A 210079-nucleotide genomic window follows, 5' to 3' on the forward strand; every position below is an offset into this window, starting at 1 on the left:
TTCGCTACCTGCATTTTTAGACAGGGACATACCCTGTTTTTTCACTGTCCATTCTTCGCTACCTGCATTTTTAGACAGGGGGTTCTAATTTCATTCCATCCATTCAATAGTTCAATTTCAGTTATATATGAGATTTGTAGCAAGAAATAAAAGAATCACCGGGCTGTTTACTTTATGCCAGCTCCGGTGATCATAGATTATTTAGATACTATCAGAAGCGTACCTGCTTCTCTACCATTCTTACAAATTCAGTATTGTTTCTTGTCTTTGAGAAGAGGTTGATGCACTGATCTACAGCGTCATCGGCCTTCATGCCGTTAAAGCCTTTTCTGAGGTTATTGATTGCTGCAAGTTCTTCTCTGTCAAGAAGCAGATCTTCTCTTCTGGTGCTTGACTTCGCAATATTGATTGCAGGGAAAATTCTCTTTTCCTGAAGTTTTCTATCAAGAACCATTTCCATGTTACCTGTACCCTTGAATTCCTCGTAGATAACATCGTCCATCTTGGAACCTGTCTCTATAAGTGCGGTTGCAAGGATTGTAAGGCTTCCGCCCTCTCTCATATTTCTAGCCGCACCGAAGAATCTCTTAGGCATATGAAGAGCTGCGGGATCGAGACCACCTGAAAGTGTTCTTCCCGAAGGAGGAACTACAATGTTATATGCTCTTGTAAGTCTTGTTATTGAATCAAGAAGGATAACTACATCCTTTCCATGCTCGACAAGTCTCTTTGCACGCTCCATTACCATCTCGGCAACTCTCTTATGGTGCTCAGGAAGCTCATCAAATGTGGAATAGATAACTTCTGCGTTAGGTCCCTCGATGGATTCCTTGATATCTGTAACTTCCTCAGGTCTTTCATCAATAAGAAGGATGATAAGATGAATCTCAGGATTGTTCTTAAGAACAGACTTTGCAACTTCTTTAAGAAGCGTTGTCTTACCTGCCTTCGGAGGAGATACGATCATTCCTCTCTGTCCCTTACCGATGGGGCTGATAAGATCCATGATTCTCATTGCAACGCTGGCTCCCGGCTGTTCAAGTCTTATTCTTGAATTAGGGAAAATAGGTGTCATATTTTCAAAATTCCATCTTCCCATTGCCACTTCGGGCTTATATCCGTTTACAGTATCAAGACGAAGAAGAGCCGCAAACTTATCAGTCTCTTTCTTGGCTCTGCATGTTCCCTTAAGGATATCTCCGGTCTTAAGATTAAACTTCCTGATAAGGCTCGGCGCTACATATACGTCATTCTCACCCGGAAGATAATTCTCACATCTGATAAATCCGTAGCCATCCTGCATGATCTCAAGGATACCGTCGGCAGTATCGCCGTCAAGCACCTCGTTCTCAGCCTCTTCTCTGGCTGCAGGCTCAGCTTTTTTATCTGCCTTCTTTTCAGCCTTCTCTTCGGCATTGTCATTCTTATGACCAAACTCTTCCTTCTGAGATCTGACCACTATATTTTTTCTGCGAGGCTTTGAAACAGTCTCAGCTGTCTCTTCCGGTTCACTCACAGTCGTATTCTTCTCTTTTTCGTCAAGTTCGCACATAAGATCGATGATCTCCGACTTTTTCATAGCCGTTGCGCCCTTGATTCCTCTTTTCTTAGCAATATCTCTAAGGTCATTAAGTTTCAATGTTTCATATTTTTCTCTCAAATTTAAACTCCTATCCTCTGCGCACTCAATCGCAAGACAAAAACTATAAAGGTTAAAATAATTAAGTGGGATAAACAAACGAATGCGTAACATTACGCGTTTGCTTACGGAATATTTCGTTTTCGATATATTAGTACCATACACCATATTTTTGAGTAATGCAAGAAAAAAATAGGGGAAATGCAATAAGCATTTTCCCTATTTTTTCAATTAATTAAAGTTTCCGTAAAGGATCTTGGCAAGCTCTGAGTTCTTATCAAGAATAAGTGTCTTATTGTCGCCCACAAGTGATTTCTTGATTGCATCAAGACCTCTTATGTAGCTGTAGAACTCTGACTTTTCTGTTGTATCATATGCATTGGAAAGTGTAGACATATATGCCGACTCACCTTCCGCCTCAAGTACAGCCGCATCTTTCTCGGCATTGGCTTTTACAATTGCAACTTCCTTGTCTGTTTCGTTATGAATCTTCTGAGCTTCGGCATCACCCTGAGCTGTGTAGGATGCTGCGATATTATTTCTCTCAGAGATCATTCTCTCATAAACAGCCTGCTTGTTGTCGTCGGGAAGATCCAAAGCTTTGATCTGAGCCTGTACGACTTCAATTCCGTATCCTGTCATATCGGAATTTGCTTCATCCGAGATGAGCTTTGTAAGCTGCTCTCCTCTTGCCTCGATAACTTCGTCCTGAGTCATTGAAGAAATGGCATTCTTTGTCGCATTGTACACAGATGCCTCAATTCTCTCTTCGGCTCTTGCATCTATCGCATTAAGAGTCTGGATGTACTTTACGGGATCTACAACCTTCCATATTACGTAAGTATCGGCTATCATGGATTTTTTATCCTTAGTGATAACGTCGGACTTAGGAATATCGTAAAGTACAATCTGTGCGCTTATCGACTGTATATCATCAATGAAAGGTGTCTTGAAATAAAGTCCCGGCTCTTTTGCAAGGCTGATGATCTTACCGAATCTCCTTACAGCAATGTACTCTTTCTGGTGAACCACATAAGTTGCGGACAATCCAAGAAAAGCAATTACACAAACAATGACAGCAATTATTATTCCGAAAATCTTACCCTTTTTATTAGTTGTCTCCATCTTTTGCCCCTCCTTCAACAGAATTAAAGCTTTCCAGAGGAAGCATTTCCTGAGTCTTTCCGTCTGTGATAATGACCTTAAGCTCGGGAAGAATATCTTCCATTGCCTCGTAGAACAGTCTCTTCTTGGTTATGTACGGCTGAAGCTTGTACTGCTCATACATCTCGTTAAATCTTGCAACCTGTCCTTCGGCTTCCGCAATTCTTGATTCTTTCTTGGCTACCGCATCCTGAACGATCTTATCAGCTGTAGCTTCTGCCTTGGGAAGCTCTTCGCTCTGATACTTCTTTGCATTGTTTATAGCTGTCTCTTTGCCCTGCTTGGCTGTTTCAACAGACTTAAATGCCTGAACGATTTCTTCCGTAGGCGGCTCTGCGTCCTGAACAGAAAGGTTTACGACCATAAGTCCTATATCTTTATTTGTCAGCTCACCCTGAAGTTTTTCTTTTACTTCTGCCTGAATCTGTCCCTTTGCGGTTGTGATAACATCATCAACGGGATAATTTACAACCGTATTTCTTATGCATGACAGAGCCATATTCTTCATTACAACTTCCGGATTCTCGCAGTTATAATATGCCGCTACGGGATCGCTTACCTTGTATTCAAGATAGAAGTCGATGTCAACGAAGTTAAAATCTGAAGTGATCATGATTCCTTCATCTTCAACTGTAATATTCTGTCCGTCCTGTATGGTGTAGCCGATTCCCACACCGTGAGTGGTCATATCAACGTGATGAACACTCTGAATAAAAGGGACCTTAAAATAAAGACCTGCGGTGTCAACTCTGACAACCTTACCGAACATTGTAAGGATTGCCTGCTCCTGCTCCTTTACGGAGTAGAAGCTTCCCGTTACCGTAAGCAGTATAAAAATCGCTACAATGCCTACGAGTATGAGCTTGGGATCAAATTTTCTTTTTTTCTTGACCATCATTTTCTCCATTCTCATCAAAGAATAATCTATGACATAAACAGGCACCGTCACAAAACATTGGCGGTGCCCGAAGTCATTAAATATTATGTCGTCACTGGAAGTTGGTAATAAGGGCTATTATCCTAAGTACAAATAAGCAAAATACAATCCACATAACAGGGCTTACATCCTTGGCCTTCTTAACGATGACCTTGAGGATTACCCATGCAAGAACCGCAAACATGATACCTGTTGCGATCGAATATGAAAGAGGCATCATAACAACGGCAAGATAAGCACCTACCGAATCAGCTATGTCTCCGTCAAACTTAACCTTGGTAACACTCATAAGCATAAGCATTCCGACATAGATAAGTGCGGGAGCTGTCGCAAATGAAGGAATAGCAAGGAACAAAGGACTGAGTACGATTGAAACAAGGAACATAACACCTGTTGTAAGTGCCGTAAGCCCTGTTCTTCCGCCTGCAGCAACACCTGCGCTTGACTCAACGAAACTTGTGATCGTTGATGTACCGAGAACGGCACCTGCTGTTGTTCCAACAGCATCTGCAAGGAATACCTGTCCGACTCTCGGAAGATTGCCGTCCTTATCAAGAAGGCCCGCCTTATCGGCAACGCCTACCACAGTTCCGACCGTATCAAAAAGATCTACATACAGGAAGCTGAACGTAATTGCAAGGAACTGAATGAAATGAGATGCGGCCCAGCCGAAATTGAGCTTGAACGCTGTCTCTGAAATCGCTCCTAGCTGAAGTCCCTGTGAGAAATCGGGGAAAAGATTTCCCGCGGTATAAATACCTGCTGCCTGAAGAATCATACCGATTATCCATGTTCCGATGATTCCGATAAGAACGCCGCCCGTTACTTTGTAATGAACAAGTGCAGCGATAAGGATGAGTCCGACAAGCGCAAGCACCATGTCAAGGTCGCTGAAGCTTCCGAGTCCAACAACCGTAGCCTCATTTGCCACAATAATATGAGCGTTCTGCATTCCTATAAATGCAATAAAAAGGCCGATTCCTGCAGAAATACCAAATTTAAGATTCTGAGGAATACTATTTATGATCTGTTCACGGAATTTGAAAAAAGAAAGCAAAATAAACAAAAGACCTTCTACAAATACCGCCGTAAGTGCGATCGTAAAAGGATTCTCTTCGGATGCCAGTTCCGAAAGACAAACCGTATATGCAAAATATGCATTAAGTCCGAGTCCCGCGGAAAGTCCGATAGGATAATTTGCCAAAAAAGCCATGATAAATGTTGCGATTGCCGATGCGATCGCCGTAGCGACAAATACACCGTTGGCATTCATTACCGTTCCCAGAATATTGGGATTTACGGCAAGGATGTATGCCATAGTAAGAAACGTCGTGATACCTGCAAGAATTTCTCTTTTTACCGTAGTATCATGTTCTTTAAGTTTGAATAACTTCTCCAACATACTTTTACTTCTCCTTTGCATCATAATGACTATAAAAACTGATAGAATCAGCTTTTTTCATAAAGCGCATTATCTGTAATAAAGTCGTGCAAGTGTATAGACGGTCTCATATCCGGTGTTATAAAACTCAAAGAGAAAATGTGCCATTACCGAAACGTATATATTCTTTGTAATAAGATAGACGATCGTAACAGGAAGCGCCATTATAACAAATGTCGATATTCCTACCGGACCATGTGCCATTGTTACGGCGCAAAGCATAAGGCTTACGATTGTCAAAAGTACAGTTTTTTTCTTACTGTCAAATAAAATAATCGCTTGTCTGTAAAAAAGCCCTTCTGCAAAAGGCTTAATGATCATACACATAAGGCAATTAAAAAGAAGCGGAGCAAGTTCATTTCTGATGGGTATATGAACTATACTGTCGTAATATTCGGTATACAAGCTGCCGATGATCAGTTCCTGGAGTCTGTATGCCAGAAGCATCGCAGCAACGGTTACCGTTACCGGGATCCAAAATGCTTTAACGTCGTTAAAATTACTGCGCAGTTCCCTGAATGAGAACTGTTTATTTATGAAGTAAAAGTAAGCAACCAGTCCAACGTAAAAAACAAAGAAAAAATAAAATGACTGTTTTTCCCAAATAATTGTTGAGATAATCAAGACAAGTTCCCAAATAAACGGTATGTATAAGCGTTTCACAGCTTTGCTCCTTTGAATGTACAATCAAGCTATATTATAAATATTCCGTATACTCAGGTCAATTTATTTTTTCCGCCACGATTATACAGTTGGAATAGGGATATTCCGTCTCATCTCCGTTCTCATCAAGAAGGTCGAGATATCTTTCAAGATTATCGGGATAGCCGGGTTCCAAAAGCTCTTTTGCCACGATGATCTTGGCTCCCACTTCTTCGAAGAAGCTCTTGTACTCATCCAGCGTGAAATATCCGAACTGCTCCTGAACTTCATGCGCATAGCTCTCCGTTCCCCATGTATAGGTGAAAAGAAATTCTCTTATGAAGTTTATGTCTCCCGAAACAGTCAACGTCTTATCATCAATCGAAAGAACTTTTTTATCCTCGGGAATATCTTTTAGCCCCTTGAAATCCTTGACATAATTCTTAAAGAAATCAAGTCCTGCCGCAGTCTTGAATCTTATCTTTCTTACTGCATTTCCCTTAGTCTTTACACCGTCGCGGATAACGATCCTTCCGCCTTTTCCAAGGCTGTCATAGGCATTTTGAAGCGCGCGTTTTACACTTTCGATATCGAATCTGCCGTTTTCACCTTCCGTATATGAATAGATTTCATGAAGAATCGAGGAAAAGATAATGCTTCCTACCTCTTTTTCCATGGTACCGTCGACAAAATTGTGGACCATAACGTTCCAATTATGTCCTTCGCGATGTTTCTTCTGATTAAGAGTTTCTATGACATTTGTTGAAATGTCGGTTCCTATCACCTGCTTATCGGGGAACGTGCTCTCAAGCTTATCAAGAAGGATTCCTCCGCCGGAACCAACGTCAACAACGCTCTCTCCCGAAACATAATCTATGATGCCGTCCTTGGTACTCAAAGTGACATCATTCATGGTGCTGAGATACTTATCCTCGTTGTTAAGCCTGTCAAACGCATCTCTTCTGAATCCGAACATATCGTAGAGAACGATTATGCTCTTTTCAAATGTAAGAAGTCCGCTTCTTTCGGCTTCCACGCAGAACTCAATAAGTTTTTCGCAGACCTTGGAGAAATTAAAATCAACGAAAGCGCTCTTATTCTCTACCTTTACCTCAATGTCGACATTCTGCACCGACGCATCGAGAAGATATTTCTCGATAATGCGCTTTTTATATACATTTACATGTTTCTTTTCCTCATAATCATAGTAAAGATTGTCGGAAAGAGGCTTAAAGTTAAGGCGCTTGACCTCTTTTCCCAATGCCTTTACAGACCTTAATATATTGGTGAGGATTGTCCTTATCTGGCCCATATCAAAGCTTGAGAGCGCGGCTTCAAAGTACCAGAGCTCAAACTTTGGAAAGATTTCTTTTTCAAAAAAAGAAACATCACTATCAAAAAACTCCATCTCAGAGGGGCAAAGTCTCTGTAATCTGTACTGCGCAGAAAACTCTTTAAGTTCACCTGCAACAATATCGCGGATCATAGATTCAACGCTCACTTTGTTTTCTTTCCAGATATTCTCGGAAACCGCTCTCATAACACACTCATTAAGTGCAAACAAGATTCTTTGCAGATCAATACCTTTGACATCACGATAAGCCAAAAGTTCTTTATTTTCAGAAACAGAGATCTCACCACGAATACACTGACCAATTACTCCGTGAGTCTTGATCAGTGTATAAATGAATCCTTCATCGCCCGTCTCATCTCTGTATATATAGGCTGATGCTATATTATGTATATCTAAAGGGTAGCCTTTTTCGCGCCACTTGCTTCGCTCTTTGGAAAGTCCGCCTTTTGCTACCTCCGACCATTTAAGTGTTGTTTCTATAATTTCTTTTTCTTCTTTGGAAAGTGCGTCACGCTTTGATATTTCTTCGAGAATATCAAGAGTCCTCATTACATACATCAAAGTCTCTTTTCCGGATAAACTTCCGATACTCTCAAGTCGCTCTGCGTTGACATAGACATTATCCGTCTCAGTCAGAAACTTAAGCCACTTGCCATCCCCGAGCACTCCTTCCCTGATATTTCCGTCACAGTCAAAATACTTATCAAAGCTGATTCCCATATAAACTCCTAACCGGTCACGAGCCTTCCGATTCGGTCCGAGACACCTATTGTAATTTCCATTCCCGCGTTGAAATCAATAGTGTCATCGATAACGCCGTCAGAGAAAACAACTCCGTTTTCACTCATGTTTGACGTGATCACCAACTTCTCATTATCCATTATCTTTCCAAATACTATATCCGCCTGCGTAAACCTGCTCGGATACGGTTCCCTTACCTGAAAGATCAGCTGTCTTGCTCCCCAGTCCGCGTGAAGTTCGGTAACGTAATTAAGCCCGAATGCTTTGGCTATTCCCACAAACTCCGCCATGATCGACTTGTGCCAACCTGTCATTCCAAAGCCTGTGGAAATGATTATTCCCGATGATGATTGATTTTCAACCCTGTTGCGATAGTTAATGTTATATCTTGCTGAGGTATGATTAGATACTCCGATAAAGAAATCATTTACCGCATATAATACCTGACCATCCTTAGTCTCCACTTTTCCCATTGTAACATTTTTTGTATCAAAAGTGCCATTAATCACCTTCGGAAGAACTTTTGCTATTTCTCCGGTCTCAAAGGGTAAAAGAACTCCATCCCACCTTGCGGGATCGGGATTTACGCCGATCAGTGGCTGACCGTCCATATACTTCATGGCATTTGCGACAAGCCCATCCTGACCGACCGCTATCACGATATCATCTTTTCCAAAGATCATGTTGGGGAGGTACTCTCTGTCAATCTCCTGAAGCCTTGCACAGGGGCGAATCAGGTTTCTGATATTTTCAAGAGCCGCATTGTAGGTCTTATCTTCTCTTTCGTAGTCGGAGAAATCGGCACCTAAGTGCTCGATGTAGAATCTGGCTTGTTCTACGGTATTGTATCTTCTCTTAAGTTCTTCATATCTTGTGCGGCGTTTTATCAAAACAACCTTATTCATTCCCCTGTCCATAGTGACCTCCGTTTTATGAGTATCTCGTTAGATTACCGATCAGTTCTTCTGTGCAAGTCCGTTTGTGATAGTCTGTAAAAGATCCGGTGTAAGATTGAGCGCTCCGATCTTGTCCGCATTCTCACCAATGTTCATGAATGCCTTAGCCATGAGTGTGCTCGGATCTGTCTGTGCCATTGCGCAAGCTTCGACGAGAGCCACATTCAGGTTGTTGTATGCATCTACAAGAGCCTTCAATGCATATGCCTGCTGGTCTGCCTTTACTCTCTCATTTTCTGCTTCAAGAGCGGTGTACTCACTGTTCTTCTTTTCAAGTTCAATCTTTCCGAGCATCTCGTTATTCTCAATTTCAAGCTTACCAAGCATTTCCTTGTTCTCAATCTCAAGTTTCTTGGTTGCAGCCATCTCTTTTAACGCAAATTCTTTTTCCTGCTTCTCAGTATTCATATCAAGTTCACTTCTGAGAGCTCTCATGCGCATTTCCTGTTCTCTTTCTTCGCGTTCCTTCATCATGTCAAGGTCGCAGCGCTGTACATACAGTTTCATTTCCTGCTCTTTTTCTTCCTTCTCTTTTTCCTTCTCAGCAACCTTGATCTCTGTGTTGATCTCATTTTCCTTGATCGTGCGTTCCTGCTCTATTGCTGCATTGCGGCGCTTATATATCGCATCATCCTGTTCTTTTAAGATCTGCTCACGGGCTGCTGCCTCAAGAGCCTTTCTTGTCTCTGTCTTTGGATTGATGCCGAGGATATTGATCGCTACGATGCTTACTCCAAGCTTTTCTATCGCTTCATCATTTGTAAGCGCATCCTGTATTGTCTGGGCCATCTCATCCGCAAGTCTTATGATCGTCCTTACATCCTTCCTGCTGACTTCACGGATTACGATTGCTTTAATTATGTTATTTATTCTTTTTTCCAAAAGAGCCATCTGCTCAGCAATTTTCTGCTCGGTAGAAACATTCGTCTGATATGCGAAATCAAGCATCTTGGAAGCCTTGCTGTAATCAGTGATCATATATGTCGTAACACCCTGAACGCATACGCTCTGGTAATCGCTTGTGACCACATCATCAAATGCAAACGCTCCGTCAAATGCGGTTGATGGGGCTACCATGATGCTGGTTGTAAGGTTGTTGTAAAACACCGACAATCCCAAGCCTTCTTTGATCACCTTTCCGTTCTTGATAACCATTACATAATCGTTTGGTTTGAATTTTCTGAGTTTCATAATACTTCTCCTCCTTGCTTTAGGGATTTGTGTTTGTTGCGCTTTTTAAATTAGTAGTTATTTGCTACTTTTATCTTTAAACATATATTAGTAGCATTTTACTACTTTGTCAACATAAAAAATAAAAAGTATGAAACCGCCGTTATATTCGACAATTTCATACTTCTTTCCACTTTCTTGCCAATAGCTTACCCTATGTACCTGTACTCAGCAGACATTTTGTTGCTGCAAACAGACTTCATCTTCGCGCCTGTAGCTTCGACCTTGGGAGCGATCATAGCGCGGAAGTTTGTCTTGTAAAGTTTCTTACCGAGCACAAGTTCATAGAGTGCCTGAAGATCCGGCAACGTAAACTTCTCTCCTATCATATTGAAAGAAAGATCTGTATGCTCAAATTCTGCTTTGAGTTTGAGAATCGATTCTATGATTATCTCAATATGGTCAAAAGCAAGTTCTTCCTTGCTTGCTGGCTTGGAAACCCAGTTTTCATAATATATCCTGCCGTTCTTAAAGCGCTTGTTTTCGATGGAATACCTGATCTCGACGTTCCTCTCGGCATTGATAAAGCTTATACTCTCCGCGTCGATTACAAGATCAAACCACGCTGCGTCCTGTACGCCGCCGTCGCTGTCATAATCGCCGGCGCAAGTTACTCCGTGCAGCACATCATCGCTTGTATCGGAAACCAGAGCAAGATATGCGATAGTCATAACCCATGTTCTCGGATCCCTTGCCGGATTGGTGAATGTATAGATCTGATCAAGGTACACGCCTTCAAGCCCCGTCTCCTGTGAAAGCTTTCTCTCTGCTGCCTGATACGCGGTTTCGTCTTTGCGAACAAAACCTCCCGGCAGAGCCCACTGCTCCAGATACGGATGCTCATCTCTTTTCACCAGGAGAATCTTAAGTGTCCTTAAATCTGCACTTGTTCCAAGCACCAAAATATCCGCAGTCACCGACGGTCTCTCATAATCTCCCGCCTTATAATCCTTAAGGAACTCCTTTTCAGTTAATCCATTCTTGTCTTTCTTCTGTGTCATGTGCGCTCCCTTGCACGTATATTCTTAAATATCTTGATACGAATTGCTGTTATTTCTCAGAAAACCTCATGGTTTTGCAAACAACTATATTTTATCACCTGTCATGCTCTCAATAAACAGCAAGATCAAGCATATCTTTTCATATCTGCGCCCGCATGCTAAAATGTGGTGTTGCAAAATGTAATTTTCGGAGAAAAAACATGATCTTATCTATACATAATATAAATAAAAGTTTTGACGGAAAAGACATCTTAAGAGATGCTTCTTTTCACATTGAAAATAATGAAAAAGCCGCCATTGTCGGAATTAACGGTGCAGGAAAGACAACGCTTCTTAAGATAATAATTGGGCAGCTTGCGGCAGACAGCGGTGATGTGACTTTTTCAAAAGACGTGACATGGGGATATCTTGCGCAGAACCAGAACGTTCAGACCGAGAATACCATATTTGAAGAACTCATGGAGGTCAAAAAACACGTCATCGAGCTCGAGGAAAACCTTCGAGCCGCCGAGGAAGAAATGAAGCACGTTACAGGCGACGAACTGACACGCCTCATGGACAGATACACTTTCATGAACGAGCAGTTCCAGAGAATGTCGGGCTATTCATGGCAAAGCGAAGTTACAGGCGTTGCAAGAGGACTCGGATTTTCAGAAGATGAACTTGATAAGAAGATTTCTACCCTCTCGGGCGGACAAAAGACAAGAGTCGCTCTGGGTAAGCTCCTTCTCAGCTCCCCCGATCTTATCATCCTCGACGAGCCCACGAACCACCTTGATATGAATTCGATCAGATGGCTTGAGAACTATCTTCTTAACTACAAGGGCGCTGTACTTATCGTCTCCCACGACAGATACTTCCTTGATAAGATCGTAGGCAAAGTCATAGAAGTCGAAAACACGCTTGTTTCAAGCTTTGTCGGAAACTACAGCGCTTACTCCGTTAAGAAAGAACAAAAAAGGCTTGCTCAGTGGAGCGCTTACATGAAGCAGCAACAAGAGATCAAGCATCAGGAAGAAGTAATCGCCAAATTAAAATCTTTTAACCGCGAGAAATCCATAAAGCGCGCCGAGAGCCGCGAAAAGATGCTGGAAAAGACGGTTCGCATCGATAAACCCGCAACTATCGACGACAGCATGAAAATCTCACTTAAGCCCTCATGCGAAAGCGGAAAAGATGTACTTGAAGCCGATAATCTTTCAAAGTCATTCGGAAGTCAGGAGCTCTTTTCAAATATCAGCTTTGAGATAAAAAAAGGCGAACACGTTGCAATCATCGGCGACAACGGAACGGGTAAGACCACTCTTCTTAAGATGATCAACGGCCTTGAAAGCATAGACAGCGGCAAGATTACGCTGGGAACCAAGGTTGAGATAGGCTACTACGATCAGGAGCACCACGTACTTAACGATAACAAGACTTTGTTTGACGAACTTCAAGATGCATATCCTTCTCTTAACAATACAGAGATCAGGAATACTCTCGCAGCATTTCTTTTTACCGGCGATGATGTATTTAAGCGTATCGGCGACCTTTCGGGTGGCGAAAAAGGCAGAGTCAGTCTTGCAAAGCTCATGCTTTCCGACGCAAACTTCCTCATCCTCGACGAGCCTACAAACCACCTTGATATTACAAGTAAGGAAATCCTTGAATCTGCCATTTCAGGCTATGAGGGAACTGTTCTCTATGTAAGCCATGACAGATATTTCATAAATAAGACAGCGACCAGAATCCTTGACCTCACACGTAAGAGCATGGTCAATTACATCGGAAACTACGACTATTACATCGAGCATGTCGAGGAAAAGATGCAGAATACTTTCGGAACATCTGATACAGGCACAAGCTCAATCGGCGCTCCCGCAGCCTCATCTTCCGCTCCTTCAGCAGCTACGGCGCAGTCATCGGGAAGTAACGATTACAAAGCTCAAAAAGAAGCCAAGGCAAGAAGGAAAAAGATTGAGGCCGCGCTCAAAAAGTGTGAAGAAGACATCGCAAAGCTTGAATCAAGAGACAATGAGATCACCGAGCTCATCTCCGATCCCGCTGTCGGATCCGACCTCGCAAAACTCAGAAAGCTCACAGACGAGCAGACCGATATACAAGAAAAGCTCTCCGCACTCTATGACGAATGGGAAGAGCTCTCATCTGAGGAAATCTAAAAAATAAACATAACAAAACTGCTCCAAGGCTATGCCAAGGAGCAGTTCTATTTTTAAACACGCTCATTCGCCGGAACCATATACCACTGAATATCTTCCAAAATTTTCTACCGTACAATCCGGAACTCCGTCAATAGCCTCAAGCTCTGAACCGCTAAGTATAAGTACAGCATCTTTACCGACATAATCTGCATAATCTTCGGGAAGTCCAAATCTGAAATTCCCGAAACTTTCAGCAACTCTAAATTCATCCGTTTCATCTTTGTATACTACGGTATCTGCAAATTTGACGGGATCGTAGTCGGTATAATAAAGAGCAAGAACAAACGGTGCGGAAAGGTTCTCATAGGTTGAATAGATCTCTTTTTCATCCCCCGCGATCTCATAGGCACGCTTAGCCGCTTCGCCGTAGCCGGGCATAAATATATTCTCAGCTCTTTCATTAAATCCTACAAAATAATCTTTTACAAATAATACCGCCGCAAATAATATCACTGCCATCACAGCATAGGCAAAGGTGTTCTTCCTGTCCCATATAAAAGAAACTCCCTTTACAAGAAAATATATGAGTGGAAGGAATATCATTACCATCCTGCTTACATCAGATCTGATTCCGATTGCCAGTAGCACACATGAGATCAAAAGCGTCACAAACACCGCATCCATAGCAAGTCTCTTATCTTCATCAGTCACGCTTCCAATCTTACTTGTATCTTCCGCACTTTCTTTATTTGCAGAAGCTATATTTTCAGAAGTCTTATTTACAATATCTTTTTTGCCCAAAAAAACTCCGAGAAAAATTCCAAGAAAAGTTATAGGGAACGTAAATTCAAACAACGTCGCATATCCCGGAATAAAATGACACAGCATTTCATCGTTGTCGCCTATTGTAAGTGTAATAAGGAGCTGTCTTATATTTTCATAAAGTGCAGCGGGAAGCGTTGAATCAAATCTAAGAAATACCTCGCCCGACCTCGACGCCGTGAACTTATTAAACGAAAAGCTGTCCGTCACTATCTCGGGAAGTCCGAGGTAATTTACCGCATAGAAAACAAGGAGCGGTGCAAAAACAATGACAAACGTTAGCACAGCCATAACAAGCTGCTTTATACTTATAATCTTTTTCCTCAGGCAATAAATGCTGATAAGAAGCAAATGAACGGGAACCACTATCGTCGCAGAGCCGTAGCTGTACATACATACCGCATATGATGCGGCGCTAAGGCAGTAAATATAGGTCTTTCCGGTCTTTATCCCGAGTATAAAAAGATATACGGAAAGCCCGAGCGTAAACGGCATTATATTACTGTCAAGGCTCCATCTCGAAAGTATGATATGCCATGGACATATCGCAAGAAAAGCCGCTCCGAAAAGAGATTTTTTATAAGATAATGTTATTTCTTTTAATATCAGATAAAAAATATAGACCGTCGCGATGCCAAGAATTGCCGGAAGGAGTCTGAGTTTAACCACACCTGTTCCGAACAATTTGATCGTAAGGACGTTTATATAGATCATAAGCGGGCTTCCGCCGCCGCATCCCCACGTTATGGGATAAATCGGGTATGGAAATCCGTTTCTGTCAACTCCGTATTTGGCTATCGCAAAGGCATCATAGCCAAGAGAAGCCTCATCCTGCTGAAGCCCCGCAGGCACGCTTCCAAGGCCTATAAGGCGCACTGCTGCCGCAATAAGCATTATCACAAGCAAGATCACGCGCGCTGCATTTGCTGAAATCTCCGCCGCCTTTTTATCCTTATCAAGATCCGCATTCTTACCCTTTTTGTAAATAAGAACGGCTGCTGCGCCTATAAAAGCGCAGGCAGCCGTAGCTATATAATTGTAATAATCAATTATTCTCATATTCGATTTCCCATACCGATCATTTTATGATTATCTTGCAAACATAGCAGCATTCCAGTCAGCGATTCCGGCATTTGCGGCAGCTCTTTGGATATAAGCTCCGGCATTGGGACTGCTCATCTGCTGATAGAACTCAAAAGCAAGTTTCCTTGATCCGTCCTGACCTGTAAGACCTACAGAAAGTCCGTCGGCAACCTCAACAGGGTAATCCGTCTGTCTGTTAAAGACGATCATATTTATATATCGGTTCGTCATAGCTCTCTGATATGCATAGACAATAGCCGATGCCTGTTCTTCCTGTCCCTGAGTGGATGAATATCCGACTTCGGTAAGAAGAATAGGTCTTACCGCACCCTTGGTGTTACGCATCGCAGGCTGGCACATATAATCCGTAAGCTGCTCGATGTTCTGCATGGAAAGATAAGGTGTATCGATATCATGTCTTACCATAGCAGCTGCAGCTTCGTTCTTAGGTGACCAGAACGCCGTCCAAACCATAGGATAATTGTAAGGGTGCTCAGCAAGCGCCCAATCGAAATTACCCTGCGCAACGATGCACGCATTCATCGCCTCCAAAAGACTTCTTGCCGAGAAATATGAAGGTGTATTCCTATAAGTCCAGTTATGATCAAAGCTTGCGCAAACATGTGCATTTGCATTTTTACTTTTTATTGCATTGTAGCACACTCTGAGCTCATCGGCATAGAGCTGTGCATACAACATTTCATCGGAAACATTCGCAATATTCCATTCGTTCTTGGCATTTACTTCATTTCCTATAACCCAGTTATCAACCTGACCAAATCCGTTCTGGCCGTTATATCTGTATGCAAGATATGTGACTACGGCTTCAAGATTCTCAAGTCCCACATCCTCTGATGTGTTCATCATGTAATAGCGTGAGTGCGCACCTCTTGAATAAGGTGAGATCATGAACTCTTCCCCCGGAACATAAGGGTTCAAAAGAACTATCGTAACACCCATTCCCTGCTGTGTACAGGTTCTTACGGCATGGTCGTACTGACTCAAATATGATGAATCATAGTTGTAAGTCTTTCCGTTATATTCAAAAACAACGCCCCCGTTACCGCCTATGATATCCTCAAGGTTGATATTATACGCAGCCTGCTGAACACCGAGCTGAGTAGCCTCTGTATTTCCGTTACCGATCTTCGCTCCGTCAAGGATAAGACCTTTTTTTCCGTTATTTTTTCTCTTCGGAGACGATTGTGCAAGAGCCTCCGGATTGGTTATATAGCGGGTTCCCGAAACAGGCACAAACACGCCTCCCGAAAGCACCGCAACCTGAAACTTGTCGTACAACTTACACTTAGTAGTTTTATAATCAAGCGGAAAAGAGAATGTAACCGCCGAGTTCATAGGAACCGACGCCACAGGTGCTCCCGCAGGTTCGTTCTGATATACTTTCTCTGCGAAAAGATATAACATACCGTTATCGCTCTGAGGCATAGCAGAAACAGATGCGGTAACAGTTACCTTCTCTCCGTCATTTGTTATACTTGCCGATGTGATTGCTACAGATCCGTTGCCCTCTGCCCTTGCCTGGAGCGCAACAAAAGAAAAGACGCTTAGTGCCGTAAATGCAGAAAGCGCAATACGTGTTAGTGCTAAATAGATTTTGTTTGTCATCAGTATCCCCTCATAATTAATATTTTGATAAACAATAATACTATATTAAGCTAAAACCCTTGCACTTATCAACGTATTTTTACTAAATTTAGTTATTTTTAATAGTCCACCTTCATAAGGCACAATCCAAGCGGAGGTGCTGTAGGCCCTGCCATCTGCCTGTTATGGGACTCAAGTATTTCTTTTACATCACCGGGTGCTATATTACCGTATCCGACTTCAAGTAACGTCCCCGTAAGAATCCTTACCATGTTCTGTAAAAATCCGTTTCCGTGAAAATAGAATCTGATATAGCTTCCGCTTTCTTCTATCTTGATGGAATCAACGCATCTGACCGTGGATTTCTTCATTTTATTATTTCCGCAAAAGCTCTTGAAATCATGTGTTCCCTCAAGAATCTTTGCTGCGCTTTGCATTTTCTCAATGTCAGGTTTCTTATCAAGTACGGTCACATATTTTCTGTCAAAAACAGGCTTGGATGCCCCATACCAACACGTATATCTGTATGTTTTTCCAAGTGCATTATATCTTGAATGAAATCTGTCCGAGCATATCTTTACATCATTGATACTGATATCCTCAGGGAGATATTTGTTCATATACTCCTTAATCTCATCTTCAGTCATATTTGTATCAAGCGCTATATTGGCAGTCATTGCCCTTGCATGAACTCCTGCATCCGTCCTGCCCGCACCTATAAGGTTGAGCGTTCCTTCGGGAAGATTCACCATCTTGTTAAGAACACTCTCAAGCTTACCCTGTATTGTCATATCTTTGCCGGGTTGCCTCTCCCATCCGTGAAATCTGGTACCGTCATAACTAATCAAGAACTTGTAATTTCTGCTCATGTAATTCCGCGTGCCTCCTGTCTTTTCCATAAGATTCCCAATTTCGTCCGAAACAGTAATTTCAACGTTTGCGGTACTTCTGTCCTTCGAAGAATTATATTACAAAGCATACTGCCTGACAAACTCTTCATACGGAGTGCATTTATGCGATTCTTTATTCTTCCGGTGCCACCTCATGACTTTTCTCCGCTTTTAGCCCAACACCCCCGCTTTGACAAAGCGTCGCCATAATGATAAACTGTCTGTCGCGGCTAAAGCCGCATATTATGTCAGTTCGAGACCTTCCTGACAATAAACAAAACTAAAGGAGAATCAAAATGAATAATCAAAAGACACTGTTTATCACTCATGCTGCAGTTATCGCAGCTCTTTACGTTGTGCTCACGCACGTTGCAAACGCACTGGGACTTGCAAATTACGCGATTCAGGTTCGTTTCTCGGAGGCGCTTACCATTCTGCCTTTTTTCACACCCGCCGCAATACCGGGGCTTTTTATCGGATGCATAATTTCCAATATAACAACAGGCTGTATGCTCCTTGATGTCATATTCGGCTCTTTCGCAACACTTCTTGGCGCACTTGGAACTTATTTTATTTCACATGGGGTAAAAAAATATTCTTCACCCGATTTTTTCTGCACAAGCAAGTTAAGAACGTGGCTCTGCCCGCTTCCTCCGATAGTCGCAAATACAATAATCGTTCCTCTCGTTCTTATTCATGTATATAAAATTGAAGGAACCCTTCCATACTTCATGCTGACGGTATTTATAGGCGAAGTAATATCTTGCTTCGTTCTTGGAATGCTCTTACTGTTTGCACTTGATAAAAGAAAAGATGCCATCTTTGGAAATAACTGAATTAAAGAAAACAACTCTCAATAATATAAAACAGCCCGCGGATTGTAATACGCAATCCGCGGGCCGTATTTTTTTTTAACATTCTTTTGTTAGTATCAAAGCAATAAAGATAACAGCAACCAGTATAAGCTGAAATGTCAAATATAACATATTCTTACCCTTCGCTTTTATCGATGACGTCAAACTCAAGGATCACCTTAAAGAAATCGCCGTCTATAGTTAAATTCATTGATCCGCCCATGGCTTTTGTAAGACTGCTTGCGATAGAAAGTCCAAGTCCGTTTCCGTCCGTATATCTCGATTTATCTCCTCTGACAAATCTCTCCATAAGTTCATCGGGCGTGATATTTAACTGTTCTCTTGACGTATTTCTAAAAATAAATCTAAGCTTATCGTCTTCTTTTTTAAGATCTACGTATGCTCTGGTATCTGCCTTGGCATATTTGACAATGTTACTCATGATATTGTCAAATACCCTCCAAAGATATCTATTGTCTGCAAGAAGCATCATTTTTTCTTCGGAGCTGCTCACAACAACCTCAATCTGCTTTTCTTTTAACCGCTCCGCAAATTCTCCGATTGATTGATCGAGCAGAACCTTCGCATCCACTTCTTCCATGTTAAGATTTATATTTCCGGTTGTGATCTTAGCTGCTTCAATAATATCTTCAACAAGCTTTTTAAGTCTCAGTGACTGTCTGTTTAAAACTTCAAGATACTCATTTACTTTCTCGCTTTCTATATTTTCTTTTCCGAGAAGATCTACATAATTGATTATTGATGTAATAGGCGTCTTAATATCATGAGATACATTTGTGATAAGTTCGGTCCTCATTCTCTCGCTCTTTGTCTGCTCCGCAAGCGCAATCTCAAATCCTGATTGAATCTCATTTATCGCATTACCTGTATCCTCAAAAAACTGCGGCATTCCCGCCACGTCGACACGTGCTGTTGTATCTCCCTTTGCAAGCTTTTCCGCAGCATCTTTTATCTTCGAATAACTCCTAATTCCCCAGAATATAAATACTGCAAGGACAACTTTGTCCATAAAGACACCCAAAAATGCCACAAGAATTCCAGCATAAACGGTAATCTCATACAAAAACAACGTGATCATAAATAAAATCATCGGAACCGCAACATAGACAATCCATATCCGTTTCTTCCAATCATATCTCATCAACAGTCCTAAAATCACGCTATTCTCGCGTAATTTATGGAGTTTAATATTAACAGCCACTATAGAACAGAAAATCAGCAACATTACTATATTCAAAACTAAGTCAATTACTATAGAACAAATCCATAAAGCTGCCGATTCTTTATAGGACAATCTATCTATTATAACAACAAATAAGAGCTCTAATATCGCTCCTCCAAACACTAACGCCTCAATCGGTATCTTATCAATAGGACCCGCCACAATTTCATCACTCTGCCTTGTATGTCCTGCTGCTTTTAGGAATATTACCAAGCATACACATGCCAATATAAAAGAAATAATGCACATTATCGGAAGAAAAGGGTTAACCGCGTTTGCCATGCCAACAACTTTTTGAGCCTCTGCATAATAATCATGTACATGGCCTTCGGCAGAAAGCTTGGCTTCATTAGGAAAACAAACAAAAGTATAATTCTTGACTTCAGAATTCGGATCTGCTGTATTAATTGTTGAGAAATCACTTAAATACGCAACCGGCATTTCATAAGAAGAATCATTATTCATCGTATCCTTTAAAGTATTATGAAGCTGCGACAGATCTACAACATAATCCCCACTAATAACACCAACACCTCTAGTTTCATCATCCGCCGTCAAATACAGATTAACTCCCGGTGCAGTCTTCGAAATCGGTTCATATTCGGTGTTATCACCCATAGAAAACTTGCCTGTGTCCCAAGCCTGTTTATAAGCTCCATCCAAATTTAGTATCTCATCTGCACTTATGTCCGAATAACTGTCACCTAATTCATACTCAATACCCAGAGGATATAATTTGTTATTTGCATACGCATACGCCCTTCCATCCAAGATATCATATCCTATGCCCTCTATGTCATAATTTACCGTTCCAATAAAATTAGCCGTTCCAATGCACCGATAGTACCTTGGAACAATCATATCTATAAAATTACATTTACCAACACTCTTAAAATGCGTATTCTTACCGATTCTATATGTTTGAATGTAACACTCTTCCTCTTTGGGCACAGAAACTCCGCTGAAATTCCGATAAAAATATATTCCATCGTCATTCAGATCGGTTTTTTCTGTCACTATCCCATCAACGATTCCAAAGTAACAATTCATCTCGTTTAGGAGGTCAGCATTGAATCCGGAATCATATTTGGAAAGAGCTATTGCAGCATAAGCCTGTGCCGCATTAGAGTATATATGTTCTCTAAAATCATCTCCGTAATTAAATTCCGTACCATTAAATAAAAACCAGGCAATCGTGCTCATTAAAAAAAACATAGAAAAAAATATGCATGCTATTGCCAATAAAATTTTAGCTTTCTTACTGTAAAAACGTCTCATGTTTTCCTTTCCCGAGGTGTTCCCTTCTCAATCTTGTATCCTCGTCCCCAGACAGCTATCAGATATCTGGGATTCGTGCTGTCGTATTCCAATTTTTCTCTCAAATGCCTGATATGAACAGCTACAGTGCTTTCGGCACCTATCATTGTTTCTTTCCAGACACTTGTATATATCTCTTTCGGAGAAAAAACTTCACCCGGGTGAGTCATCAAAAGTTTTAAAATATCATATTCCAGCGGAGTGAGCGAAACCGGGTTTCCGTCCAAAGTCACTTCTTTTGCCTTATCATTTAATTCGATGCCACCGATAGTGATCATATCTGCATTTGTTACCGTTTGAGAAGTTCCTTTTGCCCCAAGCATCGTATAACGGCGGATCTGAGACTTTACTCTTGCCATAAGCTCAACCTGATTAAACGGCTTTGTGACATAGTCGTCTGCACCGACCGTCAGCCCCACAACTTTGTCCGTATCCTCACTCTTTGCAGTCAGCATGATTATCGGAACATTTGATGTTTTCCTTATCTCTGCCATAGCTTCTATTCCGTCCATTTCAGGCATCATTACATCCATAAGAATAAGATGTATGTCATCTCCGATCGGACTTTTCATTATCTCAACGGCTTCTTTTCCGTTAGAAGCAGAAACAACCTTCATTCCCTCACTTTCAAGATATATACGAAGCGCGGAAACAATGTCCCGTTCATCATCACAAATAAGAATATTGTTCATTTTCTCTCCCATATATTTTCAATGATTAATCATAGCTACATTGTATTGAAAAAGTTTTTAAGTTCCAATAGGGTAAATCTTTAAGATTTGTTTAAGACACGAAAAACTTCCCACGCCCCTGTGGCGAGCAGAAAGTTTTTTGGGAAGACACTATAGACGCACAAAAGAGGCTGTAGCACAGGATGAACGGATCATCCGGCCACAGCCTCTTGTTTTTGTAAAAATATATTTCCTTCGCGAAATGCCGATGCACACAAGCGGCATTATTTATCGAATTGGATTCCTCCCAAGATCAAAGTAACCATATCCGATGTATTTGTATCCTCTATGTCATCTCCGACAAACTTCTCGTAAACTTCCATTGAGAAGCCGCCATCCTTATAATCTCTTGTAAAAGCGGAAACGAAAGGTCCCTTGGAAGAATCTTCCGGCTCCTTATTTATAAAATAGCTCTTTACATTCTCTACATACATGAAATCTTCTCTGTCTTCAATCTGTGCTCCGCCATATTCCTTGGCAAAATCATCCGCAAGTTCTTTTCCGGACTTACCTTCTTGATACTTGAAAGTAATTGTAGCAGGTTCGCCCTTTCCGCCTGTATAAGTAAATACTACTTTGTCACTCTGTCGGTCGACCTTAAAGTAAGTGGGATCATACGGCACGCTCCATCCGTTGGGATCCTTATACACTTCTTCTTTTGCCTCAGCACCGTCTGATAACTCACCGTCTGTAGTTTCTTCCGCTACATCGGAATCTGTATCATTCTCAGTATCTGTATTTTCATCTGAAGTTACTTCCGCGTCATTGGAATCACCGCTTAACACATCGGTTACTCCCGTTTCTTCAATAACTTCCTTTGGATTACATCCCGTCAACATAGCTGTAGCCATTATTGCCACCACCATATAAGATAATACTTTTCTCACTAATTTTGCTTTCATTCTGCTATTCCTCCAATTTCTATTAATTCATCCGCATAATACTATCAGGCCATTGACATACAATAAGTGTTGTGCTATAAACTGTATTAGCATCACTAATACACATTGTACGTGAATTATTTTAGCAGGAATTGAGGAGAATGTCTATTATGAAAAAAAGAAATATAACAGCAATCATTATTGCATCATCAATTATGATGCTTTCGCTCGTAGGATGCGGTGTTACCGCCGAGTCGGATGACGGAGTTTCAGTCGGAACCGAATCAGAATCCCCCGAATCAACTGCAACCGAAACACCTGACGAAGAAGAAGATTTCAGCTCTGAGCTCGTCACCTATAAGCCAAGCAATCCTACCGCAGCAGATGCATCTTTTGAATATAACGGAAATACAGTTACTTATGCCAAAGACGATATTGAGAAAATCAAGTCCGCTTTAGGCAAGCCTGCCTTGGAAGATCAGGCTCCCAGCAGCGACGATCCAAGTGACAAATTGTATACATACGGCGAATTTCCGAACTCGGTTGACCTGACAGAAATCGGCGGAAAAGCTTCAACTATAACCATCTATGATACAAGCATTAAAACATCAAGAGGTATATCTATAGGAAGCACATACAAAGATGTTATCGCAGCATATGGTGATGCCGAGATATCCAAACTTGACGGTTCAAATGAAGTCGATTATGCCTTCGACAATTACGTATTGATATTCTTTTTTGACAACAATGAAAAAGTAAACGCTATCTTATACGGAGACGAGTAATTTTTTAGATTAGAGGAAAAAAATTATGAAGAAAAAAACCGGTTTCTTATTGATAACTTTTACAGCATTTGCACTTATGGGATGCGGCGCCGTTTCAGACAATGCTTCAAAAGACGCCTCTTCCGTGCAGCAATCTCAGACTGAAGAAAAAAACTTAGTCGATGCAGCTTTTGAATATAAAGAAAATACGTTTTCTCTTTTCGATGATCCGAATACAGTCATAGATAAATTAACTGCATGCGATACAGGTGAGAGCTCAACCTACATCCATTTGGGCAAAGAGTATTACGACGGCTACCAATCCCCCACCATGGATTATGAGATAATGAATAATTCAACGTTTATGTATGCCATATCCGATGAAAGCGTACTTACTTCAAATGGAATCAGTATAGGAAGTACACAGGATGAAGTCATTGCCGCCTATGACAATGCCGGAGAGCGAATAGGAAATTGGATTCTTTGCAATTTTAAAGATTACTATATCATCTTCTATTTTGATGATGATGATAAGGTTTATAAAATTGAATATGTAATAAATGACACCAAATAAACTATAAAAATATAAAAAAGAAAAGCGGAGAAAGACCATGAAAAGACACACAACAACAGCAACACTTCTCGCATCTGCAATAATGCTTGCACTTGTAGGCTGCGACGGAACATCAATGAGCGCTACAGAAGGAAGCAGCGAAATAGAAATGACCGAGGAAAACTTAAGAGAAATCGCAAAGGCAGAAATGGTAGCAGGTGAAGACGCTTCATCAACCGCTTCTTCCGAAGAGGCCGCAACTGCCGCTTCATCTGAAGCATCAGCCGCAAATGCCGCATCCTCTGAAGCATCAGACGCAGCAACTACAGCTTCATCGGCTGAAAAGGCTGCAAGCAAAACAGATATAGCCGCTACTACCGCTTCATCAGCCGACAAGACTACAAGTAAAGCAGATGCAGCTTCAACTGCCACTTCCGCAACACCTGCCCCCGCTGAGAACAAGGCTACTGCATCTTCCAACACTGTAGCCAAGAGCGACGGCAAGGATTATCAGTTTACTTATAACGGAAATGTAATATCCATAAATGATGATTTTGAAACAGTAAATAAAGCATTGGGCGGATACGTTCCCAGCGCTTCAAACATACAAAATCTGCAATCATATTATTCATACGGCAAAAATGATGCTGTAGGAATGATATGCCGAAATGATTTTGGACCCGAAACTCCTATTACGATATCCACTCGTGTGGCAGGAATGACAACTTCACGTAATATTTCGGTCGGAAGTTCCAAAGACGAACTGATTGCAGCTTACGGATCTCCAAACGGCAAACATAGCCAAGTATATGACGGAGCCACAGGCAAAGAATTGACCGAAGAAGAATATGTTGCCTATTTCGGCGACTCATTCGTCTATGACATGGGCGATATTCAGATCAGTTTCTCTGTTTCAAACGGAAAAGTCGCTTCCATCGAAATCAAGAATAATGCAAACTACAAAAAGTTCCAATGGAGTTAAAATCCAACCGGAGCTAAAAAAATGGGCTAAAGAGTCATATCTCTTTAGTCCATTTCATTTTGTCTTTATCTTTATTCTTAATCAAACTTAAGCAGTGTTTTAAGCACTCTCTTTGCACTTATACGAATGTTCTCTTCGCTTACGGCGCCGAGGCTGAGCGCTTCCTTAACTCTCTCAGGAAATCCCGTCGCCATCTTAAGATCGTTTCCTGCGTTGATTTCTTTGTAGTGCTCTCCTCTTGTCCACCAGTCTGACATGACAAGTCCGGTATATCCCCACTCTTCGCGAAGGATTCCTGTTATGAGATCTCTGCACTCGGAAGCTCGTTCACCGTTGACAACATTGTATGATGACATAATGGTGTAAGGCTGCTCCTCCTTTACGATCATCTCAAAGGGCTTTAAATATATCTCTCTAAGCGCTCTCTCCGATACTCTCGAATCACAGTGCTTTCTGTTAATCTCCTTGTTATTGCAAGCAAAGTGCTTAACGCACGCACCGACATGGTTCTGCTGGATTCCACGTACCATGGCTGCTGCCATCTTACCTGTAAGATAAGGATCCTCCGAGTAATACTCAAAGTTTCGTCCGCACATGGGATTTCTGTGTATATTGATCGCAGGTGTAAGCCATACGCAGAGGTTATTCTCTTTAAGCTCCTCTCCGCCTGCTCTTCCTACTTCTTCCGCAATCTCTTTGTTCCAGGTACATGCGATAGACGTAGCACAAGGAAATGCCGTTGTCTTGATTCCGGTCTCAGGCATGATACGAACACCCGCTGGGCCGTCAGCGGTCATCGCATTGGGAATACCGTATTCCTCCATATTGCCAAATCCAAATACATTGGCAACACCTGTGTTTGGCTGACCACCAAGAAGCTCAATCATGTCATTTACAGAAAGCTGCTCCATAAATTCATCGAGACTTATCTTACCTTCGGCAACGTCAGAAAGCTTCTTCGCTCCTTCTATCAGAGGCATCGTGTAATAATGTCTCTTAAGTCCCTTTTCAGTGGGAGCAAGCGCTTCCTCCGTACCGGGTTCCATTTTCTCAATTACGCTCTCATTCTTGTCAGGCTTCTCAAAAACAGGAAGCTCTTCATATGTTCCGTCTCCGAGAAGTCTCTTTTTAAGAGCGGCGGGAACAACCTTGTGGCTGAGTGTGCATACAACCTTATCTACAAAGTTCTCCCAGAAGAAAGAGATCTTAGCAGCATCTCTTACGTTGCTTCCGAGATAGAATTCATATTTTCCCTTTTCAAGAACATAAGAAGCATCACTGAACTTTCCGAGATCATCATAAGATGAAAGTCCGTATTCGGTGATCTTAAGCGTCATAAGCTGCGATTCGCCAGGCTGGAGCTCTTTTGTCTTCTCAAAATCAACAAGACTCTTCTTGGGCTTAAGAAGCTTACCCGAAGGAGCCGAAACATAGAGCTGCACAACTTCTTTTCCGGCCATTCTTCCCGTATTTGTAACTTTTACATTGAAAATGATGGTGTCCTCTTTTTTGACGGCACCCAAAACTTCTATATCAAAACTTGTATATGAAAGTCCGTATCCAAAAGGATAGATAACTCTGTCGGAAGCTCCCTCAAAGGTCTCAAAAAATCTGTAGCCGACATAGATATCTTCCGTATAATCAACATAATCAAAAGAGTCGTGATATCCCTTGGTTGAAGGATAATCCTCTAAAGTTCCAGCAAATGTATCCGCAAGTCTTCCCGAAGGACAAATATTTCCAAGAATAACGTCTGCTGCCGCAAGGCCACCTTCCATTCCGCCCTGTCCCATATAAACAGCCGCGTCGATCCTGTCATTGCCCTCTATCCATCTGCAGTCCATAACACCGCCGATATTAAGAACAACAACTACATTATCGAAGATATCACATGCATTTTGAACAAGCTCTTTTTCCTCAAATGAAAGATAAAAATCTCCGTCGGGGAAAATGACTTTGGATAAGGTCGTCATCTTAACGCCCGCAGGCCATGGATTAAATGTCTCGATATCTCCGTCTATATCGCTTCTGTCCCAGCCTTCGCCTGAAAATCTGTTGATGACAACAATAGCTGTCTCAGAAAATCTTGTGGCATTTTTTAGAATAACGGAAGGAACGGTAGGTTCCTTGGTCATTCCGGGAACGCAGCCCTTCTTGTACTGCTTATCAAGTTCTTCCTTGTAATACTCAATAATAGGCTCGTACACCTTGACACCGCGCATTTTAAGTCCGTCGTACAACGATCTTGTATATTCGCAATATACGTCTCCGGAGCCTCCGCCGCCTTTTACGTACTCATATGACGCTTTTCCCAGCAGAGCCACCTTCTCAACGTTTCTAAGAGGCAACAGTCCATTGTTCTTTAAAAGAACAACACTTTCATCTGCAGCTTTTTTGGAAATACCGATATGTTCCTCGCTTCCCGTAACAGGCACCTTCCCGTTAAGCGGTAGTGCCGGCTGATATAAAAGTCTTGCCCATTTTTGCATTTTCTAAGAATCCCTCCGTGAATTATTTGCCGATAATCTCTATTAATTTGTCCGCCACAAGTTCAGCGACGGCAAGCTTATACTCATATCTTGAGTGTTTCGGCGGTATATTTGCATGATAGCTCCTGTTTCCGAACTTGGAAGCGATTGCAAAATAAACCTCTCCGGGAACACTGTCATCATTTGAAGGATCGGTATTTCCCATAGTTCCGGTAACACCGATTGCCACATCGGCTTCATAGATAGCACCCGCAGAAAATGCCATATCTTCGGCAGTTTCATAGGAATATACTCCGTACTTATCTATTGTTTCCTTCGGAACGCCATGAAGGACCTTCGCATCATTACTGTATGTAATATATGCACCCTTCATTACGGCCGATGAGCCTTCTGTATCTGTTATAAGCGAAGCGATAAGCCCCGATGTACAACTCTCCATTGATGTGAAGGTAAGCTCTCTTTTAATAAGAGTCTCTGTAATCCTTCTGTATTTTGCCCTTACGGTATCTTCAGCTCTTACAACCACTGTTTCTTCTTTCTTCTCAGGTGCTGTATCCTTTGATTTTACGTATTCTGCTTCTTTTTTCTTAGCAGCTGCTGTCTCTTTAGGTTTTGAAACTACGGCCTGTTTTACTCTGGAATTTGATGCTTCCTTGGGCTTTGAAACCACTGCTTCTTTTGCCCTTGAAGATGCTTTTTCCCTAGAAGGCCTCTCTTCCGTCGCCTCTTTTGCCCTCGGCCGTGATTCCACTGCCTCTTTCGCCCTTGAGGAACGTCTCTCTCTGGTACTTGATTCGGGCTCTTCCTTACGTCTGGACGATCTGGACCTTGTAGATCTTGAAGGTCTTGTTTCCTCTTCATCCTCATCAATATCGTCTACATCATCGTCGATATCGATGTCGTTGTCCATATCCATATCCATATCCATATCGCGGTTTCGGCTCCTGCTCTTACTTCTCTTTGGTTCCGAGAGTTTGATCTCATCGCCGCAATGAACGTATTTAATCTTATCTTTTAAGATTTTCTGCATCTCTTCAAACGGCTCTTCACCTGTGCAGTGACCCGTGTAAAAAACAGATTCATACTCCGTCAGGTCTTTGGCAATATTTCGGATCTCCTTGATATCTTCTTTGGAATATCCTCTGTCTCTTGCAGTGTGGAACCCGCTTATTACCATGTCCGGGTCGTTCTTGAAGATCGACACATACTTTTCCATTATATTCTGAATACCGTGATGTGCACAGCCCGAAAATAATATTTTTTTACCTTCCGATGAAACAACAAGGCATTGCTCATGAGAAAAATCATCTTCCACAAGCTCGCTTCCCTCTTTTACAAAGAGAGTGCTGTTCGTCTGGGGATTCTCATATCTGTCCCCTATATCGGAAAAAACAGTGAGCTCGTCGTCAATCTTATTTACGCCATCCTCAAGGATCTCAACCTGAGGAAGGTCTTTTACCTTTCTGCTAAGACCGATGTATCTTGGTCTTCTTCCGCGCGATGTCGAGTAGAACTTCTGAAAAGCATGCTCGTTTATATAAATCGTCGCGGTGTCATTCAGATCTGCAAATGAAAGGATACCTCCACCATGATCGTAATGACCGTGTGTAATAACAACAGTGTCCACATCCGCCAAATCTATTCCAAGCTGATCTGCGTTCTCTACGAGTAGTCCGGATGCTCCGGTATCTACGAGAATCTTATGTTTCTTGGTCTCTACGTAGAAGCACAGTCCGTGCTCGGGTATGCAGTCATTTTTACCTGCAGTGTTTTCTATAATATTAATAATACGCATACACATTTCTCCTTAACTGCATATTATTGTATCATAAAGATTGATTTAGTGCTTCATTCCGCACACATTTTATACTTCTGCACCATAATTTTATACGATTTTCCATAAAATTTTAGCACTTTTGTTTACGAAAACCTCCTATCCATGGGCATCTTTAAATTATTACGTGTTGTAAATTTTTTTTTAATTATCGCTTAATCAACAACTTCTCAGATATTCTTTCTGTTCTTTGGAAATCCGATAGCTTTCAATCGCCTTCCTGACAGTCTTTTTCTTAACTTCAGGGTCCAGTTTATTATCCCTTACATATGAAAGCGCATCGTCATAGCGAAAACTGAGCGCAGTCGCAAAATACCATGCTACCATCATCTGAATATAATATTCATCGGACCTGATCGCCGCTACTCTCTCAAGATATTCAGGCTTAAAGTCTTCCTCAAGGAAGTGCTTCATAAGCATGCCGATTCCGAAGCGCACAGTATAGGTCTTATCTGAATCAAGCCATTTATAGATTCTCTTTATGAGCAGCTCTTTGTTTTTCTTAAAAGACACCGGTAAAAGCTGGTCGCATGTAGCCCAGTTGTCAACGTACGGAAGGAACTTCTCGACTACCTCCGCGCATTTTTCATAATCTTTTATCCCGGATATTATGAAGGCATGAAGCTGGTTCTCGTCGTAGTATTTATGCGGAAGTTCCCGTAAAAAGAGCTCGCATCCCGCATCTTTTGCCACCTCTTTTGCAAACTTTCTGAGCACGGGCGTTCTCACACCAAGCACCTTGTCTGCGTCGACCGTAGGTATCAGCTTCCTGTGAAAAGATGCGTATTTATCATCTTTAAGTTCGAACAGCCTTGCTCTTATCTCATCTGTTGTCATACCACCCTCCATTAATCCGATTATATAAGATAAATTTCCAAATTCATATCTAATTAGTCTGAAAAAAGTGTGTATTTTATCTGTTTTTTTGATTTGAATTCTATATGTTTGACATTTATCTGTTATTAGTGTATATATAACATATAAACAGTTGTATGTGAGGAAGCATATGAAAATATCACAAAATTCAGGTGTGCCTATCTATCAGCAGATTGCAGATTACTTTCGCAGCGAGATACTAGAAGGCCGGATCGGTCAGGGTGAATATATGCCTTCGATAAGAGGGCTTGCAAAAGATCTTAAGATCAGCGTCATCACCACCATCAAGGCTTATGAACAGCTTGAAAGCGAAGGGCTTGTGACAGCCGTTCAGGGAAAGGGATACTACGTAAACGCCCAGGACACCGAAATGCTCAAGGAACAGCATATACGCAAAGTCGAGGAGGCTCTTCTCGACGCCATCAAATTTGCAAAGATTGCGAAAATGTCGGATGACGAACTGCTAAGCACATTAAAGGCTTTGCAGGATCTGGAACGCACTGATTAAGGCATTTTCATGTGATCTTATTTTTTCCATTTGATGTACTAACACAACGGAGGCATTTAAACTATGAAAGCAGAAACAGTCATCTCATGTAAAAACATTCAAAAAAAGTACGGTCATTTCGAGCTTAATATCGACAGCATCGATTTTCCGCAAGGGTTTGCGACGGCACTTATCGGAGAAAACGGCGCCGGCAAGACCACATTGCTTGAAATGATCGCCGGCATAAAAAAGCAACATAAAGGCGACATCACATACTTTGGAAGTTATACGGAAAAAGACAGGGAAAACAATCCTTACGTCAAAGAGAACATCGGCTATACGGGAACAGACAAATTCTACTTCCTGCCCCACTGGACGCTTAAGCAGACAAAAGAACTGCAGTCCGTTCTGTTTGACAGCTTTGATGGCAAAAAATACGACAAAATATTGGATGAACTTGCGGTAACAAGCGGTTCAAATTCGGATAACAATAAAAAAGTAAGTAGTCTCTCAGACGGAAACCGCGTAAAGCTCATGCTCGCAGGTGTTCTTGCAAGAGATACGAAACTTCTTCTTATGGACGAACCCGCTTCTCCCTTAGATCCGCTTATGAGAGAAAGACTTTGCTCCATGATCCGCGATTATCTTGCTTCTTCGGAAGGTAGCGAAAAGTCAGTAATCTTCTCTACTCACAACATCTCCGATATGGAAAATGTAACCGACTATGCGATCATAATCGAAAACGGAACCGTCGTTGAACAGGGCTTCGTCGAAGATCTCAAAGAAAAATACATTTATGTCCGCGGTGAAAAGAAAGACGAAGAAAGCGCAAAGCATATTCTTTTTGATATAACTTCAAACAAATACGGTTATGAAGGTCTTTGCCTCAGCGAGAACCTCGAAAAGCTTGCGGGTATGGACATCGAGACAAGTGCTCCCACACTCTCCCAGCTTTCTGTAGGTATAATGCGGGCTCATACACGCGTTAAGCCGCTGATCTGACCGGAGGATGCGCAGATGAAACATTTACATAAAAAAATAATCGCACATAACAGTTTTTGCAGTTTATTACATAACATTTTAATGCTCGTTATTATGCCGATTTTCCTCATTCCATTTGATTTGCTTATTTCGATTTTCGACACTTATCTGGGCATGGTCATCACGATGTCATTAATTGCAAGCTTCACCATATTTGCTGACTATTTGACATTTAACGGAATCAGCGCAAAAGGTTTCCCAATCGGAATGATAAAAAATTCCGCTTACGTCGAAAGTTTTATGAAAGACGCCATACTCGCAGACCAGATAAGACGCTTTATACAGATTTCTTTTCCCCCTGTTATAAGTCTTATAGCGATAGGCATATTTTCTTCAGAAAAAATAGATTTAAAATTTTGTATTTTTGTAATAAACATTATTCTTCTAAACTACTGCTTTACAACCGGCTTTCTGGCATTTATGAGAAATATATTGGTCAATACCGTTTATGCTTATATATCCTTACTTTCCGGAATCGTGATAAGTGCTTTTAACGTCGGCATAATGCTGTTATTTTTACTCGACTCGGTAAAGATACCTTTTATTATATGGCTACCGATATCTTTAATATTATCGGCAACGACCGCTGTTTTGGTATTTCGTTATACCACAGCTCATTGCCTCAAACATCAAGGAGATTTGACATGAAAAAAGAGATTCGAAAAATAATAACCATTATAAAAGCTGCGCCCAATCTAAAAGCTAATACAATAAGCTCAATCATTACTCTTTGTGTAGGTATGATTTTGTTAGCAAAGCAAGGCTTTCTCACAGGAACGGGCAAAATATTATTCATTACATGTACAACCTTCATACAGCAAGCCATAATGCTATCCAGCGGTTCCGGTCTGATACAATCGTCATCCTCCGCAAAAAGGATGCAAACTTTTTACCCTTGTATTATTCAATTCCCATTTTCTATCCTTATGTATACCATTATCGCTTTTCACAGTATATATATTGACACCACATTTGATATATCATGGTCATGCTGGTTTATTATCTTATACAGCATTTTAATTGCCGGACTGGAAATAATGCCGCACGTAAACTACAAATACTTTGGTTTTGGTTTTATATGTACAATGCTTATTATAATTCCTTATGCAGTAATAATATGCAATTTTGAAAAACACAACATGTTACACCTCCCTTCTTCGCTTGCTCTCACAAATGCTGTAATCATAGGGTATCTAATAGTAATAACAGGTTCACTGCTTTCAATCCTTATAGCAAATCTACTCTATAAGTCCCCAATATCAGCTCATGTTATGAAAGCAAACACCAAAGCTTAGCAAATACCTCGCCGGCTTTTGATCAATCATGAAGTGAAATAATTTATGTACAAGAAAAACCAATCTCACCTTGTCATTAAGGAGCCCACACATGAAAAAAGAAGTCAAAAAGATAATAACTATACTAAAGGCTACCCCAAAACTAAAATTAAACATAATAGCCTCAGTAGTCCTGTTTCTACTAGGAATGATTGGCGAGCTCTTATCACATAGTAATTTATCAAACATGATATTCTTTACTAATTCCGCAATTTTCTTTTTTACGAGCATTGTGAACACAAGCGGATCAGGACTTGCGCAGTCATCACCGTCAGCAAAAAAACTCCAGACCGTATACCCCTTTTTTATACAAATCCCCCTGTATATAATCACTTTTCTATTAATATCAATACACAGGTTATATATTGTAAGTAAACCGTTACCGAATCTTTCTTTACAAGAAAGCTATGCAAAACACGGCACGCTCATTTTGGCTTTCAGTGTACTCTGCATCAATTTTATGTTGTATGAAATTTTATTTAGCAAGCGCACACTATTAAGTATTATATTCATGGTAATCATATTTATTCCAACAATCATCTTCACATCCATGCTGGATGAATTTTTTAAGATCAACATGAAAAGCGCAATAGCCATCGGTTTTCTGATAATGATAGCAGGATCACTACTCTCGATCCTCGTAGCAAACCTGCTCTATAAATACCCGGTATCAGCTCATGTTATGAAAGAAAACAACAAAGCCTAAGCAGCAACTCTTTTCCCGTGCTATTCTGCTACCATTCATCATCTGTCCTATATAGGCAGAAAATTCTTGCATGATCGTCCTGCCACTTTTCATCGCTCCCCGATATAGGCAGTGCACTTTAATATAAAGCAATAAATCCCTGTCCATACTTGCATTTACCGCATAATAGACAGTGTAAAGGCAGTAAAATGCCCTGTCTATTTTTCCATTTTCCGCATAATGGACAGGAAAATGGCAGTAAATAGCTCTGTCTATATTTCCATTTACCGCATAATAGACAGGAAAAAGACAGCAAATAGCCCTGTCTATTTTTCCATTTACTGCATAATGGACAGGGTAAAGGCAGCAAATAGCCCTGTCCATACTTGCATTTACTGCAAAATTGACAGGGTAAGCTGACTGTGATTCGACTAACAAGCATAAACATCCGGAATATCCAATCCGCATCGGCTGCAGATTTCGTGAGAGCTTGATACAATAAACAAACAAGTCCTTCGGTGAAACTGACTCAAATGGCCTGTTTGCGAGCGCCTTGAATCTATGATTCAAGACATCCCACAAATGCAAGTCTTTCTATCACACCCCCAATACCGCTTCTATCTTCTTCACCAATGATTCTGCTGCCTTCTTATGGGCCGCATGGCCGGGATGCGATCTCGAGCCAAACTCTCCTGCAAGTGTCGGCGGAAGCTGATGATAATATACCTTGCTGTCGTTTTCCTGCTTGGAATACTCAGCAACTGCCGCTGACAGCAGGTTTGTCATCTGAGTGTTAATTATATCAGAATCCTGAAGCAGCATTCCGTAAGCCCATATTATTATGGCCCCCGTGCGCTTCTCTCTGACCTTTTTCAAAAAAGCTTTTGCGCCGTTCTTAAGCGCTGCCACATCCTCCGGCGGAATCTCACCTTTTTCATTCAGATAGTGAATATTATCACTTCCCATGCTCCTTGCAGCTTCATGGCTACTTACGGAATATGCACCCGCATCATTCGTACCCAAATTAATAATGACGATATCAGGTTTAAAAAGAGAAAAATCATATTTCTCATAAGTCCCAAGCTCACAAGCTTTTCCGTCCGGAACAAGCCCGCACACCTCATCATAGAATAACGGCATATTTTCTTTCGGATTGCCATTCCAGGACCACACAAAGCCATAACCGCTCTGGCTGAATACTTCGTAGTCGGCTCCAAGTTTTTGAGAAGTCATATATGTATAATTATCGAAAGCATCAAAACATGCGCTGTTCCACTCCTGTTCACTTACAGGCCCCATGCAGCCTTCGCCTGATGTTATACTGTCTCCTATGAACTCAATCCTATGCCCCGGTTCATCTACAATTTCAAATGTACCATCGGTAAAAACAGCTTCAATCCGTATCAGGGTATCACCATCCGCCGCCATAGCGGGTGTATCTCGCATGATCTTGATATTTCTGAGCGGAATATCACTTTCGCAAGGTCCCGCATTTCCTTGCCAGATTGTGATCTCATTTATTCCCTTTTCAAGCGGTCTCTTCTGATATCTTACACCTTCAACAAGGACATCAATCCACGGCTCAAAGACTGAATAGTCTGCATAACAGCGAAGTTTCACCACAGTGGCACGTACATTCATTTCTATTCCCGAACCATTCCAGAACAGCGTTAAAGGATCAAGACATGCAGTTCTCCTGCCATGGATCTTCAATTTTTCTATTTCTGAAATTTTATACTCTCTAAGCATATTCTCATCCTTAAATATACGTGAAAAGCGCCTCACACTCTCCGCAAATCTCATAATTTCCATCACCTGCCGGTATGAAGAAGCTGTCGCCTTTTTTAAATCTCACATCCTCGTTGTCATTCTTTATTTCCCCTTCTCCCGAAAGGAACAGAATATGTAAAAACGAGTTCTCGTCAACCGTACCGCTAAGCTTATTCATGATCCTACCGCTTAGATTGACTTTATCAACCGTAAAATATTTGCAATTTCCGATATGCGGTTCAGGTCTCGGGACCTTTTTGGCCGGAAAAAGATCGGTCACTTCAAGTGCTTTTTCTATATGAAGTTTACGCAGATTTCCGTTTTTATCGCGTCTTCCGTAATCATACACTCTGTAAGTGATATCCGAATTTTCCTGAATTTCTGCAAGAAGAATCCCCTCACCTATTGCATGCAGAGTATCCGCCTCAATAAAAACCACATCCCCCTTGCTTACGGGATAAGCATTAAGAACTTCTGTAAGAGTCTGATTCTCTATGCGCTTTCGGAACTCTTCTTTGGAAATCTCGCGTTTAAAGCCATAATACAAAAACGCGTCATCTTTGGCATCAATTATATACCACATCTCCGTCTTTCCGTACTGCCCTTCTTTTTTCAGAGCGTAATCATCTGACGGATGAACCTGCAATGACAGATCTTTTCTTGCATCAATAAGCTTGATAAGTATCGGAAAGTCCCTGAATTTCTCGCAGTTTTTTCCAAGAACATCCTTACCTTTTTCATTTATATAATCTGTGAGCGTCTTTCCTGCAAACTCACCGTTTTCAATCACAGACTCGCAACCGGGATAACATGACAGCTCCCAGCTTTCCGCGGTCACATCGCCTGCCGGTCTTTTACCGAATTCGTCGACAAGGCGGTTTCCTCCCCACAGATAGTCTTTGGTCGGAGCCTGTAGTTTTAATACTGCCATATTTGCTCCTTAAATCTCATTTTTTAAAACTTCAAGATTTTTCTTTATAAGCTCGCATCTTTGCTGCACGCAAAGCACGCTTCTGCCGGGATCTTCGGGAGTTCCGAAGATATAATCGCTAAGAAGTTCGATACTTGTTTTGGCAACATATACCCTTGTATCGCTGCCCGCATAATAAAGAAGAATATCGCCGTTTTCTTCTACGATGGCGCCGTTTGAGAATACAACGTTTGAAACGTCTCCTACTCTCTCCCATCCAAGCGGTCCAAGAAGAAGTCCTCCGGGCTCCGCTATAACTTTTCCGGGATCGTTAAGATCGGTTGCATAGGCATAAAGGACGTATCTTAGTCCTGCTGCCGTATTTCTTACGCCGTGTGCGATATGAAGCCATCCCTTGTCTGTCTTTATAGGCACAACGCATTCACCGTTCTTGGCTTCCGTAATCTGATGATATCTTCTTCTGCTAAGAATCTTTTCCTCATCTATCACTGCATGTTCAATATCATCACACAGCCCAAAGCCTATACCACCGCCGCTTCCGGTATCGATAAAGCTGTCCATTGGACGGGTGTAAAAAGCATATTTTCCGTCAACAAACTCAGGATGAAGAACAACATTTCTCTGCTGAGGCGAGCGTTTTGTAACAAGATTAGGAAGTCGCTCCCACTTTTTAAGATCTTTTGTCCTTACAATTCCTGCTGCCGCAACTGCCGCCGAGAGATCGTTTGTGGAATCATCGTGGCTCTCGGAACAGAACACTCCGTATATCCAGCCATCCTCATGCTGCGTAAGCCTCATGTCATAGACATTTGTCTCTTCCTTACAAGTGTCATCAAGCAATATCGGATAATCCCAAAATCTGAAATTGTCTATGCCGTTATCACTTTCAGCAACTCCGAAAAAAGACTTTCTGTCATTGCCTTCTATTCTGGCAACAAGATAATACTTCCCGTTAAGCTTAATGGCTCCTGAATTTAGAACTGCATTTATCCCAAGCCTCTCCTGAAAATTCGGATTACTCTTTATATCAAGATCGTATTTCCACGTAAGCGGAATATGCTGTCTTGTAAGAACCGGATATTTATATCTCGTATATACTCCGTTATAAAAATCTGCAGGTTCATTCTTCCGCGACATGAGCTTTTCCTGTCTGTCCTTTTCAATGTAATATCTCTCATGTAACATTTCTTGTTATTACCTCCAAACACATTCTTCCGTTATGATACGGACACTTCCACGGCTCAACTATAGGCTTGTCCTTCGCGGGTACGCCGTTTTTATCGACATACCAGAACCACTCAGATCCGGGTCTCTTATCGATGACAAATTCTTTTATGTAATCCCAAAGAGCCCGTGCCGCCTCAAGATATTCTTTTTTCTCGGGATGTCTTTCGTATGCATCAAGAAATCCATTGATTCCTTCAGCCTGCACCCACCAGACTCTGTCCTCTTTTACAACTGAATTCTGTCCCTCGACGGGAATTGATTTTCCGTCAAAAGCAACTTTATATACTTCACTCGCCATCTCCTCCGTCATTCTGCCGATCTTTGCCGAAAGGTCACCGTCGCCAAGAATATCGGTTGTCCTATTTATCAGCCATGCCGCTTCTATGTCATGTCCGTAGGAATAAAGATCGACCAGGCTGTTATAATCTTTGTCAAAAAAGACTTCCTGTCTGCGAAGCTTTGGATTATATATCTTGGTACTTACTATTTTCAGAATCTCATATAAAGATTTTCTGACTCTGCCATCGCCCGATACCCTGTAAAGCTCCGTATATCCCTCCATAACATGCAAAAGAGTATTCATGCTCCTTACCGCATCGGTACCGTTTTCCGACAGCTTTTCATTTGATACAGGCTTGAACTCTCTGTCGAACGCTTCAAGATACCCGCGCTCATCACGCATTTTCTTTTCTATAAGTTCGTAGAGAGAAACAGCCATCTTCAGTGCTTCCCAATCTCCCGATGCATCAAAATAAGCAGACAGTCCGTAGATGGTAAAAGCCTGATTATATGTATGTTTTGTAGTATCAAGAGGCTTTCCGTCATAAGATACCGACCAGAATACCCCGCCATATTCATCATCAATGCAATATTTTTTTAAAAACTCATACGCATGCGTAGCCTCGCTTAAAAGCGTTTTATCTACGAGAACTTTGTATGCGCTTGAAAAAAACCATAATATCCTGCTGTTTAGTATGCAGCCCTTTTCATATTTTTTATCAACGGCAAGATCATAGCCCATATAGCCGTAATATCCGCCGAATTCATCGTCTCTTAAACCTTTCCAAAAAGGTATGATCCCATTCAGAAGATGCTCCTTTATTTCACTGACCATTACTTATCACCCCTTTACCGCACCGGCTGCAACGCCGTTATAAATCTGTTTCTGACAAAGCAAGAATATTATCAAAGCAGGAAGAAGTGACATGATCACGCCGGCACAGATAAGATGATACTGATTACCCATAGGCCCCGTGAATGTGTACAATGATGTGGCTACCGTACAGAGTTTTCTTTTATCCTGAAGATACAGGTTCGCGCAATAATACTCGTTGTAAACGCCAACGCCCTTAAGAATCAGATTCGTAACAATCGCAGGTTTTAAGAGCGGAAGCAATATCTTTGCATAAATCTGGAAGTAATTCGCACCGTCCAAAAAGGCACTTTCATCAAGCGAAACGGGAAGGTTTTCAAAAAACTGAATGTAGATGTAAATTGACATTACATCCGTTCCCATCATCATGATGATGTATCCGTACAAAGTATTTACAAGTCCGAGGTTGACCATTATTTCATATACCGAAACCTGCATGGCAATACCCGGAAGAAGTGCCGCAAAAGTAAACAGATTCCTGATAAGCGCATTGCCGGGAAAGCTAAAACGATTTAGAACATATGCAAGCTGAGAGCCTATCATGGTCGATCCCGCAAGTACAAATAAAAGAATTATTCCCGAGTTAATGAATGCCAGTCCCATATTTGCCTGAGCAAAAGCCTGAACATAATTGTTAAAATTAAAAAAGTTTTCCGGAAGTGTCATAACATTGGTGCTCTGATACTCAACCTCTGTTTTCAGCGAAGTTATGACACATGACACTATTGGAAGTACCGCCAAAAAAGCACAAAGCGCAACAGAAGCATACTTTATGATTTCCCAAACAATATCACCAATACTCATCTTTTTCTTCGGAACAACACTTGCAATTACTGTATCTGATGACATTATCTACCTCCTCTATGCATCTGCATTCTTGCCTTTGCTTCCCTTTTACGCTGTTTCTTGAACGCTCTTTCATCCATATCTGTTCCCGCATTTCTAAACAGGAACCTAAATATTGCGTCCTGAATAAATTTGGCAATGAAGATGATCACAAGAAGGAATACCGCCATCGCACTGGCAAGTCCGACCTTCTGACTTGTATGAGCAATATCATTCATTACTACAAAGAATGTTCCCGTGCCGTTTGCACCGCTTGTTATAACAAAAGGCGGCTCAAATGCCGAAAGAGATCCTGTAATAGCCAAGATTACATTCAGTGTTACTATTGTCTTTATGCTCGGTAAAATGATGTGCCAGAATGTCTGCCACTTATTTGCGCCATCTATCGACGCTGCTTCATAAAGCGTACTGTCCACCGACATCATTGCCCCAAGGAAAAGAACCATTGTCGAGCCCAGGTATCTCCACACCGACGAATATACGAGCGACCAGTTGTTTATCGATTGGTCTTTTAACCAATACGGAAGATCATTCAGATTGAAACCTATCGCTTGAAGAACCGTGTCCAGCACAAATCCTCTTGTATAAAAAAACTTGAAAATGAAACCGATAGCTATACCATTTATCAGATAAGGGAAGAAAATAAATCCCTTCCAGAAGTTTTCAGCTTTTACCTTAAAGCAGAATATTGTAGCAAGATATAATGCAAGAAATACCTGAATTACCGCTCCGACCATGTAATACAGAGACAGTAGCAGCGTTCTCAGAATATCTTCACGCTTAAAAATCTGTATATAGTTTTTGAATCCCACGAATTTCCTAGGTCCAATGTATTTCATGTTATAAAAGCTGAATTGGACCATTTTGCCAAAAGGATAATATGTGAACAAAATCAGTAATCCTACCGGAATAATGAGAAATGTTAATATTACCTGTGCCTGTTTCCACTTTCTTTTGTTCATAGGGTTATCTCACTTTCTTTCTATAAGTTGAGGCGGAATCGTACAATTCCGCCCCTCCCCCGTTACTCATAAAAAAATTTATGTGTCAGTTGTCTGTCAATTATCTGTTAGTCGTCTATATCTACTCCGTTAAGTTCCTGTGCTTCTGTCCACGCTTTATTCCAACTGTCCATAATCTGGTCAAAAGTCATATCACCGTTGGATGCATGCTCTATGATCGCCTGAACTTTCTTGTCACCACCGCTGTTAATGCTAAGTTCCGAATCGGAATTGAGTGTATCTTTAAGATCTTCTTCTCCAGCAAGTGCCGGTTCATCTGAAACATATTCAACTCCGTCAAATGCCGCATAAAGATCGGGATATTTGTCATCTTCGGCATTGATAGGAATACCGCCTTCGTTGTATGAGTATCCCGACTCATTTGTCATCCACTTTACAAAAAGAAGTGACGCCATACGATTTTCATCGCTTGCATCCTTATTGATTCCGAATGCGTAATCAGGACCTGCTGTAGCATACTGCTTGCCGTTAACCGTGATAGGGAAGCTCATATATCCGATGTCCTCAGGCTTATCTCCTGCTGCCTGCATCTGAGAATATGCCCATGAGCCAAGTACCATAGTTCCGATCTCGCCTCTGTTAAGCATGCCCTTGCTGCCTTCCCAGTCTGTAGTTGAATAGTCATCCTCGATAAGACCTTTTGCAACCGCATCATAAAGGACTTTGTACACATTGTATGCATGTGATCCGTCACCGGGATCTGCGAAAGGATTTGCCGTATGAGCAAGCTTCTGATTCATGTATGTTGCATCACCTGTAGCAGTTCCCGCAATATATGCATCCCATGCTCCCATTGTCCAGCCTGCGGCATAGTTTGTATAAAGAGGGATCGCATCCGTCTTTTCTTTTATCAGAGTTAAGTCATTTATAAATTCCTCCGGTGTCTTGGGTAAAGTTGTGATTCCTGCCTTCTCAAATACTGCCTTGTTATAAAGAACACCCTGAGCATTTCCCGTAGACGGAACCCCGTAACATATTCCGTTATACTGCTTGTCCGTAGCAAAACGGATAGCACCTTTCATCTGATCTACTGTTCCATACGGCATGAAATAATTCGAGAGCTCAGATGCATCGATCGCCGGGATCATCATAATATCGCCCCAGTCACCACCCTGAAGACGAAGAAGCGAATCTTCCGCATAATCTGTAATAGCTTCAAATTCTACTGTAATTTCGGGATAAATCTTATTAAATTCCGCAACATAGTCTTTCCAACTTTTTCCCGAATAATCATCACCAACCATGTCCGTTCTATGTGTCAGAATCTTGATCTTAGTTTTGATATCCTTCCCAGTCTCACCCAGAACAACAGATGTATAGTTGTTATCCGCAGTATCTGCAGTGCCACCGTTACCGGCATTACCGGAATTTCCGGAAGCCTCGGAACCTGCCGTTCCCGGTTCCGTACCTGCACTCGGTGAAGATCCACATGCGACGAGAGATGCAGCCACAGCTGCAGCAGCCAATAGAGCAATAGTCCTTTTTAAATTCATTTCATTCACCCCTTTTAATTAATTTAAGTAAAACCATGGTTCCAATACATTGTTCTTAAGTTAATTAATATTATATTTGTTCATCACCATTTTTCAATAGCACTTTTACAAAATTCAGTAAAAAAGAGCCGTTTCGTTAATCCTCAACAAAACGACTCCTTAAATATTGTTAATTATTTATAGACAAACCTCCTTAAATTAACTTAAATTAATTAAAGCAAAAAAAGACCAATCACTCGCGAAATGCCCACGCGCGAACGATTGGCCTTTCCACTATCAGACAGCTCTCACAGAGTCCCCGACGATCAGCTTTCCGCGTATCATCGCGGAGCTGAAAGGCATATCGGGATTACGAAGTCTCTGCGTCAGCAGCTCCATTGCCTTACTTATCATTACACTAAGATCTATTTCATAACTTGAAAGTTCAATGCTCTTGTTCATATCGGGAACATAATTATCAAATCCGATGACAGAAATATCCTTGGGAACTTTGTATCCTTTTTCTTTCAAATGCTCGATAAGCAAAAGCGCAGATACATCACAATTGCAGAAAAATGCTGTCGGCATCTCTTTTGCCGAAGGAAGCGCAAATGTCCCCTCTGCGTCAAGATTACCATATTTATCCCTGTCATTGATCACCAATGGATTATCCCTAAACTCAACATCCAGACCTGCCGATGACAGGAACTTACACATTCCTATATACCGCTCGTCAATACTCGGTGTCACCTTCAAAGTACCGACAAATCCGATCTTCCTGTGTCCTTTATCAAACAGATATCTGGTAATCTCATACCCTCCGAGGATATTATCGGTTATCACCGCATCACCTTCTATCTCCTCATATAAAGAATCCAACGAAAGCATCGGTATCTTGGCTTTGTTTCTAAGCATACGAAGATATCCGACATTGAAAGCTCCAAGAATTATCAGTCCATCCACACTCTCCTGTGCAATGAGATTGGGAACACTTTCGGACTCTTCCGCCTCTCTGTTTATAACCTCCAAAAGAGTAAGAATTCTTTTATCATTTGACTGCACCGATAATTCTTTATAAATGTGCCAGTAGAATGACCTACTGTGATTCAAATATCTTTCCGCAACTATCACTCCAATTACGGTATTCTTTTTGGGATGATGGTTCTTTTCTTTTCGCACATATCCCATTTTGTCGGCAAGACTTAGTATCTCCTCGCGCAGTTCATCACTGACGCCCTTTTTCCCCGCAAGAGCCTTCGACACGGTAACACTGCTTACGCCAAGCTTTTCTGCAATATCAGACAATGTAACATCACTCTGCATTATTATCCCTCAACTCTTTTATCGATGTTCTTTTCACAACGTTGGAATCCACCTCAAATATCGTTCCTGCTAGTGACGGATCCTCTATCTCGTTAATGACCTGCTCCACTGTGAGTCTGGCCATTTTCACAAGATCAACGTTGTAAGTTGTAAGCTTTCCTTCAAGATCGCTGTTAAGCAGGTAATTGTCATAACCGACAATCGATATATCTTCCGGAACACGTTTTCCCTGCTTTTTAAGCGCCTCATATAACAATCCGGCAGAAAAATCACTGCTGCACGCAAATGCTGTGGGCAGTTTCTTGGGTAGCTCAATCATAGGAGTTTCGTCATTTCCGCTCCTATCCGGCAAAAGCCATTCACGATTCACCTTAAGGCCGTTCTCACGCATGCACTTTTTATATCCATAGTATCTGTCGATTATATTTCTGGAATAATCAAGTGCTCCGACAAATCCTATCTCTTTATGGCCTGCTTTAACCAGCTCCTTTGTGGCTCTGTACATTCCGTAATAATTTCCCGACAAGACGGAAGTGTAATTACCTGTCTCAATCTGCTGATCCATGAAAACTACCGGCACTTTAACTGCCGCCAGCAGCCTGTTAAGAAACTTTTCTTTTATAGGTCCTATTATTATCACTCCGTCGGCATCCGTTACAGGCGGAAGTATTTCGTCATCGTCGTAATCCTTGACCATACTCAGCGACGTAAAGCATTCATTTTCCGAAACAGCATAAGCGACCTTCTGATACATCTCCCAGTAAAAAGAAGCGCCTATATAAATATATCTGTCTGAAACAATGACGCTGATGGTCTTTCCGATAAGTTCCGGATTTTCAACCTTTTTAGGCGTAGTCTTCCCGTATTTACTGTAATCAAGACCCATCTTTGCCGCACATTCTTTTATCTTCGTGCGCATTTCGGCGCTCACTCCGGGTCTGCCCGCCAGTGAATTAGATACTGTAACAACAGATACTCCCAGGCTGTCAGCAATATCTTTTAGTTTTACCTTCTGTTTTGGTCTCATCTGTTATCCTCCGGCTCTTATTATGAATTAAATTAACTTAATAATCAATCCATAACAGTTTATACTGCTGTAATTTTAATGAACTGTGCTTCAAAGTCATTGCTTCCGGGAATCAAAAGTCCCGCATTCATCAGCACATCTCCGTCATAAACTTTTCCGTTTACATCATATTTCATATCAGAGTCAAGACCTTCAAGTCTAAGCAATCTGCTTCTTGAAAATGCCTTTGACAATACCTGCATATATATCATAAAAGCTTCTTTTTTATCTTCGGAAACTATCATATATGCATCATATTCTTTATTTTCTCTGTATGACGCTATCCTGTAATACTCTCCGTCAAGGATCAGTCTTCTTATGCTTTTGTATCTGGCAATCTGCTTTGGGATCTGCTTTAGTTCATCTTCTGAAAGTTTGGTTACATCAAGCTCGTATCCGAAAGTTCCAAACATGGCCGCCACAGCTCTCGACTCAAAAGAAACTTCTCTTCCAGAAATATCATTGGGGCTTTTTGCAACATGCGATCCTATCGCTGATATCGGATAAAGCATTGCAGTACCTCCTGAATCGAAAGACGCTCAACAGGATCCATATCATCCGAGCACCATATCTGAGGACTGTAATACAGCATTCCCGCATCAAACCTGGCTCCACCCGAAGAACAGTTCTCAATAAGAACATATGGAAATTCCTTGGTTATCTTTTCCTGAATCTCATATACACCAAGGACGTGTCTGTGCCAAATCTCCCCCTGCCTGTCGGAAGGAAGATACTCAGAACCGACATCGGAAAGAGACCTGTTCATATCCCACTTAATATATACAACAGGAACTTCACGCAGTATTTTGGCCATACTTTCATAGATATAGTTTCTCACTTCAGGATTGGAATAATCCAAAACCCACTGATCACGCGCTCGCGCAGGTATTCTTCCCACTTGATGTAATATCCAGCCCGGATGTTTTTTATAAAGGTCCGTATCTTCACAGACCATTTCAGGCTCGAACCAAAGTCCGAACTTCATATCTATCTTTTTTAGCTCATCGGTCAGCCCTTTTAAACCGCCTTCCAGCTTATCTTCATTGACATACCAGTCTCCGAGCCCGCCGCTTGGCTGATTTCTGTTATATCCAAACCAGCCATCGTCAAGAACCTGAAGTTCTATTCCGCACTGCCTTGCCGTCTTTGCAATATCAAGAAGCTTGTCCTTATCAAAATCAAAATATGTTGCTTCCCAGTTATTGATAAGTATAGGTCTTTCCTTGCTCACCCAGTCTTGTCTTATCAGATGTTTCCTAAAAAGCTTATGATAATCTCTTGTCATCTTTCCAAGGCCGCAGGATGAATAAACGAGAGCCGCCTCAGGCGTTTGAAAAGAGTCTCCCGGTTCAAGCTTCCATGAGAATGTCTCTGGATTTATTCCAATGACCATCCTTATCTGGTCGTGAGCATTTTTCTTTATCTTTGCCATAAAATTGCCGGAGTAAATGAGCTGAGAAGCGTAGACTTCTCCGCTTTTCCGGTCGGTATTTTTTGAAACGACAGCCATAAAAGGCATGGAATCATGACCTTCTTCGCCTCTTGTCGACTCCGCTATTACAGCCGCATGATTAAGAGCCGTCCTTTCAATTATGTGCTCTCTCGCCCACGCGCCGCACTGCGTTATAACTTCGCAGTCTCTCATCTCAAAGTCAAGGCATGAAGACAAGGCTCTTTCTATACATAGTATTTTCGAGCCTCTGTTCTCAATAATTGCAGAACGTATTACGGCATCACAATCATCAAATACGGTAAAAGACAAAGATACAACCAGACCGTAAATTTCATCCTCAAGCCTTATCACAAGCGTATCTGCATTGTCTCCAAAGCATGTAGGAAGTCCCGCAACCTTTGCTTTCCCTTTTACAATCTCATACCCCTTGTATGACAGGTCACATCCTATCTGTCCCGCATCGCTCTTTACAGAAATGCAGCACTCCCTGAAATCACCGATCCCACCGCAAGGATACTCAAGCTGTATTGCATCCATGAATCCAAGCTGCTCCGCAGGTCTAATTGACGGAGGGACTATTTCTTCAGGTCTTAATAGATACGAAAGCTCGCCGCTTCTTATCTTTTTGCCGTAATAGATATGTGAAAGATACTTCCCATCCACTACTCCAAGAACATATGATGTATTTTCCGTATCAAGTTTCCATATTTGCTCACTGTCGTTATATACTATCGCCATCTTTCCTCCAATCTCCTTAACCCGCTGTTGCTCACGCTTTGCTTTAAGATACTATTAATGATAACAGGTAAAAACTGTTTTTGTCTTCTTCCGAGGCACTTACTATTTCTATATCCAATGTGTGATCTTTTCTTTCGCTTTCATTTAGCACCTGCTGCAAATAAAGGCAATCGCCCCAGTCTTCATCAAAATTCGAATCAAGTACAACAGCTTTTTCCCTGCATCCGTCCAAAATCGCCAGCGCAACGGGAGCAGGTCTGTTTATTGTCTTTCTGTACTGAATGGCAACCGTCCTTACGCCGCTAAGTTCAAAGTGAATTGAATCACCTGTTTTGGTAGCTATCCAGCCATTTTTAAAGAAGTCAAGATGTCCTTCTTTTTCTCTCGCATCGGCTCTAAAGCCCGATAATACCGGACTTCCGGTTTCGATGGTATATCTTATAGAATCTTCAAAGCGATTTGCTGTAACAGGTTCTTTTTCCTGCTCTTCTTGGCAATCAGATACGTCCATACCGCATATTTCATTGATCCTATCCGTTATCTCTTTTGCCAGAAGTTCGTGCCCCAGATCATTTGGATGCAATCCGTCAGGTGTAATATCATTTCTATTATATCTTCCTTCAAGCATCCTCTTATATATCGTATCTTTAATGCTCACGTTGGGAATTCCGTAGTGCTTTCCGACTTCTAAATGTATATCCTCCGCAGTTCTGCCATCGTCATAGTACACATTGTTAAGAAGCAGCATTGCAGGCTCTGTATCCGAGTACCATATTCGTCTTATCAGTCCCTCGTATGTCTCTTTGAAAAGATCTGTCGGATCATCATTCACTGAAAAGTCTACTATCACAAAGTCAGGTCTGTACATAAGCAGATCCTTATAAACTCTGGACACTCCAAAATATGAGGAGGTTCCGCCTATTCCGGAATTCAAATAGTGAAACTTTGCATTCGGAAACTCTTTTTCAAACCAATCAAAAACTCTATGTGCATAGCACAGCTTAGGCTCAGAAGACAAAGATCCTTGAGTTATCGAACCTCCAAAGAAGCCAAGTACAAGTTCTTCACCCGCTTTGGCCTTATCAATCAGTTTTTTTATCCGCTTTATTCCTTCTACTTCATTCATATCTTTTTAACCTCATATAGTTTGGGGAGATTATCTTTTGTTACAACATTCGGGCTGTTATATACATCTTTCAAAAATTCAAATGTGTTATATTCTTCTGTTCTGCAAAAATCCAGAGACCATGTCATAAAGCTCGCCCATCCTATATGCTCACCGTGGACAGCCTCGGGATCCGGAAGCACACCGACTTCCGCCAGAATCATAGGCTTTTTCATCTCGGTTATTTCTTTAAGCGCATTATACTGCTCGGAATATGCCGTATGAACATGTTTATCGGTATAAAGGTCGACCGATATCACATCTACAACGTCGTCACCGGGATAGAACTCCTTAATATGCGAATTCCACACCCAGATAAGATTGTTAAGATGATGCACGCCCACAAAGCGCTCATACATTATTCTGTACAACTTTTTGACAGGCTCGGCTCCTTTCGCGCCCCACCAGAACCATGTTCCGTCACTTTCATGGAACGGTCTCCACAAAATAGGGATCTCTTTTTCGCAAAAAGGCCTCAGTATCCCGGCCATTACGTCAAGATCCGAGATCATCGCATTATATTCAGCAGTGCCCTCAGTTGCAGCTTTTTCAGGGTCAAAAGAAGTATTCTCCGTATAAAAAGCCTTTGACCTACCGTAAAGAGGTGAGAACCAGTGCCATGTGAATGTGATAAGCCCTTGTTCCTCAGCCCATTCCCAGGCTTTCTTAAGCGTTCCGTTGTTGTGAACGATCTCATCCATACACTCATCATCTGTATCGAGATAGTTGATATTCGGTGAATAAGACAAAAGTTCAAAGCCCAAAAGCGCCGGCCTCTTTCCCGTCTTTTCCTCTATCAGCTTAAGCTCTTCCTGCTCCATCGTCTGCGTATGCTGTCCTGTGATCATCTTTTCATATGTGATCTCGGCCAGATATTTAAGCACATTTCTTGCTCCCTGCTGCATATTCGCGTTACTCGGTTCATAAATCTTGTCACTCATACAATTCCTCCGGTAAAAATTCATTTAAGGTCATTTCGTGGTAAGTCTTTTTTCACTCAGTGAATATCAGCAACACTTCTGACCGTAAGATTATTGGCATCTCCCCTTATGATCCTGACAACCTTTACTCCGGGATTCATGTCAAAAAAGTTGTCTGAGAGTACCAGATCGTCATTCTCATTTCTAATTTCTATATTTTTGGCAAAAGCCTTTGCGCTTATTTCTATCTCATTTTCCGAGATCATTCTTACTGTGAGCCCCGGATCTTCAAAACGGAAATATTTCGCCGGCACAAAAAGAGCTGTGCCTTCCGACACCATCTCGCCCTTTTCTATGGCCTTAAAGGACACATAACAGGAATATATGTCGATTTCGGGGAAGCTTTGCTCAGTCACCCACTTTGAAGAAAACGGAGAAACAGTTACATCGACGGTACCCGAAGTTTCGATTTCAAGTCCTTTTCCATCAATCTCTTTTCCGAAAGCATCTCTGAGTTTCCACTCTGCCGTGAGCTTTCTCTCCGTCATGGTCTCATTGGAGATATTAAGCTTTATAGCAGGTACGAACAGACTCTTCTCGGAATTGATCTCAATCCCTTCAGATACAGTGCTCGTCTCCGCACAGCTAATAAGCACGGGAGCAAAAAATCTCCTGGCATAATAGTGCAGCGCCTTCCATCTTCCGTAATAGTCAACAGAAGCCCAGCTTATAACAGGCCAGCAGTCATTTAGCTGCCAATACAGAGTCCCCATGCACCTTCCCCTGTTTCTCCTAAAGTGCTCAACGCCGTATCGTATCGCTTCTCCCGACAGAAGCTGAGATGCATAAATCAAAGTGTCAAAATCCGTAGGATACTTGAAAGTTGCCTGCATGTACTGCATTATCTTGGAATTGGCAGATTTGTTTCTCTGGTGCTTTTCCATGTTATAGGAAAAAAGATTGTAGTCTTCTTCGCTTGTCATTACCGTTTCCAGTGTCTTTTTTGACGGAAGAGCCTGGAAGCCAAACTCCGACAGATATCTGAAGAAATACTTTCTGTACTCGGTAAAAGGTTTTCCGTCATGCCATACCTGCCAGAAATGAACATCTCCGCGGTCAAAGTCGTTGGGATTGTCAAAAGATCCTCCCGACGACGGACTGGATGGCCAGTATACCGCATCAGGTGCATATTCTTTTACCCACTTAGGAAAAAGATATTCATACATCTTGATATAATCAGCCTTTTGCTTATGAGTCTTAACCCACACTCCGTTTTTTACAAACATCTCCATCTCATTATTGCCGCAAATGAGAGCAAGACAGGCATGATCCGCTATTCGTCTTAAATTGTCTTTTATTTCAAGCCTGATATTCTCTTCAAATTCCTCGGTAAGGTCATAGACACCGCAGGCAAACATCATATCCTGCCATACCATGATCCCAAGCTCATCGCAGATATCATAGAAAGCATCATCCGGAAAAAAGCCGCCGCCCCAAACCCTGATGGAATTAAAGTTGGCCATTTTACAATCTTCAAGTAGTTTCCTTGTTCTTTCGGGCGTCATTCTTGTCAGATAGTTATCTTCCGGTATATAGTCTGCGCCAAATGCAAATACATCAAAGCCGTTTATGCAATGCGAGAAACTCTCTCCCCACTCATCTTTCTTTTTGGTTATGGTAAGGGTTCTCAGGCCGATTCTTTTTGTCAGAGAATCAAGCTCCGTATTTCCAAGTTTTAATTTTATATCCAGGTTATAAAGATTTTGTTCTCCGAATCCGGACGGCCACCAGAGCAAAGGATCTTCGACCACGATTTCATCGCCTGATCTGTAATCTTCATACTTAAGCTCTTTTCCCTGCGGATCTGTAAGAATCACATCACAGGAAATGCCTTTATCATCACCGTAAACTTCTCTGTCAATAAAAATACGTAGCCCGGCTTTACCGCCCGAGTGTCTCTGATGAACCCTGACATTCTCTATACGTGCAGTATTTATTCCAAGAATATATACAGGTCTGAAAAGTCCCGCATCAGGGATTCTCGGGCCCCAGTCCCAGCCGAACATGTAGTGGGCCTTTCTTATGTGAACAAAGCCCTCCATGGCATCTTCCGTTCCGTCGCACTCACTTTTTCCGTATGCATCCTTTATATATTTAAGAGGTGAGTGGATGCAGACCTTTAATTCATTATCCTTTTCCTTTAATAAATCTGTGATATCAATCCTGTATGTCCTGTGCATGTTGCAGGCACATAGGATTTTGCTTCCGTTTAGATACACCTCCCCAACGGTATCGATTCCTTCGAATACAAGCTCTTTTTTCAAAGATGACATGAGAGCATGACCGGCATCGAACTTAGCTTCGTATTCAAACTCCTCTTCCATCATTTTCAGGGCAAATTTCTCATTGTCTGCCACAAACGGATTCGGAATTACTCCGTTATTCTGAAGTGTATAGAGAACGCTCCCAGGAACCTCTGTCCTGTACTTACTGCCATCGGATACCCTTTTCAGTATCCAGTTATTTATTGCAAATTTTTCCATCTATTGTCTCCGTATTTACTGCATCTCTCATCTAATCTTATTTAAGTGATGCCAAGAACAATGCGCCTTTTATTCCCTGCTGCCCCATAAGTCCCGCAGGTGTTATATAACTTTCAATATTCTGCATCTCTTTTGTATCAACATATCCGTTCATATAGGAAAGAGTTTTCTCGCGGATCATAGGAAAGAGCTTTTCTATATGCATAACGCCGCCGCCGAGAATGATCCTCTCAGGGCAATAGCAACATATATATTGCATCAATGCCTTTCCGATGTAGTCTGCTTCCTGCTCCCAAACGCTCATATCATCGAGCAAAAGCTGCGGCTTCTTGCCATAGTGAGCCTCTATTGCAGGTCCCGATGCCAGTCCTTCAAAACAGTTCTTATGATACGGACAGATTCCTTCAAAACCGTCTCTTCCGCTCACAGGCAAAAGAATATGTCCCGCCTCAGGATGAAGCGCTCCATGGAGGAGATTGCCTTCAGCATAAACTCCAACTCCGATCCCGGTGCCTATTGTTATGTAGATTACGTTATTCAGCCCTTTTCCATTCCCATATTTGACTTCTCCCAAACATGCCGCGTTGACATCGGTATCTATTGTCACAGGGTAATCTGCCTTGCCAAAAGCTTCCATCCAGGAAAAGCCCACCCATTCCAGCTTCGGGCTTTTTCCTATCTTTCCGTAACTTTCCGAGTTCCTATCAAGGCACACAGGGCCGAACGCTCCTATTCCCATGCCTTCAATGTCATACTTTCCAAAAAAATCCATAATCTCAGGGATTGTTTCCCTCGGACTTCTCGTTTTTATCTCTGTGGTCTCTACTATATTTGACTTGTCGTCCCCAACAGCCAATACCATCTTTGTTCCGCCTGCTTCTATAGCGCCATACATCTGTATTCCCCTCCGTTATCACTAAAAAGTAAATATGCTACCAAAAACTCCAATCCGGAATTTAATTAAATTAACTTAACTCAATCACAATGCATTTATATTTTACTTAAATATTGCACATATCAATCTATTTTTCAATAGTATTTCCATCTTTTTCTTTATCTTTTAAATAAGCACATAAAAAACCGCTCTAACAAGTTATTAAGGGCCTGTCAGAACGGTATCTTTTAAATATTCTATTTTTCAAATCAGTTACTTGGTACTCTCCCTTTCTATGTAAGAAACAGGAAGTATCGTGCGTTTTGGTACAACCTTGCCTTCAGAAGATGAAATGACTAGATCCACTGCCATTTCCGCCATTTCTTTAATGGGCTGGTGTATTGTCGAGATCGGCGGAGTCGTAAGCCTCGAAAGCAGAACATCATCAAAGCCTATAAGTTTTATATCTTCGGGTACTCTTTTGCCCATTTTCCTGCAAACCTGAAGAACCTGCGCCGCGATAAGATCGGAGCTTGCAAAAATTCCGTCTATCTCATTGTCGAGTTTAAGTTCTCCCGTCAAAAGAGCGTGATACTCAAGGTTGTTATACTGATTCATGCTGGTAGAAACCGCCTTATAGACAACACCGCGCTCTTCGCAGACTTTGGCAAAGCCTTTCAAACGGTCATCCGCAGGCATGACGCTTTTTGAAACACCGCTTATGATAAGCAGGTGCTTGCAACCGCTTTTGATAAGCGCCTCGGCTGCTAGCATACCGCCCTGCTCATTGTCACACTCAACTGCTGCCGTTCCGTTCTCAACAAAACGCTCAACAGTGATAAGCGGGATATTACTATTTGCAAATTCGAGCCCCTTAACTGTGGAGGAAAAAACTATAACACCGGCAACACGATTACTTGTGCACATATCAAGGTACTCTTTTTCCTTGTGATCTGCGCCCTTGGAATTGGCGAGCAAGATCTTATACCCTTTCTTGCTTGCCGCATTCTCAATGTTACTTATCATCTCGGAAAAATAAGGATGCCTTATGTGCGGCATAATAACGCCGATCGTATTCGTCGATTTCTTGGATAGGGATCTGGCTACTTCGTTGGGCTGATAATTGAGTTCTTCCATTGCAGCATATACCTTGGACCTTGTTTTGTCCGAAATATACCCTCTGTTGTTCAGAACCCTTGATACAGTTGTAACCGTCAGCCCACATCTGGCTGCGACATCCTTTAATGTAGCCATATTCCCTCCGATGCCTCTTCCTACCACGCACTTCTTACGAATGCTCGATAGTAAACTTCTTAGTCTTTAAATTTGCTTTAAGCCGTGCAAAATCGTCGCCGTTTTTCCTAAGAATAACAAGTTCCTCATCGCCGCAATCTTCAAGAATAAACTCTCCGTCAAATGCAGGATGCTCATTTCTGAACTTCATAAGCTTAAGAAGCTCTTTTACGACAGGTCTTTCGACTTCTTTTTCTATCTCGTCAAGCTTGTAATAATGACGATTTATATTTCTTCCGACTTTGGTCTCTTCAAGAAGTTTAAGGTCGTTCTTTCCCGCAAGGAGTCCCACATAATATACCTGCGGAATTCCGGGAGCAAAAAACTGAACCGCTCTTGCCAGAAGGTAAGCATCGTCGTCATCGCCAAGTGCCGAGTAATAGCTGCAGTTGACCTGATAAATATCAAGATTGTTATATGCAGCCGTATTGTAAATCTTCTTTACATTGGCTCCGTATTTAAAGATGTCCTCTTTTGTCCTCTCAATCTCATCATCGGGAAGGAGGTCTTTTACATCGACAACACCGATTCCGTCGTGAGTATCAAGCGTTGTGAACTGCTTCCTCGGACAAATGTTAAGCCAATTCTTCAAATACGTAGACTGTCCATAGTATAACGCATTTATTAGTAGCATTGGAAGCGCAAAATCATAAACATAGTAGTCATGACTTTCAATTTTCTGCTGCATCGTGTAGTGCTCGTGTATCTCAGGAAGGAGCTTAACACCGTACGGCTCTACTATTTTCTGGCATCCGTCCATAAGTTCCCAAACTTCCGGCTCTATGAAAAAGCATGAACTTCCTGCTTTTTTTGTCGCATAAGCAAACGCATCAAGTCGAATGATCGAGAGCCCGTGCTTACAGAGATTTACAAGATTATCCTTGATAAACTCTTTTGCCGTATCCGATTTGCAGTTGATATCGATCTGCTGCTCATCAAAGGTGCACCATACTTTCTCAGTGCTTCCGTCAGCAAATACCGCATCCACATAGGGAGCTCTGGGCTTTCTCTTGTAGATAACATCCACTTCTTCTTGTGTAGGCTCTCCGTTCTCCCAAAAATCCTTATAGCGAATGAAAAGATTTCTGTATTTCGAATCATCTTTTTTCTGAAGAAAATCTTTGTAATACTCACTCTGCGCCGAAATGTGATTGATCATGTAATCGGCCATGAGATAATACTGTTCCGACAACTTTTCTATATCGTCCCAGTCTCCAAACGTCTTGTCTACAACGTGGTAATCCATAGGAGCAAATCCTCTGTCTCCCGAAGATGGGAAAAAAGGAAGTATATGTATACCGCCTACTGCATCCTTAAAGTACTTGTCCATTACAAACGCTAGATCTTTGAGATTATTACCCATGCTGTCTGCGTATGTGATCAACATACATTTGTTTTCTAGCTTTTTCATAACATAAAACCTTTCATATAATTATTTAACAGCTCCTGCTGTGATTCCCTCAACAATGTATCTTTGAAGGAAAAGATATAACAACAATATCGGAAGCATCGCAAGCAAAAGTGCAGCCATGATCAGACCCGTGTCTGTCGAATATGTGCCGTAGAAAACTTTTGTCGCGATAGGAATCGTATACAGCTCTTTTCTTCCAAGTACAAGACTGGGCAAAAGATAATCATTCCAAAATGCCATTGCATCAATAATAGCCACCGTTGCTATAGTTGGCTTAAGTATAGGAAATACGATTCTTGAAAAGATCTGCCATTTATTACATCCGTCTATTGTAGCCGCCTCTTCAAGCGAACACGGAACATTTGTATTAATACTTCCATGGAACATGAATGTAGCCATTGAAAGTGAGAATCCGATGTGCATGAATATCAATGTGATCCTGTGATTCAGGATGCCGAGTATTCCGCCGTAAAGTGAAACAAGCGGGATCATGAGTACCTGAAAAGGAATTACCATTGATGCGATCATAAGAACGAACAATATCTTATTTGCTTTCCAGTTATTTCTTACGATAAGGTAAGCGGTCATGGATGAAAGCGCGATTGTTCCTACAGTTGAGCACACCGTCACTATAAAGGAGTTAGCGAATGAATTAAAGAATTTCATTTTTTCAATCGCTTTGGGGAAGTTCTCAATCGTAAATCCGTGCTTTCCTACCAATGCAAGCGGATTGCCCGTAATATCTGATTTTACCTTAAAAACATTTATTATTACCATTATGAAAGGGAAAATAAATACTACAAACATAACCGCAAGGATAGCGATCATAATGGCATGCTTTATTATTTTATTGCGTCTTGCTTTTTCATTTTCCATTATGCCTGTACCTCCCCTTTCTTACCTACGTATACTTGAATTCCACCGATCACCGCGCAGATCACAAACAAGATAAGTGCCTCTGCCTGGCCGGTTCCATAGTTCTTGTTTACGAAAGCCTGATTGTAAACGTGCATTGCTGCAAGCGCTGAACTTCCATAAGGATCACCGTTAGTCAACGAAAGGTTGACGTCATATACCATGAAACATCTTGTGATCGTAAGGAAAAGACACTGTACAAATGATGCCGTCATAAGTGGAATTGATATATGAATGATAGACTGTCTGCCTGTACAGCCATCAATTTTAGCCGCTTCAATAACATCTTCCGATACGCTCATAAAACCTGCAACATAGATAAGCATCATGTAGCCGGCATACTGCCATACCGAAACAATAATAAGTGCTGCGATCGCTCCGCTCTCCGTAGCAAGGAGTGACTTAGCTCTTCCGTCTGATATATAGCCCATAAGCTCTACCAGCGCTTTATTAAATACAAATTTCCAAACATAACCAAGTACGATACCACCGATAAGATTCGGTACAAAGAATCCGGCTCTGAAAAAATTCTGGCCTTTGATTCCGCTCGTAACCATATATGCAATGATAAATGCAACAGCATTTACAAGTACAACAGCTATTGCCGAATAGATAAACGTACGTCCGAGAGATGTCCAATATCCCCCATCCGAAAATGCATTAACATAATTTTCCATGCCTACAAAAGGCTTATTTCTGGATACCCCGTTCCAGCTCGTAAATGTAAGATACAGTCCATAAATAAAAGGTATTATCACAACACTGCAAAAGATTACCGTTGTTAATCCCGCAAATATCAAATACTGTTTTAATTTATAGCCCAGTGTATTAGTTTTCATATGCCTCACCTTTCAAAATACCCGTGCACTAAACACTTAAATCTCTTTTCTTTTTTATCAGGGCTTCTTGATGATCGAAGCCCTGATATAATGTCTTTTTACAATCAGATTGATTATTGAGTAAATTATCAGTGCTCAATAGGTGTTGCAGACTTGAAATACTCAGTTACCGCATCAGCAAGTGCTGCTCTGTCCATTGACTCATCAAGGTATTTCTGCATGATCTCCTGTCCTACTACCGTCATATGATCGTCGGGAAGGTAATTGTATGTAGGAATCATATTTCCTGCATCTGCATATGTCTTTACAGAAAGAGAAAATGGATCGAGCTTATCGGCTTTGATATTTTCAAAAGCAGGAACAAGCGCACACTTTTCTGTAAGGAAAGCATTTCCGTCAGCATCGTTTACAAGCCAGTTAAGGAAGTCAAGCGCAGCCTGTCTCTGCTCATCTGAAGTATCTGATGAACTGTCAACAAAGAAATACTTGGTTGCACCGCCGACAATCTTAAAGTTGCTTGTGTCTGCAGTATTCTGCGGAACAGGCATCATTCCGAGGTGCTCTGTGTAATCATACTGGTTGATAACTGACCAATCCCAGTTTCCGCCGAACATGAAAGCGATCTGTCCTTCTGCAAGCATCATTGATGTCTCTTCACGATCTGCGTTTGAAGCAGAACCTTTTGCATAGTTATATTTGATAAGAGTATCAAATGAATCCATTAAGGAATTGAATTTCTCATTTTCCGCAAGGCTACCTGATCCATCAAGAAGGCTCTTTACAAATGCATCGGGATCCTGCTGCTCTTCATATACCATAGGGAACCAGTGGGCACCGAGTGACCAGTACTCTGAAAGGATTCCTACAGGCTTCTCCATTCCGCCCTGTACAAGCTTATCAAGTAACTTCTGGAAATCTTCAAGCTTTGCAACTGATGTAGGATCGAACGCTTCTCCGGTGATCTTCTCAATTGCATCTGCGTTGTAAAGAATTCCTCTTGCCTCTACACAGAAAGGAAATCCTACAACTTTTCCGTCAACCGTGATTCCAAGCTTTGTTTTCTTTGCCCAGTCCTCATTTGAAAGATCGTAAGCATACTCATTTGCTACTGCATATATATCTTTCGGATCCACCATTGAAAGTGTATAAGGATCGTGTGATGCATACTTTGTTGCAATCTGTGAAGCAACTGTTGTATCCGTATCGGCATTGTATACTTCAACATGCACACCTGTCTTCTCTTCATACTCTTTTGCCATATCCTCGAACTGTGTCTGAATCTCTGTTTTAGAATTTAAAATTGAGATAGCCGCTCCCCCGCCATTGCCACTATCCGCAACCTGCTCTCCGGAATTCTGAACAGCTGATTCCTCACTGCCTTGTGTACCACATGCAACCATTGATAATGCCATAGCTGCACCAACTACTAATGAAACTATTTTCCTTCTCATCTTAAATAACCCCTCCTTTTAAAAGGTCTTTGTTTATTGTAAACAGATATTATCACGTGACGTATATTTATGTCAATCGGTTGACATATGTTTTTATAGAAAAATTATCCGTTTCGTGAATTAATTACGATATGGCAATATGTTTTTTGGATATCTTGCACAAATAATTGTCTTTTACGCAAGACTGACTATGTTATACGTTTGACATATAATTGCGGCAATAAAGAGCTTTTGCCTTAGGTTAACCAAGCCAAAAGCTCTTTTCTTCAAGGATTCCAGATAATCTCATTTACTCTCTGCTGTACAGCATTGTAATCATATCCCGCTTCGGTAAGACGCATCTTCCTTTCTTCGCCGTTGCCCCATTTTCCATTCACTACTTCTCTCGCGATCTCATCAATGGATTTCCTTTCATAGCTTTCCGAGATCAAACGGTCAAGGACTGTGCAATATGCCTTCTCTTCAAGATAGATCCAACCTGTTCCGTTTCTAAGCTTTCCCCATCCGTTCTGTACCTCAACAACCGTAAATACACCTCTGCCTGTCTGTCCTTTGATCGCACCTCCAAAATTCGGATTTGCACGGATGTTCAGATTATCTATAAGAACTTTTACAGAAAAAGGTACGGTCGGATAAGTGCCCGCCGGTCCGGCATAAGGATATGCCTCTTCTGTGCTTCCGCCATTTGGAAAGTCCGCAACTCCTTTGTTCAAAAGTTCTTTTACCGCTTTTCTGAATCCGTCCATCGTATAGCCGGTTTCAAGCTGATTCCATAAGTGCTCGGGGTCACTGTGGTTGGAAGCTATTCCTCTGATATGTCCCTCATTGTGAGAAACGATTACTCCGTCTCCAAGAGGATCGAGGTTAAATAATTTGCAGAGCATCGCGAACAGTTCGACTGCCGCTTCATATGTTCTTTTTACCGATTTGCGTGCCTCAGGTATGTTTGAGCAGGTAAAGGTCGCTCCGCTTGTATAATTAAGGCTTGCAGGCTCACACATCTCAACTCCGATATGTGTATTGTTTGCCGCTCCGCCTGCGTGCCATCCTCTGTGGTTCCAAGGAAGCGTCTGATACACTGTTCCGTCGTTTCCGTCTATGAAGCCATGAACGCATGAGCTGTCATGTGAAGGTGTGTTCCAGCTATTGATAAATGCCATTGCTCGGGGCTGTGCGCATCCGACAGAATGGAGCATCAGGCCTTTCACGGTTATTTTTCTTCCCTCTGTGTAGCAGGGGTTCTGAGTCATTATACTTTCTACAAAATTCATAATTTTTCTCCTTTTCTTTTTGTACTTTGTTTTTTGGTTTCTGTGTTTTGTTTTTTGTGTTCTGTTTTCATTGTTGAAGGAAGCGCCGAGCCGGCGCCTTTCCTTATTTCTTCAGTTCCGGAATCCCGGAAATACTCATCAGCAGGGAAAGTATTCCTGCCAATGATGCCGCACTTGCAACCATCACCCAATTAACGTCTCCCAGAAACTCCGAAGTTCCTATCGTGGCAATGGCTGTCTGTGCCACCGTCTTCACAGCTCTTATTCCTGCTGCTTCAAGCCAGTTCTTCATAAGCATTCTCCTTTCCTGTGCGTAGATTTTATAGAACAAAAGTTAATTTGTTTTACCCACGCTTATACAATTGGTAAGTCAATGAGTAAAAAAATTTACGCACATGGTGCACGTGCCAGTCCTAATAACAGCATATTTGCATGTTCTGACATTTTCATCTCACCTCCGTTCGTTTTAGATTGATTTAATCATATATCACGTTTGGAAAGTTGTCAACACATTAATTTACCGTTTGTTTGTGTGAATATTTTGGGGAAATGACAGAAGCGGCTGTTTTTACTGGATTTAAACCATATTATTACTTACCAAAAATTATTTTATTTGACGTTTTTGGTAAATTGAATTATACTTTTGGCAAGTATTGAGATTATTCCTGCAACGGAATAAAAAAATAAAGAAATGAGGAAATCCTATGAACGGTACATTAGGAGGAAGAATAGCTGAATTACTTACTCAGCTTAATATGACTCAGCGCGAACTCGCTGAAAAAGTCGACGTCACCGAAGTCTCAATGTCTCGATATATAAAGGGCGATCGTGTTCCGAAAGGGCCCGTTATAGCCAATATCGCTACTGCCCTTCACACTACTACCGATTATCTGTTAAACGGAAACTCATCAGAAAGCGGAGATTTTGAATCCGAATATTATATGATACATAGACTTATCGCAAAGAATGTATCCAAGATGACATCCAAGCAAAAGCGTGAACTCATCAACGCCCTGCTTGAGTCCGAAGATGAATAAAGGCATTCGATTATATATTCCATTTTGATAGAAAATAGTGTTCAGACATACCCACATGTGATATGTATCTTCCTTTCCGCCATTCTACTTTGTAGATAAGGTACTTACCACATATTAAAATATGTCTTTGCACTTTTTTACCATCTATCCGATTATTTTCTCACGAAGCGCTATCCCCTCTACAACTCCGTGCAGATATGCTTCCGATGCAAGCTTACCGTCTGCAACGGTTATGGCATCTACTATTTCATTAAACTGCAGTTGCCGGTTCACATCCAGCATTGCTCGAAATGTTATGATCATATCATTTATCTCATCACGTTCCTTCTTGTATTCTTCTGTCTGAACAAATAACTGCATAGAGTCTTCAAACGCATCCTTGATACATTCCTCAATTTCCACTGTTTTCATACCTCCAAAGTCAAAGCCAATGTTGCATAGATTGATGTATGGTAGCGAATCTATGATTATTATATCGAACGCGTGTTCACATGTCAATTTATTAATTGTCCTTATCTGCAATCTTGTCCAATCCCCTCAGGATAACAGCAATAGTCATTTTTTACTCAGTATTGTTTCATTCCTCCTGAAGCGTTTATGTTCTCATTAGGTATCACAAATATTTTTTTATCATCGCATCTATCGTATTGTCGCTTAATACATAGTTTCCGGTTTCAAATGTAACAATCAGCCTATCTCCCGGCACTATTCCATTTCTTATATATGTATCTATCTTTCTGACCGCTGTTTCCGCGTATTGAGGATCGTCCATTCGTCCATCATGTTCCCAATACACTTCTTTTCCGGTTCTCCTACTAATAATTGTAAAGTCAGGAAATATGATTCCATATCCTTTTAGCTCAAGCGGACACTCATACTTATATTCTATCCCGCGTTCAAAGAATGTATCCGCTATTATTTTTTCACTCTTCGACCTGACTCTCTCACCTTTCCTTGTACATATCTCCGGTGAATCCTCAGAAAAACTTTTCCCGTTATATTCTATTTCCTTCCACTCAGATATCCTCTGTTCAAACGGAATCTCATACGCTCTGACTAATTTCTTTCTCGTAGGATTCATGCATGCATATATTTTTTCAATTTCATGATCATCATAATCCGCATTTATTTTTTGTATCTGCTTAAGTCTCAGATCAACAAGTCTTTTTACCTTTTTGTCATATCCTTTCTGCGCAAGAGCTTTGATAAATTCGGCATTTTCCTTTTTTATATAGTTTCCCTGATATATTGATTTCTTGTTTTCATCAGTACAATGCATGTATTGAACAAGCTTCCCCGACGATGAAATCCTAAGTCGCCCCTCCGGTGCCTCATCCAGCTGCTTATCAACTACAGCCTTTATTCTCAGAAGCCGTTCCTCCTCTTTATTTAGTAGCTCTTTTAATCCGTACATTTACTTCTCCTTCTTTTATCTTTGCTTAGCCAAATGACCTGATTATTGTCTATGCACTGCAACTTTTCTGAATAAGCCGATTAACCTCTGCTTTTTACACTCTTTTCACCACATAGGCAGTGAAGATTTTTTTACTCGCAATGCCTAGATTAAGAATGTCCTGAATCTAAGCAGATGAATTTGCGCTTTATTTTTTATCCCGCTCTGACTAGATTTATGAAAAAAGCACATAAGCAGTGCCTCTACCACTTTTTTCTATAGATAACAGCAAAATACCTCTGCTCATAATGAAAGCATTGTAAATATGAGCAGTAATCATCCTCAAAAAGCAAATGCCTATTTCAAAATAGTTGGGAATATAAGCAGTGAAAAGACTCTAAACGTCACTGACTATATTGTGAAAATAGAATTTATAGCAGTTTTTCAGACTAAAAACCGCTTCGAACATTATATACCTAATCCAAAAAAGTGACCACTATTTTTTAGTGATCACTTTTCATAAAAAATACACTCATTACTTAGCCACGACTTGGCTTCGTGGACATCTATCGCAGGGACCTTTGTAATCTTCTCACCACTTTTTCACAAGGAAGTTCTGCTCTCGCGCTAAGCGCGAGCCAGAACAACAGTCTTCTGTAAACTCAATCTGCGCCTTCAGCTTGATTTCGTTAACAGACAGACTGTTTCTATGCTCCTTGTAAACGGGAACATATCTACCGGAATTGCCTTCTTTACTTTGTAGCCGCCTTTTGTGATAAGTTCTAAGTCTCTTGCAAGAGAATCCGGGCTGCAAGAAATGTAAACAACCTTTTTGGGCGAAAGATTGATCATTGAATTGATGAATTCAACCGTTGAACCTGAACGCGGCGGATCCATAAATACAACATCCGCTTTATCTCCGGAGTCAGCCATCTGTTGCATGAATTTAGTGGCATCATTTTTATAGAAAGTAATATTCTTTACTTCATTTATCTTGGCATTTAATATGGCATCTTTTACCGCATCGCCGTTGAGCTCAACGCTTATAACTTCCTTTACATGGGGACTTGCGATAATTCCGATCGTGCCAACACCGCTGTAGCAGTCAAGCGCGATCTCATCTCCCGTAAGCCCTGCCATATCAATCGCGGTCTTGTACAAAAGCTCTGTCTGCACAGGATTCACCTGATAGAAAGACTTGGGACTTATCTTAAATTTCATTCCGCAGCATGTATCATAGATAAATCCGGGGCCGTAAAGAGGCTTCTCTTTATCGCCCAGTATCATGCTTGTCTGCTTGTCATTTACATTAAGGACGATAGTTGTGATCTCGGGATGCTCTTTTCTGAGTGCCTTAACAAAGTTATTCTTGGATGGGAAAATAGGCGATACCGTAACAAGCACAACCATTATCTCCCCGCTGTATCTGCCTATTCTGATAAGAACATGACGAAGAAGCCCAAAACCGTTGTCTTCATCATAGGTCTTAATCTTAAACGATCGGAGCATTCCTCTGATCGAAGCAATGATCGCATCCGCCTTCTCATCTTCAAGAAGACATTTTTCAACCGGTACCACTTCGTGACTTCCCTCTTTGTATATTCCGGAAATGGGATTTCCTTTTCTGTCATGTGAAAAGACTGCATGAACCTTGCATCTGTAGTGTTCAGGCTCCTCCATTCCGATAAACGACTCTACTTTCGTATAGGGTTCAAGAAGTTCTGCAAGACGTGCATGCTTAAGATTAAGCTGCTTCTTATAAGGGGTGTCTATCATCTGACAGGCGCCACACTTCTTAAAATACGGACACCTGCTCTTTTTTACGGCAGCACTCTTGTCATTACCGTTTTCTTTAACTCCCGTTCTCTTCTGAGGATTTCCGGGCACACTTTTTCTCAAAGCCTCACCCTTAAAAGGTTTACGTGCCGTCTTTCCCTTTTCAGTATTCTTTTTATAAACATTCTTTTTCTCAGCCATAAGAATCTCCAAAAAAATTTATTTCCTAATCCAACAAAAAAATAGAGGAAACAACGTCTCCCCTATTCTACATGTTTTTACTTATCATTCGTCATCAGATATTTCTTCAATCTTTAAAGCAGGCAATACCATAGGATCGGGCTGTGATTTAACAGCTTCGCTTCTTCTGCGTATGCGATCCGCAGCATCAAAATCTCCGTAGTCCTTATACTTGATTCCTTCAATTCCTTCAGAGATCTCTTTAGCTCTTGCAAGCTCATTCTTGTTGATCTTGAAAGTGCAAACAATCTTATTGCCCTTTCTGTCAAACAATCTCTGCAAAAATGACTTATCCTGCCATTCTATAAAATAAGATATCCTATGTGCAAGAAAACGCTCTTCGAGCATCTTTTTGCTATCAATGCTATATACCCTGCAAAAGGGTATCTCATTGTTGAAAACCTGATTAGCCTGGATAATAGATGACATAAAAACCTCACAAAAAAATACAATTTTTATAGGAAACGCCTAACCTCCCAGCATTCCTACGATATTGATTATACCTTAGAGATTTCATTCTTTCAATTATTCTTTTAACCAAAAACAATGCGATTATAATTTATTTGATATTCACATCGCCCATATCACAGGAAACTTTTACAGTTCCGCCTTTTCCGGCCTTGGTATATTTTCTCGATACAGATTTTCCGTCAACTTTACATTCACCCATTGAAACGCCGAGTTCCAGACCGTATTCGGAAATATCTTTTACAAGATCTGCCTTAAAACTTCCCATTGAAAGTGTGGCATCAATACTCCTGACATCGGCACTGTCAACGGATACATCACCCATATCGGCCTCAAGATAGATCTGATCGGCCGTCATATCTTTTATATCAATATCTCCAAGTGCACACTCAACATCAATCTTCTTTACATTGACACCTGTAATATCGGCATCTCCGAGAGCACAGACAAAATCAATTTCTTCAAGCTCAGTCCCTGACGGAACGGTTATTGTCAGCACATTGTCAACTCCGTGCAGATTTCTTCTACGCGATTTAAAAAGATTGAAACTTGTATCATTATCTATCGAATGCTGCTTGATCTCCAAAATTTTATTATCTTCCGAAACATCAGGCAAAAGATCTTTTAACCCGGAAAAGTCCACTGAAAACTTATCACCCGCAACCATGTTCATATCAACAAGACTTGCATCAATATTTATTTTCTCAATATTATCAAAATCATAGCTTACGCTTACCATTTCATTGCTCTTATCTTTGTTTCCCAAAAGGCCGTACAAATGATATGCACAGCCAAAAAGCACCGCAAAGAAGGTAATTACAGACAATACCCACAAATATATTTTTTTCATTAAACTCTCCTCACCACTTAGTATTAAAAAGTGTCTTCATGATACCGTGAAATACCGCAGCAAGTGGCCATATGATCCATGTAATGAGCCAGTCGAACGAAATGAAACTCCATATAATATATATGCATGTGACCGTTCTCCAATAAACAGACATCACTTCCGCCGCTTTTTTCTTATCTGTATAAGGCTCTTTTGTGGCGCGGACCGCTTCATAATTACCTGCAACAGTTTCTGTACCGTTAAGTGAAAGAAGCTTGGTATATGCGCTGTCCTTGGCTCCGGAGGCAATGATGAGAAGCACTCCGATTCCCACAATAATAAACAACATCGCAGGGCCTACAATAACGTAGTAATAATCTTTTGCAGAAAAAAGTCCCTCGAAAATTATAACGGGAATAACGCTTACAATGCAGAACATGATTCCGACGGTAAACATAATGGCTTTGCTGGTCATATTGTTCTTTTTGGCTGTATATAAATATTCTGCTGTAGAAAAATCGATACAACAAAGCGTGTTATCAAGAAACTTCCACTGCGACATACGAATGCAGGCCCACACGATAAGACCAACTCCGATGCTGACATCTATAAAAAGAAACGCAGCTCCTATTTCATTAAAAATTATAGGGAATATGGGTGCAAAGATTATAAGCATAACCCCAAGACCTATGAGCGTTCTGTTCTGAGCCGCATCATAAATGTAATTTCTTGCTTCTTCATTGGTCACAAGACGTCTCTCGCAGACATTCTTTTCACCGACAACTTTATCAATTCCAAGAGATTCGGCTAGTTCCTCAAGATTTCCAAATTCCGAGATTACTATTCCGACAGCTTCATTCTGTGGCTTTCCTTCGGAAATAAGCTCTGTAAACTTATCCTCCATCATGCTCAAAAGTTCATTTTTCGCACGCATAACTTCGGGAGTATTAGGCAAATTTGCAAACATAGATTCCAAATAATTTCTTATTGTTTCCATTACTTGTCTCCTCTAATAAAGTTCTCTACAACTTCTTTGGTAAGAGTCCATTCAAGGCACTTTTCATGATAATAATTTCTTCCGCTTTCAGTTATCTTGTAATATGTTCTCTTTTTACCGTTATCAGCATTCTGGCTGTATGATTCTACGTACCCGTTCTTCTCCATTCTGGTAAATGCTGAGTACAATGTAGTTTCCTTGATAATATACTTCTCTTTTGACAGAGCTCTTATTTTCTTAGATATTTCATAGCCATAGGATGGTTCTTCCATCAATATAAACAGAATCATCGTGTCATTGTAGCCTCTAATGACATCACTGCTAATCTCTATCATTTACAACCTCCTCTTGGAATATCAATCTATACTATGCCTGTCGTAGTAAATATACTCCGACTGCCGCAGTATGTCAAGAAAAAAACGAACTTTTCAGTCCGTTTTTTCTTTCAATGTTTATTTTTGAAAGAATTTTTTCTTAAAACCCTTAAAAACAAAAGTTAAGCTCCCTCCAACAATCATTGAAAACAGGCAATAGACAATCGAAGACCAAAACATCTTGTAATCACCTTTAAAATCAAATAACTTCTTACAAAGCGGACCGATAATGGGATCCAAAAGATATATTCCAAACGTCAGGGCTCCCAACGCTGAAATTATGCCATCCGCACAATGACTGCTCTTGGAAACAGATTTTTTTATAAACACAAAAAATGACATTACCATGACGAAAACAAATCCGTCAAACGACTCTCCGTTCCCGGATATCAGCATCGCAACAACTCCCAGAATATCCGCTGTCACAAACAAAAAGGCAAGGAATATCCTGTTATAATTCAGCGTTTCTTTTTCTTCAAGACATCTGTCAATCCCATAACCCACAAGCGGATAAAAAACGCAATCCACAATGATCATTGCAGGCTGGAACTCATGTGCGATATACATATTACTGTCAACAATACTGTTTGCGATCAAAAACAGCATCGGAATAACAGCACCGATAACCAATCTGGCACCGATAAGATAAGAAACATCTCGCGTATTCATTCTTGCAGCTATAGATCTTAAAAACGGAAGAACCAAAAGAATTCCCAGATATGAATACAGGTACCAGTAAGGCCCTGCGCCGTCAACCGTAGCTGACGCAAAATTTCTTATAAATCCGGGAAAATAGAATTCCCCTTTATATAAAGCATGCGAAACGATACTAAAAATCAAAAGTATCGAAAACATTTTAGAAATCCTGCCGAATATTTCCCTGTATCCCCTGTCTCTGTTAAGCAACAAGCTTCCTGTTATCATGTAAAAGACAGGAACATTTATCTTTACCGTCATCGCGATAAACAGGCGCACAAACGCAGGGAACGTCACTGCACCCGAACCATATTCATATAATTTTATACATCCTTGTGTATGATTAAAAACAACCAAAAAACATGCGATCAGCCTAAGCAGATCCAAATGTGCGAATCTGCCGCTTCCCAACTCTTTTCCTTTTTCCAGCAAACTTAAATCCCCTTTAATTCAAAATCATAATCCCATGTAAAGTCCGGGAATATCCTCCTCACTGATATGAAGCTTATCGTCGCCGCTTTCGTCTTCGGCTGTCTCCATCTTAACAACGTTAACATAACCATCGTTGATCATATCAACCATATACGGAACAATCTCGGGATCGAACTGACTTCCGGATCCCTTCTGCATTTCTTCTATGATTTCATCCTTACTAAGATGCCTTCTGTACACACGGTTACTTGACATGGCATCGTAAGAATCAGCTACACCGACTATTCTGGCGTAAAGAGGAATCTCACTTCCCTTAAGTCCCTCGGGATATCCCTTTCCGTCAAATCTCTCATGGTGATAAAGAGCTGTCTCTCTGACGCCCTTAAGTGACGAAAGCTGCTTAAGCATATTACCGCCGGCAACCGTATGATTCTGGACAAGTTGTCTTTCCTCATTTGTAAGCTTTCCGGGTTTATTAAGAATGGCATCCGGAACGCTTATCTTACCTGCGTCATGCAAAAGACCTGCATAATAAACATTCTGTATCTCAGACTCCGTAAGATGCATCCTCTTTGAAATCTCGGCAGCATACATCGCAACTCTTCTCGAATGGCCTCTGGTATACGGATCTTTTGCGTCTATAAAGCTTATGAAAGTATTCATAGACTGAAGAATAATTCTGATATCATTCTTCTGTTTCTTCAAGAAACTGATAGAATTGTACTTTACAACCATGTAACTTGCGCAGAAAACTATCCACAAAACAAATAGTGCGGAAATCAGCTTATTGCCTAATGTACTTCCGGTCGGATCAAGCTTAAATCCGGTCAGCACCATACTTGTAGGCGCATAATCCGCAGACGCATCTATAGACATTCCAAACTCACAGCTCTCTCCCGCTTTGATAGTCATATTGTTATAAAGAGGTGTAAAAATATAGCTGTCGCCTTCGGGCGCCCCTTCAACATTATACACATCTATGACCTTAACAGTCGGAAAATATGCCATCTTGAGATTCCAGTTTGTTATATCGGTATCGCCCGAATTGACAATCTCTATCTCATATTGGGTTAATGAACCGTTATCAGTTTTCTGAACCATAGTTTTAGAAACCTTGGCATACAGATCATCAGAAAGCTTTGCTCCGGTAAGACTAAGTTTACTGGTATACACAGATGAAACGTTATTATGTGTAATAAGTCTTTCTACAAAAAAAGCTGTTATCAATATCATTAATACTGATAATAGAGTCAAAAATGTATTGACCGTCTTATCAAATTTCATTATTTAATTCCTCACATATACTTTGTTTCAAACTTTCGCAAATATATTATACAAAAAACACCGCACATTTAACAATGCGCGGTGCTAATGTTATTAAAAAATTTTTATAAAAATTAAATAATTTATGATCCAGTCGACGATCATCAAAAAATTATCTCTGGATACGTCCCGATCCGTCGCCACCTGCAAGCTTATTTACCTCATCAACTGTAACAAGGTTGAAGTCACCTTCGATTGAATGCTTAAGAGCCGATGCAGCAACAGCAAACTCGATTGTAGCCTGAGGATCGAATCCGTTTACGCAGCTGTAGATAAGTCCGCCGCCGAATGAATCTCCGCCACCGACACGGTCAACAATACGAAGTGCATACTTCTTTGAGAAGTAAGCCTGTCCGTCTGTATAAAGCATTGCGCTCCAGTTGTTGTCATTTGCTGAGAGTGATTCACGAAGAGTGATAGCAACCTTCTTAAATCCAAATCTCTCTGTAAGCTTCTGAGCAACTTCGATGTAACCCTCTCTGTTAAGCTTACCTGTTGTAACGTCAGTTGAAGAAGCCTTGATTCCGAATACGTCATCAGCATCCTCTTCGTTAGCGATACATACATCTACATACTGGCAAAGCTCAGCCATAACCTTGCCTGCCTTCTCCTTGCTCCAGAGCTTTCCTCTGTAGTTAAGGTCACATGATACTGTAAGTCCGTGCTCCTTAGCCTTCTTAGCAGCTTCAAGTGTGATCTCTGCAAGAGAATCACTTACAGCGGGAGTAATTCCTGTGAAGTGGAACCACTCAGCACCCTCGAAGATCTCATCCCAGTTGAAGTCAGCGGGAACTGCCTCAGCGATAGCTGAATGTGCACGGTCATAAATGCACTTTGAACCTCTCTGTGAAGCGCCCTTCTCGTTGTAGTAGATACCTACTCTGTCGCCGCCTCTTGCAATCTTAGATGTGTCAACGCCGAACTTTCTGAGTGAATTAACGGCAGCCTGACCGATCTCATGCTTAGGAAGCTTTGTAACATATACAGAATCAAGTCCGTAGTTTGCAAGAGAAACAGATACGTTAGCTTCTCCGCCACCAAATGTAGCTTCAAGGTGGTCAACCTGAACAAATCTTAAATAATTATCGGGCTGCAGACGCAGCATAATCTCACCAAATGTAACAACTTTCTTTGACATAGTTTATTCCTCTCTCTATCTAACTAAAATTATTTATTTTCATCAAGAAGTTCCGCTCTCGGCAATAAATGCCTCGCCGGAACAAAACTTCGCACTAAACTCGAAAAAACCTCGTTAAGTGATCAGTTTTTTACAAGATGTACAGCAAATCCGCCGAATTCATCAGCAAGATATGCAACCTTAAGATGGTTGTCAGCATCATATGCAAATGATGATTCATCAAACTTAACGCCCTGCTTGCCAAGATGATAAACAGCTCTGTCAACATTGTTTGTTCCGATTGCAATGTGTCCGTTTGTTCCGCGTCCCTTTGCCTTCATAACTTCAACAACGCTTCCGGCAAATACAGAAGAATTACCAACCTTCTTAGTGAATCCAAAGAGTGAATCAAACTTATCTGCTACTGACTCAGCTGCTGCAGCATCTGTCTCGTTTATTCCGATGTGCTTCATCTTGAATCCGAGCATTGCATTTACAGCATCTCTTGTCATAGCTTCTATCTCATCGAACTTACCTGCTGAGATAAGATCCTTCTTAACCATCCAGCTTCCGCCACAGCAGAATACCTTGTTGAATCCGAGGTAATCATTGAGGTTGTTCTTGTTTACACCACCTGTAGGCATGAAGTGCATCTTAGTATAAGGAGCTGCCATAGCCTTAATCTTGGCAATACCACCATTCTGCTCGGCAGGGAAGAATTTTACACAATCAAGTCCAAGTTCAATTGCCTGCTCAACCTCACCGGGTGTAGCTGTTCCGGGAACAACCGGCACACCGATACTCTGAATGTATTCAACATTTGATCTGTTGAATCCGGGGCTGACAATAAACTTAGCTCCTGCAGCCTTTGCACGGTCTGCCTGCTCAGCATTAAGAACAGTTCCTGCACCAACGATCATCTCAGGGTATTTCTCTGAAATAATCTTAATTGCATCCTCAGCAGCTGCTGTACGGAATGTAACCTCTGCTGCGGGAAGTCCACCCTTAATGAGTGCCTCTGCAAGAGGAGCTGCGTCCTTTGCGTCATCGATCGCAATAACGGGCACAATACCAATTTTGTAAAGTTCTTCGCAAATCTTATCCATTTCTTTCGCCTTTCTCTTTATAAACTAATGGATTTAAACAAAAGATGTTTATCAATCCACATCTTGCATCTTACTTGGATCGAGATTACTCGGATCCTGTCCGATATAAGCCGTAATTCCACCGTCGATGTAGATTACCTGTCCATTAATGAAATCAGATGCAGGAGACGCAAGGAATACTGCAAGTCCCATAAGATCTTCTGTCTTACCCCATCTCTGAGCCGGCGTCTTGGAACGAATAAATCTGTCGAAAGGATGCATCGATCCGTCAGGCTGTTTCTCCCTGAGAGGAGCTGTCTGCGGAGTTGCAATATATCCGGGTCCAATGGCGTTACACTGGATATTGTACTGACCGTATTCGGAACAGATATTTCTTGTGAGCATCTTAAGTCCGCCCTTTGCTGCCGCATAAGCCGACACTGTCTCACGTCCGAATTCAGACATCATTGAACAGGCATTTATGATCTTGCCGCTTCCTTTTTCAATCATAGCGGGAAGCACTGCCTTAGAACAAATGAAAGGACCTGTAAGGTCAACATCAATAACCTGATTCCACTGTTCTACCGTCATATCGATCATTGGAATTCTCTTAATGATGCCTGCGTTGTTTACGAGAATATCGATCGTGCCGACATTCTTCTCAACCTGAGCAACGAAATCCTTAACCTGATCTTCCTTCGTAACATCACAAACCGCACCGAATGCTTCGATGCCGAGTTTCTTATATTCTTCCAATCCCTTATCAACAAGTTCACGGTTTATATCATTAAAAACAACCTTAGCTCCGCTCTGTGCAAAAGCTACGGCATAAGCAAGGCCAAGTCCGTATGAAGCACCTGTGATCCATGCCACCTTGCCTTCAAGTGAAAAATTCTTCAAAAAATCCTGCATATCTATACCTCCGATCATCTAAGTTCTGACATATCACAATCATCCATATCGTCGAAATCCTGATTCTCTCCGACCATACCCCAGATGAATGTGTACGACTGTGTTCCGCATCCCGAATGAATAGACCAACTGGGACTTATAACTGCCTGCTCATTTCTCATAATGATATGCCTCGTCTCCGTAGGCTCTCCCATAAAATGCATAACAAGAGCATCCTCAGGGACCTCAAAATAAAGATAAACTTCCATTCTCCTGTCGTGAGTGTGGCACGGCATTGTGTTCCATACACTGCCGGGCTTAAGTTCGGTCATACCCATTTCAAGCTGACAGGATTCCACCTGTCCGGGAAGAATGTATTTGTTTATGACTCTGTGATTGGACTGTTCAAGGCTTCCCAATTCCTTCTTGTTCTCATCCTTGATGATGACAACATCATCCGAAGGTGTTCCCTCTCTCTTAATGAGAACTGTGGGATAAGTCTTATGTGCAGGCGCGCTGTTGATATAGAATTTGGCAGGCTTGGAAGCCTCTTTACTTGCAAAAGATATATCTCTTGCTCCCATTCCGATATACATGCCCTGCTTGAAGCCAACATCGTACTTTTTGCCGTCGATGACGATCACACCGTCTCCGCCAATATTGATAACACCCATCTCACGTCGCTGTAAAAAATACTCAGCTCTCAGCTCATCTCCTGCAGTAAGGTGTAATTCCTTCTCAACAGGAACCGCCGATCCGGTGATGATCCTATCAATCTGACTGTATACAAGCTTAATCTCATCCGGCTTAAAAAGGTCATCAATTAAAAATTCTTCTCTAAGTCTTGAAGTATCGTAATTCCTCTCATCTCTGGGAGAACACGCAGTTCTAAGTTCCATAGCATCTCCAATCCACTGCATAACGCAGTACAAAAACAATCATTTCGATATAGCTATGATACTTGAAAATATTTTCCGTGTCTGCTCGTTTTTATATAAAAAACTTGCAAATCTTGACCTATGTAAGCACTTTCATGCTAAGCTAATTTTATCATAACGATTTAAGTTTGGTATTGCAAAAGTTGTTGTAAAAAATTGATTTTATGGTATTATATAGGACTGAGTAGGATAGATGATCGCTGCCATGCAGACGAAAGGGCATGGGAGAGGAAAGTCCGGGCTTCACAGGGCAGGATGCCAGATAACGTCTGGCGGAGGCAACTCCCGAGACAGTGCAACAGAGATATACCGCGTTAGCAATGAGGCGGGCCGGCTATGGAATGATTGTCGGATGCATGCTTGCATGCAAGACGACATATCATGACATAGACATACGGCGAATGCCGTGTAACGAGGAAAGCTTGCTTTCCGAGTGACCGCCCCACTGATCCGTAAGGGTGGAAAGGCAGTGTAAGAGACTACCGTGCCGGTGGTAACACCGGTAGCCATGTAAACCTCATCCGAAGCAAGACCGAAAAGAAAGCCATGAACCGGCCCGGTTCGCTTTCAGGTGGGTCGCTTGAGGCTGTCGGCGACGACAGTCCTAGATAGATGATCATCCACGACATAACCCGGCTTACAGTCCTACTCCTTTAAAAAGAAAAAATAGCAATCTTCCGGTTGGGCAATCGAAGCCCATTCTTGGAAGATTGCTATTTCTGTTTTTATAGAAAAATACTGTATATCACCTTTTATTCCGTGATCACGCCCGCATCAAAGAGATCGCTGAGCTGCTTTTCACTGCTGTAGCCCGCAGGAAGGGCCGATGCCGAAGCTTTGAGCTCGTCCATGGTATAGGTCTTTTCAAAAAGTACCTTTTTATCCGGGCTCTTCTGATCGGTCACAACAACTCTTACATCTTCCGTTTCGTTTTCAAGAAGGCATCCCCAGACAAGTCCAAACGTTTCACCGTCTCCCATGGACATTCTCATCATATTTTCACTTAAATAAATTGACTTAAGCTTTGCATCTCCCTGATAAAACTCTGCATAATACGGCGGCTCGATATCATCACCCGAAACATTTTTTACCTGAGCAAGATGGAACACGGCCGGCGCATTCCCGATTGAGTATTCCGTGGCTAAAGTCGCCTTTTCCTCGTACTCAAATCTTCCGGTGTTCTCCGCTACAGCTGCTCCTTCCGCTGTATCTTTAGCCACATCATCGGCTGCATCTTTGGCTGCTCCGATTGGCTCCGATTCATTGATAGGCTCTTCGCTTGCCGCTGCCTCTTCTGCTGCCGCAGGTGCAGGTGTAGGATCATAGCTATCTTCGCTCATCATCGGAATACTGCTGCTATGGCTCGGGTCACCTATAATACTTTTTATCACGATTCCACTTAATATAAACACAAGCGCGGCTGCCGCATAAATCGACCATTTTCCGCGAAGTGCATGTCCAAAACTTCTGATATTTTTCTTTTCACCGACCTCGTCCATAAAAGTTATCTTTTGGTTATTGCCGCTACCGCCGTTACTTTCATCTTCGTCTTCTCTACTGCGTTTTCTGTCATCTCCGCCAAGTACATCCCGTCCGTCAAACTCAAGTTCGATATTTCGAAGGATTCTGCTTTTCATGTCTTCAGTAACGACTATATTCTGCATTAATTCATTGTATTTACTCAAAGTCATATCCCTCCTTCAAAATTTCTTTTAACTTCTCTCGCGCCCGCTTCAGGTCCGACCTGACGGTAGATTCTTTTTTATTCAATATTCCCGCAATATCAGCGGTTTGATACCCCTCCTGATAGTACAGATGAATAACTTCGGCGTACTTCTCGGGAAGGGATCGTACAGCTTCCCAGACAAAAGACAATTCCTCTTTTTCTTCGGAAACCAGCTCTTCCATCAGCTCATCGGTCTCCCGGACTTTATTGTATTTTACTTTGTTCTTGCTAAGATTTATGGCAACCCGCAGCAGCCATGCCTTCTCATGCTCCTCGTCATTGTACTCGGAGTCGGATTTAAGATACTGTATAAGCGTATCCTGCAAAATATCTTCCGCATCCTCCATATTGTGAAGGTATGAATACGCCGTCCGAAGTATGGCATTACCGTATTTTTCCAAAAGAGTTGCCGCCCTATCCCTGCTTTTTCCCATGCTATCACCCGATATCGAATCAATGATAAAGAATTAGCGGTAACACGATAAGTATACCACTTAAAGTGCTCTCTTAGCCACCATCCTTACGAGCTGGATAAATTCATCCTTGTATTCATCTTTGTTATTTATTTCTGCATATGTATCGATCACATGATCAAAGCTGGAATCACCCTTATAATCGCTGTCAGAAAGAATAAGCGAAAACTCCGCAACAATCTGTGCAAACTTCATATTATCAGTCGCATCCTTAACGTCGACATCAGATACTACGTAGCTTGAAAGCTTTGACTCAGAGCCTTCGGGTTCCTTGTATCTTACGTTTACGGTAGCATACTCATTGCCATAGTCCTTTTTATCGCCTTCCTGATACTTTAAGTCAATCGCTTTCGCACTGTCCGCGGTAGTGATCTCGTATAGTGCGATAACACTGTGACCTGCGCCTACTTCTCCGCCATCCTTCTTATCATCGTTAAAATCTGCGGCGTCAAGCTGTCTGTTTTCATATCCGATAAGCCTGTAGCTGTTTACCTTTGCGGGGTTAAACTCAACCTGGATCTTTGCATCTTTTGCAACTGTTATCATTGTAGAACTCATCTCGTCGACAAGGACTTTCTTTGCTTCCATCATTGAATCAATATATGAATAATTTCCGTTTCCGCAATCTGCAAGTCTCTGCATGCTCGCATCTTTAATGTTTCCTGTGCCAAAGCCAAGTACCGACAAAAATACACCTGTTTCTTTTTTCTCTTTTATAAAATTCTCAAGTTCATCGGGATCAGATATTCCAACGTTAAGATCACCGTCAGTAGCCATGATGACTCTGTTTATGCCGCCTTCAACGAAATTGTCGGCAGCGATCTGATAAGCTCTCTCCATTCCGCTCTGTCCGTTGGTGCATCCGTTTGCGCTGAGACTGTTGATGGCCCTCTTTATTTTATCCTTGTTACTAAGCTCTTCTCCCTCAAGAACCACTTTTTCTTCTCCCGAATAGGTAACGATCGAAACCGTTCCTTCGCCCGTATAATTGTCGACAAACTCATTCATGCTCTTCTGAAGGAGCGGAAGTTTATCACTTGAACGCATAGAGCCCGATACATCTATCAGGAAAACAAGATTCCCCTTGGGAAGCTCTTCTGTATTTGCATCTTCCGTCTTTAAACCCACGAACATCATCTTGTGGTCTTTGTTCCAAGGGCAATCCGAGATCTCTGTTGTTATGCCGAATGCATCGCCGTTCTTCGGTGCATTAAGGTCATATGAAAAATAATTCAAAAACTCCTCAGGTCTTACCGCATCCGCCGGAATGTTGCCTTTTCCGTAGCCGTCCTCGATCATCCTTCTTACATTTGCATAAGATGCCGTGTCAACATCCATTGCAAAAGTCGACAGCGGATTGGTACTAACCAGTGTTGCGCCGTTCTCATCGGGCTTTTCGTATGTCTCATTATTCTCGATCGGATACTCCACAAATCCCGTGTCATCACAAGTTTCGCACATTCCCTCGACGGGCTCCGCCGCATTAAGATCGTATCCGCTTGACTTATCGGAATACGACGGGTTCTCCGCATCCGTCGCAGGTGCAGTATTTGCTCCTCCGCATCCTGCAAGTAAACATGTTGCAAGCGCCATGCTCACAATTCCATTGAAACCTTTTCTAATTGTCTTTTTCATAATTTTCCCTCCGTGCAGCTTTTTTGCTATAATAATTTGGCTGCTTTACTATATACACAACGAAGGAATGAAAAATGTTGCAGATAAAATTAAAAAATAAAAAAATTTTTTTTATACCGGTGGCAATTCTTGCAATCATTGTAATAATCTCGCTTTTCATCGGGTTTTTTCACGATGACGGCAAGCCGATAAAGCGCTATATGACAAAAGAGATTCCTGTAAAAAATGCAGACATAAATACCGCCTATGACACTGTACTCCCCTCATCGGTTCGCATTGAATCAGGCGACTACATGGGAAGCGGAAACATCTGGGAAATCACAGGAAATAAGATAAAAGTGATGACCGCATCGCATGTTGCCGCGCAGGACAGTTGTAATGTAACTTTTTTCGACGGCCTTTCAACTAACGGCACGGTCACTTTCAGAGATGACGTAAAAGATATTGCTATGATTGAAGTTGACAGCTCTTTTGTAAAAGAGTCAAAGAAAAAAGACTCACCTTCTTATCGAAGTGTGCGTCCTTCAAAAGTTCTTCCCGATTGCGAAGAAAAAATATTCATAATAGATACTCTGACCAATTCATCTTCAGTAGGAATCGTCGATACACCCTCAGTATTTAATCCCCTGATAGGTCACGACGTTATTTACTGCATGTGTGAAGTGGAAGAAGGCATGTCCGGAAGCGGATTGTTCGATGCAACCGGGCATTACCACGGAATCCTTCTTCAAAAATCTGACGGTTCCTGCATATGCCTGCCCGTCAGCGATATTGATATTCCCTGAACAGAAAATATCACAAGAACTTCAGCGTTCTCTCAATCCCTTCTTCAAGGCCAAAACATGCTTTCCATCCAAGACTTTCAAGCTTTGACGCATCAAGAACCGAGTTTTTCATCGGATTAAAGCTCTTTTTCTCCTCGTCGGAAGGTATCTCAAATACTACATTTACGCCGCTTTTACGAGCAAGGCACTCAGCCACGTCCCTTATGGTTACGATTGAGTCTTTGTTTGAAATATTATATGCTTCGCCGCGCTCTCCGTTTAATAACACACTCAAAAGAGCCGAAGCACAGTCAAGCACGTAGCAATACGATCTTAGCTGCTCGCCCTTGCTCTTCATGACGATGTCTCTTCCCGAAGCCGCATCAAGCGTAAATGCCGCAGACGCCCTACTGTCGGTCTTAGAAATCGTAGGCCCGTAAATATATCCCGGTCTTACAATAACCGCGTCAACATCGTATTCATCTATATAGCTTGCGCACAGACTTTCTGCCGCTCTCTTCCCCGAAGGATAACAAGACCTTGAACTTAGGATATCAACATATCCGTATTCATCCTCAGCTATCTTCCCTCCGGCGTCATAGGAAAAGCGCTCTCTGTTTCCGTAAACTTCGCTCGATGAAACAAACAAAAGCCTGCTCCCCTTATTCTCCGCCGCAAGATCAAGAAGAGCCTTAAGTCCTATTATATTGGACAAAAGAGTCTCCACAGGCTCTTTTAAGAACTTCCTGTTGTCTGCATTACTTGCGCCGTGAATAATGTAATCAGCCGTGACATCAAGCTTTTCCGCACTGTTTGCATCATATTTTACAAACTCATAATCGCCGTCATCAAGAACTCCCAAGAATCTGTCACTGCATCTTTGCTCATTTCTTCCGGCTAACACAAGCTCTATCTTTGCATCTTTTTCCCTGTTCAAAAGAGAAATGATGTCAACCACGGGTGAACAGAGCATACCTGTAGCACCCGTGATAAGAATTTTTTTGTTATAAATTTTATTTATTCCGGGAATATTCTCGGCAACAAGCCTCACATCATCCCAGTATTTCTTACAATACTTCATTATCGTCAAACCCTGAAACAGCTTCCGCCGACAAATTCTCTGCATATAGAATTTCTCGGAAGCATTGAGCTGTCTACACTTACAAAATAATCAAGGAACTTAAGGAGCCTTTTTGCCTCATAATACTCAGGTTCACCCTTTTCTATCGAGAAAAGAAGCGGCTCTGCAAACGGCTTGATTACCGCAAGCTCGTATATCTGAGCTGAGTTAAACATCTCATCCGCCTCTTCCTGGAACGGGAAGATATTCTCCTCTTCACCCGCACGAACAGATCCCCACATACTTATGGTTTTCTTTGCGGAAGCTCCTCTCGTTCTAGCATCTCTTACTATTCTTCGAAGCAGTCTTCCGTCCGTTGTCGGAATCCTGTTGTGTGAATCAATGCTGAGTGTTGTAAGCGCGCTTATGTAAATCTTAAACTTTGACTCCGCAGGAAGCGCATATGACATCTTCTCATTGAGTCCGTGAATACCCTCGATGACGAGAATATCGTTGTCTCCGAGTTTAAGGAAATTGCCGTTCATCTCTCTTTTACCCGTAATGAAATTAAACTCCGGAAGTTCAATCTCTTCTCCGCGCAAAAGAGCCGACATATCCTCATTGAATTTCTCTATATCCATAGCTCCGAGACATTCGAAGTTATAGCTTCCATCCTCATTAAGAGGCGTAAGTTCTCTGTTTACAAAATAGTCATCAAGACTTATGGGATGCGGTTCAAGTCCGTAAGTTCTGAGCTGAATTGACAATCTGTTCGCAAAGCTTGTCTTTCCGGATGAACTTGGGCCTGCGATCATTACAAACTTTACATCCTTGCGCTCCTGAATCTTCTGCGCGATCTCACCTATTCTTCTCTCCTGCAGAGCTTCCTGAATAAGAATCATCTCATTGATCCTGCCCTCGCAAATGCGGTTATTAAGATCGCCGACATTGTCGATTCCCATCATTCTTCCCCAATCGCATGCAAGCTTCATGGTGTTAAAAAGCTTCTCTCTGGGTTCGGACATAATGAGCTTATCCGGACACATTCTTGAAGGAAGTGTAAGCATAATTCCGTCGTCACGTCTTGAGATCTTGAAATGCTCGATGTACGAAGTATTCGGCAACATATAACCATAGAAATAATCATAAAAATCTTCAAGCTTATATATGTTGATCTCAGAACTTCTCCTGTATTTCAAAAGAGCAACTTTATCCATCATGCCCATCTTTTTGAAAAGCTCAATGGCATCATCAATCGGATACACGCTCTTTGTGATCGGAATTTTCTGATCAATAAGCTCCTGAAATCTGTCAGATATCTTTTTTACAAGCTCATCGGTAACTTCAGCATCGCCGTGAAGTGTGCAGTAATAGCTGTTTGAGATAAGAAATTCTATCTTTGCGGCAGAAGCCTCTTCTTTACCCGCAACGTCTCTTATCGCCTTCACAAACATCATAACCGCGGTCCTTCTCATGGTCTTATGGCCGATACTGTCTCCATAAGTAAGAAAAGATACCTCGCCGTCCTTCTTAACTTCTTTCATAAGTTCTCTTATTTTTCCGTTAAAAAGAACTGCCGCGATCTTATACTTGCACTCGGACTGATATTCTTTTGCAATATCCTCAAACTTCGTGCCTTTTTTATATTCTTTTGCAACATTATTGATTGTTATTATAGGCATACGCGTTCCTCCTGCATTACCTTTAAAACCGCATCTATATCATAAAGTTCGGAAGTTACCTCCCTAACTCTGTCTGAGTGCTCATTTTTATCAAGATTCTTTAAAATGGATTCACATACTTTTTTTCCATGCAAAAGAAATCTCTTCAAAGTTTCATCTCTGTTAAGAATATTGCACTCACCGTATCTGTTGCACATTCTAAGAAGACTGTCATCATCTGCATCCGGAGCCGCCTTCTTTATAAGAGCACAGGCTCTTTCAAGCTTATCGCAGTATTCTTTAGCGGAACCGGAAAAAGAATTTTCTCCGATTGAAACTTTCATGGGAAAATAGAACTTTCCGTCCTCTTCTATTACTTTCTCATCGGTTATAATAAAACCGCTGTCTCTTAAAAAGTTCCTGAAATCCGCGATATCGGACTGCGGCTGCAAAACAGCAGTTTTTATCCCAAGTTCTTTAACTTTGCCCTCTTCGAGGATCCTGCGCATGAGATTTCCTCCCATGCCGGCTATGACAAGAGAATCCGCTTCATTTGGCTTAAGCTCTTTTAACCCGTCTGAAAGCCTCGTCTTGATGCTTCCCTCAAGCCCGTATTCGGATATATTCTCCTGCGCGCCCGACAACGGTCCCTTCCTTACATCCATTGCAATACATTCATCTGCAATGCCGTGCGAAACAAGATATATAGATACATATCCGTGGTCGCAACCGACATCTGCCACTTTGAGCTTATCCGATGAACGAAGAAGCTCCGCAATCTCTTTCAAGCGAACAGACATCTTAAGCGCCACGTCATTGTTTGCGTCATTACTCGTATTAGTCATATTCATTAATCAAGGTAATCCTTGAGCTTGCGGCTGCGGCTCGGATGACGGAGCTTTCTGAGTGCCTTTGCCTCAATCTGTCTGATACGCTCACGGGTTACGTTAAATTCCTTACCAACTTCTTCAAGAGTTCTTGCTCTTCCGTCGTCAAGACCGAAACGAAGTCTAAGAACCTTCTGCTCACGCTCTGTAAGAGTCCCGAGAACTTCAACAAGCTGCTCCTTCAAAAGTGTGAATGCAGCTGCATCCGCAGGTACGGGAACGTTGTCGTCCTGGATGAAATCGCCAAGATGGCTGTCTTCCTCTTCACCGATAGGTGTCTCAAGTGAAACAGGCTCCTGTGAGATCTTGAGGATCTCTCTTACTCTTTCAACAGGCATATTCATTTCTTTTGCAACTTCCTCGGGAATAGGCTCACGTCCGAGTTCCTGAAGGAGCTGACGACTTACACGGATAAGCTTGTTGATAGTCTCAACCATGTGAACAGGGATACGGATTGTTCTTGCCTGGTCCGCAATAGCTCTTGTGATGGCCTGTCTGATCCACCATGTTGCATATGTCGAGAACTTGAATCCCTTACGGAAATCGAACTTCTCTACCGCCTTGATAAGTCCGAGGTTACCTTCCTGAATGAGATCAAGGAAAAGCATTCCTCTTCCGACATATCTCTTTGCGATACTTACAACGAGACGAAGGTTTGCTTCAGCAAGACGCTTCTTGGCTTCATTTCCCTTGTAAATAGCCATCTCGATCTCGTCAAGTTTGCTCTTTGAAAGCTTTGTTCCGCTTTCCTTGCTCTCCGCAAGTTCTTTCTCAGCCTCAAGTCCTGCTTCCATTTCTTTTGCAAGATTGATCTCCTGATCTGCGGTAAGAAGCGGAACTTTACCGATTTCCTTAAGATACATTCTTACGGGATCTTCGATACTGATTCCGTCGGGAACCGAAAGATCGATATTTTCCATATCAACCTCGTCCTCTTCGGAGAGCATCATATCATCATCGTCGGGAATGTCATCATCGTCGCTTTCAGATACTTTGAGGACATCTATGCCCGAATTTTCAAGAACTTCAAGGACATTGTCCATCTGATCCTCATTTAAACTGAGCTCAGCAAAAAAGTCGTTGATCTCGCTATACTCAAGAACATTTTTCTTCTTCTTTGCAAGAGCAAGAATTTCCTTTATCTTCTGTGTAAAGAGTTCTCTTGTTGCATCGTCGAGAACTTCAGGTTTTCCGCTTTTTTCTTCGGCTTTCTTTGCAGTCTTCTTTGTTGTCTTTGTTTCTTTTGTTGCAGTATCCTTAGCTGAAGCCTTCTTTGTTACCTTCTCTGTCTCTGCCTCTTCCTTCTGTACTGCTACCTTCTTAGCAGAAGTCTCCTCCTTCTTGGCGGGAGCCTTTGCTGAGAGCTTCTTGGTTGTTGTTGATGTCTTTGTCACTTTCTTCTCTTCCTTCTTTTCTGTTTCTTTTTTTGATATTTCTTTTTTGGCCGTTTCCTTTTTGGCCGTAGTTTTCTTTACAGTTTCTTTTTTTGATGCTTCTTTTTCCGATGCTGCCTTCTTTGATACTTCTTTCTTTGCAGTTTCTTTTTTTGCCGATTCCTTCTTATTCGAATCTTTCTTGTCCGATTTTTTCTTATCGGTAAGCTTCTCGGCAACTTTCTTTGCAGGTGTCTTCTTTGTCTCTTTTTCTGTAGTATCCGTGATCTTCTTTGCCATATGATTCTTCCTTTTCTGTTTTATAGTATTTCGAATCTATGTGTAGCATCTGTGATCAATCATCGGGCGAGATATCGGCATTTGCCAGCTTCTCAAGATTTTTTTTGCCCTGTATTGTCTTGGTTAAAAACTCAGGATCGTCAGGTTTCAGTTCTCTTTTCTGTCGTTCGTATCCTGCGGATTTTACTCCGTAAATGATATCTCTGAACGCTTTTTTCCTCTGATCCTTCGTTTCAATCTCTACCAGGTTTGTGTTGAACATCTCAGCAACTTTGCTGTGCTGCTCTTCATCCGTAAATCTATCCAAAATGGCCGCCGGCGAGAAATTACCGTTCTCCATCCCCTCAAAGAGCTCGTTTGCAACATTTCTGTAAAGCTCATCGGTAAAGTCATTCGGATCTATCCATTTCTTCACCTTGGGGAAAATAGCCGGTTCATCCGTAAGCCATGTAAGAAGAAGTCTCTGGTTCTTCCGCGCACCGTCTTCCGGAAGAATCTTTTTCTGGATACCGCTCTTAGGTTTCTCGGAAGGTCTGACAAGCCCTCCCTGAGAAGCATAATGAGCAACAAGTCTTCTGAGATCGTCAACGGCGATATTGTATTTTGCCGCAACGGCTTCTATATAATTTTCTCTCTCAAGTGCCTCTTCAAACTCGCATAATTTTTTCGCAAGAGCTCTGTGAAACTCAGTCTTGGATTCGGGATCCGACATATCATGCTTCGACTGCATAACTCTTACTTCGAAAAAGAATGTGTTTTCTGCATTTCTTATTCGCTCTTCGAACGCTTCTTTTCCCTCATTCTTAATGAATTCATCGGGATCTTTGTGCGGCCGAAGATCAAGCACCTTGCCCTTAAGCCCCGCTTCCCGCAGAATTCCTATTCCGCGAAGTGCGGCTTTGGTTCCCGCTTCATCGCTGTCATAGGACAATATCACTTCATCGGTGTAGCGCTTAAGTATCATGGCCTGCCCCGTCGTAAAAGCAGTTCCGAGCGATGCAACAGCCATATTAAATCCTGCCTGATGCATAGCTATAACATCCATGTAACCCTCGCAGATTATCATGTATCCCGCTCTTGCGTTTTTGGCATAATTAAGCCCGAACAGGTTTCTGCTCTTATCAAAAATAAGTGTTTCAGGGGAATTTAGATATTTGGGCTTTCCATCGCCCATAACACGCCCGCCGAATCCTATTACTTTCTGCGATGCGTCCTGAATCGGGAACATTACCCTATTCCAGAATTTATCATGAGTTCCCATCCTCTCATCGTGGGAAGCAAGTCCTGCATCAATTATCTGGCTGTCGTTATATCCAAGGCTCTTTAGATGTTTCACAAGGTCATTGCTCGATATATTGGCATAGCCAAGTCCAAAGTGCTGCATGGTCTCATCCGTAAGCTGTCTGCCTTTGAAATACTCCATGCCCTTTTGACCACTCTTTCCGCGAAGCTGGTAATAATAATACTTGGCCGCCTCCTTATTGATATCAAGAAGAATCTGGCGCTTGTCGCGCATTGCCTTTGCCGCGGGTGAATTGTCTTCATCGGGCAGCTTCACGCCGGCTCTCTCTGCAAGCTGTTTTATAGCCTCCTGGAAAGTTAAATTGTCATATTTCATCAAAAAAGTGATGACATTCCCGCCCGCTCCGCATCCGAAGCAATAATACATCTGCTTATGCGGCGACACTGAGAAAGAACCTGATTTCTCGTTGTGGAACGGACAAAGCCCAAAATAATTCGCGCCTTTTTTTTGCAAATGGACATACTGTCCTATCACATCCACAATGTCACTTCGGGAGCGCACCTCTTCTATTATTTCATCTGAGTAGCGCAATTTAGGTCTCCTAAATATATAGTTTTTCTATTAAAGTACCGTCCATGAGCGCGGAACATATACTTCTTCAAAAACAGAAACAGCATATCTGTCAGTCATGGAACTTACATAGTCGCAGACGACTCTCTCCTTGGATTCACCCGCAGCCATCATGGCTTTCAGATAATCCGGCAGTTTTTCCTCATGGTCGAGGTAGTGATGATAGAGAATCTTTATCATAACTTCTACCTTCCCCTCCTGCCCTTTGGCTTCAGGGTTGGTATATACTCTTTCAAACATGAACTTCCTAAGATCCAGGAAAGCCTCATAGACTTCATCCGACATCATAATGTCGTCCTTGCCCATGCTTGTTGCGATTATGTCGTGTATAAAGGTATCAAGCCACTCTCCGTTCGTGTAGCCTATCACCTTTGCAAGTTCCTTCGGAACATCACTCTCTTTCATAATTCCGCCGCGGATTGCATCATCCATGTCGTGATGCATATAAGCTATCTTGTCGGAAAGTCTAACAACCTTTCCCTCAAGAGTGGACGGTGTCAGATTAAGCTCATGATTAAGAATACCGTCCTTGACTTCCCACGTAAGATTGAGTCCCTGACCGTAATTTTCAAGTTTCTCAACTATCCTTAGACTCTGCTCATTGTGTCTGAATCCGCCGGGAACAACAGCATCAAGTGCCCTCTCTCCGGCATGCCCGAAAGGCGTGTGCCCAAGATCGTGCCCTAGCGCTATAGCCTCCGTCAGATCCTCATTGAGCAAAAGTGCTTTGGAAATAGTCCTCGCATTCTGCGACACTTCAAGAGTATGCGTCATGCGGGTTCTGTAATGATCTCCGTCAGGTGACAGGAAAACCTGTGTCTTATCCTTCAATCTTCTGAATGATTTGGAATAAAGGATCCTATCCCTGTCTCTTTGGAAACAGGGCCTTATATCACACGGCTTTTCTGCTTTTTCTCTTCCTTTGGAATTCATGCTGAGTGTAGCATGTTTACTTAAGATCTGTGTTTCTCTTTCTTCTAGCTTTTCACGAATTTTCAATTTTCGTCTTCTTTCTATTAGAATTTTATGAGTAGCAAATCTTTGTTTGTAGGACAAAATGAAACCCACATCTTTATTATTCGACGTGGGTTTCCGATTTCCTTTTTTATTTTTATTTTTTTTTGAAAAATCACTTATACAGTGCAAAGCGAGCTTCATACTGCTCATTTATCCACTCAACGGCTTTTGTAAAACCATCTTCGCTTACTTCAAAGTTTTCACTCAGCATAAGCTTTTTATCCGTCTTGGCGTATGAATAGGGCTCGGGCCAAACTGTAGCCATAAGAGTCGCAGGTCCCCTCTGATCTATGGGAACGAACTTTACGTTTTCAAGTGGTTCTCGTGCAAGTCTGTATCTCATTCCCTTATAGCTTCCAAAATATGCCTCACCATATTCATAATGCATTAAATTAAAAAATTCTTTTTTCTCTATAGCCATATCTGTTAAAACTCGACTTTACCCGTATCGGTATGATTTACAACATAATATGCCGCATTGTCGGAAGGTTTGATGTAAACCTGGATTTCCTTGATACTTGTAGCCTTATTTCCTTTGTTGATGTAGTCTTTTTTTGCACGCTCAATTATATCCGAAGTTTTTATCTCGTGATTACTGTACTGAACAAAAACTTCTTCTTTGCACGTGAATTTCGCAGTCTTTGCAGAAAGATCCTGTCCCGCTTCCTTTGCAGCTTTTGCAGCTTTCTGTGATGTCTCTTTCACAACTTTTGTGGCGGGAGCAGTTTTTTCTTTTGCCTTTGTAATATATGGTTCCGCTTTTTCCTTGATGTCTTTTATATAAGGTTCTGCCTTCGTCTTAACTTCGGAATAAACAGGCTCCGCCTTTTCTTTGATATCTTTGAGATAAGGCTCTGCCTTCTCCTTAATATCCTTGATATACGGCTCTGCCTTTTTGATATACGGTTCAGCCTTTTGGGTATACGGTCTCGTTGCTTCTTTGACATCCCTGATAATCGGCTCTGCCGCCTTCTTAGCTTCTTTTATAACAGGCTCAGTTGCCTTCGAAACTTCTCTTGCTATCTCTCTAATCTTATCTTCTGTAGAACTCATGCCCATATATCTCCCTTCTGGAATAAAGAGTCGCCCGCAGCACATCAAAAACGCCGGGGTAGTTTATCTAAATCTTTTCATAAGCGATGCCATCGGCCCCGCTGCATCCTGCAGATCCCGAATTGCTTGATTAAGTCCGTCAAAATCAATCTGAGACAAAGATGTGACCGCCTCAGTAAGCGATGCGGAGTTACCTGATACCAGTTCATTAAGGCTGTCGGTAGCACTTGTTATCCCTTTTGTCATGACATCAATCTCATCAAGTGAGTTCTCCGCCTTGACAGAAACGCTATTAATATGCGAAAGCGTCGTGATTGCCTTTGGCACAATAATAACACATACAAGAAATACCAGCACAAGTATTCCCGCCATACATCCCGTCGCAACCTTCTGGAAAAAGAGCCTTTTTCTCGACAGATCACGCATCTCGGTGAGTAATGCCTCTGTGAGATTGTTTGAAATTCCGGCATCACCAGGCGTTGCAGCTTGAATTTTTTCCTTGTTCAAAGCTGCTTCTAACACCAAATCTTTCTCACTTCCTGCCATTTCAGGTACATTTGCACCTGTCAAATTTGAATTTCCTGCACTGTTTTCAATTGCGTTATCTGACAGTTTGCCCCCAACATCATGCGGTTCCATATAATAGATCCCCCTTTCATATCATGTTCTTACGAAACGCACATTTTTAGATCAGTAACCATTCATACACAAAATACAAAATTGAAATCGTTTTATATATGATACCACATTTATTGAGTTATAAAATAGCACGCAACCTTCTCCCTATACAAATTATAAATGAGCCTGAGAAAAACAATCTCAGGCTCGCTAAACATTTCCACTCAACCTGACACGGGGACGGTTCATGTGACTGGTTGTCACGCGAATCAAAAGAAAAAATCAAGGAGACCGGCGTGACACCTGACCCGTCCCCTTGACTTGCCTAACTTTATTTTCTTAGTGATTCCCAATATTCATTTCCACGCATATAGGCAAATTTTTCATCATTACAAAATGCAGTAATTATATTTGCCTTATAATTCTTCATAAACTCCGACTTATCTATATGTTCTTTATCCTTGTTTCTAAGATGGATGTACAGATCAGACGTACCGATATCCAATATTGTATCAGCACTCTCTATAAGCTGTTTCATCAAAGAAGCCGTTTTATCAACATCTTTTTCATATGCAGCAAGGTCAATTTTCTGCATGTTTTCCTGAAAAGCACCAAGATCAAAACATCTCGCAACCTCTCCGCTTATATCAGCCAACCTATATGCCATTTTTAGATTCCCGGCATCCACATAGAGTCTCTGCAAAGCATTCAATACGCTTCGAATCTGATTGACTTCCTCAAGCATAAGATCTTCAAACTTTTTAAAAGCCTCTTCTGTTCCCCCCTTCTTTTCACATATTACCGCTTGGAAAAATCTGCGTTCATAACCTCTCTCATCAAAATTAATCAAAAGCTGCTCTGCCTTGGCAAAATCCTCTTCCCTGTAATACAGTAAAAAAAGTGATCTTGCAGCAGCTTTTTTTATTGTCTCATCTTCTGACTCTACCAAGCTAAGAAGCCATGCAGAAATGTACTTATCATATTTTTTCAGATTATGAAAACCGGGTTTTAACCGCGCAGCATCTAAAATTATAGCTGTTTTCCATTTTAACTTTTCACAGTTTGGATATTCTTCTATCTTTTTTTGCGCAACATCAAACAAATCCTCATAAGGCTCTTTTGCCAGCTTTTTGCTTAGTTCCCTTATGTATACGTCAACTTCTTCATCCGTAAGGTTATCTTTAAATGACAGCAGTTCGTCAGTTGATATTCCAAGAAGCCTTGCAATCGGAGCAAGCAAATTGATATCGGGAAGTGTATTCTCATTCTCCCACTTATTGACAGCCGGCGTAGTCACTCCCAGACTTGTAGCCATTTCTTCCTGCGTAAGTCCCAACTCTTTGCGGTATTTCCGTATCACTTTTCCTATAGTCATTTTCACGGTCTCCTCTAATATTCTTAATGCTATTATTCTTATTCAGCATCACTCATAATTTGTCTGTTACTTTTTATAACCGGCGCCGTTTTATGTAATGATATCGGATTTTACCGCACTTTTCTATTGAATCGGCATTAAGTATCAGGGAATTTTTTTAACCGACAGGAAAGTTTTTAGATAAAGAGAAAAAAGACAAGGAGACAAATGAACCGTCCCCTTGTCTTTTGGCTTTTTTATGCTTTGATAAAGCTTTCCACCTTTTCCATGATTCCTTTAAGATTACAGATATCTGCCGCCGCAGAATCTGTCTCAAGGGAATGATTTGCCTTATCAACTTTATAGAGTTCCAATTCAAGTTCATCGCACTTAGCCTGAGCTACATCTGTACTACACCAGGGATCGTCAAGTCCATGAAATACAATTCCTGATTTAGGTGCGAGCCTGTCAAAAGTCTGTGGAACAGGCGTAAAAACAAGGTTTCTCGCATTTACACCAAGCCGACTGTCAAAATACGCAGCCAAAGCAGTCCCTATACTTTTACCTATAAAAACAACATCACTGTATTCGCCAAAATCAATTTTGCCAAGCCTGTCATTAATCTGATCAACCGCTATTTCAAAAGCTTCCTTCATGCGCACCTTATCGTTCATAATCTCTCTGGCCTTATAAGGAAACTCGTAATTAACTTCAACTATTTCATAGCCATTTTCCACGGCAATTCTCTTCGAAAAATACAACAACGGCTTATCACTGTGATAACCCATCCCCGGAAAAATAACGGCAACTTTTTTTCTCATACACTCCTCCATAGCGGCATGTCAAAGGGACGGTTCTTCTGTCTTATCTTCTACCATATCTGCGTTCCCTCTCCTGCCGATTTTGCATTTTCGGTTTTCTTAAAAACCACTTTTTAAGATATATCACAAGGCTATCATAAGTTCAATCTGCTGTTACCTCAAAAATTTCCTCTTGCCTTCAAAACTATGTTTCTGCCTATTCCGGTAAGCCTTTCAATCTGTCTTATCGATAATCCTTCGGCCTTGAGTTTCCACAACGCCGCATCTCTTTCTTTTTTACCAAGCTTTTGAAGATCCGTCCCTGTTGTCACCCCTAAAGTCGACATTATCACATCTTGGGCCCACTCATCGTTATGTACGGTAAAAACAGGTTCCATGCATTGATCATCATTATCTTTTAAAACATAAGATGCATATTGCTGCTTACTTTGGAAAAAAGATTTTATAACTGATAAATCCATATATTCAGGCACATTATCATATATGTTATAGCTACTCCACGAATATTTTGAAGTTCTGCAGATTCCGGCTTTTTGCGGATTTTGAAGAATATATCTAAATACAGTCAAAAAATATATCTCATTTTCAACCGGTTCACTTATATACCTATCTTGAAAAAGATGCCCAACGTGACTGTATTTTTTATTATAATACCAGGAATAGCTCACTCCTATTTTTTTCATAGTCAAAGACAAAGAATTTAAATCTCCATGTAAAAGCAAATGCACATGGTTATTCATAAGGCAATAGCAACAGACCTTAACTTCGGTCTCCAAACAGTATTTCTTTAACCTGTCCAAATAAAATTTAAAATCATCAGCAGACTCAAACAGGACCTGTTTTCCGATTCCTCTTTCGATCACATGCATGTAACCGCTTCTGCTCATTATACGCGCGCTACGCGGCAAAACAACACCTCCTAAGTAAATATAGTCTTCATGGGAAAATACAAATAGAAAATATTCTCTACTTGTTCGTCTTGAAAAAGACAAGAATAAATATGCTGATTACTTTACCATCTAAATCAGAAGATGTAAATAAGAAATTTTCCATTCAATAAAAAACACTGTTCCGAAAAAGTAACTTTACCTTTTCAAAACAGTGTTTTCGATATGAAATATAAGACAGATGAACCGTCCCTGTGTCACCCTAAGACAGATGAACCGTCCCTGTGTCACCACGTTAAGCTGCCTCTGCGATCGTAGGATTATTTTCCACGCGAATGTCCTGATATCTGTAAATCGACAGAACAATACCCAGAAGAACATATTCCACTACAATGTGGCCGGTACCGATACTAAAAAAAGGAAGTGTAGTTCCCGCAAGCGGAAGCAAACCAAAAACAATCAAAAAATTTGATACAGCCTGTATTGCTATCACAATTCCACAGCTGAATCCAACAATGGATCCAAGGCTATTTTTTTGCTTAACAGAAACACTGAATACATATATCGCCAGAACAATCAAGCTGACTATAATTAGTGCAACCACCGCTTTTCCGCATGTAGCGGCAATTGGTGCCAATACGAAATCTGCCATTGATTCCGGTAGCCCATATACACTTTCCATTGCGCTTTCACTTTTCCCTATAAATCTGCTCTTCAAAAAAATATTATCGAGACACGAATTAGTATAATTCATGTACTTTAACTTTTCATCGGCGCTATTTACCGCTATCCCTATATGCGAAAGCCATGCTTTAAAACGCGCATTTTGATATCCGCTTGAACTTGCGATACGAAGAGCACTTAACGCAGTAGTTGTCACAAAGATAATTCCCGTAATTTTCAAAAACTTACTTTTATCAACCCTATACCAATTTTTATTTAATGCGATCGCAAAAAGAATAATCTCTGAAATCAGCATGAGCATAGCATCATTAAGGGATATTCTGCCATATAGAATTAGCGAAAATGCAGGTGCGATCATCCATAAAAAAATCTTGAATATTGCACCGATTCCTTTGTTTCTATAGTCATACAATATTCCGGCAAATATAGGCAAATACAATATAAACAGAACCTGCGTCGAAAAAACCATGTTACCAAGCTTAATCCATCTTCTGGCTCCATTAATTGATACGCCAAATACAATAGCAAGAAAAGTCAAAAAGATCAAAAAAGCTCCGGCTATTAATCGACTTCTTCCGGCAAGGATAGTGTAATCCAATCGATAAACGATTATCATTGCGATTACTCCCAGTAAAACACCACTTAGCTGTTGAAATACAAATCCACTGTATTCAACGTTTCCGTAGGGATGCGCGGAAAACGTAAGACACATCGTGCCCACACCAAGAATACTTATGTAAATGATATACAACAGGAATCTCCATTCCAAGCGAGGTCTGTGTATAAAGTCAAGATTTACTCCGACGCTCACAGGATCCCCCATCTCTTCCACAGCTTGCAATATCGCCCGGTCGTGATCCACGCCTTTCTTTTGCAAACCTTCGGCACGATCCTCGATATGATTTTGTAATTCCTTACCTACAAATTCTCTTGCCTTTTTATCCCGAATCTGATTCTTAACTTCAGTTAAATACTCTTCAATTCTCATCTTGTTAGTCTCCTCTTTCACATACCCATGCCGAACGAAAGTACATTTGCAACTGCCGCTGTATAAATATCCCACTCTTCAACTTTTTTCTTAAGAAATTTTTTCCCTTCATCTGTTATGGAATAATATTTTCTTATTTTTCCATAACCCGCTTTCTCATACGACACGAGATATTTCTTTGATTCCAACGAATGCAAAAGAGGATAAAGCGTGCCAACTTTCAATTCGAAGACATTTTGAGATCTCTCGCTCAGCTTCTCGATCATCTCGTAGCCATACATATCTTTTTCAGAAAGCAGCTTAAGCAACATTGTGCCCATACTCCCTGATAACAAGGTTTTATCTATAGTATTCATCGCATTGTCCCTCCTATATCGATAATCAATATATATCGACTATCATAAGTCTATATCGATATTCGATATGAGTCAATTCCAATTTGCTTAATTCGACTTTTATCTCTTTTTTTAATTAAAAAAGTATTTAGCTCGAGAAATGCTAGCGCGCACGCGGCATTGCGACGCAATTATCTACCACTCCGCGAGCCGCGCATAAATGCGGAGCTTTTTATATCAAAGGAATGTAATTTCCTATGTATAGAAAAAACACTGTTCCGAAAAAGTAACTTTACCTTTTCAAAACAGTGTTTTCGATATGAAATATAAGACACACGAACCGTCCCTTTGACATCACTTAGCTGATACCTACATTTCCCTTCTGTCAAAATTCACCGTCAAACAAACTCATCTGTGAATACTTTTCCGGAAATTCATACATAAACTTAAAGCATTCATCCACACTCGACAATATACCGTTCTCTGCGCATATATCCTTAAATATCGCCGTCAGCTCTTTTGCATTTGGACTTGGTAATTCATATGCGTTACCGTATTGATTGATATACTTTTTCTTCATTCCGGGAAAAAACCTATCAAGTGCCGCATAATAATACTCTCTGTCGCCGTCTCGAAGCGTCAGCCCCATACCAAAATCAATAACGCCTTTTACCCCGACTCGCGCGCACTCACTTAAGATTGCCGTTATGTTCTCCTTTGTATCATTTATGAAAGGAAGAATCGGTGTGATCCAAACAACAGTCGGAATCCCCCTTTTTTGCATCTCTTCAAGCACTTCTATTCTTCGTTTTGTATTGCAGACATTCGGCTCAAGTATGCCGCACAGCTCATCGTCATAGGTCGTAAGCGTCATCTGCACCACGCATTTTGCAGAGCGATTTATCTCATCCAAAAGATCTATATCTTGGAGTATACGGTCCGATTTTGTCTGAACAGCCACTCCAAAGCCATATTTTAATATAATCTCAAGGCATCTCCTTGTAAGACGCAGCTCCTCTTCGCAGTGCATATAAGGATCGGACATTGCTCCCGTTCCTATCATGCACTTTTTCCTCTTGGATCTGAGTGTCCTTTCAAGCAGCTCCGGTGCATTCTGCTTAACTTCTATATCTTCAAAAGGATGCTTAAATTGATAGCATTTACTCCTGCTATCACAATAGATACATCCATGAGAGCACCCTCTGTAAATATTCATTCCGCAGTGTCCACCGCTGCCCGTAAGAATACCTTTAGCATCGACAAAATGCATGCTCACCCATCCTCATTTTTATGCCATCATTGATAACTCAATTTCATCCTCATCTTCTGCGCCGGTCTCTTTAAAGCCCATATTTCGATATAACGCCAGAGCTGCGTCATTATCCCTATTGCAGGTAAGCGTAACTCTATTTGAATCCCCAAACGGCTTCGTTCTTATGTAAAAAAGAATCTGCTCAAGTGCTGCTTTTCCATACCCGTGAGCTTGATATTTTTCATCGATCATCATATGCCAGATATCATATTCCGGCACATCATAATCATAAATTACCATAACATATCCGACCATTTCGTCATCATTGTAAATCCCAAAAGGTTGACACTGATCACGATAAACATAAGCCTGCGCCAGACTGCGAATCGGATGAGAGACAAATCGTTCCTGACTTTTACCTAATTTCAAATTAAACGCATCAATAAAATTCTCTTCTGTAATTTTCCTAAGATTAACCATACATACCTTCAGCTTTTTATCTATTCCCATATGAGATCACATGGCATCTCGCCGCAACAAATCCATTCGAATCGCTAAATTCCGAGTCTACATCGTGATCACTGAGAAATCTGCTAATTTCATCTTTATCTTCCGAACGAACATAGTCTACATAATCGTTGATTCTGACACCGATATTTTTTAGCCCCAGTCGCTCCATAACAATCGGAAGCTTTATTCCAATCTGATAATCTCTTCCGCCGCTCTTTATTTCTTTTATCCACTTTTGTTCCAGATAATCATCATTTTTAAATGGATAAAAATCCGTCGAATCTATGTAAACACCTGCATTTTCCAATCTTCTGCTCGGTTCTGTACAAATCACCAGTCCGCCGTCTTTTGCAGTATCTATCATCTTTTTAAGAATCTGCACCGGATTGGGAAGGTGACGCAATACAGCTTGACATATAACTACATCATATTCCGCAGTTGGTTTGTAATCATTAAGATCAGCCACCTCAAAACTAACCATCTCTGAATTGTCATGAAAGATTTCTTTTGCATTTTCAATAAGTTGTTCCGAGATATCTATCCCTTTATAAGTGCTCCCTTTCGGGATTATTGGTAAAAAGAGCTGAGCCAAATAGCCATATCCGCAACCAAAATCAATAATTTTGACAGGCTTATCTATTTTCCATACACATTTCACTAGAAACTCAAAATAATCATTATTCCACAGATGACGCCTGGTGCTATGTAGATACTCGCTTTCTTTTCCCCAATCTCTCATCAGATTCAATTCTCCCGATTGTTTTTATAAAAAATCAGTTCTTCTATCATATTAGCATATCATGAGGGAACAATTAACGATTATTAACCGTAACAGACAGTACGGCGATTGACGGCATTTTAAATCAAAGTATTTTCCGCATTTTCGTGCTCGGATTCTATTTTCGCACTTTCAAAGTTTTCTTTCCGGCTTATCACATGACCTATCTGAGCAAATTCTTCCAAATAGGTCATGCAACGCTTTTGCTTTTCCGCGCATCTCATGACCTTTCTGTTCAAATTCTTCCGTATAGGTCATGTACCCTTTTTGCTTTCCTGGCACACTTTATGACCCTTTTACGCTATTTCTTCCGAATAGGTCATATGACACTTCTGCTTTTCCGACGCTCCTCATGACCTATATACACAAATTCTTCTGTATAGGTCATATACGCTCTTGGCTTTTCCAATCCTCCTCATGACCCTTCTACGCTAATTCCTCTGAATAGGTCATATGGCGCTTTATTTTCCCGGCATACCTCATGACCTATATACACAAATTCTTCCGTATAGGTCATACATGCACTTTATATATAATCTGTACAACATCAAATCTACTAAGCAAGCCTCCTCTTACGCAACACCGCACAAAATGCCAAAGCCTTCAAAAAGTCAAAACCCCCAAAAAACTCCAAGCCTCCAAGCCCTCCGCCCCGCTCACAATGGGACTTTGTGCAGAGCACTTAGCGGCTGTGACTACTTAACGAGGTTTTACCGAGTTTAGTAGTCGCGTGTTCTGGCGAGCAAAGCGAGAGCAGAACTTCCTTAAGCTAGCTTAGTGTGAATCCCAGAACCCATGCAGCGAAGCTGCGGGTGAGAGTCCCCTTCCACACGAAAAATAAAAAAAGGATTAACTCATCTGAGTTAATCCTTTTTATTTTCGTGCGGAAGATGGGACTTGAACCCACACGACATAAACAGTCACAAGATCCTTAGTCTTGCTCGTCTGCCAATTCCGACACTTCCGCATTCCGTCGTCATCTCTCTCGCGACGACTTGTTTATAATAGCAAAGTATGCGGCTTTCGTCAACACCCATTTTTTATTTTTTTCAAAAATTTTTTCTGTTATTCCAAAATGTCATTTACCGCAAGCTCACTACCCATCCGCTCAATCAACCTGATCCGTGTAAAAACCCGCAACTCCAAGCGCTTTGTACCTATCCATGTCCTTCTTATCATTGATGGTATGGACAAAAAGCGGCACTCCGGTTTCGTTGATCTCAGACACAAATCCCGCGTCGTCAACCCAGACATCCGGCATTGTAAGTGCGACAAGCTCCATATTTTTGCAGCTCTGTATTATCGCTTCGCTCTCACGCTCATCTTCATCCGCAGCGTAAAGCGTGTAAATAACATACAAAAATCCCGCATCCTGCACGACTTCATACTCTTCGTCATGATAAATCTGAATCAAAAAGCGGTTCATAAGATCCGGAATACATTTTGAGAAAGTTCCGTACACTCCTTTGCTTCCGGCACCGGAAGCCTCCTTGATATCGGTAACCACATACATATCATTATGCTCTCGCATAAAATCCGCAAGCGTATAGATATCAAGCGGTGTAAGTCTGTCATAAACTTTTGAATTCATGAACTCATTATGTTTCGGTGCCTTGCCAAAAGAAAATCCCAGTGCCCACGCACCATCTGCATTGTGCGCACAGACAGGATATCCGTCACTTGTGAACATGAAATCCATCTCTATCATTCTTTTGCCCGCATCATATGCATTCTGAAGTGCTTCCAGACTGTTTGTGTAAAAGAGCCCCTCTCCGCCGTCTTCAGAATAGCTTCCCGCAGCATGAATGACAAACTGCTCTTCCCTAAGCTGTTCTCTCATACCGGGAACGTCAAACGCCTCGTATACAGGCTTTCCTTTTTCATATCTTTCTTTTGACTCGGGCGAAATCTCAATATCAAACGGATTGAATCCGTCGATTGCCATTACAAACCACGCTCCGGGGGCTATATGAGGACTGCTGTCATATATCCAGGGAGTACCGTCAAAAAGATCCATTCCCGTGTTTATGCGTTCTCCCGAGCAAGCGGGAATACGACCGTCAACCTTTAAAATTCTGCAAATTGAATCAATCGCTCCGTAAACAGCTCTTCTTTTTCCACACTCCTGATAATAAAGAGCCGTAAACGCCGTTCCTTCTGTCCAGAATCCTCCTGCTGCCTCGTCAAGGCAAAAAGCATATCCGTTGTCGGACGTTTTCATCTTGCCAATATTTTTTCGAACACGTCTGTCCTTGATAACACCGTCAACCGCAAGCGCCGTCCAAACCTGCGCATCAAGAACGACCTGCCCAGTGTTCGGAGTTATACCGTCAGAAGCTGTTCCGATATAGTAATATCCTTTTTTTGCATCATACATACTGTCTATGAATTTCTTTGAATTCTGCGCAGCCTCATTATATTTCTCATCGCCCGTAAGCTCATAGAGCGCATCAAAAGCAACCATACAGTCAACATTGTGCTCAAGAGATTTATAACTAAGCACCTGCGCCTGTGACATGTCATTTTCAGGCCATCCGTTTATACCCGCAATAAATCCGGGATTTTCGTCCGCGCAATTCTCAAGAACCCAGTCCATAAGGGAAACCGCGGTTTTGGTATAAAGATATGTATCCTCTTCTTCTCCGTACAATTTGTCATACCAAAGAAGTGCAAGGGACACCCACGCCAAATTGCCGCTACTGCTGCCGACAAGCGAAGGATCTTCGACCCACATATTCCTCTCATTGTCATAATATCCGGGAAGTCTTACACTTCCGCAAACATCTCCGACAATGTTTCCCGCAGAATAAGCATTTCTTACTCTCTGCACATCTCCCCTGTCATTGACCGCGGCATATATGAAAGCATCAAGAATAGCAGATGCAGACTCTTTATCTCCATCCGCCATAAACGCAAGCGCACACAGCGCATTGTCGTATGAATAAGCTATATCTTTTTGATTCTCCTTATCCGTGTCATAAGAAGCAAGCAAAAAACGCCCATTCTCTTCACCGGATTCTTTTGACATATCACGAAGTGCGGACCTTATCGCAGAAACAGCGAGTTCTTTTTCATTTCCGTACTTCTCTGTCAACTTGACAGAATACTGGTAATAAACAGAATAAACTATGCAAAGGACTGCCAGCAATAAGCTGGCAGCCATTACAAATATGATCGCAACAGGCGTTTTTTTCAGTTTCTCCTTCACTCAGCCCCCACTTTTCTTCTAACCTGTCTTCTGATATCGACTATCTCACGAAAAAAATTTTTACCTTTTGAGTTCTCAATTACTGAAGTATCGGGTTCTTCCGGTTCCTCGTTTGCCTCTTCCAACCAGCCTTTTATTCCGCTATAGTCCACGTTCTCTCTTACCTTAATGATCTTTTCAAGTGAACTTACATCCATAGGCTTATAGTAATGGTATCCCTGTGCATAGCGGCATCCGAAGTTCTTTAGATATTGCTCATGCTCATCTGTCTCGACCATCTTTACAATAAGCGGAATGTCCATAACCTGTACGCAGTTTGCAACAGTATGAAGTATAACTGCAGCCTTGGTTATATGACCTTCCTCATCATTAAGCACCTTCATGTTGAATGTGATCACTTCGGGCTGCACAGCCTGAAGCATTATCATAGATGAATATCCGCTTCCGAAACCGTCAATAATAAGCGGGAATCCTGCATCTGAAATATCCTTTATCATAGCAAGGATTTCTTTATCAACATCATTATACGTCTTATCCGAGATCTCGATCATAATGAGCCTGCGCGGAACTTTGTATTTTTCGCACAGATCTTTAAGCGTCTTTTTTACATCTATGGAAAAAAGATCCGCACGGGTTAAATTAATCGATACAGGAATGCACTCATCTCCGTCTTTAATTCTTTTGCCCTGCCATGCTATAACCTTCTCCCAGATAAGTTGGTCGACGATAAGCGTAAGTCCTGATTTTTCAAGTACGGGAATGAACTCGCCCGGGCTTACAAATCCGCGTTCTCTGTGATTCCAACGAACAAGTGCCTCACCGCTTATGATCTTTCCTGTATTTATGTCACATCTTGGCTGTATAAAGAATGTAAACTCGTCGCTGTCAATACCTCTGCGGACATCCCTAAGCAGCTTTACTTCCGCATCAAGCTTCTTGTCCATTTCCGAGTTGTAGTGAACAGAACGCTCTTTTAAGTTTCCTCTGAGTCCGTCAAGTGCAAGAAGCGCTCTGTCATACATTTTTTCTACGGCAAGAGTGGTATCACGTATCTCATACACGCTGATAAGCGGGAAAAATCCCATGAACTTCGGATCAGTCTTTACATAATCCGACAATTCGCCCTGAATCTGGTTCAAAAGAGCATCTCCGTTCGGCACGATACAGATAAAGTTTCCTCCGGAAATATGTCCCGGAACTCCACCGAATTTGTCAATTATATAAGCAAGCTTATCGCCAATCCTGTCAGCGTATTCTTCTCCGACGTCATGTCCGTACCAAAGATTCAGGACATGGAAGTTGTCAATCTCAACCGCGTACAGGAAAAGATGCTTATCGGTATTCTCATCAATAAATTTTCTTGCTTCTTTGAAGAAAACAGAAGCGTGGTAACATTTAAGCATATTATCAGACTCCCTTCGAACCAAAATTCCACCTTTCTTTCGCTGGAACAACTGCGGTGTCATGAAAAACGGAGCAAATGCTATCAAAAACAGCTCTGATATGCAGGCTGCCTCTGCAGCTCCAACCCGTGAAGAATACAAAAGTATATGATGTATTCTTTCAACGCAGAAAACAAATACAACAAGGACGCCTTTGTTTTTCAGGAAATACTTGTAAATGAATCTCAGTCCTTCTTTAAACGAATATACCAGCGTACTTACTGAAGTAGCGGGAAAAGCGTGTTCCTTCTTGGTTATTACGTTAAGGAAATACTTTACTGCACCTGCTCCTGCAGGGAATGTACATCCGGAGAAAGTGAAAAACATCAGAAAGCTCTCGGAAATCCTAAAGAGGTACTCTTTCTTTATTTTTCTTGAAAGTAATATTGTTCTTAGCGACGGAAGTATGATAAATACTATGCAGCAAAGAGCGTATCCGAGGAACATCAGGTCAAGCATTCCCGTAAGCGTTATGATAACTATGTAAGGTAAGAGCAATGCATTGTTTATTCTTGCAATGAAGTAGATGATCATGTAAAAAGCATCATACCATCTAGTCTTGCCCCACTCCATCGTACCGCTCAGGAACATCTCGATCAGTCCGTATGTATATCTGTATTCCTTCATGGCATCTTCTGAATATGTTCTTGAAGCATACTCGGTAAATTCAAGACCTTGAACCTGTGAGTATTTGCCATGCCATCCTCTTGCATAAAGTCTTATTGCCAGATCGAAATCTTCGGAAACTCTGTGCTCATGCCAGTATCCAAGCTTGGCAATCGCTTCTCTTCTTATAAATACGTTATGTCCTACAAGCGGGACAAATATTCCCTTAAGAGCCATGCACGGGAAGACATTCTGATTATTGTTGTTAACCTGTCTTCCGGAAAGTCTTGCAAAGAAGTTTTCCTCCATGTTTGACGCCTTTGTAGCGCACTGAATATATGCAAGCTTATCATCTCTTGTAAATTCAGGTACTATCGCACTTATTATTTCAGGATGAAGACCGGAGTCCTTATCTATGAGAAGTATTATGGAGTTTGTATGGATATTGCCCTCTGCATGTCCACCTTCAAACTCTGCTCCCTCACAAACAAGATCTTTGATCTCATTACCTTCATCAACCCTGCGTCCTATTCTAAGCGTGTAATTAAGGTTTGAAGACTTCTTGAATATTCCCGGTCTGTTGTAAGGAGGTCTTACAACAAAGCTTACGTTGACCTTTCTGTAGTAATATACTCTTTCTATAACTCTGTATGCGTCGGAGCCAACTTCCACTCCCGCAACAGTTCCAAACTTGGAGTATTCTTCGATCTTATCCTCCAAAGATTCGATCGTACCTACATTTTTAAGCAGCACTCCTATTCCGTCATCGGAAACTATTACATTACACTCTTTTCCCGTCTGCTTCTTATAATCTTCTGCCGCAAGCTTACTTCTGTATACAGTCTCGAATATAACGCCGTTCTCCTCCATGTACACAGGAATTGAGATCGTAACATCGGGAAGGCTGTCCTTATCATAATCAAGCCACAGAGTATTCATGTAAGCATCGTTATTTATCTTTTTCTTTCCGTTAAGTATCGAAACAACCGGCGGAAGAACGGAAAAGATAAAATCTACGGCAAATACCGTCGCATGAGTAAATGCAATAAATGACCATATGTAAAACAGCCAGAACAGAACGCTGCTCATTGCTTCTACTCTTGCAAGCGCGTATTTAAGCACGATCACATGCAGCCATATATTCAAAATGAACGAAAGAACATACAGGCAAATGCCGATCACTTTAAAGAAACGCATTTCACCAATGTGTGTTACTTTCTCTTCTTCAGATACGTTCACTTTGGAAACATTATTAAATTCTTCAACTGTCATTTTTCTGATCATCGCGGCACCCTAAACAGATCAGGGACATTCCCCTGTCTATCGCCGATATTGTTATATTCCATATAGAAATATCCTGTAACGTCTATCGGCGCTTCATCATACAAGTGTACAGTTCCATCTGCGTCCATGTATTTCATACCCGATCCAAGCACGGGATACTTTGGCGCTATCTGAGTCATATACTGATAATAAGCAGGTCTGGGGAGCTCAAGCTCCTTTAAAAGTTCAGGAACTATATAATTGGTGCTTACAGTTCCTATACTGTCGATCCATGAATCCGCAGGAATTTCAATGTTGCTCCACATCAAAAACGGTGTTCTTCTTAAGTTATATTCTTCTATGTCGGAATCCATGTCCGAATCAAGCACATCATATGCAAAAGAAGGACAATGATCCCCAAGCATGCAGATAACTACAGGTCTATCAACGTTTTTGTAATATTGAATGAGATCGTAAAACGCCTTGTCCGATGTCTGCATACAAGACAGATACTCGTTCAAAACAGATGTGGCTGCACCATACTCCTTAACGGAATGGATAATGTCTTCACCGGCAGGATTCTGATCCCAGCCTCCGTGATTCTGTATTGTCAAAAGATACATGAATTGCGATACGTATTCGCCCTGAGCCTGCTGCGCAACGGAAGATTCATATTTTTTTATCATATTGTCATACAATGACTTGTCCGTGGCATAAACTCTGTCCGCATAGTAATCAAGATCCCTGAATTCTTCTCCAAAGTAAACATTGTCAAATCCAAGTTCTTTATATCCTCTGTATCTTGAATAATTTGAGCCTGATTCAGAATGCATTGCTGTTGTCTCATATCCAAGTTCGTTAAGAACGGAAACAATACTGAGACTGTCGTTCATATCAATAACATTAAAAGGAGCAAAATTATTGATGAGCCTGTTCGAATTTCCTGTCAAAAGCTCGTATTCTGTTGCATTTGTACCGCCTCCGAAGTTAGGAACAACGGCATAACCTTTTTTGAGATCTTCCATATTTGAAATGTAAGGAAGAAATTCCGTATCGGTCTCAAGCTGTGTCACAACATTAAAATCATAGAATGTCTCATTCAGGATCATTATTATGTCGGGACGCTCATCCGTATACCAGGTTGAAATATTAAGTGTAGGAATATCGGCGACTTCATAACCGTCGGGCCTTTCCACAACGTTATGCAGGTTCTGGAACGACTCAAGACTGCAAAGTGCAAATCCGTATGTCGGATAGACCTCACGCCACGACCATGCCAATATGCTTTCAGGCTTTTTTGAAGCCGGCGAAAGGATTACCATATCAAACACGCCAAAGGCAACAATCGCAAATATAAGTCTCTTCCAAAGGGTATCGCCCCATTTTGAAGAATTATCTACATTAAGAACATACAGCCCCATCGATAAGAACAATCCGAAAAAGAACAGTCCCATTATCTTAAAGAATGTGGCATCGGGTGTGATCGTCATTCCCCGGATAACATTGAGTGCGGTTCCAAAGTTTTGCAATTCCTGAAAAGAGAGAGGCATTCCATGAAGCAAAACAACATAATGATTTACTATTGCAATAAGAGAGGAAACAGTAGTGGAAACAATTCCGCAAAGGTAATCACTTCCCACAATCAGATAAATTATTGCTATAAAAAGAAAAATAATTGAGAAGTTAAGAAAAAATGCACCGCTAATAAAAGAAACAGGCAACACTCCTTTAAACAGAGTGACATTTCCGGTTTCGATAAGCAAAAAGCACAAGTAAACCTGCAGCAAGGAGATCAAAAATCTAACTACTCTTCTCCAGCTGATCTTTAAAAGTCGTTTTAAGTCAAAAGTTGCATTCCGCACCTTTCTCTTTGCAATCAGGCTTATATCTCTAGATGTCAATAGGCGACCCTCCATAATGATATAAACAGAATTACGGCTTCCAATTACTTTTTATTTATCGGTCCATTTTCCCAAGACTTTAGTTTTAATTTTGTATCAATATTATATTACAGACAGGGCAAGGTGCGGGATGAAAAAACGATAAAAAAATAATGCCCCGGGCTTTATATTTCCCGAGGCATATAAAAAATTTATAATATTTTCGTATTATTCTTTTACACCACCAAGTGTGAGTCCGCTTACAAAGTACTGCTGCAAGAAAGGATAGATACAGATGATAGGAAGCATCGTAACTATAGATGCAGCTGCACGTATTGATGTAGGTGTAATGGAGCTTGTCGAGTTCTTCATCGACTGAGCTGATGTACTCTGGCTTGTTACAGAAGCAAGGAGTTTCATAAGCTCGTACTGAAGAGTTGTAAGCTTATCACTCATTCTGTTGTAAAGCATAACGTCAAACCATGAGTTCCACTGATATACAGCAACGAAAAGAGCTACTGTAGCATAAACAGGCTTACAGAGCGGTGAAATAATATTAAGGAATATAGTCGTATATCCCGCACCGTCCAGCTGTGCCGATTCCTCGAAACTGTTAGGTATACCGTTCATATATGTTCTTATGACGAGCATATTGAATGCGGATACCATTCCGGGAATTACATATACCCAGAATGAATTTGTAAGGTGAAGTCCCTTGTACAAAAGAAAAACAGGGATCATACCACCATTTACATACATTGTTACTACCCAGAACAATGAAAGGTGTTTTGCAAAAAGGAAATTCTTGCGGCTTACGATAAATGCAAGTATAGCGCAGGCAATAAGCGAAAGGGCTGTTCCCACAACAGTTCTTGCAACCGAAATATATGCACCTACAAGAAGATCGTCCTTCTTAAATACTGTGATGTAGTTCTTGACACTAAATTTTCTTGGAAGAAGGTAAATACCTCCTCTAAGTGCGTCAAGACCATCGTTAAACGAAATAGCAAGTGTATTCAGAACAGGGTAAAGTGTAACTATTACAAACACTGTCATGAATATTGAGTTAAATGTATAGAAAGCAATGTCAGCTTTTGACATCTTTCTTTTCTTGTTAATTGTATTACTCATCGCGCTTCCCCCTTAGAACAGTCTTTCTTCGCCGTGACGCTTGGCGACTTCATTACATATCAAGATCAGAACGATACTGACTGCACTCTTAAATATACCCGCAGCCGTTCCAAGTGAGTAATCCATCTGGCTGATACCCCATTTAAGAACATAGATATCGATTGTCTGGGATACCTTCTGTACAAGTCCGTTACCAAGCAGATACTGAATCTCAAATCCTGCATTAAGGACGTTACCAACATTCATGATAAGAAGAATAATGATTGTTGACTTAATTCCGGGGATGGTAACATATCTGATCTTATCCCATCTTCCCGCGCCGTCGATAGCTGCTGCTTCATACAAAGCAGGATCGATAGCTGTTATCGCAGCCAGATATATAATTGCATTCCAACCTGTTTCCTTCCAAACATTTGCAAAGGCAACGATAGGCCAGAAGTACTTTTCGTGTGCAAAGAAGTTAATGGGCTGTGAAACCAAATGGAATTTGGTAAGAAGCTCATTAACAATACCTGCTCCCGAAAGAGCATCGTGAAGAATACCTGTAACAATGATCCATGAAAGGAAGTGAGGCAGATAAGAGATTGTCTGAACAACCTTTTTCTTGCGCATTCCCTTAATCTCATTTAATAAAATAGCAAATAAAATTGCCATTATAGTTGTAGCTACAAGATTGATAACACCCATTGCAAGAGTGTTTCTGATTACTCTGATATATGTTGCATCGGAAAAAAGAGCCTGAAATTTGGCAAGTCCGATCCATTTTGAATGTAAAATTCCATCCTTTGGCTTATACTGCTGGAAGCCCATAAGCCAGCCTATTAAAGGCGCATAACAGAAAAGGATACCGTATGCAAAAAAGAATAATGACCATACGATAAGAACCCACTGTCTTTTAACTTGTTTGATAAATTCATCTTTCGGCATGCCCAAAAGAGTTTTTTTATTCTGCTGAGCCATATAACCACTCCTCGTTTTCTTCAATTTCCCCAAATTAGATAAATATAGCGGGCATTCTTTTGTGAATACCAAGAAAGCCCGCTATAATCTTAGTTTTACTTAGTTAGTATACTTAGCTGCCTCTGCAATTCTGCGCTCCAACTCAGTCTGCATCTCTGAAAGGAAGTCTTCAGGTTTGCACTTCTTGTAAGCTTCCATGTACTCAGCCCATGCGGAGTCGAAGTTATCTGCCATAACTACCTTAGGAAGGTACTCGTGCTTGCACTCATCCATAAGATTGCTTGCTGTACCGCCGGGTGTTGCTGTAGTCATAGTCTGTGAGAATGTGTACATAGGATACCAAGGTCCGGGAGGAGGTGTTGTTCCAAGCATCTCAACGTATGTCTTAACACCGTATGCCTTGAAGCAGTTCTTGAGGTTATCAGAAAGTCCGTCATAGAACTCTGTCTCCTGCTGCTCAGGCTTCATAGCATTTTTGCCATCTCTGCTTGTTCCTTCCCACTGAGGGAAATATGAATACTCACATTTGTGAGAAGCCTTATATCCTGTATCAGCATCGTTGTCTCTCATTTCCTGAGTCTTTGAATACATTCCGTCGTCGCCAACCTGATAGTCAACGTCCTTAACACCCCAGAATCTGAGATCCATGATTTCCTGACTAAGAAGGTCGTTTACGAACTGAAGTGCACCTTCAACATCCTTACAGCTTGTTGTAACGGCAAGTCCTGAACTTGTGTGTACAATTCCGCCTGAGTTGTGCCACTGGTTCTTCATACCTTCTTCGATTGTGATCGGAAGGGGAACATACTGGCAGCCCTTAGCATCAAGGCCTGCTGCCTTAAGAGCATCACCTGCTGTGTATGCGAAATCCCACCACTGGTCGATCATACCAAGTACACGACCTGTTGAAAGTTTAGCGATGTACTCGTCGTATGTCTGTGTGAATGACTCAGGATCAACGATACCCTTCTTGTACTCTTCGTTGAGCTTCTTGAAGTACTTAACAGCTGTATCTGTTGTGTTGTAGTCAACAATCTTCTTGTTATCTACGTCAACGATAACTGAACCGTCGTTCGGATATCCGTCAAGGAACTGAGGTGCATTCTCAAGACAGAAGTATCTCCAGTCCTCACAAAGAATTGTGTAAGGAATGTTTGCTGTTCCGTCATCCATTGTAGGATTTTCTGCGTAATATTTTTCGATAAGATCAAAATACTGATCCATTGTATGAATCTGAGGATAACCTGCCCACTCAAGAACTCTTGTCTGGATCCAGAAAGCCTCGTCATTATGTGCGCAGGCTCTCTCTTCACCATAGATATTAGAGAACTGAGGGATCCAATAGATGTGTCCATCACTCTGACGAAGTGAATCCCACTCCTGATCTGTGAAGAATTCTTTGATGTTAGGATATTTGTCGATATAATCATCAAGTGCAACAAGTGCGCCTGCCTCATACATCTGTACGGATCCGTCTCCTGCATCTACGAAGTCAGGATATTCACCACCCGCAATAAGAGTACCAACCGCCTCTTCTGCTGTCTGACCAGTAAGCCAAGTTTCTTTAACTTTTACGCCTGTTTTCTCGGCAATGATCTGCTGAATCTCATTATCTTCATTGATTTCAGCATGAGGAACTGAGAAAAATGCTGTAAATTCCTTTACTCCATCTTTTGATCCGGAATTATCAGCCGATGTTCCTTCTGATGAGTTTCCACCCGATCCACACCCTGACAGTGCTGCAAGAATCATGCAGGACGCCATGAGCATGCTAACAACTTTCTTCTTCATAAAAGATATCCTCCTTATTTTTATATAAATAGTTTATAAAAAATTTATATTCAAAACATGGGAGGAAATATATAAAAAGGTAGGACAAATTATTGTTCTTGTTTTCTATACTTTGCCGGGGTACATCCCTTAGCCTCGATAAACTTATTTACAAAGTAATCAACGTCCTTATAGCCCACTTTTTCAGCCACAAGATAGATCTTGTCATCTGTTTTCTTAAGTAAAAGAGCTGCTTCATCAAGCCTGTGTCTGTTTAGATAATCCTTAAAAGAGCATCCGTATTTCTTTCTGAAAAGCTGGCCCAGATATGCGCTGTTTACATAATACTTTTCACTGAGTCCCTTCAAGGTAAGGTTACTTGCGTAATTATTTTTTACCTCTTCTTCAACCTTGGCAAGAACGCCCGTTGAAACATTTTTGCGCAACTGTCCCAGGTATTCGCCGTACTCGCATGCCATCCTGTAAAGATGCGCCTTGGAGCCCCTGCGAATCCCCTGCTCATATACATTTTCCGAGATATTTCTGAGGATTTCCTCCTGATCCACCTCGCTATCCTGCTCACCTGTAATATGGATAAGCTGGAAAAAGAGATAATTGATATTAAGGTTATATGCCTTTCCGGTAATACCTGATTTTTTCATCTCATCATGAAATTCATCAACCTTATGTCTGATCTTGTCTTTCTCATTAAGTTCAATGGCTGAGATAAGCTCATCAAGTTTATTTTTGCAGAGCTGGATTCCCTTATCTTTTATCTGATACTCTTCTTCATAGAAGTAAATGTCTTTTTTCTCCCTAAATCCCTGAAGCGAATGGAGGATGTTCACACTCGTATATGAAGTGGAAATTGATTCAATGCCCGAAACTTCTCTTCCGACAAGCATAACTATCGTAAGTCCGCTTACTCTCTTAAGGTACTTTATCATTTCTTTTAAAAAGACCTCGTCGCTCTGATCCACTTCTTTTCCGATACTGCTCGTATACAAAAAGCCGATATCATAGATATTCTCATCACCAAAACCGTATCTCATAAGAAGATAGTTGTCATTTCCAAGATATTCAGCCGCTATATCATAGAGCTTATCGAGGCGATTGTTCTTCTCATCATCCATAACTTCAAGCTCATCAAGCTCCGGTGCAAGCTCGATACCGACATAACACATATCGTCAGAGGCACTTATCTTAGTGCTCAGATAATCAATATCCTCGTCGCTGTGCTTTCCGCGAAGCACTCTCTTAAGGCTCTGTTCAAAATAGGCTTTTTCAAATCTTTTATTTCGATTTGTCTCTATCTCCTTATCTTCCTTGCTTGCGATCACTTTTTCAACCACGGAGATCAGGCTTTCCTTCTCAACAGGTTTTAAGATATATGCCGAACACTTATGTTTTAAAGCTTCCTGGGCATAAGAAAACTCGGCAAATCCGCTAAGTATCACAAAAGACACGTCATTGCCGGCTTCTCTTATTTTTTTCAAAAGCTCGATTCCGTCCATAACTGGCATCTTGATATCTGCGATAACAAGGTCAAATCCCTGCTCTTCGATCATTTCATAGGCAGTCTTTCCATCCTGCGCGGTATAAACTTCAAAGCCGTAGTCTTCCCAATCAATAAGGACTTTCAGTCCCTGCAAAATAAACGGCTCATCATCAACAAGTAGTACCTTGAACACCTTAAACTCCCTTCTTCAAACATTCCTCAGGAATAACTATCGTTACTATAGTTCCGATTCCTTCTTCCGAATCAATACCAAAAAGAACTTTATCATCAGTGACCATTTTCAGCCGGATGCACGCATTTATCACGCCGACACGGCCTTTTTTCTCAAGCATTGAAATATTCGCTTCCCGCATGTACGTAAGGAGCTTCTCCACCTCTTCTGAGCTCATTCCGTTTCCGGTATCTTCTATTTCAATGACCATATCATTATCTTTTTCATGAACTCTTATGAATATCCAGCCGTTCGAAGCCTTGCTCTCAATTCCGTGAATACAAGCATTTTCTACAAAAGTAACGAGAGTAAGCTTCGGTACAAGATTCTTTTTACAGGATGGTTCTATATCGATCGAATACGAAAGTCTGTCGCCAAATCTGTACTTTTGAAGTTCCAGATAGTTATTTACAAAATCCGCCTCATTCTCGATCGTGGTGTTGTCCTCTTCCCACTCTGTATACTGCCTCTGGAGCTTTGCGAGTCTCTCAACCATGTAGGCGGTTTCCGATTCTTTTTTTATAATGCAGTGCATCCTTATGCTCTCAAGCGCATTGAAAAGAAAGTGTGGATTGATCTGACTGTGAAGCGCAAGTAATTCCGCATGCTGCCTCGTCATTATCATCGTCTGCTCTCTCAGCGTGTAACCGTAAGCAATCCTGTTTATGCGGATAAGCAGAAGAACAGGGAAAAGAATATTAAGCGCGGCAAGGAGAAGCAGGTAGATTCCCCAGCTTTCCCACCAGTTGTACACTTTTGAATCTGAAGCAATAACATATATCTTAAGTAACTGGTTATACACCTGCATATCCATGGTATAACCTATGTTTTCAAGTTCTGACACATATCTGTAGGGCTTTGCCATACTTACATCTTTTCCGTTTGTCAAAAGTATCTTTTCATTGTCACAAAGATATGCGTCAAGATCAAAATTCATATTTACGAGAGTACGGCTGAATTCGCCGTAATTGATATCAATAAGCAGAACGTTTTCGGAGCCGTAATCATAGAAATCCAGCACCTTAAAATAGAAAATTTTTCTCGTGTTCGAGTCCAAACCGACTTGTTTGGTATTATAGTCAAAAAAGAGCCCCGACTTAAGCCCTTTATCTTTCATAAATTTGTACCATGGTTCATCATAGGCTCTTTCCAGCCGCTGAAACTGGGAACCGTTTATCAAAGTGTCATTGTCAATATACAACTTATATGACAGATCGTTCTGAGAAGCCATGACATCTATAAGAGTATCATTGAAGAAAGCCTTATAACTTGTGTAATAATCAAGAGGTGACTCAAACTGCATCTTCATAAAATCATATATATATTTACTCGTATATATACTGTTCGCCACCTTAACGGCACTGTCAATTTCCGCAGCGCAGGCATATTTTACAGCACTCGCCACGTTCTCCATCTCGTGATACTGATTGGTCTTCTCAGTGCGCAGAATCCCCCCTATAACAACGGCGTCAAGGATCGCAAGTGGAATTATAGCAAAAACCAGATACAAAATTATCAGTTTCTTCTTCATAATTGCTATTTTATCATAACTAAGAAATTTTATTGTATATAAAATGATTTTTGCTATAATGTAATGTGAAATTTTGGTTGACGATTGTTTTGAGGAATAAGATCATGGAAAAGAGATTTAGGGATTTTTTAAGACATCTGGACAAGCTTGACTGGGATGTTCTTTCAGATGAAGAGCTCAGAGAAGAACGCGAAGGAATTGAGCTTCATATAAATGTAATGAATCAGGAAATGCTTAAATGCGTTGTAATTTTTTCTGCACTGCTGATATGTTCCAGCATACTTCTCAGTGCTTGCTTCATCAGTAAATCTCAGCTTTGCTTTTTATTTGCAGTAGCTTTTGGCGTTGTCGCCGCTCTTTTTGGAAAAGAGTATTTCAAAAACCGCGATACTATGAATCGGCTTTATTCATTCGCCGACAAAATCGCACAACTTTTCTAAAAAAGAATCTTTCTTTGCGCCTTTGTTGTGTCGAGCTGTGATCATCTGATAATTTATCTCTTGACAGAGCATCGAAAAGTGGGTATTATTAACTACGTTGTTTGCAGGAGTGGCGGAATGGCAGACGCGCATGGTTCAGGTCCATGTGTTGGCAACAACATGAGGGTTCAAGTCCCTTCTCCTGCATTGGATTTCATCCAATGCAATGAGTAAGTTTATAGCTCACAAAAGGGCGTATATATGCGGAAGTGTCGGAATTGGCAGACGAGCAAGACTAAGGATCTTGTGACTGTTTATGTCGTGTGGGTTCAAGTCCCATCTTCCGCACGAAATAAAAAGGATTAACTCGGTCGAGTTAGTCCTTTTTATTTTGTGTGGAAGGGGGACTCTCGCCCGCAGCTTCGCTGCATGGGTTCCGGGATTCTCACTAAGCTAGCTTAAGGAAGTTCTGCTCTCGCTTTGCTCGCCAGAACACGCGACTACTAAACTCGGTAAAACCTCGTTAAGTAGTCACAGCCGCTAAGTGCTCTGCTCAAAGTCCCATTGGCTCCCCGGATAATATAGAAATCAATTTAGAATTCCAATCTCAAATCTTTTCTTTAGCTTCAAGTCTCACATATGCAATCATAAGCCCTATAACAAGAGCTATAACTCCAATAATCATTACAAAGAAAAGTGGAGAATTTTGTTTTAAAAACAAGAATGGTATGCCTATAACTTCAAGTGCTATTGCAAAAACAAGCCATAGGACAGAAACTGCCTTATTATATTTTTTTATATCTTTAACCACCGGTGGCTTTACAAAAGTAAAAAATCCTACTGCTTCTTCAGCTCTGTAAGTAGAAATGGCAATCACAACAAAAGCTAGTGCTACAATGCTCCAGATAACGAATCCAATAACCATCTCAGCTCCTCCTTTTCCTTCATATGAGTAATAAGTCCCTCTACGTAAATAATACTACTTTGTAAAAATTTATTACAAGTTTTTTTGACTTATATTTTTTATACTTGTATAGTCTAAAAAATATAAGTCAATCTGATTACCACTTCATAAATCTACAATTCCCTTTATTATCTCAATATTGAATTCATCATTTATCTGCGCTTCTTTTCCTACATCGATACCCTCTTGGTCAGGTGCACATTCGCCACAGATATCGACTCCAATGACTTCTCTACTATTAAATAGGTCTTTTATGAACGTGATGAGTTCCTCCTTAGTCATCTCACCCTGATCCCAGTTTGTCACAAGCTCTTCTCTTCTGACAACATCTTTATCAATTGATAAGAATACCGGATACTGAGTTTCGGGAAGCTTGTCTCTGACATCTGAAACATCATAAAATGACACACGCTTTGCGTCATTTTTATCCAGCTTTTCTATGAGATTTCTGTCTGCTCCGATTACATGGATATCTTTAACATATGGATTATTCTCAATAACTCTCATAACCCATCCGCCGCAGGATAATATATCCCCGAACATCGGTGGCTGCATATCGGGATGATGATCTAAGACAACAAGAGAAAAGGGCTCTTTTATCATATCTGTAATTATCGCGGACATATAATGATAATTTCCCGAATCAATAAAGTGGATTCCTTTGGCAAAAGCAGCAAATCTTTTGTTTTCATCCGCATCTTTCGTCATTTCAAAAGCTTTTTCGCTTATTCTCTTTTTTATCTGCGCGATTGCCTCATCATCACACATGCAATTCGTTCCCGGAATATCTCTGCAATTTATAATACAAAAATGAGAGCTTTTATCATTTTGATAAAAGCTCTCCTCATTATATATTCCAGAAAAATCAAATACTGTAATGTTATCGTTCATACTGTAAATGTGTACCCTCATCTGGAAAGATCGGTAAGATGTATTATCGCATCGCTTCCTACCAGGCGATCTCCATGCTCTCTGACATACATCGCTTCCGTCGCGTTAACCACAAGCATATTTGAATACTCAACTCCTGCCCTTCTGAGATCGTATATAACGCTCTCATCCGATGACAAAAGTCCCAATATCATATAATAGCCCTCTTCAAGTTTGTATAAAGAAGAATCTACTATAGGAAGTTTCTGAACCACTTTTGAAAAACGCTTGGCTTCATCAAAAGTATCAAATTCAACCATGTACTCCGCATACTCTGAAAGTGGTTGATAGCTGGTCTCAGGAGTTTTTGGTGTTTCCTCCGGAAGAGTGTAGAGCTTATCTCTGCCGTAAATCCTGTTTATCGCATCGCTGACGTTTGTTATAACTTCGTTCAGTGCAATACCTTTATCTCTGCCATTCTTCGACTTGATCTCATCAATCTTTTCCTGTGTAAGAATTCTGAGAACAGTCTCTGCTGCTCCTTTAATGCGATCAGATGCTGTCTGTATATCTTCGTTGCTCATCTTAACCGCAAAAATTCTGATACTGCCATCCATCATCATGTTCTTGCTCATCATCATGACCTCAGTCTCGGGATCGTATCCAAGCTGCTGTCCGACTTCTTTATTCAGCTTAGCAAAAAAAGATGATGTATTTTCCGCACCGTTAATAACTGCTTCGGGAGTAAGTCCGATTTCATGAAGCTCTGATGCGGCAATGCTACATTCTACAGTTGTATCATTCATTTTTACTATGATCATCACGCATCAACTCCTCTCCATGGATTCTTTGTACTGTCATTATATAATGTAACATTAGCACTGTCCACAATAGAGTGCTAAAATCTTTATTAACTCTATAAAATATAAGGAAACGCAGAATAAATCAATATTTCCTTAGGTTATCTAGGTGATACACCTTCTATATCGGATTGATGCGTATAAAAATGTAGTTGCTTTATTTTTGTTTTATTTACGTTTTCTGATATGTTTACTTTCTTCGGCAGCCTTTATGACATCAGGCACTTCTCCAACCTGTGATGCCTCTCCGGTCGACTCACAGCGGATAGTTACTCTGTTGGCTCCGCCTATAGTACATGTGAAAAGAGTAAGATCCCAGTCTCCGGACTCCATCTTCTCCGTATCATATGCTCCCAGCGTCTCCATGTTTGATACCTGGAAATAAAAGCTTCTGCCATTCATATCAGTAACGATCACTCTGTCACCCGTCTTAAGTTCTTTAAGCTTACCAAAGTGCTCTATATAATTATGACCTGCGACAATAAGATTGTTTTCGTATACAGATCCCATGTATCTACATACCGAAACCCTTGCATTATCATTGCTCCACTCGTTTTGAATAGGAAGTAAAAGACCAAGACTCGGTATTTCCACTGTTCCTATAAAACTTCTTCCGTCAACGTCTACTATCGGCATGTCTCCGGATAATTCAGGCTCAATAACCCTTCCCGGCATCTGTTCGATAACACCGGTCAAAAGGCTGTCAGATGCTGCTCCGGCTTCTGCATTTTCGTCAAAATTGTTCTTAATTATAAGCGCAGCTATGAAAATAAGCACCGCACCAAAAAACATATAGAGATAACCTGGAATCTTTTTCAATTTATTGCCCCTCACATTTTTTATATAGTATTACCCCATGAGTTTTATCCCATGGGGTATATACGTGTATTAAATATTTCTGTTCCTTCTGATTCCCTTTACTATAAGTGCAACACCTACAATAATAAGTATGGGAAGAGGCCACCACAACTGACCTGTCTGTGGAAGTCTTCTTGCACCCAAAACAGCAGGAAGCTCGCTGAGCTTTCTTACTGCACCGAGAACATCAGGAAACTCTGTAGCGCCGCCGTCTCCGTGGCCGCCATTATCCTCTTCATGGTGTTCATCACCGCCCGGAGGTGGACCAGCAGGTGGAGTATACGTATTAGTAATTGTATAGATCTCCGATGCCACATCTCCGTTATATGTCTTAGACTCAGAAATTGAAGCGCTGTATCCTGAATCTGAAGGCAACACTTCTTCAAAAGACCATGTATTGCCGGGCTTCTCTGTCCAAGCATATGTCCAATTATTTGAATCATTAAGATTAACTGTCTGATAAAGTTCGTTATTCTTAATGATCTTAACATCTATGGAAGAAGGACGTCTGTCTGAATATCCCTCATCGCTCCATCTCTTATGAAGCTCAAGATCAACCATTCTGTCGAACTTCTCACACTTAGTGCCTGCCTGTGCATCATATACCCACTTGTCACTATCATCAAGCTGAGGTACAGATACCAAGAATGGCGCAAAAACATATGTATTTTCAGTTTCCTGATAGTTATCGGCACTTACAAGATAAATACCAAGCTCAAGACCGCTGAACTTAACCTGACCATTTGCTGAAACAGCTGTCTGATCCGGCTGATGCTCGCTTACAGCATACTGCAAAACATCATCTAAGATCTGTTTCCACTCCTGCTGTGCTTTGGCTTCATCTGTAATACCGCTCAGATCCTTTATTGAGGATCTGTCGATATATCCCGCATCAAGCTCAAATGAACCTCCCTCGGTAGCACTTGCGATCTTGTAGATGCGTGAATTAACACCGTCAAACATCTTGTCTTCGCCAAAATTGTATGTCACACTCAATGAACCCGATCTTGATGTGTCAATACTCTCTCTGGCCTGAACTGCCAAAGATGACTGACTGAAAACCATAATCGCAGCCGTGAGTGTAGCCACTGTACGGCTAATTACTTCTCTTACCTTAATCATAAAACAAATACCTCGTAGAGCAATTATCCTTGCTTTGCTCCCTTTACCCTTTTAGGCTTTGACGTCCTAACAAGAAATACTATAAAAGCTATAAAAAGAATCGGTGCTCCGATGAACGGTGCCACTACCATGTTATTGTACCTTAAGGCATCTGCCGGCACTATAAGTCTTGATTCCTCGCTATAATCAACACGCTTACCTCTTACAAGCATCCTGTGAGTATTTACTCCGTAAGGAGTACAAGTAACAAGCGTGACGAATTCTTCATTATCGACTATTGCAAGATCATTGGTCTCCTCCGGAAGAACAATGTTTATCTTATCAATCTGATACGCAAAAGTCTGGTCTAAAATATGAAGTAAAAACGTATCCCCGACAATCATTTGATCGAGGTCAGAAAAAAGCTTAGAGGACGGAAGTCCTCGGTGTCCCGAAAGGACTGCGTGTGTACTTTTAGTTCCGGTGGGAAACGATGTTCCCTCCAAATGTCCTATACCAACCTGTAAAACCGATTCGTCGGTCCCATGATAAATTGGAAGGTTGACCCCTATATTCTCAATTTCAATATATCCGATTATTCCTGTTCCGGATACATTAAGAATCCTATTGTACTCTTCCCTTTCTTCATCAGAAAGATCAAAATTTAGAGCTTTTTTAGCAAGTTCTTCATTATACGCCTTTGCTTCGCTCCACATCTTTGAATAATCTTCTTCGGAAATGTTATTAACCATTTCCTCGTAGTTAGAAATTGCTCTGCTCTGATTTCGCGAATTGATATAATTACTTACTGAAGGATATAAAAATATACCTAGTCCGGCGATAAATATCAATCCAAATATTATATTGGGTATTTTTTTCTTTAGGTTCTTCTTCATCTAAGCAATTCTTATCTTTTCACCATATCGGTTATTTTTCTAAGAATCTTTAGGATTATGAATATACATATTCTTCAAGGGAAGTAACCTTCCCTCGAAGAATACTGTTATCCAACTAATTCAACAAGATTCAAAACAATTAAACTTTTTCATCCCTTGTATATTATATTATTCAGCGTCAGCTTTTCTGCGAACGATGAAGTATGCGATTCCGGCAATAACAAGAATTCCACCGATGATGTAGAAGATTGTTGTACCGATACCACCTGTGTGAGGGAGTGTAAGACCTGTTCCGTCCTCAACCGTTGCAGTCTGAACTGCTCCTGTATTGGAAGAAGTTGCTACTGTTACCTGCTGTGCATGCTTATGATTACCTACAGTGCTCTCAAGAAGGTTGTAACCCTGAGGAGCCTGTGTCTCTTCAAGAATATAATTCTCTGCATTAAGACCTAAGATTGTAAGAGGTGCTTCAGCAACAGTTACGATTGCATCAACCGATCCATCGGGATCTACCTTGTACTCAGTATCTGAAACCTTTGTGAACTTAAGCTGTGTATCACCGCTCTCTCTGTATACCTTAAATTCTGCTCCGGGAAGAACCTTTCCTGACGCATCACCTCTAGCGATCTTCTTGATCTGAAGAGGATATGTCATTGTCTTTGTTGTAACATGAGTTGTCTCTGTTCCGTTACCATAGATGAGGAAAGCTTCGTTGATGTTTTCCTCAGATGCGATAACCGCATCCTTGTTAACTACTGCCTGATATGTAACAGTTGCAGTTGTATCAGACTTAGGTTCACCCTCAAATGTAATCTTGAATCCCTTATTTCCGTTCTCGTCAACATAAGCATTGTCGATGCTGAAACCAAGAGAACTGTCTGAGAAAGAAACATTGCTGTCCTGAACATCTACAAGTGTAAGTCCGGGTGTCAATGTATCAACGATGGCATAGTTCTCACCGCCAATCTTAAGATCTGCTTCAACAGTGAACTCTACTGTATCACCGATCTGTGCATCATTTCCTGTCTTATCACCGTAAACTGTTGACTCATTTGTAGCAGTATTAACATGCTTTCTGATTTCAGGAACGCTGTTCTTCTCCTGAATACCTGCGTTAGGAGTTGTTGTATCAACTGCTACGGCACTACCAAGTGATGAATCTACTACATAGTAACCATATTCACTAACTGAAATTGTAGCTACGCCATCTTCTGAAGCTGTTGTTGAACCGTCATTTGAGATTCCGTTAGCCTTTGCGTAAGCAAGTACAGCCTTACCAAAAACCTTAGCCTGTTCTGCTGAAGTAAGTCCTGATGTATCAAGGATATCATTATCACCAACCTCGAAGAATGAACTCATTGCTACACTGTTTCCATCATCACTGTATGTGTATGAAGGAAGACCTGAAAACTTAGCTGCAAGCTTGTAAATACCACCTGCATCGGCATTTGCTTCATCAGCAGGTACAAAGTCAAATACGCGGTAAGCGTCATATGTCTGTCCTGCTATTGCATTAGTAATTGTAATTGTTCCGGCAGCCGCATAGGCTGTGATTGCCATTCCAAGTACCATCGCGGATACAAGGAATCCTACTATCAGTTTCTTGATTCTATTCATCTTCTTCTCCTTCTTTGAATCTTGTGTCAGTTTATTTTTTTATAATGTCGTTCAATATATATCCGATGCAAATGAGCACCTGTTTTAAAGCATTTCTGCTCTAAATCCATATTGCTAAAAATCAATTATTCAAAGTTCTCAAGACTCCTCTTTTTCTTCAGATTCATCTTTCTTTTTACGTATGTTGTATGCACTTCCTCCAAGAACTGCCGTCAAAGCCGTTCCAAGACCTATTGCAAGAATAGGGAACTCACCGATTCCACCTGAGTTAGGAAGAACGTTTCCGCTTCTTTCGTTAGCAACTACAAGTGTAACGCTACCGCCCTCGCCGTATACTTCTGACCACTCTGTTGAAGTCATGGTCTGTGCATCTTTGTTATATGCGTAGTATGTGATCTTAGGAGCCTGGCGATATTCTACAGCACCTGTAGAATCGCACTCTACAATGTAGTACCTTCCAAGTCCCGGTACAGGTACTTCCGCTGTCCACTCGCTACCATAGCTAAGAGCTATAGGTCCTTTTACGAGTTCCGGTGATCCACTACCATTTGACTGATAAAGGTTAACGAATACGGTTCCGAAATCCTTTGTTCCGTTGTAAGGAACATCTACACCATTAAGAGTCCAGCTCTTTCTAATCTTGATGTACGGATCGTTTGTAAGTTCTACTCTTACATTTCCGCTTTCGTCATATGTTACTGTTACATCTGTAAGCTTGTATCCGTTTACTGATGATACTGCTTCATCTGCTTCGGAAGACTGTGAAATAACATTTCCGGCAGCATCTTTAGCTACAGTCTTAACGGCATTCAATCTTACAAGCTCAGAGCCGTTGTTGTAATACTCTTCAGCAACATATTCATATTTGTTTCCGTTTGCATCACATGTCTCAAGTTCATCAATTACATACTCATTTGAGCTGATCTTTCCGCCATGATCGCTGCAATCGGAAGCGCTGATAACAACATCCTTATAATCTTCGAGTTCGCCGCCTTCTATGTGTCTCTTGATCTTGACGGTTACATCGAAAATACCGTTTGTTGAATTCTGCTTCCAGTTCTTAACAAGTACAAGTTTTACAGATGACTTGTTATAGAAACCTGCCTTATCTTCAGGTACTGCAGTCGAATCATTGCACTGATCCACAATACCTGCACAGCTGTCGGGACTTGCAAGAATTGCTTCCGCTGTTGCCTTATCTGTGATTCTGTAATATGTCTTGTTAAGGTTCTCACCGTCAACATAATAGTCAATCTTTGCTACAACAATTGACTTATCAAGAACTGTCTGCGTAGTATTTGAAGCATCTGCAGAACCTTCACCGAATACATAATAGTATGTATTACCATGTTCAAGTCCCCAAGCTACCGCATCAACAGGATACTCAATCTTGCTTCCGTTGTTGGTGATGCTGCTCATAGATGCAGGATACTTTCTTCTGTCTCCGCCTTCTACCGTTCTTGATCCGTTAGCGTCAGTCTTTACAAGTCTTACCCAGAAGTTGAACTTAAGGTTATTATCCTGAAGCGGACTTCCGTTAAGGAACTTTGTAAGACCAAGGTCAAAGTTCTGTATCTTCTTATTGTTGAAGTTGATATTATCTTTTATTTCATTCTTAAAATACTTCTTATCGAATCTTGTATTAAGCTTATTAGCTTCATCTGCATTTATCTTGTAATATGAAATGCCCTTAATGGCTGCATCGCCCTGGCCTTCTTCATACTCAACCTTTGCAAGAAGAGCCGAAGTATCCTTAATATAAGTACCTGTTGTATCATTCTCAGTAAACATGAAGTAATATACATTGCCCTTACCATACTCCATACCTACTGACTGAGGATCGTCTATTGTATAGCTGATCTTATCAAAATCATTATGTATATCATTAGAAAGCGTCTGCCATCCCTTGTTCTTCTCATCATATTTCTTCAATGTGAATGAGAATACGTCCTCTGCTTCAGGAGTCTTGCCATCAACAAGCTTTCCAACCTTAAGTTCTACAGGAACACGTGTTGCATCTGTGTTTGTAATTGTTGTTGAAGCCATCATGCTAAGATGCTTTCTGACAACCATCTTGTGAATCTCACATCTCTTGATAACACTATTTGCGATGATTGTTCCACTGTATGATCCTGTACATTCAACAGTACATTTTGGTGCTACAAGAGCTCCCGATGAAATATCTACATTAAGCTTTCCTTCATAAGGAACATATCGTGAACACTTATCAACTACAGGGTTAAGAACTATCTGGTTTGCAACTTCACTCCAGTCACCTGTTCCCAAGCCGTTAACCTTGATCTTGTTAAATGTATATGAACGAACATTTGTAAGATCTACGTTAATAACAAGGAGCTTACTTCCAACACTAAATCCCTGATTTACAGCATAGTTATCTTCATTCTTATTAAAGTAATATCTTGTAAGATCCGAACAAAGGTTTCCGCCATCTGTTGCTATAACGTTTGCAACTTCAACACTTCCGTTTGACTTAGCAAGTGCAATTTCACTTGCAGCATTCGTCGCTTTTGAAAGTAAATTGTCAATATTAACGGGGAACTCTCCGTTAAAGGTATATTCCAGATACTGGCTTCCGCTACTTGCACGATGATCGTAAGTAACACATCCGTACGCTCCGCCGGACTTCTTATAATAAATTGTTGCTCCGTCAATATGCTGGATCAGTCTTCCAATCTGTTCTCTTGTTCTGCCGCCGATATTCTCAACAAAGTTGTCGGTATATAACGCCATACTGTCATTTAAGCCATCAAATCCGTTAGCGCCGTAAGTAACAGTATACGATCCATACTTTTCATTGTTCTTTACCGGCTTTCCGCCTTCTTTGTCAAGCTCAAAGACATACAATCTGGGAGAATTCTGTCCCAAGAGTTTGTAATCTAATGTCTGAGATCCCTTACCATCGGCACCTGTTGTAATGCTAAAGTCGCTTCCCTGAATTTTTCTGGTTCCCTCAGCATCCTGATATACCGCGAAGAAGAACTTTCCGGCCTTCTTTGCACCGTTTACAACTTTATTTACTGTAATCTTATAATCGCCAATTTTCTGATATGTCTGTGTCGAGTTACCAATTGTATAGTCTTGAATATTTTTAATATTTTTAACGGCTACATTTGCTTCACTGTGATTGTTACATCCGTCGTAGTTGTTTGCAACAACACCGAAGTATGTAGAATCACCGAGCATATCTATGATCTCGTTTGCGGAATAGTCCTTTGTTCCCACCCAGGAACGTCCGTTCGCGCTCTTTATAACACCGAAAACACAGAACGAATCAGTCTGGAATGAAACATTATCACTTGAATCGCTAAGATCGACTTTTCCGTCGTCAAAAACTTCTACCTGAATATCATTTGCCGAAATACTTGTAGCTTCACTTGTCGAATCAAACTTCTCTTTTACTTCATCTGTAAGAGGAAGGTGTACTATAGTAACATCCTCTGAATTGTCTGTATCAAGATCTGCAGAGATCTTGTTGTTTGTATACTCAATAGAAACAGAAGCTGTTCCATCTGTAAGATCGTACTCAACATTATCAAGAAGGAATGCTATATCAAGAAGTACAGTATTCTTCTCATCAAATTCTAAAGCCGCTGCGTCTTCTTCTCCGCCTTCACCGGCAATCTCACCTGCCTTGCTGTTAAGTGCGGCAAGATAAGCATCGTAATTATATCCCTTTGTATTGCGCTCAACTTCTGTAACTGTAAGCTCAATACCCTCAGGAAATACATCAGGCTTGGTAAGTACAACCTTAACCTTTGCATCACCATCCGAGTAAACAAACTCTGTCTTTGTATTTGCCGGATAGTATACAAGATCAAGCTCTGTATCCTCTTCAAGTTCTCTAACTTCGCCATCGGCAGTTGTCACCTTATAAATTGCATGCTCAACTGTTTCGCCGTTAACGTCGGTAAGAAGTGAGGCGCTGTCCTTATTTTCTGCGCCCTTTGCAGATGCGGCAAACTCTTTGGTCTCTTTCTCAACCTTTACGATCTCTTCATCATCGATGACCGCTTTATTAAAGAAATAACCCTCAAAATTCTTGGCATCCTTTTTGATATCAAAGGAGTCTGTGATAGAAAGTTCTTTTGATTCCGCAATCTCTTTGTCATGTGAATCCACATATTTAACTGTTACGATCACATCTTTGTAATCTTCAATGGATTCAATAGAAGATGCTTCTGTAGATGCTTCGGTAGACATCTCAGATGATGCCGTACTTGCAGCGTCCGATGCTTCTGTTGATGCAGTAGAAGCTAAAACAGATTCGGCTTCTTCCTCTTCTTTAACGGTTGTTCCATTGGTAGCGGCACTATCAGCAGTGTTTTCCTTGTCAGCTTCTTCAACTTTTTCAGCTTCCTCAGTCTTCACTTCCTCGCTATCGTCCTTATTCTCCACAATGGAATCATCAGAGTTGTTTTCACCATCGGGAGTGGCATTTTCTTCAACGGTAGTTTCCTCAACTTCTTCGTTACCGCTTTCGTCAGATCCGTCGTCGGTATCGTCCCCGCTGTCGTCGCCCTCCTGATTCATCTCTTCGATCAAACCGCTCTCAAAATCGTCATCAGCCGTTTCCATTACAAGACCAACTGACTGTGCTCCCTCTTCAGTCATCGCAGCAGCAGGTTTGTTAAGCACATACAATGTGATAGAACCTGTAATGATTGCAACGCATAAAACAAAAGCAAGCCATTTCTTGTAATTCTGATGCTTTTTGATGTAGTTTTCTGCGCGGTGTTCATAAGCTTTGCGCATATCTCTTATCCTCTTACCCTTTTACCCATTATTGTCTGCTAGTTACATGTTTAGCTTAAAGTCCCCCGAATTTGTTAAACGGATAAACTCTAAACACAACCTTCCCGATAAGTTGTTCCTTGGTCACACATCCGACTACACTGCTTCGTGAATCAATTGAAGCACTTCTGTGATCTCCAAGTACAAAATACCTGTTTTCCGGGACCTGATATGGAAATGTCAGGTCAGTCGGCTCAAAACTCTTTTCTACATACGGCTCATCAAGTATTTCCCCATTTACAGATACATTGCCGTCTGCGTCGAGATTGATCCAATCTCCGGGTGAACCCACGACTCTTTTTACCAAAACTTTGTTGTTGTAGTAAAAAGCTATCAGCTCTCCGGGTTCGAATGATGTTCTAGTATAAGCTACCACCAGATCTCCGGTTTCCAGTGTCGGCGTCATACTATCTCCTGTTACTTTTAATACTGCTATGAAAAAGCTGGAAACAAGAACTGCAAGTGCCGCGACTACAACGACTACTATCAATGTATTTCTCAACACTTTCTTGTATTCCTTTTTGCTATTTTCCCTTTTCAGTTCACTTTTCAACTGATCCAGAGAAGGTTTAACCTGCTCCTGCTGATCCTGAGAAGGATTTGCCTGTTCTTTTTTTTGTTTACCCATCTGTGCTCTCAGTCTTTTTCTCTTTTATATATCCTAGGCTTTTCTATTGCGCCTGAGTATGCTTCACCACGAGTCATCGGTCTACCCAAGGTTCCTGTGTAAGCCTCTTCATGTGTTCTGGCTCTTTCTATGGAGCCTGTGCGAGCCAACCTTTGTGCAACTGCCTTTTCCACAGCTTCATTGACCTTTGCATCTATGTTCTGCATCTGCGTCTTCTCATACATTGCCATTCTGAGCTTACTTTCTTTAATGCCCTTCATAAGCTCTTTGTACTCGGCTTCCGCATTCTTCTTAACATTATCAACATAGATGTTGGCTGCTCTCTGAGCTGCTTCCATAATGCCGCCCAACTGAATGGACGCTTCGGCGAGTGACTGCGAGTTTTCAATCTTCTCAAGTGCATCGTCAACCTGCTGCTGTAGCTCCGCTTTTTCTCTGGCGAGCCTTGCTTTCAGACCGGTTATGTCCTTGTCGAACTTCTCCTGCATCTGATTCTTCTGTTCATTGAACTTGGCTCTCATCTGTGCCTTTTCTTCGTCGAAACTCTTTAACAGGTTACTTCTTTCTTCTGCAAGTTCCTTAAGAAGTTGTTGTTTCTCTTTCTCGACTTCTTCTTTAATTTCTTGTTCACGCCTCTTAGCTTCGTCGGCTTCTTCCGAGAAGTTGATCATCATCTCCAGAAGTTCCGCTCTGCTTAATTTCTTTAAATTGACCTCTGCCATTCTCTGTCCCTATACTCTTGCTATTGTTGAGGAATCTCATACAAGTTATCGGTTGCAACGTAAATATAATAAATTAAGATATCGTGCATCCAACCCCAGCGGTCTTCGCATGATACCTTAAATGATTTAATAATTATCAGGCAACCGCAAAGCTCTAGAAGTCAGTGTCGATGAAATTACGTTTCCTTAGTACGCATCAAAAAAACCTACGATGGTTCATCCTTGAACATAATTCGTACCGTAACTTGCATAAAATTAGACCGTCTGTAAAAGCGCAGCTCGGTCTTCATTTTGGCGCTATTAACCCAGCGCCAGCAACTGGCTGTCTGTCACATACGTGATTGAGACCCTCTAGCTTTGCGTCACCGCCTTCCGGCGGCTTTGCCTTTTATTTTGCTAAGTTAAACACGTTATAACGAAAGCGCTAACACAAAAAAATTTTTACAAAAAACTATATTTCGTCATCTCGTAAGATGAATATACCCCATCGGAAATTAAAACGCAACCACTTTTTCACAGAAAAAACACAGTTTCCACAAAAAGAGGGCTGAACCCACGCTCAGCCCTGTGTTACAAAGTTTCACTTTCGCAAAAAAAGTTCTTAGTTTCCAATTTACCGTTTCAGACCTCTGAGAGTTTGAAGCATCTCATCAGATGTTGTGATCACACGGCTGTTAGCCTGGAAACCTCTCTGTGTCGTAATCATATCAGTAAACTCTTTCGATAAATCTACGTTACTGGATTCGAGCACTCCGGATGTCATATACCCTCCGTCAGCAGTGACATCCATAATCTGCGCTTCTCCCGAATTAAGAGATTCCGCATAAAGATTGTCTCCAACCTTCTCTAGTCCCATGGCATTGTTAAACTCCGCAACAGCTATCTGTGCAATCTTAACCGTCTGTCCGTTGGAATACTTAGCAAACACCGATCCGTTGTCCGTAACGGACAAACCGGTCATGGTTCCGTTTGCATATCCGACATTTAACCCTCTCACATCTCCCTTATATAAATAAAGAGTAGAGTTGTGAGATGCAGTTGTGCCTGCATAGTTTGTCGTATTTGAAAAGTCTATATTGAGAGGTCCAATCATCGAAGCTCCGCCTCCGAATGTCATGGTCACGATTCCGTTATCGCTTCCCCCCGCATCTATAAGCTTTCCCGAACTCTTGTCGTAAACAAGATTGATATTGGTATCTGTAGTGTTTTGAAGAAGATTACCCTCATCGTCCTGTACAGTGGAAAGAGAAAGTAAATAAGTATTATCTGCGTTATCTCCTCCGTCTGTCAGATTGAACTTAAGAGTATAAGTTCTTCCGTCATTGCCGAATACTTCAAGTCTCATGCTCTTGCCGTCTGCCTCATCGAAAGAGCCGTCAAGACTATCGATATTCCCTCTGAAATATGATGCGGATGTTGCTGTTCCGCCTATTGTCTTAGTTGCATCAGTAATAAGATCAAGTCTCGTCACATTTGCTCCCGGTCTGATTCCGTCTTCACCCATAACACCCATTACATAATATCCGTTGTTCTGGGTTACGAGACTTCCCTGCGCATCGATCGTAAACGCACCGTCTCTGCTAAAATTCCTGGTTTGGTTGTCAGGACTGATCACAAAGAAAGAATCTCCCGTGATCATCATATCAAAGGCATTCCCTGTAGTCTGCATGGAGCCCGACTTTGTTATATTTGTATATATTGAGGAAACCTTAGATCCAAGTCCTACCTGAGCAGCATTTGTAGTTGCAACGTTATCTCCCGCTCCGGTTCCGTTCTTTACAGTCTGATAAAGAACGTCAGAAAATCCCGTTGCCTGCGACTTATATGCTGTTGTATTGACATTGGCAATATTATTACCAATAACATCCATTTCCATTTGATGGGTTGTAAGTCCGGAAACACCTGACCAAAGCGATCTCAACATGAACACATACCTCCAAGTACCGTTGCATTATCCACTACCTGCTATTTCCTTTATCGGATGCTTTCTTTATTTCCTTTAGAGCAAAATAAAAAAAAGTAAAAGAATTTTTCAACGATGACTGTGTTCTTGTGTTCATAAAAATCAGATTACTTTTTTACCATTGATCACCCCTTTCGAACATGATAAACATTCCTCATTGGCATAGTACTGCAAACCCATTCGAAATACTTTATTAACATTTATTAAAATATTATCACTCATAGTGTAACATTTCAATAGTTTTTTATAAAAAAATAAGGCTTTCACCCCGATGAATTCTACGTTCATCCCCATTAAGGATGTGTAAATCCCAGAGTAAAAGTCTTATTTAATATAAGTCCATATTATGTAACAACTATACGAAACATCAGGAATTTTTCATGCTTATCCTGCTGTTTGCAGGCACCGAAGCCGTAATAAATGCGTTAGCACCTATGACGCTTCCCTCGCCTATTATAGTATCTCCGCCCAGTATTGAAGCACCTGCGTAGATAGTAACATCATTTTCAATAGTGGGATGTCTTTTAACCCCCTTAAGTGCCTGTCCGCCTCGCGTTGACAATCCACCGATGGTAACACCCTGATACATCTTGACATGCTCACCGATGATCGAAGTCTCACCGATAACAATGCCGGTTCCGTGATCGATCATGAAATACTTTCCAATCGTAGCGCCGGGATGAATGTCTATTCCCGTCTTGGAATGTGCATACTCAGTCATCATTCTCGGAATAAGCGGCACCTTAAGAAGATAGAGTTCATGTGCTATCCTGTTGATCGATGTCGCAAAGAGTCCCGGATATGAAAGAATTATCTCTTCCTTACTGTAAGCTGCGGGATCTCCCGAATAGCAAGCCTGAACATCGGTATCAAGATACTCTCTTATCTTGGGAATCCTCTCAAAAAACTCATGAGTTATCTTCCTTGCTCCGCACTCAAGAGTTTCATCACTGGCATCCCTATAGTCGTCACTATGCCTGAACGCTATCGCTATCTGCTTATTCATGTTATAGATGACATCCTCGATGACAATCGCGATCCTGTTCGCATCACTATAGCTCTTGTACACCTTATCTCTGTAATATCCGGGATACATGATCCTAATGAGCTTTATGACGATATCTTTTACAGCATCTCTGTCAGGCTGATTGTAGATATCCATATTGTCAATATCTCTTCCGTTTGAGTAATCATTGAGAATCAGATTTACAATATCAACGATTCCGTTTTTCATATTATCTTTGTCATACTTATAATTGTAATCCATCGCAATTCTCCGAATTGGTATTATTTGCTTGACGCTCAAACCATATAATACCATAATAATCGAGAAATTAGGAATTTTTTAGGAGAATATCAATGAATTTTTATTTTGCACCGATGGAAAGCATAACCATGTATCCTCTGAGAAACATCCATAAAGACATGTTTGCGGGCTCTGTTTCCAAGTACTACTCACCTTTTGTCACAGCCGCAAAGAGTAAGCACTTTAAGAACAGGGAAAAAAATGACATTCTACCCGTGCACAACACTCCGTTCTTCGAAGGAAACGTCTCCTCCCTGGTTGTTCAGATAATGTCGGGAAACTCTGAAACTTTCCTTTGGGCGGCAAAAGAGATCGCACAGCTCGGCTACAAAGAGATAAATCTCAACCTCGGCTGCCCCGCTTCCACTGTCGTAAACAGACACAAGGGTGCAGGTCTTTTGGCCGATCCCGATTATCTTGACTCCATGTTATCTGAGATATTTGAGGCAAAAGAAAATACGCCCGAATTAAAAGATATTGAAATTTCTTTAAAAACAAGACTCGGCATCGCAGATGAGAACGAAGCCGGAAAACTTATGGAGATATACGCAAAATATCCGATAAGCGAACTCACCGTCCATGCAAGAGTCAAGGATGACTTTTATAAGAACACTCCCCGCCTTGATGCATTCTGTAGCAGTATGAAAAGATACAGAGAATGCGGCGGAAAGGCTCCCATATGCTACAACGGAAACATCTTTTCCAAAAAAGACTATGAAGACACCATGGATAAGTTTGAAAGTAACGGCATCACAAACGAAGTAAGTTCTATGATGCTCGGCAGAGGAATTCTTGAAAATCCGGCACTTGCAAGAGAACTTACAGGCGGTGAAGTGCTTACCGCGCCCGAGTTAAAAGAATACCTGACAAAGCTCTACGCAGGATACGAAGAATACATACCCGAGGACAGGAACGTTATCTTTAAACTTCTTGAGCACTGGGCATTTATACATACTCACTTTGCAAACTGCGACAAATATCTTAAGGCAATAAGAAAAGCCCGCAGCAAAGGCGAATACCTCGCTGCGGTCCGCAATATCTTTGCAAGTTGTGAATTTAAGTAATAATCTTTCTCAATATTCAAACAATTTGAAGATCATATGAAATAGTCTTTTTAACAGATTGTTTTATATGGTCTTCCCTGAATCAAGCCACACTATCCTGTCTCCGTATTCAGCACACTTCTCTGAGTGCGTTACCTGAAGAATACTGATGCCTTTCTCCTTATTTATTTTCCTGAACAATTCCATTATCTCAGCACCGGACTTTTTATCCAGATTACCTGTGGCCTCATCTGCGAGAATAAGTTTCGGATCCCCCATAACAGCTCTGGCTATGGCAACTCTCTGCTGCTGCCCTCCCGAAAGTTTTGACGGGTATTGCTTCCTCTTTTCCGTAAGACCTACGATGTTCAGGATTTCATCGAGCTTCTTCTTAAGGCTTGCTCTGCTCTTTCCCGCAACAAGCTGCGGAAGCATTATATTGTCCTCAACATTTAGATTCTGTACCAGGTTATAGAACTGGAAGATAAATCCGATGTCATTAAGTCTTATCTCTGAAAGCTCTTTTTCTTTGATATTCGAAATGCTCTTTCCGCATACGGAAATATCACCGGTAAAATCCCTATCCAAGCCTCCGATCAGATAAAGAAGGGTTGATTTGCCGCTTCCCGAAGCGCCCATAAGAGAGACAAATTCTCCTTCTCTTACATTCATATTAACTCCGTCCAGAACCTTGGTGCTTACTGTCTTTTCGGATCCAAACACTTTCTTTACATCTTTTACCTCGATTATATTCTCCATTTTTCATTCTCCTTATTCATACTTTAACTGTTCTGCAATCTTCATTCTGTTTATGTCTCGCATAGTCTTTATGATCGTTATTCCAAATGTAAAGAACATAACCAATAAGAAAACAACGGTTTGTCCGACATTTATAAACATTTCCTGTTCCATTATCGCCTTCAAAGCTTTTATAAATACCACAGTCTCAACAAGACCTGCTACTGTTCCGAAACCGATTGCTATAACGCCAGATAACACTGTCTCTTCAAAGAACAACTTAACAAGATTTCCTTTGCTCATAGCAGTCGAAACAAGAACTGCACTTTCTCTCTTTCTGCTCTCAAATCCAACTATTTGGTTACAATATATACCTATTACCGCAAGCGAAACTCCGATGATTATTATCATATAGAGAAGTGCGAGCTCACCTCCGGAAAGATCTTGAATCTCTTTTATGTATTCATCAATTGTATTAACTTTATCTATAGTGCTGGATGAATAGCTCTTAATAAGCTCAGCGGTTTTCACCGGATCATCCGTCTTTATATAGGCTTTACTTGGTCTGTCCAGATAGATCTTTTTATATAATTCAAAAGGTAACACGATTGTTCTGTTTGAACTGTCAGCCTGACCGGAATCGATAATTCCTGCAACCTTGAAGGTACCTCTGTAAGGAACAACCCCTTTTGCATCAAACAGTATTTCCGCATTGTCTCCGGCTTTAAGCTTCAGCTCCCTTGCTAATTTTTTGGCTATATATATTTCATCGCCGCTTATAGAATCAGGAAGCCCTTTATAACCTTGATTCAGTTCCGGATTGCCATACGTTCCAAATACTTTGATATTTGTAAGCTCATCATCAAATTTTTTAACATACTTATTCTCAAGATAGTCTTCTATCTTCTCTTTTCCCACAAGGATGCTGTTATCTCTTGAATAGTCAAATTCAACCTTATTTACACCATCAAGTGTTTTGATGTATTCATATGATTCAACGTTTTCTGAAAGTCCTCTGAGGATTACATCCGCGTCCATCGGAGGTGTTACTACATCATGTTTTAATGAAGAAATGTAAATAAACATCACAAGGCATACACTTGTAGCTATAAATGCAAGCTTTGAACTTCCGATCGAAGTCTTATTGCTTCTAAGATTTGTAGCCGCAAGACCAAGTATAGGATTATTTACCTTCATGCTGATCTTTTCGATTATCTTTGACGCTGTTCTGAGCACAAACGGATATCCGCAGAAAAGAGAAAGCACCATAAATAGGAATCCCAAAACGCCGGGAACAGGGCTGTCTTTAAACGCCGTAAACGCCAGAACGGAAGCAATGCCTGCAATAACTGCACAAACAATCGATATGATCTTATTCTTGTTTTTATATTTGTATTCTGTGTCCTTATTATCAAAAATAATATCTCTGATAGCTGTATTGGTAGATTTAAGAAGTTCTCTGAGCGGGCAGAGCATTTCCACTACGATTGCGCCTATAATTACCGCGATCATAACAGGAACCGATACATTTCCCAGATTCATTTCAACTTCCATGCTTCCCGCGCTTACCGTAAAAACAGAGTTAAATAAAGCATCTCTTGAAGCCCTATAAAGTCCGGTTCCGATCAAACCACCAAACAATCCGTAAAACATATTTTCAATGAGTATAATTCGTGCCGTAAGATTCGGTGAAACTCCAAGGCTTCTCAAAGTTCCGATCGTCGACATTCTGTCACGCATTATTCTCTCAGAAAGTGTTATAGTCACAAAGATGACAAGTATCAGCGTTACAAGGAAAAGCATTTTAAACATATTACTAATTGTATTTATCTGATCCTGCACCATCTTTTCGCCCATTAGATCCTGTACTTCATAATTGGGGAATCTTTCTTCCATCGCATCGCAGAATTCACTGACTTTTGACTTATCCTCTACCTTAATATAAACAGCAGTATGTTTCGGTCTGCCATCATAGCACAGCCTTGCCATTCCTTCATCCGAAATAACAGCAGAATACTCCGATTCAAGAAGTCCGCTTAATTTCGCTATTTTCTTGATCCTATACTCTACATCGACATAGTTGTCACCGTAAACTTTTAAAGGATCACCCTCATTAAGTTCAAGTTCTTTAGCCATAACTTCATCTATGATGATATCGTTCTCACTAAGATCAACATCTTTCGGAATAATTCTCATTTTTGAAGCGCTCTCAACATCCACACCGGATATATTAAGCCTTTTCTGATTGTAATACGCATACATCTGGTTGTTACGAACCGTCACATTCGAAGTTTTGGATGAAACATATGCCGCTTCATAACCGGAAAGACCTTCAAAATCACTTTCCTCTATGTCATCAGACGAACCCACAACTACATTAGCTGCTCCCGCTACCGTATTAAACAACCCTATAAAAATATTTTCGACACTGTTGCTCATATCAAAAGCAAGCATGCCCGAAAATGAACAAATAGTAATTGTAACCACAAGAAATAATGTCATAAGTGGTTTTGCAAATATATTTCTGAATGTATGTTTTAAAATAACTCCCATGTTACCACCTTTCGACTCTCTTTTCAGGAGCGACATACATACCGTCACCCTCTTTTACGTCATAGACTTCATAGAACTGCTCACAGGAACTTAGAGGAGCATTTACCCTTACAGGTCCGGGGCTGTGCACATCAGTGTGAAGACCAAGAATCCCTTCTACATCACTGCTGATTCCTCTCCATATCTCCGCAAATCCTTCATACATTTCAATATAGTCTTCCTTTTCTTTTGCAATATTGGAAATGCACTCTATAGCACCGATATCCGCATAGTTTTCACCAAGGGTCAGCTCTCCGTCCACATGATATACATCCATGATCGTGCAGGCATTGTAATAATCAATACACATATCAGCTCTGTCCTTTAACGCTTTTCTGTCTGTTTCATTAAGCCATTCCGGATTGTAATTTCCTCTGTCATCCCAATTCATAAATGTCGAATCAAATGCATGACCAACCTCATGAGCAATGACCATTCCGAGTCTTCCGATATTACTGAATTTGCTGTAATTCTCGTTAAAGAACGCGCCCTCGGTAATCGCAGCCGTGATAACTACCATATTGTCCGGCATAAAACATGCATTAACCGTCTGAGGTTGCATTGTTCCTCCTCTCTTAGGTCTTGGTCTCTTTATTAATTCCTTAAAATTCTCAATTTTTAATTTCTGCATGTTCTTATATGTTTCAAAAGAATCTTTTCCAAGTACGTTTTCTTTTCCAATGATCACTTCACTGTAATTGCCACCGGTTGTGAATTCTATATTTTCAAGCTTATTGAGAAGCTTGGTCCTTCCATCTTCAGTAAGCCATTCTGCTTTTCCTATAAGTTCTCTGTAAGAATCCCTGATACTCTCACACATCTCCCGTACTTTCTCATCTTTTGATGCAGGATAATACTTTTCCGAATATATTCTTCCAAGCTCATCCGAAAGATCGCTCATTATCTTAATCTTTGCCTGCATATCCGGATTTTCGGTATCTGTTCCGTATGCAGCCTTAAGATACTTGTATTTGTCAGATAAAAACTTGTTACATCCGTCTACATAATCGATGAGTAACCACGTTTTTAATGCTTCAAGATTTTTCTCGTCATTCAGCTTTTCAGCAATATATGCAAACTGTCCTTTTTCTGCAACAGTCCAAAAGTCGTACGGATTTTCAATCTGCAGCCCTTTTTCAAAGCTCTTAATATCAAACTTATACTCATCCATATCCTTGTCGGTTACAGCAGATACACTTACATAATCAAATTTCAGATCTTTACTTTTATATGCTATATCCAATGCAAACGCGGCTAAATTGTCAGCTGCTTTTTCAGCTTCTTTCTTCTCGTTTCCCAGCCCTACAAGAACTTCTTTTACATGGTCCCTTACAGCTGCTCTTCCTTCCAGCGATTCCGCAATTTCTTTATTTGTTTTTCCAAAGATCGATTTGATGCCTTCAAACCTAAAACCGTACTCTTTAGCGCGTATTGCACCGTCTCCAAAGTCAAAAGCAAGCACAGAGCTTATGTTATATAATCTTTTATACTTGCCGAGAAGTTCCATATATTCCTGCGTACTGGAAATTCCGGCAATCTCTTTTATTACGTCTTCAAGTTCCTTATCGGCATTACTTGCAGAAGCATCATAAGATACGATCTGTTTGTAATAATCGGCGATTATTTGCTCATCCTGTGAAGTATGTTCTTTTTTAGCATTTATCTCATCAATAAGCTCAAATAACTTTTTATCCGTTATCCTTCCACATTCATTGAACGAACCGAATCCATATTTGGGGTCGATTTCCGCCTCTCTAACGGCATTGGCATTTACATATCCAAAAAAATCGTCCTGCGGGCGTATATTGTATGCCGCTTTTGTTTTGGTATCTTTTCCTGCTTCGCTGCCATTTTCTTTAGCCTGAATATCTGCACCGTAAAATGAAAAACCAAGAACAGATGCAATAGTCATTCCGACTGCAATACCGCGTATTCCTTTCTTCATATCATGTTTCCCTCTTTTCATTTTCAGATAAATCCTTTCATGTGATCATATTACGTCTGTCATACTACGTTAAACATATTACGACTGTCATAGTATTTATACTACGTCAGTCGTAATATGTCAACAAGTTTTTTCAGATAAAAAAGCCAAAAAATATGCCTACTCTCCGTTATAGAGAGTAGACACCTTATATTTGCTATTTATTTTTTGTATTTTTCTTTGAATTTCTTTTCAAATTCATCGACCGGCATCGGCATATCAAAATAATATCCCTGGAACATTTCGCACCCGAGTTCTTTAAGAAAATCAAGCTGTTCCTTCGTCTCAACGCCCTCGGTAATAACTCCCATTCCGAGTTCGTGGGCCATGTCGATCGTATAATTTAAAATAACTTTAGCCCGGTTCTGATTCTCGGTCTTTCTCAAAAATCCCATATCAATCTTAAGTATATTGGCATTTATATCCTTGAGCATATTAAGAGATGAATATCCGCTTCCGAAATCATCAATCTCGACCACAAATCCATCTTTCTGAAGCCCGAGAATAAGTTCCGCGCACTTGGAAACATCGGTAGTTACAGCTGTCTCCGTAATCTCAATATTGAAATGGCGGGGATTAATATCATATTCTTTTACGAGATTATTGAATTCTTCTCTGATATCGATATAGTAAAGATCTTTGGGCGAAACGTTCACCGATATGGATACTCCTTCCATCTCGGTTCCCTTCCAGTAATCAAGCTGTTTTGCAGCAAGTTCCCATATATATCTGTCGAGCTTGTAGATAAGATCGGCCTTTTCAAGAACGGTTATAAATACTCCCGGCTGAATGATACCATTCTCCGGATGTATCCATCTTGCAAGCGCCTCCGCTCCAAACAGCTTCCCGTTAGCATATACCTGAGGCTGAAGATATATCCCAAACTGCCTGTTGATAATGGCAAAATCAAAGCTTGATAGGATTTCTTTTTCCAAAAGAGCGTTAATAAGCATGTCATCGCTATACCATGCTATCTCGCATACTCCGTCTTTGGTGATGGATTTGCACGCCATATAAGCCCTGTCACACATGAGCGAAATATCCATATCCTTATCTCTTATCTCATATACGCCAAGCTGAATATGCACGGAGTAAGACGTGCTTGTAAGGCGATTGGTAACCTCTTTTACAGCGCTCTTAAAATCCGCCTCAACAAATCTCTCCTTCGGCATGCAAAGTGCAAACTGATCGCCGTTTATCCTTCCGTATACATCTTCTTCTCTGACTCTCTGCGATATGGCATCCGCGATATTTACAAGGATATCGTTTCCCTTGTCCACTCCAAAGAGCTGATTTATCAATTTAAAATCTCGTATATTCGAATATACCAGCACATACTCCTTATCATCCGGAGTGCTCTGAAAAAGCTCCCTTACAGCCGCAATAAATCCCTCTTTGTTATAGAGCTGCGTAAGATCGTCATGTGTAAGCCGGTACTGTTCGCCGTACTCGCCCTCAAGAGAATCCGACACATTCTGAATGACATAGACGCTTCCTACAACCTTGCCACTCTCATCATGAACTCGTCTGAATCTGACGCGGTAAAGACGCTCTTTTCCCGTAGAATTGTATATTCGGCACCAGGTCGTAGCATCCACATCTATCCCCAATGTTCTCTTCCACGTCTCGAATGCCTCATATAACAGATCCAGATCTTCCAGAACATAGAACATGCTATAGGCTTTTCTGTTTGCATAGACACATTTCCCTGTATTATCAAGGAATATATATCCGTTATCATCCTGCTGAATCCCATAGGAAATAAGCTTAAGCAGTTCCTCGGGGTTCGATTCTTTATTATAAAAATATGCATTTTTACCAAAGATTTTTTCAGTATTCATATTTTAAATTTTATAATATTATGATAATTTATTCCAGCAAAAAACATAAACATCAATAATTATTCATGGTAAATACTATATATTCCCGACATTCATTACCGTTCCGACAGATACATAGTTATCAAGAACAGCTCTGTAATCCGTGCCGTCTTCCGCTTCAGGTGTAAAAACTCCGTCAACCATGTATCTTGCTCCGCCGTTATCAAGTTTCTCAACTTCCTTGTACCCGTCTTTATAAACCATCCCACGCGACACACCGCGGTCATAGAGCACACCTTTGCATTCGGAAACAGGGCAAAAAGGGAAGTTGACATTATATATCTTTCCCGGAATAAACTCAGTATCTATGAGCTTTTCCAATATCTCATGAAGGTATCTGTCCGAAACTTCATGACACTTTCCCGCACCTTCCGAAAAAGCTATCGCGGGAACTCCTTGAAATTCCGCCTCAAAAGCAGATCCGCAGGTCGCAGAATACTGAATATCCGAAGCGACATTGTATCCAAAATTTATCCCGCAGAGCACAACAGTCGGCTTATCAGGTACTATCGTCGTACATCCGAGCCTTACGCAGTCGCCCGGTGTCCCGCTGCATGAATATGCATGAACACCATATTTACTCTCAACAGGATATTCAACGGGGAAAATATCTATCTCATGCCTTAAAGTAATGCTGTGAGAAGCCGCACTTCTCTCACTTTCAGGTGCAACTATCCATACTTCGCCAAACTCGGCTGCCTCTTTTACAAGTCTTAAAAGTCCCTCCGACTTTATTCCGTCATCATTGGTTATAAGTATTCTTCTTGTCATTCTGCCTTTTCTCCAATATCTGCCTTAATAGCCCATCTCATCTTGGTTGATTTACTTCTGGGATTTATCCTGCACTCCTCCGCAGACGGTCTTATCACATCTTCCGATATTTCACTGTACACACCGGCTTTTTTAAGCTCTTTAAACGACTTTTTGACCAGCCTGTCTTCTCCCGAATGGAATGTAAGTATCGCTGCTCTTCCACCCGCTTTAAGCACCGAAGGGAGCTTATCCAGAAAAGAGTAAAGCACTTCAAATTCACTGTTTACGTCTATCCTAAGCGCCTGAAAAACTCTGGCACAACTCTTTTTTACAGTTACTGCTTTCTCCTCCTTAGGAACCTTCCAAAGTGCCGCTTCAATGGCCTCTCTGAGCGCTGTTGTGGTATCCATGGAATTTCCTTTTTTCATAAGTGAAAAAACTTTTTCCGCGATTTCCTCAGCATACGGCTCATCGGAGTTTTCTACGAGCATTCCGATAAACTCTTCTTTCGTGATATTGTGAAGACGCTCCGCCGCCGATTCACCACCGTCAGGGTTAAGCCTTAGATCGAGAGGTCCGTCGATCTTATAAGAAAAGCCTCTTTCGGGATTATCTATCTGCATGGAAGATACGCCCAGATCTGCCAGAACAAAATCAAACTTTCCTGCTTCTTCACATATTTTATCTATATTTTCAAAATTTATCAGCCTAAACTTAAACACATCTTCGCCATATCCGGCGTTCCTAAGTCTCTCGACGGTTTTCTTGGACTCTATGGGATCGATATCAAGTCCGTAAATACAACCGTTTCCCTGCAATTTCTCAAGCATCTTCGAAGTGTGTCCACCATATCCGAGCGTACAATCAAGCCCCTGCTGCCCCGGCTCTATCTTAAGAAAATCCAGTATCTCTTTTACCATGATCGAAATATGCATTCCCGCCGGCGTAGAGCCCTTTGATATAACATGCTCAACCACATCCTTGTATTTCTCAGGATTGTGCTCTTTATATTTTTCTTCAAATTTCTTGGGATACTTTCCCGAATAACGAACCCGTCTCTTATGCTGCTTTTCTTCCACGCTTTTCTCCAATCAATTAATAATGAGTCAAGGGGACGGTTCTTTTGACTCCTTTTAAATTTCGTGTCAACTCGATGCATTAAATACCAATTTTGCGGGAGTCAAAAGAACCGTCCCCTTGACTCCCCAATTCAGTTCTATTTTTCAATTGTATCAAACTAATCTTTATAAGCAAAAGGTTTAATAGTTTTTTTAGCTTTGTTTTTGGTCGTATATAGTATTATATTAATACCTTTTCGTAAGATGTGAATGGAGGTATTATGCACGAAACAACTCAGATTACGTATGAGTTGGGCACGGTGAATATTATCCTTAACTCCGAGAGTCGGAACGGTCAGGATGCTCCGGACTTTCACTTTACAGACTACGATCAATTACTGTGTTCCTGCTTTACGCCAAAAGAATTAGAGCAGATAGCTGAAGGTGAAAGTGCTGAGCTCACCTTCAATCTGATAATGGATGATTCATATAACGGCGGTCTTATTGACAGTCATTTATCCAATTTTGCAGAGATTCCCGGAAAAATCTTTGAAGGCCTTACCAAAGGCGCATACATGAGTCTTGATGTACAAAAATCACTTGGAAACAATGAACAATCGGAGCTTGAGATGTTCTATGAAAATATAGATTTTCAACTCGACATTCCAATATCTCTCATAAAAGAAAATCGCGAATATTTCATTTATATTGACTTCATGGGTAGTACCGAATTGTTCGAAGATATCGATAAAGAAATCGAGACAATATCAATAAATACAAACGCCATAGGCTCGAGCTTACTTCTGTACAAAGAGATGCCGCGAATAGCAAATGCAAAAATAAATTATGACAATGTCTATGGTGGCAAAACCCAGTATTTATGCGTGATTGGGATAATCGCACTCATCCTATTATGGAAGAGAATTGATTTTTTACATAAAAAAGAATAAAAAACCTATTGCTTTTCTCAAAACAGCGTTATATAATGGAGAACGTCGTCGGGGTGTGGCTCAGTTGGTAGAGCACTATCTTAGGGAGGTAGGGGCCGCGTGTTCGAATCACGTCACTCCGACTAATAAAAACCGCTCAATTTGAGCGGTTTTTTTGTTTGTTTCAAATCTTGTTGAGCTTTTCTACTCTTCCTGCTGCGCGTCGGATTCTTCATCTTCTCTGATAATTCCAAGTATAGTCTCCGCATTTTCTTTCGTGACTTTAACATAATCACTGCCGTAAAAATGAGCAACATTTTGCTTTTTCATGTATGAAAGTATCGTTCCTGTCGTAAGGCGTGCCTGCTCGACATAGTTATTGAATACGGTTCCGACGATTTTTCCTTCAAGGATTTTCTCGAGTGCGACTTCAAAAGCATCTGCACCGATAATATATACATCCTTTCCCGCTTCAAGGCCTGCTTTATTTACAGCTTCCAGAGCCCCGACAGCCATCATATCGTTATTACAGATGATAACTTCCACAGATGGATTCTCCGCAAGCGCCTCGGTAACAACATATTCCGAGACATTCTTATCCCAGTTGCCATTACCTTCAGCAAGCTTTTCAACGCTCCAGCCCGCATTTTTGAGTGCTTCTATTGAGTATCTGGTTCTGAAGTAGGTATCTGCGCTGTTCTTCTCGCCTTTTACCATGATATATTGCAATACACCGTCACCGTTCTTATCAATATTCTCAAATCCAAGGTCTATCAGCATTTTGCCCTGAAAAGTTCCCGCCTGCCTTGCATCACAACCAATATAAGTAACGGGTAGATTCTCGCTTTCCCACCTTATCTCTTCAGACGCTTCCGGTTCACGGTTGACATACACAAGCGGAACTCCAGCCTCCATCGCAAGATCTGTAACCTCGGCTGTTTTAGACATATTAACCGGATTTACAACAAGAATATCAACACCTGAAGAAATAACCTTCTTTAGCTGCAACATCTGATATCCGTGACTAAACGCAGAATTGACCACGGTTATGTTTTCTTCCTTGAAGCCTGCATTCACAAGGTCTTTAATAAGCTCATCCTTAAACAAAGACATATATGTGTCGGATAACTTGTAAATAAATACTCCAACCCTCATATCGGCGGGAGTCATCTCCTTTTCTTCTGCTGAAGACGCCACGCTCGCAGCCGCTTCAGCTTCCGTCTCTTCGATATTTTTTTCAGAACATCCTGCAAGCAAAGCAGTAATCAAAACAGAAACTGTCAATACTTCAAACAATTTCCTTCTCATTTCTTTTATTCCTCTCCATAAATATGAAGGTGCTGACTTAATTCAAGATCATGTCAGCACCTATCAAAAACTAAATTATGAATTATGATCATTCAACCGCAGTACTTCCGTCAGAATAAGTAATAACCCAGTAACCTTTCCCGGTTCCGCAGTCTTCATGGTAAGTCTTGTCTACAATTGTACGCTCCGCACCGTCATTATCTGCTCCACTACTTAATGAGCTACTTTCCAATGCGGAAATATCATATTTCTCCTTAAGTTCCTCAAGTGTCAACTTCTCTTCCGTCTTTTCTTCGTTCTTTTTGGTAACATTTACTGTTGATGCCTTTACAACCGGCGGCGCCGTTTCTTCCGAGACAGCCGCTGTCAAAAAGTCTTTGTATTCAGGCACTGCCTCACACAAAATGATGTTGAATACAATGACACAAGCCATCAAACCCATAAATACCATTGTTGTTACCGCTACTTTTTTCATTACTAAAAATCCCCTCAAAAAAATATTTTACTGATAATATACAGTCCATGACGCCGTCTTTTCAATAGGCCCCGCAGGATATTTGTCATAAGTCTGCTTGTAATATCCGCTTCCCTTTGCGTCCTGCATCTCCGTATCAAAGATGTACCACTTATCGCCCATCTTAACTTCCGTCCAGGCATGTGGCGTTCTTCCGCCGCTTGCAGCCGCTACCGTTCCGCTGCACACCTTTGCATCATATCCAAGCCCCCTTGCAATATAAGCAAATGCTGCCGCATATTTATAGCAGTTCCCCTTTCCGGAAAAAAGAATCCGGCACGCGTAATCTCTCGTCCAATCCCCTACGGGAACTTTCATTTCCCTTTCATAGGAAACCTCGCTTATAAAGTGATCAAAGCACCTTTCAAGCTGCCTGCTCTGCGTCATCGTACCGTCTGTACACTCTTCGATCACAGAAGCCACAAGTCTCATTATCTCACTTTTTGGCTCGATAAGATTACCATTTTTGTCCTTCCATCTGATACCGTACTGCGTATGAACAAAGTGCTCTCCCGGCACCTTATCCTCTGTCAGGCCGTCACCCGCCTGCGCATTGACAGTATTTATTATCTGATTCTTTAAGTCGGTCCCCACTCCAAGAAGCGCATTCTCGCCTATCGAAGTTACACTCGCCGGAATCCTTGCACTTGAAAGCGCCGGCGGAAAACACAGCAGAACCGTTTTATTCTTGTTGTAAAGGCAGTCACTGAACGACGAGTAATAAGGATTCTTCTCGCTTACGGTAACAGATCTCAGTTTAAAAAGACCTTTAAAAGCATCCGAAGTGATCGAAGTCACATCACTGCCTATATGAACTGTTGTAATCTCCGGATTCTTGCTAAAAGTAAGCGCATTTATCTCAGTAGTCCCCGAAGCTCCCAAATTAATGGTCGTTCCGACCGCTACCGCAAAAGAAACTATAAATGCCGCAATTCTCTTGGCTCTCCGTATAATATTCCGCTTCATTACTTTTCCTTCTTTGGCTTTTCTGTCGCCACTTCAAACTTATATCTTATCTTCGAATATGAAACTACATCTTTTTTATTGCCGCCTTCATTGGGATGCTTGCCGTATCCGGCCGTTGCGGTAATTCCGTCTCCGTAGCCTTCTTTTCCGTCAACAATTACCTGACACCACTGATCTTCCCATGAATTTATATTCTTGTGCACCCATGATATTCCGAGATAATCAAGAATAAGTCCGAGAGCCCTTGTAGCTCCCGCGCATGAATACTCGCCTCCTATAAAGACTCCGTAAGCAGTGCGGTATATCTTACCTTCTGTGGTATATGTTCCAAGATCGCAGTATGCCTTAACTATTCCTGCCGCATATGCAACTTTCTCAACTTCTTTGATAGGCTTTTTCTTGGATGATTTGGACTTCGATGAACTCGATGCGCTTGATGCACTCGATGTCCCCGACGAATTTCCGGCATCTGCGGCATTTTCTATAGCTTCAGCGATCTGCTTTGCTATATTTCTTGCCTGTATTTCCTGATCGTATGTCATTCCTCCGTTGTCGTGCTTTGTCTTTGGAATGACGATGACATCCTTATCTCCTGTGGGAACAACAAATTCCGTGCTGTCTCCAATAAGTCTGTTGGCTACCCTGCCCTCTTTTTTACCAAAAATAACCCAATGTTCAACGAGCTTGTCGGGATTGGCGCCAAAGGCATTTCTAAGATCTGCATAGTTCAGATAGTAATACAAAGGATTGTATTCCGCTTTATAGTCAACTCCGTTATATACGGTGGTTGCTTTGGAAAAAGCCGTGTACGGATCATCTGCGGCATAAGCCTCTAAAGTTGCCGTGCCCGAAAAAGACACCCCCGTAAAAACAGCCAATGAAAGCATTGCCGAGAACGCTTTTGCCTTTAAGTTTCTCATATATTTTTTCCTCCGAAATGGGATTTATGTTCAGTATATAGATTTTATCGACATATTTTACAAAAAGTTTAGGTTTATGTTATTATAGTTCGGAATATTACAATTTGGAACAAATATATTTGAAATATAGGAGTGATCATCCATGCGCAAAAGAGGCCTATCTGCGATAGTCCCGATCATATTGATCGCCGGACTTACTATTGCGGAAGTTTTCTGTTCCTCTGTTCCGACGCACGCAAAAGAAGATAATTCAAATCTTCAAAACGAAACTGCAAGCAACGGAAATACTACTTTAAATGACAATCCGGTAGTAAAAAGACCTGAACAGACCAAAACCGGCAATGATGAATCGACCTACACTGCCAAGACATCCATTGATAATTCATCATCAACCCCCACAAAAGAATTAATTACGACAGAATTATATACAAAAGAATCAGAACCTAAAGTACCGGATAAGCCGATAGAACCGCTTCCTGAAATACCTGTAAAAGAAGAATATAAGGAAATCGAATATCCTGTACCTGAAGATTTACCTTCTCCAAGAGTTACTTTCCGTATTCTTGACAGCTCGGAAGGTGATATCGACAGTTCAGTTGCTTATTCCACAGGAAACAGCTACATCGCGGAAATTGAGATAGACGGCGCAATAGGTGAAAAAGCAGAAAATAAGTTTTCACCTTCAACTTCTGATGATTCGAATATCAAGATCAGCGGTATAACTTTGCAAAATGAGATAGCATCTTCTCTAAACAGCTATCCTACCGAAGATGATATCAAAAAATATTGCTCTTTTAACCCGAAAACCCAATACATCGCCTGGTATTACATAAACGCCGATTACTACGACGATATCTATGTAGACGGTGTCATAAGAACACGTACTACTCCCGTGGAAGAAGAGCCTGTTGCCGAAAAAGAACCTGCTGTTGAAAAAAAGCCTGAATTTGTCCCCGATGTTACGATCAAGATCGAAACAACCTGCGACATATCAGAATTTGAATATGACGGTGAAGAACACTATTTCGGTGGTTTCAGCATCACTGTTGAAGATAACGATCCGGTCGTAAATTCCGTGACCACTTTCTTCGATGCACTCGGTAATTTTGTAAGCAAGAAAGTAAATGCGGGAGAAAACGGCTCAGGAACTTATTTTGAGCACAACAATATCAGATACTGGGTTAATATCGATGCGGCTTACATACGTGCCAAGCAGATAGCCGCATTTGACAATATCCCTTTCATATTCAACAATGAAGTAATCGAGCCTAAAGATATTGTAGTAAAAGTAGTCGACGATGCCGGAAATGTAATATCTTCCGTCCCGACAACTCAGATTGCCCAAAATAAAACTTCTTCTCAGAAGAAACTTAAAGTAACACCCAGAAAGCTTACGATTGAAGCAGGTACAACTGTTCAGAACTACTCAGGAAATACTATTACAAACAAAGAAGTTAAGATTACTTCCGGTTCGCTTCTTAAAGGACACGAACTCGTTGATGTTGTTATAAACGGAAGCCAAAGCGGTATAGGATCCTCCGTAAATGAAATTACCAGCTACAGGATCATCGACGAAAACGGCAATGACGTAACCTCGTACTACGACGTAAAATGTACAAACGGTAAACTTGTTCTTGTCGACGGAAACAACGGAAACAGCAGCAAATCAAGTAATGATACCACTACTGATACCGCCCCTGTTTCAACAACCAAGGCAAAAGACAAGAATCTTCCGAAAAAAGCTCTTATAATAGGCGGTAAGACTCTGGAAAAGACAAGTTCAAAAAATGACGATAACGTCCTCGGTAAGACGAGACTTGCTAGAATGTCAAAGACCTATGATGCATCAAACACAGGTATTAAACTATGGATTATATTGATAGCGGCAATAGCGGCAATCCGCCTGCTGATGCCGGAGTCAAAGAGCCTGAAAAAATAAAAGATTTAAAGGGAAACGCTAAAAAACGTTTCCCTTTTATTTTTTATCATATGTAATTCATGGCGTCTGCAACAGATGAAACGCCGACGATATTTATATTCTTTGCACTCTTTTTAAGTTTGCTTTCAAGAGCTTTTGGTACTATGCATGTCTTAAATCCAAGTTTTTCCGCTTCCTGAACCCTTGAATCAGCCATATTTACCGAACGGACTTCACCCGATAATCCGACTTCACCGAATGCAATAACGTCATCTCCTATCGGCTTATTCTTAAAGCTCGATATAAGCGCCATACAGATTCCAAGATCAAGAGAAGGCTCCGCAAGTTTCATTCCGCCTGCCAGATTTACATAGGCATCATATTCTCCCATTTGAAGGCCCACACGTTTTTCCAAGACCGCCATAAGAAGATTTACTCTGTTATAATCGGTTCCGTTCGCCTGTCGGCGTGGAAATCCGAAATTACTCCTGCATACAAGTGCCTGAATTTCTATAAGTATCGGCCTTGTTCCCTCTACGGAACAAGTCACTATCGATCCGCTGGCATTTTCAGGCTTTCCCTCAAGCATAAACTCGGAAGGATTGGTAACTTCGGCAAGTCCCTTCTCCTGCATCTCAAAAACACCTATCTCATTTGTGGATCCAAAACGATTTTTGACTGCACGAAGGATTCTGTACGAAGCATGTCTGTCGCCTTCAAAATATAAAACGGTATCCACCATGTGTTCAAGAACTCTGGGACCCGCAACCTGCCCTTCTTTAGTCACATGTCCGACTATAAATACAGTAATATTAAGGCTCTTTGCTATACGCAAAAGAACAGCCGTAGACTCTCTTACCTGTGAAACGCTACCGGGCGCCGATGTCACGGAATCGCTGAACATCGTCTGTATGGAGTCAATGATTACTATTTCAGGCTTTGCCCTGTTTATCGTCTCTTCTATGTTTTCAAGATTGGTCTCACACATAAACTTAAGAGTATCGGAAAAATCTCCGATCCTGTTTGCACGAAGCTTTATCTGCCTAAGAGATTCCTCTCCCGAAATATACAGAACCTCTTTCTTATCGCCCGAAAGATTCCCTGCAACCTGAAGAAGAAGCGTTGACTTACCTATTCCGGGGTCTCCTCCCACAAGGATAAGAGAACCTCTTACAAGTCCTCCTCCAAGCACTCTGTTAAGCTCATTTATATGTGTATCCGCCCTCTCCTCGTCTTTCATCTCTATTTCAGACAATGTCTTAGGAGTGCTTCTTCCGTTTCCCGAAAGCCCCGTTGATGTTATTCCCTGCTTTTTGGATGCCGGCTTTACGGTCTCTTCCACAAAGGTATTCCATTCCTTGCATCCCGGGCACTGTCCCATCCATTTAGACGATTCATAGCCGCAATTTTGGCAGTAAAAAACGGTTTTTATCTTTGTTGCCATAATCTTCTCCCTCAGTTCAAAAAATGCATTAAACATACGTAGAGGGCTCTTCGAATACCATCGAAAAGCCCTCTCTATAATTTTTACTTCTCAACTTTTACGCTAATAGCGCCATTTCCCGATAACTCAACACTCAGATTAAGTTTCCCTCCGAGGTTTGTGCTCATCTTGCCGATACTGTTACCGTTCACATAAACACTGTACTCTGTATTTTCAAGAAGTCCGAGTGTAATCTGTGCGTCATTTTCGCCTTCAACACTAAACTCGACTCCTCCTTCCGTCTCTTTAAAGCCTAAAACCGCAGTGCCCGGAACGGATTCATATAAGAAATTGTCGTTACACTCAAGCTTTGTAATGTCCTTAAAGGTCTTTACTTTAAATACATCTCCGTTGTGTTCAAAATTTTCAAGTTTTTTCTTTTCATTAAGCTCATAGTTACCGAAGCTGATGCTTCCATCATTCTCGGCACGTATCAACTGCTCTACGACAGCCATAATAACCCTCCTGAGATTTGGTGCTAATAATAGTTATAATTATTATAATTCATATCGATCTAATTATAAACTTAAAATTCACTTATTTTTTTGACGTCTTTTTGGCACTTTTTATACTTGTCTTCGAAGCAGGCTTCTTTGTCTTTACAGAAGTCTTTGTTTTAAGGGGCTTTTTGGCCTTAGTTGTCTTCACTGTGACCTTTTTTACAGAAGTTTTCTTTCCGTCTGCCGAAACAAATACGATCTTCTTATCCTTCAAGGATACAGTTACATCGCTTCCCGCTTTGATATTGCCTTTTAAAAGTTCTTCAGCCATTGCATCCTCTATGGATGACTGAATAGCTCTCTTAAGAGGTCTTGCTCCCATTTTGGCATCAGAATGTTTCTCAATAAGGAACTTCTTTACCGCAGGAGAAATAGTGAGATTGATATTCATCTGCTCCTTGCATCTCTTGCTGAGATTGCGTGAAAGAAGCGTAACAATATCCATCATCTCTTTCTCTGTGAGGGTATGGAATACCTGTATCTCATCAATACGGTTGATGAATTCAGGCTTAAAGAGCCTCTTTACTTCCTCCATAACTCCGGACTTCATATCTTCATAATCCTTCTTAGCATCATCGCCCGCGCCAAAGCCGAGTTTCTTTGGATCAACGATTTTCTGTGCACCGACATTTGATGTCATGATGAGGATGGTATTCTTAAAACTTACCTTACGTCCCTTTGCATCGGTTATATGTCCGTCATCAAGCACCTGAAGAAGAACATTAAAGATATCGGGATGTGCCTTCTCGATCTCATCAAACAGGATTACCGAATATGGATGTCTTCTTACTTTCTCACTGAGCTGTCCGCCCTCATCATATCCAACATATCCCGGAGGCGATCCGATCATCTTCGATACCGAATGACCTTCCATATACTCCGACATATCAACTCTTATAAGTGCATTCTCATCGCCGAACATAGCCTCGGCAAGAGCCTTTGAAAGTTCTGTCTTACCTACACCTGTAGGTCCGAGGAACAAGAACGATCCAATAGGTCTGTTGGGATCCTGAAGACCTACTCTTCCTCTTCTGATAGCCTTTGAGATCGCGCTTACAGCCTCTTCCTGTCCTATAACTCTCTTATGAAGAACCGACTCAAGTTTAAGAAGCTTCTCGGATTCCTTCTCCGCAATCTTTTTGACGGGAATTCTTGTCCACTGGGCAACAACTTCCGCAATATCATTTTCATTTACCACAAGGCCTTCGGAATTTACTTTTTTCTTATCCGCATTTTTTACCCTGCTGTATTTTGAAATAAGTTTCTTCTGCTCACTGTTAAGCTGTCCGGCAAGATCGAAATCATCGTTCTTAAGCGCGTTCTCAATCTTAAGATCGTATTCAGCAATACCGTCCTCAATCTCTTTAAGCTTGGGTGATATTCCCACAGCGTGAAGTCTGACTGCAGATGCCGCCTCATCAATAAGGTCGATGGCCTTATCAGGAAGGTTTCTGTCATTGATATATCTCTCGGAGAGGTCAACTGCCGCTTTAATAGCCTCAGGAGTGATCTTAACCCTGTGATGCTCTTCATATTTGCCGACTACGCCCTTTAATATCTCCTCTGCCTCTTCTTTAGTAGGTTCATCCACATTGACAGGCTGGAAACGTCTCTCAAGAGCCGCATCCTTCTCAACATATTTGCGATACTCTGTAATCGTTGTAGCTCCTATCATCTGAATCTCGCCTCTTGCAAGAGAAGGCTTAAGAATATTTGATGCATCTATCGCGCCCTCAGCTCCGCCGGCTCCGATAAGAGTATGCATCTCATCCACAAAAAGAATTATATTTCCGTCATCAATAACTTCCTTAATGACTTTCTTGATTCTTTCCTCAAACTCTCCTCTGTACTTAGATCCGGCGATCATTCCGGAAAGATCCAGAGTAACAAGCCTCTTATCCTGCACCGTAAAAGGCACATTTCCCGAAACTATCCTCTGTGCAAGGCCTTCAACAACAGCAGTCTTACCGACGCCGGGTTCACCTATAAGACAGGGATTATTCTTGGTCCTTCTACTCAAGATCTGAATAACTCTCTGTATTTCTCTTTCTCTTCCAACTACAGGATCAAGCTTTTTCTCACGTGCAAGCGCGGTCATATCCCTGCTGTACTGAGCAAGAATAGAACCCTTTCTGCCGCCTCTGGGATTAACCTTTCGACCAAGGTCCTCTTTTACAAGATTTGGATCTTCTCCCATTGCTGCAAGTGTCTCTGCATAAATTTTCTGCACAGGGACATTGAGCGTACTTATAAGTCGCACAGCGACATTTTCACCCTCTTTTATCAGAGCCAAAAGAATATGCTCGGTTCCGGTCTTATCTGCCTTAAATCTTTCAGACATGATATGTGAGTCCTCAAGAACTTTCTCCGCTCTTGGTGAAAAACCGTCTCTGTCAAGAGTTCTCACACTGCTTCCGGGAACGATAAGATCCTTTATCATATCCATCATTCTGGACTCATCAATTCCGTTATCCACAAGGATTCTTGAAGCCACGCTTCCATCCTCAAGGATAAGTCCCATAAGAATATGCTCGGTTCCGACATAGTTAAGTTTTAGATTCCTTGCTGTTTTCTTGGCGAGTCTAAGTGCATCCTCGGCCATGGCAGTGAACTGATCATTCATATCCCATCTATCCTTTCATAATTATCATATAGCTTATCTACAAGTTCATGTATTTCGTCTCGATCTATTCCCTTACAAATTGCTCTTGCCAGAACAACCGCCAGCTCTGACTGAGCTTCCTGAAGCGCCTGAAGTCTGTTGATATCAATTGCGATTATGGCACCGCGCCTTCTGTCTATCTTAACAAAGCCTTCTCTCTGCAAGATCGAATAAGCCTTGTTGACGGTATGCATATTGATACCAATAGTTTCCGCAAGCTGCCTCACGCTCGGAAGCTGCTCTCCCTCACGAAATTGAGACGTAGCTATGCCCAAAATGATCTGATTACAAAGCTGAATATAAATAGCTTCATCACTGTTAAAATCAATCTCTATGATCATCTCCGCCTCCTATTGCATACTTGTGATATATTTAGTATAACACGTGATACAGATTCGTCAAACCGAAACAAATTATCTATATAACCATATGCTATCAGAAGAAAAAAATCGCTTGCCATAGAACAAATCTATAACAAGCGACTTTATTTATCTTATATTATCTGTCATCGTCATCCAGATCAAGGAATTCGAATTCAAAATCGTCATCATCTCCGAGGAAGTTCTTTGCCCTTCTCGTTGAAGGCTCTTCCGGTTCGATTTCTTCTCTCATACGTCTCTCAGAAGGCTGTCTCTCTTCGTATCTTGAATCTGAATACATGGAATCGTCATCTCTTCTCGAAGGTCTTACAGTTCTTTCCTCTGCACCTCTCGAAGGACGCTCTTCAACCTGGTCATCCGCTCTTCTTCTAAACGGACGCTCACCTCTTGAAGGTCTTACAACTCTTTCGTCATCATCAGCAGGTGCCGGTCTTCTGGATGGTCTTTCCTCCACATCAGCGGCCGCCCCTCTTCTCGAAGGTCTTTCAGCCGCATCATCGGCTGCGCCTCTTCTTGAAGGTCTTTCACCCGCATCATCGGCTGCGCCTCTTCTTAAAGCACCTCTACGGCTTTCACGAGGTTCATCCTCTTCGTCTTCTTCCCTCGCGCGTCTTCTGCCCTTAGGTCTTACATCCTCATCATGATCGTCTCTTGCAGGACCACGGGAACGTTTCTTGGAAGGTGTCGAATAACGATCGTACTCGTCTTCTTCCCCTTCATCATCATCGTCCTCATCCTCTTCATCATCATAATAAGCTGCGTCTCTGAGCCTGATACCGAGAATGATAACCAAAACAAGCAACACAACGGCAACTGCGCCAAGCGCGATCATAACCTTTGTAACCAATGCCAGCTTATCATGGAATTCCTTGGCCTGTTTCGCAAGCTTCACAATCTGAGGAATCTGCATTTTCTGCGGCTTATCTGAATCTGTACCCGAATTATCGGTAAGATACCATGTATCCTCTTCGTATGAAATGGAATACTGTCCGTCTCCTGTTTCTGTAGGAGCTGTAGGTTCTCCGTCACTCGTAGCATCCGGTTCTTCCAGTGACTCTTCGCCGTTTTCATCGCCAAGCTCTGCTCCACCCATAACATCGTCAACAGCTCCAAGCTCAGCTATTACATCGGGGCTTCCGTCATCATTTGACGGAGCGTCCGTCTGCTCTGATTTAACAGATTTCGATGCTACGACCGGAGTTTCAGAAACGAGATCACTTCTGACATATCCTTGAGAACCGTTTTCTCCGAAAGTAATTTCATACCATTTCTTTCCGTCGGAAGCTTTTGTTTCTCCGACGATCGTTACAATATCGCCTTTTTTTACTTTTCCGACAGCATCTTTATCAGTGCCGGCGCCCTGTCTTACAGTTCCGTTCTCAGCCAAAACTTCTACGGATCTCTGATCTACGGCCGTTGTACCCGAACCACCTGAGGAATCCCCCGATGATCCGCCGGATTTGCTGACAAGATCGTTTCTTATATAGCCGGTCTCATCACCTTTGACTTTAATCTTGTACCATATGGTTCCGGATTCATCTTTCTCCTCACCGAGGATGTCGACCGTTGCACCTTTTTTTACACTCGATACCTGATCCGACGATGTACTTGCCGACTCCCTCACCTTAACATTATCTGATGTTACGGTTCCGGTTGTTGTCGTAAAAGCGTGCGCACCAATCCCGAAGCCGATAAAAACTGCTAATGACAATGCTAGAGAAAGTATAGTGTTTCTAATTATCTTTTCCATCGTATTCTTCATACAGCCTCCTTTTCAACTTAGGATTTGTGCCATTATGCTGCAGGCACTTTTGCAGATCGAATTATTTTTTCGCTTCATCTATCGCTTTACCTATATCGTGGCGCATATACTTGTTATCAAAACTTACCCACTCTGTAGCTTCGTAAGCCTTCGCACGAGCCTCTTCCAAGGTATCTCCCTTTGCAGTTATACCAAGAACTCTTCCTCCGTTGGTAACTATACCCTCCGGAGCCTTCTTTGTTCCCGCATGGAAACAGTAATATCCGTCCTTGCCCTTAAAATTCTCAAGACCGGTAATGAGCTTGCCTTTCTCATAACTTACAGGATAACCCTCACTTGCAAGAACAACGCATACGGCTGCCTTATCTTCAAACTCAAGATCAATCTGATCGAGCTTTCCATCGATACATGCATTAAATACATCTATGATATCAGTCTTGAGTCTCGGGAGAACAACCTGCGCCTCGGGATCTCCAAATCTTGCATTATACTCAAGAACTTTGGGGCCGTCCTGTGTGAGCATAAGTCCGAAGAAGATTACTCCCTTGAACTCTCTTCCCTCACTTGCCATAGCCTCTACAGTTCTGCTGTAGATATTTTCACGGCAGAACTTGTCCACTTCTTCAGTGTAGAAAGGACTGGGCGAGAAATTACCCATTCCGCCCGTATTAAGACCTGTATCTCCGTCTCCGGCTCTCTTGTGATCCTGTGCGGATGACATGAGCTTTATTGTCTTTCCGTCTACAAAAGACAATACGGAAACTTCTCTACCTGTCATAAACTCTTCGATAACCATGTGATTTCCGGCATCTCCGAACTTCTTATCTTCCATGATCTCTTTTACGCCAGCCTTGGCTTCCTCGAGGTCGTTACAGATAAGTACGCCCTTTCCGAGTGCAAGTCCGTCAGCCTTAAGAACGATGGGGAACTTTGCATTTTCAAGATAATCAAGAGCATCCCCCGCATTATCAAATGTCTCATATGCTGCTGTAGGAATATTGTATTTCTTCATAAGGTCTTTGGAAAAGGCCTTACTTCCTTCAAGTATTGCCGCATTCTTTCTGGGTCCGAATACTCTGAGCCCCTCTGCCTCAAATGCATCTACAATTCCGCCTACAAGCGGATCGTCCATTCCGATAACCGTCAGATCTATCTCTTTTTCTTTTGCAAAAGAAACAAGCTTGTCAAATTCCATAGGTGTTATCGGTACGCACTCGGCAAGTTCTGCGATTCCACCGTTTCCGGGAGCACAATATATCTTAGAAACCTGAGGGCTTCTGGAAACAGCCTCAGCAATAGCATGTTCTCTTCCGCCTCCGCCAACAATTAAAACCTTCATGAAAAAATCTTCTCCTCTTCGTATCCTTCAATAATTACTTTATGATCTTCAACTCTGACTCTTCCGTTTGCTATCATATCGATCGCCATCGGCATGATCTTCCACTCAGCCTGTTCCATAATACGCTTCTGTAACACTTCGGGAGTGTCATCCTGCCTTATCATTACAGGCTTCTGCAATATGATAGGGCCCGTGTCGGTTCCCTCATCAACAAAATGAACAGTGGCACCGGATACCCTGACGCCTCTCTTAAGTACCTGTTCATGCACCTTAAGTCCGTAAAACCCCGTACCGCAAAATGACGGAATAAGTGACGGATGAATATTTATTATCTTATTCGGGAATGCCTTTACAACACACTCCGGAATAACAACAAGACATCCCGCAAGAACGATAAGGTCCGGATCTGCATCCTGCAATATCTTAAGCAGAGCTTTGTTAAATTCATCCCTGCTGTCAAATTCCTTAGGGCTCTTAACTGCGAATGGGATACCGGCTTTCTTGGCTCTCTCGATTGCATATGCATTCGGGTTATTGCTGTATACAAGCGAAATCTCGGTATTTGTTATTGAGCCGCTTGCTATCCCATCGATTATAGCCTGAAGATTAGTTCCGCCACCCGAAACCATAACCGCTATTTTCATACGAGTTCTACGCCTTTCTCTCCTGCAACTGCCTTACCTACTACCCATGCCTTGTCACCGGCTAAAGCAATAGCCTTCATTGCAGCATCTACATCACTTGGATCAACGGCAAGAACCATTCCAAGTCCCATATTGTATGTGTTATACATCATCTGCTCTTCAATTCCGCCCTTTTCCTGCATAAGCTTGAAGATAGGGGGGATGTCATAGCTGTTCTTCTCAATTACAGCCTTGATTCCGTCGGGAAGCATTCTGGGAACATTCTCATAGAATCCGCCGCCTGTGATATGGCTGCATCCCTTAACCTTAACACCTTCATTCTTGATTGCCTTCATCATCTTTACATAGATTCTTGTAGGTGTGAGAAGTGTCTCTCCGAGAGTTGCACCGAGCTCATCATAATATGTCTCGAGGCTCTCTTTTGTCATATCGAATACTTTTCTTACAAGTGAAAATCCGTTACTGTGAACGCCGCTTGAAGCAACACCGATAAGAACGTCGCCGTCCTTGATACTGCTTCCGTCGATCATATCTTTTCTGTCAACAACGCCAACCGCAAATCCGGCAACATCGTACTCATCCTCAGGCATAAGTCCGGGATGTTCTGCCGTCTCACCGCCGATAAGTGCTGCATCTGACTGCTTACAACCTTCAGCAACACCCTTTACGATCGCTGCGATCTTCTCGGGGATATTCTTGCCGCATGCAATATAGTCAAGGAAGAACAGCGGCTCACCGCCTGCGCATGCAACGTCGTTTACGCACATTGCAACCGCATCGATTCCGATAGTGTCATGCTTATCAAGAAGGAACGCAAGCTTTATCTTTGTTCCGACTCCGTCTGTTCCGGACAAAAGAACCGGATCCTCCATATCCTTTATCTTACTGAGCGAAAAAGCTCCCGAAAAACCTCCGAGACCGCCAAGTACTTCAGGTCTCATTGTCTCTTTTACATAACCTTTTATAAGTTCAACAGACTTATATCCTGCTTCAATATCAACGCCTGCTTTTTTGTAATCCAATGCCATAATATTTAACTCCTCGCATTTTGCCTATTTATATTATCAATAGTTCTTGTATCCGACTTCCTGAAGTCTTGCATCTTTGGCAACTACGCCGTCCTTAAGTGATGCTGTGTACTTCTTAAGCTTTTCAAGAAGCTCCGCATCTCCCGTTGCAAGAATCTTAGCCGCAAGAATACCTGCATTTGCGCCACCGTTAATAGCCACTGTAGCAACAGGAATACCGGTAGGCATCTGAACTATACTGTATAAAGAATCACGGCCTCCGAGTGAAGTTGTGTGCATAGGGATTCCGATCACGGGCATCGGAAAAATCGCTGCGCACATTCCCGGAAGATGTGCCGCCATTCCCGCTCCGGCGATAATCACCTTAAATCCCTTCTCCTCTGCAGTCTTTGCATACTCAAAAAATTCATCCGGCTCTCTGTGAGCTGATATGATCCTCATATCGTACTCAATTCCGAGCTCCTCAAGAATATCTGCAGCTTTTGCCATAACAGGCATATCTGAATCACTGCCCATTACTATTCCAACTTTTGCCATGTTTTCCTCCATTTTTCTGCTTCAACATTTAGCCACTTGTATCATAGCACAACACAATATATTGTGCCACTTTTTTATTCAACGAGTGGTTTTTTTTCTTACATCTTTTGGTTTATTTTATTCATCCAAAGGCTTATTTAATTCCTCCGTGCCGGGAAGCACGAATCTGCCGTTTTCTATGATGGTTACGCCTGTTCCGTCCTCTCTTACGGCTCTTATCTCGCCGAGTTCGTCGTACGGAAGCGTTATATCTGTATGGCAGCTGAAATATGCCTTATCAGGATCTGTTTTTCTCTTTGAGGAAATCTCATTTTCTTTTGCAATATGCCTTTTTCCGTCAAAGTTGAATGTGTCATTGTCCTCGTCATAGGAATAACACGTGTCACCAACCGCAAAATGCGGTCCCGTCTTCTCTGCGATCAATATATCAAGCTTGTCCGCAATATCAAATTTCCTTGCAAACTTGTATGCTGTCGTATTTGTTCCGATAGCAAACTCTCCAATCGGCAGAGTATCGTTGTTGTACATGATATTTTGCTTTATATAATTTTTGTTGTCTTCTTCAGTTATAAAATTTGCACATTTGTAATCTTCGATGCAACCGTCCTTAAATTTAATCTCGAGGTCTTTAAAATAAAGTCCCCTGAGATAAACGCCTGAAACGTGCAGTATTCCTGATGTTCCGGCAAGCACGGGAGATGTAAACACTTCTCCGACGGGAATATTTACATCGGCAACACAATTCTCAAAATTCGTCTCTTTTTCTTTGTCTTTTATCTCATGAAGCATAACTTTCATATCGGTACGGTTATCGCCCATACCCTTGACGGTTACGTACTTTGCTTCATCGAGAGCATCAATGATCTTCTTCTGAATATTCCGGTACAGCTCATTATCAAGCGTATTTATATTTACCGTCTCATCAAAGATAGCTTCATATTCATCACCGATTTCAGGTACAGGGAAAGAAATGATCGTAAAGCTTCTCTCTTTTCCTATAATATATTCATTCTGGATAAGCGATGCCTGAATCTTATATCCTCTAAGGAGTTTACTCTGCTCAGCGCTTAAGTGAATCGCATCTTTCTTTGGCTCGGGTGAAAAGAGCTCTCCGCCGAATCCCTCAAGTACCGCAGGGCCTCCGTAAAGTTTTGCTTCTTTCTTGTACTTTTCTCCCGCTGCCCTTACAGCCTCAAGTCGCCTGTTTACAAGAGCTGCGTCAAGGAATAATCCGTCATCATCCTTGTGATCGTAATCAAACTGTTTGTTGGGAATTGCGCCGTGACAAGCATTTCTTATGGCACTTCCGCCCATATAGAAGGTGCTCATTATGGCACGATAGATTCCGGATTTAAGACCAATCTTTTCAAGGTTTGAAACAGCCTTTTTGATTATTCTCTCAAATCCCAATATATAAATTACAGACGCAGTGCTTTTAATACTTATGTCTTTACCTGTAGCAGCAAAACCTATACGATAACCTTCTGTAAAAGTGGTTGCGATCTTATCGATCTCTTCTTCCGACATCTCGATAAGATGCTGCGCTGTCTTTATCTCACTGTCTGTTACATATTCTCCGAATTTATAAAGATATCTGATATCCGTCAGGTCGCTGTTCATTATGATATCCCTGAAATAGTCTTTTTCGGGATTAACGATCTGAGCGAATCTGAGCATTCTCTCTTCTTCCGCATAATCGCTGTAGAACCAGTACATTATCTGTCTGACATCCTCATATTCAGGAAGTCTGTTTTCCGCAGCGGCCTGCATAAATGCTCCGTATACTTCAAGAAAGAGCTCCGTCCTGATAACGATCTCATACTTCTGAAATTCAAAAGCATTGGGTATCATCGATCTGAGCTCAAAATAAAGAGATGACAAGATCTTTCCGAATGTTTCTCCAAGTTTCTCACATGCATATGCCGGATTTCCGTAACTGTTACCATAGTTTTCGGGAAGGATGTCGCTGTAAAGTTTCTTATTTCTAGCCTGCAACTCCTCCAGAGAATCCTTGTCTTTTCCGCCATTTTCAGACCATTTATAGGTCTCGTCTATCATGAGAATAAAGTCTTTTACCGCATGAAAATAGTCATCAAACGCTTTATTCTCCATATGCTCGTCGGAAATACCGCTCACCCTCTCCATTGCAAGGGCATATCTCTCATCGGTAACATCATTTCCGACGCTAAATTCAAATACTGCTTCGTTTTCAGTCATTGTAATATTCCTTTCTTATCTCGGATCACATAAATCCCAATACCAGAATAAAAATAATAAAGAGAACCGCTATCAGGTTGAGAATAATCCCAAGATTAGGAAACAATTTAAATATATCTTTTTCCATTCGGGACATGATTCCAAGTGCGAGTCCCAAACATGAAAATATCGCCGCAACAAATGCCGCTGCGGCGTATCGCATAAAAGCCTGCCCTCCGTTCCTGTACGAAAAGAGTACCACTGCCACCAGTGATACATCTGACAGGAGCCCGAGTATGGTAGACATTATTCCTTTTTCCGGATGCCTGTTATCGGTGAAAACGTATTTTTCCCTGAAATGGCTAAGCTTATTAAGAATTTTAATCTTTTTTAAATTGAGTTTCTTCATATCTACCGGTTGTTTGTTATGTCTTTAAATGATCACATTTTTGCGACTGCCCAGAAGCTTCGCTCCACATATAATGAGCAAGATTCCGGCAGTTATTCCGACTACAAGTGAAACCACTCCCAATGCTATATTCATGGCTCCTGTGCCACCAAGCACCTTGTATGTATGTTCTTCCATACAAAATACCTCCTTAGAATATCAGAGTTATTTATGGAAACGCTGATTAAAGTGTTTCCTTAGCGCCGTACTCGGCGTAATACTCATCGATTGCCTTCTTGATATCCTTTGTAAGGATTACCTCTCCGTCAATCTGTCTGTTATAAAGATAGCTTACAACGTCTTCCATTGTAACGATCGCGTGCGCACTAAAGCCATATCTTTCCTTGATCTCGTCAAGAGCGCTCATCTCGCTCTCCAAGCCCTTTTCCTGTCTGTTCAAAGATACCATAAGGCCTACGATATCACAATCAGCCTGTGCCTGGATGATAGGAACAGTCTCTTCGATTGACTTTCCCGATGTTGTAACATCTTCAATTATAAGGACTCTGTCTCCGTCACGAAGCTTTGTTCCAAGAAGGATTCCCTTATCTCCGTGATCCTTGACTTCTTTTCTGTTTGAACAATATCTTATTTCTCTTCCGTAGAGCTCACTGATTGCCATACATGTTGCAACAGTAAGCGGAATTCCCTTATATGCAGGTCCGAAGAGAACGTCAAATTCAAGTCCGAATGTATCGTGAATTGCTCTTGCATAGTAGTTACCGAGCTTCTTAAGCTGTGAACCTGTTACATATGCTCCCGCATTCATAAAAAAAGGAGATTTACGACCACTCTTAAGAGTAAACTCTCCAAACTTAAGGACATTGCTGTCTACCATAAATTCAATAAACTCTTCCTTATATCTTTCCATAACTCATAAACTCCTTTTTATTTCGTATTTACTCAGAAAAAATCCAAGCCCAATCCTCTGACAAAGTATTATATCATCATAAATGCATATTCACAATTAATATATTATTGATCATTTCTCTTCATCCACCTGACAACCGAAACACCTATTATTATGGCATATCCGATGATACTGAGAAGCACCGGTGTTTCAGAGAATGCCACGATTCCGATGAGTGCTGCGAATATAACCTGAGTGTAGTCAAAAACAGATAACTCTTTTGCAGGTGCGTAGCGATATGCCGAAGTAATTGCAAACTGTCCGAGAGATGCGGATACTCCAGCCATGATAAGGCTCAGAAACTGCCTCATGCTCATTGGCGAATAATCAAATATCAGAAACGGCAAAGTGACGAGACACGAAAACGCCGAAAACGCGAATACAATGGTCGGCGTATTTGCACCTTTTTTGCTCGCCCTTCTGACAAACACGTAAGCGGTTCCGGCTCCGAAGCCTCCGTACACCGCAATAATGGCAGGGATTGTCTCAGCGACGACACCTGTCGGTCTTATGATAAAAAGAGCTCCGATAAATGCGATCAAAGTTGATATGGCATCCACCTTTGACGGAACTTCTTTTAACAGCGGTATTGAGAGCACTATGGCAAAAAACGGCGCTAGCTTGTTTAGCATGTTTGCGTCCGCTATCCCAAGTTTTCCTATTGCATAAAAATTTGCGATAACACCTGACGTGCCAAATAGGCACCTAAAGAAAATATCAAGTCTGTAGCTTTTCTCAATTTTAAAGCCAATGCCCGATCTTAGCAGAGCGATAGACGCGATGAACATTGCCACCAAATTTCTGAAAAAACTCTTTTGCATTACGGGCACGTCTCCGGCTGCACGTACAAACGCCGTCATAAGTGCGAAGCCGAAAGCCGCTGCCAATATGCAAATTATTCCTTTTGTTCTATTACTGAGCGAGCGCACCTGCGATGTCCGCCTTCATATCAAGGACTGCCGCCCTTGCAGCTTCTCCGACCTTTCCGTCACCAAACTGCTTGTAATTGTCGCTCTTCCATGCTGCTATGATTCCTCTCGAAGAATTTACGATTGCTCCGAGTCCGTCTTTATTAAAGAAGTTAACAAGGTCTTTTCCCTTACCGCCCTGTGCTCCGTATCCGGGAACAAGGATGTAATTGTGAGGCATGATCTCTCTGAGCACCTTGCCCATCTCTGGATATGTTGCTCCGACTACGGCACCCACATTGCTGTATGAACCGTCTGTCGACTCTTCGCCCCACTCTCTTATCTTAGCGCCTACTATCTCATAGAGAGGCTTTCCGTCGATAAGTCTGTCCTGGAACTCTCCGCTTGAAGGATTTGATGTCTTTGCAAGAACGAAGATTCCCTTGTCTTCCTTATTACAAATATCTATGAAAGGCTTAACTCCGTCAGATCCAAGATAAGGATTTACCGTTACGAAGTCTTCGTCAAAGCCCTTGAATACTTTATCTCCAACCTTAACGCCGCCGAGATGACCAACCGCATAAGACTGGGCTGTCGAACCTATATCGCCTCTTTTGATGTCACCGATAACGATAAGTCCTTTTTCTTTACAATAATCAACTGTCTTCTTAAAAGCTATAAGTCCCGGAATACCAATTTCCTCATACATTGCAACCTGAGGCTTTACCGCGGGAACCACGTCATATATATTGTCTATGATTTCTTTGTTGAACTGCCAGAACGCCTCGGCAACTCCCTCAAGGTTCTCACCCTTTTCCTCAAAGCATCTCTTCTTGATGTCTTCGGGTACAAAATCAAGCTTGGGATCGAGTCCCACCACAATAGGCGCACCTGTGTTTACAATCTTGTCAATAAGTTTTGAAATCATATAACTGTTCCTTCCTCACTTTTTTCTTGATCTTATGATAAAAAACTCATCAATTGCATTGGTAAGTTTTTCTTTGGGCATGGATTTAAGGAGGTACTTCTCGGGCTTTAATCCCACAACTTTCATAACGCTCTCCTTGTCATCCTTAGCGGTAAGGAAGATAACCGGAATATCTTTATACGCCGGAGTGCTCCTCATCTCCTTGAGAACCGTAGCCCCGTCCATTCCGGGCATCTCATAATCAAGCAGAACAAGGTCGATGGGATTTTTTGCCAAAAAAGACAACGCGATCTTACCCGAGCTTGCCATGTAAACATGATACTTCACAGACAGCCAGGTTCTCATCATCCTTAGCATGGTTCCGTCATCGTCTATTATGAGGATTTTCTTTTTAAGCTCATCGTCAAGCTCGCTGTATTCAACCACCGAATTTAGCTGTTCCGTAAGACGCTTGACATCAAGAGGCCTGAGATACGTCTCCTGAACCTTCTCCTTAGCGATATATTTGATCGCCAGATCAAGTTCTTCTTTGTTTCCTATGATATAGAGCAAAAAGCGCTCGCTGTCTATCGCATCATTCAAATACTCAAACAGCTCATAGTCATCATCAGACAAATCTCCCATGTACAAAAGATAGATATGGGGCTTTTTTTCCAAAGCCTTGATCTGATCTTCATCGGGTTCCATCATTAAAACTCCGTATCCTTCTTTCTCGAGCCCCTTTTCAATAGCGTTAACCATAAAGCTTTTTTCGTGGCCAATTAAGAGTACGCGTTTTTCCATATCCTGTCCTTCCGCTTTGCGCTATTACTACAATATATTCAACAGTCCGTCTCTGTCAACTGCCGCCATAAGTCTTTTTACCTTTTCATATTTTTCAATATATTCATCGGGAATTCTATACTCGCTGAGCATGTTCATAATGTCATCCGCGCTGTCAAAATACGATCCCGATACAAACTCTTTTATCGCCGCAAAAGCTTCATTAAGCTCTGATTCCGGTATTACTTCCTTTTCCGCGTCGTCATCCGTACCACCGACAACATCAGAAAGCTTATTAATGTAGCTTCTGTACAGTTCAAGAAGCTGCGGTGTCTTTTCTTCAATCTCAGCCCTATTCTTATCCTCCGCACACTTTTCAAGATGCTCTGCCATTTCGGAAAGTTCCAAAGCTCCTATCGCCTTTGCAGAGCTCTTAAGTCCGTGCACATAGATCATATAATTCTTAAGATCATCGTTTGCATACTTTTCTATAAGATCCGCTCTTTCCTTGATGGAAAGCCAAAAGTCCTGCATGACGTCAACCACAACCTTTGAGGATCCGCATCGCGCTATGGCACTCTTAATATCGATGCCCTGCACCTTCATAAGCTTAAGCGTCGTTTCATCCTCTTCTTTCTCATCTTCCTTGTCATTCTCAACAAAATCGTCATCTCCCGGCATTGACACTTTATAAGAAGGAAGGTAACTGAGTATCATCTCTTCAAGCTTTGCAGGTGAAACAGGCTTTGAAAGATAATTGGTAAAGCCTTCCCTAAAGTACATCTCTCTCGATCCCGAAACCGCATTTGCCGTAAGAGCCACAACGGGCGTCTTTTTATTCATATTATTTGACATGTCCTTCATCATATGAAGCGTCTGAATGCCATCAAGTTCCGGCATTCTGTGATCGAGAAAAATGATGTCGTATTTATTTTCCGTCACATACTCTAGCGCTTTTCTTCCGCTCAGCGCCGTATCCACAGAAATAAGAGTCTTTTTCAAAAGTCCCTGTATCACCGTAAGATTCGTGCTTATATCATCGACCACAAGAACTCTTGCCTTGGGCGCATGGAAACTTTCCTTATACTCCTTCTTGCTTGCTTTGCTCTGTCTGTAGTCCTTGGCAAAATCACCGAGCGGTTCTCTGTTTATAACAGTCTGCGCTATTTCAAAAGAGAACTCCGATCCTTTTCCGTATTCGCTCTTTACATCAAGCTTCGCTCCCATGAGTCCGAGAAGATTTGTAACGATGCTGATTCCAAGACCCGTTCCCTCGATTGTCTTGTTTCTCTTTTCATCAACCCTCTCAAAAGCGTGCGTCAGCTTGTCAATATCCTCTTCCTTTATTCCGATTCCCGTATCTGTTATACGGACTCCGAGAATAATTTTTTCGTCAAACATATCATCGTGCGCCACGGGATCGTAATCTTTCATATAAATATCCATCGTGACAGAGCCCACATCCGTATATTTAACCGCATTTGTAAGAAGATTCATTATACACTGCTTGATCCTGGTCTCGTCTCCATACAGGACATGCGGTATATCCTCTGAAATATTTGTGATGAAATCAAGCCCCTTCTCATTTACTTTGACCTCTATCATATTTATGACGTCGTTTAACATAGAGCCAAGTTCGTATTCCCCGGGAATAATCTCCATCTTTCCCGCTTCGATCTTGGAAAAGTCGAGTATGTCATTTATAAGTGCCAAAAGAGTTTTTCCCGAGCTCTGGATATCCATCGCATAGCTTATGATGTTATCATCCTTACACTCCCTGAGTATCATTTCATCAAAGCCAAGAACCGCATTTATCGGCGTTCTGATCTCATGTGACATATTGGAAAGAAATCTCGACTTGGCTTCGTTGGAGCTCTTTTCCACCCTAAGCTGATCCTCTATATGTTGTCTGCTCTTCACAAGTTCAATGTATTCCATGAACCTGTAAAAAGTAAGATCTATTGCATGATACAGATCCTCTATTTCATCATTTGTAGCTATCCTGAGTCTATGAACGCCCTCCACGCTGGCATTTATGTCCGTTTCCTCGGAATTATAAATATCGGTCACGGCATTCGACAAGATCCTTATAGGCTCGGCAATCCTAAACTGTGCATAGTTGTTCACAAAAATCGCAAGCGGTGTGACTATGATCGATATAAGCATCGCCATCTCAATTCCGCCCTGCAATGTCATATCCGCATACAGCTCTCTCGATGCGATCTCCGCTATAATCCCAAGTAAAATTGCCTCAAAGACAATTACCCTCATTACGACATTTCCGATCCTGGACTTGCCTTCGACCATGTATCTGTCATCTTCATCAAGCCTTGTGGTGTCCACGTAGTACATTCCGCTTCCCAGCTGTAATTTGATATTATCCGGAAGTATTTTAAACATTATATATATGAAAAAACATGTGAACAGGCATCCCGGCGCCTCTCTGAAAAACAATGGGATAAGCTTGCCCGGATCAAATCCCGCTATGCCGGCGCCATTGAGCACAAGCTTACAGAAGCCCCATAAGTCGCCGAGGATAAATTGCAGGATCATAGAAGCAAGTATTACTTTTAAAACTTTTTTGAAAAAACCGATTCTGGTAAGAATATCAACCGCACAGGAAATCAGTAGATATGCAAAAGCATGATACATGATCGACCCTTGTAAAAAAGAGCCAAAGAAAAAAATAAGAACAAGACCGATCATTCCGGGAATAATGCCACAAAATGCCGTGACAAGCATAATCGGAATATACTTAACAGTCCTTAGTATAGAATCCGCCCCTACATTCCTTAATAAATTGGCAAAGAGCAACGTAAGGAGAGATGCTACAAGTACAAGCGTCAGATCTACCCGGTTTCTTTTGGTGGAAAAAACAAAATACTTACTTCTTCTCATAAGATCACCTGTAAACAGCTGTTACATGCAAGTACAAAGCATATACATTATTGACCTTTTGGCTTCTCATTCATGTATGATTCACATGCGTTAATACGTATATATTTTATCATATACTTATATTCGAAAGACATACTAAAATAGATAATTCCATCAAAAAAGAGTTGCTTATCTTACAACTCTCTTCCTAAATTGACTCTGAAATCACTCCACAATGTGCAGTGCCCAATAATTGTTTTTATGATTTATGAGGACTGGTGCGGATACAAAGGCTTCGTCGCCGACATAGCACCTGTCTTTCTCTTTATCGAATGTATACTTTCTACCCTCAGAATCGTGCTCATTTATGTAATCAAGCGCCTGCTCCAAGGTTTCGTCATTTTTGCAAAGATGTATATTCATTTCGTCACACTTTTCCTCTCAATATGTATTGTAGGTTTTTGTGCCATTTATCAAATCTGCATTTTCTCAGATCTTTGAGCGTCCAACCAGCATACTTGCCGCAAATCTCTCAATAAATGCATTGCATGAGGGATAATACAGATGCGGAAAGCCGGCAAAAAGATTTCCTTTTATCTGTATGCCTTCCCATGAGCGGTTGCGCGTGCCCTTGGTTATTATACAGGTATCTCCGTTATCTGTCGTGTCATAGTAGTGGAACTCGTGACCGTTTATACATTCAAACGGTTTGAGGTATGTATTCTCTTTTGCGGCAGCTATGGTGACATATCCAAATCTGACGAGTTTCCCTGTCATAAACGCTCTTCCGGGAATTGCCCCGACCATTTTATAAATATTTCCGTCCTTATCCTCAAGTTCCTCCTGAAGATACATAAATCCGCCACACTCTGCAATGATCGGCACATTATTGTCTGCAGCTTTCTTTATATCTTCAAGCATCGAAGTGTTTTCCGAGAGCTGCGCCGCATGAAGTTCAGGATAACCGCCTCCGAAAATATATCCGTCTGCTTTTGGAAGTCTCTTATCATGAAGTGGGGAAAAGAACTCCAGCTCCAATCCCATATCTCTCATAAGATCGAAGTTATCTTCATAATAAAAACAAAATGCCTCGTCCTTTGCAACGGCAACTTTAAGAGGGCCGCCCTCTGTAGGCTCTGCGCAGAGCGGAAGTGCAAAACTTGTTTGAAGAGTTCTGAAGCTTTCAGCCTTGTTTGCGATATCCACAAGCTTTTCAAAATCAAGTGTCTCTTCAAGCTTATCGGCAACTGCATCTATTTTTTCCAAAATATCGGGAATCTCATTTGGAAGAACAAGCCCCAGATGCCTGCTGTCTATATCGGCATCCTCGATGTGAGGAATATATCCGACAACCGGAATATGAACCTCCTCTTCAATGAGAAGCGATATGTCTTTTGCAACCATCGGAGATATATTATTAAGTATAATTCCCTTAATTGGATTGTTAATTCTTCCGACATAATCAAAGAATCCCTGTACCACGGGAATTATGGACATACTCATGCCTTTTGCATTTACAACAAGTATAACGGGTGTCTCTGTTTCCTTACTGATATCATAACTTGAGCCGTCTGTTCCGGACGTACTTATGCCGTCATAAAAGCCCATAACTCCTTCAATAACGCCAAAATCTCTTCCTTCACTTCCTCTGTCAAGTGTACGTCTGATACCATCTTTTCCGGCCATAAATATATCGAGATTTCGAGACGGAACATCTAGAACCGTCTTGTGAAAAATCGGATCTATATAATCGGGACCGCACTTAAATACAGCGGGATTATATCCTCTTCTTTTGAGAATTCTGAGAAGCGCACATGTTACGATTGTCTTACCACTGCCGCTTCCCGTTCCTGAAATCATCACTCTTGGAAAATTGTTTGTCATAGAAACCCCTTGTTGTAATTTTGTTATATACTTAGATTTTTATATACAAGAATGTTGCTAACTCTATGATACAACATATCCGTACTTTTGGAAGCGTTTTTTAAATTATTTTTTAACTCTGTTCATTAATACACAACAAAACGGTCAATAAATCAGATATTTGTTAATTATCACTAATTTGCGATCATGATATAAAAAGCATGAGTTCTATGATATATAATTCAGAAATACTTTTTATCCGAAACTACATACCTGATTCAAATTATATGTTACTATGGTGTGAGTATGAATCTTACGACAATACCGATGATATCGGCATAAAAAAGAGAGGTACGTTCAATGAATACACTCACTGACAGAATCAAGCTAAATAACGGAACATCTATACCTTGTCTTGCCTTTGGCACATACAAGATAAAAGATCCCGCAGAAGCTTATAACTCTGTAAAATCCGCACTTGAGATCGGCTACCGTCACATCGATACAGCCGCTTTTTACGAGAATGAAAAGCAGGTCGGACAGGCAATAAACGACTTTATCGCAACAGGTGCCGCAAAAAGAGAAGACATCTTTGTTACCAGCAAAGTCTGGAAGTCAGAACTTGGCTACAAAAAGACTCTTGCTGCTTTTGAAAAGACTATGAGCGAGATCGGTCTTGATTATCTTGACCTCTATCTCATTCACTGGCCCGCATCATATGCATTTGACGATGACTGGGAAAACACAAACCGTGAGACATGGAAGGCGATGATAGAGATATACAAGTCAGGAAGAGTAAAAGCAATCGGCGTTTCAAACTTCCTTACTCATCACCTCAAGGCGCTCATGGAATTTGACATCATCCCCGCAGTCGACCAGATTGAGATAAATCCCGGTTTCCTCCAGAAAGATACAGTAGATTTCTGTCAGGAACACGGCATCCTCGTAGAGGCCTGGAGCCCGCTCGGAAGAGGTAAATCCCTTGAGCATCCGCTTCTTAAGGACCTTGCGGAAAAATATGACCGCACCGTTGCTCAGATCATCCTTCGCTGGGAAATGCAGCACGACGTTGTTCCTCTCCCCAAGTCCGTCAATCCCGAAAGAATCCGCTCCAACTCTGAGCTGTTTGACTTCGAACTTTCAGAAGACGACATGGAGATGATCGACGAGATCGAGCCTTACGGCAATTCCGGCCACTCACCGGATCAGGCGTGATTAACGCGGAATCCAGTGCAAGATGCCGCAACTATCCTACTTCTTAACCATCCTATGATTTGACTATTAAGAATTCTTTGTTATAATAGAATTAGGCAAAGAAACGAGATAATTTATCTTAACAAGCTAACACAAAAAAGCTAGGAGCTGCAACTCCTAGCTTTTTCTATGCCATTTCGTGCAAGGCGGCTTATACCTCAGGCTCATTGCCATCGTCATCTCTATCGAGCCATTTGCAAATATATATTTTTCTTTATCTCTTATAACACATTATCTTGATTATATTGTCACTATATACACCGGGTTGATTGCATCGGCCATGTGATATTCGCCAACTTTCCTATATCTGCTTGCGCTGACTTGAACAATGTCAGGCTCTGCAAATTCTCCCTCTTTAATAACGGTAAGAACTTCCGTAAGTGTCTCGAGTGTGACACAGTTTATCACAATTCGAATATTCTCATTCATCTTCTTCAGAATCTCAATGATAACCCGCATATCTCCGCCGCTTCCGCCGATGAACGCATGTGTAGGGACAAGCAGCTCTCCTTCAACCACACTGCCGGAACATTCATATGTAAAAGCTGAAATACAGGTATTCTCTGCCATTTTTTTTTCAAGCACCTCTGAAGCTTCGCCCTTTATCACAGTAATATTATCCGCACAGAACTTCTCTTTGTTCTTCTTGATAAGTTCAACCGCCTCGTCGTTTCGCTCTATCGCACAGACTTTGATATCAGGGTGCAAAAGAGCTGCTTCGACAGATACGGAACCTGTCCCCGCGCCGATATCATAGAGCACGGAATCCGCAGAAAGTCCCAGCTTTCTGATAGATATCGCCCTTATCTCCTCTTTGGTCATCGGAGTCTTGCCTCTGATGAACTCATCGTCTGGTATTCCTCTTATTACAGGCGTTTCGCCCGCGCGCTCATTCTCTATATACAAAAGGCATTTTCCTTTCTCTTCACGTGAAAAAAGATTATCTCCAAGCTCATTTTCCGATACTTCTAAAATCCGCTCCAAAGCTGTTCCCAGTTCATATCCGATCACAATTTTAAGATCTCCGCATTCGCCGAAACCTTCAACTTTTACGCTATCGTTCCTGCCATAATCATTTATTTTCGCTACCGCAAACGCAGTTCTCGCAATATCGCCCGTATGCGCACAGCTTGAAGGAAGAATGATAAGTCTCTTAGCCTCCGCAATATATCCCGCAACATTGCACTCTCTTCCATGCGCGCTCACTATACTGCAGTCTTCCAGCCCAAGTCCCAATCTGTTTGCAAAAAGAGCCACCGAAGAAATCCCTGATATCTTATGAACTCCATATCCTGCGTTTTCAAAAACCTTCGCCGCATTCTTGGCTCCGCTGCAAAGGCATATATCTCCCGAGAAAAGAGCCAGCGGCTTCTTGTAGTTAGGATATTCATTCAAAAACTCAAGAATATCTTTTCCCATATAAAGAGGAACAAATTCAGCTTTAATCCTGTTCTTATCAACTCTTTCAAGGATGCTCTTCGCTCCGAAAATCACATCCGCATTCTCAAGTGCATCTTCCAGTTCTCTTGTATAATATCTCGCATCACCGGGACCGATCCCCGCAAGTATGATGCTCTTTCCTATACTATCCTTAACTTCGTTTAAGCTGTTACTCTCTTTGACGATTTCGCCGGATTTAACACGCTTCTTGTCAACTCCAAGTTTTTCCAGCACTTCCGGCAGACTGTACCCTTTAGCATATTCACCGGCATTGCTTCCTGAGCCTTCAAGTCTGCTCTCGGGGCTCTCTATCATAACAACCTTAATCCCGCACTCACTCGCCGCAAGAAGCTTCTCATCAAGCCCGCCCGTAGCGCCGCTCTCCTTCGTAAGAATTACAGAAGCGCAAATCTCATTTATAAGTGCAACATTCATATCTTTGGAAAAAGGCCCCTGCATAGCAATAATCTGCTTTCCGCGAAGCCCCGCTTCTTCGCACTTCGTGATACTCTCGATATTCGGAAGGACTCTTGCGTACACTCTTGTTTTATCGGAAATCTCAGCCATGATTGTCTTAAGATCTTTACTTCCCGTCAAAAGAAGCATGTTGCCGCTTATCTTTTCAAGTTCCTTTGCCGCACTCATGGCCGAATCACAAATTACAATCTGAATACTCTCATTAACCACATCCGCATTGCATAACATTATGCGCTTTCGACAATTACTCTCAATTTCTTTATCAAAACCACATTCGTTGGAAGCAGTCATAAGCTCAATCTTCGCTCCTGTATCTCTAAGGAGCCTTAAATACATAATCCCGGTCTTTTCACATGCTTTCTTAATCTCAGCAGAAACAAGCGTAGCAAAAGGATGCGTAGCATCAACGCACACCGTAAAGCCCTCGGAAGCCATAAGTTCCGCCATTTCATCCGCGTTCTTTCTTCCGACAATGACATTTTTCTCTCCAAAAGAATCCTCAATTTCCTTGCCATAATCAGTCGCAACACTCACCAAGTGCTGTACGCCCGCCGCAGAAAGCGCAGCCGCAAGCTCTCTTCCTTCAGTTGTTCCTCCGAAAATAAGAACCTTATCTCTCACTTCTGTATCCTCTTAAAGTAACCATGTGCTCGGCAATATCCCTTGTTGAAGAATTCCCGATAAAAATCGTCGAGAACATATCCACCTCAGCACCTTTTAATTCACCCAAAGTCATAACCTTACAGTATTCGCCGTCTCTTCCGATGTTTCCCGCAATTCCGCAAACCCGCTCGGGTGGCAGATTCTCCATCAAAATCTCGCAGGCATGGGCTAGATATCCCTTCCTTCCCTTACTCTCGGGATTGTAGATGACAACGACCATATCTGCCGACGCCGCAGCACGAAGCCTCTTTTCGATCAGCTCCATCGGTGTAAGCCTGTCACTCATACTTATTAGGCAAAAATCATGTATAAGCGGTGCCCCAAGAAGCGCCGCACCGCTGATTGCAGCCGTAACTCCCGGAACCACTTCCGTATCAACGTTATCGAAATTTACCGCCTCTTCATAGCAAAGCCCCGCCATTCCGTAAACTCCGGCATCTCCGCTGCACACAAGTGCAACCTTCTTGCCTTCTGCTGCCTTCTCATAAGCAAGTTTTACTCTCTTTTCCTCACCCATCATTGGCGTTGAGATATATTCTTTATCAGGGAAAAAAGGTCTGACAAGATCGCAGTAAACGGTATATCCGGCGATCACATCGCACGCCTTAAGCGTCTGTACCGCCTTAATCGTCATATTCTCATAATTTCCGGGTCCGATACCGACAACCGAGACTTTTCCGCCTCTTCTATCACTTGCAGTCTCTTCGCCACCGCATGCAAAATCCATATCAGCACTCTCTGCACTTCTGTCACACTCCGTGCCCTGAGACATTACCTTGCTATTTTCCATCACACCTGCCGCAAAAGTCATCCCGTCAAAGCTTTCTTTCGTAACGAGAATCTTCTTGCAACCACAGGCCGCTACTGCTCTCTCACAGACATTATCCGCTCCCGTTATACTCTTTACAAACTCAGAAGCCGTAAACTCCCCTTCCTGCGCCATCAATACATCCGAAGAAAAGACCTTAAACTCTGCTCCAAGCCCTTTAGCCACACGGATCAATCCTTCTTCCTCTTTCTTAATATCCGCAGAGGCAAGCACACTTACCGCTCTCTTATCAATATTGTGCTCCGAAAGCTTATCCTCAACAAAAGCCAGCAGCTTCTCATAAGGCGTCCCCTTCTTGCAGCCGACGCCTATCACAATGCACTTAGGGATAAGATTAAGAACACCGCTTTCAGACTTATCCTTGCGAAAAGAAATTGTAAAACATGCCTTGCTTTTCTCTATATCAGTCTCTTTCGCAGATTCATCAAGCTCTGCATTATCAGTGTCTTTAGCATCGCTACCATAGCACTCTCCATCCGCCAATTGCCTGACTACATTCGAATATCCCGTATCAACATCACAAGAAGGCATACCCGCAATCTCAGCGTCCACCTCATACACAGCCTCTTTCTCCTCAAGAAGCCTTGCCGTAAACTCTTTTACCTTCTTCATATCGGATATGACAAATCCGTTCTCGGAGGCAAAAACATCAACCGCAAACTCACCCGAAACATCAGAAGCCGTAGTTATAACGCAATTGGCACCGATCAAATTCGCGATTTTCTCAGCCTCTCTTACTCCGCCTCCTATATGCCCGGATAAAAGAGGTATCACATTTTTGCCCGCTTCATCCATAACTATCACCGCAGGATCCTTCGTCTTATCTTCAATGTAAGGTGCTATCGCTCTAACCGCGATTCCCGCAGCACCTATGAATATGAGAACATTCCCCTGATAAAAATTTTCTTTGACAAAGCCATCCAATGTAAAGCCCTCATCTGTGCCTTTCACGACAACATTTTCTCTGTCTGAACTTTCCTTATATCGTTCTCCCTTACCAATTCCACTTTCCTCGCCGCCACGCACAAACTTCCCATCGGAAATAAGGGAAAGAAGCCTATCCGCAAGCTCTTTTCCCCTTGAAGTGAAACTTATAACCTTATAATTATTAAATTCTGCCTTTGCCATAAATCTTTTCATACATTTCATCCGTAAGTGAAAACAAATCCTTGATAAGCCCCTCTCCCATGACTTCGGAAGGCGTCTTGCACAGCGTCTTTCCATCGTCATAGACAAGAAGAAGCCTGTCCGAAACAGAAACAGCAAGTTCTAGTTCGTGAATCGACATAACTATCGTCACGCCTTTTTTCGCAAGCCCTTCCAGCACTTCCATGAGTTCCATCCTATATCTGATGTCCAGATAAGATGTAGGCTCATCCATGACAAGATACTCGGGAGACTGCGCTATTGCCCTTGCAATAAGCGTCCGCTGTTTCTGCCCGTCGCTCAGATTATTAAACTGCTTGTCCGCAAAACTCTCTATCTTCATAAGAGAAATCGCATCTTCCGAAGCCTCTCTGTCCTCTTTTCCAAGGACTCCGAAACCGTCCGTATAGGGAAGGCGCCCCGCCATGACAACTTCTCTGCAAGTCATATGCTCAGGTTTTACCCTGTCCGTCGTGACTATTGACATTTTCCTTGCCAGCTCCTTAAGCGGCATCTTGGCAACATCCCCGCCATCAATGAACACCGCTCCTGAAACAGGCGCAAGTTCCCTGTAAAGAGTCTTTAAAAGAGTGGACTTCCCCGCACCGTTCGGTCCTATGAAGGAGATTATCTCTCCTTTTTTTATTTCAAGATTAACTCCCGGAACAACCGCCTTTCCGCGATATCCCGCAGATAAATCCTCTATTTTCACCCTGTCTTACCTCTTTTTATTATCATGAAAATAACTATCGGCGCCCCAAAAAGTGAAGTCACCGCAGAAATATTGATCTCAGTCGGTGCAAAAAGCATCCTTGCAAGAAGGTCGCTTATCATGCAAAAAACCGCTCCCGACAGGAAAGACGCCGGAATCAGAATTATCGGCTTCGACGACTTCAGAACCTCTCTCATAAGGAAAGGCACAGCAATTCCGATAAACGAAACAGGCCCCACAAATGCCGTAACACACGCCGACAGAACACTTGAAAGCACGATAAGGAGCACTCTGCACAGCTTCACATTTATTCCAACGCTCGCAGCGTAAACTTCTCCAAGTCTGAACGCATCAAGCACTTTGCTCATAAGCATGACCGCCACAAGAACAATTGCCACAATCACCGCAGAAAACCAAGCCGCACTCATCGATGCTCCTGAAAAGCTTCCCTGCGACCAGCTGTGAAGATTGACAATATCCGAATCTTCCGCAAAAGTGACAAGAAAATCCGTCACAGCGCTGCATATGTAGCCTATCATTATTCCAGCCGCAAGAAGCGCCGCCATGTTCCGTACTCTCTTGGAAATAAGAATGATAAATCCCGTAGCCGCCATCGCTCCGACAAAAGCAGTCATCACAAGCATCAGATTCGATGTAAAACCCGTTCCCGATGTTATGAATATCAGGCTCATCGCAACCGCCATCTTTGCTCCCGACGAAATCCCCAGAATGTACGGGCCCGCGATCGGGTTGGCGAAATATGTCTGCAAAAGAAATCCGGACACCGCAAGCGCACCTCCAAGAACAAACGTCATAACCGACCTCGGAAGCCTGATACTTGCTATTATATTCCTGCTCTTAACGTCTCCACCGCCCGCAATCAATATCCTCAACACTTCATCAAGACTTATCCTGACATTTCCTATAAGGATATTTGCAAAAAAAGCCGAGACGCAAAGACCTATCAGTAGCACAAAAACCACTACCGCTCTTTTATTCCCGTTCTTAGTCATTTGTATTTCTGCCTTTTCTAAAGCCCGTAGTAAAATCAGGCGAATACAGCTTTGACTTCTCGTAATCCGCCTGTTTGACGCTGTTTCCGACTATGATAAGCGCCGTTTTATTTATACCGTTTTCCGCCGCAACCTTCGGAAGATTCTCAACATTCGTAATGAACTTCTTCTCATCATCCCAGGTTGCCTTATATACAATCGCCGCAGGAGTATCTTTTGCCACTCCCGCCTCCGTAAGTCTCCTGCTCAGAGCCTCGGTATCTCCCGCTGATAAAAAGAAAACCATCGTTGCCCCGTGTTTTGAAAGTTCCTCTACGGACTCTCTCTCCGGCACGGGAGTTCTCTTTTCCATCCTCGTGATAATGACACTCTGCGTTACGCCTGGCAAAGTGTACTCCATATTAAGAGCTGCCGCAGCCCCGCAAAAAGAGCTGACACCGGGCGTCACATCGTAGCCGGTGCCAAGCTTATCAAGCTCATCCATCTGCTCTCTGATAGCGCCATAGATGCTGGGATCCCCCGTGTGAAGTCTCACCGTCATCTTTCCCTCTTCTTCAGCTTTCTTTACTATTTCTACGACCTGTTCAAGATCAAGCTTTGCGCTGTCATGTATCTCGCAGCCGTCTTTTGCATACTTAAGAAGCTCAGGATTTACAAGCGATCCCGCATATATTATGACATCCGCTTTTTCCAAAAGTTCTTTTCCCCTGACCGTTATAAGGTCGACAGCTCCGGGTCCCGCTCCGACAAAATGTACCATTAAGTTGTCCTTTCCAAGTATTCATGGGCTTTTACGGTACTTACAAGTTCCGTGTATTCGTTAGAAAAAACTATCACCTCAACTTTAAGCGTTCCCTCTGCCCATTTTTCCATATTTTCTTTTATAAGGCTCGCCATCTTAGGAAAAACCTTGCAAGACACCCCCGCTTCCGTGATTATTCTGACGGCTTCATCCGTCATAACACACTCGGAGAGCTTTTCTTTTAACTCATCAAATTCTTTTCCTTCAGAGAACATCCCTGTGATATCAGTCAGTATCTCCATTCTGTGGTCGCCGTATCTTGAGTGGGTGTTCTTAATCCCGCCTGCTACCTTAACAAGCTTTCCGATGTGCCCCGCAAAGACCATCTCGGAAAAGCCCTCTTCCTTCGCTATCATAACAGAGTCGTAAACAAAATTAGAAGTCATAACAGCGATATCCTTATCTATCCCGCACTTCTTACTAAGGAAGGTTATTCCGTAGTTACCCGGCGCAGCCAAAAGAACTTGTCGCCCTTCCGCTTTCCTTACGCGTATCTCGGTTCTTATCGTATCAACTATCGCCTTCTCGCTCATGGGCTCAACTATTCCCGTCGTTCCAAGAATTGATATGCCGCCGACTATTCCAAGCTTAGGATTAAAAGTCTTCTCTGCGATCTTCTCTCCGCCCGGAACGCTCACTATAACTTCAAGCCCCGTGTTCTCTGCATTTCTTTCCTTAAGAACTTCGTTTAGATTCTCTTCTATCATTTTTCTCGGAACAGAATTTATCGCAGCTTCACCGATTGCCCTGTCAAGTCCCGGCTTGGTAACACGCCCAACGCCTTTTCCGCCGTCTATAACTATTCCGGGAGTGTCTTTGATTCTCACGCTGACTTCAATATAAGCTCCCGTCGTCACATCCGGATCGTCTCCTCCGTCCTTTATCACGGAGCAGGTCACTTTTTTGCCGCTCTCATCGCGAATGACATTAACAATCTCCGCATAGAACGGTATGCCCTTCGGAGTCATTATATTTACATATTCTATATCTTTAACTCTTTTATCTGCAGCCGTTTCCCAATCTAAATCAGGCTCTGCATCTGCCTTCGAAGCCTTAACCGAGTCAAGCAGCATCATGAGCGCAGCCTTTGCCGCTGCCGCCGCGCAGCTTCCCGTCGTAAAGCCGCTCCTTAGTTCCATATGCCTATTTTCCTCCGATGCTCTGTCACAGTTGTAAATAAACAGAATTTACCCCCGTATACTGCACAATCTGATTATAGATGATCAAAACAACACACTCGTCCATATGACAAAAACAGCGTCAACGATACAATTTATACAAAAGCGAATTGCATATCGCCGCCGCAACACCGCTTCCGCCCTTACGTCCTCTGTTAACTATATAAGGAACGTCTTTGTCATTATTTATTATAAGTTCTTTTGCCTCAACAACGTTAACGAAACCTACAGACACGCCTATTATGAGTTCAGGTCTGTAGCCTTCATCCATAAGCTCTTTTAATTTGATAAGTGCCGTCGGCGCATTTCCTATCGCATAAATTATCGGAACGCCGAGCTTTGCCGCCTTTTCCATGCTGACATAAGCTCTTGTGACATTTCGCTCTTTGGCTTCCTTGGCAACTTCTTCATCTGCCATGAAGCAATGAACTTCTCCTCCGAATCTTGCGAGAGTTTTTTTGCTGATTCCCGAAAGTGCCATATTCGTATCGGTCACAATATGTGCGCCATTCTTAATGGCCTCAAGCCCCTTTTCCACCGCACCTTCCGAGAACATCATGGTATCCGCATACTCAAAATCCGCCGTGGTATGAATCACCCTTATCACGGTAGCTTCTGTATCATCCGGAAGCGTCTTTCCCATTTGTGTGAGTTCTTGTTTTATTATGCCAAGACTTGTTTTTTCTATATCGGAAGGAAGAATGTGCTTAATTTCCATCTGTTTTCCTCATTTTAATGCCGCTGTCATCTTATTATCACATCATTTTCAAAGATACTACTTTCAAATATTCCATATATCATCTGAGCTTATGGAAAAATCCCGTATCATCGCTTTTACCTGAGAGCACCCCTCCGAGGTCACTTATTATATCACCGGTTTTATTTGCAAACTGATACAGTGATTTGTCTGTATACCAGACATCGCCGTTCTTTACTGCTTTCATATCATTAAAGATCACATCGGTTTGCTTAAGTTCGGCAAGATCTGCGGGCGCATCCTCAATGGCAGCATTGTAAATAAGAATATCGACATCCCTCGCATAGTCGTAATACGCCTCAGTGCTCACGCTAAGATACGATGAATTTCCGTCTTTGTTATTTTCAGGCGGTGCAACGTACACTCCGCCTGCCTTCTCTACCATTTTGGCAAAGTAATCGTCTTTTCCCCTTGTATATATCAGATGTTCTGAATTTATGGAAAAAAAAGATACTGTTTTGCCCGAAAAATCAATATCATCAAGCAATGTAACTTTTACAATCTGCTCTGCAAAAGCCTGCTCCGCCTCTTTTTCTTTTCCCGTCAAAAGACCGTATATCTTTATCCACTCGCATCTTCCGAGCGGGTCCTGCTCATAACTCGATTTGTCGATAAAAACAGGGATTTCGAGCTGTTCAAGTTTCTCAATGACTTTAGGAGAATGAAGTATCATAGTCGATTCAATCGCAAGCTCGATGTCATCGGACACCATCATCTCATAATTTGGCGCACTGTACTTCCCGCCGTATTTAAGTTTTCCTTCATCCATCATCTTTACGGCAGAATCTATGTACCAGTCGTCACGCTCAATACCTGAAAGGGCGATATTCTCTGTAGCTCCTATCGTATCAAACTGACACATTGCTCCCGATGCGGCAAGATAAATCTTATCAAGCGGCTGCTGTAAGATTTTCATATCTTTTTCTTCTACTTTCGGGATTTCTTTTCCGTCAGGTACTATAAGATAATTTCTTCCGTCATCTATACTTATAACCGCGTAGCCGCCTGAATATCTGTGTATCCTGTAGCACTTTGCGAAGTTGTTATCATCGGTTGATTCATATGTAAGACCTGCTATCACAGGTGGTTTTTCAAGTTCAGATTCTGTTTTAAGCTTTACTTTCGTTTCTTTTGCAGATTCTTCTTCGATATTTGAATCATCTTTGGAATCGGAAACAGAAAAAGTAAGTGTGTAATCAATAAGATGTGGCTTACTCATGGCTGTCGTATCAGCCTGAACATCCATCTTTTTATCAAGGACTATCGGAATCTCAAATTCAGAATTCCCATCTGTATTTACTTTATCATATCTTTGCCCGTCTACGATCATGTAGTCGTAATTCGGACTACTCCAAACAATCCTTGCCGTAAGTTTGCCTTTTTTGGCAGTTACAGTGCAAGGGCTTTCTACAGTTGCTCTTCCGCTTCCCCCCGTAAGAGTAACAGATGCGGCATATTCCCCATCTGAAATACTGCCGCATCCGATTACACTCATGGCAAAAAACAAAAGAATCAAAATGCTCTTTATGTAATTTACCGGTTTATTTTTATTTCTGTTCATTGTGGTTTTTATTTATTTGATAACCGCACCTGTGTGCTCAACATAGAGTTTCTGTACATCTGCAATTCTTCCGAGACCGCTGATCTGACAATCAATCTTTTCAAATGCACCCGATGCCTCGAATCCGCTCTTCCAAGAATCTGCATCATCGCCTGCCATATCGTTGTTTGCGTGATCTCCTGCAACAACCATGAGAGGACGAAGAACTACTTTCTTGTATCCTGCTGCCTTAACCTTCTCAATAACCTTGCTAAGCTCAGTCTCTTCAGGCTCGCCTTCTACTGTTCCGATGAATACGTTCTTATATCCAAGCTTATCCATCTGTGTCTGCATCTGGCTGTAAGTTACATTTGCTGTGTGTGATGTCCCATGTCCCATAAGAACAAATGCTGTGCCGTCCTTATCAGCAGCTTCGATGCTGTCAAACTTTGCTGTCTTAACCGCTTCTGCAACAACTGCCTTTGCTACAGTTTCTTTATCCTTATTGATAACTGAAGCATCTTTTCCAACTTCACCAAGAAGAGGCTCTGCTACCGCCACCTTAGTAAATTTACTCTCATATTTCTTAAGCGCATCCATAAGTTCGTCATACTCCGCACCGTGCATAAGGTGTGTGGGCTGAACGATAAGCTCTTTTACGCCGTTATTTACCGCTCTCTCAAGTGCCTGATCCACGTTGTCGATAGCTTCATTGTCTCTTGCAAGAACGTGGTTGATAATAATCTGTGCTGTGAAAGCTCTTCTTACCGCATAATCAGGATAAGCTGCTGCAAGAGCCTTCTCTACTCCACTTATATCCTCAACCCTGCTTTCGTTAAAAGAAGTTCCAAAACTAACTACAAGAATCTCTTTATCCCCAATCTTATCGGCATTGAGGGCATCATCCTTGGATGCATCGCCTGTATCTCTTCCAAAGTAATCAGGATCTGCTTCTTCACCTTCAACAAGTTCCTTCTGACTGTCTGTAAGCGCATCCCATGCTTTCTTTGCTTCGGCGCACTGTTCATCAGTCTTATCTGTACGCTCCTGAACATAGATAGCATCGATCAGCTTTGCAACATTATCAGCTGCTGCCTGATCTTCATCCGAAGCTTCGGGCTTAACATCAGAAACAGAAACCTTATGGTCGTACCATTTTTCCTTTTTTCCAATAAGTGCCACATCAAACTCCTCATCGATTGCAGGAACGGGAATATCGAAGCCATTAACTTCTTCTGTTGTTCCATCTTCATAAGTTACTGTATCATTTGTAGGCTGAAGGAGCTCTGCTCCCTCCTTCTGCGCATCCTCTGCAGTTCCGCAGAACAGATTTAAAATACCATTTGATGCAAGTGATACGTGGATTGTCATCTTACCGTCTTTAACAGTAAGTGTTCCTTTTCCGTCATTTGCTTCATTTACATGGAACATTGAGCTGTCTGTGTTAAAAGAAGCTGTGTAAGTTCCGTCTGCAAGCTCTCCGTTTGCCGATTCTGCATCTGAAGCTTCTGAAGATGCCGCATTTGTCTCTTCAGATGACACTTCTGCAGACGCTCCGTCAGCAGGTGCCTCAGTCTGTGCCTTGCCGCATCCTGCAAACATTGATACACACAATGCCGTTGCAAGTAGTAATGCAAGAGTTTTCTTTTTCATAATAGTCCTCCGTGAAAAATATGTATGATTACGAAAGCCGTTGAGAAATGAGGTGTAGCGGAGCGGTTTTATATCACAAGAAAGAATTTTCCTATGATAAGATAAAGAGTCGCTTGCGACTCTTTCGCGCGCGAGCGGTATTGCAAAGCAATTATCTACCATTCCGCGAGCTGCGCATCCTTGCGGAGCTCTTTTTATTGAATAGGAATTTCGGAGAAATTTCCTATTCAATAAAAAAGCTCGTGCTTATTGTTACACGAGCTCTAAATCCATACGATATAAAATGCGCAAAAAACCAATTTGCTGCGTTTTACAGCAAACCATTTCTTCGTACAACCAGTTCCTCGTGGCTTGGGTATCCCATGTACAGCGACAGGCAGGTCTCCCGGCTGATTGATTGGTATACATTCTTGAACATGATGTTCAAGAATGTATCAACCAAGCCAATTAGAATCGACTTTGTCGATGAGGCTTGGTTGACTCTTGAATCACTTTCTCACGAAATCCGCAACCAGTGCGGATTTCTGTAATTTCATTCAAGAAGTCATAAACTTTCGAATCACGGTGACGAGTTCGTGCAGGATTTGCACCTGCTTCCCTTTTCACCCACAGTTTGATATAGAACAAAAGTCAATTTGCGCTTCCCTAGCAGGTTGCCTTGCACATCACTTTTTTTCATTGGAAATTTAAGAAACAATTCTCAATAAACATCAAACTGCGGACACCTTCCGCTTCTTATAAAATTTTCATCACATATAATAGCACATCTTTTTAGAAAAAGGCTATATTATTGTTACTATTCTTGTTTTCGGGTTTTTCTTTTCCTCAGGATTATTGCATGAAAACAGATAAATGGTGTCACTTATTCAAGTCTTATCTGTGTTTTGGGGCTCTTTTTCCCGGATTTTTTCGCTAAACACAGATAAGGATATTCACTTCTACAGTTCTTATCTGTGTTTTCCTGCTATTTTCCTCGAAATTCTTCGTTCAAACACAGATAAATGATATTACCGGCTCAATTCTGATCTGTGTTTTCCGTTTTTTTCTCCGAAATTTCTCGCTAAAACACAGATAAATGATATCGCTGACTCAATTCCAATCTGTGTTCTCCGTATTTTTCTCCGAAATTTCTCGCTAAAACACAGATAACAATTTTGCTTTACGCACTTACTCACATCTGCTAAGTGAAGCACCCCCTCTGTACGCGTCAGGATACTCCTCTTCATTCCAGGTCTCATAGTATTCGAGAATATTGCTGTCACTCTCTGAAGTCTGGTATGTATACTTTACTCCGGTTGATGCTGTTGCTTGTATTACGCACTTTTCGCCGAATAACATCGACTCAATCTTATCGACATGATCTACAACAAACTCTTCATCTTTAAGATGGCCGTATTTTATCTCGTTTTCAGTAAACTCAACATAAAACTCCGGCTGCATACTTCCATCGGCTTCATAAGACATTGATGCAGTCTGCCATCTGCCATCCAATTGTGCATTATAATCTTTAAGAACTGATACAAGGCCATCTGCCGAATCTTCATTTGCTTCCCGGGAAATATTATCAGATGTAGAGCCATCGTCAGCCCCATCATCGTATATCTCCTCAATTGTCTCAGCGATATCTTTTTCTTTTTTGCCGCAGCTCATCATCGATAATGCAGTAATAGTCAAAACAAGGGTTAACGCCACTCTTCTCATATCTTTTCTCTCCTAAATCAATTTTTACCTTATGTTACCATTATACCCACAAATAACTCCATCTCTAGTTTAACCATAGTATCACGTTATAATCAAGTTCTGTCCTGTCGCCAATATTCTACAGAGATGCAAAAGCCACTTTAATCGCCGATGCACATAAGTCTTAGCATGAATGATTCATCTGCGCATCCATACTCTGTATGGCACGCACTAGTACTTAGCTCAAGCGGAGCGCTTTTTGTATCATAGGAAAGAAATTGCTATGATATGAAAAAACAATCCCGGAGGCTGTCCGGGATTGTTTTTTCACAATTTTGCACTTTTACATGGCCGTATATCCGCCGTCAACGGGAAGGATAACTCCATTTACATATGTACTTGCCGGAGATGAAAGGAAGATTGCCGCACTGTCAAGCTCTCCTTCTTTTCCATAGCGCTGCATGGGAATCATTGTTCGCGCGTACTGCTGGAAGAACTCGCTGTCCAAAGTTTCTTTTGTAAGCGGTGTTTCAAAATATCCGGGACAGATCGCATTTACCGTAATGCCCTTATTTCCCCACTCGGAAGCAAGCGCTCTTGTAAGATTGACTACACCACCCTTTGCTGCATGATATGCAACCGCAGGAGCAATGTTATTTCCAACAAGTCCGTACATGGAAGCAATATTTATAATTCTGCCATATGTAGCGGGAATCATTGCTTTCTTTGCAACCGCTCTTGCCATTTTGAAACTTCCTGTAAGATCTATCGCAACTTCACCTTCAAATTGCGAGTCTTCAACATTCTCGGCAACTGTAGCTCCCGATCCCGTGCCTGCATTGTTGATAAGAATATCAATTCTTCCAAATTTCTGCATCACAATATCAACAGCATTTTCTACGTTTTCTGTGCTTGTGATATCACATGTAACGCCTATCGCCTTAACCTTATACTTTTCAGCGATCTCTTTTGCAACCTCATCAATAAGATTTTTACGACGGGCAACAGCTACGATATTGCATCCCTGTGATGCAAGCGCTTTAGCCATCTGCACTCCGAGTCCCGAGGAACATCCTGTGATAAGTGCCACTCTCTCTGTTAAGTCAAAATAATTTTTTTCCATGTTTTTTCGTATTGTCCGATTACTATTGTGATAGATCCGGACATACTTCCCCTTTCCTAAAATTATGTTATATTAAGGGCTTATGCAAGCTACCGTAATATCAAAATAGTCTATTCGCAGTGTACCGTTTCAACGCTGCATTCTCTTATTAAAATATGCCTTACATCATGATTTTCATTCTATTGAGGCATACTTTCACTTATTCAGCCTCGCATCATCTTCGTATTGTATGCCCTACATCATGATTTTCGTTCTCTTGAGGCATACTTTCTCTTGTTCTGGCTCACATTTTCTTCATAACGTATGCCCAACATCATGATTTTCGTTCTTTTAAGGCATATTTTCCCTTATTCAGCCTCGCATTTTCTTCGTATTGTATGCCCTACATCATGATTTTCGTTCTCTTAAGGCATATTTTCTCTTGTTCCGCTTCGCATCATCTTCGTATTGTATGCCTTACATCATGATTTTCATTCTCTTGAGGCATACTTTCTCTTATTCAGCCTCGCAACCTTTACCTAGCGCCCCTATAATGCACCTTTACACAATGCATGCTCCGGCTGCTTGGCGTGTTCTTCCTCATTTCTCCGTAATTGTATATCCCAAAGCTTCAATATCTTTGGTAAAAGAGCTGTCGTCAACTTCCCTATCGTAGCTGACAACCGCCTCTTTTTTTCTTAAATTGACTTTGGCTGAAACGCCGTCAATTCTGTTTATTGCGCGCTTAACTCGGTTTACACAGTTTTCACAGTGCATTCCTTCTATTTCAAACACTTTAGTCTTTATAACAGGACCGGCAAGCTCTTTGTCCGGTTCTTTCACTGTAGAGCCGCCACCTCCGCAGCAACCTCCTTCACCCTTAAAGTGTTTAATCGCTCCGCTAAAAGCCGCGAACAAAATCATTGCCAAAATCGCTGCTATTATAATATTTGACATACTCAGTACCTCACGAATATATATGTGTAATTTCATTTGAGAAGTCATCAAATGTAAATTTAGACACCTTATAATATACGAATTGCTTATTCCTTTATCACTTCTTTGCGATAACCGTTATCCACGGCTTGTTTCCATGATGATCCGCAACAACATTCTTAAATCCGGCTCCTTTAAGCGCACTCTTGATATCATCGATCGTATGACATTTCATGCCTTCAACAATCTTCTCAAATCCAAGACTTGCCTTGTCCATTCCGTCAGATTCATTTACGATCATGAATGTTCCACCGGGCTTAAGCGCCTTATTCACTTCACCAAAACATTTCTCAAGTCCCGGCCAAAAATAAATGGTCTCAAAAGCCGTAGCAAGATCAAACTGCTCATTCATATTAAGCTCGGCAACATTCCCCTTCTGCACCTTACATCTTCCACTCGCTATCATATCCGCGTTAAATGCCTTGGCCTTCTCAACAGATAACTCCGAATAATCAATTGCAGTAAGCTTAGAAGAAGGATATTTCTTCATAAGCGCAGATGCATTTCTTCCGCCTCCGCACCCAACTTCCAAAATTTCATCCGGCGCAATTGTCTGAAGGTGCGACATTCCCCAGTCAGCCATCTTCGCATGTCCGCCGTTCATAGTATCAATCATCATCTTTCCCAGAAAGCCTTCCGGTTTACTCACCTGATTTACATACTTTTTAAATAATCCCATATTTTTTTCATCCTCATCTTTTTTATCCGGCAAGCTCAAACTTGCATAGTTCACATCGAATAATTTACCCAAAATCTGTCACTCAACATTCTTAAGTGCTTCACTCATCGGAATCTTACCTATCTTCCTGTACTCAATAACGGCAACAACCGCATAAGTAATTATTCCCATGAGGAACATCTTTACATAAACCGACGGATCAAGCCAGATAACCATCCAGCCGCTCATCATCTGCTTTAACATAACTCTGAATATTCCGACCATAACATAAGACAATATCGGGTACGAAATAAGGAGCGAAGCCACGACCACCAGCGCCGTGGGAACTATATACAGCGCAGCGACCTCTTTTCCCGTATACCCCAGAATCTTAGCCATAGATATCGACTGCACATTCCTTTCGATGATAAGTTTGGACAAAAGATATATCAGCACAATAAACATGACCACCGAGAACCCGTCTACCATGTACATGAGTTTCCCCATCGAAATCATAAGCTGCCTCGACACTCTTGTAAGCGACTCTTCATCTACGACAGTACCAATGTACTTATCTTCAATATCAGTAATCTCCGTATCGGAGAAATATCCCGAGAACATATCTTCCGAAAGTCCCATTATGTCATTTAGATGTTTTTTGCTCATAAAGACAGCAATTCCGCCGTCGTAGTCATATATTCCCGTTACATTAAAGCCGTAATACTTATCTTCGTAAGGCTCTTTAAGCGTTATCACATCGCCTTCTTTAAGCCCGTACTTATCTGCATACGCCGATGAAATAAGAACCGTCTTATCATCAAAGTCAGCGTGAATAAACTTACTGTTCTCTTTTATCCCGTACAGACTTACATCTTCAACTCTGCTTCCGCCTTCACCCGTTGTCTTAAGTCCGTAAGCAGAGAATTTCTCCGCCGTCGGATTATTTGTACTTATCTTGTTCAGTAAAAAGACATATGAAAAAGCCGTCGACAATTCATCTTCGTCATCTATCGCCCCTGCCGGAATCTGAAGCATATATGTGTGCTTTGCAAGCATATTCTGCGTCACTATCCCCTGGTAATGCACAAGAAGCGGAGGAAGCATCATTCCGAAAAAGAGAAGCAGGTTTGCAAACAACAGCCCCATAAAAAGAATTATGTAACTGCTCTTATTCTGAATAAGAATTCGTATACGAAAACGGTCAAAAAACCTTATCTTTTTATTCAAAGCAATCGCAGCGCGCGGTTTCTTTCCGCTAAGGTCACGCTTGATAAGCTTAAGAGGACTAAGGCTAAGTTTCCTCCTAAGGATAAAGTAAGTAATAAAGATCATTATCACTACGGGAATCGCCGTTGTCTTCCAAAATGCCTCCGCGCTCCAGATTGTCACATATGTAGGAAGTGAATAGCTTCCGTAATACATAGCAACGCATACGTTCTTAAAACATGTATATCCCAGAATGTTTCCGATAATTGCAGCGATAACGGTCACTATCAGCGGCATTGACATATAATGTCTTATAAGCTCATTTATCGTATATCCTGACGCCCTGAGCGTACCTATTACAGTAGCCTCTTTATGTATAGTGTTATTGATCGTAACTCCGAATACAAAAGCAACAATGATGATTATTATGTACAAAAGAACTTCCATCATTGCCTTGTCGCCGACAATATCTTCTCCCGTGAATGTAATCGACTGATTAAGATATCCCGGAACAAAATTCTCGATGGAAACAATATTAGCCAGAACGTCCATCAGATCGTCAGAAGCTTTTTTCTCTTCTTCGTCAGTCTGTGGTTTATCGTCATACAGCCAGGCATAGTTGTAACGAAGCTTAGCTTCATCATATTCCGCAAATTGCTTATCCGATACAACTGAAACACCAAATGCAGATGCGTCAAACATCATGTCGTTATTGCTGTAAAAAAGTGCGCTGTAGTCAGACAATGCCACGAGACCTACAATCTCATAGCTCTCGCTTCCCGAAACCAGTTTGTCTCCGACACTCAGCCCGTTATTATCTGCATACATTCTGTCTATCGCAATCTCATAAAGGTCATCCGGAAGCCTTCCCTCCATCACGCATACCTTATCTATCTGTTCCCTGTTTGCAAATATTCTAAGTTTTGTGTTGTTATCAAATTCTTTTTCTATATAGAAGTTTTCAAATATGGAAACTCCTTTTTTCTCAATCCGCTCTTTTTGCGTCGCGGTTATTTTCTCTTCTGTTCTGAAGTTCCCATCTTCTATGTTATATTTTTCAAAGCTCTCATTATAAGCTTTGATCATGCTCTCACCGGCAACTATGAACCCCGAAACAAAACCTATTGAAAAAACAAGCAGAATAAAAATAACAATATATTTTCCGATATCGCCTGTAAGTTCTCTGATAAGTCTTTTGTTAAGCGGTTTTCTTATCTTACCAGTCGAGCTCTGCTGCTGTTTGTTTCGTTTCATTTCTGTAACTCTTCCTTATAACGCCATCTCGCAATTTCACAACAAAATCAGCCATATTTTTTATGGCATCATTGTGTGTGACCATGATGACTGTATTTCCATATTCCTTATTAACTCTTTCGATAAGTGCAAGAATCTCTTTGGAAGTGTTGTAATCGAGGGCTCCTGTGGGTTCGTCACACAAAAGAATATCCGGATTCTTTACGATTGCTCTTCCTATCGAGCATCTTTGCTGCTGTCCTCCCGACAACTGACTCGGTATTTTATTCCGGTGTTCTTTGAGACCAAGAACCTCTATGATCTCATCGATATCAAGCGGATTCTTGGAAAGATATGCCCCCACCTCTATATTTTCTCTCACTGTGAGGTTTGGGATAAGATTGTACATCTGAAAAATATACCCAAGGTGTTCTCTTCTGTACGAAGTAAGCGCCTTTTCGTCCATATCTGCCATACTCTTTTCCCTTATTATTATCTTTCCCGAATCGGCAGTATCGATTCCTCCGATTATATTAAGAAGAGTAGACTTCCCGGAACCTGACGGTCCAAGAAGCACCACAAACTCGCCTTTTTCAATGCCGAGGCTTATATCTTTGAGTACTTCAATACGGCTTCCACCCTCGCCATACGATTTTTTGATATTCTGTAATTCTAATTGCATAATAATTCCTTGTTCTATGGAATGGTGCCGTCAATTATGTTTGATCATGTCTATTCTCTCAACAGCCCCAATGTCCTCCAATTCTTTTATCATACGATAAACAGTTGCTGTTCCTATTGATTCGTCTTTATTCTTGACGATGCAACATATTGTCTTGCATGAAACACCATCATTCTCAGCAATAACCTTAGCCACAATTTTTCTCTGTTTAGTTATTCGCATTCCGTTGTTTCGTAGCATCATGATTATCTGTTCATCATTCATAATCTTGTCTCCAATTTAAAAAGTCATCATACTATTCCGTCTGCTCCATGTTAGCTTAAGCTAACCTTTTGTTATTAAGTAAGCCCGCTTTAAACGGGCTTACAGATTATTAATCAAGTTTATATTCAAGTACCATTTCTTTTTGTGTTCTCTTGATAAGATATGTAATGATACCCGCAAATATTACAATTGCAACAAGACCTGCAACAAATCCTGCACCTACTGTTCCTGTTGTAATAAGTGTTCCGATCTGGTATACAAGGAATCCAACCGTAAATCCTGAAGCAAGCTGAAGTCCGATTGCTCCCCAGAGCCACTTTGCAGACTTCATCTCAGAGTTCATCGCACCCAAAGCCGCGAAGCACGGAGGTGTATAAAGATTGAACATGAGATATGCAAGAGCTGCAACCTTTGTAATTCCCATTACCGCAGCAACAGCATTACCTTCTCCGATAAGCTCAAGCTCTTCCGTATCGATAAGGTTTGAAATTGCATAAACGGTAGCTATAGTTCCGACAACATTCTCTTTTGCAATAAAACCTGTGATAGCTGCCGCTGCAAGCTGCCAGCTCAAAATGCCAACTACAGGGACAAGAAGATAAGCAAAAGGTCCTGCTACACCTGCAAGGATTGATGTACCTTCCATACCTTCTTCTACAGGATTGAAGCTAAAGTCAAATGTCTGCATGATCTGAACTACTGTATTACATACAAGAATTACAGTTCCTGCCTTTATGATGTATGCCTTACCTCTCTCAAGCATTGACTTTACCGCAAACATAAGGCTTGGTACCTTGTACTCGGGAAGCTCAATGATAAAGAAGCTCTTTCTGTACTTCATACCTGTAATAGCCTTGATAAGAAGCGCTCCGATAAGGATAAGTAAGATACCACCCATATAGCAGATAAAGCTTACCCATCTTGATTCAGGGAAAAATGCGCCTGCAAAAAGTGCGATAACGGGAAGCTTGGCTCCGCAAGGCATAAATGTTGCAAGCATAGCTGTTGCACGTCTTTCTCTCTCATTTCTGATAGTACGGCAAGCCATGATTGCAGGAATACCGCAACCTGTTCCGATGATCATAGGGATAACCGACTTTCCTGAAAGGCCTACTCTCTTAAAGATAGGATCAAGAACTACTGTTGCTCTTGACATATATCCGCAATCTTCAAGAAGCGCGATAAGGAAATACATTACCATAACAAGAGGAAGGAATCCTACAACCGCTCCTACGCCGCCGATAATACCATCTACAAGAAGTGCATAAAGAAGCGGATTGGCATCTGCCATTGCATCACCGACCATTCCCTGGAAACTCTCAATCCATCCGGCAAGCATATCGGCAAGCCATGTTCCGACCGTTGTCTGTGAAATATAGAACACAAGCCACATGATCGCAGCAAAAACAACTATTCCGATAACAGGATGTGTGATGACGTTATCAATCTTGTCACCGAAATTCTTATCCTTTGTGAGTACCTTACGATTCTCAACTTCGCTTACGATCTTATTTACGAATTCAAAGCGCTTTCTGTCAGCCGCTTCAACCGCTGCCTTGTCATGAACGTCTACATCTCCCTGTCTGTAAGGTTCCTTTTGTCCTTTTCCCTCAAGTGATGCAGCAACTTTCACTACTTCCTTGAGACCGTTCTCTGATGTGGCAACCGTCTTGATAACGGGACATCCAAGTTTCTCTGACAGAGCTTTCTCATCAATTGAATTGCCCTTTTTATCGTTGGCGTCATTCTTATTAAGTGCAACAATAACAGGAATTCCAAGTTCGAGTAACTGTGTTGTAAAGAAAAGGCTTCTGCTTAAATTTGTTGCATCAACGATATTTATTATCGCATCGGGGTGCTCATTCTTTACATAAGCACTTGTGATGCTCTCCTCAGAAGTAAAAGGTGACATTGAATATGCTCCGGGCAGATCTACAGCGATCAGCTCCTTGTCACCGTCATAATAACTCTTTTTAATAGCATGCTCTTTCTTGTCAACAGTAACTCCCGCCCAGTTACCAATCTTCTCGCTCCTTCCTGTCAGAGCGTTGTACATGGTCGTTTTTCCACTGTTGGGATTACCTGCCATTGCGATTCTCATTACACATCCTCCTAAAATCGTTTAAAAAAATTTATGGAAAAGCAGCTTCCTGCGCCTCCTCAGATATTGATAGCGCTCGCTAACTCAGGATCGATATTATATCTTGCATCCTTAATAGCGACCACAAGATTACGTTTCTTATCAACAACCGTAATCTTCTCTCCGCTGTAACAACCCAGAGAAAACAAGAAACTTTCCATCTCCTCATCTCCATCCGTGTCTATAGCATCAATTATGTATTCTTTACCCAGTACTGCGTCATTAAGTGTCATATTACCCTCCTGTAACTCAAGTTAGCATCGCATAATAAATATTAGCTACAGCTAACCACACACCTAGAATATTCTTATTAAGAATATTTGTCAACAGTATAATCAAAAAAACATTAAATATCCTAAAACCGCAGAAAAATGCCGCACTGGCAAGATGCGGCATTTTGTGTAGGAGATTTCTTTAAACATACGTATATAACATGTTAGACTAACCCAACTGAGTACATGTTAGCACCCACTAACTACTTTGTCAACATTTTTTCGTTAGTTCTTGGTAACTATTTGCTATTTTTTGTTTATTTTGCGCATATTATAGCCACAAAATCTATGATAGACTTCATTGGTAGCTTGTTAGCTCTGGCTAACCATCATTTATCTAATTTAAGAGAGGAGCTCTAACTATGAAAATCAAAGTTTTATCAGTCATCTGCGCCGCCATGCTTACACTTTCTCTTGCAGGATGTGGAAAGGACGCCGGGGAGCAGTCCGCTTCCGATGCATCAAGCAATGCCGAAAGTGCTACAGATGAATCATCTGACAGCGCAAGCATAGCGGGAACATTTGTAAAAATGAACATCCCGTACGGGGATTTCTTTGCAAATGAATTTGAAGGCGGGGAAGACGTTGATGCCGTATCAAGTGCAACAATGAATAAAGCCGCAAACGATAAACTCACAGGTGGTACATATCATCTTAAAGATAACAGCAAAATCTTAGGTGTAAGTTTCCCTGTCTGCATTCCTGAAGGCACTACAATTGATGAAAGCTTAAAAGTAAGCGACGAAGCAGCTTTATATGACGCTGCCGACTACTCTTATGTCGAGCTTGCAGAAATTCCAAAGAATTATAAAGAACTTTCAGCAGATGCTTCCGGAAAATATTCATTCAGTAAGACCATGGGCGATGCCGAAGATTTTTCAGCCGGAGAAGCAAGTATAAATACAGCCACACACTGGGGTGACTATGAGATTGATCTTGATGAATCACTTTCTTCACAGGTCGTATCTGCCGCAACCATTCATACAACAGAAGGAAAGACTTACGGAATGCGTTCACTTGAAAATGTATGGCGCGGCTTTGAGATTGCATTTGCAACAACGGAAAGCTATAAAGAGCCACACGGCAACACTGTTGCATATCTTCCGTATGCAGATCTTCCCGGAAAGACAATCGACGAGATCGTACTTTATACACCGGAAGGCGTAAAAAAAGCAAGTGTTAACCTCTACCTTCCTTTAAAATTCGATAACGAGATAACTGCTGCCGATGCGGCACTTACAAGTAATACAACTACCGTTAAAACAAGCGGTTTCCCTGAAGATTATGAACCTGAATATTCAGTTGAAGGTGACAGCAGCGATATCACATGTGACGGAACAAATATCACATGGAAAGAAGCCCTTGCAGGTAAATACACTCTTACCATAAGCGATAAGTCAGGTGTCTATGCACCTTATACAGCCGATTTTGTTCTTTCGACAGACAAAGCTGTTGCAAAAGCCGATAAAGACGGTATAGTGAAAGCTGATGGTGTTTCAGACGAAGAGTTCGCCGCATATATCAAGAACATCGAAGCTTATGACGTCAACGGCAACGAAGTATCCGGAACAGGCCATAAAGGCGCAAAGCTCATCAAAGAAGACGGCACTGTCGACAAGACTGTCTCAAATGTTTTTGACAAGACAGGTACATTTAAAGTAATTGTAAAATCTTCGGGATATCCCGATGTCACACTTGATGTTGATATCACCGAAGTGGCTCCCGCAAAAGAAGAGCCAAAGAAATAACATAGAAATAACAGATATATTTTTTCAAAAAGGAGCAATATTGCATGATTATTTTCATATCCTTACTGACAGCCATATTATTTGTTCTCCTGTTTGAAAAACCGCTGCAAAAAAATCCAATACCCTTTTATGTGATTTTTTCAATCCTTTCCCTTGCAACAATCATCTTACAGTTGCAGGGGATAACCCCCGGCGGTTTTGTAGGAACATACATATTTCCCATGTTCACAAAAGCAGGTCTTGCCACCTCGTTTTTTGTCCTGGTAATGTATGCGGCAACATTTAAAAACGGATCACAGCCAATAAAGCTCCTTATGTCTATAAGAGGGCCGCTGTCGATAATCGCATCAATTCTGGCTTTGGGACACGTTTTTTCTTTTTCTGCCCTGTTATCTCCAAATGCATCCGCACTGTATATCTTTTCAGTTATCATGCTGTGCATCATGATTCCTCTGTTCATTACATCTTTTATTAAGATCAGAAAAAAAATGAATCCGAAGGCCTGGAAAAAATTACAGCGTTTTGCATATATCTTTTACCCAATGATCTATGTACACATACTCTTGCTGTATGTAAAAGGCGCACTGAGAGGCGATTCAAGATCCGCTCTGAATATCTTTATGTATTCGATCATATTCTTGTGGTATTTTATCTGTCGCCCTCTAAAAGCTTACAGCGCTTCTCACAAGGACTTTAACCTTGATAAATTCAGATATATATCACTTATCCTTGTTACTTTTGTTTCGCTTATCTTCTATCTTTATATAACCACCGTTTCGAATCCTAAAAATGTTTCGGATGATATGAGCACATCTTCCGAAAGCACCGAATCAAGCGCAAACTCATTATCAGTCACCGACGGTGTTTACAGCGCTACGAGCTTTGGATACACAGGTGATATAACGGTTAAGATAAAAGTAGAAAACGGAGAAGTTACCGATATTACTCTTCCCGATTACGAAGATGAAAGTGACTACAAGCATTATTCAGAGGAACTGGTTGATAAGATAAAGCAAGATCCTCTTGCAGATTTCGATACCGTAAGCGGTGCAACCTTTTCAACCGGGGCTGTAAAAGATGCTTACAATGAAGCACTTAAACAAGCAGGTTTGAAATAACTTTTTTGCATTATTGGCCAAAAGTTTTGTTGTTGAGAAATCTTCTCGTTTGCAATGCCGCACATATCTTCCATTTGAAATTCTATCTTCCTATAATGATTAATTACCAAAACATTAAATGATATGCGCATTTTTATAAAATGCACAGAAAGGATAACTTATGATCAAGTGGAGTACAGTTGGAAAGATAGCCTGTGGTTTTTTGGTTGGAACGGCAGGAGTTAAAATTCTTGGAAGCAATGATGCAAAGAAATGCTACACTCATATAACCGCCGCTGCATATCGTTGCAAAGATTCAGTTATGGAAACATATACGAACATCAAGGAAAACTGCCAGGATATCAGCGCTGACGCAAAAGAGATCAACGAAAGCAGATATGCCAAAGAAAGAGAAAAAGAAATCGCTGATGCCAAGGCCGTCCTTGAAAATGCAGGAGTATAAGCAAGAGGCGCTGTATGAGATGTAAAATACTTCATGAATCAAAAGAAAGAATGAGAGTCCATTTATACCGGTCGCACATGACGCCTTTCGAAGCCGACCGACTTGAGTATTATCTGGACTCTTTTGATTATGTAAAAAAAGTTTCTGTAAATGAAAGAACATCAAATGCCATCATATTTTTTGACCAAAACAGACGTGATGAAGTCTTATCTTCGCTCGCGAGTTTTGACATTATAAATACCGAAGTAGCGGTCCCCGAACATACCGGACGTGAACTTCGCATAGAATATGAAGATGAGATGTTCTTTCATATTGCACGAAAGGTACTCAATCAGCTGTTCCTGCCCGCTTCTATCGGCAGGCTGATAATCATTTGGAAAGCTATTCCGTATATCATCAGTGGAATTAAAACTCTTCTGCAGGGAAAACTCGAAGTATCCGTTCTAGACGCAACAAGTATCGGAGTTTCTTTGCTTCGCGGAGATCACAATACCGCAGGTTCTGTAATCTTTCTTCTGAAAATCGGCGAGATAATGGAAGAATGGACACACAGAAAATCTGTGGACGACCTTGCAAGGGCAATGTCACTTAATATAGACAAAGTCTGGGTTATAACAGATGATTCTCAGGAAATTCTTGTAAATATTTCCGATGTAAAAATTGGTGACAACATAGTAGTCCGCACAGGAAGCATGATTCCTTTGGACGGAATTGTTTTACACGGCGATGCCTCCGTTAATCAGGCGGCAATGACAGGTGAATCCGCTCCCGTTCATAAAACAACGGACTCCCTTGTATACGCGGGAACCGTACTTGAAGAGGGCGAACTTATCATATCCGTGCAAAAAGCTCAGGGCTCGGGAAGATACGACCGAATCGTAACAATGATCGAAGAGTCGGAAAAACTCAAATCAGACACCGAAGCACATGCTTCCCACCTCGCAGACAGGCTTGTTCCGTACACATTTGGTGCAACTCTCCTTACATGGCTTTTTACACGGGATGCCACAAAAGCTACATCTATTCTGATGGTGGATTTCTGCTGTGCACTTAAATTGTCAATCCCTATTGCCGTTCTTTCCGCAATGCGCGAAGCCGGAAATCATAAAATCTCGGTAAAAGGCGGCAAATTTATGGAAGCCGTAGCCGATGCAACTACAATTGTCTTTGACAAGACGGGCACTCTTACTTATGCCAATCCCAAAGTCCATGATGTTATAACATTTAACGGCACGGATGCGGATGAAATGCTAAGACTCGCAGCATGCCTTGAGGAACACTATCCTCACTCCATCGCCAATGCTGTTGTTAAGGCTGCCGAAGATAAAAACCTGTCACATGAAGAAAAACATACTAAGGCTGTGTACATCGTCGCACATGGAATTTCAAGTACCATCGATAATCAGAAAGTATGTATCGGAAGCCATCATTTCATTTTCGAAGATGAAGGATGCACTATTCCCGAAACAGAAAAAGAACGCTTTGACAATCTTCCAAATGAGTATTCGCACCTATATATGGCAATAGGCGGAGTTTTGTCAGCCGTCATACTTATCGAAGATCCTATCAGAGAAGAAGCTCCGTCAGTTATAAAGAAGCTAAAGAACATCGGATTTGAAAATATCGTAATGATGACAGGCGACAGCGAAAGAACTGCCGCATCGGTCGCTTCAAAAACGGGTGTGACCAAGTATTTCTCAGAAGTTCTGCCTGAAGACAAAGCTGCATTTATCAAAGCGGAACACGAAGCAGGGCGCAAAGTCGTAATGGTCGGTGACGGGATAAACGACTCTCCCGCTCTCTCCGAAGCTGATGCGGGAATTGCCGTAAGCACCGGTGCTTCAATTGCAAGAGAGATAGCCGATATCACCATTTCTTCCGACGACCTTTCGGTGCTCATAACCTTAAAAGAACTAAGCACTAAATTGATGGACAGAATTGACTTTAACTATCGCACAATACTTGGATTCAACTCATTCCTCATCCTTATGGGAATGTTTGGAATATTCAGCCCCACAACAACGTCACTTCTGCATAACACATCAACGGTTGCACTAAGCATTAAGAGCATGACAGATTTGCTGGAATAAAAATGTGTTATGCCAAGTTTATTAGAAATAATAGCTGTACCGAGTAGCTAAAATTATAGCTACTCGGGTACAGAAACACTTACTGGAAATTTCCTTGTATTTAAAAAAAATGCAGCAGACCATTTCTGATCTACTGCTCTAAGTGCATAATAATTATTCAATCACAAAAAACAGAGTGATTATTTTGCTACAGCCATATGCGCATCAACATATGCCTTAATATCGTCCCTGTCCTCTTCACAATAAATTAAATCATAAGCATCATCAAATGAAAGATTCTTATTGATCATTATCTTAATAATTGTATTTCCAGTATTTTCTATAACTGTTCTTTCTCTAATTCCTTCGCCTAAATTACACATAGTATTCGCCTCCTCACTCATTGACTTCGTCATTGGGATGTCAAAATCATTTTCAAGAATGCTCTTCTTTTCCTCCGGCTTTGTTTCTGAAGATAGCAAAACATCCAACAATCTCAGTATCGGCTTATCATTAGCTTCTTCAGCAGATCCAAGCCTAAGCATCAAAACCGTCATAAGATCATAATTGCTTTCTTTTTCAGGAACATTACCAATAATCTGTTCTTCGGTCACACTATACTTTGTGATGGTATTTTTATTTGCTTCATCTACATCCATCTGAATCCAGATAGAGTATACCTTGCGTATCTTTTCATAATGCTTCTTCGTGAACACTGTATTCTTCTGTGCACTTATCATTCTGCTAACATAATACAGTGCCCTCTTTATAAGCGGGTACGGTGTTTTGTCCGATTTCTGAGCCTCTACGTTAATAAAAAGCTGAACAGGCTCTTTCGAATCCGGAACCACAGCCGAAAACTTGATATCGTAGAAAACTTTTCCTTCCTTTATCGAGTTATCTTCTGTGTTCTTTCCCTCTATTCTTTTATCGGACATATCCTCAAGATACTGAATTTCATCTTTATCAAGTTCATCCTGATCAACTGCTACCTTTGATACCTGTGGTTCACATTCAATACAGTCCTTTGCTATCTGCGCAACAGAAAACTGTTTGAACTCCGATACACACTCTTTCATTATCCATGCAAGGACAAGTCTATTTGATAAAAGCTTCTTAACGCAAGTATCGTACTGTGCCTCCTGATCTGCTGTATCAATGCTGTTTGCAATTCCTGTCTGTTCAGCCATTATAATTCCTTCCAGTTACATATCTTCTCACCATCATAATACGTCAAAATGATATGATTTTCAATCAACTCTCGGTTATCTAAAACAGATGTCCTGAAGTCGCTATTTTCTGCCTCAAGACAAAAAGCACAGTCATCTCTCCAGATAACTTGCTTCCTCTGTACTTACTATGAAGCGTTACGTATGTTATGCCATCTTCCACTTCTCAGACTGCATCTGAACAGAGATCATGTGCTTGTAGATTCCATCACTCTCCCTAAGCTTTGAAGGACTACCTGATTCTGCAACAGTTCCATCCTTAAGCACAACTATCTTGTCCGCTCCGTCTACCGTTCTCATACGATGTGCGATTATAAGAACCGTCTTGTCCTTTATAAGGTCACTGATTGCTTCCTGAATGAGCGATTCGTTGTCTACGTCTAGAGAGGCAGTTGCTTCATCCATGAGGATAATCGGTGAATCCTTAAGGAATGCTCTTGCTATAGAAATTCTCTGACGTTCACCGCCTGAAAGCTCAGATCCATTCTCGCCGATCAGCGTATTGTATCCATCGGGAAGTTTCTCTATGAATTCATCGCAGTGAGCAAGCTTAGCTGCTGCCATAACTTCTTCATCCGTAGCCTCTTTTCTACCGATCCTGATATTCTCAAGTACTGTATTATTGAAAAGAGTAACATTCTGGAAGACGATTGAATACATCGACAAAAGCTTCTCGGGATCGATCTTCGAAATATCCATTCCGCCAACCGTAATCCGGCCTGCGTCGATATCCCAGAATCTTGAAGCAAGTCTTGAAACCGTAGTCTTACCGCCTCCCGAAGGTCCGATGAGCGCTGTAACCTCGCCCTGCTTAGCCACAAAGCTCACATCTTTAAGAACAGTCTCCCCGTCCTCGTAGGAGAACTTTACATTCTTAAACTCAATATCATATCCGCTATTGGTAAGTTCCTCCGTTCCTGTCTGCTCATAATGTGAAAAGATTTCATCCATTCGCTCGCACTGTGTATCTGTCGCAATAAGTGCCGAGAAATTCTGAAGTGCGATCTGAAGAGGTTCATACATCCTTGATACTACAAGTAAGTACATGAAGAATGTAACAACATCAATTTCATTTTTGATAAGAAGTGCCGATCCCGTTACGGCAACTGTACCGATTCCCAATTTAAGAATCATCTGCGCGCTGCAGACAAATGCTGCATTTAAGAACTCCGAGAAAATATTGTGAGACTCAACATCTTTAATCTTCTGCGTAAGTCCTACCATATATGAATCCTGCGCATTGTATGCCTTTAGATCACGCACAGTCTCAAGCGCTTCCTGAATTCCGTCAAGACATGCAACCTTGTATCTGCTTCCTCTTCGGTTTACAGCATGCATAACACTTCTTGATGTAAAGACTATGATGAAAGCTACGGGAAGCACCCATACTGCCGCAACAGCCATTCTCGCATCAAAGAAGAAAAGGCTGACAACCACGATTGTAGTTGAAATAAATGCTCCCACAAGTTCCGGCAGCCAGTGCGACGAAGCAGTCTCGATCATAGCACAGTCGGCCATGATTGTATTTGTAAGATCGGCAAGATCTTTTTTACCAAAAAAAGAAAGAGGGATCTTTCTAAGCTTTTCCGCAAGCGAACGCCTTCTTACACCACTCTCTACGTAGGTTGAAAAGAAAGTTGCATTATACTGCAGATACTCCGTAAAAGCGATAAGAAAAAGGCAAATAAGACCGCCTACCACAAACAGTATTACATGTTCCTTGGGAATACTGCCTGAAAGCAGATCCCCTGCCATTGTAAAAAGAATACCAACAGGCATCATCTGTGCAAGATTTGCTAAAGTGCACGCTCCGAAAGCTTTCACCATATCTTTGGTACCCTGCTCCGAAAGCGCATATTTGTGTTGCATTTTTTCCATTATACTCATGCGCCCTTACCTACCTTCCAATTAACAGATTTCTGATATTCATTCCACATATGGCTGTAGATACCGTTCTTTTTAAGAAGCTCATCATGTTTACCTGATTCTGCCACTTTTCCGCCTGACAAAACGCATATCTTATCGGCATCAACAACTGTAGATAAGCGGTGTGCGATCATTATTACGGTCTTGTCTTTTGACAGATTTGCAAACGCCTGCTGAACCATGATCTCATTGTCAGGGTCTGCAAAAGCTGTCGCTTCATCGAGAATCAGAATCGGCGCATTCTTAAGGAACGCTCTTGCAATAGAGATTCTCTGTGCCTCTCCTCCGGATACGTAAGTGCCCTTACTTCCGATCATCGTGTGTATGCCATTGGGAAGCTTTTCTATAATATCCCAGCACATTGCATCTTTAAGAGCCTTAATAACTTCCTCATCCGTAGCGTCAAGTCTTCCCATTCTGACATTGTCTAAGATTGACATCTTAAGAAGCTTACTGTCCTGAAAAACGTATGAAACCTGCTTCATAAGCTCGTTGGTCGCAATATCTTTTACATCGACGCCACCAATCTTAATACTGCCCTCTTTAACATCCCAGAACCTTGCGATAAGTGAAGCGAGCGTGGTCTTACCGCCTCCCGAAGGTCCGACAAACGCAACATGCTCACCGGGCTTAATATCAAGTGTGATGCCGTCTATCGCATTCATCTTGTTTTCGTCATAAGTAAATTTGATATTGTCTATGCTGATTCCGCTATCTTTAGGCATCTTAGGATCTGCTGCCTCTCTAAGCGGTTCAACTTCCAAAAGAGAATACATCCTCTCAAGAGCATCTTTTACTATCATCTGACTCTCTCCCGCGTATGCCACTTTCATAAGTGTAACCGTGAGAATGGGTGTGATTATGATGTAGAAAAGAATGTTATACAAAAACGGATCCGTTACCGTATTTCTTGCAAAAATAAAACTGCATGCCACAAGCGCAGCAAATATCGCATTTGCCGCCGTTGTAAAGCCTATCATAGGCATCCTCATGCCGACAGTATAGGTAATAGTCCACTTTTCATATTTATCAATCGCATCTTTGAATCTTTTAAAAGAAAATACAGACTGACCGAAAGTCTTTACGACAGGTATACCTCTTACATATTCAACCGCCTCGGCAGACATCTCATCGAGGGCATTCTGATACTCCTTCATATCTTCCTGCATCTTCTCTCCCATCATACTGCCCATCATGAGAAAGGCCAGAACAGCGGGAATAAGACAGATAAGACCTATCTTCCAGTCAAAGATAAGAAGCATTGCAATAAGTCCTATGGGAGTTGCATAGCTTACCGCCTTGTCGGGAAGGCTGTGTGCCAGGAATGTCTCCGTAGCAGCACTTGAATCGGCAACTATCTTTCTTATCTTTCCGCTTCCCTGTGATTCGATATATCCCATTGGAAGCTTCATTACATGCTCCATCATCCTTGTTCTCATATTTGCCTGAACTCTGAATGCGGCAATATGTGAACACATAAGAGCTGCGATATATATCACCATCGCAAGAAGGCTCATCCCGACAGCGCTCCATCCGTAAGAAACAATATGTGTCGCCTTTCCGAAATCATCGCGAACTTCCACAACCTCTTTAATAATGCACCATATGTAATAAAATGGAACCAGTGCTACAATCGCACTTATCGCAGCCAGAATCCATGAACTTACAGTAAAATACTTGTGATTCCCCGCATACTCAAACAGCTGCGAAATAACGCTCTTTTTCTTTTCCATCTTTGCTATTTCCTCCGCTTATTTTAATATCAGCAACATGACCTTTTTCCAGTCTAAGAACAACTGTTGCGCATCTTCGTATAAGATCCGGATCATGTGTAACTACAAAAACAGTTTTGTTTCCTCTAAGCGACCTTATAAGTTCAGCTACTTTCTCCATATTGTAAAAATCAAGCCCGCTTGTCGGTTCATCAAATAATATTATTTCCTTTTCCGAAAGAACTGCACTTGCCACTGCAACTCTCTGCTTCTGCCCTCCCGAAAGACTCATAGGATGCCTGTCTGCAAATTCTTTAAGCCCAAGCTTTTCCAGAACTTCCAGCGCTATCTCTTCATTTTCATCGTCCATGCCAAGTGTCACTTCATCCATAACACTTTCACAGAAAAGCTGATGATTTACATCCTGCATAACCATATACGCGTTCTTAAGAAGCTTTCCGGATTTGTATTTTTTTCCATCGATCTCAATATATCCTTTGAAACTCTTCATAAGACCACAGACGCATTTAGAAAAAGTGGATTTTCCCGCCCCGTTATGTCCGACTATGGCAATCACTTCGCCGCGTGGAATTTCCTGCCTTTTTATATCAAGTGCATCGAAACCTCTGTAGCTGTATGAAAAATTTTCAAGAATCATATTTCCTGCATCTAAAGGACTTTCTTTTACGGGAGTCATTTCAAGATTCTCATTAACAGATCTAAGCCCATGACTTCTTAGTTCCGATTCACTTAAGTTTTTGAACTCATCCATCGTCATGTCAAAGACTATTTTGCCATTCTTTAAACATATGACTCTGTCGCATATGTCTTTTAGCCAATATAGTCTATGCTCGGCAACCACTATTGTCCTTCCCTCTTTTTTCCAACAATCCAATGTGTCTTTAAGATCATCGATTGCTTCAAGACTGAGATTCGATGACGGTTCGTCAAGAACGCATACTTCAGGATTAAGTGTATCGACAGAAGCACATGCTATTTTCTGCTTCTCTCCACCCGACATATCAAAAATACTTCTGTTCATCAGAGGTCTGATATTCATGGAAGATACCGTCTTATCAATTCTTGCAAGTATCTCTTTCTCGGATATCCCCATATTCTCAGGTCCAAATGCCAGCTCACTTGTGCTATCAACGCAAAAGAACTGACTTCTGGGATTCTGAAAAACAGATCCGACAATCTTTGCCGTTTCATAAAGCTCAGCCTGAATGGTATCCGTTTCATTCACGTAAACATGTCCATTCATCCGCCCTTCATAAAAATGCGGTATAAGACCGTTTATCATCCTGACAAGCGTTGTCTTTCCGCATCCTGATTCTCCGCATAGAAGGACCGCTTCGCCCTTTTTTATTTCCAAAGTGATATTTTCTACAGATGCATCATCAGAATCCGGATAATTAAAACTTACATTTTCAAACTTTATCATTTCACCACATCCACAATCAGTAATATCCACGGAATCAAACACAATGCCATTGCAACATAATCCTGCATTCGAAAACCTATCTTACAGATGTTTGTCCTTTTTACATTTCCGCCAAGCCCTCTTGTAAGCGCAGCTGCTGACAATTCTTCACCTATATTGACGCAACATGTCATAAGAGGCACCATTCTGTATTCAATGATCTTCGATGCATGCTTGCCGGTAAGGCTTATTCCGCGCATTTTCATAGCACATCCTATAGACTCAGCTTCATCTATTACCGTTGGAAAAAAGCGAAACATAACAGACATAGGTATAATAAAGTTGTCACTTACGTGCATTCTTTTCATTGCGGCATTAAACTCGCTGACCGTTGTTGATTCCATAAGATAACGTCCCATCATTATGCACGGAAGAAATCTTCCCAGAATTCCGCATGAACCAAGAAGAATGTAATATAGAAATCCGCTCATGCCGTGGGTATTTGCAAATCCTAAAAGAAATGTCGTAACCCAGAACAAAAATATCCCTATGACAGCCGTCTTAAATCTCTTTGCCGTAATAAGAAGCAGGAAAGGCATCATACACAAAACCGGCACGAGTGCTTCCACTCTTTTCCCGCCTGCACCGCCAAGCGCAAAGGTTGTTATCGTGATAAGGATAAGAAGCTTTGTCCTAGGATCCATAACAAGGCCTCGATTTAGTTTTTTACGATTGTATAATTCACTTTCCATTAAACAATACCGGCTTTCTCAAAATGCTTCTTCATAAAGCTCATTCCAAGAAGTGCTCCGAGAACACCGAAAACAAATGCACACCCCAAGATTATAGGTGCTGTCCAAGGCTGAAAAATAGTCTTGAGCACATTAACATAATCACTTCCGTAAGATGTTCTTGACGCAAAGTAACCGTCGATATCAAGATACAAAGGAAGAAAACATCCAAAAATCGTAATATTCATGATTCCATGGCTTAACATCGTCATCTTCTTGCTTGCGTAATTTCCACCCTTAGCAATAAGATCCGCAACAACACCGCAAATTATTCCAAAAATAAAAGGCCAATAGCCCATTCCGGTTATCCACAAAAATGCTCCGATCAAAACAGTAATGATAGTTATCATTCCAAACTTCTTTACCTTGGTATAAAAAAGCATCATTGTTATTCCGCCGATAAGAGGACACAACACCGCGAGCGACGGCATAAGAACAGGTATAAAACCAAGCATTGAGATTGCCGTCATTATCACACAATAAATAGCGGCATATATTCCGATATTTATCAGATCCTTTCCCCCAAGCTTTCCGTTTGACTTCTTTGTGATTACTCCATCCATACTACTTGTACTCCTTTTGATATAATTGTTTTGGTTAGTTTTAGCTAACTAATAATTAAACTTACCTCGAGTGTCACTTCGACATTCTGATATATAATATCACCATTTGTTAGTTTTTGCTAACTTTTGAACAAAAAATTTTGGAGCAACACTTAATTAGATGTTGCTCCAAAATCTCAAAATAATCCCTTTTATAGTCTTACCCATTCTTTATATACTTACCGGTAGCAGGAGAAATAATAATATTTGCCAATTACTCACTCCTACTCACCAAATACATCATCATATGACATCGATTCCATTTCACCTTTAGCCATCTTATGAGCTTCATTTAGCATTTCCTTTATGGCAGGTCTGACTTTCGATTGTCTTGACTTAAATTCTTTTAAGAGATTCTTTCCCGAATACCCTTCATTTATTAATTCTTCAAGTATTTCTTCCGCAAATTCCCCGTTAGACTCCAAACGAGCAGGACGAATAACAAGTTCATTGTCTCTTATAATACATTCTGCCTTGTCATCAAAACCAAGCTTTTCAAAAAATGCTCCCGGTATTGTTAATTGACGTTTGGAAGATATACTGATTATTTTCCTGTTCAATCCAGCACTCATCGGCTTTCCTCCTATATATAAACCAATTTCACATTTTCTTTGTTTCTTGGTTTCGTTGTAATCAAATTTCTTTATTTTTTCAACTTCAGTATAGTATCTTTATACTTTTTTCATTCTTATAAACAAGTCAAAGGGACGGTTCGTTTGACTTAAATCCGCATCCCCAAGCAAAGGAGAAGTCAAACCAACCGTCCCTTTGACTCCCTGTAGTTATTTGTCACATATAAAATTATAGTAGCTTGCCGAATTGGCACCCACAATGTCGTATAAGGTGTAATCACCCTTGTCATAGGTTACGCCATAATACATTACCGGGGTGGAATTATCCATTGTCTCTGTAGAACCGTCCGCATTATGCAAAACCATATCGGTAAATACTATAACAACATAGCCGCTACAGGACGAATCCGATTCTATTCTTTCATTGGTAACTCTTAAAAGCTCATCATAAGTAAGACCGTATTGCGGGAATTTAAATTCTGTATACATCATCCCAATTTCATCTCGGATGTGCGTATAATTAGCTTCATAATAACTTCCTTCTCCCATAACAAGCCTAGCTGACTTATTATCAAGAAACTCCCAATAGGAATTCTCTTCCTTGTTCACAAGATCATGTGTGAAATACATTTTTTTGCCTGTCATATCATCTGACTGATTTTCCCAGGTGTCAGCCATCATTTCTTCAATTTCATTAGCTTTATCAGGATCACTGTTTCCATTATCATCTGTATTCTGATTTGTATACTGATCCGTATTCTGATCTGCATACTGATCAATTACATGATCCGATGGCTTATTGGCAAGAAAAGCACCTATTCCAACAAATACAAGTACACCTACTACCACTATTCCTATTATAAGTCCGACATTACTTTTCTTTTTAGGTGGCTGATAGTATGCTTGTCCATAATTCTGATTATCGCTCTGACCATATGTGTTCTGCTGCCCCAAAGGCTGCTGAGCACAAGTTTGCTGACCAAGCGACTGTCCTACCTGCTTACCACAATAGGGACAAAATATAGTTTCCTCTGCTATTTCTTTTCCACAGTATGTACAAAACATTTTTATAAGCATCCTTCCTTCATAATATACTAATTATAATATACTTATTATAGTATACATACCATGATAACTCTCTTGCATGCAAAAAAATCTGAAGCAGTACGCTTAGTGGCATATCGTGATCATGGTCATATCCGCGGAGCGGTTAAGCCTAACATCACATGGGTATTATGAGTCGGATATTGCTATAGATGCCTGTCCAGAAATGCATTTAGCAAAAAATAGACAGGGAAAAAGGCGGTTAAAAACCTGCCTATAATTACAATATGCAAAAAATAGTAAGTAAAAAATATCAACTTCCGCCTGAACCATAACGCCCAGCCGATTTTTGCCATAAAAAACAAGTCAAACCAACCGTCCCTTTGACTCCCTCTTTTTTATTTTCCCACTTCACAAAAGCAAAGGCCTATGCTATATTGAAAATCGAGTTATCGGTAATTCAATTTTCAGTAATATTTAGGAGGTCACAAATGTCAGTACCTGATAAAAGTATAGACCCTAGACTATTAGACAGTGCTAAAGCAGAGTTCCTAAAAAATGGTTTTTTAAAGGCTGAACTTAAAACTATTTGTGAAAACGCCGGCATTACTACAGGTGCTCTATACAAGCGGTATAAAGGTAAGGAGGAATTATTCTGTGCGGTAGTGAAAGATACCGTTGATGCAATTGAAGATTATATCAACAAACGCACTCTCCCTAATCTTTCAGAACTCACTGACGATGAAATATGTCACGCATGGGATATGAACGAAGAAAATACCCTGGAGCTATTCAAAATGCTTTGGGATTTAAAAGATGGTTTTGTGCTTTTGATTTCTAAATCATCCGGCACTCGCTTTGAAAACTATCAGCATGACTTTGTTTCATCCATGAGTAAGGCATACGAAAAATATTACAACGAAGCCAAGCGTCGTAATCTTGCACGAACAGATATCACAAGTAAGGAACTGCATGTGATTTGTACATCCTTCTGGACTTCTGTTTATGAGCCCTTTACACATGATCTAAGCTGGAAAGAAATAGAACAGCACTGTAAAATCATGTGTCGATTCTTTAATTGGACTGACACAATATTATTAGCAGAAAGGTAAGAAAAATGTTTAAAAAAATAAAGCCTTATATGGGTAACTATATAAAGTATACTTACGCCGCAATGATCACAATGTTAATTGCTCTCGTTGCTTCAATGATACCTTATTTTCTGGTATACAAGATTATCGAGCCTTTGCTTAACGGAGAATCTCTCTCCGTTAAGTCCTTTGGCATTTACTTAGTGATTATTTGTGCCTGCGAGTTAGCCTTCTCTAACTTGTACGTACTCGGTCTGAAATTCTCTCATATTTCAGCCTACAATACATTAAAAACAATCCGAATATCTCTGCAACGAAAGTTAGAACAACAGCCTCTTGGCGCTATCCAGGATATGGGTAACGGAAAAATCAAAAAACTATTTACCGATGATATCGAACAGATAGAGATTTTGCTTGCACATGCCGTACCGGAAGGACTCTCAAATCTGTGCATTCCTGTAATAGCATTAGTCTTTATGTTTATAGCAGATTGGAAGCTTGCACTACTTTCTCTTTGCTCTTTACCAATCGGTCTTGCTGCCATGGGAATGATGTTTAAAGCAGGCATGGAAAGAATGAACGCCTACTATTCTGCTGCATCTAAGATGAATGCTACGATCATTGAGTATGTAAATGGTATGGAAGTTGTAAAAGTCTTCGGCCGCGACGGCGAATCTTATAAGCGCTATGAAAGTGATATTAAAAGTTATCGCGATCTAACTCTTGCCTGGTATAAGGTTTGCTGGCCATGGATGGCATTGTACAGTGCCGTTCTTCCATGTATCGCACTTGTTACTTTACCGGTAGGTACTCTTTTTGTCATCAATGGCACTTCAACAATTGCAAACCTTGTTCTTGTCTTTTGTCTTTCACTTTCAATGGGTACTCCTCTTCTTAAGGCATTGGCATTTGCAGGAAAATTCCCTCAGTTGGATTACAAAATCTCTGAGATTGAAGCAGCTATGGATGGTGAGCCACTTAAGACAGGTGGAAATAACTTCAAAGGTACTTCTTGCGAAGTTAAATTCGAAAATGTCCGTTTCGGATATAAAGATGCGGAAGTACTTCACGGTGTTGACTTAGACCTTAAGGAAGACACAATGACCGCACTTGTGGGTGAATCCGGAAGTGGTAAATCCACTCTGGCTAAACTGCTTGTACATTACTACGACCTTAACGGAGGCAGAATCACTCTTGGCGGTCAGGATATCACTGACATGAGCATTGAAGCATTAAACAATCAAATATCATATGTGTCTCAGGAGCAATTCCTTTTCAATACTACTTTGTACGAAAATATTTTGATAGGAAATCCTTCCGCTACCAGAGAACAGGTGCTTGATGCAGCTGATAAAGCTCAGTGTAGTGAATTTCTTGCCAGATTGCCAAAGGGTATTGATACCATGGCCGGGGATGGCGGCAAGATGCTTTCCGGTGGTGAGAGACAACGTATCTCTTTAGCAAGAGCTATTCTTAAAAATGCTCCTGTTATCGTACTTGATGAAGCCACCGCTTTCATCGATCCTGAGAATGAAGAAAAAATGAATTCTGCTATTGCAGAAATAATCAAGGGCAAAACCGTTCTGGTTATCGCCCATAGATTACAAACAATCGTAAACGCCGACAAAATTTGTGTGCTGAAGGATGGTAATTTAGTAGCCGCTGATACCCATGAAGCTCTTCTTGGCAGCTGCGAAGAATACAAAAAACTTTGGAACAGTAGCGAAGCCAGTGCTAACTGGAAAATTGCCAATGCAACTGAAAAAGAGGGAAATGAGGTGGAAGCATGTTAGGATTGATCAAACGAATAATAGGGGTTTCCGGTAAATATAAAGGCGGAATCTACGGTGCCTTTGTCATGTCTTTCCTTAAAGGTATGCTTATGAAGGTTCCTATCATATTAATGTATTTCATTCTTGAAGCATATATAGAGGGTACTATCACAAAAGCTATTTGCATCAAAACTGCAATAATAATGGTAGCAGGTGTACTAGCTCAAGCCATAGCTCAGTATCTTGCAGATAGAATGCAAAGCGCTGCCGGATACAAAATATTCGCAGACATGAGAATGAAGCTGGGCGAGCATTTACGCAAACTTCCTATGGGTTACTTTACCGAGGGTAATATAGGTAAAATCAGTTCCGTATTATCAACTGATATGGTCTTTATAGAAGAAAACTGCATGATGGTTTTAGCCGACATGATGAGTTACTTATTCGCACAGTTTATTATGGTAGTGTTTATGTTCTTCTTTGATTGGCGTTTAGGCTTTGCTTCTGCCCTCATCTCTTTATTTATGGTTATGATAGGTCAGGGAATGATGAAAAATGACCTTGTTCATTCAGATGAAAAGCAAGAGGCCTCAGAAGTACAGACTGAAGCGGTTCTAAACTTTACAGAGGGAATCGGTATCATAAAGACTTATAACCTCCTTGGTGATAAGTCTAAGGAACTTACAAACAGCTTTGAAGAAAATTGCCGTGTAAATCTTGATTTCGAGCATTTTCATATGCCTTGGAAGCGAGCAATATTTCTCCTTTATGGTTTAGGCACCGTTACAATCCTTGGCGTCTCAGCGATACTGTATTTCAATGGATTTATGGAGCTTAAATTTTTCTTTGGTATGCTTCTTTGTCTCTTTGATTTATTTGTACCAATGAGAACCTTCTATGATCAGGAGGCAAGACTTACAGTTATGAACTCCTGCATGGACAGAATTGAAGCTTTATTTGCCGAGAAAGAATTAGATGATAATGGCACTGACAAATTAAGCAGTGAAGCAGCCACAGAAATTGAATACAATAATGTGACCTTTGCTTATGATTCCAAAGATGTTTTAAAAGATGTATCTTTCAAAGCTAATAAGGGTGACATGGTTGCACTTGTTGGCCCTTCCGGTGGCGGAAAATCTACAATAGCAAGTTTGCTTACCCGATTCTGGGATGTTAAAGAAGGAAGTATTCTCTTGCGTGGAAAAGACATCAGAAAAATACCTATTGCAACTTTAATGGATAATATAAGTATGGTATTCCAACGAGTATATCTTTTCCAGGATACCATCTATAATAACATTGCTCTTGGTCGCCCCGATGCGACAAAAGAGGAAGTCATCGAAGCAGCTAAAAAAGCTCGCTGTTATGATTTCATTATGGAGCTTCCCGAAGGATTTGATACAGTTATCGGTGAAGGCGGAGCATCTCTTTCCGGTGGCCAGGCACAGCGTCTTTCCATTGCAAGATGTATCCTCAAGGACTCTCCTATTGTTATCCTGGATGAGGCTACAGCAAGTGTAGATGCCGACAATGAAAGCTATATCCAGTCAGCTATTTCAGAGCTATGCAAAGGAAAGACCCTTCTTGTTATTGCCCACAGGCTCAACACCATAATGGGCGCCGACAAGATTATGGTTATCAAGGATGGTATGATTGCAGAAACCGGAAACCATTCAACTCTCATGAAAAAGAAAGGCATTTATCATAGCATGGTTACAAAACGTGCTGTTTCCGCAGGATGGAAAAACTAAAAAAAATAAGACAGCCGTCATAGACAATGTCATTAAGTTAACATTGGGATAATGCTTTGGATGAGAGAAACGGGAATGAAGATGATAACCTTCATTCCCGTTTCTTCCTTTTTAGGCATAACAAACAGGCGGATCTAAAATCCACCTACTAATCATGTTTTATTTTGATTATTTATGCTACTCTATATAAGAAACTATGAAATACTTTTCCTGTCAGTATTCGTTTACGATGCCTATTAGGTCTAACTGGAATTATATTTCTAGCTATTATAGTTTCTAAATTAGGTGATGTCGTTTTTTCACGCAAGAATAGTCTGCAGACATGAGCAGCAACGGTAAAGTTCGCTTTGTATGTATATTTTCTTTGCTTTTTTTCAATGACTACGTGCGAGGTAATCATTTCCGCAAAGTTATACATTATCAGATGTGCGTATATTTCTTGCTGAATACACATCACCTTTTTTGAATGAAAATCTAGCATTCCAATAGTATATTTTAAATCTCTAAATGAAGTTTCTATCCCCCATCTGGCTGCATATAACTTTTTTAAATTTGTTGGCGTATATTCCTTAGCGTCCAAGTTAGTAATTACGGTTTCATATGTGTCTTCAGTAATCTTGAATCGTACGATTCTAAATTTAAGCTCATAAAAGGCTACTGAATCCTTTTTCCTTAGCTTTGTTGGGAGATAATCAAACGGATGTGAATGTGCAATCAATTTGTAGTGATTCTTGTCCTTCAAAAATAATTCCTTCATTTCCTTTGTTTGTTTACGCGTAAGTTTTAAATCAATATTTACATCAAATTCTTCTTCATCAGGTAGGTCTAATCCATTCTTAATTCCTCGTGTACCATCCTTAATCCTTATGAGATAATACCAACCTTTTTCTTGGATATGTGCCATACTGTGATAAGATTCGTATCCTCTATCAGCAATTACTAATGCTTTGGGAATAGGCGATCTATCTACCATCTCTTGCAATGCAGAGTGCTCATTTGCATCATGCTTTCCTTGAAGTACTACATCAGTATATAAATGATTTTCTAGATTATAGAGTGCATTTAAATGCAACAAATTGTAGGGCTTTTGTCCATTAACACTGGGATAATAAGATTTTTTATCTTCAGAATTAGTTGGAATTTGAATATCAGAACCATCAACTGCAAGAATAGTTAAATCAGAATGCGAATGATTTTGTAGTTTATTTGTAAACCCTTTAAAGATGTCTCTAAAAAATTCGGGCTTAATCTTTTGTCTTTGCTGAACAAAAGCCGAGGCAGATGGCAATGAACTGACATCATGGAAGATATCAATCATCTCATTGGTTATACTCTTGCTTTCCATCTCGATGATAGCTCTGACTATTTTTTCGAATGGAAGCTTACGATTCCTAGTGAAATCTACTTTGGGATTAACAACATAATCCAACATGTTTTGAGTAGTGGTAGTGATTTCAGATAATAAAAGCTTTTTAATATGTTTTGGTTTCATATGTGACCTCCTTGCAATCAAGTTTTCCTTAATTACAAGGGCCGCTTTCGCTACCTTTAAAACATCAGTAGCGAAAGCGGCCACACATTTACGATAATCTGTCAATACCTTTTAAGAAAAAAAGACCCCTATGTCATTTCTGACATAGAGATCTTTTGGGCTGTCATCTTAACTTAATGACATTG

173 protein-coding genes, 4 tRNA genes, 1 other RNA gene, 2 pseudogenes and 2 riboswitches are annotated in these 210079 nt (G+C 41.3%); of the genes and pseudogenes, 28 read left to right on the forward strand and 152 right to left on the reverse strand.

The window, feature by feature from the left end; translation table 11 throughout:
- Positions 1 to 211: 211 nt before the first annotated feature.
- The 9 genes from rho to BLP87_RS00940 form a co-directional block, all read right to left on the reverse strand.
- Positions 212 to 1660 (reverse strand): transcription termination factor Rho, encoded by a 1449-nt coding sequence (gene rho / locus BLP87_RS00900; protein ID WP_074461024.1) that lies wholly within the window; start codon positions 1658 to 1660, stop codon positions 212 to 214.
- A gap of 210 nt (positions 1661 to 1870) precedes the next feature.
- On the reverse strand, positions 1871 to 2764 hold the full coding sequence (gene hflC, locus BLP87_RS00905; protein ID WP_074461025.1) for a protease modulator HflC: 894 nt from the start codon (positions 2762 to 2764) through the stop codon (positions 1871 to 1873).
- Entirely contained in the window at positions 2751 to 3698 is a 948-nt protein-coding gene (hflK, locus tag BLP87_RS00910) for an FtsH protease activity modulator HflK (RefSeq protein ID WP_242871786.1), read from the reverse strand. The genes hflC and hflK overlap by 14 nt, the downstream gene beginning before the upstream one ends.
- Before the next feature lie 94 nt (positions 3699 to 3792).
- A complete protein-coding gene (locus tag BLP87_RS00915) occupies positions 3793 to 5139 on the reverse strand; it encodes an NCS2 family permease (RefSeq protein ID WP_074461165.1) in 1347 nt (448 codons plus the stop codon).
- Between the two features lie 72 nt (positions 5140 to 5211).
- The gene (locus BLP87_RS00920; RefSeq protein ID WP_074461027.1) at positions 5212 to 5844 is read right to left on the reverse strand and encodes a CPBP family glutamic-type intramembrane protease; all 633 of its coding nucleotides are present in this window, start codon (positions 5842 to 5844) and stop codon (positions 5212 to 5214) included.
- Positions 5845 to 5902: 58 nt separating this feature from the next.
- Positions 5903 to 7897 (reverse strand): methyltransferase domain-containing protein, encoded by a 1995-nt coding sequence (locus BLP87_RS00925; RefSeq protein ID WP_074461028.1) that lies wholly within the window; start codon positions 7895 to 7897, stop codon positions 5903 to 5905.
- Positions 7898 to 7905: 8 nt separating this feature from the next.
- Positions 7906 to 8835 (reverse strand): diacylglycerol kinase catalytic domain-containing protein, encoded by a 930-nt coding sequence (locus BLP87_RS00930; protein ID WP_074461029.1) that lies wholly within the window; start codon positions 8833 to 8835, stop codon positions 7906 to 7908.
- A gap of 39 nt (positions 8836 to 8874) precedes the next feature.
- Entirely contained in the window at positions 8875 to 10065 is a 1191-nt protein-coding gene (locus tag BLP87_RS00935; protein ID WP_074461030.1) for an SPFH domain-containing protein, read from the reverse strand.
- A gap of 188 nt (positions 10066 to 10253) precedes the next feature.
- Complete coding sequence (locus tag BLP87_RS00940) at positions 10254 to 11105, reverse strand: NUDIX hydrolase (RefSeq protein WP_074461031.1); 852 nt, start codon at positions 11103 to 11105, stop codon at positions 10254 to 10256.
- Positions 11106 to 11305: 200 nt separating this feature from the next.
- Between BLP87_RS00940 and BLP87_RS00945 the strand changes: the two genes are divergently transcribed.
- Positions 11306 to 13267: an ABC-F family ATP-binding cassette domain-containing protein gene (locus tag BLP87_RS00945; protein WP_074461032.1), complete on the forward strand. Its 1962-nt coding sequence runs from the start codon at positions 11306 to 11308 to the stop codon at positions 13265 to 13267.
- A gap of 63 nt (positions 13268 to 13330) precedes the next feature.
- On the opposite strand, the gene BLP87_RS00950 is transcribed toward BLP87_RS00945, so the two are convergent.
- From BLP87_RS00950 to truA, 3 genes are all read right to left on the reverse strand, one after another.
- On the reverse strand, positions 13331 to 15130 hold the full coding sequence (locus tag BLP87_RS00950; protein WP_074461033.1) for an ArnT family glycosyltransferase: 1800 nt from the start codon (positions 15128 to 15130) through the stop codon (positions 13331 to 13333).
- Positions 15131 to 15160: 30 nt separating this feature from the next.
- A complete protein-coding gene (locus BLP87_RS00955) occupies positions 15161 to 16780 on the reverse strand; it encodes a DUF5722 domain-containing protein (protein WP_074461034.1) in 1620 nt (539 codons plus the stop codon).
- Between the two features lie 98 nt (positions 16781 to 16878).
- On the reverse strand, positions 16879 to 17628 hold the full coding sequence (gene truA, locus BLP87_RS00960) for a tRNA pseudouridine(38-40) synthase TruA (RefSeq protein ID WP_074461035.1): 750 nt from the start codon (positions 17626 to 17628) through the stop codon (positions 16879 to 16881).
- 317 nt (positions 17629 to 17945) lie between these two features.
- Between truA and BLP87_RS00965 the strand changes: the two genes are divergently transcribed.
- Positions 17946 to 18485 carry a QueT transporter family protein gene (locus BLP87_RS00965; RefSeq protein WP_074461036.1) on the forward strand — a complete coding sequence of 180 codons (540 nt, stop codon included), beginning with the start codon at positions 17946 to 17948 and terminating at the stop codon, positions 18483 to 18485.
- A 154-nt stretch (positions 18486 to 18639) separates the two neighbouring features.
- Here BLP87_RS00965 and BLP87_RS00970 read toward each other — a convergent pair whose 3' ends face one another.
- The 3 genes from BLP87_RS00970 to BLP87_RS00980 all read right to left on the reverse strand — a co-directional run bounded on the left by BLP87_RS00970 (position 18640) and on the right by BLP87_RS00980 (position 22696).
- Entirely contained in the window at positions 18640 to 20961 is a 2322-nt protein-coding gene (locus BLP87_RS00970) for a HAMP domain-containing sensor histidine kinase (RefSeq protein ID WP_176756580.1), read from the reverse strand.
- A gap of 59 nt (positions 20962 to 21020) precedes the next feature.
- Entirely contained in the window at positions 21021 to 21755 is a 735-nt protein-coding gene (locus tag BLP87_RS00975) for a response regulator transcription factor (RefSeq protein ID WP_083334354.1), read from the reverse strand.
- A 263-nt stretch (positions 21756 to 22018) separates the two neighbouring features.
- Positions 22019 to 22696, reverse strand: a complete 678-nt coding sequence (locus BLP87_RS00980) for a hypothetical protein (protein WP_074461039.1) — start codon at positions 22694 to 22696, stop codon at positions 22019 to 22021.
- 149 nt (positions 22697 to 22845) lie between these two features.
- On the opposite strand from BLP87_RS00980, the gene BLP87_RS00985 reads away from it, so the two are divergent.
- The 3 genes from BLP87_RS00985 to BLP87_RS00995 are packed head-to-tail and all read left to right on the forward strand — an operon-like array spanning position 22846 to position 24974.
- Entirely contained in the window at positions 22846 to 23460 is a 615-nt protein-coding gene (locus tag BLP87_RS00985) for a hypothetical protein (RefSeq protein ID WP_074461040.1), read from the forward strand.
- Between the two features lie 25 nt (positions 23461 to 23485).
- Entirely contained in the window at positions 23486 to 24013 is a 528-nt protein-coding gene (locus BLP87_RS00990) for a hypothetical protein (RefSeq protein ID WP_074461041.1), read from the forward strand.
- Positions 24014 to 24050: 37 nt separating this feature from the next.
- Positions 24051 to 24974 carry a hypothetical protein gene (locus BLP87_RS00995; protein WP_074461042.1) on the forward strand — a complete coding sequence of 308 codons (924 nt, stop codon included), beginning with the start codon at positions 24051 to 24053 and terminating at the stop codon, positions 24972 to 24974.
- A gap of 77 nt (positions 24975 to 25051) precedes the next feature.
- Here the strand turns inward: BLP87_RS00995 and BLP87_RS01000 are convergent, their stop codons facing one another.
- The 3 genes from BLP87_RS01000 to BLP87_RS01010 form a co-directional block, all read right to left on the reverse strand.
- Positions 25052 to 27463, reverse strand: a complete 2412-nt coding sequence (locus BLP87_RS01000) for a glycoside hydrolase family 3 protein (RefSeq protein ID WP_074461043.1) — start codon at positions 27461 to 27463, stop codon at positions 25052 to 25054.
- Positions 27464 to 27485: 22 nt separating this feature from the next.
- On the reverse strand, positions 27486 to 29258 hold the full coding sequence (locus BLP87_RS01005) for a nicotinamide-nucleotide amidohydrolase family protein (protein WP_074461044.1): 1773 nt from the start codon (positions 29256 to 29258) through the stop codon (positions 27486 to 27488).
- Between the two features lie 198 nt (positions 29259 to 29456).
- On the reverse strand, positions 29457 to 30134 hold the full coding sequence (locus tag BLP87_RS01010) for a DNA alkylation repair protein (protein ID WP_074461045.1): 678 nt from the start codon (positions 30132 to 30134) through the stop codon (positions 29457 to 29459).
- Positions 30135 to 30303: 169 nt separating this feature from the next.
- Between BLP87_RS01010 and BLP87_RS01015 the strand changes: the two genes are divergently transcribed.
- From BLP87_RS01015 to BLP87_RS01035, 5 genes are all read left to right on the forward strand, one after another.
- The gene (locus tag BLP87_RS01015; protein WP_074461046.1) at positions 30304 to 30681 is read left to right on the forward strand and encodes a GntR family transcriptional regulator; all 378 of its coding nucleotides are present in this window, start codon (positions 30304 to 30306) and stop codon (positions 30679 to 30681) included.
- 63 nt (positions 30682 to 30744) lie between these two features.
- Positions 30745 to 31662, forward strand: coding sequence for an ATP-binding cassette domain-containing protein (locus BLP87_RS01020; protein WP_074461047.1), 918 nt, complete (start codon positions 30745 to 30747; stop codon positions 31660 to 31662).
- Positions 31663 to 31677: 15 nt separating this feature from the next.
- Positions 31678 to 32349, forward strand: a complete 672-nt coding sequence (locus BLP87_RS01025; protein ID WP_074461048.1) for a hypothetical protein — start codon at positions 31678 to 31680, stop codon at positions 32347 to 32349.
- Positions 32346 to 32996 carry a hypothetical protein gene (locus BLP87_RS01030; RefSeq protein ID WP_074461049.1) on the forward strand — a complete coding sequence of 217 codons (651 nt, stop codon included), beginning with the start codon at positions 32346 to 32348 and terminating at the stop codon, positions 32994 to 32996. Before BLP87_RS01025 ends, BLP87_RS01030 begins: the two co-directional genes overlap by 4 nt.
- 91 nt (positions 32997 to 33087) lie before the next feature.
- Positions 33088 to 33741, forward strand: a complete 654-nt coding sequence (locus BLP87_RS01035; protein WP_074461050.1) for a hypothetical protein — start codon at positions 33088 to 33090, stop codon at positions 33739 to 33741.
- A 576-nt stretch (positions 33742 to 34317) separates the two neighbouring features.
- Here BLP87_RS01035 and BLP87_RS01040 read toward each other — a convergent pair.
- The 22 genes and pseudogenes from BLP87_RS01040 to BLP87_RS01145 all read right to left on the reverse strand — a co-directional run bounded on the left by BLP87_RS01040 (position 34318) and on the right by BLP87_RS01145 (position 59695).
- Positions 34318 to 35523 carry a GDSL-type esterase/lipase family protein gene (locus tag BLP87_RS01040; protein WP_074461051.1) on the reverse strand — a complete coding sequence of 402 codons (1206 nt, stop codon included), beginning with the start codon at positions 35521 to 35523 and terminating at the stop codon, positions 34318 to 34320.
- Positions 35480 to 36421 carry a type I phosphomannose isomerase catalytic subunit gene (locus BLP87_RS01045; RefSeq protein WP_074461052.1) on the reverse strand — a complete coding sequence of 314 codons (942 nt, stop codon included), beginning with the start codon at positions 36419 to 36421 and terminating at the stop codon, positions 35480 to 35482. Before BLP87_RS01045 ends, BLP87_RS01040 begins: the two co-directional genes overlap by 44 nt.
- Positions 36422 to 36430: 9 nt before the next feature.
- Positions 36431 to 37606 carry a glycoside hydrolase family 130 protein gene (locus BLP87_RS01050; protein WP_074461053.1) on the reverse strand — a complete coding sequence of 392 codons (1176 nt, stop codon included), beginning with the start codon at positions 37604 to 37606 and terminating at the stop codon, positions 36431 to 36433.
- The gene (locus tag BLP87_RS01055; RefSeq protein ID WP_074461054.1) at positions 37596 to 38762 is read right to left on the reverse strand and encodes an AGE family epimerase/isomerase; all 1167 of its coding nucleotides are present in this window, start codon (positions 38760 to 38762) and stop codon (positions 37596 to 37598) included. Before BLP87_RS01055 ends, BLP87_RS01050 begins: the two co-directional genes overlap by 11 nt.
- Positions 38763 to 38768: 6 nt before the next feature.
- Positions 38769 to 39605 carry a carbohydrate ABC transporter permease gene (locus tag BLP87_RS01060; RefSeq protein WP_074461166.1) on the reverse strand — a complete coding sequence of 279 codons (837 nt, stop codon included), beginning with the start codon at positions 39603 to 39605 and terminating at the stop codon, positions 38769 to 38771.
- Between the two features lie 44 nt (positions 39606 to 39649).
- Positions 39650 to 40609 (reverse strand): carbohydrate ABC transporter permease, encoded by a 960-nt coding sequence (locus BLP87_RS01065; protein ID WP_074461055.1) that lies wholly within the window; start codon positions 40607 to 40609, stop codon positions 39650 to 39652.
- A 107-nt stretch (positions 40610 to 40716) separates the two neighbouring features.
- The gene (locus BLP87_RS01070; protein WP_074461056.1) at positions 40717 to 42162 is read right to left on the reverse strand and encodes an ABC transporter substrate-binding protein; all 1446 of its coding nucleotides are present in this window, start codon (positions 42160 to 42162) and stop codon (positions 40717 to 40719) included.
- 276 nt (positions 42163 to 42438) lie between these two features.
- Positions 42439 to 43464 (reverse strand): LacI family DNA-binding transcriptional regulator, encoded by a 1026-nt coding sequence (locus tag BLP87_RS01075; protein WP_026655281.1) that lies wholly within the window; start codon positions 43462 to 43464, stop codon positions 42439 to 42441.
- Positions 43454 to 44491, reverse strand: a complete 1038-nt coding sequence (locus tag BLP87_RS01080) for a LacI family DNA-binding transcriptional regulator (protein WP_026655283.1) — start codon at positions 44489 to 44491, stop codon at positions 43454 to 43456. Before BLP87_RS01080 ends, BLP87_RS01075 begins: the two co-directional genes overlap by 11 nt.
- A 59-nt stretch (positions 44492 to 44550) precedes the next feature.
- Positions 44551 to 44775: a GH36 C-terminal domain-containing protein gene (locus BLP87_RS16230; protein WP_330389935.1), complete on the reverse strand. Its 225-nt coding sequence runs from the start codon at positions 44773 to 44775 to the stop codon at positions 44551 to 44553.
- A 117-nt stretch (positions 44776 to 44892) separates the two neighbouring features.
- A pseudogene (locus BLP87_RS01085) lies at positions 44893 to 46721 on the reverse strand (alpha-galactosidase); the annotation flags it as partial.
- 43 nt (positions 46722 to 46764) lie between these two features.
- Positions 46765 to 47847, reverse strand: coding sequence for an SGNH/GDSL hydrolase family protein (locus tag BLP87_RS01090; RefSeq protein ID WP_074461057.1), 1083 nt, complete (start codon positions 47845 to 47847; stop codon positions 46765 to 46767).
- On the reverse strand, positions 47844 to 48827 hold the full coding sequence (locus tag BLP87_RS01095; protein ID WP_026655285.1) for a glycosyl hydrolase: 984 nt from the start codon (positions 48825 to 48827) through the stop codon (positions 47844 to 47846). Before BLP87_RS01095 ends, BLP87_RS01090 begins: the two co-directional genes overlap by 4 nt.
- Positions 48828 to 48883: 56 nt before the next feature.
- Positions 48884 to 51349 carry a beta-mannosidase gene (locus tag BLP87_RS01100; protein WP_074461058.1) on the reverse strand — a complete coding sequence of 822 codons (2466 nt, stop codon included), beginning with the start codon at positions 51347 to 51349 and terminating at the stop codon, positions 48884 to 48886.
- A gap of 37 nt (positions 51350 to 51386) precedes the next feature.
- On the reverse strand, positions 51387 to 52244 hold the full coding sequence (locus tag BLP87_RS01105) for an ROK family protein (RefSeq protein WP_074461059.1): 858 nt from the start codon (positions 52242 to 52244) through the stop codon (positions 51387 to 51389).
- A gap of 252 nt (positions 52245 to 52496) precedes the next feature.
- On the reverse strand, positions 52497 to 53477 hold the full coding sequence (locus BLP87_RS01110) for a LacI family DNA-binding transcriptional regulator (RefSeq protein WP_026655288.1): 981 nt from the start codon (positions 53475 to 53477) through the stop codon (positions 52497 to 52499).
- Between the two features lie 34 nt (positions 53478 to 53511).
- Positions 53512 to 54927: a sucrose phosphorylase gene (gene gtfA / locus BLP87_RS01115; protein ID WP_074461060.1), complete on the reverse strand. Its 1416-nt coding sequence runs from the start codon at positions 54925 to 54927 to the stop codon at positions 53512 to 53514.
- A 21-nt stretch (positions 54928 to 54948) separates the two neighbouring features.
- Positions 54949 to 55803: a carbohydrate ABC transporter permease gene (locus tag BLP87_RS01120; protein WP_026655291.1), complete on the reverse strand. Its 855-nt coding sequence runs from the start codon at positions 55801 to 55803 to the stop codon at positions 54949 to 54951.
- A complete protein-coding gene (locus BLP87_RS01125; protein ID WP_074461061.1) occupies positions 55803 to 56681 on the reverse strand; it encodes a carbohydrate ABC transporter permease in 879 nt (292 codons plus the stop codon). Before BLP87_RS01125 ends, BLP87_RS01120 begins: the two co-directional genes overlap by 1 nt.
- 128 nt (positions 56682 to 56809) lie before the next feature.
- A complete protein-coding gene (locus BLP87_RS01130; RefSeq protein ID WP_074461062.1) occupies positions 56810 to 58132 on the reverse strand; it encodes an ABC transporter substrate-binding protein in 1323 nt (440 codons plus the stop codon).
- Positions 58133 to 58398: 266 nt separating this feature from the next.
- Entirely contained in the window at positions 58399 to 59403 is a 1005-nt protein-coding gene (locus BLP87_RS01140) for an N-acetylmuramoyl-L-alanine amidase (RefSeq protein WP_242871787.1), read from the reverse strand.
- A 103-nt stretch (positions 59404 to 59506) separates the two neighbouring features.
- On the reverse strand, positions 59507 to 59695 hold the full coding sequence (locus BLP87_RS01145; RefSeq protein ID WP_330365379.1) for a holin: 189 nt from the start codon (positions 59693 to 59695) through the stop codon (positions 59507 to 59509).
- Between the two features lie 412 nt (positions 59696 to 60107).
- Here BLP87_RS01145 and BLP87_RS01150 point away from each other — a divergent pair, with 412 nt between their 5' ends.
- Entirely contained in the window at positions 60108 to 60440 is a 333-nt protein-coding gene (locus BLP87_RS01150; protein WP_074461063.1) for a helix-turn-helix domain-containing protein, read from the forward strand.
- 144 nt (positions 60441 to 60584) lie between these two features.
- On the opposite strand, the gene BLP87_RS01155 is transcribed toward BLP87_RS01150, so the two are convergent.
- The 13 genes from BLP87_RS01155 to kduI all read right to left on the reverse strand — a co-directional run bounded on the left by BLP87_RS01155 (position 60585) and on the right by kduI (position 72960).
- Positions 60585 to 60851, reverse strand: coding sequence for a hypothetical protein (locus tag BLP87_RS01155; RefSeq protein ID WP_074461064.1), 267 nt, complete (start codon positions 60849 to 60851; stop codon positions 60585 to 60587).
- 202 nt (positions 60852 to 61053) lie between these two features.
- Positions 61054 to 61854 carry a hypothetical protein gene (locus BLP87_RS01160; protein WP_027208184.1) on the reverse strand — a complete coding sequence of 267 codons (801 nt, stop codon included), beginning with the start codon at positions 61852 to 61854 and terminating at the stop codon, positions 61054 to 61056.
- A gap of 654 nt (positions 61855 to 62508) precedes the next feature.
- On the reverse strand, positions 62509 to 63810 hold the full coding sequence (gene rlmD / locus BLP87_RS01165) for a 23S rRNA (uracil(1939)-C(5))-methyltransferase RlmD (protein ID WP_074461065.1): 1302 nt from the start codon (positions 63808 to 63810) through the stop codon (positions 62509 to 62511).
- An 84-nt stretch (positions 63811 to 63894) separates the two neighbouring features.
- Positions 63895 to 64278: a hypothetical protein gene (locus tag BLP87_RS01170; RefSeq protein ID WP_074461066.1), complete on the reverse strand. Its 384-nt coding sequence runs from the start codon at positions 64276 to 64278 to the stop codon at positions 63895 to 63897.
- A 130-nt stretch (positions 64279 to 64408) separates the two neighbouring features.
- Positions 64409 to 65167 carry a DUF4097 family beta strand repeat-containing protein gene (locus tag BLP87_RS01175; RefSeq protein ID WP_074461067.1) on the reverse strand — a complete coding sequence of 253 codons (759 nt, stop codon included), beginning with the start codon at positions 65165 to 65167 and terminating at the stop codon, positions 64409 to 64411.
- Positions 65168 to 65177: 10 nt separating this feature from the next.
- Positions 65178 to 66143, reverse strand: coding sequence for a permease prefix domain 1-containing protein (locus tag BLP87_RS01180; RefSeq protein ID WP_074461068.1), 966 nt, complete (start codon positions 66141 to 66143; stop codon positions 65178 to 65180).
- On the reverse strand, positions 66143 to 66478 hold the full coding sequence (locus tag BLP87_RS01185; RefSeq protein WP_074461069.1) for a PadR family transcriptional regulator: 336 nt from the start codon (positions 66476 to 66478) through the stop codon (positions 66143 to 66145). The genes BLP87_RS01180 and BLP87_RS01185 overlap by 1 nt, the downstream gene beginning before the upstream one ends.
- A gap of 117 nt (positions 66479 to 66595) precedes the next feature.
- Positions 66596 to 67645 (reverse strand): acyltransferase, encoded by a 1050-nt coding sequence (locus BLP87_RS01190; protein ID WP_074461070.1) that lies wholly within the window; start codon positions 67643 to 67645, stop codon positions 66596 to 66598.
- Between the two features lie 24 nt (positions 67646 to 67669).
- Positions 67670 to 68929, reverse strand: a complete 1260-nt coding sequence (locus tag BLP87_RS01195; protein ID WP_074461071.1) for an HD domain-containing phosphohydrolase — start codon at positions 68927 to 68929, stop codon at positions 67670 to 67672.
- 151 nt (positions 68930 to 69080) lie between these two features.
- Positions 69081 to 70106, reverse strand: a complete 1026-nt coding sequence (locus BLP87_RS01200) for a sugar kinase (RefSeq protein WP_074461072.1) — start codon at positions 70104 to 70106, stop codon at positions 69081 to 69083.
- A 122-nt stretch (positions 70107 to 70228) separates the two neighbouring features.
- A complete protein-coding gene (locus BLP87_RS01205) occupies positions 70229 to 71191 on the reverse strand; it encodes a bifunctional 4-hydroxy-2-oxoglutarate aldolase/2-dehydro-3-deoxy-phosphogluconate aldolase (RefSeq protein WP_074461073.1) in 963 nt (320 codons plus the stop codon).
- A gap of 51 nt (positions 71192 to 71242) precedes the next feature.
- Positions 71243 to 72082 carry a gluconate 5-dehydrogenase gene (locus BLP87_RS01210; RefSeq protein ID WP_176756581.1) on the reverse strand — a complete coding sequence of 280 codons (840 nt, stop codon included), beginning with the start codon at positions 72080 to 72082 and terminating at the stop codon, positions 71243 to 71245.
- A 14-nt stretch (positions 72083 to 72096) separates the two neighbouring features.
- The gene (gene kduI, locus BLP87_RS01215; protein ID WP_074461074.1) at positions 72097 to 72960 is read right to left on the reverse strand and encodes a 5-dehydro-4-deoxy-D-glucuronate isomerase; all 864 of its coding nucleotides are present in this window, start codon (positions 72958 to 72960) and stop codon (positions 72097 to 72099) included.
- 220 nt (positions 72961 to 73180) lie between these two features.
- Between kduI and rnpB the strand changes: the two genes are divergently transcribed.
- An RNA gene (gene rnpB / locus BLP87_RS01220) (RNase P RNA component class A) lies at positions 73181 to 73655 on the forward strand.
- Between the two features lie 96 nt (positions 73656 to 73751).
- Here rnpB and BLP87_RS01225 read toward each other — a convergent pair.
- Genes BLP87_RS01225 through BLP87_RS01235 form a run of 3 tightly spaced genes read right to left on the reverse strand, consistent with a single transcriptional unit; the run spans position 73752 to position 76833 of the window.
- Entirely contained in the window at positions 73752 to 74684 is a 933-nt protein-coding gene (locus BLP87_RS01225; protein ID WP_074461075.1) for a hypothetical protein, read from the reverse strand.
- On the reverse strand, positions 74677 to 75159 hold the full coding sequence (locus tag BLP87_RS01230; RefSeq protein ID WP_074461076.1) for an RNA polymerase sigma factor: 483 nt from the start codon (positions 75157 to 75159) through the stop codon (positions 74677 to 74679). The genes BLP87_RS01225 and BLP87_RS01230 overlap by 8 nt, the downstream gene beginning before the upstream one ends.
- 60 nt (positions 75160 to 75219) lie before the next feature.
- Positions 75220 to 76833 carry a vWA domain-containing protein gene (locus BLP87_RS01235; RefSeq protein WP_074461077.1) on the reverse strand — a complete coding sequence of 538 codons (1614 nt, stop codon included), beginning with the start codon at positions 76831 to 76833 and terminating at the stop codon, positions 75220 to 75222.
- A 74-nt stretch (positions 76834 to 76907) separates the two neighbouring features.
- Here BLP87_RS01235 and BLP87_RS01240 point away from each other — a divergent pair, with 74 nt between their 5' ends.
- Positions 76908 to 77618 carry a S1 family peptidase gene (locus BLP87_RS01240; RefSeq protein ID WP_074461078.1) on the forward strand — a complete coding sequence of 237 codons (711 nt, stop codon included), beginning with the start codon at positions 76908 to 76910 and terminating at the stop codon, positions 77616 to 77618.
- Between the two features lie 10 nt (positions 77619 to 77628).
- Here the strand turns inward: BLP87_RS01240 and BLP87_RS01245 are convergent, their stop codons facing one another.
- The 26 genes from BLP87_RS01245 to BLP87_RS01370 all read right to left on the reverse strand — a co-directional run bounded on the left by BLP87_RS01245 (position 77629) and on the right by BLP87_RS01370 (position 110569).
- Positions 77629 to 78678 (reverse strand): NAD-dependent epimerase/dehydratase family protein, encoded by a 1050-nt coding sequence (locus BLP87_RS01245; RefSeq protein ID WP_074461168.1) that lies wholly within the window; start codon positions 78676 to 78678, stop codon positions 77629 to 77631.
- A 5-nt stretch (positions 78679 to 78683) separates the two neighbouring features.
- Complete coding sequence (locus BLP87_RS01250) at positions 78684 to 80339, reverse strand: nucleoside kinase (protein ID WP_074461079.1); 1656 nt, start codon at positions 80337 to 80339, stop codon at positions 78684 to 78686.
- Complete coding sequence (locus BLP87_RS01255) at positions 80330 to 81169, reverse strand: class I SAM-dependent methyltransferase (RefSeq protein WP_074461080.1); 840 nt, start codon at positions 81167 to 81169, stop codon at positions 80330 to 80332. The genes BLP87_RS01250 and BLP87_RS01255 overlap by 10 nt, the downstream gene beginning before the upstream one ends.
- Positions 81169 to 82347 carry an RNA polymerase sigma factor RpoD gene (gene rpoD, locus BLP87_RS01260; protein ID WP_083334390.1) on the reverse strand — a complete coding sequence of 393 codons (1179 nt, stop codon included), beginning with the start codon at positions 82345 to 82347 and terminating at the stop codon, positions 81169 to 81171. Before rpoD ends, BLP87_RS01255 begins: the two co-directional genes overlap by 1 nt.
- A 586-nt stretch (positions 82348 to 82933) precedes the next feature.
- Entirely contained in the window at positions 82934 to 84712 is a 1779-nt protein-coding gene (dnaG, locus tag BLP87_RS01265) for a DNA primase (protein ID WP_074461081.1), read from the reverse strand.
- Between the two features lie 30 nt (positions 84713 to 84742).
- Positions 84743 to 85750 carry a deoxyguanosinetriphosphate triphosphohydrolase gene (locus tag BLP87_RS01270; RefSeq protein WP_074461082.1) on the reverse strand — a complete coding sequence of 336 codons (1008 nt, stop codon included), beginning with the start codon at positions 85748 to 85750 and terminating at the stop codon, positions 84743 to 84745.
- A 130-nt stretch (positions 85751 to 85880) separates the two neighbouring features.
- Positions 85881 to 86189, reverse strand: coding sequence for a hypothetical protein (locus BLP87_RS01275; protein ID WP_074461083.1), 309 nt, complete (start codon positions 86187 to 86189; stop codon positions 85881 to 85883).
- A gap of 5 nt (positions 86190 to 86194) precedes the next feature.
- Positions 86195 to 86821, reverse strand: a complete 627-nt coding sequence (locus BLP87_RS01280; RefSeq protein WP_143002062.1) for a DUF6465 family protein — start codon at positions 86819 to 86821, stop codon at positions 86195 to 86197.
- 63 nt (positions 86822 to 86884) lie between these two features.
- Positions 86885 to 87460 carry a hypothetical protein gene (locus BLP87_RS01285; RefSeq protein WP_074461085.1) on the reverse strand — a complete coding sequence of 192 codons (576 nt, stop codon included), beginning with the start codon at positions 87458 to 87460 and terminating at the stop codon, positions 86885 to 86887.
- Between the two features lie 310 nt (positions 87461 to 87770).
- A complete protein-coding gene (locus BLP87_RS01290; protein ID WP_074461086.1) occupies positions 87771 to 88814 on the reverse strand; it encodes a helix-turn-helix domain-containing protein in 1044 nt (347 codons plus the stop codon).
- A 236-nt stretch (positions 88815 to 89050) separates the two neighbouring features.
- A complete protein-coding gene (locus BLP87_RS01295; protein WP_074461087.1) occupies positions 89051 to 89614 on the reverse strand; it encodes an RBBP9/YdeN family alpha/beta hydrolase in 564 nt (187 codons plus the stop codon).
- A gap of 158 nt (positions 89615 to 89772) precedes the next feature.
- Complete coding sequence (locus BLP87_RS01300) at positions 89773 to 90522, reverse strand: transposase (protein ID WP_074461088.1); 750 nt, start codon at positions 90520 to 90522, stop codon at positions 89773 to 89775.
- 274 nt (positions 90523 to 90796) lie between these two features.
- Positions 90797 to 92173 carry an FtsW/RodA/SpoVE family cell cycle protein gene (locus BLP87_RS01305; RefSeq protein WP_074461089.1) on the reverse strand — a complete coding sequence of 459 codons (1377 nt, stop codon included), beginning with the start codon at positions 92171 to 92173 and terminating at the stop codon, positions 90797 to 90799.
- Positions 92174 to 92190: 17 nt separating this feature from the next.
- A complete protein-coding gene (locus BLP87_RS01310; protein WP_074461090.1) occupies positions 92191 to 92529 on the reverse strand; it encodes a PadR family transcriptional regulator in 339 nt (112 codons plus the stop codon).
- Positions 92530 to 92893: 364 nt separating this feature from the next.
- Positions 92894 to 93778 carry an SPL family radical SAM protein gene (locus BLP87_RS01315; protein WP_074461091.1) on the reverse strand — a complete coding sequence of 295 codons (885 nt, stop codon included), beginning with the start codon at positions 93776 to 93778 and terminating at the stop codon, positions 92894 to 92896.
- 18 nt (positions 93779 to 93796) lie between these two features.
- Positions 93797 to 94240, reverse strand: coding sequence for a GNAT family N-acetyltransferase (locus tag BLP87_RS01320; RefSeq protein WP_074461169.1), 444 nt, complete (start codon positions 94238 to 94240; stop codon positions 93797 to 93799).
- 16 nt (positions 94241 to 94256) lie between these two features.
- The gene (locus tag BLP87_RS01325; protein ID WP_074461092.1) at positions 94257 to 95009 is read right to left on the reverse strand and encodes a class I SAM-dependent methyltransferase; all 753 of its coding nucleotides are present in this window, start codon (positions 95007 to 95009) and stop codon (positions 94257 to 94259) included.
- A 921-nt stretch (positions 95010 to 95930) separates the two neighbouring features.
- Positions 95931 to 96015 (reverse strand) — tRNA-Leu (locus BLP87_RS01330).
- 141 nt (positions 96016 to 96156) lie between these two features.
- Complete coding sequence (locus BLP87_RS01335) at positions 96157 to 98256, reverse strand: glycerophosphodiester phosphodiesterase family protein (RefSeq protein ID WP_074461093.1); 2100 nt, start codon at positions 98254 to 98256, stop codon at positions 96157 to 96159.
- Positions 98253 to 101588, reverse strand: coding sequence for an EAL domain-containing protein (locus BLP87_RS01340; protein ID WP_074461094.1), 3336 nt, complete (start codon positions 101586 to 101588; stop codon positions 98253 to 98255). Before BLP87_RS01340 ends, BLP87_RS01335 begins: the two co-directional genes overlap by 4 nt.
- Positions 101585 to 103468 (reverse strand): LTA synthase family protein, encoded by a 1884-nt coding sequence (locus tag BLP87_RS01345; protein WP_074461095.1) that lies wholly within the window; start codon positions 103466 to 103468, stop codon positions 101585 to 101587. Before BLP87_RS01345 ends, BLP87_RS01340 begins: the two co-directional genes overlap by 4 nt.
- A gap of 207 nt (positions 103469 to 103675) precedes the next feature.
- The gene (locus BLP87_RS01350; RefSeq protein WP_051198972.1) at positions 103676 to 104548 is read right to left on the reverse strand and encodes a carbohydrate ABC transporter permease; all 873 of its coding nucleotides are present in this window, start codon (positions 104546 to 104548) and stop codon (positions 103676 to 103678) included.
- Positions 104549 to 104590: 42 nt separating this feature from the next.
- Complete coding sequence (locus tag BLP87_RS01355) at positions 104591 to 105538, reverse strand: ABC transporter permease (RefSeq protein ID WP_026667515.1); 948 nt, start codon at positions 105536 to 105538, stop codon at positions 104591 to 104593.
- Positions 105539 to 105637: 99 nt separating this feature from the next.
- Positions 105638 to 107329, reverse strand: coding sequence for a type 2 periplasmic-binding domain-containing protein (locus tag BLP87_RS01360; protein WP_074461096.1), 1692 nt, complete (start codon positions 107327 to 107329; stop codon positions 105638 to 105640).
- Positions 107330 to 107418: 89 nt separating this feature from the next.
- Positions 107419 to 108999: a response regulator transcription factor gene (locus BLP87_RS01365; protein WP_074461097.1), complete on the reverse strand. Its 1581-nt coding sequence runs from the start codon at positions 108997 to 108999 to the stop codon at positions 107419 to 107421.
- 1 nt (position 109000) lies between these two features.
- Positions 109001 to 110569, reverse strand: coding sequence for a sensor histidine kinase (locus BLP87_RS01370; protein ID WP_074461098.1), 1569 nt, complete (start codon positions 110567 to 110569; stop codon positions 109001 to 109003).
- 104 nt (positions 110570 to 110673) lie between these two features.
- Here BLP87_RS01370 and BLP87_RS01375 point away from each other — a divergent pair, with 104 nt between their 5' ends.
- The 3 genes from BLP87_RS01375 to BLP87_RS01385 all read left to right on the forward strand — a co-directional run bounded on the left by BLP87_RS01375 (position 110674) and on the right by BLP87_RS01385 (position 111336).
- The gene (locus BLP87_RS01375; protein ID WP_074461099.1) at positions 110674 to 111009 is read left to right on the forward strand and encodes a hypothetical protein; all 336 of its coding nucleotides are present in this window, start codon (positions 110674 to 110676) and stop codon (positions 111007 to 111009) included.
- A 103-nt stretch (positions 111010 to 111112) separates the two neighbouring features.
- Positions 111113 to 111195 (forward strand) — tRNA-Leu (locus BLP87_RS01380).
- A gap of 56 nt (positions 111196 to 111251) precedes the next feature.
- Positions 111252 to 111336, forward strand: a tRNA-Leu gene (locus BLP87_RS01385).
- 259 nt (positions 111337 to 111595) lie between these two features.
- Here BLP87_RS01385 and BLP87_RS01390 read toward each other — a convergent pair.
- From BLP87_RS01390 to epsC, 12 genes are all read right to left on the reverse strand, one after another.
- On the reverse strand, positions 111596 to 111913 hold the full coding sequence (locus BLP87_RS01390) for a hypothetical protein (protein ID WP_074461100.1): 318 nt from the start codon (positions 111911 to 111913) through the stop codon (positions 111596 to 111598).
- A gap of 144 nt (positions 111914 to 112057) precedes the next feature.
- On the reverse strand, positions 112058 to 112843 hold the full coding sequence (locus BLP87_RS01395) for an arginase family protein (protein WP_176756582.1): 786 nt from the start codon (positions 112841 to 112843) through the stop codon (positions 112058 to 112060).
- Between the two features lie 17 nt (positions 112844 to 112860).
- On the reverse strand, positions 112861 to 113643 hold the full coding sequence (locus tag BLP87_RS01400) for an adaptor protein MecA (protein WP_074461102.1): 783 nt from the start codon (positions 113641 to 113643) through the stop codon (positions 112861 to 112863).
- Positions 113644 to 113850: 207 nt separating this feature from the next.
- The gene (locus BLP87_RS01405; protein ID WP_074461103.1) at positions 113851 to 114501 is read right to left on the reverse strand and encodes a sortase; all 651 of its coding nucleotides are present in this window, start codon (positions 114499 to 114501) and stop codon (positions 113851 to 113853) included.
- 69 nt (positions 114502 to 114570) lie between these two features.
- On the reverse strand, positions 114571 to 115662 hold the full coding sequence (locus BLP87_RS01410; RefSeq protein ID WP_074461104.1) for a Cna B-type domain-containing protein: 1092 nt from the start codon (positions 115660 to 115662) through the stop codon (positions 114571 to 114573).
- Between the two features lie 23 nt (positions 115663 to 115685).
- Entirely contained in the window at positions 115686 to 116537 is an 852-nt protein-coding gene (locus BLP87_RS01415; RefSeq protein WP_074461105.1) for a class C sortase, read from the reverse strand.
- A 168-nt stretch (positions 116538 to 116705) separates the two neighbouring features.
- Positions 116706 to 118154 (reverse strand): SpaH/EbpB family LPXTG-anchored major pilin, encoded by a 1449-nt coding sequence (locus BLP87_RS01420; RefSeq protein ID WP_074461106.1) that lies wholly within the window; start codon positions 118152 to 118154, stop codon positions 116706 to 116708.
- Between the two features lie 138 nt (positions 118155 to 118292).
- Entirely contained in the window at positions 118293 to 122927 is a 4635-nt protein-coding gene (locus tag BLP87_RS01425) for a hypothetical protein (RefSeq protein ID WP_074461107.1), read from the reverse strand.
- Positions 122928 to 122982: 55 nt separating this feature from the next.
- The gene (lepB, locus tag BLP87_RS01430; protein ID WP_074461108.1) at positions 122983 to 123594 is read right to left on the reverse strand and encodes a signal peptidase I; all 612 of its coding nucleotides are present in this window, start codon (positions 123592 to 123594) and stop codon (positions 122983 to 122985) included.
- An 8-nt stretch (positions 123595 to 123602) separates the two neighbouring features.
- Positions 123603 to 124316, reverse strand: coding sequence for a hypothetical protein (locus BLP87_RS01435; protein ID WP_074461109.1), 714 nt, complete (start codon positions 124314 to 124316; stop codon positions 123603 to 123605).
- Positions 124317 to 124626: 310 nt separating this feature from the next.
- Positions 124627 to 124712: riboswitch (cyclic di-GMP riboswitch) on the reverse strand.
- Between the two features lie 217 nt (positions 124713 to 124929).
- Positions 124930 to 126240 carry a flagellar hook protein FlgE gene (locus BLP87_RS01440; RefSeq protein ID WP_074461110.1) on the reverse strand — a complete coding sequence of 437 codons (1311 nt, stop codon included), beginning with the start codon at positions 126238 to 126240 and terminating at the stop codon, positions 124930 to 124932.
- 406 nt (positions 126241 to 126646) lie between these two features.
- Positions 126647 to 127546 (reverse strand): serine O-acetyltransferase EpsC, encoded by a 900-nt coding sequence (epsC, locus tag BLP87_RS01445; protein ID WP_074461111.1) that lies wholly within the window; start codon positions 127544 to 127546, stop codon positions 126647 to 126649.
- 92 nt (positions 127547 to 127638) lie between these two features.
- On the opposite strand from epsC, the gene BLP87_RS01450 reads away from it, so the two are divergent.
- Entirely contained in the window at positions 127639 to 128649 is a 1011-nt protein-coding gene (locus tag BLP87_RS01450) for a tRNA dihydrouridine synthase (RefSeq protein WP_074461112.1), read from the forward strand.
- Positions 128650 to 128712: 63 nt separating this feature from the next.
- On the opposite strand, the gene BLP87_RS01455 is transcribed toward BLP87_RS01450, so the two are convergent.
- The 6 genes from BLP87_RS01455 to rsmH form a co-directional block, all read right to left on the reverse strand.
- The gene (locus tag BLP87_RS01455; RefSeq protein ID WP_074461113.1) at positions 128713 to 129387 is read right to left on the reverse strand and encodes an ABC transporter ATP-binding protein; all 675 of its coding nucleotides are present in this window, start codon (positions 129385 to 129387) and stop codon (positions 128713 to 128715) included.
- A gap of 12 nt (positions 129388 to 129399) precedes the next feature.
- Positions 129400 to 131919, reverse strand: a complete 2520-nt coding sequence (locus BLP87_RS01460; protein WP_074461114.1) for an ABC transporter permease — start codon at positions 131917 to 131919, stop codon at positions 129400 to 129402.
- Between the two features lies 1 nt (position 131920).
- A complete protein-coding gene (locus tag BLP87_RS01465; RefSeq protein WP_074461115.1) occupies positions 131921 to 133903 on the reverse strand; it encodes a M13 family metallopeptidase in 1983 nt (660 codons plus the stop codon).
- Positions 133904 to 134103: 200 nt separating this feature from the next.
- The gene (locus tag BLP87_RS01470) at positions 134104 to 135783 is read right to left on the reverse strand and encodes an EAL domain-containing protein (RefSeq protein ID WP_074461116.1); all 1680 of its coding nucleotides are present in this window, start codon (positions 135781 to 135783) and stop codon (positions 134104 to 134106) included.
- A 75-nt stretch (positions 135784 to 135858) separates the two neighbouring features.
- Positions 135859 to 136593 carry a 5'/3'-nucleotidase SurE gene (gene surE / locus BLP87_RS01475; protein WP_074461117.1) on the reverse strand — a complete coding sequence of 245 codons (735 nt, stop codon included), beginning with the start codon at positions 136591 to 136593 and terminating at the stop codon, positions 135859 to 135861.
- Positions 136590 to 137654, reverse strand: coding sequence for a 16S rRNA (cytosine(1402)-N(4))-methyltransferase RsmH (gene rsmH, locus BLP87_RS01480; RefSeq protein ID WP_242871788.1), 1065 nt, complete (start codon positions 137652 to 137654; stop codon positions 136590 to 136592). The genes surE and rsmH overlap by 4 nt, the downstream gene beginning before the upstream one ends.
- A gap of 260 nt (positions 137655 to 137914) precedes the next feature.
- On the opposite strand from rsmH, the gene BLP87_RS01485 reads away from it, so the two are divergent.
- Both BLP87_RS01485 and BLP87_RS01490 read left to right on the forward strand, forming a co-directional pair.
- A complete protein-coding gene (locus tag BLP87_RS01485) occupies positions 137915 to 138583 on the forward strand; it encodes a hypothetical protein (RefSeq protein ID WP_074461119.1) in 669 nt (222 codons plus the stop codon).
- 49 nt (positions 138584 to 138632) lie between these two features.
- Positions 138633 to 138705: transfer RNA gene (locus BLP87_RS01490), tRNA-Pro, on the forward strand.
- A 61-nt stretch (positions 138706 to 138766) separates the two neighbouring features.
- Here BLP87_RS01490 and BLP87_RS01495 read toward each other — a convergent pair.
- The 4 genes from BLP87_RS01495 to BLP87_RS01510 form a co-directional block, all read right to left on the reverse strand.
- Positions 138767 to 139870, reverse strand: coding sequence for a substrate-binding domain-containing protein (locus tag BLP87_RS01495; protein WP_074461120.1), 1104 nt, complete (start codon positions 139868 to 139870; stop codon positions 138767 to 138769).
- Between the two features lie 88 nt (positions 139871 to 139958).
- Positions 139959 to 140345: a hypothetical protein gene (locus tag BLP87_RS01500; protein WP_074461121.1), complete on the reverse strand. Its 387-nt coding sequence runs from the start codon at positions 140343 to 140345 to the stop codon at positions 139959 to 139961.
- 27 nt (positions 140346 to 140372) lie between these two features.
- Positions 140373 to 141350 (reverse strand): transglutaminase domain-containing protein, encoded by a 978-nt coding sequence (locus BLP87_RS01505; RefSeq protein WP_074461122.1) that lies wholly within the window; start codon positions 141348 to 141350, stop codon positions 140373 to 140375.
- Positions 141350 to 142270: a hypothetical protein gene (locus BLP87_RS01510; protein WP_074461123.1), complete on the reverse strand. Its 921-nt coding sequence runs from the start codon at positions 142268 to 142270 to the stop codon at positions 141350 to 141352. The genes BLP87_RS01505 and BLP87_RS01510 overlap by 1 nt, the downstream gene beginning before the upstream one ends.
- A gap of 142 nt (positions 142271 to 142412) precedes the next feature.
- Between BLP87_RS01510 and BLP87_RS01515 the strand changes: the two genes are divergently transcribed.
- The gene (locus BLP87_RS01515) at positions 142413 to 144209 is read left to right on the forward strand and encodes a hypothetical protein (RefSeq protein WP_074461124.1); all 1797 of its coding nucleotides are present in this window, start codon (positions 142413 to 142415) and stop codon (positions 144207 to 144209) included.
- A 46-nt stretch (positions 144210 to 144255) separates the two neighbouring features.
- Here the strand turns inward: BLP87_RS01515 and radA are convergent, their stop codons facing one another.
- From radA to BLP87_RS01605, 19 genes are all read right to left on the reverse strand, one after another.
- Positions 144256 to 145632 (reverse strand): DNA repair protein RadA, encoded by a 1377-nt coding sequence (radA, locus tag BLP87_RS01520; protein WP_074461170.1) that lies wholly within the window; start codon positions 145630 to 145632, stop codon positions 144256 to 144258.
- Between the two features lie 83 nt (positions 145633 to 145715).
- Positions 145716 to 146126, reverse strand: coding sequence for an endosialidase (locus BLP87_RS01525; protein ID WP_074461125.1), 411 nt, complete (start codon positions 146124 to 146126; stop codon positions 145716 to 145718).
- Positions 146127 to 146208: 82 nt separating this feature from the next.
- Positions 146209 to 148794, reverse strand: a complete 2586-nt coding sequence (locus BLP87_RS01530) for an ATP-dependent Clp protease ATP-binding subunit (RefSeq protein ID WP_074461126.1) — start codon at positions 148792 to 148794, stop codon at positions 146209 to 146211.
- Positions 148791 to 149174, reverse strand: a complete 384-nt coding sequence (locus tag BLP87_RS01535) for a GntR family transcriptional regulator (protein ID WP_026655383.1) — start codon at positions 149172 to 149174, stop codon at positions 148791 to 148793. Before BLP87_RS01535 ends, BLP87_RS01530 begins: the two co-directional genes overlap by 4 nt.
- 157 nt (positions 149175 to 149331) lie before the next feature.
- The gene (locus tag BLP87_RS01540) at positions 149332 to 150975 is read right to left on the reverse strand and encodes an SH3 domain-containing protein (RefSeq protein WP_074461127.1); all 1644 of its coding nucleotides are present in this window, start codon (positions 150973 to 150975) and stop codon (positions 149332 to 149334) included.
- Between the two features lie 61 nt (positions 150976 to 151036).
- Positions 151037 to 152314 carry a phosphoribosylamine--glycine ligase gene (gene purD, locus BLP87_RS01545; RefSeq protein ID WP_074461128.1) on the reverse strand — a complete coding sequence of 426 codons (1278 nt, stop codon included), beginning with the start codon at positions 152312 to 152314 and terminating at the stop codon, positions 151037 to 151039.
- On the reverse strand, positions 152311 to 152958 hold the full coding sequence (gene purN / locus BLP87_RS01550; RefSeq protein ID WP_074461129.1) for a phosphoribosylglycinamide formyltransferase: 648 nt from the start codon (positions 152956 to 152958) through the stop codon (positions 152311 to 152313). The genes purD and purN overlap by 4 nt, the downstream gene beginning before the upstream one ends.
- Positions 152955 to 153980, reverse strand: a complete 1026-nt coding sequence (purM, locus tag BLP87_RS01555; RefSeq protein WP_074461171.1) for a phosphoribosylformylglycinamidine cyclo-ligase — start codon at positions 153978 to 153980, stop codon at positions 152955 to 152957. Before purM ends, purN begins: the two co-directional genes overlap by 4 nt.
- Before the next feature lie 42 nt (positions 153981 to 154022).
- On the reverse strand, positions 154023 to 154523 hold the full coding sequence (purE, locus tag BLP87_RS01560; RefSeq protein ID WP_026655389.1) for a 5-(carboxyamino)imidazole ribonucleotide mutase: 501 nt from the start codon (positions 154521 to 154523) through the stop codon (positions 154023 to 154025).
- Between the two features lie 117 nt (positions 154524 to 154640).
- Positions 154641 to 156740 (reverse strand): aminopeptidase, encoded by a 2100-nt coding sequence (locus BLP87_RS01565; protein WP_074461130.1) that lies wholly within the window; start codon positions 156738 to 156740, stop codon positions 154641 to 154643.
- A gap of 25 nt (positions 156741 to 156765) precedes the next feature.
- A complete protein-coding gene (locus BLP87_RS01570; RefSeq protein WP_051199124.1) occupies positions 156766 to 157128 on the reverse strand; it encodes a DUF6142 family protein in 363 nt (120 codons plus the stop codon).
- A gap of 24 nt (positions 157129 to 157152) precedes the next feature.
- A complete protein-coding gene (locus tag BLP87_RS15940; RefSeq protein ID WP_026655392.1) occupies positions 157153 to 157305 on the reverse strand; it encodes a hypothetical protein in 153 nt (50 codons plus the stop codon).
- Positions 157306 to 157351: 46 nt separating this feature from the next.
- Positions 157352 to 158038 carry an orotate phosphoribosyltransferase gene (pyrE, locus tag BLP87_RS01575; RefSeq protein ID WP_026655393.1) on the reverse strand — a complete coding sequence of 229 codons (687 nt, stop codon included), beginning with the start codon at positions 158036 to 158038 and terminating at the stop codon, positions 157352 to 157354.
- A gap of 104 nt (positions 158039 to 158142) precedes the next feature.
- Complete coding sequence (locus BLP87_RS01580) at positions 158143 to 159006, reverse strand: DMT family transporter (RefSeq protein WP_074461131.1); 864 nt, start codon at positions 159004 to 159006, stop codon at positions 158143 to 158145.
- A complete protein-coding gene (gene pyrF / locus BLP87_RS01585) occupies positions 158990 to 159913 on the reverse strand; it encodes an orotidine-5'-phosphate decarboxylase (RefSeq protein ID WP_074461132.1) in 924 nt (307 codons plus the stop codon). Before pyrF ends, BLP87_RS01580 begins: the two co-directional genes overlap by 17 nt.
- Positions 159914 to 159928: 15 nt before the next feature.
- Positions 159929 to 160696: a response regulator gene (locus tag BLP87_RS01590; RefSeq protein ID WP_074461133.1), complete on the reverse strand. Its 768-nt coding sequence runs from the start codon at positions 160694 to 160696 to the stop codon at positions 159929 to 159931.
- Between the two features lie 27 nt (positions 160697 to 160723).
- Positions 160724 to 163573: a response regulator gene (locus BLP87_RS01595; RefSeq protein WP_074461134.1), complete on the reverse strand. Its 2850-nt coding sequence runs from the start codon at positions 163571 to 163573 to the stop codon at positions 160724 to 160726.
- Positions 163574 to 163777: 204 nt separating this feature from the next.
- Positions 163778 to 163975 carry a hypothetical protein gene (locus BLP87_RS01600; RefSeq protein WP_026655399.1) on the reverse strand — a complete coding sequence of 66 codons (198 nt, stop codon included), beginning with the start codon at positions 163973 to 163975 and terminating at the stop codon, positions 163778 to 163780.
- A 66-nt stretch (positions 163976 to 164041) separates the two neighbouring features.
- Positions 164042 to 165436, reverse strand: coding sequence for a cobyrinate a,c-diamide synthase (locus tag BLP87_RS01605; RefSeq protein ID WP_051594118.1), 1395 nt, complete (start codon positions 165434 to 165436; stop codon positions 164042 to 164044).
- Positions 165437 to 165775: 339 nt separating this feature from the next.
- On the opposite strand from BLP87_RS01605, the gene BLP87_RS01610 reads away from it, so the two are divergent.
- Positions 165776 to 166630 (forward strand): aldo/keto reductase, encoded by an 855-nt coding sequence (locus tag BLP87_RS01610; protein ID WP_026655400.1) that lies wholly within the window; start codon positions 165776 to 165778, stop codon positions 166628 to 166630.
- A gap of 279 nt (positions 166631 to 166909) precedes the next feature.
- On the opposite strand, the gene cbiT is transcribed toward BLP87_RS01610, so the two are convergent.
- From cbiT to BLP87_RS01710, 19 genes and pseudogenes are all read right to left on the reverse strand, one after another.
- Entirely contained in the window at positions 166910 to 169207 is a 2298-nt protein-coding gene (gene cbiT, locus BLP87_RS01615; RefSeq protein WP_074461135.1) for a precorrin-6Y C5,15-methyltransferase (decarboxylating) subunit CbiT, read from the reverse strand.
- On the reverse strand, positions 169197 to 169976 hold the full coding sequence (gene cobJ, locus BLP87_RS16515; RefSeq protein WP_074461172.1) for a precorrin-3B C(17)-methyltransferase: 780 nt from the start codon (positions 169974 to 169976) through the stop codon (positions 169197 to 169199). Before cobJ ends, cbiT begins: the two co-directional genes overlap by 11 nt.
- Before the next feature lie 81 nt (positions 169977 to 170057).
- A pseudogene (locus tag BLP87_RS16520) lies at positions 170058 to 171302 on the reverse strand (cobalt-precorrin 5A hydrolase); the annotation flags it as partial.
- The gene (locus BLP87_RS01635; protein ID WP_074461136.1) at positions 171187 to 171936 is read right to left on the reverse strand and encodes an ABC transporter ATP-binding protein; all 750 of its coding nucleotides are present in this window, start codon (positions 171934 to 171936) and stop codon (positions 171187 to 171189) included. The pseudogene BLP87_RS16520 and the gene BLP87_RS01635, both read right to left, overlap by 116 nt.
- Positions 171933 to 172949 (reverse strand): FecCD family ABC transporter permease, encoded by a 1017-nt coding sequence (locus BLP87_RS01640; RefSeq protein ID WP_074461137.1) that lies wholly within the window; start codon positions 172947 to 172949, stop codon positions 171933 to 171935. Before BLP87_RS01640 ends, BLP87_RS01635 begins: the two co-directional genes overlap by 4 nt.
- Positions 172942 to 173709, reverse strand: coding sequence for a precorrin-4 C(11)-methyltransferase (gene cobM, locus BLP87_RS01645; RefSeq protein ID WP_074461138.1), 768 nt, complete (start codon positions 173707 to 173709; stop codon positions 172942 to 172944). Before cobM ends, BLP87_RS01640 begins: the two co-directional genes overlap by 8 nt.
- A complete protein-coding gene (cbiD, locus tag BLP87_RS01650; protein ID WP_074461139.1) occupies positions 173709 to 174890 on the reverse strand; it encodes a cobalt-precorrin-5B (C(1))-methyltransferase CbiD in 1182 nt (393 codons plus the stop codon). The genes cobM and cbiD overlap by 1 nt, the downstream gene beginning before the upstream one ends.
- 121 nt (positions 174891 to 175011) lie before the next feature.
- A complete protein-coding gene (locus BLP87_RS01655; protein WP_074461140.1) occupies positions 175012 to 175647 on the reverse strand; it encodes a precorrin-8X methylmutase in 636 nt (211 codons plus the stop codon).
- A 79-nt stretch (positions 175648 to 175726) separates the two neighbouring features.
- Entirely contained in the window at positions 175727 to 177247 is a 1521-nt protein-coding gene (locus BLP87_RS01660; RefSeq protein ID WP_083334381.1) for an ABC transporter substrate-binding protein, read from the reverse strand.
- A gap of 12 nt (positions 177248 to 177259) precedes the next feature.
- Complete coding sequence (locus tag BLP87_RS01665) at positions 177260 to 178399, reverse strand: sirohydrochlorin cobaltochelatase (protein ID WP_420314841.1); 1140 nt, start codon at positions 178397 to 178399, stop codon at positions 177260 to 177262.
- 837 nt (positions 178400 to 179236) lie between these two features.
- Positions 179237 to 179523, reverse strand: a riboswitch (cobalamin riboswitch).
- Positions 179524 to 180046: 523 nt separating this feature from the next.
- On the reverse strand, positions 180047 to 180580 hold the full coding sequence (locus tag BLP87_RS01670; protein ID WP_074461141.1) for a hypothetical protein: 534 nt from the start codon (positions 180578 to 180580) through the stop codon (positions 180047 to 180049).
- A 322-nt stretch (positions 180581 to 180902) separates the two neighbouring features.
- The gene (locus BLP87_RS01675) at positions 180903 to 181682 is read right to left on the reverse strand and encodes an SDR family oxidoreductase (protein WP_074461142.1); all 780 of its coding nucleotides are present in this window, start codon (positions 181680 to 181682) and stop codon (positions 180903 to 180905) included.
- Between the two features lie 579 nt (positions 181683 to 182261).
- Positions 182262 to 182618, reverse strand: a complete 357-nt coding sequence (locus BLP87_RS01680) for a heavy-metal-associated domain-containing protein (RefSeq protein ID WP_074461143.1) — start codon at positions 182616 to 182618, stop codon at positions 182262 to 182264.
- Between the two features lie 97 nt (positions 182619 to 182715).
- The gene (locus tag BLP87_RS01685; protein ID WP_026667565.1) at positions 182716 to 183336 is read right to left on the reverse strand and encodes a class I SAM-dependent methyltransferase; all 621 of its coding nucleotides are present in this window, start codon (positions 183334 to 183336) and stop codon (positions 182716 to 182718) included.
- A gap of 78 nt (positions 183337 to 183414) precedes the next feature.
- Positions 183415 to 185775 (reverse strand): ABC transporter permease, encoded by a 2361-nt coding sequence (locus tag BLP87_RS01690; RefSeq protein WP_242871790.1) that lies wholly within the window; start codon positions 185773 to 185775, stop codon positions 183415 to 183417.
- Entirely contained in the window at positions 185738 to 186436 is a 699-nt protein-coding gene (locus BLP87_RS01695; RefSeq protein ID WP_074461144.1) for an ABC transporter ATP-binding protein, read from the reverse strand. The genes BLP87_RS01690 and BLP87_RS01695 overlap by 38 nt, the downstream gene beginning before the upstream one ends.
- 30 nt (positions 186437 to 186466) lie before the next feature.
- Positions 186467 to 186700: a transcriptional repressor gene (locus BLP87_RS01700; RefSeq protein ID WP_074461145.1), complete on the reverse strand. Its 234-nt coding sequence runs from the start codon at positions 186698 to 186700 to the stop codon at positions 186467 to 186469.
- A 109-nt stretch (positions 186701 to 186809) separates the two neighbouring features.
- A complete protein-coding gene (gene feoB, locus BLP87_RS01705; RefSeq protein ID WP_074461146.1) occupies positions 186810 to 188801 on the reverse strand; it encodes a ferrous iron transporter B in 1992 nt (663 codons plus the stop codon).
- Positions 188802 to 188860: 59 nt separating this feature from the next.
- Positions 188861 to 189073 (reverse strand): FeoA family protein, encoded by a 213-nt coding sequence (locus BLP87_RS01710; RefSeq protein WP_074461147.1) that lies wholly within the window; start codon positions 189071 to 189073, stop codon positions 188861 to 188863.
- Positions 189074 to 189474: 401 nt separating this feature from the next.
- On the opposite strand from BLP87_RS01710, the gene BLP87_RS01715 reads away from it, so the two are divergent.
- Positions 189475 to 190860 (forward strand): hemoblobin-interacting domain-containing protein, encoded by a 1386-nt coding sequence (locus tag BLP87_RS01715; RefSeq protein WP_074461148.1) that lies wholly within the window; start codon positions 189475 to 189477, stop codon positions 190858 to 190860.
- Positions 190861 to 190987: 127 nt separating this feature from the next.
- Here BLP87_RS01715 and BLP87_RS15945 read toward each other — a convergent pair whose 3' ends face one another.
- Positions 190988 to 191320 carry a hypothetical protein gene (locus BLP87_RS15945; RefSeq protein ID WP_176756584.1) on the reverse strand — a complete coding sequence of 111 codons (333 nt, stop codon included), beginning with the start codon at positions 191318 to 191320 and terminating at the stop codon, positions 190988 to 190990.
- Between the two features lie 28 nt (positions 191321 to 191348).
- Here BLP87_RS15945 and BLP87_RS15950 point away from each other — a divergent pair, with 28 nt between their 5' ends.
- The 3 genes from BLP87_RS15950 (at position 191349) to BLP87_RS01735 (ending at position 194510) form a co-directional block, all read left to right on the forward strand.
- On the forward strand, positions 191349 to 191978 hold the full coding sequence (locus BLP87_RS15950; RefSeq protein WP_176756585.1) for an FMN-binding protein: 630 nt from the start codon (positions 191349 to 191351) through the stop codon (positions 191976 to 191978).
- 160 nt (positions 191979 to 192138) lie between these two features.
- Complete coding sequence (locus BLP87_RS01730) at positions 192139 to 192420, forward strand: DUF6110 family protein (protein WP_026667571.1); 282 nt, start codon at positions 192139 to 192141, stop codon at positions 192418 to 192420.
- A 14-nt stretch (positions 192421 to 192434) separates the two neighbouring features.
- Positions 192435 to 194510 carry a heavy metal translocating P-type ATPase gene (locus BLP87_RS01735; RefSeq protein ID WP_074461151.1) on the forward strand — a complete coding sequence of 692 codons (2076 nt, stop codon included), beginning with the start codon at positions 192435 to 192437 and terminating at the stop codon, positions 194508 to 194510.
- 179 nt (positions 194511 to 194689) lie between these two features.
- Here BLP87_RS01735 and BLP87_RS01740 read toward each other — a convergent pair whose 3' ends face one another.
- The 8 genes from BLP87_RS01740 to BLP87_RS01775 all read right to left on the reverse strand — a co-directional run bounded on the left by BLP87_RS01740 (position 194690) and on the right by BLP87_RS01775 (position 203809).
- A complete protein-coding gene (locus BLP87_RS01740; protein ID WP_051199028.1) occupies positions 194690 to 195679 on the reverse strand; it encodes a PD-(D/E)XK nuclease family transposase in 990 nt (329 codons plus the stop codon).
- Positions 195680 to 195865: 186 nt separating this feature from the next.
- A complete protein-coding gene (locus BLP87_RS01745; protein ID WP_074461175.1) occupies positions 195866 to 197599 on the reverse strand; it encodes an ABC transporter ATP-binding protein in 1734 nt (577 codons plus the stop codon).
- A gap of 2 nt (positions 197600 to 197601) precedes the next feature.
- Entirely contained in the window at positions 197602 to 199377 is a 1776-nt protein-coding gene (locus BLP87_RS01750; RefSeq protein WP_074461152.1) for an ABC transporter ATP-binding protein, read from the reverse strand.
- A complete protein-coding gene (locus BLP87_RS01755) occupies positions 199340 to 200800 on the reverse strand; it encodes an ABC transporter ATP-binding protein (RefSeq protein WP_026514316.1) in 1461 nt (486 codons plus the stop codon). The genes BLP87_RS01750 and BLP87_RS01755 overlap by 38 nt, the downstream gene beginning before the upstream one ends.
- On the reverse strand, positions 200797 to 201483 hold the full coding sequence (locus BLP87_RS01760; RefSeq protein ID WP_242827169.1) for an energy-coupling factor transporter transmembrane component T: 687 nt from the start codon (positions 201481 to 201483) through the stop codon (positions 200797 to 200799). Before BLP87_RS01760 ends, BLP87_RS01755 begins: the two co-directional genes overlap by 4 nt.
- Positions 201484 to 201530: 47 nt before the next feature.
- On the reverse strand, positions 201531 to 202133 hold the full coding sequence (locus BLP87_RS01765) for an MptD family putative ECF transporter S component (RefSeq protein ID WP_026667578.1): 603 nt from the start codon (positions 202131 to 202133) through the stop codon (positions 201531 to 201533).
- Positions 202134 to 202396: 263 nt separating this feature from the next.
- Positions 202397 to 202744, reverse strand: a complete 348-nt coding sequence (locus tag BLP87_RS01770; protein WP_026667579.1) for an AbrB/MazE/SpoVT family DNA-binding domain-containing protein — start codon at positions 202742 to 202744, stop codon at positions 202397 to 202399.
- Between the two features lie 210 nt (positions 202745 to 202954).
- Positions 202955 to 203809, reverse strand: coding sequence for a zinc ribbon domain-containing protein (locus BLP87_RS01775; protein WP_176756586.1), 855 nt, complete (start codon positions 203807 to 203809; stop codon positions 202955 to 202957).
- A gap of 470 nt (positions 203810 to 204279) precedes the next feature.
- On the opposite strand from BLP87_RS01775, the gene BLP87_RS01780 reads away from it, so the two are divergent.
- Genes BLP87_RS01780 through BLP87_RS01790 form a run of 3 tightly spaced genes read left to right on the forward strand, consistent with a single transcriptional unit; the run spans position 204280 to position 208402 of the window.
- On the forward strand, positions 204280 to 204900 hold the full coding sequence (locus tag BLP87_RS01780) for a TetR/AcrR family transcriptional regulator (RefSeq protein ID WP_026667583.1): 621 nt from the start codon (positions 204280 to 204282) through the stop codon (positions 204898 to 204900).
- A gap of 5 nt (positions 204901 to 204905) precedes the next feature.
- Positions 204906 to 206672 (forward strand): ABC transporter ATP-binding protein, encoded by a 1767-nt coding sequence (locus BLP87_RS01785; RefSeq protein ID WP_026667584.1) that lies wholly within the window; start codon positions 204906 to 204908, stop codon positions 206670 to 206672.
- Positions 206666 to 208402, forward strand: a complete 1737-nt coding sequence (locus BLP87_RS01790) for an ABC transporter ATP-binding protein (protein ID WP_026667585.1) — start codon at positions 206666 to 206668, stop codon at positions 208400 to 208402. The genes BLP87_RS01785 and BLP87_RS01790 overlap by 7 nt, the downstream gene beginning before the upstream one ends.
- Before the next feature lie 172 nt (positions 208403 to 208574).
- Here the strand turns inward: BLP87_RS01790 and BLP87_RS01795 are convergent, their stop codons facing one another.
- Positions 208575 to 209894: an IS4 family transposase gene (locus BLP87_RS01795; RefSeq protein WP_026655762.1), complete on the reverse strand. Its 1320-nt coding sequence runs from the start codon at positions 209892 to 209894 to the stop codon at positions 208575 to 208577.
- Positions 209895 to 210079: the final 185 nt, after the last annotated feature.

The organism is Butyrivibrio hungatei, from assembly GCF_900101605.1.
Taxonomy (GTDB): Bacteria; Bacillota; Clostridia; order Lachnospirales; family Lachnospiraceae; genus Butyrivibrio; species Butyrivibrio hungatei_B.

Bases quoted from the DNA above. Each gene is read 5' to 3' on its own strand.
- hflC (WP_074461025.1), bottom strand. From the start codon at position 2,764: ATGGAGACAACTAATAAAAAGGGTAAGATTTTCGGAATAATAATTGCT.
- hflK (WP_242871786.1), bottom strand. From the start codon at position 3,698: ATGGTCAAGAAAAAAAGAAAATTTGATCCCAAGCTCATACTCGTAGGC.
- BLP87_RS00925 (WP_074461028.1), bottom strand. From the start codon at position 7,897: ATGGGAATCAGCTTTGATAAGTATTTTGACTGTGACGGAAATATCAGG.
- BLP87_RS00930 (WP_074461029.1), bottom strand. From the start codon at position 8,835: ATGGACAGGGGAATGAATAAGGTTGTTTTGATAAAACGCCGCACAAGA.
- BLP87_RS00935 (WP_074461030.1), bottom strand. From the start codon at position 10,065: ATGAAACTCAGAAAATTCAAACCAAACGATTATGTAATGGTTATCAAG.
- BLP87_RS00940 (WP_074461031.1), bottom strand. From the start codon at position 11,105: ATGACACAGAAGAAAGACAAGAATGGATTAACTGAAAAGGAGTTCCTT.
- BLP87_RS00945 (WP_074461032.1), top strand. From the start codon at position 11,306: ATGATCTTATCTATACATAATATAAATAAAAGTTTTGACGGAAAAGAC.
- BLP87_RS00950 (WP_074461033.1), bottom strand. From the start codon at position 15,130: ATGAGAATAATTGATTATTACAATTATATAGCTACGGCTGCCTGCGCT.
- BLP87_RS00955 (WP_074461034.1), bottom strand. From the start codon at position 16,780: ATGACAAACAAAATCTATTTAGCACTAACACGTATTGCGCTTTCTGCA.
- truA (WP_074461035.1), bottom strand. From the start codon at position 17,628: ATGAGCAGAAATTACAAGTTCTTGATTAGTTATGACGGTACCAGATTT.
- BLP87_RS00965 (WP_074461036.1), top strand. From the start codon at position 17,946: ATGAATAATCAAAAGACACTGTTTATCACTCATGCTGCAGTTATCGCA.
- BLP87_RS00970 (WP_176756580.1), bottom strand. From the start codon at position 20,961: ATGTTTTTTTTAATGAGCACGATTGCCTGGTTTTTATTTAATGGTACG.
- BLP87_RS00975 (WP_083334354.1), bottom strand. From the start codon at position 21,755: ATGAACAATATTCTTATTTGTGATGATGAACGGGACATTGTTTCCGCG.
- BLP87_RS00980 (WP_074461039.1), bottom strand. From the start codon at position 22,696: ATGAAAGCAAAATTAGTGAGAAAAGTATTATCTTATATGGTGGTGGCA.
- BLP87_RS00985 (WP_074461040.1), top strand. From the start codon at position 22,846: ATGAAAAAAAGAAATATAACAGCAATCATTATTGCATCATCAATTATG.
- BLP87_RS00990 (WP_074461041.1), top strand. From the start codon at position 23,486: ATGAAGAAAAAAACCGGTTTCTTATTGATAACTTTTACAGCATTTGCA.
- BLP87_RS00995 (WP_074461042.1), top strand. From the start codon at position 24,051: ATGAAAAGACACACAACAACAGCAACACTTCTCGCATCTGCAATAATG.
- BLP87_RS01000 (WP_074461043.1), bottom strand. From the start codon at position 27,463: ATGCAAAAATGGGCAAGACTTTTATATCAGCCGGCACTACCGCTTAAC.
- BLP87_RS01005 (WP_074461044.1), bottom strand. From the start codon at position 29,258: ATGCGTATTATTAATATTATAGAAAACACTGCAGGTAAAAATGACTGC.
- BLP87_RS01010 (WP_074461045.1), bottom strand. From the start codon at position 30,134: ATGACAACAGATGAGATAAGAGCAAGGCTGTTCGAACTTAAAGATGAT.
- BLP87_RS01015 (WP_074461046.1), top strand. From the start codon at position 30,304: ATGAAAATATCACAAAATTCAGGTGTGCCTATCTATCAGCAGATTGCA.
- BLP87_RS01020 (WP_074461047.1), top strand. From the start codon at position 30,745: ATGAAAGCAGAAACAGTCATCTCATGTAAAAACATTCAAAAAAAGTAC.
- BLP87_RS01025 (WP_074461048.1), top strand. From the start codon at position 31,678: ATGAAACATTTACATAAAAAAATAATCGCACATAACAGTTTTTGCAGT.
- BLP87_RS01030 (WP_074461049.1), top strand. From the start codon at position 32,346: ATGAAAAAAGAGATTCGAAAAATAATAACCATTATAAAAGCTGCGCCC.
- BLP87_RS01035 (WP_074461050.1), top strand. From the start codon at position 33,088: ATGAAAAAAGAAGTCAAAAAGATAATAACTATACTAAAGGCTACCCCA.
- BLP87_RS01040 (WP_074461051.1), bottom strand. From the start codon at position 35,523: ATGAGATTTGCGGAGAGTGTGAGGCGCTTTTCACGTATATTTAAGGAT.
- BLP87_RS01045 (WP_074461052.1), bottom strand. From the start codon at position 36,421: ATGGCAGTATTAAAACTACAGGCTCCGACCAAAGACTATCTGTGGGGA.
- BLP87_RS01050 (WP_074461053.1), bottom strand. From the start codon at position 37,606: ATGTTACATGAGAGATATTACATTGAAAAGGACAGACAGGAAAAGCTC.
- BLP87_RS01055 (WP_074461054.1), bottom strand. From the start codon at position 38,762: ATGGTCAGTGAAATAAAGGAGCATCTTCTGAATGGGATCATACCTTTT.
- BLP87_RS01060 (WP_074461166.1), bottom strand. From the start codon at position 39,605: ATGAGTATTGGTGATATTGTTTGGGAAATCATAAAGTATGCTTCTGTT.
- BLP87_RS01065 (WP_074461055.1), bottom strand. From the start codon at position 40,609: ATGAACAAAAGAAAGTGGAAACAGGCACAGGTAATATTAACATTTCTC.
- BLP87_RS01070 (WP_074461056.1), bottom strand. From the start codon at position 42,162: ATGAATTTAAAAAGGACTATTGCTCTATTGGCTGCTGCAGCTGTGGCT.
- BLP87_RS01075 (WP_026655281.1), bottom strand. From the start codon at position 43,464: ATGCAGAGTGATGTTACATTGTCTGATATTGCAGAAAAGCTTGGCGTA.
- BLP87_RS01080 (WP_026655283.1), bottom strand. From the start codon at position 44,491: ATGAGACCAAAACAGAAGGTAAAACTAAAAGATATTGCTGACAGCCTG.
- BLP87_RS16230 (WP_330389935.1), bottom strand. From the start codon at position 44,775: ATGATAGTTTCCGAAGATAAAAAAGAAGCTTTTATGATATATATGCAG.
- BLP87_RS01090 (WP_074461057.1), bottom strand. From the start codon at position 47,847: ATGAATGAAGTAGAAGGAATAAAGCGGATAAAAAAACTGATTGATAAG.
- BLP87_RS01095 (WP_026655285.1), bottom strand. From the start codon at position 48,827: ATGAGTGACAAGATTTATGAACCGAGTAACGCGAATATGCAGCAGGGA.
- BLP87_RS01100 (WP_074461058.1), bottom strand. From the start codon at position 51,349: ATGGAAAAATTTGCAATAAATAACTGGATACTGAAAAGGGTATCCGAT.
- BLP87_RS01105 (WP_074461059.1), bottom strand. From the start codon at position 52,244: ATGTATGGCGCTATAGAAGCAGGCGGAACAAAGATGGTATTGGCTGTT.
- BLP87_RS01110 (WP_026655288.1), bottom strand. From the start codon at position 53,477: ATGGCTACATTAAAGGATGTCGCAGCCAGATGTGGGCTGACGGTTACA.
- gtfA (WP_074461060.1), bottom strand. From the start codon at position 54,927: ATGAAAAAGCTAGAAAACAAATGTATGTTGATCACATACGCAGACAGC.
- BLP87_RS01120 (WP_026655291.1), bottom strand. From the start codon at position 55,803: ATGGAAAATGAAAAAGCAAGACGCAATAAAATAATAAAGCATGCCATT.
- BLP87_RS01125 (WP_074461061.1), bottom strand. From the start codon at position 56,681: ATGAAAACTAATACACTGGGCTATAAATTAAAACAGTATTTGATATTT.
- BLP87_RS01130 (WP_074461062.1), bottom strand. From the start codon at position 58,132: ATGAGAAGGAAAATAGTTTCATTAGTAGTTGGTGCAGCTATGGCATTA.
- BLP87_RS01140 (WP_242871787.1), bottom strand. From the start codon at position 59,403: ATGAATTTTGTAGAAAGTATAATGACTCAGAACCCCTGCTACACAGAG.
- BLP87_RS01145 (WP_330365379.1), bottom strand. From the start codon at position 59,695: ATGAAGAACTGGCTTGAAGCAGCAGGAATAAGAGCTGTGAAGACGGTG.
- BLP87_RS01150 (WP_074461063.1), top strand. From the start codon at position 60,108: ATGAACGGTACATTAGGAGGAAGAATAGCTGAATTACTTACTCAGCTT.
- BLP87_RS01155 (WP_074461064.1), bottom strand. From the start codon at position 60,851: ATGAAAACAGTGGAAATTGAGGAATGTATCAAGGATGCGTTTGAAGAC.
- BLP87_RS01160 (WP_027208184.1), bottom strand. From the start codon at position 61,854: ATGTACGGATTAAAAGAGCTACTAAATAAAGAGGAGGAACGGCTTCTG.
- rlmD (WP_074461065.1), bottom strand. From the start codon at position 63,810: ATGGCTGAGAAAAAGAATGTTTATAAAAAGAATACTGAAAAGGGAAAG.
- BLP87_RS01170 (WP_074461066.1), bottom strand. From the start codon at position 64,278: ATGTCATCTATTATCCAGGCTAATCAGGTTTTCAACAATGAGATACCC.
- BLP87_RS01175 (WP_074461067.1), bottom strand. From the start codon at position 65,167: ATGAAAAAAATATATTTGTGGGTATTGTCTGTAATTACCTTCTTTGCG.
- BLP87_RS01180 (WP_074461068.1), bottom strand. From the start codon at position 66,143: ATGGAAACAATAAGAAATTATTTGGAATCTATGTTTGCAAATTTGCCT.
- BLP87_RS01185 (WP_074461069.1), bottom strand. From the start codon at position 66,478: ATGATAGAGATTAGCAGTGATGTCATTAGAGGCTACAATGACACGATG.
- BLP87_RS01195 (WP_074461071.1), bottom strand. From the start codon at position 68,929: ATGAAATTTGATAAGACGGTCAATACATTTTTGACTCTATTATCAGTA.
- BLP87_RS01200 (WP_074461072.1), bottom strand. From the start codon at position 70,106: ATGTCAAAGAAAGTTGTTACATTTGGTGAGATTATGCTGCGTCTGCAG.
- BLP87_RS01205 (WP_074461073.1), bottom strand. From the start codon at position 71,191: ATGGATAAGATTTGCGAAGAACTTTACAAAATTGGTATTGTGCCCGTT.
- BLP87_RS01210 (WP_176756581.1), bottom strand. From the start codon at position 72,082: ATGCAGGATTTTTTGAAGAATTTTTCACTTGAAGGCAAGGTGGCATGG.
- kduI (WP_074461074.1), bottom strand. From the start codon at position 72,960: ATGGAACTTAGAACTGCGTGTTCTCCCAGAGATGAGAGGAATTACGAT.
- BLP87_RS01230 (WP_074461076.1), bottom strand. From the start codon at position 75,159: ATGGGAAAAAGCAGGGATAGGGCGGCAACTCTTTTGGAAAAATACGGT.
- BLP87_RS01235 (WP_074461077.1), bottom strand. From the start codon at position 76,833: ATGAAAAAGACAATTAGAAAAGGTTTCAATGGAATTGTGAGCATGGCG.
- BLP87_RS01240 (WP_074461078.1), top strand. From the start codon at position 76,908: ATGTTGCAGATAAAATTAAAAAATAAAAAAATTTTTTTTATACCGGTG.
- BLP87_RS01245 (WP_074461168.1), bottom strand. From the start codon at position 78,678: ATGAAGTATTGTAAGAAATACTGGGATGATGTGAGGCTTGTTGCCGAG.
- BLP87_RS01250 (WP_074461079.1), bottom strand. From the start codon at position 80,339: ATGCCTATAATAACAATCAATAATGTTGCAAAAGAATATAAAAAAGGC.
- BLP87_RS01255 (WP_074461080.1), bottom strand. From the start codon at position 81,169: ATGAATATGACTAATACGAGTAATGACGCAAACAATGACGTGGCGCTT.
- BLP87_RS01275 (WP_074461083.1), bottom strand. From the start codon at position 86,189: ATGGCTATAGAGAAAAAAGAATTTTTTAATTTAATGCATTATGAATAT.
- BLP87_RS01280 (WP_143002062.1), bottom strand. From the start codon at position 86,821: ATGAGTTCTACAGAAGATAAGATTAGAGAGATAGCAAGAGAAGTTTCG.
- BLP87_RS01285 (WP_074461085.1), bottom strand. From the start codon at position 87,460: ATGGAACCGCATGATGTTGGGGGCAAACTGTCAGATAACGCAATTGAA.
- BLP87_RS01290 (WP_074461086.1), bottom strand. From the start codon at position 88,814: ATGACTATAGGAAAAGTGATACGGAAATACCGCAAAGAGTTGGGACTT.
- BLP87_RS01295 (WP_074461087.1), bottom strand. From the start codon at position 89,614: ATGAGAAAAAAAGTTGCCGTTATTTTTCCGGGGATGGGTTATCACAGT.
- BLP87_RS01305 (WP_074461089.1), bottom strand. From the start codon at position 92,173: ATGAGAATTGAAGAGTATTTAACTGAAGTTAAGAATCAGATTCGGGAT.
- BLP87_RS01310 (WP_074461090.1), bottom strand. From the start codon at position 92,529: ATGAATACTATAGATAAAACCTTGTTATCAGGGAGTATGGGCACAATG.
- BLP87_RS01315 (WP_074461091.1), bottom strand. From the start codon at position 93,778: ATGCATTTTGTCGATGCTAAAGGTATTCTTACGGGCAGCGGTGGACAC.
- BLP87_RS01320 (WP_074461169.1), bottom strand. From the start codon at position 94,240: ATGGTTAATCTTAGGAAAATTACAGAAGAGAATTTTATTGATGCGTTT.
- BLP87_RS01325 (WP_074461092.1), bottom strand. From the start codon at position 95,009: ATGAGAGATTGGGGAAAAGAAAGCGAGTATCTACATAGCACCAGGCGT.
- BLP87_RS01340 (WP_074461094.1), bottom strand. From the start codon at position 101,588: ATGATCAGAAAAATGACAGTTGAAGAATTTAATAATGTTTCCAAAGTG.
- BLP87_RS01350 (WP_051198972.1), bottom strand. From the start codon at position 104,548: ATGTCAAAAGCTGACATTGCTTTCTATACATTTAACTCAATATTCATG.
- BLP87_RS01355 (WP_026667515.1), bottom strand. From the start codon at position 105,538: ATGGCTCAGCAGAATAAAAAAACTCTTTTGGGCATGCCGAAAGATGAA.
- BLP87_RS01360 (WP_074461096.1), bottom strand. From the start codon at position 107,329: ATGAAGAAGAAAGTTGTTAGCATGCTCATGGCGTCCTGCATGATTCTT.
- BLP87_RS01370 (WP_074461098.1), bottom strand. From the start codon at position 110,569: ATGAAGAAGAAACTGATAATTTTGTATCTGGTTTTTGCTATAATTCCA.
- BLP87_RS01375 (WP_074461099.1), top strand. From the start codon at position 110,674: ATGGAAAAGAGATTTAGGGATTTTTTAAGACATCTGGACAAGCTTGAC.
- BLP87_RS01390 (WP_074461100.1), bottom strand. From the start codon at position 111,913: ATGGTTATTGGATTCGTTATCTGGAGCATTGTAGCACTAGCTTTTGTT.
- BLP87_RS01395 (WP_176756582.1), bottom strand. From the start codon at position 112,843: ATGAACGATAACATTACAGTATTTGATTTTTCTGGAATATATAATGAG.
- BLP87_RS01400 (WP_074461102.1), bottom strand. From the start codon at position 113,643: ATGATCATAGTAAAAATGAATGATACAACTGTAGAATGTAGCATTGCC.
- BLP87_RS01410 (WP_074461104.1), bottom strand. From the start codon at position 115,662: ATGATTAAGGTAAGAGAAGTAATTAGCCGTACAGTGGCTACACTCACG.
- BLP87_RS01415 (WP_074461105.1), bottom strand. From the start codon at position 116,537: ATGAAGAAGAACCTAAAGAAAAAAATACCCAATATAATATTTGGATTG.
- BLP87_RS01420 (WP_074461106.1), bottom strand. From the start codon at position 118,154: ATGAATAGAATCAAGAAACTGATAGTAGGATTCCTTGTATCCGCGATG.
- BLP87_RS01425 (WP_074461107.1), bottom strand. From the start codon at position 122,927: ATGCGCAAAGCTTATGAACACCGCGCAGAAAACTACATCAAAAAGCAT.
- lepB (WP_074461108.1), bottom strand. From the start codon at position 123,594: ATGGGTAAACAAAAAAAAGAACAGGCAAATCCTTCTCAGGATCAGCAG.
- BLP87_RS01435 (WP_074461109.1), bottom strand. From the start codon at position 124,316: ATGGCAGAGGTCAATTTAAAGAAATTAAGCAGAGCGGAACTTCTGGAG.
- BLP87_RS01440 (WP_074461110.1), bottom strand. From the start codon at position 126,240: ATGTTGAGATCGCTTTGGTCAGGTGTTTCCGGACTTACAACCCATCAA.
- epsC (WP_074461111.1), bottom strand. From the start codon at position 127,546: ATGGATTACAATTATAAGTATGACAAAGATAATATGAAAAACGGAATC.
- BLP87_RS01450 (WP_074461112.1), top strand. From the start codon at position 127,639: ATGAATTTTTATTTTGCACCGATGGAAAGCATAACCATGTATCCTCTG.
- BLP87_RS01455 (WP_074461113.1), bottom strand. From the start codon at position 129,387: ATGGAGAATATAATCGAGGTAAAAGATGTAAAGAAAGTGTTTGGATCC.
- BLP87_RS01460 (WP_074461114.1), bottom strand. From the start codon at position 131,919: ATGGGAGTTATTTTAAAACATACATTCAGAAATATATTTGCAAAACCA.
- BLP87_RS01465 (WP_074461115.1), bottom strand. From the start codon at position 133,903: ATGAAGAAAGGAATACGCGGTATTGCAGTCGGAATGACTATTGCATCT.
- BLP87_RS01470 (WP_074461116.1), bottom strand. From the start codon at position 135,783: ATGAATACTGAAAAAATCTTTGGTAAAAATGCATATTTTTATAATAAA.
- surE (WP_074461117.1), bottom strand. From the start codon at position 136,593: ATGACAAGAAGAATACTTATAACCAATGATGACGGAATAAAGTCGGAG.
- BLP87_RS01485 (WP_074461119.1), top strand. From the start codon at position 137,915: ATGCACGAAACAACTCAGATTACGTATGAGTTGGGCACGGTGAATATT.
- BLP87_RS01495 (WP_074461120.1), bottom strand. From the start codon at position 139,870: ATGAGAAGGAAATTGTTTGAAGTATTGACAGTTTCTGTTTTGATTACT.
- BLP87_RS01500 (WP_074461121.1), bottom strand. From the start codon at position 140,345: ATGAAAAAAGTAGCGGTAACAACAATGGTATTTATGGGTTTGATGGCT.
- BLP87_RS01505 (WP_074461122.1), bottom strand. From the start codon at position 141,350: ATGAAGCGGAATATTATACGGAGAGCCAAGAGAATTGCGGCATTTATA.
- BLP87_RS01510 (WP_074461123.1), bottom strand. From the start codon at position 142,270: ATGAGAAACTTAAAGGCAAAAGCGTTCTCGGCAATGCTTTCATTGGCT.
- BLP87_RS01515 (WP_074461124.1), top strand. From the start codon at position 142,413: ATGCGCAAAAGAGGCCTATCTGCGATAGTCCCGATCATATTGATCGCC.
- radA (WP_074461170.1), bottom strand. From the start codon at position 145,632: ATGGCAACAAAGATAAAAACCGTTTTTTACTGCCAAAATTGCGGCTAT.
- BLP87_RS01525 (WP_074461125.1), bottom strand. From the start codon at position 146,126: ATGGCTGTCGTAGAGCAGTTGATACGTGCCGAGAATGATGGAAGCATC.
- BLP87_RS01530 (WP_074461126.1), bottom strand. From the start codon at position 148,794: ATGAATGATCAGTTCACTGCCATGGCCGAGGATGCACTTAGACTCGCC.
- BLP87_RS01535 (WP_026655383.1), bottom strand. From the start codon at position 149,174: ATGATCATAGAGATTGATTTTAACAGTGATGAAGCTATTTATATTCAG.
- BLP87_RS01540 (WP_074461127.1), bottom strand. From the start codon at position 150,975: ATGAAGAATACGATGGAAAAGATAATTAGAAACACTATACTTTCTCTA.
- purD (WP_074461128.1), bottom strand. From the start codon at position 152,314: ATGAAGGTTTTAATTGTTGGCGGAGGCGGAAGAGAACATGCTATTGCT.
- purN (WP_074461129.1), bottom strand. From the start codon at position 152,958: ATGAAAATAGCGGTTATGGTTTCGGGTGGCGGAACTAATCTTCAGGCT.
- purE (WP_026655389.1), bottom strand. From the start codon at position 154,523: ATGGCAAAAGTTGGAATAGTAATGGGCAGTGATTCAGATATGCCTGTT.
- BLP87_RS01565 (WP_074461130.1), bottom strand. From the start codon at position 156,740: ATGACTGAAAACGAAGCAGTATTTGAATTTAGCGTCGGAAATGATGTT.
- BLP87_RS01570 (WP_051199124.1), bottom strand. From the start codon at position 157,128: ATGAAGAAACTCAATTTAAAAAAGATTAAAATTCTTAATAAGCTTAGC.
- BLP87_RS15940 (WP_026655392.1), bottom strand. From the start codon at position 157,305: ATGGAAGAACATACATACAAGGTGCTTGGTGGCACAGGAGCCATGAAT.
- pyrE (WP_026655393.1), bottom strand. From the start codon at position 158,038: ATGGAAAGATATAAGGAAGAGTTTATTGAATTTATGGTAGACAGCAAT.
- pyrF (WP_074461132.1), bottom strand. From the start codon at position 159,913: ATGATTTCAAAACTTATTGACAAGATTGTAAACACAGGTGCGCCTATT.
- BLP87_RS01590 (WP_074461133.1), bottom strand. From the start codon at position 160,696: ATGGAAAAACGCGTACTCTTAATTGGCCACGAAAAAAGCTTTATGGTT.
- BLP87_RS01595 (WP_074461134.1), bottom strand. From the start codon at position 163,573: ATGAGAAGAAGTAAGTATTTTGTTTTTTCCACCAAAAGAAACCGGGTA.
- BLP87_RS01600 (WP_026655399.1), bottom strand. From the start codon at position 163,975: ATGAATATACATCTTTGCAAAAATGACGAAACCTTGGAGCAGGCGCTT.
- BLP87_RS01605 (WP_051594118.1), bottom strand. From the start codon at position 165,436: ATGACAAACAATTTTCCAAGAGTGATGATTTCAGGAACGGGAAGCGGC.
- BLP87_RS01610 (WP_026655400.1), top strand. From the start codon at position 165,776: ATGAATACACTCACTGACAGAATCAAGCTAAATAACGGAACATCTATA.
- cobJ (WP_074461172.1), bottom strand. From the start codon at position 169,976: ATGGATTTTGCATGCGGTGGCGAAGAGACTGCAAGTGATAGAAGAGGC.
- BLP87_RS01640 (WP_074461137.1), bottom strand. From the start codon at position 172,949: ATGACTAAGAACGGGAATAAAAGAGCGGTAGTGGTTTTTGTGCTACTG.
- cobM (WP_074461138.1), bottom strand. From the start codon at position 173,709: ATGGTACATTTTGTCGGAGCGGGACCCGGAGCTGTCGACCTTATAACG.
- cbiD (WP_074461139.1), bottom strand. From the start codon at position 174,890: ATGGAACTAAGGAGCGGCTTTACGACGGGAAGCTGCGCGGCGGCAGCG.
- BLP87_RS01655 (WP_074461140.1), bottom strand. From the start codon at position 175,647: ATGGAAATTAAGCACATTCTTCCTTCCGATATAGAAAAAACAAGTCTT.
- BLP87_RS01660 (WP_083334381.1), bottom strand. From the start codon at position 177,247: ATGAACAGAAATAAAAATAAACCGGTAAATTACATAAAGAGCATTTTG.
- BLP87_RS01670 (WP_074461141.1), bottom strand. From the start codon at position 180,580: ATGAGAAGAGTGGCGTTAACCCTTGTTTTGACTATTACTGCATTATCG.
- BLP87_RS01675 (WP_074461142.1), bottom strand. From the start codon at position 181,682: ATGGAAAAAAATTATTTTGACTTAACAGAGAGAGTGGCACTTATCACA.
- BLP87_RS01680 (WP_074461143.1), bottom strand. From the start codon at position 182,618: ATGTCAAATATTATAATAGCAGCGATTTTGGCAATGATTTTGTTCGCG.
- BLP87_RS01685 (WP_026667565.1), bottom strand. From the start codon at position 183,336: ATGGGATTATTTAAAAAGTATGTAAATCAGGTGAGTAAACCGGAAGGC.
- BLP87_RS01690 (WP_242871790.1), bottom strand. From the start codon at position 185,775: ATGAAACGAAACAAACAGCAGCAGAGCTCGACTGGTAAGATAAGAAAA.
- BLP87_RS01695 (WP_074461144.1), bottom strand. From the start codon at position 186,436: ATGCAATTAGAATTACAGAATATCAAAAAATCGTATGGCGAGGGTGGA.
- BLP87_RS01700 (WP_074461145.1), bottom strand. From the start codon at position 186,700: ATGAATGATGAACAGATAATCATGATGCTACGAAACAACGGAATGCGA.
- feoB (WP_074461146.1), bottom strand. From the start codon at position 188,801: ATGAGAATCGCAATGGCAGGTAATCCCAACAGTGGAAAAACGACCATG.
- BLP87_RS01710 (WP_074461147.1), bottom strand. From the start codon at position 189,073: ATGACACTTAATGACGCAGTACTGGGTAAAGAATACATAATTGATGCT.
- BLP87_RS01715 (WP_074461148.1), top strand. From the start codon at position 189,475: ATGAAAATCAAAGTTTTATCAGTCATCTGCGCCGCCATGCTTACACTT.
- BLP87_RS15945 (WP_176756584.1), bottom strand. From the start codon at position 191,320: ATGAACAGAGGAATCATGATGCACAGCATGATAACTGAAAAGATATAC.
- BLP87_RS15950 (WP_176756585.1), top strand. From the start codon at position 191,349: ATGAATCCGAAGGCCTGGAAAAAATTACAGCGTTTTGCATATATCTTT.
- BLP87_RS01730 (WP_026667571.1), top strand. From the start codon at position 192,139: ATGATCAAGTGGAGTACAGTTGGAAAGATAGCCTGTGGTTTTTTGGTT.
- BLP87_RS01735 (WP_074461151.1), top strand. From the start codon at position 192,435: ATGAGATGTAAAATACTTCATGAATCAAAAGAAAGAATGAGAGTCCAT.
- BLP87_RS01740 (WP_051199028.1), bottom strand. From the start codon at position 195,679: ATGGCTGAACAGACAGGAATTGCAAACAGCATTGATACAGCAGATCAG.
- BLP87_RS01750 (WP_074461152.1), bottom strand. From the start codon at position 199,377: ATGGAAAAGAAAAAGAGCGTTATTTCGCAGCTGTTTGAGTATGCGGGG.
- BLP87_RS01755 (WP_026514316.1), bottom strand. From the start codon at position 200,800: ATGATAAAGTTTGAAAATGTAAGTTTTAATTATCCGGATTCTGATGAT.
- BLP87_RS01760 (WP_242827169.1), bottom strand. From the start codon at position 201,483: ATGGATCCTAGGACAAAGCTTCTTATCCTTATCACGATAACAACCTTT.
- BLP87_RS01765 (WP_026667578.1), bottom strand. From the start codon at position 202,133: ATGGATGGAGTAATCACAAAGAAGTCAAACGGAAAGCTTGGGGGAAAG.
- BLP87_RS01770 (WP_026667579.1), bottom strand. From the start codon at position 202,744: ATGAGTGCTGGATTGAACAGGAAAATAATCAGTATATCTTCCAAACGT.
- BLP87_RS01775 (WP_176756586.1), bottom strand. From the start codon at position 203,809: ATGTTTTGTACATACTGTGGAAAAGAAATAGCAGAGGAAACTATATTT.
- BLP87_RS01780 (WP_026667583.1), top strand. From the start codon at position 204,280: ATGTCAGTACCTGATAAAAGTATAGACCCTAGACTATTAGACAGTGCT.
- BLP87_RS01785 (WP_026667584.1), top strand. From the start codon at position 204,906: ATGTTTAAAAAAATAAAGCCTTATATGGGTAACTATATAAAGTATACT.
- BLP87_RS01790 (WP_026667585.1), top strand. From the start codon at position 206,666: ATGTTAGGATTGATCAAACGAATAATAGGGGTTTCCGGTAAATATAAA.
- BLP87_RS01795 (WP_026655762.1), bottom strand. From the start codon at position 209,894: ATGAAACCAAAACATATTAAAAAGCTTTTATTATCTGAAATCACTACC.